Origin of the sequence: Acinetobacter wanghuae (assembly GCF_009557235.1) — a bacterium.
GTDB lineage: Bacteria > Pseudomonadota > Gammaproteobacteria > Pseudomonadales > Moraxellaceae > Acinetobacter > Acinetobacter wanghuae.
This window is the reverse complement of sequence record NZ_CP045650.1, coordinates 1-230,686: the sequence shown is the minus strand read 5'-3', so window position 1 is coordinate 230,686 and position 230,686 is coordinate 1. Positions and strand designations below refer to the sequence as shown.

The 230,686-nt window shown below is 40.6% G+C and carries 199 protein-coding genes, 4 tRNA genes, 3 rRNA genes, 3 pseudogenes and 1 riboswitch (1 of these 210 cut by a window edge); of the genes and pseudogenes, 106 read left to right on the top strand and 103 right to left on the bottom strand.

Annotated elements, in window-relative coordinates:
- The 3 genes from GFH30_RS01030 to GFH30_RS01020 form a co-directional block, all read right to left on the bottom strand.
- Positions 1-166, bottom strand: the 5' portion of a protein-coding gene (locus tag GFH30_RS01030) for a hypothetical protein (RefSeq protein ID WP_153370336.1). The gene continues 77 nt to the left of window position 1, outside the view; only the first 166 of its 243 coding nucleotides appear in the window; it begins with the start codon at positions 164-166; its stop codon lies beyond the left edge, outside the window.
- A gap of 78 nt (positions 167-244) precedes the next feature.
- Entirely contained in the window at positions 245-1,375 is a 1,131-nt protein-coding gene (locus GFH30_RS01025) for a DNA/RNA non-specific endonuclease (protein WP_153370334.1), read from the bottom strand.
- 263 nt (positions 1,376-1,638) lie between these two features.
- The gene (locus GFH30_RS01020) at positions 1,639-3,519 is read right to left on the bottom strand and encodes a potassium transporter Kup (RefSeq protein ID WP_153370332.1); all 1,881 of its coding nucleotides are present in this window, start codon (positions 3,517-3,519) and stop codon (positions 1,639-1,641) included.
- A 118-nt stretch (positions 3,520-3,637) separates the two neighbouring features.
- Between GFH30_RS01020 and GFH30_RS01015 the strand changes: the two genes are divergently transcribed.
- The 11 genes from GFH30_RS01015 to GFH30_RS00975 all read left to right on the top strand — a co-directional run bounded on the left by GFH30_RS01015 (position 3,638) and on the right by GFH30_RS00975 (position 11,035).
- Positions 3,638-3,728: transfer RNA gene (locus GFH30_RS01015), tRNA-Ser, on the top strand.
- Positions 3,729-3,907: 179 nt separating this feature from the next.
- Entirely contained in the window at positions 3,908-5,113 is a 1,206-nt protein-coding gene (locus GFH30_RS01010; RefSeq protein WP_153370330.1) for a tyrosine-type recombinase/integrase, read from the top strand.
- A gap of 144 nt (positions 5,114-5,257) precedes the next feature.
- Positions 5,258-6,508 carry a hypothetical protein gene (locus GFH30_RS01005; protein ID WP_153370329.1) on the top strand — a complete coding sequence of 417 codons (1,251 nt, stop codon included), beginning with the start codon at positions 5,258-5,260 and terminating at the stop codon, positions 6,506-6,508.
- 129 nt (positions 6,509-6,637) lie between these two features.
- A complete protein-coding gene (locus tag GFH30_RS01000; protein WP_153370327.1) occupies positions 6,638-6,931 on the top strand; it encodes a helix-turn-helix transcriptional regulator in 294 nt (97 codons plus the stop codon).
- Complete coding sequence (locus GFH30_RS00995) at positions 6,928-7,482, top strand: Rha family transcriptional regulator (protein WP_153370325.1); 555 nt, start codon at positions 6,928-6,930, stop codon at positions 7,480-7,482. Before GFH30_RS01000 ends, GFH30_RS00995 begins: the two co-directional genes overlap by 4 nt.
- On the top strand, positions 7,479-7,793 hold the full coding sequence (locus GFH30_RS13385; RefSeq protein ID WP_227551530.1) for a hypothetical protein: 315 nt from the start codon (positions 7,479-7,481) through the stop codon (positions 7,791-7,793). The genes GFH30_RS00995 and GFH30_RS13385 overlap by 4 nt, the downstream gene beginning before the upstream one ends.
- Entirely contained in the window at positions 7,790-8,332 is a 543-nt protein-coding gene (locus GFH30_RS00990; protein ID WP_153370323.1) for a hypothetical protein, read from the top strand. Before GFH30_RS13385 ends, GFH30_RS00990 begins: the two co-directional genes overlap by 4 nt.
- Positions 8,325-8,489 (top strand): hypothetical protein, encoded by a 165-nt coding sequence (locus GFH30_RS13265; RefSeq protein ID WP_171501013.1) that lies wholly within the window; start codon positions 8,325-8,327, stop codon positions 8,487-8,489. Before GFH30_RS00990 ends, GFH30_RS13265 begins: the two co-directional genes overlap by 8 nt.
- Positions 8,479-9,297: a helix-turn-helix domain-containing protein gene (locus GFH30_RS00985; protein ID WP_153370321.1), complete on the top strand. Its 819-nt coding sequence runs from the start codon at positions 8,479-8,481 to the stop codon at positions 9,295-9,297. The genes GFH30_RS13265 and GFH30_RS00985 overlap by 11 nt, the downstream gene beginning before the upstream one ends.
- On the top strand, positions 9,297-10,664 hold the full coding sequence (locus GFH30_RS00980; protein WP_153370319.1) for a replicative DNA helicase: 1,368 nt from the start codon (positions 9,297-9,299) through the stop codon (positions 10,662-10,664). The genes GFH30_RS00985 and GFH30_RS00980 overlap by 1 nt, the downstream gene beginning before the upstream one ends.
- Positions 10,661-11,035, top strand: coding sequence for a hypothetical protein (locus GFH30_RS00975; RefSeq protein ID WP_153370317.1), 375 nt, complete (start codon positions 10,661-10,663; stop codon positions 11,033-11,035). Before GFH30_RS00980 ends, GFH30_RS00975 begins: the two co-directional genes overlap by 4 nt.
- A gap of 1,444 nt (positions 11,036-12,479) precedes the next feature.
- Here the strand turns inward: GFH30_RS00975 and GFH30_RS00970 are convergent.
- The 8 genes from GFH30_RS00970 to GFH30_RS00935 all read right to left on the bottom strand — a co-directional run bounded on the left by GFH30_RS00970 (position 12,480) and on the right by GFH30_RS00935 (position 21,870).
- Positions 12,480-12,911, bottom strand: a complete 432-nt coding sequence (locus GFH30_RS00970) for a hypothetical protein (RefSeq protein WP_153370315.1) — start codon at positions 12,909-12,911, stop codon at positions 12,480-12,482.
- A 27-nt stretch (positions 12,912-12,938) separates the two neighbouring features.
- Positions 12,939-13,160, bottom strand: a complete 222-nt coding sequence (locus GFH30_RS00965) for a hypothetical protein (RefSeq protein WP_153370313.1) — start codon at positions 13,158-13,160, stop codon at positions 12,939-12,941.
- 75 nt (positions 13,161-13,235) lie between these two features.
- Positions 13,236-13,700: a hypothetical protein gene (locus GFH30_RS00960; protein WP_153370311.1), complete on the bottom strand. Its 465-nt coding sequence runs from the start codon at positions 13,698-13,700 to the stop codon at positions 13,236-13,238.
- A gap of 112 nt (positions 13,701-13,812) precedes the next feature.
- Positions 13,813-16,341: a hypothetical protein gene (locus tag GFH30_RS00955; protein WP_153370309.1), complete on the bottom strand. Its 2,529-nt coding sequence runs from the start codon at positions 16,339-16,341 to the stop codon at positions 13,813-13,815.
- Positions 16,338-18,968 carry a lysozyme family protein gene (locus GFH30_RS00950; RefSeq protein WP_153370307.1) on the bottom strand — a complete coding sequence of 877 codons (2,631 nt, stop codon included), beginning with the start codon at positions 18,966-18,968 and terminating at the stop codon, positions 16,338-16,340. Before GFH30_RS00950 ends, GFH30_RS00955 begins: the two co-directional genes overlap by 4 nt.
- A gap of 7 nt (positions 18,969-18,975) precedes the next feature.
- Positions 18,976-20,967: a hypothetical protein gene (locus GFH30_RS00945; RefSeq protein ID WP_153370305.1), complete on the bottom strand. Its 1,992-nt coding sequence runs from the start codon at positions 20,965-20,967 to the stop codon at positions 18,976-18,978.
- Between the two features lie 125 nt (positions 20,968-21,092).
- Complete coding sequence (locus GFH30_RS00940) at positions 21,093-21,563, bottom strand: hypothetical protein (protein ID WP_153370303.1); 471 nt, start codon at positions 21,561-21,563, stop codon at positions 21,093-21,095.
- A 4-nt stretch (positions 21,564-21,567) separates the two neighbouring features.
- Positions 21,568-21,870, bottom strand: a complete 303-nt coding sequence (locus GFH30_RS00935) for a hypothetical protein (protein ID WP_153370301.1) — start codon at positions 21,868-21,870, stop codon at positions 21,568-21,570.
- Between the two features lie 907 nt (positions 21,871-22,777).
- On the opposite strand from GFH30_RS00935, the gene GFH30_RS00930 reads away from it, so the two are divergent.
- The 15 genes from GFH30_RS00930 to GFH30_RS00860 all read left to right on the top strand — a co-directional run bounded on the left by GFH30_RS00930 (position 22,778) and on the right by GFH30_RS00860 (position 37,328).
- A complete protein-coding gene (locus tag GFH30_RS00930; protein WP_153370299.1) occupies positions 22,778-23,071 on the top strand; it encodes a hypothetical protein in 294 nt (97 codons plus the stop codon).
- Positions 23,072-23,350, top strand: a complete 279-nt coding sequence (locus tag GFH30_RS00925) for a pyocin activator PrtN family protein (protein ID WP_153370297.1) — start codon at positions 23,072-23,074, stop codon at positions 23,348-23,350.
- A gap of 95 nt (positions 23,351-23,445) precedes the next feature.
- Positions 23,446-23,931, top strand: a complete 486-nt coding sequence (locus tag GFH30_RS00920) for a hypothetical protein (RefSeq protein ID WP_153370295.1) — start codon at positions 23,446-23,448, stop codon at positions 23,929-23,931.
- A 75-nt stretch (positions 23,932-24,006) separates the two neighbouring features.
- Complete coding sequence (locus tag GFH30_RS00915; protein ID WP_153370293.1) at positions 24,007-25,242, top strand: nucleoid-associated protein; 1,236 nt, start codon at positions 24,007-24,009, stop codon at positions 25,240-25,242.
- Positions 25,217-26,488 (top strand): hypothetical protein, encoded by a 1,272-nt coding sequence (locus GFH30_RS00910; RefSeq protein WP_153370291.1) that lies wholly within the window; start codon positions 25,217-25,219, stop codon positions 26,486-26,488. The genes GFH30_RS00915 and GFH30_RS00910 overlap by 26 nt, the downstream gene beginning before the upstream one ends.
- Positions 26,489-27,751 (top strand): exodeoxyribonuclease VII large subunit, encoded by a 1,263-nt coding sequence (xseA, locus tag GFH30_RS00905; protein ID WP_153370289.1) that lies wholly within the window; start codon positions 26,489-26,491, stop codon positions 27,749-27,751.
- The gene (gene xseB / locus GFH30_RS00900) at positions 27,744-27,938 is read left to right on the top strand and encodes an exodeoxyribonuclease VII small subunit (RefSeq protein ID WP_153370288.1); all 195 of its coding nucleotides are present in this window, start codon (positions 27,744-27,746) and stop codon (positions 27,936-27,938) included. Before xseA ends, xseB begins: the two co-directional genes overlap by 8 nt.
- Before the next feature lie 339 nt (positions 27,939-28,277).
- Positions 28,278-29,549 carry a tyrosine-type recombinase/integrase gene (locus GFH30_RS00895; RefSeq protein ID WP_153370286.1) on the top strand — a complete coding sequence of 424 codons (1,272 nt, stop codon included), beginning with the start codon at positions 28,278-28,280 and terminating at the stop codon, positions 29,547-29,549.
- Positions 29,550-29,727: 178 nt separating this feature from the next.
- Positions 29,728-30,027 carry a helix-turn-helix transcriptional regulator gene (locus tag GFH30_RS00890; protein ID WP_227551527.1) on the top strand — a complete coding sequence of 100 codons (300 nt, stop codon included), beginning with the start codon at positions 29,728-29,730 and terminating at the stop codon, positions 30,025-30,027.
- A gap of 225 nt (positions 30,028-30,252) precedes the next feature.
- Positions 30,253-30,498: a hypothetical protein gene (locus tag GFH30_RS00885; protein WP_153370284.1), complete on the top strand. Its 246-nt coding sequence runs from the start codon at positions 30,253-30,255 to the stop codon at positions 30,496-30,498.
- A 261-nt stretch (positions 30,499-30,759) separates the two neighbouring features.
- Positions 30,760-31,974, top strand: a complete 1,215-nt coding sequence (locus GFH30_RS00880) for a hypothetical protein (protein ID WP_153370282.1) — start codon at positions 30,760-30,762, stop codon at positions 31,972-31,974.
- Positions 31,975-32,191: 217 nt separating this feature from the next.
- Entirely contained in the window at positions 32,192-32,899 is a 708-nt protein-coding gene (locus tag GFH30_RS00875) for a hypothetical protein (RefSeq protein ID WP_153370280.1), read from the top strand.
- 244 nt (positions 32,900-33,143) lie between these two features.
- Positions 33,144-35,771 (top strand): AAA family ATPase, encoded by a 2,628-nt coding sequence (locus GFH30_RS00870; protein WP_153370278.1) that lies wholly within the window; start codon positions 33,144-33,146, stop codon positions 35,769-35,771.
- Between the two features lie 535 nt (positions 35,772-36,306).
- On the top strand, positions 36,307-36,990 hold the full coding sequence (locus GFH30_RS00865; protein ID WP_153370276.1) for a hypothetical protein: 684 nt from the start codon (positions 36,307-36,309) through the stop codon (positions 36,988-36,990).
- Positions 36,991-37,252: 262 nt separating this feature from the next.
- Positions 37,253-37,328, top strand: a tRNA-Thr gene (locus GFH30_RS00860).
- Positions 37,329-37,406: 78 nt separating this feature from the next.
- On the opposite strand, the gene GFH30_RS00855 is transcribed toward GFH30_RS00860, so the two are convergent.
- From GFH30_RS00855 to GFH30_RS00845, 3 genes are all read right to left on the bottom strand, one after another.
- The gene (locus tag GFH30_RS00855) at positions 37,407-38,255 is read right to left on the bottom strand and encodes an SAM-dependent methyltransferase (protein WP_153370274.1); all 849 of its coding nucleotides are present in this window, start codon (positions 38,253-38,255) and stop codon (positions 37,407-37,409) included.
- Between the two features lie 3 nt (positions 38,256-38,258).
- Positions 38,259-39,566, bottom strand: a complete 1,308-nt coding sequence (locus GFH30_RS00850; protein ID WP_153370272.1) for an FAD-dependent oxidoreductase — start codon at positions 39,564-39,566, stop codon at positions 38,259-38,261.
- Between the two features lie 391 nt (positions 39,567-39,957).
- Positions 39,958-40,836, bottom strand: coding sequence for a pirin family protein (locus tag GFH30_RS00845; protein WP_153370270.1), 879 nt, complete (start codon positions 40,834-40,836; stop codon positions 39,958-39,960).
- Between the two features lie 305 nt (positions 40,837-41,141).
- On the opposite strand from GFH30_RS00845, the gene ycaC reads away from it, so the two are divergent.
- Positions 41,142-41,768: an isochorismate family cysteine hydrolase YcaC gene (ycaC, locus tag GFH30_RS00840; RefSeq protein WP_153370268.1), complete on the top strand. Its 627-nt coding sequence runs from the start codon at positions 41,142-41,144 to the stop codon at positions 41,766-41,768.
- Between the two features lie 151 nt (positions 41,769-41,919).
- The gene (locus GFH30_RS00835; protein WP_153370266.1) at positions 41,920-42,843 is read left to right on the top strand and encodes a LysR substrate-binding domain-containing protein; all 924 of its coding nucleotides are present in this window, start codon (positions 41,920-41,922) and stop codon (positions 42,841-42,843) included.
- Between the two features lie 67 nt (positions 42,844-42,910).
- On the opposite strand, the gene ahpC is transcribed toward GFH30_RS00835, so the two are convergent.
- The 5 genes and pseudogenes from ahpC to GFH30_RS00810 all read right to left on the bottom strand — a co-directional run bounded on the left by ahpC (position 42,911) and on the right by GFH30_RS00810 (position 47,808).
- A complete protein-coding gene (gene ahpC, locus GFH30_RS00830; RefSeq protein ID WP_153370264.1) occupies positions 42,911-43,474 on the bottom strand; it encodes an alkyl hydroperoxide reductase subunit C in 564 nt (187 codons plus the stop codon).
- Positions 43,475-43,717: 243 nt separating this feature from the next.
- A complete protein-coding gene (gene ssb / locus GFH30_RS00825; protein ID WP_153370262.1) occupies positions 43,718-44,296 on the bottom strand; it encodes a single-stranded DNA-binding protein in 579 nt (192 codons plus the stop codon).
- A gap of 51 nt (positions 44,297-44,347) precedes the next feature.
- A complete protein-coding gene (locus GFH30_RS00820; protein WP_153370260.1) occupies positions 44,348-45,712 on the bottom strand; it encodes an MFS transporter in 1,365 nt (454 codons plus the stop codon).
- 159 nt (positions 45,713-45,871) lie between these two features.
- Positions 45,872-46,952 (bottom strand): annotated as a pseudogene (locus tag GFH30_RS00815) (DUF475 domain-containing protein).
- Positions 46,953-47,109: 157 nt separating this feature from the next.
- Positions 47,110-47,808, bottom strand: a complete 699-nt coding sequence (locus tag GFH30_RS00810) for a hypothetical protein (RefSeq protein WP_153370258.1) — start codon at positions 47,806-47,808, stop codon at positions 47,110-47,112.
- Positions 47,809-48,174: 366 nt separating this feature from the next.
- On the opposite strand from GFH30_RS00810, the gene uvrA reads away from it, so the two are divergent.
- Both uvrA and GFH30_RS00800 read left to right on the top strand, forming a co-directional pair.
- Positions 48,175-51,006, top strand: coding sequence for an excinuclease ABC subunit UvrA (gene uvrA, locus GFH30_RS00805; protein ID WP_153370256.1), 2,832 nt, complete (start codon positions 48,175-48,177; stop codon positions 51,004-51,006).
- Positions 51,007-51,140: 134 nt separating this feature from the next.
- Complete coding sequence (locus GFH30_RS00800) at positions 51,141-52,403, top strand: hypothetical protein (RefSeq protein WP_153370254.1); 1,263 nt, start codon at positions 51,141-51,143, stop codon at positions 52,401-52,403.
- A 136-nt stretch (positions 52,404-52,539) separates the two neighbouring features.
- Here GFH30_RS00800 and GFH30_RS00795 read toward each other — a convergent pair whose 3' ends face one another.
- Positions 52,540-54,249 (bottom strand): GGDEF domain-containing protein, encoded by a 1,710-nt coding sequence (locus GFH30_RS00795; protein WP_153370252.1) that lies wholly within the window; start codon positions 54,247-54,249, stop codon positions 52,540-52,542.
- A gap of 1,122 nt (positions 54,250-55,371) precedes the next feature.
- Between GFH30_RS00795 and omp33-36 the strand changes: the two genes are divergently transcribed.
- Positions 55,372-56,268 (top strand): porin Omp33-36, encoded by an 897-nt coding sequence (omp33-36, locus tag GFH30_RS00790; protein WP_264766836.1) that lies wholly within the window; start codon positions 55,372-55,374, stop codon positions 56,266-56,268.
- A 67-nt stretch (positions 56,269-56,335) separates the two neighbouring features.
- Here omp33-36 and GFH30_RS00785 read toward each other — a convergent pair whose 3' ends face one another.
- The 4 genes from GFH30_RS00785 to GFH30_RS00770 all read right to left on the bottom strand — a co-directional run bounded on the left by GFH30_RS00785 (position 56,336) and on the right by GFH30_RS00770 (position 61,391).
- Entirely contained in the window at positions 56,336-58,306 is a 1,971-nt protein-coding gene (locus GFH30_RS00785) for a BCCT family transporter (protein ID WP_153370248.1), read from the bottom strand.
- Positions 58,307-58,481: 175 nt separating this feature from the next.
- The gene (locus tag GFH30_RS00780; protein ID WP_153370246.1) at positions 58,482-59,198 is read right to left on the bottom strand and encodes an ion channel; all 717 of its coding nucleotides are present in this window, start codon (positions 59,196-59,198) and stop codon (positions 58,482-58,484) included.
- Between the two features lie 143 nt (positions 59,199-59,341).
- The gene (locus GFH30_RS00775) at positions 59,342-61,057 is read right to left on the bottom strand and encodes a cation acetate symporter (RefSeq protein ID WP_153370243.1); all 1,716 of its coding nucleotides are present in this window, start codon (positions 61,055-61,057) and stop codon (positions 59,342-59,344) included.
- Between the two features lies 1 nt (position 61,058).
- Positions 61,059-61,391, bottom strand: coding sequence for a DUF485 domain-containing protein (locus tag GFH30_RS00770; RefSeq protein WP_153370242.1), 333 nt, complete (start codon positions 61,389-61,391; stop codon positions 61,059-61,061).
- A gap of 182 nt (positions 61,392-61,573) precedes the next feature.
- Between GFH30_RS00770 and GFH30_RS00765 the strand changes: the two genes are divergently transcribed.
- Positions 61,574-65,062, top strand: a complete 3,489-nt coding sequence (locus tag GFH30_RS00765; RefSeq protein WP_153370240.1) for a hybrid sensor histidine kinase/response regulator — start codon at positions 61,574-61,576, stop codon at positions 65,060-65,062.
- A 420-nt stretch (positions 65,063-65,482) separates the two neighbouring features.
- Positions 65,483-66,250 carry a hypothetical protein gene (locus tag GFH30_RS00760; RefSeq protein ID WP_153370238.1) on the top strand — a complete coding sequence of 256 codons (768 nt, stop codon included), beginning with the start codon at positions 65,483-65,485 and terminating at the stop codon, positions 66,248-66,250.
- Between the two features lie 99 nt (positions 66,251-66,349).
- On the opposite strand, the gene GFH30_RS00755 is transcribed toward GFH30_RS00760, so the two are convergent.
- The gene (locus tag GFH30_RS00755) at positions 66,350-67,000 is read right to left on the bottom strand and encodes a response regulator (RefSeq protein WP_153373318.1); all 651 of its coding nucleotides are present in this window, start codon (positions 66,998-67,000) and stop codon (positions 66,350-66,352) included.
- A 372-nt stretch (positions 67,001-67,372) separates the two neighbouring features.
- Here GFH30_RS00755 and msuE point away from each other — a divergent pair, with 372 nt between their 5' ends.
- From msuE to GFH30_RS00735, 4 genes are all read left to right on the top strand, one after another.
- The gene (gene msuE, locus GFH30_RS00750; RefSeq protein WP_153370236.1) at positions 67,373-68,107 is read left to right on the top strand and encodes an FMN reductase; all 735 of its coding nucleotides are present in this window, start codon (positions 67,373-67,375) and stop codon (positions 68,105-68,107) included.
- Between the two features lie 30 nt (positions 68,108-68,137).
- Positions 68,138-69,241, top strand: coding sequence for a dimethylsulfone monooxygenase SfnG (sfnG, locus tag GFH30_RS00745; RefSeq protein WP_153370234.1), 1,104 nt, complete (start codon positions 68,138-68,140; stop codon positions 69,239-69,241).
- Between the two features lie 137 nt (positions 69,242-69,378).
- Positions 69,379-69,993, top strand: a complete 615-nt coding sequence (locus GFH30_RS00740; protein ID WP_153370232.1) for a riboflavin synthase subunit alpha — start codon at positions 69,379-69,381, stop codon at positions 69,991-69,993.
- Positions 69,994-70,135: 142 nt separating this feature from the next.
- The gene (locus GFH30_RS00735; RefSeq protein WP_153370230.1) at positions 70,136-71,560 is read left to right on the top strand and encodes a cryptochrome/photolyase family protein; all 1,425 of its coding nucleotides are present in this window, start codon (positions 70,136-70,138) and stop codon (positions 71,558-71,560) included.
- Positions 71,561-71,604: 44 nt separating this feature from the next.
- Here the strand turns inward: GFH30_RS00735 and GFH30_RS00730 are convergent, their stop codons facing one another.
- On the bottom strand, positions 71,605-72,786 hold the full coding sequence (locus GFH30_RS00730) for an acyl-CoA dehydrogenase family protein (protein WP_153370228.1): 1,182 nt from the start codon (positions 72,784-72,786) through the stop codon (positions 71,605-71,607).
- A 139-nt stretch (positions 72,787-72,925) separates the two neighbouring features.
- Positions 72,926-74,872: an acetate--CoA ligase gene (gene acs / locus GFH30_RS00725; RefSeq protein ID WP_153370226.1), complete on the bottom strand. Its 1,947-nt coding sequence runs from the start codon at positions 74,870-74,872 to the stop codon at positions 72,926-72,928.
- Between the two features lie 261 nt (positions 74,873-75,133).
- Between acs and GFH30_RS00720 the strand changes: the two genes are divergently transcribed.
- On the top strand, positions 75,134-76,111 hold the full coding sequence (locus GFH30_RS00720; RefSeq protein ID WP_153370224.1) for a mechanosensitive ion channel family protein: 978 nt from the start codon (positions 75,134-75,136) through the stop codon (positions 76,109-76,111).
- Here GFH30_RS00720 and GFH30_RS00715 read toward each other — a convergent pair.
- The 5 genes from GFH30_RS00715 to prfB form a co-directional block, all read right to left on the bottom strand.
- On the bottom strand, positions 76,094-76,807 hold the full coding sequence (locus GFH30_RS00715) for a 16S rRNA (uracil(1498)-N(3))-methyltransferase (protein WP_153370222.1): 714 nt from the start codon (positions 76,805-76,807) through the stop codon (positions 76,094-76,096). The genes GFH30_RS00720 and GFH30_RS00715 overlap by 18 nt on opposite strands.
- Before the next feature lie 255 nt (positions 76,808-77,062).
- Positions 77,063-78,343: a 3-deoxy-D-manno-octulosonic acid transferase gene (locus GFH30_RS00710; protein ID WP_171501012.1), complete on the bottom strand. Its 1,281-nt coding sequence runs from the start codon at positions 78,341-78,343 to the stop codon at positions 77,063-77,065.
- Between the two features lie 103 nt (positions 78,344-78,446).
- The gene (locus GFH30_RS00705) at positions 78,447-79,514 is read right to left on the bottom strand and encodes an alkene reductase (RefSeq protein ID WP_153370218.1); all 1,068 of its coding nucleotides are present in this window, start codon (positions 79,512-79,514) and stop codon (positions 78,447-78,449) included.
- 24 nt (positions 79,515-79,538) lie between these two features.
- A complete protein-coding gene (locus tag GFH30_RS00700) occupies positions 79,539-79,838 on the bottom strand; it encodes an ArsR/SmtB family transcription factor (protein WP_153370216.1) in 300 nt (99 codons plus the stop codon).
- 147 nt (positions 79,839-79,985) lie between these two features.
- A protein-coding gene (prfB, locus tag GFH30_RS00695; protein ID WP_153370214.1) for a peptide chain release factor 2 occupies positions 79,986-81,081 on the bottom strand; the annotation gives its coding sequence in 2 pieces (ribosomal slippage) (positions 79,986-81,008 and positions 81,010-81,081; 1,095 coding nt in all).
- A 581-nt stretch (positions 81,082-81,662) separates the two neighbouring features.
- On the opposite strand from prfB, the gene GFH30_RS00690 reads away from it, so the two are divergent.
- Together GFH30_RS00690 and GFH30_RS00685 are read left to right on the top strand one after the other, a co-directional pair.
- A complete protein-coding gene (locus tag GFH30_RS00690; RefSeq protein ID WP_153370212.1) occupies positions 81,663-82,445 on the top strand; it encodes a putative porin in 783 nt (260 codons plus the stop codon).
- A 171-nt stretch (positions 82,446-82,616) separates the two neighbouring features.
- A complete protein-coding gene (locus tag GFH30_RS00685) occupies positions 82,617-83,450 on the top strand; it encodes a putative porin (protein WP_153373316.1) in 834 nt (277 codons plus the stop codon).
- A 60-nt stretch (positions 83,451-83,510) separates the two neighbouring features.
- Here GFH30_RS00685 and recJ read toward each other — a convergent pair whose 3' ends face one another.
- The 4 genes from recJ to guaB form a co-directional block, all read right to left on the bottom strand.
- The gene (recJ, locus tag GFH30_RS00680) at positions 83,511-85,211 is read right to left on the bottom strand and encodes a single-stranded-DNA-specific exonuclease RecJ (RefSeq protein ID WP_153370210.1); all 1,701 of its coding nucleotides are present in this window, start codon (positions 85,209-85,211) and stop codon (positions 83,511-83,513) included.
- Positions 85,212-85,868: a pyridoxamine 5'-phosphate oxidase gene (gene pdxH, locus GFH30_RS00675; RefSeq protein ID WP_153370208.1), complete on the bottom strand. Its 657-nt coding sequence runs from the start codon at positions 85,866-85,868 to the stop codon at positions 85,212-85,214. It lies immediately after the preceding gene.
- Positions 85,869-85,877: 9 nt separating this feature from the next.
- The gene (gene glmM / locus GFH30_RS00670; protein WP_153370206.1) at positions 85,878-87,209 is read right to left on the bottom strand and encodes a phosphoglucosamine mutase; all 1,332 of its coding nucleotides are present in this window, start codon (positions 87,207-87,209) and stop codon (positions 85,878-85,880) included.
- Positions 87,210-87,332: 123 nt separating this feature from the next.
- Positions 87,333-88,799 (bottom strand): IMP dehydrogenase, encoded by a 1,467-nt coding sequence (guaB, locus tag GFH30_RS00665; protein ID WP_153370204.1) that lies wholly within the window; start codon positions 88,797-88,799, stop codon positions 87,333-87,335.
- A 223-nt stretch (positions 88,800-89,022) separates the two neighbouring features.
- On the opposite strand from guaB, the gene GFH30_RS00660 reads away from it, so the two are divergent.
- Complete coding sequence (locus GFH30_RS00660; protein WP_153370202.1) at positions 89,023-89,478, top strand: hypothetical protein; 456 nt, start codon at positions 89,023-89,025, stop codon at positions 89,476-89,478.
- A 17-nt stretch (positions 89,479-89,495) separates the two neighbouring features.
- Here the strand turns inward: GFH30_RS00660 and GFH30_RS00655 are convergent, their stop codons facing one another.
- The 6 genes from GFH30_RS00655 to GFH30_RS00630 all read right to left on the bottom strand — a co-directional run bounded on the left by GFH30_RS00655 (position 89,496) and on the right by GFH30_RS00630 (position 97,582).
- Positions 89,496-89,861, bottom strand: a complete 366-nt coding sequence (locus GFH30_RS00655) for a YkgJ family cysteine cluster protein (protein WP_153370200.1) — start codon at positions 89,859-89,861, stop codon at positions 89,496-89,498.
- An 89-nt stretch (positions 89,862-89,950) separates the two neighbouring features.
- Entirely contained in the window at positions 89,951-90,748 is a 798-nt protein-coding gene (locus GFH30_RS00650) for an oxygen-binding di-iron domain-containing protein (RefSeq protein WP_153370198.1), read from the bottom strand.
- Positions 90,749-90,929: 181 nt separating this feature from the next.
- On the bottom strand, positions 90,930-91,508 hold the full coding sequence (locus tag GFH30_RS00645; protein ID WP_153370196.1) for a TMEM165/GDT1 family protein: 579 nt from the start codon (positions 91,506-91,508) through the stop codon (positions 90,930-90,932).
- Positions 91,509-91,525: 17 nt separating this feature from the next.
- A riboswitch (yybP-ykoY riboswitch) is annotated at positions 91,526-91,724 on the bottom strand.
- A 155-nt stretch (positions 91,725-91,879) separates the two neighbouring features.
- Entirely contained in the window at positions 91,880-93,865 is a 1,986-nt protein-coding gene (locus tag GFH30_RS00640; protein ID WP_153370194.1) for a 2-oxo acid dehydrogenase subunit E2, read from the bottom strand.
- Between the two features lie 2 nt (positions 93,866-93,867).
- Positions 93,868-96,570: a pyruvate dehydrogenase (acetyl-transferring), homodimeric type gene (aceE, locus tag GFH30_RS00635; protein ID WP_153370192.1), complete on the bottom strand. Its 2,703-nt coding sequence runs from the start codon at positions 96,568-96,570 to the stop codon at positions 93,868-93,870.
- A gap of 328 nt (positions 96,571-96,898) precedes the next feature.
- Positions 96,899-97,582 (bottom strand): M23 family metallopeptidase, encoded by a 684-nt coding sequence (locus GFH30_RS00630; RefSeq protein ID WP_153370190.1) that lies wholly within the window; start codon positions 97,580-97,582, stop codon positions 96,899-96,901.
- Between the two features lie 105 nt (positions 97,583-97,687).
- Between GFH30_RS00630 and GFH30_RS00625 the strand changes: the two genes are divergently transcribed.
- Positions 97,688-98,128, top strand: a complete 441-nt coding sequence (locus tag GFH30_RS00625; protein ID WP_153370189.1) for a DciA family protein — start codon at positions 97,688-97,690, stop codon at positions 98,126-98,128.
- Between the two features lie 98 nt (positions 98,129-98,226).
- Here GFH30_RS00625 and lpxC read toward each other — a convergent pair whose 3' ends face one another.
- From lpxC to gshB, 8 genes are all read right to left on the bottom strand, one after another.
- Positions 98,227-99,129, bottom strand: coding sequence for a UDP-3-O-acyl-N-acetylglucosamine deacetylase (gene lpxC, locus GFH30_RS00620; RefSeq protein ID WP_153370187.1), 903 nt, complete (start codon positions 99,127-99,129; stop codon positions 98,227-98,229).
- A gap of 125 nt (positions 99,130-99,254) precedes the next feature.
- Positions 99,255-100,448 (bottom strand): cell division protein FtsZ, encoded by a 1,194-nt coding sequence (gene ftsZ, locus GFH30_RS00615; RefSeq protein ID WP_153370185.1) that lies wholly within the window; start codon positions 100,446-100,448, stop codon positions 99,255-99,257.
- Between the two features lie 161 nt (positions 100,449-100,609).
- Positions 100,610-101,872 (bottom strand): cell division protein FtsA, encoded by a 1,263-nt coding sequence (gene ftsA, locus GFH30_RS00610; protein WP_153370183.1) that lies wholly within the window; start codon positions 101,870-101,872, stop codon positions 100,610-100,612.
- A gap of 66 nt (positions 101,873-101,938) precedes the next feature.
- Positions 101,939-102,793, bottom strand: a complete 855-nt coding sequence (locus GFH30_RS00605) for a cell division protein FtsQ/DivIB (protein WP_153370181.1) — start codon at positions 102,791-102,793, stop codon at positions 101,939-101,941.
- A gap of 3 nt (positions 102,794-102,796) precedes the next feature.
- Complete coding sequence (locus tag GFH30_RS00600; protein WP_153370179.1) at positions 102,797-103,726, bottom strand: D-alanine--D-alanine ligase; 930 nt, start codon at positions 103,724-103,726, stop codon at positions 102,797-102,799.
- Between the two features lie 56 nt (positions 103,727-103,782).
- A complete protein-coding gene (murC, locus tag GFH30_RS00595; protein WP_153370177.1) occupies positions 103,783-105,231 on the bottom strand; it encodes a UDP-N-acetylmuramate--L-alanine ligase in 1,449 nt (482 codons plus the stop codon).
- Positions 105,232-105,243: 12 nt separating this feature from the next.
- Entirely contained in the window at positions 105,244-106,341 is a 1,098-nt protein-coding gene (gene murG / locus GFH30_RS00590; protein WP_153370175.1) for an undecaprenyldiphospho-muramoylpentapeptide beta-N-acetylglucosaminyltransferase, read from the bottom strand.
- Positions 106,342-106,617: 276 nt separating this feature from the next.
- Positions 106,618-107,568 carry a glutathione synthase gene (gene gshB, locus GFH30_RS00585; protein ID WP_153370173.1) on the bottom strand — a complete coding sequence of 317 codons (951 nt, stop codon included), beginning with the start codon at positions 107,566-107,568 and terminating at the stop codon, positions 106,618-106,620.
- Positions 107,569-107,684: 116 nt separating this feature from the next.
- Between gshB and GFH30_RS00580 the strand changes: the two genes are divergently transcribed.
- On the top strand, positions 107,685-107,915 hold the full coding sequence (locus GFH30_RS00580) for a DUF3565 domain-containing protein (protein ID WP_153373314.1): 231 nt from the start codon (positions 107,685-107,687) through the stop codon (positions 107,913-107,915).
- 291 nt (positions 107,916-108,206) lie between these two features.
- Complete coding sequence (locus tag GFH30_RS00575) at positions 108,207-108,416, top strand: cold-shock protein (RefSeq protein WP_153370171.1); 210 nt, start codon at positions 108,207-108,209, stop codon at positions 108,414-108,416.
- Positions 108,417-108,491: 75 nt separating this feature from the next.
- Here GFH30_RS00575 and GFH30_RS00570 read toward each other — a convergent pair whose 3' ends face one another.
- Positions 108,492-108,857: a hypothetical protein gene (locus tag GFH30_RS00570; protein ID WP_153370169.1), complete on the bottom strand. Its 366-nt coding sequence runs from the start codon at positions 108,855-108,857 to the stop codon at positions 108,492-108,494.
- Between the two features lie 323 nt (positions 108,858-109,180).
- Here GFH30_RS00570 and GFH30_RS00565 point away from each other — a divergent pair, with 323 nt between their 5' ends.
- Together GFH30_RS00565 and GFH30_RS00560 are read left to right on the top strand one after the other, a co-directional pair.
- Positions 109,181-109,792, top strand: coding sequence for an NAD(P)-dependent oxidoreductase (locus GFH30_RS00565; RefSeq protein WP_153370167.1), 612 nt, complete (start codon positions 109,181-109,183; stop codon positions 109,790-109,792).
- Between the two features lie 193 nt (positions 109,793-109,985).
- The gene (locus tag GFH30_RS00560) at positions 109,986-110,972 is read left to right on the top strand and encodes a fatty acid desaturase family protein (protein ID WP_153370165.1); all 987 of its coding nucleotides are present in this window, start codon (positions 109,986-109,988) and stop codon (positions 110,970-110,972) included.
- Positions 110,973-111,056: 84 nt separating this feature from the next.
- On the opposite strand, the gene GFH30_RS00555 is transcribed toward GFH30_RS00560, so the two are convergent.
- Both GFH30_RS00555 and pyrE read right to left on the bottom strand, forming a co-directional pair.
- On the bottom strand, positions 111,057-111,896 hold the full coding sequence (locus tag GFH30_RS00555) for a hypothetical protein (protein WP_153370163.1): 840 nt from the start codon (positions 111,894-111,896) through the stop codon (positions 111,057-111,059).
- Positions 111,897-111,967: 71 nt separating this feature from the next.
- Positions 111,968-112,618, bottom strand: coding sequence for an orotate phosphoribosyltransferase (gene pyrE, locus GFH30_RS00550; protein ID WP_153370162.1), 651 nt, complete (start codon positions 112,616-112,618; stop codon positions 111,968-111,970).
- 40 nt (positions 112,619-112,658) lie between these two features.
- Between pyrE and GFH30_RS00545 the strand changes: the two genes are divergently transcribed.
- Both GFH30_RS00545 and GFH30_RS00540 read left to right on the top strand, forming a co-directional pair.
- Complete coding sequence (locus GFH30_RS00545) at positions 112,659-113,477, top strand: exodeoxyribonuclease III (RefSeq protein ID WP_153370159.1); 819 nt, start codon at positions 112,659-112,661, stop codon at positions 113,475-113,477.
- 471 nt (positions 113,478-113,948) lie between these two features.
- Positions 113,949-114,299 carry a Spx/MgsR family RNA polymerase-binding regulatory protein gene (locus GFH30_RS00540; protein ID WP_153370157.1) on the top strand — a complete coding sequence of 117 codons (351 nt, stop codon included), beginning with the start codon at positions 113,949-113,951 and terminating at the stop codon, positions 114,297-114,299.
- Positions 114,300-114,374: 75 nt separating this feature from the next.
- Here the strand turns inward: GFH30_RS00540 and GFH30_RS00535 are convergent, their stop codons facing one another.
- The gene (locus GFH30_RS00535) at positions 114,375-114,812 is read right to left on the bottom strand and encodes a DUF2147 domain-containing protein (protein ID WP_153370155.1); all 438 of its coding nucleotides are present in this window, start codon (positions 114,810-114,812) and stop codon (positions 114,375-114,377) included.
- A 158-nt stretch (positions 114,813-114,970) separates the two neighbouring features.
- Between GFH30_RS00535 and GFH30_RS00530 the strand changes: the two genes are divergently transcribed.
- Positions 114,971-115,882: an alpha/beta hydrolase gene (locus GFH30_RS00530; RefSeq protein WP_153370153.1), complete on the top strand. Its 912-nt coding sequence runs from the start codon at positions 114,971-114,973 to the stop codon at positions 115,880-115,882.
- 250 nt (positions 115,883-116,132) lie between these two features.
- Positions 116,133-117,344 carry a GGDEF domain-containing protein gene (locus GFH30_RS00525; protein ID WP_153370151.1) on the top strand — a complete coding sequence of 404 codons (1,212 nt, stop codon included), beginning with the start codon at positions 116,133-116,135 and terminating at the stop codon, positions 117,342-117,344.
- A 49-nt stretch (positions 117,345-117,393) separates the two neighbouring features.
- On the opposite strand, the gene dsbD is transcribed toward GFH30_RS00525, so the two are convergent.
- The 4 genes from dsbD to GFH30_RS00505 all read right to left on the bottom strand — a co-directional run bounded on the left by dsbD (position 117,394) and on the right by GFH30_RS00505 (position 121,022).
- A complete protein-coding gene (gene dsbD / locus GFH30_RS00520) occupies positions 117,394-119,196 on the bottom strand; it encodes a protein-disulfide reductase DsbD (protein ID WP_153370149.1) in 1,803 nt (600 codons plus the stop codon).
- A 25-nt stretch (positions 119,197-119,221) separates the two neighbouring features.
- Positions 119,222-119,977 carry a transporter gene (locus GFH30_RS00515; protein WP_153370147.1) on the bottom strand — a complete coding sequence of 252 codons (756 nt, stop codon included), beginning with the start codon at positions 119,975-119,977 and terminating at the stop codon, positions 119,222-119,224.
- Between the two features lie 14 nt (positions 119,978-119,991).
- Entirely contained in the window at positions 119,992-120,534 is a 543-nt protein-coding gene (locus GFH30_RS00510) for an ankyrin repeat domain-containing protein (protein WP_153370145.1), read from the bottom strand.
- A 128-nt stretch (positions 120,535-120,662) separates the two neighbouring features.
- Complete coding sequence (locus GFH30_RS00505) at positions 120,663-121,022, bottom strand: HPF/RaiA family ribosome-associated protein (protein WP_153370143.1); 360 nt, start codon at positions 121,020-121,022, stop codon at positions 120,663-120,665.
- 542 nt (positions 121,023-121,564) lie between these two features.
- Here GFH30_RS00505 and GFH30_RS00500 point away from each other — a divergent pair.
- From GFH30_RS00500 to GFH30_RS00490, 3 genes are all read left to right on the top strand, one after another.
- Positions 121,565-122,287 (top strand): outer membrane protein OmpK, encoded by a 723-nt coding sequence (locus GFH30_RS00500; protein ID WP_153370141.1) that lies wholly within the window; start codon positions 121,565-121,567, stop codon positions 122,285-122,287.
- Positions 122,288-122,530: 243 nt separating this feature from the next.
- A complete protein-coding gene (locus GFH30_RS00495) occupies positions 122,531-123,259 on the top strand; it encodes a hypothetical protein (RefSeq protein WP_406565738.1) in 729 nt (242 codons plus the stop codon).
- A gap of 68 nt (positions 123,260-123,327) precedes the next feature.
- The gene (locus GFH30_RS00490; protein WP_067727799.1) at positions 123,328-124,029 is read left to right on the top strand and encodes a phospholipase D family protein; all 702 of its coding nucleotides are present in this window, start codon (positions 123,328-123,330) and stop codon (positions 124,027-124,029) included.
- Positions 124,030-124,093: 64 nt separating this feature from the next.
- Here the strand turns inward: GFH30_RS00490 and GFH30_RS00485 are convergent, their stop codons facing one another.
- Complete coding sequence (locus tag GFH30_RS00485; protein WP_153370137.1) at positions 124,094-125,014, bottom strand: response regulator transcription factor; 921 nt, start codon at positions 125,012-125,014, stop codon at positions 124,094-124,096.
- A 10-nt stretch (positions 125,015-125,024) separates the two neighbouring features.
- Positions 125,025-128,480 carry a hybrid sensor histidine kinase/response regulator gene (locus GFH30_RS00480; RefSeq protein ID WP_153370135.1) on the bottom strand — a complete coding sequence of 1,152 codons (3,456 nt, stop codon included), beginning with the start codon at positions 128,478-128,480 and terminating at the stop codon, positions 125,025-125,027.
- 208 nt (positions 128,481-128,688) lie between these two features.
- On the opposite strand from GFH30_RS00480, the gene urtA reads away from it, so the two are divergent.
- The 9 genes from urtA to GFH30_RS00435 all read left to right on the top strand — a co-directional run bounded on the left by urtA (position 128,689) and on the right by GFH30_RS00435 (position 137,628).
- Entirely contained in the window at positions 128,689-129,927 is a 1,239-nt protein-coding gene (gene urtA, locus GFH30_RS00475) for an urea ABC transporter substrate-binding protein (protein ID WP_153370133.1), read from the top strand.
- 81 nt (positions 129,928-130,008) lie between these two features.
- Positions 130,009-130,929: an urea ABC transporter permease subunit UrtB gene (urtB, locus tag GFH30_RS00470; protein ID WP_153370131.1), complete on the top strand. Its 921-nt coding sequence runs from the start codon at positions 130,009-130,011 to the stop codon at positions 130,927-130,929.
- 17 nt (positions 130,930-130,946) lie between these two features.
- Positions 130,947-132,110, top strand: a complete 1,164-nt coding sequence (urtC, locus tag GFH30_RS00465; protein WP_153370129.1) for an urea ABC transporter permease subunit UrtC — start codon at positions 130,947-130,949, stop codon at positions 132,108-132,110.
- On the top strand, positions 132,107-132,865 hold the full coding sequence (gene urtD / locus GFH30_RS00460; protein WP_153370127.1) for an urea ABC transporter ATP-binding protein UrtD: 759 nt from the start codon (positions 132,107-132,109) through the stop codon (positions 132,863-132,865). The genes urtC and urtD overlap by 4 nt, the downstream gene beginning before the upstream one ends.
- A 9-nt stretch (positions 132,866-132,874) precedes the next feature.
- Positions 132,875-133,573, top strand: a complete 699-nt coding sequence (gene urtE / locus GFH30_RS00455) for an urea ABC transporter ATP-binding subunit UrtE (protein WP_153370125.1) — start codon at positions 132,875-132,877, stop codon at positions 133,571-133,573.
- A 243-nt stretch (positions 133,574-133,816) separates the two neighbouring features.
- A complete protein-coding gene (locus GFH30_RS00450; RefSeq protein ID WP_153370123.1) occupies positions 133,817-134,860 on the top strand; it encodes an aliphatic amidase in 1,044 nt (347 codons plus the stop codon).
- Between the two features lie 31 nt (positions 134,861-134,891).
- Positions 134,892-136,016, top strand: coding sequence for an AAA family ATPase (locus GFH30_RS00445; RefSeq protein ID WP_153370121.1), 1,125 nt, complete (start codon positions 134,892-134,894; stop codon positions 136,014-136,016).
- A gap of 31 nt (positions 136,017-136,047) precedes the next feature.
- Positions 136,048-137,226, top strand: coding sequence for a formamidase (gene fmdA / locus GFH30_RS00440; RefSeq protein WP_153370119.1), 1,179 nt, complete (start codon positions 136,048-136,050; stop codon positions 137,224-137,226).
- 105 nt (positions 137,227-137,331) lie between these two features.
- Complete coding sequence (locus tag GFH30_RS00435; protein WP_153370117.1) at positions 137,332-137,628, top strand: FmdB family zinc ribbon protein; 297 nt, start codon at positions 137,332-137,334, stop codon at positions 137,626-137,628.
- A 57-nt stretch (positions 137,629-137,685) separates the two neighbouring features.
- On the opposite strand, the gene parE is transcribed toward GFH30_RS00435, so the two are convergent.
- Together parE and GFH30_RS00425 are read right to left on the bottom strand one after the other, a co-directional pair.
- Positions 137,686-139,566, bottom strand: coding sequence for a DNA topoisomerase IV subunit B (gene parE, locus GFH30_RS00430; protein ID WP_153370115.1), 1,881 nt, complete (start codon positions 139,564-139,566; stop codon positions 137,686-137,688).
- A 1-nt stretch (position 139,567) separates the two neighbouring features.
- The gene (locus GFH30_RS00425; RefSeq protein WP_153370113.1) at positions 139,568-140,161 is read right to left on the bottom strand and encodes a YqiA/YcfP family alpha/beta fold hydrolase; all 594 of its coding nucleotides are present in this window, start codon (positions 140,159-140,161) and stop codon (positions 139,568-139,570) included.
- 239 nt (positions 140,162-140,400) lie between these two features.
- On the opposite strand from GFH30_RS00425, the gene GFH30_RS00420 reads away from it, so the two are divergent.
- Positions 140,401-141,732: a PGAP1-like alpha/beta domain-containing protein gene (locus GFH30_RS00420; protein WP_153370111.1), complete on the top strand. Its 1,332-nt coding sequence runs from the start codon at positions 140,401-140,403 to the stop codon at positions 141,730-141,732.
- Between the two features lie 33 nt (positions 141,733-141,765).
- Here the strand turns inward: GFH30_RS00420 and GFH30_RS00415 are convergent, their stop codons facing one another.
- Entirely contained in the window at positions 141,766-142,293 is a 528-nt protein-coding gene (locus GFH30_RS00415) for a disulfide bond formation protein B (RefSeq protein WP_153370109.1), read from the bottom strand.
- Between the two features lie 19 nt (positions 142,294-142,312).
- A complete protein-coding gene (gene gshA / locus GFH30_RS00410) occupies positions 142,313-143,890 on the bottom strand; it encodes a glutamate--cysteine ligase (protein ID WP_153370107.1) in 1,578 nt (525 codons plus the stop codon).
- 212 nt (positions 143,891-144,102) lie between these two features.
- Here gshA and GFH30_RS00405 point away from each other — a divergent pair, with 212 nt between their 5' ends.
- The 5 genes and pseudogenes from GFH30_RS00405 (at position 144,103) to GFH30_RS00385 (ending at position 149,369) form a co-directional block, all read left to right on the top strand.
- Positions 144,103-144,642, top strand: coding sequence for a DUF924 family protein (locus GFH30_RS00405; RefSeq protein WP_153370105.1), 540 nt, complete (start codon positions 144,103-144,105; stop codon positions 144,640-144,642).
- A 31-nt stretch (positions 144,643-144,673) separates the two neighbouring features.
- A complete protein-coding gene (locus GFH30_RS00400) occupies positions 144,674-145,228 on the top strand; it encodes a CC0125/CC1285 family lipoprotein (RefSeq protein ID WP_153370104.1) in 555 nt (184 codons plus the stop codon).
- 7 nt (positions 145,229-145,235) lie between these two features.
- Complete coding sequence (locus GFH30_RS00395; RefSeq protein ID WP_153370102.1) at positions 145,236-146,537, top strand: DUF445 domain-containing protein; 1,302 nt, start codon at positions 145,236-145,238, stop codon at positions 146,535-146,537.
- Positions 146,538-146,722: 185 nt separating this feature from the next.
- A pseudogene (gene argS / locus GFH30_RS00390) lies at positions 146,723-148,516 on the top strand (arginine--tRNA ligase).
- A 247-nt stretch (positions 148,517-148,763) separates the two neighbouring features.
- On the top strand, positions 148,764-149,369 hold the full coding sequence (locus GFH30_RS00385; protein WP_153370100.1) for an SPOR domain-containing protein: 606 nt from the start codon (positions 148,764-148,766) through the stop codon (positions 149,367-149,369).
- A 143-nt stretch (positions 149,370-149,512) separates the two neighbouring features.
- Here GFH30_RS00385 and asd read toward each other — a convergent pair whose 3' ends face one another.
- The 5 genes and pseudogenes from asd to GFH30_RS00360 form a co-directional block, all read right to left on the bottom strand.
- Positions 149,513-150,364, bottom strand: coding sequence for an archaetidylserine decarboxylase (gene asd / locus GFH30_RS00380; protein ID WP_153370098.1), 852 nt, complete (start codon positions 150,362-150,364; stop codon positions 149,513-149,515).
- Entirely contained in the window at positions 150,361-151,203 is an 843-nt protein-coding gene (locus tag GFH30_RS00375) for a sulfurtransferase (protein ID WP_153370096.1), read from the bottom strand. The genes asd and GFH30_RS00375 overlap by 4 nt, the downstream gene beginning before the upstream one ends.
- Positions 151,204-151,372: 169 nt before the next feature.
- Positions 151,373-152,578, bottom strand: a complete 1,206-nt coding sequence (pncB, locus tag GFH30_RS00370) for a nicotinate phosphoribosyltransferase (RefSeq protein WP_153370094.1) — start codon at positions 152,576-152,578, stop codon at positions 151,373-151,375.
- Between the two features lie 128 nt (positions 152,579-152,706).
- Positions 152,707-153,222: an ankyrin repeat domain-containing protein gene (locus tag GFH30_RS00365; protein ID WP_406565742.1), complete on the bottom strand. Its 516-nt coding sequence runs from the start codon at positions 153,220-153,222 to the stop codon at positions 152,707-152,709.
- Positions 153,223-153,417: 195 nt separating this feature from the next.
- A pseudogene (locus GFH30_RS00360) lies at positions 153,418-154,936 on the bottom strand (catalase).
- Between the two features lie 223 nt (positions 154,937-155,159).
- On the opposite strand from GFH30_RS00360, the gene dtd reads away from it, so the two are divergent.
- Together dtd and GFH30_RS00350 are read left to right on the top strand one after the other, a co-directional pair.
- The gene (dtd, locus tag GFH30_RS00355) at positions 155,160-155,600 is read left to right on the top strand and encodes a D-aminoacyl-tRNA deacylase (RefSeq protein WP_153370092.1); all 441 of its coding nucleotides are present in this window, start codon (positions 155,160-155,162) and stop codon (positions 155,598-155,600) included.
- Between the two features lie 170 nt (positions 155,601-155,770).
- Positions 155,771-156,718, top strand: a complete 948-nt coding sequence (locus tag GFH30_RS00350; RefSeq protein ID WP_153370090.1) for an IS30 family transposase — start codon at positions 155,771-155,773, stop codon at positions 156,716-156,718.
- A gap of 63 nt (positions 156,719-156,781) precedes the next feature.
- Here the strand turns inward: GFH30_RS00350 and GFH30_RS00345 are convergent, their stop codons facing one another.
- From GFH30_RS00345 to serB, 3 genes are all read right to left on the bottom strand, one after another.
- Complete coding sequence (locus tag GFH30_RS00345) at positions 156,782-157,261, bottom strand: SCP-2 sterol transfer family protein (protein WP_153370088.1); 480 nt, start codon at positions 157,259-157,261, stop codon at positions 156,782-156,784.
- 140 nt (positions 157,262-157,401) lie between these two features.
- Positions 157,402-157,737: an AciT family ciprofloxacin tolerance protein gene (gene aciT, locus GFH30_RS00340; protein ID WP_153370086.1), complete on the bottom strand. Its 336-nt coding sequence runs from the start codon at positions 157,735-157,737 to the stop codon at positions 157,402-157,404.
- A gap of 411 nt (positions 157,738-158,148) precedes the next feature.
- Positions 158,149-159,369: a phosphoserine phosphatase SerB gene (serB, locus tag GFH30_RS00335; protein WP_153370084.1), complete on the bottom strand. Its 1,221-nt coding sequence runs from the start codon at positions 159,367-159,369 to the stop codon at positions 158,149-158,151.
- 77 nt (positions 159,370-159,446) lie between these two features.
- Between serB and GFH30_RS00330 the strand changes: the two genes are divergently transcribed.
- Complete coding sequence (locus GFH30_RS00330) at positions 159,447-160,700, top strand: hypothetical protein (protein ID WP_153370082.1); 1,254 nt, start codon at positions 159,447-159,449, stop codon at positions 160,698-160,700.
- A gap of 58 nt (positions 160,701-160,758) precedes the next feature.
- On the opposite strand, the gene GFH30_RS00325 is transcribed toward GFH30_RS00330, so the two are convergent.
- The 3 genes from GFH30_RS00325 to mhpT all read right to left on the bottom strand — a co-directional run bounded on the left by GFH30_RS00325 (position 160,759) and on the right by mhpT (position 163,853).
- On the bottom strand, positions 160,759-161,718 hold the full coding sequence (locus GFH30_RS00325) for a bile acid:sodium symporter family protein (RefSeq protein ID WP_153370080.1): 960 nt from the start codon (positions 161,716-161,718) through the stop codon (positions 160,759-160,761).
- Positions 161,719-161,862: 144 nt separating this feature from the next.
- Complete coding sequence (gene pncA / locus GFH30_RS00320) at positions 161,863-162,486, bottom strand: bifunctional nicotinamidase/pyrazinamidase (protein WP_153370078.1); 624 nt, start codon at positions 162,484-162,486, stop codon at positions 161,863-161,865.
- 164 nt (positions 162,487-162,650) lie between these two features.
- A complete protein-coding gene (gene mhpT / locus GFH30_RS00315; protein ID WP_153370077.1) occupies positions 162,651-163,853 on the bottom strand; it encodes a 3-(3-hydroxy-phenyl)propionate transporter MhpT in 1,203 nt (400 codons plus the stop codon).
- Positions 163,854-164,566: 713 nt separating this feature from the next.
- On the opposite strand from mhpT, the gene dapA reads away from it, so the two are divergent.
- The 3 genes from dapA to purC are packed head-to-tail and all read left to right on the top strand — an operon-like array spanning position 164,567 to position 166,841.
- On the top strand, positions 164,567-165,466 hold the full coding sequence (gene dapA / locus GFH30_RS00310; protein WP_153370075.1) for a 4-hydroxy-tetrahydrodipicolinate synthase: 900 nt from the start codon (positions 164,567-164,569) through the stop codon (positions 165,464-165,466).
- A gap of 14 nt (positions 165,467-165,480) precedes the next feature.
- On the top strand, positions 165,481-166,086 hold the full coding sequence (locus GFH30_RS00305; RefSeq protein ID WP_153370073.1) for a lipoprotein-34 precursor (NlpB): 606 nt from the start codon (positions 165,481-165,483) through the stop codon (positions 166,084-166,086).
- Positions 166,087-166,121: 35 nt separating this feature from the next.
- Complete coding sequence (gene purC / locus GFH30_RS00300) at positions 166,122-166,841, top strand: phosphoribosylaminoimidazolesuccinocarboxamide synthase (RefSeq protein WP_153370071.1); 720 nt, start codon at positions 166,122-166,124, stop codon at positions 166,839-166,841.
- Between the two features lie 233 nt (positions 166,842-167,074).
- Here purC and GFH30_RS00295 read toward each other — a convergent pair whose 3' ends face one another.
- Complete coding sequence (locus GFH30_RS00295; RefSeq protein WP_153370069.1) at positions 167,075-168,349, bottom strand: replication-associated recombination protein A; 1,275 nt, start codon at positions 168,347-168,349, stop codon at positions 167,075-167,077.
- A gap of 317 nt (positions 168,350-168,666) precedes the next feature.
- Between GFH30_RS00295 and GFH30_RS00290 the strand changes: the two genes are divergently transcribed.
- Positions 168,667-170,754, top strand: coding sequence for a sensor domain-containing protein (locus tag GFH30_RS00290; RefSeq protein ID WP_227551524.1), 2,088 nt, complete (start codon positions 168,667-168,669; stop codon positions 170,752-170,754).
- A gap of 19 nt (positions 170,755-170,773) precedes the next feature.
- On the opposite strand, the gene GFH30_RS00285 is transcribed toward GFH30_RS00290, so the two are convergent.
- Positions 170,774-171,226 carry a YcgN family cysteine cluster protein gene (locus GFH30_RS00285; protein ID WP_153370065.1) on the bottom strand — a complete coding sequence of 151 codons (453 nt, stop codon included), beginning with the start codon at positions 171,224-171,226 and terminating at the stop codon, positions 170,774-170,776.
- A 190-nt stretch (positions 171,227-171,416) separates the two neighbouring features.
- On the opposite strand from GFH30_RS00285, the gene GFH30_RS00280 reads away from it, so the two are divergent.
- The gene (locus tag GFH30_RS00280) at positions 171,417-171,575 is read left to right on the top strand and encodes a DUF1328 domain-containing protein (protein WP_005006601.1); all 159 of its coding nucleotides are present in this window, start codon (positions 171,417-171,419) and stop codon (positions 171,573-171,575) included.
- A gap of 70 nt (positions 171,576-171,645) precedes the next feature.
- Here GFH30_RS00280 and murJ read toward each other — a convergent pair whose 3' ends face one another.
- Together murJ and ampD are read right to left on the bottom strand one after the other, a co-directional pair.
- A complete protein-coding gene (gene murJ / locus GFH30_RS00275) occupies positions 171,646-173,196 on the bottom strand; it encodes a murein biosynthesis integral membrane protein MurJ (protein WP_171501067.1) in 1,551 nt (516 codons plus the stop codon).
- A 77-nt stretch (positions 173,197-173,273) separates the two neighbouring features.
- Positions 173,274-173,846, bottom strand: coding sequence for a 1,6-anhydro-N-acetylmuramyl-L-alanine amidase AmpD (gene ampD, locus GFH30_RS00270; protein ID WP_153370061.1), 573 nt, complete (start codon positions 173,844-173,846; stop codon positions 173,274-173,276).
- A gap of 178 nt (positions 173,847-174,024) precedes the next feature.
- Here ampD and nadC point away from each other — a divergent pair, with 178 nt between their 5' ends.
- Positions 174,025-174,870, top strand: a complete 846-nt coding sequence (gene nadC / locus GFH30_RS00265; protein ID WP_153370059.1) for a carboxylating nicotinate-nucleotide diphosphorylase — start codon at positions 174,025-174,027, stop codon at positions 174,868-174,870.
- A gap of 112 nt (positions 174,871-174,982) precedes the next feature.
- Here nadC and GFH30_RS00260 read toward each other — a convergent pair whose 3' ends face one another.
- Entirely contained in the window at positions 174,983-175,189 is a 207-nt protein-coding gene (locus GFH30_RS00260; protein ID WP_153370057.1) for a hypothetical protein, read from the bottom strand.
- Positions 175,190-175,332: 143 nt separating this feature from the next.
- A complete protein-coding gene (rph, locus tag GFH30_RS00255; protein ID WP_153370055.1) occupies positions 175,333-176,049 on the bottom strand; it encodes a ribonuclease PH in 717 nt (238 codons plus the stop codon).
- A 164-nt stretch (positions 176,050-176,213) separates the two neighbouring features.
- Here rph and GFH30_RS00250 point away from each other — a divergent pair, with 164 nt between their 5' ends.
- Positions 176,214-176,855, top strand: coding sequence for a hypothetical protein (locus tag GFH30_RS00250; protein ID WP_153370053.1), 642 nt, complete (start codon positions 176,214-176,216; stop codon positions 176,853-176,855).
- A gap of 27 nt (positions 176,856-176,882) precedes the next feature.
- Here GFH30_RS00250 and GFH30_RS00245 read toward each other — a convergent pair whose 3' ends face one another.
- Positions 176,883-177,500: a thiol:disulfide interchange protein DsbA/DsbL gene (locus tag GFH30_RS00245; RefSeq protein WP_153370051.1), complete on the bottom strand. Its 618-nt coding sequence runs from the start codon at positions 177,498-177,500 to the stop codon at positions 176,883-176,885.
- 221 nt (positions 177,501-177,721) lie between these two features.
- Between GFH30_RS00245 and ubiG the strand changes: the two genes are divergently transcribed.
- The 14 genes from ubiG (at position 177,722) to GFH30_RS00180 (ending at position 189,828) form a co-directional block, all read left to right on the top strand.
- A complete protein-coding gene (gene ubiG, locus GFH30_RS00240) occupies positions 177,722-178,450 on the top strand; it encodes a bifunctional 2-polyprenyl-6-hydroxyphenol methylase/3-demethylubiquinol 3-O-methyltransferase UbiG (protein WP_153370049.1) in 729 nt (242 codons plus the stop codon).
- Complete coding sequence (locus tag GFH30_RS00235; RefSeq protein ID WP_153370047.1) at positions 178,447-179,130, top strand: HAD family hydrolase; 684 nt, start codon at positions 178,447-178,449, stop codon at positions 179,128-179,130. Before ubiG ends, GFH30_RS00235 begins: the two co-directional genes overlap by 4 nt.
- Positions 179,131-179,176: 46 nt before the next feature.
- The gene (locus tag GFH30_RS00230) at positions 179,177-179,923 is read left to right on the top strand and encodes a YciK family oxidoreductase (RefSeq protein ID WP_153370045.1); all 747 of its coding nucleotides are present in this window, start codon (positions 179,177-179,179) and stop codon (positions 179,921-179,923) included.
- Between the two features lie 170 nt (positions 179,924-180,093).
- Complete coding sequence (locus GFH30_RS00225; RefSeq protein WP_153370043.1) at positions 180,094-180,513, top strand: hypothetical protein; 420 nt, start codon at positions 180,094-180,096, stop codon at positions 180,511-180,513.
- Between the two features lie 175 nt (positions 180,514-180,688).
- The gene (locus GFH30_RS13260) at positions 180,689-180,844 is read left to right on the top strand and encodes a hypothetical protein (protein ID WP_171501066.1); all 156 of its coding nucleotides are present in this window, start codon (positions 180,689-180,691) and stop codon (positions 180,842-180,844) included.
- Between the two features lie 250 nt (positions 180,845-181,094).
- Positions 181,095-181,481 (top strand): RcnB family protein, encoded by a 387-nt coding sequence (locus GFH30_RS00220; RefSeq protein ID WP_153370041.1) that lies wholly within the window; start codon positions 181,095-181,097, stop codon positions 181,479-181,481.
- A gap of 192 nt (positions 181,482-181,673) precedes the next feature.
- The gene (locus GFH30_RS00215; RefSeq protein WP_153370039.1) at positions 181,674-182,051 is read left to right on the top strand and encodes an RcnB family protein; all 378 of its coding nucleotides are present in this window, start codon (positions 181,674-181,676) and stop codon (positions 182,049-182,051) included.
- 149 nt (positions 182,052-182,200) lie between these two features.
- Positions 182,201-183,547, top strand: a complete 1,347-nt coding sequence (gene argA / locus GFH30_RS00210) for an amino-acid N-acetyltransferase (RefSeq protein WP_153370037.1) — start codon at positions 182,201-182,203, stop codon at positions 183,545-183,547.
- 473 nt (positions 183,548-184,020) lie between these two features.
- Entirely contained in the window at positions 184,021-184,977 is a 957-nt protein-coding gene (locus tag GFH30_RS00205) for a sulfonate ABC transporter substrate-binding protein (protein WP_153370035.1), read from the top strand.
- 17 nt (positions 184,978-184,994) lie between these two features.
- On the top strand, positions 184,995-185,996 hold the full coding sequence (locus GFH30_RS00200; RefSeq protein ID WP_153370033.1) for an aliphatic sulfonate ABC transporter substrate-binding protein: 1,002 nt from the start codon (positions 184,995-184,997) through the stop codon (positions 185,994-185,996).
- 35 nt (positions 185,997-186,031) lie between these two features.
- On the top strand, positions 186,032-187,207 hold the full coding sequence (ssuD, locus tag GFH30_RS00195) for an FMNH2-dependent alkanesulfonate monooxygenase (protein ID WP_153370031.1): 1,176 nt from the start codon (positions 186,032-186,034) through the stop codon (positions 187,205-187,207).
- On the top strand, positions 187,207-188,022 hold the full coding sequence (gene ssuC, locus GFH30_RS00190) for an aliphatic sulfonate ABC transporter permease SsuC (protein WP_153370029.1): 816 nt from the start codon (positions 187,207-187,209) through the stop codon (positions 188,020-188,022). Before ssuD ends, ssuC begins: the two co-directional genes overlap by 1 nt.
- Positions 188,023-188,047: 25 nt before the next feature.
- On the top strand, positions 188,048-188,857 hold the full coding sequence (locus tag GFH30_RS00185; protein ID WP_153370027.1) for an ABC transporter ATP-binding protein: 810 nt from the start codon (positions 188,048-188,050) through the stop codon (positions 188,855-188,857).
- Positions 188,858-189,207: 350 nt separating this feature from the next.
- Positions 189,208-189,828 carry a TetR family transcriptional regulator C-terminal domain-containing protein gene (locus GFH30_RS00180; RefSeq protein WP_153370025.1) on the top strand — a complete coding sequence of 207 codons (621 nt, stop codon included), beginning with the start codon at positions 189,208-189,210 and terminating at the stop codon, positions 189,826-189,828.
- 63 nt (positions 189,829-189,891) lie between these two features.
- Here GFH30_RS00180 and GFH30_RS00175 read toward each other — a convergent pair whose 3' ends face one another.
- The gene (locus GFH30_RS00175; protein ID WP_153370023.1) at positions 189,892-190,458 is read right to left on the bottom strand and encodes a 5'-methylthioadenosine/S-adenosylhomocysteine nucleosidase family protein; all 567 of its coding nucleotides are present in this window, start codon (positions 190,456-190,458) and stop codon (positions 189,892-189,894) included.
- Positions 190,459-190,571: 113 nt separating this feature from the next.
- Complete coding sequence (locus GFH30_RS00170; RefSeq protein WP_153370022.1) at positions 190,572-191,705, bottom strand: TDT family transporter; 1,134 nt, start codon at positions 191,703-191,705, stop codon at positions 190,572-190,574.
- A gap of 207 nt (positions 191,706-191,912) precedes the next feature.
- On the opposite strand from GFH30_RS00170, the gene ribF reads away from it, so the two are divergent.
- The 5 genes from ribF to GFH30_RS00145 all read left to right on the top strand — a co-directional run bounded on the left by ribF (position 191,913) and on the right by GFH30_RS00145 (position 197,512).
- The gene (gene ribF / locus GFH30_RS00165) at positions 191,913-192,914 is read left to right on the top strand and encodes a bifunctional riboflavin kinase/FAD synthetase (RefSeq protein WP_153370020.1); all 1,002 of its coding nucleotides are present in this window, start codon (positions 191,913-191,915) and stop codon (positions 192,912-192,914) included.
- Between the two features lie 64 nt (positions 192,915-192,978).
- Complete coding sequence (gene ileS / locus GFH30_RS00160) at positions 192,979-195,825, top strand: isoleucine--tRNA ligase (protein ID WP_153370018.1); 2,847 nt, start codon at positions 192,979-192,981, stop codon at positions 195,823-195,825.
- Entirely contained in the window at positions 195,818-196,357 is a 540-nt protein-coding gene (gene lspA, locus GFH30_RS00155; RefSeq protein ID WP_153370016.1) for a signal peptidase II, read from the top strand. The genes ileS and lspA overlap by 8 nt, the downstream gene beginning before the upstream one ends.
- The gene (locus GFH30_RS00150) at positions 196,350-196,832 is read left to right on the top strand and encodes an FKBP-type peptidyl-prolyl cis-trans isomerase (protein ID WP_153370014.1); all 483 of its coding nucleotides are present in this window, start codon (positions 196,350-196,352) and stop codon (positions 196,830-196,832) included. The genes lspA and GFH30_RS00150 overlap by 8 nt, the downstream gene beginning before the upstream one ends.
- Positions 196,833-196,969: 137 nt before the next feature.
- Entirely contained in the window at positions 196,970-197,512 is a 543-nt protein-coding gene (locus GFH30_RS00145; RefSeq protein WP_153370012.1) for an NADPH-dependent FMN reductase, read from the top strand.
- Positions 197,513-198,135: 623 nt separating this feature from the next.
- Here GFH30_RS00145 and GFH30_RS00140 read toward each other — a convergent pair.
- The 9 genes from GFH30_RS00140 to GFH30_RS00100 form a co-directional block, all read right to left on the bottom strand.
- A complete protein-coding gene (locus tag GFH30_RS00140) occupies positions 198,136-199,332 on the bottom strand; it encodes a PQQ-dependent sugar dehydrogenase (RefSeq protein WP_153370010.1) in 1,197 nt (398 codons plus the stop codon).
- A gap of 129 nt (positions 199,333-199,461) precedes the next feature.
- Positions 199,462-200,181 (bottom strand): GGDEF domain-containing protein, encoded by a 720-nt coding sequence (locus tag GFH30_RS00135; RefSeq protein ID WP_171501459.1) that lies wholly within the window; start codon positions 200,179-200,181, stop codon positions 199,462-199,464.
- A 259-nt stretch (positions 200,182-200,440) separates the two neighbouring features.
- Positions 200,441-201,208, bottom strand: coding sequence for a hypothetical protein (locus GFH30_RS00130; protein ID WP_153370007.1), 768 nt, complete (start codon positions 201,206-201,208; stop codon positions 200,441-200,443).
- A 237-nt stretch (positions 201,209-201,445) separates the two neighbouring features.
- Positions 201,446-201,560 (bottom strand): 5S ribosomal RNA (rrf, locus tag GFH30_RS00125).
- 180 nt (positions 201,561-201,740) lie between these two features.
- A 23S ribosomal RNA gene (locus tag GFH30_RS00120) occupies positions 201,741-204,637 on the bottom strand.
- A 459-nt stretch (positions 204,638-205,096) separates the two neighbouring features.
- Positions 205,097-205,172 (bottom strand) — tRNA-Ala (locus GFH30_RS00115).
- Positions 205,173-205,215: 43 nt separating this feature from the next.
- A tRNA-Ile gene (locus GFH30_RS00110) sits at positions 205,216-205,292 on the bottom strand.
- A gap of 60 nt (positions 205,293-205,352) precedes the next feature.
- Positions 205,353-206,890 (bottom strand): 16S ribosomal RNA (locus GFH30_RS00105).
- The 16S, 23S and 5S rRNA genes sit together here with 2 tRNA genes alongside, the layout of an rRNA operon.
- A 429-nt stretch (positions 206,891-207,319) precedes the next feature.
- Positions 207,320-207,892, bottom strand: coding sequence for a peptidylprolyl isomerase (locus GFH30_RS00100; RefSeq protein WP_153370006.1), 573 nt, complete (start codon positions 207,890-207,892; stop codon positions 207,320-207,322).
- A gap of 103 nt (positions 207,893-207,995) precedes the next feature.
- On the opposite strand from GFH30_RS00100, the gene GFH30_RS00095 reads away from it, so the two are divergent.
- Positions 207,996-208,667, top strand: coding sequence for an acetoacetate decarboxylase family protein (locus tag GFH30_RS00095; RefSeq protein WP_153370004.1), 672 nt, complete (start codon positions 207,996-207,998; stop codon positions 208,665-208,667).
- Positions 208,668-208,720: 53 nt separating this feature from the next.
- Here GFH30_RS00095 and GFH30_RS00090 read toward each other — a convergent pair whose 3' ends face one another.
- Positions 208,721-209,791: an alpha/beta hydrolase gene (locus GFH30_RS00090; protein WP_153370002.1), complete on the bottom strand. Its 1,071-nt coding sequence runs from the start codon at positions 209,789-209,791 to the stop codon at positions 208,721-208,723.
- Positions 209,792-209,992: 201 nt separating this feature from the next.
- On the opposite strand from GFH30_RS00090, the gene GFH30_RS00085 reads away from it, so the two are divergent.
- The 6 genes from GFH30_RS00085 (at position 209,993) to GFH30_RS00060 (ending at position 215,626) form a co-directional block, all read left to right on the top strand.
- The gene (locus GFH30_RS00085; protein WP_153370001.1) at positions 209,993-210,538 is read left to right on the top strand and encodes a hypothetical protein; all 546 of its coding nucleotides are present in this window, start codon (positions 209,993-209,995) and stop codon (positions 210,536-210,538) included.
- A 64-nt stretch (positions 210,539-210,602) separates the two neighbouring features.
- The gene (locus GFH30_RS00080; protein WP_153369999.1) at positions 210,603-210,761 is read left to right on the top strand and encodes a hypothetical protein; all 159 of its coding nucleotides are present in this window, start codon (positions 210,603-210,605) and stop codon (positions 210,759-210,761) included.
- A 691-nt stretch (positions 210,762-211,452) separates the two neighbouring features.
- The gene (gene grpE, locus GFH30_RS00075; RefSeq protein WP_153373311.1) at positions 211,453-211,992 is read left to right on the top strand and encodes a nucleotide exchange factor GrpE; all 540 of its coding nucleotides are present in this window, start codon (positions 211,453-211,455) and stop codon (positions 211,990-211,992) included.
- A 155-nt stretch (positions 211,993-212,147) separates the two neighbouring features.
- A complete protein-coding gene (gene dnaK / locus GFH30_RS00070; protein ID WP_153369997.1) occupies positions 212,148-214,088 on the top strand; it encodes a molecular chaperone DnaK in 1,941 nt (646 codons plus the stop codon).
- 140 nt (positions 214,089-214,228) lie between these two features.
- Entirely contained in the window at positions 214,229-215,143 is a 915-nt protein-coding gene (locus GFH30_RS00065) for a matrixin family metalloprotease (RefSeq protein WP_153369995.1), read from the top strand.
- A 111-nt stretch (positions 215,144-215,254) separates the two neighbouring features.
- A complete protein-coding gene (locus GFH30_RS00060) occupies positions 215,255-215,626 on the top strand; it encodes a hypothetical protein (RefSeq protein WP_153389447.1) in 372 nt (123 codons plus the stop codon).
- 64 nt (positions 215,627-215,690) lie between these two features.
- Here GFH30_RS00060 and erpA read toward each other — a convergent pair whose 3' ends face one another.
- The 4 genes from erpA to GFH30_RS00040 form a co-directional block, all read right to left on the bottom strand.
- On the bottom strand, positions 215,691-216,026 hold the full coding sequence (gene erpA, locus GFH30_RS00055) for an iron-sulfur cluster insertion protein ErpA (protein WP_153369991.1): 336 nt from the start codon (positions 216,024-216,026) through the stop codon (positions 215,691-215,693).
- A 122-nt stretch (positions 216,027-216,148) separates the two neighbouring features.
- Positions 216,149-217,156: a putative solute-binding protein gene (locus GFH30_RS00050; protein WP_153369990.1), complete on the bottom strand. Its 1,008-nt coding sequence runs from the start codon at positions 217,154-217,156 to the stop codon at positions 216,149-216,151.
- A 189-nt stretch (positions 217,157-217,345) separates the two neighbouring features.
- Positions 217,346-218,356: a putative solute-binding protein gene (locus GFH30_RS00045; RefSeq protein WP_153369988.1), complete on the bottom strand. Its 1,011-nt coding sequence runs from the start codon at positions 218,354-218,356 to the stop codon at positions 217,346-217,348.
- A gap of 255 nt (positions 218,357-218,611) precedes the next feature.
- The gene (locus GFH30_RS00040) at positions 218,612-219,607 is read right to left on the bottom strand and encodes a putative solute-binding protein (protein ID WP_153369986.1); all 996 of its coding nucleotides are present in this window, start codon (positions 219,605-219,607) and stop codon (positions 218,612-218,614) included.
- A gap of 212 nt (positions 219,608-219,819) precedes the next feature.
- Here GFH30_RS00040 and GFH30_RS00035 point away from each other — a divergent pair, with 212 nt between their 5' ends.
- Positions 219,820-221,760: an ATP-binding cassette domain-containing protein gene (locus GFH30_RS00035; protein ID WP_153369984.1), complete on the top strand. Its 1,941-nt coding sequence runs from the start codon at positions 219,820-219,822 to the stop codon at positions 221,758-221,760.
- Between the two features lie 328 nt (positions 221,761-222,088).
- Positions 222,089-223,252, top strand: coding sequence for a zinc-dependent alcohol dehydrogenase (locus GFH30_RS00030; RefSeq protein WP_153369982.1), 1,164 nt, complete (start codon positions 222,089-222,091; stop codon positions 223,250-223,252).
- 516 nt (positions 223,253-223,768) lie between these two features.
- On the opposite strand, the gene GFH30_RS00025 is transcribed toward GFH30_RS00030, so the two are convergent.
- The 5 genes from GFH30_RS00025 to dnaA all read right to left on the bottom strand — a co-directional run bounded on the left by GFH30_RS00025 (position 223,769) and on the right by dnaA (position 230,556).
- Positions 223,769-224,116: a hypothetical protein gene (locus tag GFH30_RS00025; RefSeq protein WP_153369980.1), complete on the bottom strand. Its 348-nt coding sequence runs from the start codon at positions 224,114-224,116 to the stop codon at positions 223,769-223,771.
- Positions 224,117-224,290: 174 nt separating this feature from the next.
- Complete coding sequence (gene gyrB / locus GFH30_RS00020; protein WP_153369978.1) at positions 224,291-226,759, bottom strand: DNA topoisomerase (ATP-hydrolyzing) subunit B; 2,469 nt, start codon at positions 226,757-226,759, stop codon at positions 224,291-224,293.
- A 43-nt stretch (positions 226,760-226,802) separates the two neighbouring features.
- Entirely contained in the window at positions 226,803-227,885 is a 1,083-nt protein-coding gene (gene recF / locus GFH30_RS00015; RefSeq protein WP_153369976.1) for a DNA replication/repair protein RecF, read from the bottom strand.
- Positions 227,886-227,910: 25 nt separating this feature from the next.
- Complete coding sequence (gene dnaN, locus GFH30_RS00010) at positions 227,911-229,059, bottom strand: DNA polymerase III subunit beta (RefSeq protein WP_153369974.1); 1,149 nt, start codon at positions 229,057-229,059, stop codon at positions 227,911-227,913.
- Between the two features lie 108 nt (positions 229,060-229,167).
- Positions 229,168-230,556, bottom strand: coding sequence for a chromosomal replication initiator protein DnaA (dnaA, locus tag GFH30_RS00005; protein WP_153369972.1), 1,389 nt, complete (start codon positions 230,554-230,556; stop codon positions 229,168-229,170).
- Positions 230,557-230,686 lie beyond the last annotated feature (130 nt).

Below are 230,686 nucleotides of genomic sequence, written 5' to 3'. Positions count from 1 at the left end.
GCACAATATCATTCAAAGCCGCTTGTAAGGCTTTTGCGGCAGCTAAACCGATCTTGTCTTTGGTAATTTGTAAATTGCCATAAATATTGATGCGATCTACGTCGTTCTCAAGGGTTAAATCGTGAATTGAATGTGATTCTGTACCATTTTCAAAAGCTTTAAACATCGGTCTGATACTCATATTTATTGTTTTAGATAAGCGGATCACCTTCATCCTACATGAAGGTGATCCCATGCAACAAGTCTATTTAAACAGCTGCAAAATATACTGCAACAGCGCATCTAACAATTGTTTAATGATGGCATTTTGAGCTGAAGAATCTGCAGGTGCTGTATCGATTGATTCACTATTTTCAGTCTTGGTACTGACCTGAGGAGCGGCATCGGCAGCGACGCTACTAGCTGATGGCTTAAACTCACTTTGTAAGGCTTGTAAGGTTTCTTTAGAGACATCTTCTGCACACTGGCTTTCTGCATCCCAACTTGCATACGCAATCTTCTGATTGGCTTTTACTTCACTGGCTTTTAAAGGCAATTTATAGGTATTGCGTTTTTGTTCCTCTGTCAGTTGCGGGAAGACATTAATATTAATTAAATCTTCTAAAGCACAAATACTCATCAGCTGAACTTTAGGTGCGGTATCTTTTAAGCTATTGTCCGCGTAATACACCCCTGCCGCCCCAGTTTTAGGTAGATAAATGGCTTTATAGGTTGCGGTCGGAACAATCACACCTTTACCAATGGTTTTTAATTTCTTAGAAGCAAAGACAGGACCTGTCACCACATAAACGTCTTGTTTTTGTTTGGTCACAATCGCACGTGTTGCTTCTTCGAGTTCACGCCATACTTGCTGATTATTTTTCGGTGCTTGTGGCACCATGTTCGCTAAAGAAAAACTATCAAATTGGGCAGCTTTAGTCGGCATATCCGCATTGGGTGCCATGTGACCACGGTCATAACCTGATGCTTTATAGTCACTTAAAGTGGCACGATGTGCTGCACGAACTTGCTGCTCTTCATGAAAGTTATCTTCACGCGGAATTTTTTGACTTAAACGAGACGGCGTTAACAGTTCAGCCACCCAAAGTGGAGTTTTTGAAACACCTGAATAGCCCACATTAAACCCATTGAAACACAATGAATAACTGTCTTTCTTCAGACTGTCTTTCATGAGCACAGGCGGAACATCACGATAAAATTGTGATAAACAATTTGAATGAGTGGATGAACCAATTGAAACCAATTGGCTAATTTTTTCCTGCCCAAAAGCAATGGCAAAACTCCCTGATGCCACCACACCAAGAATGATTTTTACCGTATTTTCATTTAAAAATTTAAAAACTGAATTTTTAGAATTACGTTGCTTCTTTGCCATGTTTTACAGCTACTTTCATACATCTACAGCGATTGTCATGAGCTTAACAAGCCCTGTATATGAAGTATATCGTGCAGTCTTCATTCGCTGAATAAATAAACAATCCAACGTCATTCTATGTCGTTTAAAGCCAAATTTATTGTTTATCTGTTGTTCAAGTCATGTACTTCCATTAAATGTATTTCATTTCATAGCTAATAAAACATTATATTTCTCGCAATAAAAAACCAGAGACGAGCTCTGGTTTTCTAAATCCTTCTTTCTTAAATTTCGATCTGACTACCGAGTTCTACCACCCGATTGGTCGGAATATGATAGAAGTCACTGACGGGACTGGTATTACGCTGCATCGAAATAAATAATTTTTCACGCCAAGGTGCCATACCGTCACCTACGCTATGAATAATACGATCACGCGAAATAAAGAAACTGATTTGCATTAAATCGTATTCAAAATCCCATACTTCATAGGCCTTTTGCACCGCTTCAGGAATATTGGGCTGATCTTTAAAACCAAAATACATGGTAATACGATAAAAATGCCGATCTAATTTTTCAACTTGAACGCGTTCTTCGTCTGCAACAAAGGGAATGTCACGCGTTACGACTGTCACTAAAATATTACGTTCGTGTAAGACTTTATTGTGCTTAATATTATGCAGCATCGCATGCGGCACAATATTCGGTGTCCCTGTAAGGAAAATCGCATCACCTGGAACAAATTTAGTTTCACTGCCCATTGAGACACTTTTAATAAACAGATCAATCGGCAATGCATCTTGTTCCATGCGTTTAAGCACCAAAGCACGTCCATCTTTCCATGTCATTAAAATCGTAAATAATACTGCGCCTAGCATAATCGGCACCCAACCACCCGAGGCAATTTTGAGTGAGGTAGATGCCACAAAAATTAAATCTAAGATTAAAAATGGTGTGGCAAACAGCAGTACTTTCCAAATCGGCCAACGCCAAAAACCATAGGCCAAAATAGAAATTAAAATCGTGCCGCAGAGCATGGTCATGGTCACAGCAACCCCATAAGCACTGGCAAGGTTGGCACTATTTTTAAACAATAAAATCAGGATGACGACAGAGATAAATAACATCCAGTTAATGAACGGCAAATAAATTTGTCCACGCTCAACTTCAGAGGTATGTTTGACAGTGAGACGCGGTAAATAACGCAGTTGAATGGCTTGATTGACCATTGAGAATACGCCGGTAATGACCGCTTGTGAAGCAATGACCGCGGCCGCCGTGGCAAGTCCAATCATCGGGAACAATGCCCATTCGGGAATTAGCATATAAAATGGATTTGCGAGTGCTGCTGAGTCACGTAGTAACAGCGCTCCTTGCCCTGCATAATTGAGCAATAAACACGGCAGCACAATAATGAACCATGCCAAGCGAATCGGTAAGCGACCAAAATGCCCCATATCTGCGTAGATCGCCTCACCCCCTGTCATGGTGAGAATGACTGCACCCATGGTTAAAAACGCGACATAGGGCTGATCGACCACAAAATGGAAGGCCCAATAGGGATTGATCATGGCGAGTACATCAGGCGTTTGCAGAATGCTCCATAAGCCAAGACAGCCAATGGACAAGAACCACACCAAAGTCAAAGGTCCAAATAGCTTACCCATCGTACCTGTGCCATGGCGCTGAACTAAAAACAGACCTGCCAAAATCCCGATAGATATCGGTTCTAACCATTGATTAAAAATAGGTGTGGCAATGCTTAACCCTTCAATGGCAGAAAGCACTGAAATGGCAGGCGTAATGATCCCATCACCAAAAAATAATGATGCTCCCACAAAGCCGAGGGCAATTAAAAAGATTTTTTTGTCATCTGAAATACGGGTGGTACGCAAATTCAGTGCTAACAATGACATGATCCCGCCTTCACCATTGTTGTCTGCACGCATAATAATGGTGACGTATTTAAAGCTGACCGTCAGCATAATGCACCAAAAAATGAGTGACAGAATCCCCAACACTGAAGCTTCACTAATGGCTAAATGTGCGGTGAGAAAACATTGCCGCAGCGCATATAAAGGACTGGTGCCAATGTCTCCAAAAACGACACCAAGCGCAGCAAGTGTAATCACTGGGAGAGCTGCCTTTTGTGCGGTGTTTTGCATATATTGTCTTCGTTTTAAACGGATTTTTGCAGATCATAGCACCACACCAAAAGTTTTTCTTCAAATCAATTGTTTCAGCTTGGCAGGATTATGTTTTTTCTATATCATCCATCGCCATGGTGAAGTGTCCGAGTGGCTGAAGGAGCACGCCTGGAAAGTGTGTAAACGTTTATAGCGTTTCGAGGGTTCGAATCCCTCTTTCACCGCCAAATTCGAAAGAACTGCAATCCAACGCAGTGAAGAAAGGCTTAATTCTAAAGGGATTAAGCCTTTTTTATTGTCTATAGCAAAGAAGTGCAATCTTCTGCAATCGTTGGTATATTGTTGGTATAAGGGTTGGTATAGCAGTGATACCAACATGTTTATACCAACATTGAGGTATACCAGCATGCTCACAGATACCAAGATTAAGCGCTTAAAGCCGACACCTGATAAAAAGACGCCTGATAAATATAGTGATGGGAACGGTCTTCAGCTCCATGTATTCAGCACTGGTCGTATGACTTGGATCTATGCATATCGTTTCAATGGGAAACAGAAAAATTTAACTTTGGGCTCTTACGAGTTTATGAGTCTTGCCCAAGCTAGAGCAAAGCACCTAGAAGCTAGGGAATGCTTGAGTAGTGGATTGGATCCTGCTGAAAAGAAGAAAGAACGTAAAGCTGAAGTAGATCAAAGCACTTTATTCCAAAATTTGGCTCTAGAATGGCTGGATGATCGAAAAGCTATTCTCAAGGAAGGGACCTACCTTAGAGACCTTTCTGTATTTGAGAAAGATCTGTTTCCATACATTGGTAAATTACCTATCGATCAAATTAAAGGGAAAGATATTCTAGAGTGCGCCAAACGTATCGAAAGTCGTGGCGCTCAAGAGATGGCAAAGCGCTCTATTCCTTTGACAGGGCGTGTCTTTAGATATGCAATCCGTAAAGGGTTAATAGAGCATGATCCTACCCCACATCTTAGCGAAGCTCTAAAACCAAGAAAAATTAAAAATATGGCTCGATTAGATATATCCGAGTTTCCTGCATTCTTACATCGCATGGATCGGTATCATGGCAATATTTTGGTAAAAACAGCATTGCAACTGATGACTCTAACCTTTGTAAGAACGTCTGAACTCATCAACATGGAATGGGATGAGATTAACTTTGATAGTCAAGAATGGCGTATCCCGCCGCACAAAATGAAAATGGCTTTAATACATATAGTTCCACTATCAAAGCAAGCTATAGCACTAATAGAAAGCTTAAAACCTCTTACTGGAAATAAGCAATTTGTATTTTACAACCATAGTACGGCGAAACCCTTAAGCAATAATGCGCTATTAAGTGCCATTCGAACAATGGGCTATACAGGCAAGATGACAGGTCATGGCTTTAGAGGTTTAGCATCTACTACCCTTCATGAACAAGGATATATGCATGATGCTATTGAAGTTCAGTTAGCTCACAAAACTGGTAACGCCGTCTCTCAAGCCTACAATCATGCCCAGCATTTACAGTACAGAACTAATATGATGCAGGAGTGGTCAGACTTTATAGATAGCCTTAGAAATAATGTTGTTCCATTCCCTAAAGGCAAACGTGCCTAAGTTTAGGAAATGAGTTAAGTAATTCTACTAGCCATAACGTAGTTATTTGTTATATTCAGTTTGCTAAGTCTAGCCCGACGGGGTGAAAGTCGGATACCCAATCCGATTGACTTGGTTCTATTTTGGGAATGCCGTGGGAGGCATATGAAATCATTTTATTCATTAGAAGAAGTTATTCTATCTTCAGAAAATAATCTTTCAGTTAATGACATTAAATACTACTGCAGAATCGGAGAATTAAATCCTTGTATATATTTTCAAGGTAACCTTGTCTGCATAAGTGACGAAAAACTCCAAGATAGCGCTTGTAAGAGTGGACCTGTAGCTCATATTGAAGAAGTAAAATGGTCTACTATATTTGAAGGATATATCTACTTTTCACAATTAGTTGACTATTTAGATGCTAGTCACACCTTAGATTCAGGTGTTTTTTATAATGTAGATAAAATCATTCAGTCTATTTCTCACGCGATCTCAGATACATCTCTTTTTAATCTTGCAGATAATGAATATTTGAAAGCATTTCCAAGAATGATAGATGATGATATTAAAAATATAAGATGGCTATTAGAGGCGAAGGATTTTGAAGGCAACCCATTTTATGCAAAAAATATTCTTTTCCATCACTCTCAAGTAGATAAATTACTTTCACAACGTCAGTCTACAATTGAAACGAAATCTGCTATTCCTATTTTTTATAAAAATGAATTCTTCACCTTAATAGAAGCCGCGTGCCTTATTGCTAATGAAAATCCAGTAACTATAAATAATGCATGGGATGAAAAGAATTTCTCAAACCAATACCCACGTTTTGTTGAGGCTCATAATTTTATACTATCAATCTACCATACAAGTAATTTGAAGGAGATGGATTCACCCGTCTTCATGTCGTACGAGCTTAAACAGCTACTTGCTAATAAAGATATTTTTATTGCTGGATTTAACGAAAATATTAATCAAATAGCCTTAGAAGAAGAGCTTTATGAGCTAAGAAAAGAAAGAATCCAACTTCGTGAAGAAAAGAAAAATTTGGAACTTGAAATTCAAGAACTACAGAAAGTGCACTCATACCAACAAGAAGAGATTAAAGAAAATTGCTTACCATTCAGTGGTGACAATCCTGATTTCCCTATCGAACTATCGTTAGCTAATTTCATCTGGAAAGAAATATATATTAATAAAAGATTCCCTCAAAAGTACTCTCATGAACAAGCAATTAATGAGTTATTTAACTCTATGAATTTCGAACATATTCCATTGACAGAGAAGTTCAAGGATCGCCTAAAATCCATCACCACTCCACTCCGCCTCAAACCTAAAGATTGGAATGTTTTCAAAGAAAATCAAAAAAATCATGGCCATCCACTAAGTAAAAATTCAAAGGGTACCCCTTAAAGGGGTATCCTTTAATTTAAGGGTGACCGCTTCCCATCCCCCTAGAAGTGCATGCTTATATATAGCTATCAAGGCGTTGCAATGAAATGCAATTGCTATCTATTTCAGATAAATAGGATAGTTACAAACATGGCTTCAATGAATCAAGACCGTTTTTTACGTATCAAAGATCTTGCCAATTATCCAGCTAAACCTGCCACTCAGCATATTTATAAAAGCGGCATTAACAAGGGTCAAGTTAAAACTCTAAACTCACGCCCAGCTTCAAAAGGGCTGATCGGTGTTTCAGACAAAACTATCTGGACGTGGGTAAAGCGTGGGGAATTCCCTGCCCCAGTCAAGCTAAGCCCAAGTGTAACTGTATGGCGTCTTTCTGAAGTTCAAGCATGGATGGCTTCTAAAGGATTGGAGGTTTCTCAATGAATAAGCCTCTTAATTTCCCTCCCAAATTCCAAGAACAACTAATTGAAATCAGTAGTCGCTTTCACAATAGCGATCACCAAGCTGAAGCCACAACAACATCGTTAAAAGTAGCAAAGTACTTTCAACGAAATCATCGTGATGTTCTTCGTGCACTGAGAGAGCTGGAATGTTCTGCTGATTTTAGCGGGCGCAATTTTGCGCTCACGGAATACATCGATACTCAGGGGAAGCCCCGACCAATGTACGAGATGACCAAGAACGGTTTCGTTTTTCTTATTATGAGCTTCACTGGCAAACAAGCCGCGATGTTTAAAGAAAGCTATATCGCGGCTTTTGATGAAATGTCCGACTTCATCAAATCTCAAAATCTGACTCTTATTTCTGAATTTAACAAAGCTGTTCTGCAATATGAACGCGCATCTGATGCCGCTAGTGAAGCTGGGCGCAACTTAGTTTTGTTCGGTCGAAAAATCAAACCTCATGCAGCTGAAAAAATGGCAGAGCTTGAACGCCAGCTACAGCCCCTATTATTTGATGAGGAAGACAAATGAAATTTATTTTTTGGTTATGTCTTCTCAAATCAATATTATTCGGCTATATTGAATTTGTTCGGTGCAAAATCATCGAATCAGCTTTGGTCGGCTGCAAAAGTAACATAGGCGCACAGTCCGCTCTTCGGGCTTTTTTTGTGCGTAAAATCTCTATGCGTTCGCATGTTATGGCGGAGCTGGAGAGGGACACATCTATGATGTGTGCAGGTTCCCTATGTTACCTGCCGACCAACCCTTTTCAGCTTCGTCACCCAAATCATTTGGTCGTGATTGACGAAGCTCCAAAATACATAGGAGCGCATTCATCATGAACGCTAAAGTTAAATCTTCAGAACAATTGATTCCTTTTTATAGTACTAAAGACATAATTAGTGCTTATACCCTTGCATCAGAATCATCAGTACAGCTACGTACACTCTTTAATCAAATAATAAAATCAATATCATTTGTTAAAGCTCATGCTGAAGAATACCGTGCTGATAGCACCGTTTTTACTGAAATGGAAAACTTAACTATCCTTGCAGTTCAATTGGCTGACACCCAAATTGATCGTTATAACGGATTAAAGAATGATAAGGATGCATCTGATGAGTATGACGCGGGTGATTTGCTAGATGCTTATGCCCTTGCTCGTGAGGGAGCTACTTGGTTAGACACACTATGCTTTCAATTAAATAGTGAGATGAGGGAAGTCAAAGAAGCCACTCAAACCAAGATCCATTTTTCAGTCTTTTCAACACTTGAGCGTTTAATCCATATTGCTGAATATTTGGCAGAAAGCCATAGCAATACCTTCAATATTGAATGCGAGAAGTACGAAGCGGAATGGGAGGCTACTAAAAATGGATAAGCCTTCTGAGAGCGCAAAAGACACTTCGCCATTAGAGTCAAACCCTTCAAATATGACAACGCCAACTGAGTATGTTGAATCTGTACGCATTACTTCAGAGCGTCTAATAACGGCTGTACTGAAAAACTATCAGCAAGGAGGATCTGATGAGCATTGATGCAACGCGCTGGGCTTGGACTGCTCCAGTGAATACTTCTTCACAACGTCTTGTTCTACTTTCTTTGTCAGATCGTGCTGGTGAGGAACATACAGCATGGCCGAGCATGGAACGCTTAGCAGCTGATACTGTTTTAAATTTGAAGACAGTAAAAAAAGTAGTGAACGAGCTGATTTCTCTAGGTCTTGTAATCGATACGGGTAAGAGAATGGGTCCTACGGGAAGAGTTAGGGTCTTGGCGTTAGCTGGTGTCCATTCAAGAGAACAAACCCAAAATTGGTACGATTTAAATAAACCCAAAAATGGGTCTATTAAAGATGATAATAAACCCAAAAACGGTACTGTTAAAGAAACCCTAAAGCGGGATGATTCTATGCAGCAAATGAACCCAATTTTGGATAGTAATCAACCCAAAAACGGTACTTTGAATGAACCCAAAAACGGGTCGCAGAATCTATCAATGAATCTATCAATGAATCTCTCTCAAGAACACGACTGGATTCCTAGTTTAGATCAGTTAGTAACTAAGATAAAAATGACAGGTCATGAAAGTGATATAGAGATGATCTTAGGTTTGCCTAGTTTCGAATTTGAATTAAGTGCATTCAACTCTTATTTCGATAACAGCGGTTTATCTGAAAATAAAAAACTGCATAAGTTCACGGCTTGGATCATAGATAAGTTTGATCGTTATAAAAAGCAGAATCCTGAATATGGCATTCAAGCACCGATTGAACAGCAAACTATTTGTACTCAGCCATTTATCAATTTACCGACAAAACCAAAAAGCCTTTTGGGAAGTCCCTAATGAATACAACGATCCATAACTTACAAATTGAGCAAGCTGTTCTTGCAGCATTAATGACCGTTGCAAACTCATATGCTCAAGTTGAGAATCTGATTTCTGAAGAAGATTTTCATGCTACACGTCATAAATTAATTTTTCAGGCAATTGTTGATTTAGATGCAAAGAATTCACCATACGATGCTGTATTGGTCAACCAATGGCTAGAAATGCACAACTACTCCGACGCGGCTGGTGGTGAGCGCTACATCATGCAGATTTTGGGTGATGCACCTTCTAGCTTTTACAACTTGATCCCTTATACAGAAAAGTTAAAGGACCTCACAACCTGTCGAAAGGTTGAAGCAGAAGCACTGAAAGTAATTCAGAACGCACGTAGCTTGACCACAAGCCGTGGTGATTTGGTTTTGAATGCTCAGACAGCTTTTACAGATATAAGTACTGAGCAAGGCAGTACAAGTCTTTTTCATATTCATGATGCCGCCTCCAACACATTTCTTGAGATGCACCGTAAGATTGAAGCCGCACTTGCTGGCGAAACTATGATTAAAGGGATTCAAACTGGTATCTATGACTTGGATAAAAAGTTAGGTGATGTTGAACCTGGTTGTCTAATGGTAGTGGCTGCGCGACCAGCAATGGGTAAAACTACTATGCTCCAGCTCATTGCGAATAATGTAGCAGTTGTACAGAACAAACCCAGTCTAATCATGTCGGGAGAAATGCCGAAGGAGCAAATCGCTATGCGCCTCTGTTGCGCGATTGCACCTGCAGATATTGGAATCGTACGCAATTCCCCTCACCTCCTACCCAAAGAGGAATTTACAGCGTATACAAACGCCGTAGTAATGCTTCAAAAAGTACCAATGCAGATCAATGACACCTCACGCCCATCTATTTCAAATATCCGAGAATCTATTCGTAAAGTAAAACATCAGTATGGTTTTATCGGTGTCGTGTTGGTCGACTACCTGCAGATCATGAAGACAACAAAGCAGTTCGCCCGGGAAGACTTAAAGATTGCCTATTTCACTGGTGAACTTAAAGCCATGGCTAAGGAGTTTGATTGCGTCATAGTGCTTTTATCTCAGCTTAACCGAGAGCTAGAAAAACGTCCTAACAAACGTCCAATGATGTCAGATCTACGAGAATCAGGCGCGATTGAGCAAGATGCTGACCAAATTATTTTTTTATACCGTGATGAGGTCTATAACAAAGAGTCTCAATACAGAGGCATTGCTGAAGCCATCGTTGGAAAGAATCGCCACGGCGAAGCTGGTACAGCCTACATGCATGCTCAACTGAAGTACTGCCAATTCACCAACCTAGATCATGATGCACTTAATCAAATTCAGGGGATTACAATATGATGTTCACCGATGATGGCTCTGTAGATACAGAAATTTTTGGAAAATCACTAGCTGAAAGATTTAAAAACTTAAAGACCCAAAAAAAGGTAAAAGAGTTTTTCGCCAAACGCCGTAGCTATAAACGTCCTGACTTCAATCGTATGATCTTGGATTTAAGTAAGATCGGATGGACACATCAAAAGATCTCCTTTGTTTTACCTGTCAGTGGCGCTTCAACTGTCTCCGAATGGTCACGTGGTGGAATTCCAAATTATGAAAATGGCGAGGCATTAATTCAACTATGGCAATCTGAAACTGGCGTTGAACGCGTTCCTCGTGAAGGTGAATGGGGAACTTATCAATATAAGATTGGACAGTTGGATCTTCTTTGAAAATGGCGACCTATGTGATCGGATCATTGATTAGTTGGATCGAGAGTTAGACTGTGAAACTAGCAAAAGATCCAGTAATAAGGGGTGGTGCTCAAAACCTTAAAAATACAGCCCAAACTATTGAAAACAGTGATGTTAAGGGATGCCCTCAAATTTGAGGATAACCATTGTTTTAAACTCTAATCAGTGGTGAAAGTTAAGAGATGCCCCCCAAAGTTGGGGTTATCTTTGTGAGTACCTGATAGTCACGTGCAAAACTCAATTTTGAGGTCTGTCCATATTTGGACACACCCACTCAACGCAATTTTTCGCTCAGTGAATACCGTTGCTCACTTTTGAGCATCGCTTTTATGGAGTGGTCATTTTGACCATACCCATACTGGTGACTGTACGAAAGTTTCGTAGCTCATTAACCAACGCAATTTTTCGCTGGTCTATTACGGAAAACTCAGGTTTCGGAACAACTACGCGCGCGTGTAGGTGGACGCAATTTTGCGCCGTCCTACTACGAAAGTTTCGTAGTTCATTAACCAACGCAATTTTTCGCTGGTCTATTACGGAAAACTCAGGTTTCGGAACAACTACGCGCGCGTGTAGGTGGACGCAATTTTGCGCCGTCCTACTACGAAAGTTTCGTAGTTCATTAACCAACGCAATTTTTCGCTGGTCTATTACGGAAAACTCAGGTTTCGGAACAACTACGCGCGCGTGTAGGTGGACGCAATTTTGCGCCGTCCTACTACGAAAGTTTCGTAGTTCATTAACCAACGCAATTTTGCTCATATCCCCCAGTGGGGGAAGTGGTCCCGATCCGAAAACTCTTGGAACGCTAACCACACTTTAAGTGTAGTGAAAAGGAATACCACCTGGCCAACACCAACCCAGTAGCTGAATGGTCAAGATAACCATGCAGATTCAACTATCACGGAAATCATGACAATAGAATAAACAGCTTTAGATTGCTTTAGATCGGTGCAGTCTAATTAGGCAAAAACACCTCTTTCATAGGGTTTGTTTCGCAAAAAGGATAAATGGGGTGATTACACCCCCTATTCTGTCTAGGTACGTCTAGCAAAATCCGTATCAGTACGTACAGCAAAACGGCCTTAAATTATTCTCTACGGCGTTTAATTGAATTACCTTGATAAGCCACCAGTAGAGAGACCATCAAAACAGCTTCAAAGCTATATACAGTAAGATTTACCTCTATTTTAAGGAAATCCCATTTCATCAAGGTACATCAAGGTAAAACAAATCTAGCACTACTGCTTCATGCAAAATATTTTAGATTTTGCTCAGTAACGCTTTTAGAAAAAGTATGAAACGCACAGTAAAAATGTCAGAAACGGACGGTAAAAATGTCAGAAACGCACAGTTTCCGGCTGTGTAACGGTAGACATGAGTAAAATTTAATCTATGTATTCAAGAATTATTAATCAGTCTGTTATTTAGCTACTATTCTCATAGGCTGAAAATCATCAATATGAACTTTCTTGGCCTTCAGTAGATCTTCTCTTTTACCATCTACGACCAAGACGGCGCGCTTAACCTGAACTGTCCAGGTGCGATCCGCTCCGCACATCGTTTCCGATTCAAGAAAAATATTTCCAAATGCTTTACCTTGAAGGTTTTGTATATCGCCGTAGGTTATTACATTCTCAGAAGTCCCTTGCACTCTGCCGGATTTGTCCTTTGCCACCAGGTCTAAATACAGTTTGTCATAGGTCCCAAGAAAATCATGGATAGTCACATCCACCACGGCGGAACAGATCCCTGAGTTCACATAGCTGGTCTTAGAATGCTGAAGTGTAATTGGGGTAGCCAAAGCCACTGAGCTTATAAGACTCATTAGAGAGAAAGCTATTATCTTCTTCATGATGTGAAATTCCTTTTTCTACTAAGATTATGTATGCGATGTTATCAGAGGCTGTATTTCAAGTGAGTCAAGCAAGCCACTTTCTCTTTCCCAGGTATCGACAGCTTTGATCCCGTAACGACTACTGGAACGTCCATGCGCTTTAATCACTGGTTCAGGAAAGTTCTTTTTATTTCGCCAGCTGATCAAAGTACCTTTAGTAATTCCATAGCGCTTTAATAACTCAGGTGTTGAGATATATAAGGTCATCAATTATTCCTCAAAGTGTAGTCATACTAATCAAGCTATTCAGCAATAACTGCAACTTTGAATTGTATTTCACATTCATTCTTCACATGTTCTTAGTGGGAATGTATAGCTGTAAAGTTCCATAAAATCACTATTAATCACTTTAAAGGAAAAATGAGTGCCATTTACCCTATAAACTTGAGAAGTGCCAATAGCTGAGGAACAAGCGTAATTTCTAATTAATTGACTAAACTTTTCCAAATCTATTTTTTCCGATAAATCCTTTTTAGTTTCAATATCTCTTAGCGCATAAGTCTGAGAAATTAAAGGTCTGCTTAACACCATGGTTAATAGCTCTGTATCAGCATCAACTTTTCTAGGTAACGTCGAAACTACTTCATTGGTGATTTGACGAGTAAGATCGTTAAAGCTATCAATATCAATAATTTCATATTTCTCATTGATTATCTTGGCATTGATTAACGAGCGATCAAATCCATTTTCTGCTAAAGCTACTGTTGAATACCCTAAAAGTAATATGGGTAAAACTCTACCAATCATATTTCCCCCTTAATTGTCTCATCACATCATTTGATGTTGAATTTTGGCTATTTATAAATATCAATACAACATAGTAATCTAAAAATTAAAAAAGGAGCCGAAGCTCCTAATTTTATTCTTCTGATAAATCCCACCAGTAACTATTACCTAAGTTCTCCAGGCGCTGCTGTGTTCTCGGTAAATAATCAGGATCAATCATATTCTGCATTTTGGAATACAGCATTCGATCTACGACCAGCTTACTGTACCAAAGATTCTGCAATGGAATATTACTCTTCAGGGTATTGGCCACTTCCATCATCCGGGTAGATTCTTTCCCCTCGATGATGTTGTTACCCATACCAGTTAGCAGCATACCCAGCTTCATGCTTTGGCCTAATAATGGGCCACTGATAAAGTCTGATGCACTTCGACCAGTTGGATCTGAAAGTGCAGACATGATGTCCCCCAGGAAGGAAAGCCCGCCACCTTTAAGAAGTGACTTACCAAAGAAATCAATCGTAAATACCGGCTCTGGATTCTTACCATTGGCCAAGTTCTGAGTCTGAACGATCAATGCACCTGCTAAAGTTTGATAAGCCAGTAGCGAAGCTAGGAACGTCACCCGACTCTTAATATCTCCCTGGGCAAAGGCACGATGACCAATACGGAACATATAAGCCAATGGGAAGCCTTTGAACTGGAATAAGGTTCGGCCTAATTCCCCTTGGATGGTTCCAGCTTCGCCTAAGTTAATGATGCTACGTTCACGTACACCTGCTTCAATAATAGCGACTGACTCCTCGTTAAATAGATGAGTCTGGTATTTCATAGCAGCTTTATACCGGAAGTCAGCCAGTGCATTAGCATTGTCCTGCTTGTCCAGTGGCAAGAACTGCTTAATCACATCATCTGGTGCATTAAAGAAATCATTCTGAGTCAGTACCGCCGTCCCATCTTCACGTTTACTTGGCTCCAGCTGCTGCCATAACTGCCAGTCACGCTCGGTAATACCATTCCCCTGTAAGATCTTAAGATCATCTGCACCAAGATCCTTCCAATCCGTTTTACGGGTCATTTCAGCAAGCTTATTCATATGCACCAGATTAAGCGCTCGTTTCGCTCCTGCAGTGACGGCGTTCAGTCCTGATAGTTTCATAGTCGTTGCAGCAAAAGCCTGCATACGTGCATTAAAGCGGCCTGACTTGGTAGCACTGCTGACAATATCAGCATCACCAAAACGAGTCATTGAACCGGCCATTTCGTTAATGCCAAGGCCAAACCGCAATGCTTCATCACGTGTGGCACCCTGTTTCAATTGCTTCATGTATTCAGGGAGGATCGATTTGGTATAAGACAGGCCCAACATATTAGCCACTTTCTTCATGCTGGCATGGTCGCCAAAGGTCGTCAGCGTGGTACCACCCAATTTAGATGCAACCATTAAGGCACGTAGGCCACCCATAACGTTACCTAAGGTTGAATCAATCGCTCTGGTATTAGCATCTAGGGTGTTATACATCGACATGGCCCTGTGCGCCTGCTTATCAATCTCACCATGTTTCATACCATTCTGTGGATCTGCTTTCAGTTTGATCTTGGCTTCATCCAATAACGACTCAAAGGTATGACGAGGATTGGACCCAAGGTTCTGCATCATGGCCACTTCTGTACTCATGCGGTGAGTATGGTTTTTCAGAATCTCATGAAACCCTGCTTCATCATAAGTTCCATATTTCTTTTGATATGCCAGCCATGCATCACCATCCTTGAAATGCAAAGCACGTGATTCCTGGTGGCGATTTGCCATCTTTGAACGACCACCTACAGGTGATGTACCTGCTTTGGCCTGTTTATTCAGTATCAGTAAGTCTTTGTTGGCGCCGTTGGTTGAAATCGTTTTATAAATCTCCTCGAGCATGGATTTAAGCTCCAGCTCATCCATCAACTCACCAGTCTCTTTAACGTACTGGTTTCTATCTACTCCTTTTAAAGTATCATTTACCCATTCCGCTTGATCCGTTAAAGCTACCTTCTTTTGGTCATGCGATGTCATAAAGCCAAAGTTATCGAGCTTCTTGATATTCCCACCAGCCCGGTTGAAGGCTAAACGTATTTCCTCCAGGGCTGCACTTACTTCCTTGGCCATCGCAGTAATTTCTGGATTATCAGATTTGCCACCAAACATGACCCGGATAATGTCGTCAGTCATTGCCTTGTTCACTGACATACCAAAGCGCTCTTGTGTCTTGGTAAACACATCTGCAACCAATGACATCCAGCGGCTATGCAATGCTTGAGATTGTTTCTCTATGGACTGGATACCACTCTGATCCGAGAAGTATGCAATCTTCCGCATTAAAGCTTGGACCGGATTTAATTTAGGATGGTTATAGATTTCGTTCTGCAGTTGGGCTTTGAGAATCGCATCCCGGGCAATGTTCTGATTGTTCTTAGCGATCTGGACGGCGAGATCCGTAGCAGTTTTCTGCGCAATCGCTTCAGCACGTTCAGCAGGACTTTTAAACATCCAATCAGGATCTGTTCTGGCTAGAGTATTTTGTGCCCGGATATACAGTGATGAAATACGATTACTATCAGCTGCACTTAATTTTCTTTTACCTAATGCCTTTGCAACTTGTTCTCTACATTCAGCTCTCATGCTGCTTCACTCCCAAATCTTAATGCGCAGCTTGCCAATGCTTTCACTGCCTGAATTTCATCTTTTGCGATTTCTTCTTGCTCTTTGACATAGTCCAATAGATCTCGGGATGACATCGTCACAATTTCTTCATTCCCGTTTTCATCCAGGCGCGTAAAAGTCACTTCCATATCGGGATCTGCTTCCAGAATTGAAACCGCTTCCCTACCGTCTGCCGTGTCAGTGAATGCACCGTATTCACCTTTGCTAGACTTGGTTAAGTCCGGTGCACCATCAACCTTGGACTTGCTAGGTTTCCAGAACTCCCGTTCTAATGCCTGGGTAGCTTTATGCTGTACTGCAGTTAATTCAGGACTATCGGCTTTACCATTAGCAGGATGGGCAAATAGATCATTTCCATTACGTGTAGCCTTTACCGGGCTAATGGTGCCATCCTGATTAATCTGGCGCTGGAAGGTCGTATTAGAAGTACTATTGTGTAGTTCTTGAATAATCCCCCCATCATCCATTGACCGCTCTCGTTTAAGGTAGTTTTGCGATCTGGTCGGGGTCCAATTGTCTACACCATCAACAATTGAGTTTTGCGGAATATTTGAACCTGATGTTCTGGTATTGATATCTAAAGTGTTCGATTCTGGATCTGGAAGAATAACGCGTTGTTGTTCTGGCTCAAGCTGGTAAAGATCAGAGTCCAATGTATCCAAATTACGACTGGCACTATTACCAGGGCCAGATAAATCGACCTGAGGTTCAACATACGGCGTTCGATAAGCACCACCTTCAGAATACTGATAATGCGCCGTAGCCTTGAGGTATTCCAGATCCTCTTTAGTCAATGGAGAAGATAGGGCTTCAAACTCTTCCTGGAGTGACTTCACACTATGCTCATCTGCACTGAGTACAAAAGGCATTGCTTCAACTTCAGCATCAGATTGGGACTTGTAAGCAGGTGGTGCAGTTATATCAGACTCAAACTGTGGGAACTCTGATTCGCTCCCTCGGACTTCGGTAGGATGTGCTGCATTTTGTGAACCGACATCACCATAAAGTTTAGCTATATCGTTCCAGCGCTTTTCGTATTTGGCCTTTACCTGCCCAACAGTCATACCATTGAATTGGTGGCTTGAGGTAATGCCTTCTGCAATCTGTCTTGCAGTCTTCTTCTGGTTTCCTTTACTCCAGCGTGTGGCCACATCAACAAAAAGCTCATTATCTTTGGCTTTCAAAAAGACTGGTCCACCACCCTCACCAAAGAAATGCAGATAGTAAAGTTCTAGGCCATTCGGATCTCGATTAAAGTGGCTGCGGAAAACCTTGGCATTGTGCTCGTAGTAGTTCAAGCCCGCTTTAATTTGATCATTACCATCAAACTTGTTCTTACCTCCCATACGGGCAAAGGTGCTATCCAAAGTCTGAAATAAGCCGGTGGCCGATGAAAGTAACTCCCCATTTCTGTCTTTTGGCTGGATTGAAGTACTGAAGGTACCACCAGTTTCCAGATGGGAAATGATCAAGGCATCCACTGGATTAATACCTCGTTTAGAGGCTTCCTGAACAATCGTTTTTGTCCAAGGTTTTTTATCAAATACAGGGTTAGTCAAAAGCTCCGCTATTACTGGTGCTTTATGTTCATCAGTATTGATAGCGTCTGGTCTTACGATAGCTTTCGGTGTACCTGTTATTGGTACCACTGGTGTACTGGTTACGACTGCTTTAGGTGTTCCGCTCACTGGTGCTTTTAAGCTGACCAGCTCATCATTCAGTGCGCTCTCCATTGCACTATCCAATGCATCAAAGTGTGAATTGGCTTCTTTAGCATTAGTTGGGCTAAATGGATTTGTACCCTCTGCATGCTCGATGTTGGCCTGAATATGAGCCGCATCATTCATGGTATCTACATTACTATGGTCTTTGATCTGCTCTGGCCGTAAACGCCCTTTGTTCGCCCACAAGTTGAGTAGCAAGGCCATCCCGCCGTTTGCTGCCAATGTGGACGGACTCAATGCATTTTCCTTTAATGCTTCACCGTATTGAGCGACTTTCTTATTTTCATTGTTTTCAAGAAATGAACCTTCAAGATAATCACCAGCTACGCCAGCTCCAGTAGCCAGCGCAGTAGTAGCCACAGCATCAGCCACTACAGATTTAGCAACACCATGGGTAGGAATAGCAAAGCCCAGAGCATCTGTAACCCCTTTAATAGCCCCACCGGTGCGAGCCGTTTTTATATCCGCCCCTTTGTTAAGTAAGTCTGATTTCTCTGCTTCAAAGGTCTGGTACCCGAATAATCCAGAATTCAATGCCAAACCAGGTACACCGCCTGTACCTAGTGTAGTGACGGCGTTCCAGCCAATACGTGTAAAGTCTTTGGTCAGGCCATAGGTAAACTCACCTATGCCACCTAAATCATCAGGCTTAAAAATCTCGAGGTTTTGCGCTCTTAGAGCTGCTGCTTTCTTGTCACCACGTACTAAGGCATCTGGGGCGGTAGCTGCCTCAATGGTACCCATAGCAACACCGGAAACAGTACCTAATACGCCGTCAGCAAGTCCACCGCGCTCACTTTTAGGTTTAAAGCGAGGGTCGTCCTGATTTAACGTTAATTCATCATCTGCTAAAAAATCCATCTCTACCTCATCTCACTTTAAAAGTTAAGCGTGTTTGACGCTTCTTATCGGTGGCATCCATGATGTACTTGGTACCATTCTTGAAGTAATAGACATATGGATTTTTTGGATCTTGTTCCAAAGGTAAATCCAAGAAGAAGTCTTTATCAGATCCACCATAGTTACGTGCATTACGAGAGTTAAACGTCTCCAGCTGCTCACGAAATGATTTCTCACCAACAGTATGAGGCCGCAGTACTACCGACTTACTCCCAAAGAATCCACCTGAGGTAAATTTACCGCCTGTGACATTCTTAGCAGCTCTATTAAATAGCTCTTCATCAATGGTTTTATTTAAAATATTGCCCTTTGTATCAGTGACCTTTTCAGATTTTTGAACCAAATAAGCATAGTTGGCTTTGATTGAATCCAGATAGATTTGAAAGTCAGGTTTACCTGGTGAAGTAATGCCGGCTAAATACGTTTCTGTATGTTTTGTTAAGCCGCTCTCATCTACTTTGACTAATCCCTTCTCAATCAGATCCTGGCCGGTAACGATCTGACCGGCAATATCTTGCAGGCCACGGTTATTCAGTGATGCAGATAAACGATATGAACCGCTTTCGCCTGCAATGCTATTAATCATGTCTCTGGATGCATTGGCATTGCCTGCACTAGATTTATAAATACTGGTTAGTAAACCTAACTTGTCACCAGGTTTAGCTTTTTCCCAGAACTGCTTTAATTCAGATTGTTGTTGGGTAGAGAAAGGATTTAAGGACCCTACAGTCCCATCTAATATATTGTTGGCGTGAATAGATTTAATATTTTTGGATAGAGCTGCAATCGCTTCAGGGCTACCACTTAAAATTGCATTGGTGGGTACTACCGTCAGATCTTGGCCGGTCTTAATTGAGTAAGCCAAAGCTGAGTTATTTTTCTCATAACCAAGCATATTATCATGCGTTTTAGAGAGAAGATTTAACCTCCAACTCACATCTTTAGCATTGTCTTGCGCCGTATTTTGAGCCTCAGAGCGTCTTTTACTAAGATAGGCTTCACGTTCATCTGCCCCTAGCTTCATGAACTGCTGGACTTCAACCAAGGCACCACTGTACTGGACAAATTCAGATTCTTTTTCAGTCCCTTTAACACGCGCTAAACGGGATTTAAGCACCGCTTCACTTGGAATTAGTAATGTCTCAATGTCTGCCTTCATCTCATTAACAGCATCCTTGGCATCATCTTCTAACTGCTTTTGCTGCAAGGCAGCCGCACGTTTATTCTGATCCATTTGGGTGAGTGCACGACCACTCCAGTAGACAGCCTGTTCTTGGGTTAAATTGGGATGTTTTGCTATTACAGCTTCAGGAGTCGTTAGTTCAGTAAGCTTTTCATTGTCCGACTTATTTCCTAAATAGAATGCAGCCACATCATTGCTGGAGCGATTATTTTTATATTCGTTATAAGCATCTTTAACATGGGCCAAAGGTAGGCTCTTAGATTGTCCATATGTAGCTAAACCATTCCAAACTTCTTGTTCGGAAGCATTCGGGTTCTTTAAATAATTTTCTTTCATGTCCTTAAGTTGGACAATTGCCTGTTGTTGTTCTGATTTCTGCGCGATCGGCAAATACTTCGATGCACTTTGATAAGAATGCTGTTCGAAGTAATTATTAAAGTTTTGCTCAAACTGCTTTGGTACGGCAGTTTTATACTGGGTCTTGATTGACTCAAGGCTTTCCTGTCTTTGCTTTACTGCATTATCATAAGTTAATTCACCACTCTGCATTTTGAGAAGTAGATCATTATCGACCACACTAATGTCAGCACCAACTTTAGATGACTGCAATGCAAAATCGGCTTTCTCTTTTTTTTCTGTTTCCTCTTTAATTTTTTCATTGCGAGCATCTAGAACACCGCCAATAGCATTACCAATTGCGTTTAAGCCTGTCATTGGTGTGTGCTGCTGTAATGTTGGCTGTGAAACTACACGTTCTTGTGAGCGTGGGATTATCATTACTGTTATTCCATAGATCCAAATGAATAGATTTACTTTAGAGTGCTACCTATCCTCAAAAAATGGGTGTATTCATAAACAAAAAAGGAGTCATATAGACTCCTTTTTCACATTCGATGACATCGTTACATTTTGCTAATTAATTTAATTCCTGATTTTCGACCGACGTATAAAGATTGAAGAACCGATTTAATGAATTTTATTTTTTTTACAATCTGCCCCACTTCAAAATTAAATGTATTGCGATTAACCAATCGCTTGAACTCTCGTGTCGGATCTAGATAAAACGCCGTAATAATTAATGTATTTGGCATACAGTTCAAACTTTTAAGAATCGAATACAAATGACTGAAGTAAAACTCCTTATTGTTTTTATCTGCTAAATAAGTAAGTCGATGAATTAGTTCTTCCAAATGATCTGCTATCTTCAGTAGATGATGCTGATATTCACTATTCAATAACTGTCTAGATTCTTTCCCATTGGTCTGTCTTAGAAACTCATCAATTAAATATTCTATTCCGTTACACAGTTGGATAGATCTCTCCATGTCATCGCAATCTAATGGTCTGAAAGCTACTACTTTTGTATTTGCCATTTGCTTATACACTCCAACGATCAAGTCTTGGGATATCTTCGTCTGTTTTATTAGTCAGGGTTTTCCAAAGCTCCAACAGTGCTTCTCCTACCTCATAATGAGGTATGCCACCACGAGCCCACTCAGAAACTGAAGATGCACCAGATACAGGCAAGATAAATGCTATTTTCTCTGCCGTCATATCATGAGAGTCTCTAAGCTCTTGGATCATTGTCGAATAATCGGGTGCTTTGTATTTAATTGCAGTTTTAATAAAAATTAGTCTTTTGGATACTTCAAAATTATTCAGTTCAATATAAATTCCCATATCCACCTCCATAAGTTTCAACCTATTAGGGGATAATCGGCGACCTTAAAAAATGGGTATATTTCCAATAAAACGCGCGCGCGCGCGAGGGAGGGAGCTAAACACTATATTTTTAGCCTTTTACCCTACCTGGCAATCAGCCCCATCCTTTAAACATCTTTATTATTACGGCGTATTCAAATAGGTCTGAATAGCTCTTTTTAAGAGCATCTCTAAAACGCTCTTATTTGATGTATTAGCCCTGTTAATCCTTTCACATACCTTAGGTCATTTTTCTCCTTAAAGTTACTCAGTAAGGAAATGGCTGCAAAATTGGACTATATGTTTGTTCATTTTTGGATAGGCTTTTAAAAAACTATAGATCCATATAAAAATCCCAACTTCTAAACAGTGTAATGAGCACTTGAAAAGTTGAACTTTTCTTCTCAGAGAAATTGACAGATTCTTTGGTAGATTCATTGATAGGTTCTGCATCCCAAAAACGGGTACATTCAAAATCCCAAAAACGGGATCGTTCAAAACCCCAATATTGGGAATATTACCGTTTTCGGAATGATACCAATATTGGGTATATTCCCAATTTAAGCAGCGTTGACTAATGCCAACCTTCTGCTTTTTTAGGCTAAAAAATAATTGGACAAAATGTTAGACAAACAATATATATAAAATTTAATAAATATTTGATTTGTAAAATCATTCCATAGACAAAAACTAAGACATTTTTTATATCAAATTTTGATGTGGTAACAGAAAAACAGATATACAGGTTTTGATGTGGTAACAGCATTTTTTTGATGTAGTAACATAATCCATGTATGAAAAACAACCAAAAGTACGGACATAAGGTATCAAAGGACCTATCTATTACTTATCGGTCATATCTATTAAAAAATCAGAGTTTTAAATTATGTTTAAGCAAAAATATATCATCACTATCGAGTCAGAAAATCCACCCAAAATATGCCTAGGAGATTCAATCTACGGCGCTACAGTTATTGCATTGGAAATAGAACAATACCCCGATCTCGTTGATATCGCTTGGATTCTTAAAAGGTTCCCAATGTCTAGAACAACTATCATAGAAAAAATTGGTTCTTTTAATGTCGGTACAGCAGGCAAACACCTTTATGACCCGAATAAAGTAATACCACTTTTAAAAACAAACCTAACGAATAAACGTGGCAGAAAGAGAATAAATTAAATGAAGATACGAGATCCCAAGCTTAATACTTTCACAATGCTATGCATGAGATATGTCTCCCCTGTAGTACATTTAGATACTATAGTTGAGGACTTCTTCACTCATATGGATGTGAAAACAGCACGCAAGAAAGCTAATTTTCATGAATTGCCATTTCCAGCATTTAAACTTGAACAATCAGCCAAGGCGCCGTGGATGGTCAGGCTTGAGGATTTCGCTATTTATTTAGATCAACAATACGCCCTGCATCGCCATGATTACGATGCGATGAAGAATTAATTATAGAATAACTAAACATGCCTAAACATAGTTGTTGGAAAATTCACCAATAAGCGTTATAAAGCATTGCTAAGAAAGAAAATATTAGGAAATATATGTCTTATATAATTAAACTAATTTCAGAAAACTGCTACATCATTCCGGATGATGACGGTTGGCTTACTACTACAGAGTCACAACAAGAAGCGATTGAGACAGGACTCTTTGATGATGTTGAATCCGCAGATGAAACCGCTCAAAGTTTTAGTGGTGGGATGACCAGAGGCATAGATTACATAATCCAGCCAGTCTCTAAAGACCCATACCATGTTGTGGAAATTATTCTTCCTGAAGAAATTGCCCCAAAACTAAAGGACATCAATAGATTTATTAAAAATGGTAAGGCACATATATTCCTTACTAATGTAACTACTGCTGATGATGCCATTGAAGGTTTTACTCGATACGGCGTTTCAACTGGATGCAATGCAGTTCTTTATAAGGCTACTCAATACGAAACTTGTAAAGAGGCTATATCACAGTATCTAAATGAACAATTTGGAATTCAGTGGAAATTAAATTTGATTCCCGTTCAAACGTAATTTGAATATATAAGCTTTATAAAGTGCATCATTTAAAATTTTGTTTAACATATATTTCGGTAAGGGTAATTTAGTATGAGTGGTTCGAATGACATTATTGTTCATGCAATGATTATTAATAAAATCATTCGTGAACAGCATCAAAAAAGAGAAAATCGAACAGCTCCTTTAATACGCGCAAATTTGCACCCACATAATAAAAATGCAATAAAGCTGATTAATTTTTTAGAGACTCAACGGGAAAAATATGGATATGCTAGTTCATGTGCATCTGATTTTACAAAAACGCCTACGCTAAGTAATATCTCCAAGGAGTATCTTTTTGATGGAAACCTTTTAGACGATAGGCACGATGTAGAAAAAACAAACTTAGCAGTCGAAAACATTTATCAAACTCAATATCGCCGTTATCTGGCAGTTATTACACATGCCTTAGATCATCATGTTTATAGCATGCCAGCGACAACTGGTGACCATGTTCCAATCATATTATATGAGAAAAATGATATTTTTTATCTTTATATTGCCTTGTTAAATGTACAAGATGATATAACTATAGATGAGAATACAGGCGAAATATTAGATACAACAAGCTTAAATTCGAATACTTTTAAAATTGCTTTAAAAGTAGATATTAATGGCATGTATGACCATTATATAAAATTAAAAGAACAAGAAAATAATGCAACAGAAGACAATACCACTGATTTACCGAATTATGTTTGGTGGGTTCAAAAAGGTAAAGAACAGATTCCACAATATGTACAAAACTTTATTCCTGTTAAATACAAAATTGACGATGCTAAAACTACAAAACACCTAATGCTTACCTTGAGAGGATATCTAGGCACAAGCCCATTTGCTAACAATGATAGAGATGTTATAGATAAGTTAGTTTATAATTTGCTCGCCGACAAAGCTGAACAGAAACTTCCTGTTAACATCACAAGTGATATTGATCCAATCATTAATGAAATTGCAGCGCAGCGTGACATAGATTTATCTTCAAATTTATTTAAGAATTATAGAATAGCAAATGGATTTAAAGATGATGAAGTTGGTAATGTATTCTTTCCTGATAGGACAACTGTAAAAGGTTTAGGTCAGTTAAAATTCGATATTAAAGTCGAAGGTAGTGAGCCAATAAAAATTTCTGGTATGCGATCGCATGCAGGAAATACAATAGAGCTTAATGAGGAAGATCCCGATAGCCCATATGTCAAAATTAAGGTTGAGCTGCGTGATGTGGCAACATTAAGGCAGCAGCTGAACCAAGGTACAATAAATGAGCCAAAAGAAAGCGAAGATTGAGGAATTACTTGCTTTAAGTAACGATCTCGATTTCAAAAACAACAGTATCTCTGGGACAGTAACACCTGTCACAGCGGCTGATATCGCTCTTATTAATGTATTCATCGAGCAAACTTTTGGGGACGATTTTAAGTTTGATGGAATAACGCCGAAAGCAAATGAGACTAGCCTATTTAGACTGAACTTAATACAAGACTCAAGTAATTACGCGACTTATCAAAGTTACATTCAGCATAAATTGGATATCACTAAAAAAATTAATTGCAGTGATGCTGATGTAATATATGAGAATCTTAATGAGATGAAGAATGGTCAGGCTGATTATATTCCTGAGTTAAAGTTATTTACTAAATTTATACGATGTCTTTCTGAAAATTACTACCAGAAAGACAATGTTTTAATTTTTTTCTCCAAAAATTACTGTGAAGTTCCTGTACAACCACGTGCCTTTGAAAAATACCTTGATTCAGTCAAACTATACAAAGAAAATAAAAAATTAACCAAATCTCTCCAAGAGTTTTTAAATTGGATTACTGAACAAAAAACGGAGGGTGATGTTACTGAACCCCTAAATGCTCATAAAAGTGAACTATATGTTATTGTTGCTACTGAAATTATAGAGAATCTAATAACAATAGATAAAAATGATAGAATTTTCAATTTAATCAAAAATATAGAAAATGTCATCAATGATACAAAATCTAAATATAGTTTATATCTAGATGATTTTAAGTACTCAAAATTTATTGAAAAAATTAATAAACATTCCGAAGAATTTCTAAATAAAGTTAATAAGGTTATTACTGATCTACAAAGTCAAATTCTCGCTATTCCATTAACTATTTCAGCTATTACTTTTTTTAAAGATCCTGATAAAGTTAATACCTATATCTATGCTGGTTTTCTAGTGTATTTAATGATGGTATTTTATTCTGGATGTCAACAAGCCTACAATCTAACGCATATTAGAATTCAAATTAAGCAATTCAATGAATCCGCTAAACTTCCTAAGGAATTATCCACTGAATGGAAAAAGGAAATTAAGCCTGTAAATCAAAAAATTTTATGTCATCAAATTTTTTTATTGATAGTGTCTCTATTTATTGGTTTTTTAATTGGTGTCTGCATTATTAATATAGATTTTTTATTTAGTTTATTTTCTAAAATAAATTACTTTTACTTTTTTTCAATTGTTTTTTTCTGCTGTATAGCATATTTATTAATAATAAAAAATTTAAAAAACTAAATGACAGAATCTCAACTTTCTTTAAGCGCATACCTTGCAACGGTCCAAGAAGTTATCCGTATAGCTTTTGATGAACCGGTATGGGTAAAAGCTGAAATCCGAAACCTCAGTATTAAAGGTGGTCACTATTATTTAGAGCTGGCTGAGAAAGATGAAAATACAGATAAGGTCATTGCCAGCTGCAAAGCAACCATCTGGAAGTTCTCTGCCGCCAAGATGGTTTTAAAGTTCGAACGTGAAAGTGGTATTGAGCTATCAAAGGATTTAAACGTATTAATTAAAATTAAAGCTAAGTTTGATCCTCAATACGGCTTTTCAGTCAATGTTGAAGATATTGATTCAAGCTATACCCTAGGTGATATTGCACGCCGTTATCAACAGATATTAGAACGATTACGCACTGAGAGTTTGTTAGATAAAAATAAATCTATTCCTACTCCTTTCGACATCCAAAATGTATTGGTCATAGCTCCTGAAAAAGCCGCAGGATTAGGTGATTTTAAGAAAGATGCAGATACATTAGATAAAGCCGGTGTATGTCATTTCATTTATCACAATGCGACCTTCCAAGGAAATACTGCTGCTATAAGTATCATTGATTCACTAGGTAATGGTTTACGTCAATGGGCTTCAAACTTTGACACTGCTCCTGATCTGATCGTTATTATTCGTGGTGGCGGAGCGGTAAATGACTTGGCTTATCTGAATGACTACAAATTAGCTGCACTTCTAGCTAAACGATCAGTCCCTATTTGGGTCGGAATTGGTCACGAGAAGGATCGAACGATATTAGATGAAGTCGCTCATCGATCATTTGATACTCCAAGTAAAGTGATTGGTGGTATTCGCAATTTGATTATTGAACGTACTCAGGAAGTAATCGAATCACTACAGACCATCAAACTTTTATCTCAGCATCAAATTACGGCGTATCAGAGCCAAAATGATCAGTATATTAAAATGATCAAGACCCTTGCGCATGGACAGATCAATCAAGCGAATAAGACTTTAGATATAATTAAAGGCTCAACACATTACTTAGCCCAACAGAAAATTAAGTTAGCCTCCAATGAGGTTGAATCATTAATGCGTGAGACTCTCGTGCAAAATCCACATAATGTGATGGCAAAAGGTTACGGTATAGTCCGCAGCCAAGGCAAAGCTATTCGCTCTATCCAGCAAATTTCAGGTGACAGTATCCATGTAGAATTACAGGATGGGATCATTGAAGCCAACGTGATACAGGTATCAAGTAATGAATAAGAAAGAATTATCGTTTAAAGAGGGCTATGACATTCTTAAAAAGAATGCCGAACTGCTTGAGTCACAAGAAGAGCCCGACATTGATAATTTGATGCAAATCGTTGAAGAATCCATGTCTGCCTATAAAGCCTGCAAATCACGAGTAGATGCCGTGCAGCAAGCTTTGAATGATACATTTAAAGAATAAATAGAATATTTAGGATAAGTGGCATTTAAAATTTTGTTGGTATTTTTGTTGGTATATTCACATATTATAAAAATAAAAAATCTATAAATACAATTACTTAATATTTATTTACGACTCCCTCTTTCACCGCCAAATTCGACTTTTACGGGACTGTACCGTAGTGCGAAAGGCTTGAATCTAAAGGGTTCAAGCCTTTTTTTATGCCTGTACACTACGGCGCAGTCTAGTAGTATCCCGACATAGTTGTCGGTACATTTGACGGTATATCATTAAAAACTGCCTATTTATGAGGAGAGTTCCGTTTTTCCTGAAATTTATACCGTCAAATGAGGTTAAAAATTGGCTAAGCAATCCAACAAACTGACAGCTAAAACTGTGAAAAATCTAGCTTATGATCCTGATAGCACTAATAAGTATGCTGATGGTGGTGGGTTGTATCTTTTCATTCATAAGAATGGATCAAAATATTGGCGTTTAGATTACCGCCGCCCAATCAGTCAAAAACGAAATACCTTAGCTTTGGGTATCTATGATGAAGTCACACTAGAAAAAGCACGCCTAAAGCGTGATGAAGTTAAGCGTATGCTTGCTGATGGCATTGATCCCGCAGAGGAACGTAATCACCATCGAGATGAACTAAAAGCAAAACTTGAGAATACCTTTGAAAAATTTGCTACTGAATGGCTCAAAATTCGTGAGCTTGAAGGGAAAGTAGACCGAGAAACAATCCGCAAACTCAACCGTGATATCTTGCCATTTATTGGCAAATTACCTGTGACTGATTTAAGTGTCGAACAGCTTGAGCGTGATGTAACGAATAGCCTTGTTGAACGCGGTGCGCTCGAGTCAGCTCGCCGTGCCAAATCTATTATGGGTATGGTTTTAAAGCTTCCGCTTAAACGCCGTCTCATCACATATAACCCAGCTTATGACATTACCTTACCCAAGCCTATTAAAGGTAATCACAACGCGGTAGTAAGCGAATCAGAGCTTAAAACAATGCTCCAAAAGATTTGGCGATATCATGCGGAGAATCCTCGTGCACGTTTAAGAACAGAGCTTGCGTTGAAGCTTTCAGCATATATCTATCAACGTCCAAATGAGATCCGTGAATTGTTATGGGAGCATGTCGATTTTGATAATCAACGTCTGTGCTTTCGTGCGAGTAAAACTCATCAAGAGCATATCGTTCCCCTCTCTCGTCAAGCTTTTGACATTTTGAAACAGCTTGAAGATATGCGGACAACTTCAGAATTTGTATTTCCTAGTGTGAAGTCATCTCATGAAAGCATGAGTGAGGATACGATTCGTCAAGCACTCAATAGACTGGGCTATAAAGGCAAACACACGGCACATGGCTTTAGAGCAACCGCACGTACAATTTTAGGTGAAGAGCTTGAGTATCGTATTGATATTATTGAACACCAATTAGCGCATACGGTACGTGATCCTAATGGGACTGCTTATAACCGTACTAAGTTTTTACGCCGTAGACGTGAGCTAATGCAGTTATGGGCAGACTATTTGGACACTTTACGTCAAGGTGGAGACGTATCTGTTTTTAAACCACTTCAAGAAGAGAATATTATTCTTTTTAATAAATCAGCTTAAAAAATATTGGTAACAGCACCATAGTTTTTAACTAGCTATGGTGCTGTAAAAAGTCTTAATTAGAATAAATTTAAGCCCACAAAACGCGATAGAACAAATAACAATCACTTAAAAATATTTCAAACAAAAAGTAAGAAAATTCTCCCTATACTGAATTTGAAATAGGGGTGTTTTAAGCATGTTAAATTCATCTAAAACTTTGAATACAGATTATCAGACTAGAATGCCAAGCCAATGGCTTCGCATGAGTCAAATTGCTACTACTGCAGAGAGGAGAGCACGATCATATATTACTAAAGACGGAAAAATTCGGCATATTAAAGCACGTCCCGCTCGCATAGGATTACTTCCCTTAGGTGAGTCAACGATATGGGATAAAGTTCGTCAGGGAAGCTTTCCTCAGCCATATCGACTATCAGATCGGATCACCGCATGGAAATCCGAAGATATTCAAAATTGGCTTGATGCAATTCAATAAGCCAGTCGCCTATACAGATCATCTGTAAATTTAAAACCTAACATTTTCATTACTTAAATTGGTCAGAAATAGTGATCGGGCTAAGTCATGCCTAAATTCTTGAATCACTTAATTAATGAGCTACATAACCAACTGTTTTTTAATAAATAGTTGAATTAACGCCAGTGATGGTATCTACATACGCTTATCCATTGGGAATAAGCATTACTAAAAGGAAATTGTTCAATGAACAACTCAACAACTAACCTTAACCAAGCAAGCATCTTAGATAATCTAAAAACTGAGATTATCGAAGATACGATCCGTAATCTTTTAGAAGAGAATGACGGGACATTTGATCTTACAACTCCTGAAGGAATTCAAAATGCTGTTGATTACACGGTTGACTACTTAATGATTAACAAAATTAAAGTCGACTTAAAACTGTTATCAACCGAGTTAATTCGTCACTTACCTGTGAGCAAGGGTTAATCATGAACTTGACGATTGTTAGCACTGAACTTTTCGCAGATATTCTAGAGCATAGTGAAATTCTAAAAGTAGAAGATAAAAGCGCTTCGACAACGGAATACACAATCATTTATGAAGGCTTCAAAACCCTTCTGATTGATACTGCTTACGAAAAATATCTAGTCGAATAGCCTCTTCTTGTGTGCATGTCCTACATGCACACATTCCCCTCTGAATTGTAATAATCAAATTTTTTCAATCTCAACATCATCAAGGATGAATATGGATCAGGATCAACATTGCTCAGAACTCTCGGAATCATTCTATGATGCCGTGAAATCGTGTGATGAACAGCGAATGAATACTAATGGTAATTATTTATTTGAGTTTCTCGTTAAAGAAACCCTTCAAAACTCGTCAGGAAAACATTTAACATTTTCAGAAAGAACAGGAATTACCGAACTTCATACTTTCTTAGATGCCTACCAACGGCGTTTACAAATCAATGCTGATGTTGCGGAAATCATTGAAGCTGAAATTTACAGCAGCGTCTCTAGTTATAGCATTGAAAAACGCATGGACTTCGAAAATCCAGAGCTGTCGGAAAAAGGCTTTTCTATTAACTTTAAACCCATTCAAATTAAGGCAGTCATTGATTGGCTAGATTTATCATTTGAAGTGAACCCAAGCAAATGCACCTTTGCACATAAACCCAATGCAAGAAGTCTGATCAAAAGTTTTCTTACGCTTAAAACTGGCACGAGACATTATGTAAAAGCGGATGAGAGTCATATCGCCCAAGAGCATTTAACTTTTACTATTCGACTGCATGACATTAAGCACAAGAATGATGTGCTTAAAATTGCTGAATTACTTGCAAGACAATACGGTGCAGACATTAGCCAAATGAAGATTGCAAATATTGAGCTTTCATTAGATTTCTATCATGCCCCAAGTAAAGCTATGCTTTCAGCTCTCCATAAGTCACTTAGATACGAAGCCACGGCGGATAACTTTCGAATTTATAAGTTCGTCAAAGAGGATATTCGGAATAAGTTCAATCCTGTCCCGCATGCGCCGTCCATGCTTCTTAAACGGTTTAATAAGGATTGGTGTCTAGGTGTGAATCCTAAAGGCTCACCGCTATGTTATCGGCTTTATGTAAAAACGACTGATAGCAACAAACAGCCTTTACCGTTAGAGGAACACCGTTTAAGAGTAGAAGTAACTTTGAACAATGGTAGGTTTGAAGTGAAAGATCATTCAATTGAAAACTTAGCCAATATCATCAAAAAGGGATTTAAGTTTTTGAGCTTCACTCGTTTGAACTCTCACCCTCCTAGTAAGCTAAAAGAGTATTACGAGGAACGGATCAAACCCTTCGGCCAAGAAACTATTAAACATAAAAAAGGCTCGCTTGAAGATGGAATTCAACCTTATTCGGAGCTGAATAAGCTTGTGTCAAAAGCTGTTTTTAACCTCAGTCGTAATTTCTAAAAATTAATGATTTAACCTCAGCTTTCCAAAAGAAAAAGATCAGTAAGATATTGTTTTATATATACTCTTACTGATCCTCTAATTTTGATCTTCCTAATACCTATACATATATTATCTTTATAGACATACATTATTGATCCTTAGTCGGATTTATTTTACTTTTCACACAAAATATCATACCTGTCTTAACACTTTATAACTTATGACAGAGATTAGAATGGCGGTTATATTTACTTTAATGATCCTTTTAGGGGCATTATTTTTTGTTCTTGGGCTAAAGGTACCAAAATTTTCAAATTTGCATAAATACGGAATCATTTTATTTTCATGCGGACTCGCTTTCGCAATCATTAATTCCATGATTTCTTTAAACAAAGAAAGATCTGCAAGTACAACCCCATCTATTTCAAATGCAACTGTAATAGAAAATGACTCGGAATCAAGTGCAGCGGTAGAAGCACCAGAATCCGATGTGGTAGTTGAGGAAAATGAAACTCAAAGCTCTATTGAAAAGGAGTTTGATTGGGATGCTTTCGATGCAAGCCCAGAGCGAGCAAAACTTAGTGATGATGTCCGTGACATGCAAAACAATAATTTAAAAGGCGCTAATTTTTTACCATTTAACGGAGAAGATACTGGTTTAGGCAATTTCATGATATCTCAAGGACTAAAGTTTACAGATGTATCTTTGGATTGCTTCTCAAGTGACACACATTGCAAACTTCATGTACACATTAGTCGTAAAGAATATCCATCAAAAGTAGACGGATATATTTGCGGTGCAGTAGCATATTGGACAGCCCCTTATTCAAATCTAAAACAATGGACACCCAATGAAGGTATGGCTTTACCTCCCTTACTCTATGAAGGTAATGTAGATGCCGTATTACGTAAGATTGATTATGAGCGCGACAGACGTTGCTAATCTTATATAACTTAGCAAAAGGGGAATCAACTCCCCTTTTGTTTCATAAGTAGAATCGGCGAAGTCTTAGAATAAAAGCGTTCTACTCTATGGAGACTATTCGTAAATTTTGTGCAAATTTGAAAGGTCTTATACTTCTCAAATAAGTTTCCAAAAGTTGCCTATAACTTACTTTCTTTTAATCAATAAAATTAGTTATATTGATTAAAATTATTTTAATTTATAAAAACTTGGGGGAAATTTAATGAATATGATGGGGCAACCAACCGTACAACTAGATAATTTTGAACAATGGATTTGTGAAAGACCCAAATGGTTACAAAGCGTAGCTGAATTTTTAATTTCCAATAAAAGAATGCCTAATGATTCAGAATTAGCATCTTTTGTAACTCTATGCGAACAAGAAGCTAAAGATTTGGCGGGAGCATTTACTACTATTAGTGCGGGCTCATTAAATAATGCTGCTATTAGACCACAAATCCGAATCAATAAAATCAATAAAATCTCAGGTGTTAATGCTATAAGAATGGGATCTACATTAGATTTTGGTGGAGGTAATTTAACCGTAATTTTTGGTTCAAATGGTTCAGGAAAATCTAGTTATTCTCGATTATTGAAAAAAATTTGTGGATCAAAAGCACAAGAAGAAATTTTAGGTAATATTTTTGCAGATAAACAACACCCTATATCAGCAGATATTGAGGTATGTTTGAATAATCATCCCCCTTCTTATACTTATGTATGGCTTCCTAACGGTTCAGAAGATCAACATCTAAAACATGTTCATATTTTTGATAATAAAACTGCTCAAATTCATATGAACAAGAGTGAAGCAACTTATGAGCCTATGAGAATGAGGTTTATATCTTCACTTATAAAAGTATGCGATGAAGTATCTTCAACTTTGCAAAGTAAGAAAGATCTTTTAAGTTCACATCTACCTCAAATCCCTGTACATCTTTATTCTTCTAGTGCATCAGATTTAATAAATTCACTGAGTGCAAAGCCCACAATTGAATTTATTGACTCAAAATGTACTTACACTGATACAGATGACCAAGAACGGGTTCAGATTGAAGCAACTCTAGCTAAGCAAGATATTCCCTCTCTTTTAAAAGAGATAGAAACCACTAAAATTAGCTTAAAAGTAACTGGTCAATATATTGATAAGCTCAAGGAATTAACTTCTATAAAGTCTCTAGAATCTATAGTAGAAGCTAAGCACCAAGCTACATATAAGCGAAAATTAGCTGTAGTAGAAGCACAGCGTGTATTTTCTAATAGTGAGTTAGAAGGAGTAGGTCAGGAAGCTTGGATTTCTTTATGGAATAAAGCAAAAGAATACTCGGAACATATCGCCTACCCTAACCATAACTTCCCATTTACAGGTGAACATGCAAATTGTGTACTTTGTCATCAACCCTTAACAGATATAGCCAAAGCTCGCCTTCATAGTTTTGAAGATTTCATTCGAAGTAGTTTGGAAACTGAGGCTAAATCAGCCGAAAAAGCAAAAGATCAACTCTTAGCAACCCTAAGAAAATGTTTGACTCAAGGTGAATGGACATTGCATTTAGAAAAATTACACCTTGATAAAGAACTAATTAATGACTTATTTGAAGAGTTAAATGTATTAATTGAAACAGTAATCCACAAAGATTCTATTAATGAATTAAAAATGTTTAATTGGAGTATCATTTCTGAGGCTTATAAAAGAAAGTTGCAAGCAACCGAAAAAGAAGAGCTATCATTAATCTCTGTAAATGAAGATGACTCTAGAAAAGCTTTAGAACAGAAACTAAAAGATTTAAAAAGCTCTCAATGGTTGCATCAGAATAAAAGCGCTTTATTAACTGAAAGAACTCGTTTACTTACTATTGCTGAACTTGATAAAGCAATCAAACTTTGTAGTACTAATGCATTAACTCGTAAGAAAACTGAACTAGCAACGGATGAACTAGAATTAAAATATATTCAAAGATTTGAAGAAGAATTAAAAAAGCTAGGCGGTACTAGAATACCAATTAAGCCTGTCAGCTTAAATAAAGGAAAAGGTAAAATTTTATTTGATCTAGTCATTCAAGGTAAAGTACAAGAAGCTCAAGCTCACCAAGTTTTAAGTGAGGGAGAAGCCCGAGTTGTTGCCTTAGCGGCATTTTTAGCAGATATCACGGGCTCTGGACAGAATACACCTTTTATATTTGATGATCCTATTTGTTCCTTAGATCATGTTTTTGAGGAAAAAGTTGTAGAACGCCTTATTGAACTGTCTAAAGAAAGACAAGTTATCATTTTTACTCATAGATTGTCTTTATTGGCTTTAGTCCAAAGCGCGGAAAAGAAAGCAAAAGAGATAGCTAAGGTTAGTGGAGTTCCCTCTTCTGTAAATATCCATGTAGAGACTATTACACGACTTCAAAATGAAACTGGTATAGTTTCGAATCCTTTAATACGCAATGATAAACCTGATACAGCTCTTAATAAAATGTTATCTATCTTAATTCCAAAGTTAGAAAAATATATTGCAGATGGTGATGTAGAAAACTTTGAAAAAGATGCTTACCACTATTGTAGTGAATTTAGGATTCAAGTTGAAAAATGCGTAGAAACTATACTTTTAAATGAAGTTGTTACACGGTTTAGACGTGCCGTCCAAACTCAAGGAAGACTTTCAGCTCTTGCAAAAATTGAACTTGAAGATTGTGAGTTAATTGATGAACTCATGACTCGCTACTCTGTATTCGAACATTCACAACCTGATGAAATGCCACCTCCATCTCCAGATCTCCAAAGTATTACAGAAGATACTCAAAAGTTAGCTAAATGGATTAAAGCCTTTAAAGCCCGAACTTTAGCTACAATGGAAGCATAATTTATTTTGACGGTATAAATGACGGTACATTTACAAACATGAAATTTCATGTTTAACTAATTCAAGTATTTAGATGTTAAACCTGACGGACTCTTTCACCGCCAAATTCGAAAAACCTGCAATCCAAAGCAAACCTAAAGAGCTTGAATCTATATAGATTTAAGCTCTTTTTTATACCTTTTAAAAATCAAAAAATAAGATGTAATCATCATGATGTCGGTACATTTGACGGTATATTTTCCAAAATATACGCATGAAATCAATATTTGCTCTTTTCGATATATATATACCATCAACTTAAATCTAAGATATGTCATCATTCAATAAATATATAGGCTCTATGCCGTTCAAGTGCTAAAGCTTTTATTTGCAATCAATGTTTTTAATTTTAAAAATATAAAAGCATTAAAAAGCTCAAATTAGAAGATGACAAAGACAAACTTATTCATTAATTTTTTAAGTAATATTTCAATAAAATATTGTAAAACGGTTATTTTTTGTTAGCATGTTGCATATTATAGGGGGGTACACAATAATGAAAAAAACATTAATGATCGGTCTAACGATCCTTTCTTCAAGCGTGGCATGTGCTGATCAGGCACTCAATGTTCAATATGGTCAACCTGCGCCACTAGGTACAACACCAAATTATGTTTCAACAACGGTCGTATCTGAGCAAAGTCCAAATAGTTTCACACTACATGGCGGTTATTCTGGTTGGAAAGTCGATTCTAGCGAACTCGGTAAAGGCCGTTTCCGTGGTTTCCAAATTGGTTCAACCTATGATTTTGACCGACGTGGACTTTGGACGAAATACGAAAACCAAAGCAGCGACAATGTAGATGTTGATCTCATCTCATTTGGTGCTCAATATACGTTCTACAATAAAAATAATACCTATGTACTTGGTCAAGCCGGTATTGGTTATATGTGGGGTGATTGGAAAGAAAGTGCTACGTTTTCATTTGAAGGCAGCGATGTGACTGTAACCAATAAAATCAGCGCTGATAATTTCTTAATTCCAGTCAATGTCGAGCTAGGTCATTACTTCATGCCACAACTAGCAGCTTACGCAGGTCTAGGCTACAAATGGACAGACAATCATAAAGCGAAAGATTGTTTAAATATTGAAGGAAGTAGTTGGTGTGATAGTGGTCGAAGCGGCGCTCTTGATGTTAACGGACTCAGCTACAACTTCGGTTTAAAATACCGTTTCTAATTGCTTAATATCTTTTAAAAAGCCACCTTGTGTGGCTTTTTTTACATCTGCTCAATCTTCCATATAAAATTCGATCTTTGTACCGCCTTTTACTCTTTATACAAACTCATTCATTTTAAATTCATTCGAATGGATGACTCAAAATACAGATTGATCACAAATCATATTCGCCTCTTATCATTTAAAAAGCCCTATAAAAACATTAACCGCTCATTTTTTGGCTTGCGTGCTTAAAAAAAATCTGTAGAATGCATTCCACAACGCCGGCATAGCTCAGTTGGTAGAGCAACTGACTTGTAATCAGTAGGTCCACAGTTCGAATCCGTGTGCCGGCACCATTATCTTAGCCTCGCTTTTTAGTGAGGCTTTGATGTTTCTGGGTATTTGATTTTTAAAATAATAAGCGTACCAAAAGCTTAATACTTCGCTTGTGCCGTGACTTGTACATAGCGAATCAAACCATCTGCATATAATTTTCGACACAATTTTGCGGTCATTTGAATTTTTAAAATATCGAATGCCCCTGCCTGAACAGATTGATCCCGATCTTTTAAATTCAAATGTTGGATGACATAATCCGAAAATCCCGCCAATACATGTTCTGACAAATCTTCAATCTGAATATTTTTAAATTCAAAATGCTCAAGCAACGTTTTAAATTCAGAATAAGTTTTTAAATTTTTTAAATTCACATCTGCGGATTTGAGCAATAGTCCGTATTTCGATTTTTGAAATGAATTCAAAGTCTGCCAACGCTCAGATAACATTAAATGATGAAAACCAATTCGCGCATTTGAATTCAAAATACTTTGCATTTGCGCTAAAAAAATATCAAGTGGACTGTGATAGGCAGCATCAAGACACAGCACCACATCAAATTTTTGTGAAAATTGAATGTCTTTGAGTCGTAAAAATGATGCTGCATAAATGGCATTCAAGTCAGGTAAGTTACGTTGAATATGACTGACACAGTGACTTTGCAATTCTAACCCTGCCAAATATCTGACCTGATAGTGCTGCTGCCAATGCAATAAACTTGCCCCTTGCCCACAACCTAAATCCAGTAATTTATCTTCTGAATTTAAACCTACGACCTGGGCAAGATGATCTGCCAAGGCAATACAAGCGGTACGATAATCATGCTGACCTGTTTGCCAATAACCGAGATTGCTCCAAGGCAATGGCGTTTGATCACCAAGTAAAGCTGCATTAATTGCGTACTTATGCTGAAGCTTTTGTTTTGACCAAGCCTGAAACAATCTCATGGTTTAGTAACCCAATTGCGGTGCGACTTCCACAACAGGTTTGAGACCTTCAAATGGCAGCGGCGCACCAAATACTTCTGCGATTTTCATGGCAGACGTGACAGCCGATTCTAAAATAGGTAAGCCATCGCATGACCAAGAACCGCAGAAGAACACTTTACGATTTGAATCTAAGTGTCGTTGCTGTAATTCGGTATTCAGTGCCACAGTATCAGCATCTACTACTGCACGCGTTAATGTCACGGATGAAATCACTTTTTTCGGGTCAATCTCAGTCACTGGACGCCACGTTTGGAATACGGCAGATTTACCCACCAAGCTCGGTTCAATTGAATTCAGCCATACAGTAAATTGTTGACGGGTAAATTTACGATCCATCATATAACTGAGCACAGCCCAATCTTTACGCTTCGGTGGCATTACGGTCGTATCGGTATGAATGACCAATTGCCCTTGCTCAAATTTGAATTTTTTAAGCAATTCAATATCATCAGCGAATTGTTCAGTATCAAGGAATTGATCAATTTTAGTGGTCGGTGTTGCCACAATCACGCGATCAAAACACTTTGAATAGCCCGCCGCATTTTCAACTTTAACCTGTTCACCTTGTTGTTGAACTAAGGTAATGGCTGAACCATCTTCGATGTGAATGCCTTGAATAAGTTTATCGACCAATGCCGGTGTGCCACCTTGCAGGCGCAATAGTGCATCACCATCGGTTAATTGGCGTAAGAAAATTAATAGCGGTTTGGCTGGCCATTCACCAATAGTTTTAGGATCACAAGTGCAAATGGTATACAGCACAGGCATTACGACACCATGCAAAAAGACTTCTTCAATTTCACTACGATTAATAAATTCAGCCAAACTGATATCTTGATTTTTAGATTTGAAGAAGCGTGTCAGTGCGGCTTTGAGTTGCAATAATCCTTTGACCAAGCGCCAGCCATATTGCTGTAAACCTTTGCGGTTATTAATAATCGGGAAATTACCAATGCGGCTGCGTGAGGTGGTCAGCCATGTTTCGGTTTTATCTTCAAATAACCAACTGCACGCCATATATGTTCGTACAGGAAAGGTTTTAATCCCCAAATGGGTAGCAAGACTTAAAGTATTTTTCCACAGATGGGGATTCATGACACGTAAAGGTGCATCAATTAAACCACCTTCGAACTCAAGACTATGACTGTCCATACCACGACCTTGAAGTGCTTCAAAAATCGTAATTTGATGTCCTGCATCTTTAAGGATTCTGGCAGTTGCCAGTCCGGCCATGCCACTCCCAATTACTGCGATATCCAAACTGATCATCCATTATAGAAAAAACTTTTCGAAATTATGACCTATGCGCGCAGGAATGATGTTATTAAAATATTCCAGATTATGGCTTTTTCACTAAACTTAAACAGAGTGAAGAATGAAGCTATTTAACTTTCAATTGATACAGCTATTCAAAAAATTATCTTATAGAAGGCACTATTTATAATTTATTCATTAAAAAACAAAGATTATTTTTTACCTATTTAGCTTTAAAGGATTTACTTTCTAGTACTAATTTCGTATGATTCTTACCAAAATGATAACCACATCACACTTTTAAACCATCCATGAATCATAACTACATGTAAAAGAATAAAAAACGATAGCGCGTTCAACGTAAAAGCCCCTGTACATACAGGGGCTTTTACAATTTTTTATACGCTTATGACTCGATTTGAACTGGAATTTCACCAAATTTGCCATTGTTAAAGTCTTGGAAGGCTTGAACAATTTCATCTTTGCTATTCATCACAAATGGACCATAACCTTGAATGGGTTCATTTAAAGGCTCACCCGTCAAAATTAAAAACTGCGTATCCGTATGTGCTTGTAGCTGTATAGCCGTATCTTGGTCACGCGCAAACATCACGATTGAACTGTCGAGAACCTCCGTTCCATTAATTTCAACCTCGCCTTTCAGTACCACCACCAACACATTGTGCTGCATTGGTACATGCACAAAGCTTTCATGTTCAGCCTTAAGCTCACCATCCCATACATTTATGGCACTGAAGGTGTTCGCTGGACCTTGCTGATCAGCACATTCACCCGCAATCACACGGATATGTCCAGCATTATCTTCAAGTTGGACATGCGGAATCTCTGCCGCAGTAATGGCTTGATAACGTGGCGCGGTCATTTTATCTTTGGCAGGTAAATTGACCCAAAGTTGCACCATCTCAAACAAGCCACCTTGTTGCGCAAAGCTCGGAGAATGAAATTCTTCGTGCACTAAGCCTGAGCCTGCTGTCATCCACTGTACATCACCGGCTTGAATGGTACCGCCACCGCCACTCGAATCTTTATGCGTCACTTCACCTTGATAGGCCAACGTCACAGTTTCAAAGCCACGATGAGGATGCGAACCAACGCCATGTTGCGCTGAGGTTGGTTCAAAATGATAAGGTGCTGCATAATCCAAGAGCAGAAAGGGACTAATTGCTTGACCTAAACGATCATACGAAAATAAATTTTTAACAGGAAAGCCGTCCCCGACCCAATGCATATTATGGTTACGATAAACACCGATTACTTTTTTCATCTTTTATACTCCTATATAAGATAGGATGAACATGACTTTATCTTATGCTTAAATATGTGCTGATTAAATAAACAAAACAGTATGCAGAATTTCACCAATGAGATAATAATCACACTATTTATTAATTTTAGTTTATTATCAATCAATAAAATGTCTACACCATCTCATTTTTAAGATTTATTGTCTCATATCTACGACTTATTCTATCGGGTTTTTCTAAGTATTATTCTAAAAATAGCATGATGCTTGTCATTTTCTGACAATTCAATTGCTATATTTTTTGAAATTTATAAAGGAAGAATAAAATGGGTAAGCCATACGTACGTTTAGACAAAGACAATGCCGCCGTTTTGTTGGTTGATCATCAAACCGGTTTATTATCATTGGTTCGCGATATTGACCCTGATAAATTTAAAAATAATGTCCTTGCACTTGCAGCAGCAGCGAAATACTTCAATTTACCAACGATCCTAACCACAAGTTTTGAACAAGGTCCAAATGGTCCACTTGTTCCAGAACTTAAAGCCATGTTCCCAGATGCACCTTATATTGCACGTCCAGGTCAAATCAATGCATGGGATAATGAAGACTTTGTCAAAGCAGTCAAAGCAACAGGCAAAAAACAGTTGATTATTGCGGGTGTTGTGACAGAAGTCTGTGTTGCATTTCCGACACTTTCTGCACTCGAAGAAGATTTTGATGTCTTCGTGGTAACAGATGCCTCAGGTACATTTAACCATCTAACTCGTGATTCAGCTTGGCAACGTATGACACAAGCCGGTGCTCAGTTGATGACTTGGTTTGGTACATCGTGTGAGTTGCACCGCGATTGGCGTAACGATGTCGATGGTTTGGGCGCACTTTTTGGTGCACACATTCCTGATTACAGTAATCTGATTCAAAGTTATGCATATAACACGGAGAAAAAGTAAGATTTCTCTTAAAAAGCGATCTTTTGATCGCTTTTTTTTAACTCTTTAGTATCGTTCGGCTGTTATTTAAATTATTTTAGAAGCCACAGTGCCATATTCGCCTTAATATACATTTTCTCCTCTTCTCAATTCAGAACGTTCGGAGCAAGCCATGCATTCTTTTGACGATTACTACTACTTTTATTTGGTAGTGAAGTATGGCGGCTTTAGTGCAGCCAGCGATGCATCCAACATCACCAAATCTAAACTGAGTCGTCGTATTCTAGACTTAGAAGCAAAGTTTAATGTGACGCTTATTCAGCGTTCAACACGACATTTTAAAGTCACTCCACTTGGACAAGAATTTTTCATTGAATGTGAAAAAGTCATTCATCAAGTAGAATGCGCACATAATGTGTTGCTTAAACAAACCAGTGAACCTCAAGGTCTGATCAAACTGAGCTGTCCTTCGGTCATGATGCGCTATCAAATCCGCCCTTTATTGAATGAGTTTTTAAAGCAATATCCAAAAGTACAAATTGAAATGGAACTCAGTAGCCGTCGTGTTGATGTACTGCATGATGATATTGATCTCGCAATTCGCACCAATTTTTCAAGTAATGAAGATTCAAGTGTCATTGTGCGTGATGTCATTAAAACCACGCATTGTTTGGTGGCAAGTCCAAGTTTAATCAACGGTCGAAGCATTCAATATCCAATCGAAATTAGTGATTTCCCTACCATTGTGCTTGGCACGCAAAAACCGCGTTATCAATGGCATTTACATCGTCCAGACACCCATGAAAGTATCGATATTCCTTTAGCACCGCGTATTAAAAGTAACGATTTGGCAGGGGTCTATTATTCGGTAATCGATGGTTTAGGGATTGCAGACCTGCCCTATTTAACGGTTGAAAAAGATCTTGCTGCGGGTCGATTGGTGCATATCTTGCCAGAATGGTGTTCGAATATTGGTACTGTGCAATTGGTTTATGCATCGCGTAAAGGTCAACGCTTGGTTATGGAAAAGTTAATCGAGCATTTAATTGAAGGCTTAAGAGCAAGTGCCGAAGAAAACACAGGTTACACCCATTAATTAAGCTCAACACATAAAAAAACCAGCATCGAGATGCTGGTTTTTTTAGTGAGTTCAATCTAAATACTTAGATTTTACCAACCAAGTCAATTGAAGGTGCTAAAGTTGCTTCGCCTTCTTTCCATTTTGCAGGACATACTTCGCCTGGGTGCGCGTGTACATATTGCGCCGCTTTAACTTTGCGAAGCAGTTCTTGTGCATCGCGACCAATACCACCAGCATTGATTTCTACGATTTGGATTTTACCTTCAGGGTCAATCACGAAAGTACCACGGTCAGCCAAACCTTCAGATTCAATCAGTACTTCAAAGTTTTTCGCCAAAGTCCAAGTAGCATCACCTAGCATTGGATATTGGATTTTTTTGATTTCATCAGAAGAATCATGCCAAGCTTTATGCGTGAAGTGCGTATCTGTCGATACTGAATAAATTTCTACGCCCATTTTTTGGAATTCAGCATAGTGATCGGCTAGATCGCCTAATTCAGTTGGACATACAAAAGTAAAGTCAGCAGGATAGAAGAAAACAACCGACCATTTGCCTTTAAAATCTTGTTCAGATACTTCAATAAATTGACCATTTTGGTACGCTGTTGCTTTAAATGGTTTAACTTCTGTGTTGATTAAACTCATGATCTATTCCTCGATATGTAAATGAGATTGCCTATTCAGTGAAGCCATCATAGAACAAGGTTATTGATTGGTAAAACCGTACTTTTTTATAATTATAATCGTTTTTTTGAATTTTATTATTTTTTAAATTTTTATGTATGAATCAATAAACCAAAAAATTAAATTTGTTAATCACATAGATACGGTATTCATCCATAAAAAAATCCGCCTTCGAAGGCGGATTTTGGTGATGATGATCTTTACTTAAAACGGAAGATCATCATCTAAATCTGCTGCAGGTGCAGTTGTTGGCGCAGGTGCTTTTGGTGCAAAACCGCTTGGGTTATTGTTGCCATAACCATTTGCAGGCGCATTATTAAAGCCACCTTGTTGCGGTGCATTGTTATAACCACCTTGGTTAGCATTGTTGTTATAGCCACCTTGGTTATTTTGGTTATTGTTAAAGCGTGGTTGATTAAAACCAGTATCGCCTTGCTCACCTTGTTGACGGTTTGAGTCCAACATTTGCATTTGTTCACCACGAATTTCTGTGGTGTAACGTTCTTGACCATTTTGGTCTGTCCATTGACGAGTACGTAATGAACCTTCGATATATACTTTTGAGCCTTTGCGCAAATATTGCTGTGCAATTTCGCCTAAACGGTTATGCAAAACAATACGGTGCCATTCAGTTTGTTCTTTACGCTCACCGGTACTTTTATCTGTCCATGAGTCGCTGGTTGCAATCGAAAACTGAGTGAGTGATCCACCATTGGCAAACGTTTTGGTCTCTGGATCTTTACCCAAAGTACCGACTAAAATGACTTTATTTACACCACGCATCTGACATTCACTTCCTATCTATTTCTATATTTTACTTTATAAGAGTTATGCTTAAATGGCTACCTCTTTACCCAACAAGTGCGTTAATTGTTGTCGCGCTGTATCATCTATCAACTGTTTATCGACTTTTATATAGGCCACTTGCTGCTCGGACATCACCACGACTTCTTCAATACCATGAATTGCCAAAAGTTGAGAAGTCCATTCGTCCGTTTCTTTGCTCTCCGGCAAACGCAACACCAACGATGATAAATATCGCGGCTGCGCCAAACCAAAACTCAGCAATAACCAAATAATAGCAATAGCAGACAAAATACTCCAACCCATTGCTGTGTTATTCAGCAGCAATAATTGACCGCCAATCATACCGCCAAAAAATGCACCTAAGAACTGGCTACTCGCATTCACGCCCATGGCAGTGGCTTTGGATTGAATCGGTGCAGCTTTCGATAACCATGACGGCAATAAAGCTTCCATCACATTAAAAGCAATAAAGAATAAACCTAAGCCTGCAATCAGAATATATTTCGATTCATAACCGAAAATCAGCACCAATAAGCCCAAAATAATACCAGCGATAGCCGTCAAGAAAATGCCACGCATTTTGCGGTATTTTTCTGCAAGAATAATACTTGGGAAGGCAAAGAACAGGCTAATCACAAGCAATGGCAAATAGATCAAGCCATGCTTCGCCAACGGAATCTCAGCGAACTCAATCAACTGTGAGGGCACATAGATAAACATCGCAGTCAGCAATAAATGCAGTGAAAAGACCGAAACATGCAGACGATTTAAATCCGCCATTTTTAGGACTTGTTTCAGTTGTGCAATATAACCTTGCTGAAAATTACGATGATGACGCGTGACTTTAGGTACAAGCAATAACATTGAAATTGCTGCAATACCCATAATCGTGGTCACCCAGAATAATCCTGAAATGCCGACTAAACCTGTAAGCCATGGTCCTAAACTAAATGCCACAACAAAAGATAAGCCAATACTCATCCCCATAGTTGCCATGGCTTTAGTCCGATTTTCTTCACGGGTCACATCGGCAAGCAGCGCCATCACTACAGCCGAGACTGCACCACCACCCGCGATGGCACGACCAATAATCACGCCATAAATGGTGTCTGACATCGCGGCAATGGCACCCCCCAATGCAAACATCAACAAGCCCAAAACCACCAATGGTTTACGGCTATAACGATCTGCAATGAGGCTAAATGGAATTTGTAAAATCGCTTGGGTCAAGCCATAGATCCCGACTGCAAGTCCAATGAGCGCAGGCGTAGCATATTGATATGACTGCCCTGCCACGGAAAACACAGGAATAATCATAAACAACCCCAGCATGCGCAGTGCAAAAATACTGCTCAGGGCAAAGGTCGAGCGACGTTCTAAAGCATTCATCATAAAATATGGCAGTTCATTGAGTTGATCTTGAACAGCGATTATAGGACATTCAGCCGCGATGGATGCATGAATTTTATTTGAATTAAAACTGAAGTTGATCTAAGAAATAAAAAAGCGCAGCCAGAGCCACGCTTTTAAAATCAACTGTAATCAAATGCTTTAATGGGCTTGGCGTTTGTTGTACTGAATAGACGCAATAACTGCCCAAATAATAAATGCTACACCAATTAAACCTGTTACAACTTCAGGAATATGCAAACCTGTACCACTTGCAAGCATAATAAATGCAAGCGCACCAATGGCATAATGTGCACCATGCTCAAGGTAGACGTATGCATCTAATGTGCCTTTATCCACCAAGTAAATGGTCATTGAACGCACGAACATCGCACCAATTGCAAGACCCAGCATAATAATCACAACGTCAGAGGTAATGGCAAAAGCACCAATCACGCCGTCGAAACTAAACGATGCATCCAGTACTTCTAAATACAAGAAGCCACCAATACCAGCTTTTACAACGCCTGTCGGTGCACCATTTGAATCGTGCGCGATTGCATTGCCGTTTTCATCGACTTCAGGTTCACCACCGAGTAAATGACCCAATACTTGTACACCGATATAAATCACGATGCCCCAAATACCTGCCATTGTCACGACTAAACGTTTTGCTTCATCGACATAACTTGCCATCACCAACAACGCAATTAAAGTCACAAAGACTGACATTGCAGGCACACTTGCCAAATTGGCTAAACGGCGTTCCAAAAATTTAAACCAATGCGTGTCTTTACCTTCATCTAAGAAGAAATTCAAGAACACCAACATCAGGAATGCACCACCAAAGGCAGCAATTTCAGGGTGATGTGCCATTAATTTTGCTGAATAGAGTTTTGGATCATTGAGTGCCAGTTGCACCACTTCCACAAAGCCCATGTCTGCGGTCACAGCAACAATGGCAACAGGGAAAATTAAACGCATACCAAATACGGCAACCACAATACCGACCGTTAAGAACAGCATTTTCCAAAAATGATCCCAACCACGCAGCACAGATGCATTAACGACTGCATTATCAAACGATAAAAGACACTTCCATAATGGCTAAAATCGCAGTGATGGTCAGTGCTGAAAGCATGGTCTTTATGCCTGCCTCAGGACCATGGGTATAACCCCAATACGCCGACAAAGCTAAACAGACGATCGTAAAAATGATCGAGAAACCAAAATGTTTCCACATAAAAGTTAACCTTGAATAAAATGATGGATTAAAAATACAAAGATGGGCTAATTATGAGACTTTTGTGATTTAAACCAAAGTCATTCCCTGTTGCTTTTACATTATTTTTGATTTTTCCGACTGAATTATCTGAATGGAAAAATAACCACTAGATCGATCAACGTCGTCGACGCCACAACCAATACGCTAAAATTAAAATCGCCAATGCGGCAAGTATCATATTCTTCTTGCCCGATTCAGCGGCATGCTCAATTGTAGTTTCTTGTGTTCGATCCGTATCCGTTACCACATCTGATACAGCCTCATGTTGAATCGTTTCTGCTTGCGGCTTATGTAGGCTTGATGCTTCACTTTGAAGCGCTATTTTTAACAGTTCTTCAGGCTTTGCGCCTTGCCCCACAATCACATACACCGCAGCCGCATATAAACCATGTTGCACAGGAATGCTCAGCGTGAGATGAATATCATCTTGATGATTATAGCTCGGCAGCCAATCTATAAATTGTGCATACACCCGAACAGGATTGTCTGCTTGTAATAGCGGTGCTTCAATCTTGGTTTGCTCATGCTGTTGAATCGCAGCACTGATAGTGGGTAAATCCGTCAGTAAATAGCGATCTGAACGTGGAAGATCTGTGGCTTGAATCTGTGCAAGCCATGGATTGACCGTAGGATTCGCGATATTTAAAGCCCCTTTGGCTTGAATTTGAACATGAAGTTGGGCTTGAGCATCCGACATGCCTTGATGGGCAATGACATAGATAGCTGTCCAAAATTGCTGATCTTGCTCTACCTCTGTAATTTCAAGATCAATCTGCTGCGTAGTTGCTAAATCGATGGCTTGTTTGAATTGCATGATTTTGAAATCTTGCGCATAGACGTTTATATAAGCGCATATACAAAAGATAAATACCCCGATTGATTTCAACATCTGCATTCACCTTCATTTCTTTTTTATTTTCATATAAGTATAGAATATTTATTCACCATTAAGTATAAAATAATTAAAAATTCAAATAAAAAACAAACATTTAAAATCATTTAAAAATTCATTCAATTTTTATCTTTATTTTAAAATTGTGTCTGAATGCTGCATAAGCAGACAGTAAACCCACATTCACCGCCATAACTTGACGTTTAACATACTTTTCTTTGCACTTGAACATTTTTCATGCGGTATCATATATAGGTTTTATTTAAATGAATTATTTAGGATCATTGCATGAGCCAAAGTCATATCCGTATTCGAGGCGCACGAACCCATAACTTAAAAAATGTGAACCTTGATATTCCACGCGACAAGTTTGTGGTGATTACGGGGCTCTCCGGTTCAGGTAAATCATCCTTGGCTTTTGATACTTTATATGCCGAAGGTCAGCGTCGTTACGTTGAATCATTATCGGCTTATGCACGTCAGTTTTTATCGCAAATGGAAAAACCCGAAGTCGACTCGATTGAAGGTTTAAGCCCTGCAATTGCTATTGAGCAAAAATCGACAAGTCATAACCCACGTTCGACGGTCGGTACTATTACCGAAATTTATGACTATTTACGTTTGCTATATGCACGTGTTGGTACACCGTATTGCCCTGAACATGACCTACCGATGGTTGCGCAAACCGTGACGGAAATGGTCGATGCAGTCAAAGGGCTTGAAGAAGGTACTGCACTCCTGTTATTAGCGCCTGTCGTGCGTGAACGTAAAGGTGAATACACCGCGCTGTTTGAACAATTACAAAGCCAAGGTTTTGTTCGTGCCCGTGTTGATGGCGAAATCATGGAAATTGATCCACCGCCTGAACTCGATAAAAAGAAAAAACACAGCATTGAAGTTGTGGTTGACCGTTTTAAAGTCCGTGATGATCTTGGTAACCGTATTGCTGAAAGTTTTGAAACAGCGCTACGTTTAGGTAGTGATATTGCCATTTTGTCATGGATGAATGACGAACAGCCCGACCGTGTGTTCTCTGCAAAACACTCATGTCCTGAATGTGAACGTGCGGTGGGTGAACTTGAACCCCGTCTATTCTCATTTAACAATCCATTTGGCGCATGCCCTGTCTGTGATGGTTTAGGTACACGTAGTCACTTTAGTGCAGACAAACTGATTCCAAGTCCTGAGTTTTCTATTAGCCAAGGCGCTATTCGTGGTTGGGATCGTCAACGCCCGTACTATTACAGTATGATCCAAAAAGTTGCCGAACATTTTGGTTATTCACTGGATACCCCGTGGAACGAACTTGATGCCGATGTGAAAAAGAAATTTTTATACGGTACAGGTAAAGAAAAAATTGATTTAAGTTATATCGATGAACGCGGTCGTCGTCATAATCGTGTAATTGCTTTTGAAGGTGTGTTGCCACATTTAGAACGTCGTTACCGTGAAACTGAAAGTAATTATGTGCGTGATGATCTTGCACAGTATTTATCGAATGCGGCATGTGATGCCTGCGATGGCTCACGTCTGAATGAAATCTCACGTAATGTGAAAATTTTAGACAAAACCATCGCACAAATTACCAAAATGTCGATTGGCGATGCCGAAAGCTATTATCAAGGTCTCAACCTTGAAGGTGCACGCGGTGAAATCGCAGATAAAATCTTTAAAGAGATTCGTGAACGTCTGCATTTCCTTGTGTCGGTTGGTTTGAATTATTTAAGTTTATCGCGTTCTGCGGAAACCTTGTCGGGCGGTGAAGCACAGCGTATTCGTTTGGCTTCGCAAATTGGTGCGGGCTTAATGGGCGTGATGTACGTACTGGATGAACCATCGATTGGTTTACATCAACGTGATAACGATCGCTTGCTTGAAACGCTTGTACGCTTACGTGACTTAGGCAATACCGTGCTTGTCGTTGAGCATGATGAAGATGCAATTCGTGCGGCTGACCATATTATTGATATTGGTCCGGGTGCAGGTGTGCATGGGGGTTATGTCATTGCGGAAGGGACGTATGATGAAATCATTGCCAATGAAAAATCACTGACCGGTCAATACCTGACAGGTAAGCGTAAAATTGAAGTCCCGAAAACACGAGTAAAACCACCTAAACCTGAAGAACAAATTAAGCTGTTAGGTGCGTGTGGGCATAACTTACAAAATGTCGATTTAACCATTCCACTTGGCATTATGACGTGTGTTACTGGGGTTTCGGGTTCAGGTAAATCAACCTTGATTAACCGTACTTTATTGCCTTTGGCAGCAACCCAGTTGAATGGTGCAACCACACTTACCGCAGAGAAGTTCGATTCGATTGATGGTTTACAGTATCTCGATAAAGTTGTCGATATTGACCAAAGCCCAATTGGACGTACACCACGTTCAAACCCTGCGACATATACGGGTTTATTTACTCCAATTCGCGAGTTATTTTCACAAACACCTGAAGCCAAAGGTCGTGGTTATACCGCAGGTCGTTTCTCATTTAACGTGAAAGGCGGTCGTTGTGAAGCCTGCGAAGGCGATGGCATGATTAAAGTCGCGATGCATTTCTTACCCGATATGTATGTACCTTGCGATGCCTGTCATGGCAAACGTTACAACCGTGAAACCTTAGAAGTGAATTACAAAGGCAAGAACATTTCTGATGTTTTAGAAATGACTGTTGAAGATGCCACTCAGTTCTTCGATGCCATTCCTGTCATTCACCGTCGTTTAGATACCTTGATGCAAGTTGGTTTGGGTTATATCCGTCTCGGTCAATCTGCAACAACACTGTCAGGTGGTGAAGCACAACGTGTCAAATTAGCACGCGAACTTGCTAAACGCGATACGGGTAAAACTATTTATGTCTTGGATGAACCGACCACAGGTTTGCATTTCCATGACATTGCCAAGTTGCTTGATATTTTGCATGAGCTTCGTAACAAGGGTAATACCATTGTCGTGATTGAGCATAACTTGGATGTGATTAAGACTGCCGATTGGGTGATTGATTTAGGTCCTGAAGGTGGTGCTGGTGGCGGTATGATTATTGCGGAAGGCACACCTGAAGATGTGGCGAAATCGAAAGTTTCACATACAGCGAAGTTCTTGAAGCCTTTGTTGAAATAACAATCTCCCCTAACCCCTCTTTATAAAAGAGGGGAAATTTCCTCCTTTATCAAAGGAGGGTTAGGGAGGATTTAATTCACTTTATAAGTATGCTAAAACGGTGATTCATTCACCGTTTTTTATTTGGAGAGTAAATGCCAAAAATTACAGATAATGAGTCAATTAGACCACTTTTAACTTTTAGCCAATTATTACAAACAGGATATACTTTTCTTGAAAAGATCCCTTTCATATATACGATTAATCCAAAATTAAAAGAACATCGCAATCAAGTTATGCAGATGATAAAAGATAGTCATATTTTAACGTTACCTGATAAATTTAATGAGCTTTTCTCAAAAGATGGATGGATTTGTTACAGTGGATTAAGTCAGACTGTTTTAGAACAATCAGTGGCTTTAGGTTCAACGAATAAATATGAGGAAGCAAAAGAATTACTCATAGAATATGTTGATGAAAAAATGGTTGAATTCATTCTTACAAAATGTAGTTCTCGCCCTGAATTTAAGACTCGCTTAGACTTACTTAAGTTATTAAAAATAGATTATTTAGAACAACGTTATCATTCATGTATTCCTTTATTACTGGCGCTAATAGATGGCTTAGTCAACGACATTTCAAAACATGTTGGCTTCTTTACTGAAAAATCAGACCTAGAACTCTATGACAGCATTACATCGCATGAAACAGGATTACCTTTTCTGAAATTAATCATGAACACATCAAGGAAAAAAACAACAGAAGAAGAAATTTTAATTCCGTATCGCAATGGAATTTTACATGGTCGTGATTTAAATTTTTCTAATAAAGAAGTTGCTTCGAAATGTTGGTGGTTGCTGGACTGTGTAATTGATTGGTCTGATGAAAAAAGAATCGATAAACAACCTATAGAATCGATTTCTATAAAAGAATCCTTAGAAAAATATAATAAGACTCAAGAACTCTCTAAGCGCATAAGTTTATGGAAAAAACGCCCCATCAAATCTGAAAAGTATTGGCAAAGTCAAAATCTAATAACTATAGAGCAAGGCTTACCTGAACACACTTTACTTATCTTTTTAAATGCTTGGAAAGAACAACAGTGGGGTAAAATGTTTCCTATACTTTTACACAATATTGGCAAGCATAAAGGAAAAGCTATTCCTGAAATTAAAAGTGATTATCAGAAAATTAAGCTATTAAATTTCAGAATTGATTCATCCGAAGATCAAACACCTTCATGTACAAATATCTCTAGCTATCTCGAATATGTTAAAGACGATATTAAACAATCTTCAAATATTAGCATAAGCTTAAATTATGCAAATACAGAGAATGGTTATCCTGAGCTTAGAGATGAGCCAAATGGAAGTTGGTATATCCTACAATTATCCCTTAGACAAATTCTTTTCAGCTAAAAGTACTAATTTTTCCAAAATGATAAGAAAGATATTTTAAATACTGAAAACAATTATCCCTTAGACAAATTCTTTTCAGCTAAAAGTACTAATTTTTCCAAAATGATAAGAAAGATATTTTAAATACTGAAAACAATTATCCCTCGGCGACTGCATTCCGCCCTTTTGCCTTCGCCTTAAACAATCCTTCATCGGCAGCTTCAAACAAACGCACCCAAGACTCTGCACCAATGGCAACACCAATACTGACTGAAAACGGAATATGCTGTCCATCTGCATCTAAAATCGTTTCAGCCTTCACCTCTTTACGAATTTTATGCGCAATGGTTAGTGCATTGTTCATATCAATATTTTCAATGAGTATCAGGAACTCATCTCCACCATAACGCACAATCATGTCCGAGGTACGCACGTTGCTTTTCAAACAATCGGCTACAGATTGAATGACATGATCGCCAATGATATGCCCATGCTGATCATTCACTTGTTTAAAGTGATCAATATCAATCATCATTAAACAGGTTTTGGATAACTTCGAAGGATGCCCTTCCAAAAAGCGAATATATTCTTCTAATGCAAAACGGTTTGATAACCCCGTCAATGAATCCGAATGCGCGATATTTTTAAGACGAAATTCCAAAGCATCACGTTGTTGTAAGGAATGCTCTAATTTTTGAATCGCTGCAAATAAACTGTCTGGATTTTCTCTCACCCCTTGCGGATTTACGGATTTATTTCGATCAGTCGACTCAGACAAGTCAAATAACATTTCACGTGCTGTAATTAAGGGTAAGAACAAACTGCGTCGTGCAGAAAACATGGTCACAATCGCCATGGTTAAAGAAATAAGCGAAATAATGACAGTCCACAGTAAATCTTTTAAATTTTTCTGTACGTCTTGATAGGCAAGATCATGACTATATTCAAGTAAATACGTCTGTAAATCGATAACTGTGGCAAATTTATCCACCATTGCTTCGGTAAGCTGAGTGCCCGTTAAGCGATATGGACGATGCTGTAGACTATCCTCAATTAAGCCTGATACTAAAGGTAAACCTTGATCAATAAATTGCGTCTTAATTTCATCGTGCAGTTGAATAAATTCAGGGGTTTTATCTTGGATCGGTTGAATGGTTTCAATCAAATCCCATAAATACAGTACCTGATGTTGGGTTTGTAATGAGCGCGTTAAATTTGTTTCAGGCAGAACTGTGCCAAATGTCACATGCGCCATTACATTTGAGGCAACACGCCCTGCTTGGTCACGTAAATCCGATAACAATAAAATTTGCGAGACAAAATTAGAGAGTTTTGTGGACGGTATTTCAGACTCAATGACCACACCTTTTAATACCTGACGACTACTCTGCCACGCCTCAAACATAGACAAAATGGATTGATCTAATTTCTCAGCACTTCGCTCGGTACGTGGCAGTGCCGCATACACGTCAACGTCTTGACGCGCATGCGCTAAAGTTGGGATAAGCGTATGAGAAATTTGTGCACTCAGCGTATTAAAACCAGCATTTTTTAGAATTAGCTGTGTCTGCTCGAGTTGCTGATCGACACCACGTCGATAATCGGCTAATTCTTTACGATGTTTTTCAAAGTCCTCAATGGAACTAGACATGATTTTATTGGCAGGTGCGCGTTCGCGAGAGATTTTATTGGCTAAGTCTGCGACATGCTCAAGCACCTTAATTTCATTATACGTTTTAACAGAGTGCTGAAATTTTTGACTACTTGAGACAATTAAAGGAATACAGATTAAAAGCAAACATAAGATAATAATCGACATCGCCCAATACAGGCGCTTACTCATATGTTCAGAGCGTAATGAATGCATGTTTTATTTACGCCCTCGATTATTCAAACGAATATTCATATTGAAGTGGTCATTATACAAACAACACCCTTGAACTATAAAGTCCTGTTTCACCATTTAGAGATATTTTTTAAAAAATTTATTTAATTTAACAGTCACTTATATTTTTTGATTTTGACAAAGAACCGCGGATTCAATTTATAAGCATAATGCCTTATTAGAAAATAATAAAAGAATCCAAAAAATAAGCTAAAAAAAGAATAAAACAGTATTTTCAGACTATTTACACATGCAACAATTAAGTGCATAATGCACCGCATTAGGGCGAGCTACTTTATTCCTCAGCAGATATTTTAGTTTTCCCGCAAATTTTGGCGAAAAAATCCCAGTTTTCTATGAAGACTGGGATTTTTTTTATCCGAATGAAAAACAATGATGAAGCCCCTTAAAATTAATGCATCATTTTGGTGCGATTTATTTTTCAATTTAGGTTTAGTTCTTTAATTAAACTCATGTAAACATTTAGATGATTTAGGGTCTTTTTTTGAATAAAAAAAAGCCCAACCTTGGGGAAAGTTGGGCTGATAAAAACAAAATCGTGGAGATTTGTACAAGTTAGAAATCTATATGTGATGTCTAAGTTGATATTGAAATTATGGTAAAGATCACCTAAAAAGTAAAGCCGATTAAAACACTTGGTTTTATACCACATCACACTATTAAAATTAAATGTGACAAAAATCACAGTTAAAGACATCTTTTGGATGAATATAAATCAACTGATCATTAATTAAACAAACACTTGAATAATTATTAATCAAAATTAAATACCCAATTATCTAATTGTTTAATATGAAATTTATTTGCTATTGCATTCATTTTTTCGTAAATAACCGCTCAAGTAATATGCAAGAAAGATAACAAATTTCATCTTAAAATTTATTCTGAACAACAGCATAGAACATACAACATATTGTTAATTTTCAATTTTTTAAAAAAAAGAAAGAAAAATAAAAGGCATTGCTAGAATAATACACAAAAAATATATGACAAAAATGTTTAAGAAAAGAACATAATTGCATCCATTGACAACATAAATTGTTACAATACAATCGTGACTTGTTTCAACTCCCTTGTATCAAAATGGTAATTATCATGAAAAAACTTGGTTTAGCCACTGCTTTATTATTAGCGATGACCGGTGCTCAAGCGTATCAATTCGAAGTTCAAGGTCAAGCAGAACACATCGACAACACTGCTAACGACAAAGACTTCACAGGCGCTGTTCAAGGTACTTACTACTTCAACGATGTTGACTCTTCTAAAGGTCCTTTAGATGAAGCTGCTTTCCTTAACCATGCATCGAACGTTTCTGCTGCTTATAGCTACGGCGAAAATGGTCAAGAAGAAGATGGCCGTACACGTACTGCTAACCACACTTTCGGTGTGAAAGGTGAAGCTTACGTACCAACTAAAGTTGTACCTGTGTATGCAAGCGCGTCTTACAACCACACAATTACTGACAACAAAGCTGGCGAAACTGATGACAATGGCGACCGTTATGCTTTAGAACTTGGTGCTTTAGTTCTTCCTAACTTCTTAGTTGCTGTTGGTTACACAAGCGTTGCTGACCAAGTGTCTTATGATGCTTTCAACATTGCTTCTAACGGTGTTGCTAAAGCTGCGCTTGAATCTAAAACAATTGCAGACGATCAAGATGCAATCACTGCACGTACTAAATACGTTGGTGGTATCGATGGCACTAACATGTCAATCGGTTTTGAATCTGGTTTAGTTTATGGTGAAGCAACTGCTTTCAACCTAGGTACAACTCTTTACCTTAACCCTAAACTAAGCGTTGGTGTTTCTTACTTAGAATCTAGCTACGCTGGTTCACCAGACAAAGCTTTGGGTGCGAACGTAAACTACTTCATCACTCCAGCTGTTGCTGTTGGTGCAAGCTACGTAAATGCTAATGCTGAAAATGGTTCAGAGCTTGATACTCAAACTGTTGGCTTAAATGCTAAATTCCGTTTCTAATTTTTTAAATTAGATTCTGAATCAAAAAAGGACGCGTTATGCGTCCTTTTTTTAGGTTTGTTTTAGCTTACTCAGGTGTACGGACTAAACTTAAGAAATGAAGATGACGTTCATATTGATCCAAAATATCTTGTAATAGATCTTCTTGCGTCCACTCCATCACATCATAATTTTGTCCACCCTCTCTTAAAAAGACCTCTGCCTGATAAGAATGGCTTTCATCAGGAGCTGCATCTGCCATAAAACGCGGACTCAACGTTTGAGTGTTATTCACCTGATAGATAAAATTAATTTCATCCTGATGATCCACACGTAACTGAAGTCCATTTTCTAAAGTTTTAATATTGACCTGTAAATTGCGTCTTTTTAATTCACTTCGAAAACTCATAAAGGCATTGTTTACGGTAGTTTGAATATAATCCTGCACTTCTTGTTCGGTGTGTGAATAGTGCATGATTAACCCCAAACGCTGTTGCCAACTCCGTGGGTTTTGAATTGCACGTGGCGTAATGCGTGCGGCTTGCAGGGCATGCATTTTGGTAACATCCAAATGCAGCGCTTTGACTAAGCCCCAACAAATAAACAGCATAATAATGGTAAAAGGTAAGGCACTCATGATCGTGGCTGATTGCAGCGCTTGAAGCCCACCAACCAATAACAATATGATTGCCAAAAGTGCCATCAACACTGTCCAAAACAGGCGTTGCCAAGTCGGTGAATTGTCCGTTTTTGCGGTCAAATAATCTGTGACTAGCGCACCTGAATCGGCAGAGGTCACGAAAAAGAGCATCACCAATATGGTTGCAATAATGCTGGTCACCGAACTGAAAGGCAGATGACTTAGAAACTCGAACAGAGCCACCGAAGAATCACGTTGTACCGCATCTAATAAGGAGGTATTGGCTTCATGCATAATGCTAAACAATGCGGCATTGCCCATAAAGCCCATCCAAATGAGGGTAAAGCCTGTCGGAATCAACAGCACGCCCACAATAAACTCTCGGATACTCCGTCCTTCTGAGACGCGTGCAATAAACATCCCAACAAATGGCGACCAAGAAATCCACCACGCCCAATACATAATGGTCCAGCCACCAATCCAACCACTCGGCTGATAGGCATACAAATTGAAGGTCATGCTAAACAAATTCGACAGATACTGACCTGCATTTTGAATTGTCGTTTGTAGTAAATAGATACTTGGACCGGCAATAAACACAAAGAACAATAACAGCAGTGCGAGGACTAAATTCAATTCAGCCAAGCGTTTAATGCCTTTATCTAAACCAAAAAATACCGAGGTGGCTGCCATCGCACTGACCACGATAATTAAAATCACTTGGTTACTTGCACTTTGTTCAATTCCGAACAAATAATTCAGACCAGAGTTGATTTGTGTCACACCAAAGCCCAAGGTGGTTGCCACACCAAAGACAGTACCAATCGTGGCAAAAGTATCGACACCATCGCCAATCGGTCCATAAATTCTTTTACCAATCAAAGGATATAAGGATGAGCGAATTTTTAACGGCAATTGATGGCGATAGGCAAAATAAGCCAGAGACAAACCCACTAAAGTGTAAATTGCCCATGCATGTAAGCCCCAATGGAAGAAGGTGACACGCATCGCTTGTTGCGCAGCAAGGACGGTTTCGGGTTCACCAACGGGCGGTGTGACATAGTGCATGACTGGTTCAGCCACACCAAAGAACATCAAACCAATCCCCATACCGGCGGTAAACAGCATAGCAAACCAAGATGCACTGCTATATTTGGGTTGACTATGATCAGGTCCTAATTTAATTTTGCCCATGTCTGATAGCGCAATATAAATCAGTAAAATTAAAAAAATCGCGACGGATAAGACATAGAACCAGCTAAAGGATTGGGTAATCCATTGGTTCATGTGCTGCGTTAATAGCTCGAATGAATTCGGTGCAAACACCACCAAAGCTAAAAAGATGGCAATGATCACCACAGTACTGATAAATACATTTGGATTGATATTGGCAAACCAAGATGATTTATTGGAAGGCATAAATCCCCCATTTTTTTGTAAAAGTTAAATAAGCAAACTGAATCAAATCATGATGAATAAATAGAAAATGCTCAGAACGTTCAGTGTATAAAAACTGAATCTGTTGTTATTTTAGTCATAGCGAGAATATAAAGCAGTTAAGTTACTGTAACTTAATCAGTAGTCGTTAGTTCTTTTATTCTTTAGGTGGCTTGTGCTTATGCGTTAAACGCGCTTTGTCGGGTAAATGACGAATATATTGCAGCGCAATCAGCCGAGAGACAATCACTGCTAAATACATCACGCCAAAAAACATTTGAATCATTGCCAACATGCGCGCGAATGGACTGATGGGCATCAGATCTGATAATCCTGTTGCAGATTGCACGCTAAAGCTTAAAAACAATAAATCAAACCATGCTTGTAAAGGCTGCCCATTGGGACTCGAAAAACTTGCTGGATAAATCAACTGACAAATACTATATAAAAAGGCAAAGCCCCAAGCCAACAAAGTAAATACCGCACCAGCTGCAAACAATTCATCTTTCGTTAAATAGCGATCATGGAACATATAACGCAATAAACCATAGGCGGCAGAAAAATAAGCTGCAGCTTCAAACGCATGTGCCGTGATATGCACCCATGGACGATGAACACCCAATAAAATTAACAGTGAAAAGAAGATCGCACCTGCGACGCAGCTTAATCCCAATATGGTAAACACGGGTGTCTGCCGAATAACTTTCGCGACCACCAACAGCAATAACACGCCAATGACCCATATTCCGGCACGATAAGACACATTGTCATACGCCAATACAGACAACACCAATAATATAAATTGGATCAGTAATAACCATGCTGAAGGCAAATTTTTAAAATCTTGCCACATTTTTAAAATCGTCTGTTTCATACTGTCCTTAGAATGGATCATGAATATATTTTCATTATTCTGCGTATTCATCCTGCTTGAAATTTAATCTAAACGCCATCCTTAGATAAAAGAATCAGACAATAAAAAAGCCCCTTTCGGGACTTTTTTAATAAAAGTTGCTCTTAGTGATCTGAAGCACCTGAGATACCAATACCCGTTTGTGAACGAACAAACTGTGCATCAAATGCCTTACGCTCTGCTTGTGCCTTTGCAGAATTATCTGTCACAGAGAATAACCAACAGCAGAAGAACGATAACGGCATTGCAAAGATTGCAGGACCATTAAATGGATTGATTGCTTTGTCTGAGATACCCAAAGTGTCGACCCAAACGGCTTTAGACAATACAATTAGCGTCACCGCAGTTACTAAGCCAACGATGCCACCCACGACTGCACCACGTGTCGTTAAACCTTTCCAATACATGGATAAAACCAGTACTGGGAAGTTTGCACATGCCGCAACTGAGAATGCTAAACCCACCATGAAGGCTACGTTTTGTTTCTCGAACAAAATACCCAATACCATCGCAAAGATAGCCAAGCCAAGTGTTGCGATTTTTGACATACGCAATTCAGATTCAGGCGTTGTTTGACCTTTTTTGAATACGTTCGCGTATAAGTCATGCGAAATTGCAGACGCACCTGACAAGGTTAAACCTGCTACAACCGCAAGAATTGTTGCGAATGCCACCGCAGAAATAAAGCCCATGAACAGGTCGCCACCGACAGCATCTGCCAAGTGAACCGCAGCCATGTTATTACCGCCCACTAATTCTAGCTTACCGGTAATCGCCATTTTAGCCACATCAAGGAACTGTGGATTATTGGCAACGTATAGAATCGCACCGAAACCAATAATGAAGGTAAGTAGGTAGAAGTAACCAATAAAACCCGTTGCAACAACCACAGATTTACGCGCTTCTTTGGCATCTTTTACTGTAAAGAAACGCATCAAAATATGTGGCAAGCCTGCTGTACCAAACATCAACGCTAGACCCAGTGAAATCGCATCAATTGGATTCGATGCTAAGCTACCCGGTCCCATGATTTTGGTTGCTTCAATCAAGCTAATGTTATGTACACTTGAATACATGCCAATCGCTTGTTCAAACATATTAGTGAAGCTAAAGCCTACGCCTTTCATCACCATAAATGCCATGAAGGTTGCACCTGAGAGCAACATCACCGCTTTAATGATTTGTACCCAAGTGGTTGCCAACATACCGCCAAACATGACATACGCCATCATCAGCAAACCAACAATCACAACAGCAAGATTATAATTTAAACCGAACAGCAGTTTGATAAGCTGACCCGCACCAACCATCTGTGCGATTAAATAGAATGCCACCACAACCAATGAACTGATAGCGGCCAAAGTACGAACGGGTTTTTCTTCTAAGCGGAATGAAACGACATCCGATAAGTTAAATTTACCCAGGTTACGCAAACGTTCTGCAACCAAGAATAAAACAATCGGCCAACCGACCATAAAGCCGAGTGAGTACAGCAAGCCATCAAAGCCCGACAAGAACACCATTGCAGAAATACCAAGAAATGACGCTGCTGACATAAAGTCACCGGCAATGGCTAAACCATTTTGGAAGCCAGAAATACCGCCACCTGCGGTATAGAAATCATTGGTATTTGTGGTTTGCTTGGCTGCCCATTTAGTAATAAACAAGGTACCACCGACAAAGATGACAAACATGATAATGGCATGCCAATTGGTCGCTTGCTGCTCTGCTGCACCTAAGTCTGGACCTGCCAATGCCACTGATGACATCATCAGTGCGATTGCTGCTAAAGCTAAATTTTTCAAAGAATTCCCTTTCATCTTAGTGTGTTCCTTTTTCTTTAGCGATCGCTTCAACTTCGCGGATGGCTTCGGCATTCAATTGATCCAATGTATTATTGGCAATATACGAATACACCCAGCACAGCACGAACGATAAAACAATAATGCCAAGACCTAAGGGAATGCCCCATGTGGTCACGCCACCTGAGACTGAACTTAATAAAAATTCTTTGTTATAACCGACTAACAGCATAAATCCGACATAGACCACCAACATGATGATCGTTAACGTCCAACTTAAATTACGTTTTTTTTGGACCATTGCTTTGAATTTGGGATTTTGTAGAATGCGTTCTACCTTCGCCTCATCCATAATTACACTCCTATCGCCCGACCATGGGCTGACTATTTTTTAATTTGAATTATTACTGTGCTACGTTAACAAGGTTCTGTATTGCTTGTAATTTAGACTTTGGTCGTTAAAAAATAATCAATTCAGGCGATCACTTTCATCATGCGTTATCATAGTGTTCTGCTCAGTACACGTCAGGCTATATGAACAGTTGGCTCATCATCGGGGTTCTAGCCCTCTATATCGCATTACTCTTTATTTGTGCATTTTTCGGGGAGAAACACGCCAGTCGTCTTAGCACCCGAGGACGCATGCTATTGTTTAGTTTAACTTTAGGTGTCTATTGTTCTTCGTGGACATTTTATGGTGCAACAGGTGCGGCTGTTCGTGAAGGGATTATTTTCCTGCCGATCTATTTAGGTCCATTGCTATTTGTGGCGCTCGGTTACGATATTTGGCGACGGCTTGGACGTGTACGTCAGCATCATGCGATTTCATCCATTGCGGACTTTGTGGCTGCACGTTATGGCAAAAGTGGCACACTGGCATCTTTGGTGACCATTCTTGCCGTGATCGCCATTATTCCGTATTTGGCATTACAACTTCGTGCAATTGCATTGAGTGCTGCGGTCATTTTGGAACCGTCTGCAGGCATTACCAATACCACCAATGGCGTATTGGTTCTGACAGGGATCTTAGCCATTTTGGCAATGATTTTTGGTACACGCCAAATTGCCAATACTGAACAGCATGGCGGTTTGATGCTCGCGGTCGCATTCGAGTCCTTCGTCAAACTCTTCGCCCTGATTGCTGTGGCGGCTTTCTTTATTTTCCAAGCACCTGAAAATTTGCCACAAATTACCCGCGACATGAGTATGACCTTCCGCGATGTACAACTGTTAGGTGTACCAGAAAGTTTTTGGGTACAGACTTTACTCGCGGCACTTGCGATTATCTGTTTGCCACGCCAATTTCACGTTGCTGTGGTTGAATTACGTGATGAAAAACATATTCGTGGTGCGCGTCGTTGGTTTACTGCGTATTTGCTGTTGACCACGATTGCGATTATTCCAATTGCAAGTTGGGCTTTACATGCAGCTCCGCAGTATCTTGCTATTCCGGATGTAGCAGTGCTGTCTTTGCCGCTCAGTTATAACCAAGATTGGCTGACACTGTTAGCCTTCTTAGGCGGTTTCTCCGCGTCTACAGGCATGCTGCTGGTATCGTCAGTTGCACTGTCCATTATGCTGAGTAATGACCTCATCATGCCTGCCTTATGGCGGTTTAATTTCATTTCGCGCCATGATAAACGCTTGCCTTTGGTACTCAAATTTACCCGACGTATTTGTATTTTGGGTGTGATGCTGCTTGGCTTCTTATTCTATACTTTCTTTAATGATATCAACCAACTATCTGTATTTGGTTTATTGGCATTTAGTGCTGTTGCACAGTTCTCCCCTGCCCTGATTGGCGGTTTATATTGGCGCGGTGGCAGTAAACAGGGTGTCTATGCAGGACTGCTTACAGGCTTTGCACTTTGGGCATATACCTTATTGCTCCCAACCATGTTAAGAAGCCTGCCGGAGTCCTATCAAGCCTTTAGTCAGAACTTTATTGAGCATGGTCCTTTTGGAATCAATTGGTTACGTCCTGAAGGGTTACTCGGCTTCGAATCTCTAGATCCACTGACACATGGCGTGATCTGGGCGTTGGGTCTGAATATTTTGCTCTATATTTGGGTGTCGCGAATTTTCCGTCCGAGTATTGCAGAACAAATTCAAGCGGAAAGTTTCTTCTACTATGAAACCAAGCCTTTACCATCGCAAAGCCTGAATAGTGAAGTAAATTATTCACATCAAGATGTGGCACGTTTGAAAGTTGGTGACTTAATTACGCTGGCTAAACGGATTACAGGTGAAGAACCGACTACACGTGCTTTCCAACAGTTCTGTACTCAAAATAATGTCGAATTGCATGAAAACAGCAGTGCCAACGGTATGTGGTGGCGTTTTACCGAACAATATTTAGCAGGCACGATTGGCGCTGCTTCAGCGCGTACCCTCTTGACGACAGCAATGGTCAACAACGGTTTAGCCCTCGGTCAAGTGGCAAATATTCTTGACCAAGCATCACAATGGCAACGTTTCAATCAAAACCTGATCATGACCATGATTGACCATATGACCCAAGGGGTGAGCGTAATCGATGAAAATATGTGTTTGGTCGCATGGAATAATCAATATCTTAAATTATTTGATTATCCAAAAGAGATTGTCTATGTCGGTTGTCCAGTTTCAGACTTAATTCGTTATAACGCAGAACGTGGTGAATGTGGCCCCGGTTCAGTCGAAGAACATGTACGTAAGCGTATGCACTGGATGAGCGTCGGCAGTGCGCATGAGTTTGAGCGCATTCGTAAAGATGGGCGCGTGATTCAAATGCGTGGCAATCCGATCGAAGGCGGTGGTTTTGTAACGACTTTTGCCGACATTACTGCATTCCGTGAAAACGAAGCCTTACTTGAAGGACGCGTGCAAGATCGTACCCAACAGCTTGCCGATGCCCTATCTGAACAGCAATTGGCACGTGAACAAGCCGATAAAGCCAATATGTCAAAAAGTCGCTTTATTGCCGCTGCCAGTCATGATTTATTGCAACCGATGCATGCAGCACGCTTATTCAGTACAGCTTTAGAACAAAGCATACAATCTGATGAAGATCGTAAAACCTTACAGCAACTTGATCGTGCCTTGCATGGTGCAGAAAGTATGTTGTCGGCATTACTCGATATTGCACGACTTGAAGGCGGTACCATTCAGCCAAAGCGTCAAGCCTATCCACTGCATGATTTACTCAGCGATTTAGAACTGCAATTTAAATCGATTGCCGCACAGCGTGGCATTCAATTTAGCGTCCATGATGCGCAGTTCTGGATTGATACCGACCCGCAATGGATTCGTCGTATTATTCAGAACTTCGTCAGTAATGCGCTGCGTTATACCGCTCGCGGTAAAGTGGTTGTTGGTGTGCTGCGTTCGAGTAGCAAACCGAATCATATTCGCATTGGTGTTTGGGATACCGGTCCGGGGATTGCAGAAGAACAACGTATTAAACTTTTCCAAGAATTTGAACGTTGTGGACATACCTCACCTTGGGGTGAACAAGGCTTAGGACTTGGTCTTGCCATTGTGCAGCGTATGACCAGCATGCTGAATTATCCTGTGCACGTCTATTCAGCTTTAGGTCAAGGCTCATGCTTTATGATTGAAGTGCCTTTAACTACAGCTCCTAAAGTTGTGGCTGCGCCAACTCAAGCTGCACCGCTCAAATCAAAATCCTTTAAAGTGTTGTGCTTGGATAATGACGAAGCCATTTTGGAAGGCATGTCGACCTTACTGACTAAGTGGGGCTATCAAGTCTTTAAAGCTACTGAGCCTGAACAGGCAGCCCTCTTGGTGCAACAAGAAAACATTCAAGTGTGGTTGGTCGATCAACATTTAAACCAAAACAAACTAGGTTTAGATTTCATTTTGGAACATCGTGGGGACAATATTCCTGTTGCTCTCATTACCGCCGATTCAGATCCAGAATTGCCGCAACGCTTAAAAGAGCTCAACATTGTCTTACTCAGAAAACCGCTTAAACCTGCATCGCTCAGATCTTGGTTATCTGGACTTAAAATTTCAGATTAAGCTTTAAAAAATGAAGTAAAAAAGATGCCCGTTTTGTTATTCAAAATGGGCATCTTTTTATTTTAATGTGACAAAAAATTTCAGCATTGGCATCAATTTAAGCCTGATATGCAAAAGTGTTCATTTTCACCCAATAAATCATGCTTTTGATTTACCAAAATATTCATTTCTAAATTCGCTATGGCAAAAAATAGTCAATTCTAAAATCGACACTCACACACCTAGTTACATCTTCGTAAATATTTAATTTATAAATATTTTTATAATAAAAATCCATCATTAGAACTTTAGTCTGACTTTAATTCTTTTCCTATTCGCTCTAAATATAGAGCAATGAAATGATCGATTAAACTGAATTTCTTAAAATTATTTTTTGACATTCAGCTCGATGATTGACCAGATTCCACAGGACGATTTGTCATGAATATTGATAAAAATAACACGCTAGAACTGAATCAAAACCAACAATTCCACCGTCAATATGGTGCCAATGCACTGTTGCCTATCATTGATTGGAAGGCTTTATTTAAGCACAGTAAACTCAATGAAACTCAGACCCAAGCGCTCGATGTGCTTTATGAAAGTGCTGTACCCTTAGCTTTACAAGTATTTGAGGAATTACATTTTGATGTCTTTCAGCCCTATGCGTATAAACCGCAAGGTCTCGGTTTGTTTGAGCGAATTGCCGAACAAGAAGGAAAACTTATTCAAGCATTAGCACTTGAGTCTCAAGACTTATCTGAAGCTGTACGTCATCAAATTTGGAGTATGTTACTGCGCGGTGGTGCGGTCTTGGTGTTTAAAGCTTGGCTCGGGTTGGTTAAAACAGGTGAACTACAACTCGACACCACGAAATTTGATGAACTCTCAGAATTACTATTTATTAAAACCCCGCCCGATGCTTTGGCTACAAGTTTAAATGTCGATCCATTATCTAAAGAGGATCATATTTTCTTGATGTATGGAAATGACGTGTATTTAGACCGTTTTAATAGTTTGGAAACTGCCGCGTTATTTATTGATTTAGGCGTATATGATGCGACCTTCTTAAGCTTACGTGATGATCGAATTGCTGAGTTTTTGAAAAATAAAGGCTACGTTTCACAAGATCAAATTGATGAATTGCAATGCGCCTTAAATCCTTTGTTCTGTGCTGATTTAACCCCTAAACAAGATTATATTGCCTAATCGATTTTGGATTCATGTCGTAACAACACAATCAAATTCGCATAAAAAAAGGAGCTTTCATAAAAGCTCCTTTTTTGCATCTTAACGATGATTGATAAATTAAATTTTCTTTTCTTCGATATTCAAAGCGCCAATCGCAAGTACCGCTTGCGTGCGGTTTTGTACACCCAACTTACGGAAAATTGCAGTAACGTGCGCTTTAATCGTTGCTTCAGACACTTCTAATTCATAAGCAATTTGTTTATTCAATAAACCTTCTGCCACCATCATCAGTACCCGGAACTGCTGCGGTGTCAGTGACTGAATGCGTTCAGCCAAAGCCGTTTCATCTGCTGCGCGTGGATCAAAGTTCATGTTGGCTGGGAAGGTTGGTGGTAACCAAATTTCGCCTTCAAGCACTTCACGAATCGCTTCACCAATATGACTTGGATGGGCTGATTTTGGAATATAGCCCATCGCACCATGTGCAATTGAACGCTGAATAATACTGGTTTCTTCATGCGCTGAAACCACAATAATCGGTAATGATGGATATTGTGCGCGTACATGCACCAAGGCTGAAAAACCTGAAGCACCGGGTAAATTCAAATCAAGTAGAACAAGATCCGGCTCTGGGCCTTTTTCTAGACGTTCGTAAAATTCATTAACTGCAGCAGTTTCATGAATTTGCGCTTGTGGCAGGCTGTAACGAACGGCTTGGATGAGGGCATGACGAAACAAGGGATGATCATCAACGATTAAAATATTCATAGGCAACATGAGAGATCTTGTGCACGGTAGCCCCTATTCTACCTACACAAATCAGTTTTAGCACACGCAACAGTGAACAAATTTTAAATTAATGTTCAGTTTGTCTTCATAAAGAAACACCGTTTAGGTATTTCGATAATTATTTAATTCTAATCACTTTTTCATATATGGCTTATTGGTTTTTTGCAAAGCTTATCACATTTCAATATAAACCTATTTTTCAAAGTATTAGCAAATATGATCAGGCTCAAATCCGACTCATTTAGTCATATATCAAAAATAGATAACTTTTATGCTTTTCCTTATTTTACGGCATAAGCTGAATTTGGATTAATAACAGCAATTGATACATTTTCTTTTTAGGTTACTGTTATGCCGAGCTCAAGTCTTCAAAAACCCCTCAATATTGTTGCTGTTTCAGGCGGTTTAAACAATCCATCAAAAACAGAAGCATTGGTTCAAGCCATTGTTGATGAACTCGGTGAAGCAACACCGATCAATGTCCATTTCATTAAATTTAGCGAAATTGGTCAGTTATTAGGTGGTGCGATTTACCGTAATCAATTGCCACAACGTGTACAAGATGACTTAGCCGCTGTTGAAGCTGCAGACGCGTTGATTGTTGGTACACCTGTATACCGTGCATCATTTACAGGTTTATTTAAACACTTCTTCGATTTTGTCGAACAAACAGCTTTAGTTGATGTGCCTGTGTTACTTGCCGCTTCTGGCGGTTCTGAACGTCATGCTTTAGTGCTTGAACATCAACTTCGTCCATTGTTCAGCTTCTTCCAAGCCCAAACACTCCCAATTGGTGTGTATGCAACAGATAAAGACTTCACGCCTGAATATACGATTCATAGTGAATTGCTACGTGACCGTATTACTTTGGCTGTGGCACGTGCGTTACCGATTCTTGAGTGGGCCCCTGCCAAAGGTCAACGCGCTGAAGTGGTCAAAGAAAAAACCATCCAAGCCAGCCAAAATTTAGGCATTAATAAACAAATTGAACAAGATGAGGTTTTACCCTCTGCGGCTGTGCCAAGTTTAGATGCTGCTGAAGCACGCATTCATCAAAAGAAATTACCAAAAACGCATGTAGCTTAATTCGAACGATTTAGGGAGAGGGTCAATCTCATGTCAAAAGATAATAATATTGTATTTGCGTATTGGGTACCCAATGTCAGCGGTGGCTTGGTGGTAAGTCAAATTGAGCAACGTACCGATTGGAGCTATGACTACAATGTCCGTTTGGCACAAACCGCAGAAAAAGCAGGTTTTGACTATGCCCTCACTCAAATTCGCTTTACCGCAGGTTATAACGCAGAAAACCAACATGAATCGGTCAGTTTTAGTCATGGGATTTTGGCAAAAACTGAACGTTTAAAAGTTATTGCTGCAATTTTACCAGGTCCTTGGAAACCAGCACTTGCGGCAAAACAATTGGCAACCATTGACCATTTAAGCAATGGACGTATTGCCATTAATGTGGTCAGCGGTTGGTTCCGCGGTGAATTCGATGCAATTGGTGAAGAATGGCCGGAACATGATGAGCGTTATGCCCGTTCTGAAGAATTTATTCGCAGTTTAAAAGGGGTTTGGACACAAGATAACTTTAGTTTTGATGGTAAATATTACCAATTTAAGGATTACACCTTAAGTCCAAAGCCGGTGCAAAAACCGCATATTGAGATTTTCCAAGGCGGCAGTTCGCGTGCTGCACGTGATATGGCATCTCGCGTATCAGATTGGTACTTCACCAATGGCAATACCCCGGAAGAGCTGAAAAAACAAATTGATGATATTCGCGAGAAAGCCAAAGCCAACAATCATCAAGTGAAGATTGGGGTCAATGCCTTTGTGATTGCGCGTGATACCGAAGAAGAAGCTCAAGCCGTTCTACAAGAAATCATCGATAAAGCGCATGTGGAAGCAGTCAATGCCTTCGGTGATGCCACACGCGAAGCAGGTGCGGCGTCCGTTGAAGGTGAAGGTAACTGGGCAAAATCGACCTTTGAAGATTTAGTTCAATACAATGATGGCTTCCGTACCAATCTTATTGGCACACCACAGCAAATTGCAGAACGTATTGTGGAACTTAAAAAAGTTGGTGTGGATTTGATTCTTTCAGGTTTCTTACACTTTATTGAAGAAGTTGAATATTTTGGCGAAAAAGTTTTGCCGTTGGTACGTGAACTTGAGGCAGAGCAGCAACTTCAGCTACAGGCTAAATCAGCTTAAGCGCAAATAATAACAATAATAATGTGTCATCTATTTCAACCCTCGGGGCTCGGCCTGAGGGTTTTTTTATGCAAATACAGTGGTCAGCGTGTTGAATGCTGCCTACAATCGAACATAGCTAAATAAGGAAAATGTCGATGTATACAGGTATTGTTCAAGGCTTAGAAAAAGTCGTTGAGATCAAAAAAGCGGATGGCTTTATTACTATTATCGTATCCAACCACAATCACTTTTTTAATGATGTATTTATTGGTGCAAGTGTTGCGATTAATGGCGTTTGCTTAACTGTTACCACGATTGATACTGAGCGCAATCAAATCCATTTTGATATTTCCGATGTGACGCTTGCCCTTACCACCTTAAAAGCACTTAAGGTCGGTGATGATGTCAATGTTGAACGCTCTGCCAAAGTTGGGAGTGAAAATGGCGGGCATAACTTATATGGACATATTGAAGGTACAGCAACCATCAAGACGCTTGAACGTCGCGGTGAAACCTTTCATATTGATTTGATCATTCCAAATGGCAATATTAAATACTTTTTCTTAAAAGGCTTTATCGGTCTAAATGGCTGTAGCTTGACCGTAAACCGTGTCGATCGTAGCACACAAGAAATTTCGATTGACTTGATTCCTGAAACACTACGTCTTACAACATGGAAAGATACCAAAGTCGGTGATGAAGTGAATTATGAAATCGATCAAACCACTCGAACGCTAGTAGATACTTTAGAGAATATTCATCAGCGTTAAACGCTAGAGGGCTTGTTCTGCATAAGAATGAACATTGCCTAGGCTTGATGGTCTAGGCAAATGCTTGGTTTAAATTTCGATACGATGTACAAGGCTTGCATCACTTACAATTGCAAATACCGCCTTGTTTAGAATCTCGACTATGCATCTGATTTGGTTTCGTAATGATCTGCGTATTTATGACCATACTGCGCTATGGCATGCAGCCCAATCTCAACAGTGTCTCGCTGTCGTCATTCTATCGCCTGAACAATGGCGACTTCATCAAGATGCAGCAGTTAAAATTGATTTTTATCTTAGACGTTTAAACCTGCTTAAAGCCCAACTTGAACAGTTGAATATTCCGCTCGTCATTCTTGAACAGGCATTGTGGCAGGATATTCTACAACGCCTCTTGGCACTTTGTGAGCAATTCAACGTTCGTCATGTCCATGCCAATATTGAAATAGGGATTCATGAACAACAGCGTGATCAAGCGGTAAGTGAAACCTTAACTGCGCACGAAATTGCGTTTGAACGCTATGAAGACCGTACGCTTTTTCCATTGGGCAGTATTCGAAATGGCAGTCATCAACCTTATCAAGTCTTTAGCGCTTTTAAGAAAAAGTGTTATGAACGCTTAATTGTGGATGTGCCTTCGATGTATCCTGAGCTTGAAGCACAAGCTCCACTTGATTTGGATATCTCGACATTTGAATTTGACCTTGATGCCTTTGCGAAGCGCTATCAATCTCAAAACTTACAAAAAATATGGTCGGTTGAAGATGCAGATATTCAACAGCGACTGCAACATTTTATTGAAGATCAGCTCGAATATTACAAAGCTGAACGAGATATTCCGAGTCTAGATGGTACGAGCCAAATGTCGCCCTATTTAAACATAGGGGCGATATCGATTCGCCAATGTATTCAGGCTCTGTTTGAGCAGCACAATGGCTACTTCCAAATCGATGATATTGGACAACAAACGTGGCTCGATGAATTATTATGGCGTGAGTTTTATCAACATACCTTGCATGATTTCCCCAAAGTCTCCAAACATCAGCCTTTTAAGGACAACACCAAGCATATTCAGTGGCGCGATGCCCCTAAGGACTTAGCAGCTTGGCAACAAGGACAGACGGGCATTCCAATTGTCGATGCAGGCATGCGTCAACTGCTGGCTACAGGTTGGATGCACAACCGCGTGCGTATGATTACAGCGATGTTCCTGACCAAGAACTTACTCATCGATTGGCGACTCGGCGAAGCATGGTTTATGCAACATCTGATTGATGGTGATTTAGCAGCGAATAATGGCGGCTGGCAATGGTGTGCGTCGACTGGTATGGATTCCGCTCCCTATTTTCGGATTTTCAATCCGGTGAGTCAGTCACAGCGCTTTGACCCCAATGGCGAATACATCAAAAAATGGCTGCCTGAATTGGCACATATTGATGCCAAAAGCATTCATGAGCCTTATGCGAAAAATCCTGATTTAAAAATCAATTATCCAAAACCGATTGTGGGTTTAAAAAGCTCACGGGCTCGTGCTATTGAGACCTTTAAAACCGCCAATTCAAAATAATCTGCAATAAAAAAGCCCTCAGTTGAGGGCATTTTATGACTTCATTAAGAATAGAAACTTGGATCAGGGACTTTGCCTGTCAGCACCCATTCACCAATTTCTTGATATTTATAATCCACAGGATCATGCAGCGTTTGGGTACGAACATTACGCCAGAAACGATCTAAATTAAGTTTAGCCGTGGTTGCACGCGCGCCCATGACTTGGAAAATATTTTGCGTAATGTAGAGTGATGTATTCGTCGATGCAATTTTAGCTGTTGCAATGGCAATAGACACTTCACCGCGTTGCTCAGCTGTTAAATCTGCACCAACATGCCATGCTTTTTGTAAAGTGTGAATGGCTTTATCCGCCAATAAGCGCACACTTTCAAGCTGCACATAAAACTCCGCAAAATGCTTTTGAGTAAAGGGATCATTCACTGCCTCTTCAGCCAAGGATTTTGACCATGCTTTTTGGCTTTGTACCGTTTGTTTCGCAACATCAAATGCACCTTCTGCAACCCCTAAGAACATATGGACAAAAATCAGCTGTGCAATCAAAGGACGTAAACTTGAATACGGTGTGCTTAAAGGACCCGGATTCAGTAATAACTCATTTTTAAGTACTTTGACCTGTTCAAAATGACTGGTACCGCTATCAGTTTGGCGTTGTCCCATATTGTTCCAATCGCCTAAGAAACTGACGCCTTCACGTTGTGTTGGAATCACGCCAATCAATAATTTTCCATCTTGATTGAACCCTGAACACAACAAAATATCCGAATCCATCGAGCCTGAGCAAAAGCTTTTATCCCCATGGAAAATATATTCAGTTTCCGAAATTTGCGTCGCGGTTGTGCGTTTATCTAGCGGGTTTAAGGTATTGCCCCAAAATAAATTTTCTTTCGCGCTTTGCTCAAACCATTTGCCGTATTGCTCTGCTTCTGAAAACAGTTGCACGGTGGCAATCAGTAAATGATGAAAACCATAGACATGCGCAAGTGAGCTATCTACGCGCGCAATGGTTTGAATGGTTTTGAAAATGGTTTGCCAATCTGCGCCCTGACCACCATATTCAGTCGGAATCGATAAACCAAGTAACCCACTTTCACGAATGAGATCACGCTCCGCCTTAGGATTACCACCTTGTTTATCGCGCGCAGCCGCAGTCTCGGCAAACTGTGCCGCTAATTGTTCTGCAATCTCGATCGGAGTGTGTTTTAAATGTGGTGATCGTGCATTCATTGTTGTTTAACCCATTTTCAGCAGGTTTTTAGCTTAACAGATCACTTTGCATTACTTTATGCAAAAGCATGCTGAGCTTATTCCACATATAAAAATACCGACCCTAAAGTCGGTATAAGTATATGGATTAATCCGCATCTTAACTGTTGTTACGTTTGACTTCCTCAATCAAGGCATCTACCACTTGCGGTTCAGCGAGGGTTGAAGTATCACCTAAACTATCGAGTTCATTGGCTGCAATTTTTCTTAAAATACGGCGCATGATTTTACCTGAACGGGTTTTCGGTAATGCTGGTGCCCAATGTAAAGCATCGGGTGTCGCAATCGGTCCTAGAATTTTACGTACCCAATGAATCAGTTCACGACGTAGTAAGTCGGTGCTTTCTACGCCTGCTTGTAAGGTCACAAAGGCGCAAATGCCCTGTCCTTTAATATCATGCGGCATACCAATCACCGCAGCTTCAGCAACAGATTCATGGGCGACTAAGGCACTTTCAATTTCAGCCGTTCCTAAACGATGCCCCGACACATTCAAGACATCATCGACGCGTCCGGTAATCCAGTAATAGCCATCTTTGTCACGTCGCGCGCCATCACCCGTGAAATACATCCCCGGATAGGTCGAGAAATAGGCTTCAATAAAACGTTCAGGATCACCCCAAATCGTGCGCATTTGTCCCGGCCAAGAATCTTTAATAATTAAATTCCCTTCAACCGCACCTTCAAGTTCGTTACCTTCTGCATCCACAATTGCAGGTTGGACGCCAAAGAAAGGACGCGTTGCTGAACCCGGTTTAAGATCCGTTGCACCCGGTAATGGGCTAATTAAAATGCCACCTGTCTCGGTTTGCCACCATGTATCGACTACAGGACAACGACTTTCGCCCACCACAGAGTAATACCAGTTCCATGCTTCTGGATTAATCGGTTCACCGACTGAGCCGAGTAGACGTAAACTACTCCGATCACTTTCACGCACAAAGGCGTCGCCTTCTCGCATCATGGCGCGAATGGCAGTCGGTGCTGTATATAAAATCGTGACATTATGTTTATCGACAATATGTCCGGTCCGCGCCCAAGTTGGATACTGTGGTACGCCCTCAAACATCACCGTGGTTGTACCATTGGAAAGCGGTCCATATAGCACATAAGAATGCCCAGTAATCCAACCCACATCAGCAGTACACCAAAATACATCGTCTTGCTTAATATCGAATACTTCACGGAAGGTCGAATTCACATAGGTTAAATAGCCGCCTGTAGTATGCAACACCCCTTTGGGTTTTCCTGTTGAGCCTGAGGTATACAAAATAAATAATGGATCTTCAGCATTCATGGGTTCAGGCGGACAGTCATCCGTAACGGTCATAATTTCCGTGTGATACCACAAATCGCGGTCTGGCTTCATTTCAATAGAATTACCCGTGCGATGTACTGTAATTACATGTTCAACGGATTCTGTTCCTGAAATTTTTAACGCGGCATCGACATTTTCTTTGAGTGGAATCGGCTTACCACCCCGCATACCTGAGTCAGCAGTAATGATCATTTTGGCTTGGCTATCTTCAATACGACTTGCCAGTGAGTCTGGTGAGAAACCACCAAACACCACACAATGCACTGCACCAATCCGGGCACAAGCGAGCATCGCAATGGCTGCTTCAGAGATCATTGGCATATACAGCACCACACGATCGCCTTTGCTAATGCCATATTTTTTTAGCACATTGGCGAAACGGCAGGTTTCATCATGTAATTCTGCAAAAGAAATAATTTTATGCCGCGAAGGATGATCCCCTTCCCAAATAATCGCAGGCTTATAAGGATGTTCTTTTAAATGACGATCTAAGCAGTTGGCGCTTAAGTTGAGCTGACCATCGGCAAACCATTCAATTTTAAAATTGTCTTTATTGAAGTTGCTATTTTTAACTTGGGTAAAGGGTTTTATCCAATCTAAACGCTGAGCTTGTTCCGCCCAAAAAGCTTCGGGGTCATCGATGGATTTTTGATAACGTTCAAAATATTCAGCGTCATTGGTTCGTGCTGTTTTTTTAAATTCTGCGGGTACTGGATAGATCTCTTTCATATTCTGATTCCTTGATCTTATCGCCTTTCATCTCGAAAGGTCGTGCTACATTTTTGATTTTTTATATCTGTATCATCGCAGTATGTACTGCTTATTTCAAATGCAACAATCATGCTTTCGTCGTAGATTATTTAAGCAATTTTGTTTTTTTATCACTCGAGATGCTGATAAGTGTTGCTGAAATGCACAAGGATGTGAAGTACGCTTATTTTTTTATACAATTTCAGGCAAAATATCTAAAATTTTACATTCGGAACTTACGTGGCTGAACAATCGAATGCTTTAAGCGATGTGACTGAAGGCACATCTCAGCTTTTGCATGACGCGACTGAAAAAACGGCACAAACTGTGCTCGAACACACTGCAAAATATAACGATGCTTACTCGACTGTTGATAAATTTATTGATGGTTTTTGGGAACGCTTACCGTATATTTGTATTGCGTTGGTGTTCTTTACCATCTTCTATTTCTTATCAAAACTCTTCAAATTCTTTGTGCGTAAAGCATTTGCAGAACGTAGCTATACCAAGCAAAACTTAGTACTTGTCTTAAATCGTGTCGGTAGTTCGGCGATTATTTTCCTTGGCTTTTTAATTGCCATGGTCATTGCGATTCCGGGCTTTACACCAGGGCAATTGATGAGTGCCTTGGGGATTGGTTCGGTTGCAATCGGTTTTGCGTTTAAAGATATTTTCCAGAACTTACTCTCTGGTATTCTGATTTTGCTCGGTGAACCGTTCAAAATTGGCGATGACATTGTGGTATCGGGCATGGAAGGTACGGTTGAAGATATTCAAATTCGTGCGACCTTCTTACGCTCACCTGATGGTAAACGTATCGTGATTCCAAATGCGACGGTTTATACCAGCCCTGTAACGGTTATTACAGCTTATACACGTCGTCGCTGTGAATTCGTGGTGGGTATTGGTTATGAAGATGATATTCAAAAAGCCAAAAATATCGTGTTGGCAATTTTAGATAAAGACCAGTCGATTTTAAGTCAGCCTGCCTTTAGCGTAAATGTCATTACTTTGGCTGATTTCTCAATCAACCTTAAAGTAATGTGGTGGGTGGATACCACTGAAATCACGACTTCTGGCTCAATTAGCACGGTACAAGAAGGTGTGATTCAAGCCTTTGCGGAACATAACATTTCGATTCCGTACCCTGTACAGGAAGTGAAAGTGTATCGTGGTGAACATGGCGAGCAAGCACAAGAATCAGCTCGCGCTAAATAATCGTCCTAAAACATAAGAAATTGCAGTTTCAGTACGAAGAATACGGTTGCCTAGGCTTACCCCTTGGCAGCCGTTTTTAATGAGTAAATCAATCTCATATGGAATAAACCCACCCTCAGGACCAATAATCACACTACAACCATGCTCAATCGCGTATGGCATTTTGGCATCCACATAAGGATGCGCCACATAAGCCGGATAATTTTCTGAAATCAATGTTGGCAGGACATCTTCAACAAAAGGTTTAAAGCGTTTATACAGCTCAATTTTAGGTGCAATGGTATCCCCTGCCTGTTCCAAGCCGAGCGTTATATATTGATCAAGTTGTTGTAGAAATGGGCTTTGCCAATAGCTTTTCTCCACGCGATAACTATGCAGTAAAATAATTTTTTCAACGCCGATGGTCACGGCATCCATAATTAAACGACGTAAAACCTTGGGGCGGGGTAAAGCCACAATCAAAGTCACGGGAAGTTTTTTCGGCACAGATTCTTCTTGGATGGACTGAATACGAATGACTTGATCGGTGATTTCAACAATTTGAGTTAGATAACGCTTCCCTTCACGAATACCGACTTTTAAGGTATCCCCGACTTGTACATCAACATGCTGACGTAAATGTTCAAGCTGACGTTTTGAGCTAATTGACCAAAGCTCAGATTCGGTTTGGCGAGGGTCTAAAAGGACAATATTCATAGCAATTTACTCAATTTATCCCGAGATAGAATCCGTGATAAGGTCATCCACAACTGTCTGAGTCAGAACTCTATTCGCATACTCATGTTTTTGCGATCAAAACAAATAAAAGACGCTATTACACGAGTTTTGTGGATGACAAATGGTTTTGTTACTTTTGCCGAAACAAAAGTAAAATAGGAGCTTCAAAAAGCTGCTTAATAATGCAATGACTCCGCCAATATCTATATGGATATTGGGGTACAAACATATAGGCTAAAGATACTGATCAATCACCTGAATATGCTTTTGCAGTGAACCTTGATTCTTCTGCATGATCACCTGTGCAGCCGCATTCAACCCTTGTGCTTTCGACTGGTTATCTAACACATCCATCATGACCTGAACTGCTTGATCGGCATCAGTCACGACTTCAACCGCATTGGCTGCAACAAACTCATCGACGATGGTTTGGAAGTTAAAATAGTTTTTGCCCAATAAGGTCGGCACATTGAGCGCAATCGGTTCTAATATATTATGTCCACCACCTGGTTCATTTAAAGAACCACCGACATAACACACCTGACTCAAACCATACCAAAGCCACATTTCACCCATCGAATCGGCTAAATACACTTGCGTATCAGTTTGAATACTTTGCCCTAAACTACGACGTTGTGTATCTAAGTCTAAAGCTTGCGCTGCTGCGAAAACTTCATCAAAACGTTCAGGATGGCGTGGTACGACAATACATAACAGCTTTGGATTCTTTTGCAAATGCGGCTTCAATGCGGCTAAGAGATCCTTTTCCTCAGGTGCATGAGTACTTGCCAATAAAATGACTTGTCGGCCTTGTAAGTCCCATTCTTGCTTTAATGAAGCTACACGTTCCACGAAGCTTTGCGGTGCCGTAATATCAAATTTGATATTTCCTAACACTTGCGTTTTTTGCGCGTTAATACCAAGTGTAATAAAACGTTGTTGCGTGGCCGTATCTTGCGCTAAAAGTTGATTTAAACCTGTCAGCATCGCTTTGGTTAAGCCCTTAACTTTGCCATAGCCTTTTGCAGATTTTTCAGACAATCGTGCATTCAGCAAAATACAAGGCACAGCAAAATTTTTGGCTTGATCAATCAAATTCGGCCAGAGCTCAGTTTCCATCAGCAGTAATAGTTTGGGCTGATACTTTTGATAAAAATCTTGAATTAAAGCGGTTTGATCGGCAGGTAAATACACCGCTTGGAATAGATCTAAATACGGTGCTTTTAAAAATAAGGACTTAGCACGAGCTTGCCCAGTTTTGGTGGTATTGGTCACTAAAACAGGCTGACCCAATTTTAAATAATGTTCGATTAACGGTTGTGCTGCATTGGTTTCACCCACTGAAACCACATGAAACCACATGGCATTTTTATTGTTAGGTGTTTGAAATGGACCAAAGCGCTCGAGCAGTTCTTGTTGTAATTGCTCAGGACTCTCCGCACGTTTACGGATACGTGATTGATATAAAGGTTTAATAAGCGTTAAAGCAGCGTTATACCAAAATGGAGTAGCCAAATGACACACCGAAATAGATTGAGTCGGCAAAATATAACAGAGCCACAGCGACATGTTAATCATTGTGACTCTGTTATTTAAAGATTCAGCTCAAATGCAAAATTTAAACTGTTTCAGATAAGGTCGGATAATCAATATATCCTTCAGGCACATTTGTCCCAATCATGTTCTCAAATTTAAGTTCATTTAAAGGTGCATCTTGGATGAGGCGTTCGTATAAATCAGGATTGGCGATATATGCTTTACCAAATGCTACAGCATCTGCTTTGCCTGTTTCGAGCAATTGAATTGCATCTTCACGGCTTAAACGCATATTGGCAATATACGGCACACCACCTGAACGTTGTTTTAGATATTCAGAGATGCTGTCATCGGCTAAATATTCACGCGTGAAGAAAAAGGCAATTTGACGCTTGCCCAACTGCTCCATCGCATATCCAAATGTTTCACGTGGATCATCGTCACCCATATCATGTTCATCGCCACGCGGTGCAAGGTGAACACCCACACGATCTGCACCCCAAACCTCAATCAGTTGATCAACCACTTCAAGTAAGAAACGTACACGGTTTTCAACTGAACCACCGTAAATGTCTGTACGTTTATTGGTTTTCGTTTGTAGGAACTGGTCAATTAAATAGCCATTTGCACCGTGCAATTCCACGCCATCAAAACCGGCTTGTTTCGCACGAATGGCAGCTTGTTTAAATTGTTCTATAATCTTTTGAATTTCTTCAATTTCAAGTGGTCGTGGAGCAACAAAATCACGCTTTGGACGCAATAAACTCACTTGTCCTGCTTGTTTTACATTACTCGCAGAAACAGGTGTCTCGCCATTTAACAATTCAGGGTCGGAAACACGACCGACATGCCATAACTGCGCAACGATCAGACCACCTTTATCGTGCACGGCTTGAGTGACAGTTTTCCAACCTTCAACTTGTGCATCGGTAAATAAACCCGGTGTATTGCGATAGCCATTGGCTTCTTCTGAAATAACGGTGGCTTCAGAAATGATCAGACCTGAACTTGCCCGTTGTGCATAGTATTCTGCCATGATGGCTGTAGGTACACGCTCAGCTGTGGCACGACTACGTGTGAGGGGTGCCATAATGACACGATTTTTAAGTGCTAAAGCACCAAGTTTTAAAGGGGTATTTAGTTCAGCCATCGTAAACTCCACACCTCTTTGAGTTTAGAGGTGTTGTTGCAAATATTCGATATAGTGCTGAATTAAAGTTTCGTTGCGGGAAAAATATGACCATTGTCCATGTTTATTGGCAGTGATTAATCCTGCTTGTTGTAACACAGACAAATGATTCGACATGGTCGATTGTGAGACTTGACCCAATTTTTCAATTTGACCTGCACATACGCCACGATGAAAATCACCGCACTCTTCCACAGACAAAAACTGCTCTGGTGTTTTTAACCATGCAAGAATTTGCCGACGGGTCGGATTTGCCAAGGCTTTAAAAATGAGATCGAGATCCATAGCCACATCACATTACTAAGTGCAACAAAACTTACATCAGCTTTGAATTCATTGTATCGTATTTTTTCGATATTAATATCGATTATTTTAGATATATAGCAATTCAAACCGTATAAGTTTTGCAACAACATGAGTTGAAAGGTCTATTTATAGACCTTGTTTTAAACTTGCTTCGATGAATTTATCTAAATCACCGTCAAGTACCGCACCGGTATTTGAGCTTTCAACACTGGTACGTAAGTCTTTAATACGTGAGTCATCCAATACGTATGAACGAATTTGACTACCCCAACCAATATCAGACTTGGTATCTTCAAGTGCTTGCGCTGCATCATTACGTTTTTGCATCTCTAATTCATAGAGTTTTGCACGTAACTGTTTCCACGCATGGTCACGGTTGGCATGTTGAGAACGTTGGTTCTGACACGCTACCACAATACCTGTTGGCGCATGCGTTAAACGTACCGCAGAGTCAGTTTTGTTAATATGCTGACCACCTGCACCTGATGCACGATAAGTATCGGTACGAACATCCGCAGGATTAATATCAATTTCGATATTATCATCGACTTCAGGCGATACAAACACTGCTGAGAATGAGGTATGACGGCGGTTACCCGAGTCAAATGGTGATTTACGGACTAAACGGTGTACACCTGATTCAGTACGTAACCAGCCATAGGCATATTCACCTTCAACACGAATGGTTGCAGATTTAATGCCAGCAACATCACCATCAGATTCTTCCATCAATTCTGCTTTAAAGCCATGACGCTCAATCCAACGCATATACATACGAAGCAGCATGGATGCCCAATCTTGTGCTTCTGTACCGCCTGAACCCGCTTGGATTTCCACATAACATGGGTTCGGGTCCATTGGATTACTGAACATACGACGGAATTCGAGTTTTGCCAATTCTGATTCAGAGCTATCTAATTCAGCTTGAACATCTTCAAGTAAGCTTTCATCATCTGCTTCAACAGCTAAATCAAGCAACGCTTGCGCATCTTCAAGTTGAGTCGACAAACCTTCAAGGACGTTAATAACGTTCTCTAGTTCGCCCTTTTCTTTTGCCATAGCTTGCGCACGACTTTGATCATTCCAAATTGCAGGATCTTCTAACTCGCGGAGAACCTCTTCTAAACGCTCTTTCTTTAGATCGTAGTCAAAGATACCCCCGTAGTGTTTGACCACGTTCGTTTAAGTCTTTCAGCTGTAATAGATAAGGATTAATTTCCACGACATTCTCTCAATCAAAATTAGGCTTAAATCTTTAGCCGCATATTGTATCACAGTCCATTCTGGCAATTTGAGCTGTCAAATCGCTTATGCTGCATTTTAAAAACAAAGCATTTCATCAAACCTAGCCTATCTAGATTTTTGCTTAGGCTTCACTCTTTCTGTTCACTTAGCGAGATTATTTTTTAGATAAAGCTTTGCACCAAATTTAGCTATTTGGTATCAAAATATGTATTTGTATCTGACTCTGTTTTAAAAATTACCTTTCTACATTACACATGATTCATATAAATAAGGTTTTAAAAATCTAGGCATGCCATATTCGATATTTAGTAAAATTTAAACCCGATTTTGTGCAAAAAACCATCAAATTCATTCAATTACACAATATATCCACACTTTTAATAAAACAAAACATTCTATTTTTTACGCTAAAATTCAGTGACTTGTATCTCATAAATTACACAAGATTACGCGAATCACATTCCTGTAACGTAAGCTCCGTTGACCATTTTCTGAATTGCTCTAGACTGAAAGTTGTAACAAGAAATTAAAAATTAGCCAACCGTTCAGGGGATTATCATGAAAAAGTTAGCAATTGCTTCGGCACTACTATCAGCTTTGGCGATTACAGGTACAGCAAATGCTTACCAAGCAGAAGTTGGTGCATCAGCAGGTTTAATTGATCCAGATAATGGCAGTTCAAGCGGCTCTTTCGGTGTCGATGGTAAATATTATTTCAATCCAGTTCAAACACGTAATGCACCGCTTGCAGAAGCTGCATTCTTAGACCGCGCAAGTAATGTTGGCGCAAAATACCAATATGATGAAGTCGGTGATGATGAACGTCATCAGTATGGCGTAAGCGCTGAATACTTCGTTCCAAATTCTGATTTTTATGTAAGTGGTAATGTCGGTCGTGATGATCGCAAATACGCAAATGGCGCAGATTTTGATGAAACTGTATATGGTGCAGAAGTAGGTTATCTTCCTGCTCCTGGTCTATTGATCGCAGCCGGTGTGAAAGGTTATGATAATGATTATGCCGACGGTGTAGATCCAACATTACGTGCTAAATACGTGACAACGCTAAGCAATGGTAATGATATCAACCTTGAAGCGGGTGCAGCATTTGGTGATCTAGATGAATACAATCTAGCAGCTGATTACTTCATCGACAAAACTTTAAGTGTAGGTGTAGATTACTACAGTAAAGATACAGGTCCATTTGATACCAATGAGTTCGGTGTAAGTGCACGTAAATTCTTCACACCACAAGTGAGTCTTGAAGGTCGTGTCGGTTTCGGTGAAATCGCTAACAATGACTACAACAAATTTGGTGTTGCTGCGAAATATCGTTTCTAAGCTTCAACCTCGTTAAATTGTATAAAAAGCCCATCTTCGGATGGGCTTTTTTATTGACCTAAATAAACACATTTCGGTATTTTTTGCCCATTTCAGATGTATGTTTTGTCTGTACAATCGGCCTCACTGTCATTTGACAGTGATTTTTATAACAAACCGAGAACTTTATTAATGTTAAAACATATTGCTCTTGCAACTGCTTTGGTTGCTACTTTTGGGACAGCACATGCTTATCAAGCTGAAATTAATGCAGCTTATGAAAATACAGATATCGACAACTCTGATGGTGTCGATACTTTTGCAATAGGCGGAAAATATTACTTAAATGGTGTTCAGTATAAAAATGGTCCTTTAGCTGAAGCTGCTTTCTTAGGTAAAGCAAGTAACATTGGTTTAGCATATGCTAATGCAAGTACTGATGACGCTGGTTATGAGCTTGAAATTGACAGTATCGGGATCAATGGTGAATTCTTTATTCCAAATACACAATTTTATGTAGCAGGTAGTTTAAATCGCTCGGAAGTCACTGCTGAAACTACTTTTGCTAAAGCTTCTGAAGATAATACTGGATATGCTATTGAAGCAGGTTACTTACCTATCAATGGTTTATTGTTAGCTGCAGGGCTTTCAAAAGAAAATATTGCTGCTCATCAAGTCGCTAAAAATGGCTTTATTAATACATATAGCTCTGCCTCTGCAGTTGCAGATGATACTGCTGTGACTTTACGTGCTAAATACGTGACTCAAATTGGTAATCACTACACTAATTTTGAAGCATCAACCGCTTTTGGTGACGAAACCGCATATGGTGTAGCTGCTGATCTTTATATCGACCCAACATTAAGCGTTGGCTTAGCCATTAATGATGCAACATTAGATGACTTTGACACTGTATTTTCAATCCGTGCACAAAAATTCTTTACCCCTGCTATTGCTGCTGGCTTGAACTATACAACAACTGATGGCGCTGATTCATTTGGTATTAATGGTACATTCCGTTTCTAATCGCAACTAAAGTAAAAGCTAAAAAAACCGCTCAGTAGAGCGGTTTTTTTATCGTTAAATTTATTGTTCTAAATGCAAAATTCGCATCTGTAAACTGACATTACCATTAAAGACATTTTTATCCAGTTCATAGACCAGTCGCGTATCTTTCATCGGATCAAAATCATATTTATCCGCAGCATTAAAACAAATGGCATCCACGATTTGCCCATTATCAAGTCCAACACGCAGTTTTAAATGCACATCTTTCAGCCATCGATAATCCATGATTTTAAAGACGCCATCAAAAATTGGCGGTGGGAACTTTTGCCCCCATGGACTTAAGTTTTGAAGTACATCCACGGTTTCAATCTGAAAAGCTTCCGCAGGCAGTTCACCATCTGTCCATAAGGTTGCTGTAAATAAGTTCTCATCCATTTGCCCAATGAGAACTTCAAAAGCGCGTTTAAATTCTAAAAAATGTTCTTTCTTAATCGTGAGACCTGCAGCTGCTGCATGTCCACCAAAATGACTAATGAGATGCGGATGTTGCTCCGCCACCATTTCAATAGCATCACGAATATGAATGCCTTCGATGGAACGCGCAGAACCTTTAATATGAATACCATCTTCATCACATGCAAAGACAATACTCGGGCGATGAAATTGCTCTTTTAAACGCCCTGCCACAATACCAATCACGCCCTGATGCCAAGTGGGCTCAAACATAATCAAGGCTGCGGGTAAAGCGCTATCATCGAGTTGAATTTTCTCAAGCTCAAGCAAGGCTTCTTGCTTCATTTTGCTTTCAACTTGACGGCGCTCCACATTGAGCCGATTGAGCTGTTCAGCGAGCGGATAAGCCGTTGCCAAATCCTTCGCCAATAAACACTCAATGCCAATGTCCATGGTTTCCATACGCCCTGCCGCATTAATTCGTGGACCAATCACAAAGCCGAGATCTTGTGCTTTGAGGCTTGCTGCATCGCGTCCTGCGATTTCTAACAATGCACTGATACCTGGACGGCAAAAATGCTGCTGAATTTTTTTCAGACCACTATCAATTAAAATACGGTTGTTATAATCCAAACTTGCCACATCGGCATAAGTACCCAATGCGACCAAGTCCAAATATTGAGTGATTTGCGTGGTCGATTTACCCAATTTCTTACGATGCGTGGATAAATTCGCAAGCACATAAAATGCGACCCCGACGCCTGCCAAAGCCTTACTTGGAAATTCACAACCGAGCTGATTAGGATTAACCACCGCTTCAGCTTCAGGTGTCGGCTTGGTCGTCAAATGATGATCAGTGATAATCACTTGCATGCCATGATCGTGCGCTTGCTTTACGCCATCATGACTGGAAATCCCATTATCTACAGTAATCAGTAAATCCGGCGTGAAATTGGCAAAAGCGAGATCTGCAATGGCAGGGGTTAAGCCATAACCATATTTAAAACGATCAGGCACCAAATACTCAACCTGTGCGCCCATATCTCGAAGTGCTAAGACCATGAGTGTGGTACTAGTTGCACCATCCGCATCATAATCACCGACAATCACAATTTTATGCTGCTGATCAATCGCTTGATCAATCAGTTGAATCGCCTCAGACAAACCTTTCATGCTTGGAGCGAGCAAGTGCTTGAGTTTAAGTTCAAGCTCTTGGGCTGATTCCACGCCGCGGCGCGCTAGAATTTCAGCAATAAAAGCTGGCATACCCTGAAAAGATTCAGGGCGTGTCAGAAATGGTCTTTGCTTGATTTCGAGTTTTGGCATTTATGGCATCAATCTTTGTAATGTCCACACACCGCTAATTTTTTCATAGCTTAAACGGTCGTGTAGACGATTCGGGCGACCTTGCCAAAATTCATAATAATCTGGCTCAATACGATATCCACCCCAAAACTCAGGTTTGTCCAATTGCGCTTGCTGTTCGACGCGATCATGTAAAGCTTGGAAGCGCTGTTGCAGTTCTTCACGGCTTTCAATCACACCACTTTGTGGCATACTGATATGTGCTGCAATTTGGCTATCACGCGGACGTTTATGGTAATAGTCTGTCGATTCTTCTTCAGAGATTTTGACCACACGACCTGAAATTCGAATTTGGCGCTCTTGTTCTGCCCAATAAAATAGAATTTGTGCATAAGGATTAGACTCAAGATCTAATCCTTTTTGACTATCATAGTTGGTGTAGAACGCATAGCCATCTTCAGTTGCCCCGCGCAATAACACGGTACGCACATGTGGATGACCTTTTTTATCTGCTGTAGCAAGTGACATCGCATAAGGTTCATGCAAGTTCGCGGCTAAGGCATGGTTAAACCATAATAAAAACTGTTCATGTGGATTGGCATGAACTTGATCTTCATGTAGCTCACCCTTCTGATAACTCAGGCGTAACTCACTTAAATCTTTAATCACATCACTCATGACATCCCCTTAAGCTGCATGACGACGCACGGCATCAGCTAATGAATTGGCAAGTGTCGTCACTTCAGATAAATCTTCGCCTTCTACCATGACACGAATCACAGGTTCAGTGCCCGATTTACGAATGAGTAAACGCCCACGACCTTTGAGCTGTGCTTCAGCTTTTTCAAACTCAGTGACCAATGCAGGTACTGCATACGGGTCGAACATGGCTTCTAGGCGGACATTGACCAATACATTTGGCAAGAGTTTAAAGTCAGCAACCAATTCGTGTAGGGCTTTCTTCTGCTCAACCATTACCGTCAAGACTTGAAGTGCTGCAATAATCGCATCACCAGTCGTGCTCTTATCTAAGGTTAAGATATGACCAGATGGCTCACCACCAATCGACCAACCTTTTTCTTCTAGACCTTGCAACACATAACGGTCACCGACTTTGGCACGCAGTAGCTCAACACCTGCTTTTTGTAAAGCAAGTTCAAGTGCCATGTTACTCATCAAGGTGCCAACAATACCCGCAGGTTTATTCGAGCTTTGTGTCGCTAAGATATAAAGAATATGATCACCATCAATCAGATGACCATCTTTATCGACCAAAACGACACGGTCAGCATCACCGTCAAAAGCAATACCCAAATCTGCTTGATGCTTTACGACTGCCGCTTGTAAGCTTTCTGGATGCGTTGAACCGCAATGATCATTAATATTTAGACCTGTAGGTTCATCATGAATAGCGATGACTTTCGCCCCCAATTCACGGAACACTGAAGGTCCAACACTATATGCTGCACCATTGGCGCAATCGACCACAATGGTGAGATCATTCAGATCTAAATGGTATGGGAAGGTTGATTTACAAAATTCGATATAACGGCCGTTGGCATCTTTAACACGGAAGCTTTTCCCTAAATTTGCGGTATCTTCAATCATGAGTTCTTTTTCGAGTTCTTGATTGATTTCTTCTTGTAGGCTATCGGGTAGTTTTTTACCTTCGCTTGAGAAGAATTTAATGCCATTATCAAAATACGGGTTATGTGAAGCAGAAATGACAATACCTAGACTGGCATGAAGTGCACGGGTTAAATGCGCAATTGCAGGCGTTGGCAATGGACCAAGCAGATGTACATACACCCCTGCTGCATTTAAACCTGCTTGTAATGCTGACTCTAAGATATAACCCGATAAGCGTGTATCTTTCCCTAAGACCACCAATGGTTTCGCTTTTTTACTATGGCGTTTTAGTACTTTCCCCGCTGCAAAGCCTAACTTGAGAGCAAACTCAGGCGTAATCGGAAGCACGCCAAATTTTCCGCGAATACCATCGGTACCAAAATAACTCATCTTTATCTCACTTCTTAGCGCAAGGCTTTTGCCATGCATTTTTTCATTGTGCACCACTTTACACCAAAACAAAAAAGCCGTCATTTCCATGACGGCTTTTTCAATACAATCAATTCTAAAGAATTAACCAACGCGATAGTTTGGCGCTTCTTTCGTGATGGTTACATCATGCACATGAGACTCTGACATACCAGCTGAAGTAATTTTCACGAATTTCGCATTTTTGCGAAGATCATCAATGACAGCAGAACCGGTATAACCCATCGATGAGCGTAAGCCACCCATCATTTGATGTACGATGTTACCCATTGGACCTTTATACGGTACGCGACCTTCAATGCCTTCAGGTACGAGTTTCTCAGCACCCGCTTTAGAGTCTTGGAAGTAACGGTCGGCAGAACCTGTTGCACCCGCCATCGCACCCAATGAGCCCATACCACGATACGCTTTGTAGTAACGACCTTGGAAGAACTCAACTTCGCCGGGTGCTTCTTCAGTACCAGCCATGAGTGAACCCACCATGATGGTGCTTGCGCCTGCACCAATCGCTTTCGCCATATCGCCAGAGAAGCGAATACCACCATCAGCGATCAATGGAATTTGATCTTTCAATGCATTTGCAACTGAATCGATTGCCGAAATTTGTGGCATACCAATACCAGCAACAATACGCGTAGTACAAATTGAACCAGGGCCAATACCCACTTTCACTGCATCCGCACCTGCATCAAGCAGTGCTAACGCAGCGTCACCAGTTGCGATGTTACCACCAATCACTTGCACTTGTGGGTAGTTTGCTTTTACCCAACGTACGCGCTCGATTACACCAGCAGAGTGACCATGCGCAGTATCCACTACAATGGCATCAACACCTGATTCAACCAATGCTTCAACACGGCTTGGTGTTTCTGCACCAGTACCGACTGCAGCACCGACACGTAAACGACCAAGGTCATCTTTACAGCTATTTGGATACAATTCCGCTTTACGGAAATCCGTCACTGTAATTAAACCTTTAAGTTCGTTGTGTTCACCTACAACGATGACTTTTTCAATGCGGTTTTTTTGCAGTAAAGCTTGGATATTTTCTTTTGATTCGTTTTCGCGAACTGTTACGAGACGATCTTGACCAGTCATGATGTTGCTGACAGGTTGTTCAAGATTCGTTTCGAAGCGTGTATCACGGCCCGTTACGATACCTACAACTTTGCCATCCTTCACAACAGGTACACCGCTGATGTTGTTCGCATGGGTAATTGCAAGCAATTCACGAACAGTGGTTTCAGGAGTAACTGTGATTGGATCTTTGACCATACCGGCTTCGAATTTTTTCACGCGACGAACTTCTGCAGCTTGTGCAGCAATATCCATGTTTTTATGTAGGATACCGATACCGCCATTTTGCGCCATCGCAATTGCCATACGTGACTCAGTCACCGTATCCATTGCTGCAGACACAAGCGGGATATTCAATTCAATGCCACGAGTAAAACGTGTCTTTAGAGAGACATCTTTTGGGAGGACAGTAGAGTAGGCAGGGAGTAATAGGACATCATCGAAGGTTAACGCGTCTTGAACGATGGTCAACATAACAGTCTCACTGGTAATTTCCGTGCGCTATTATAAACAAATCTGGCTTAAAATTTCATTGCTATTACAAAATAATTTTTTTCAATTTCAGTTTGATCTCACCGATGAATATGACATTGACCGTTTATCTTTTTTAATATTTAAGTACGACTTTAACTCTTGTCTAAAGCACAACTCTTGAATATGCTAAAAACATAAAAATCAATAATAAGCGGAGTCTAGGATGCGACGCACAATCTCTATTTTAATTTCAATGCTGTCTCTGCCCGCTGTTATTTTTTACGGAAATTTTATTTATCTCGAAATTTATTATTTTCTCAATCCCACCCAATTGATTCAGCCCATCAGCTTGCAATTACAAGAATTAAAACTGACTCGAATTCTCATCCATTTAAGTGGCATCATCGCTTGGGGATGTCTCGCGGTGATGGCTTATTATTGGTGTAAGAATCAACCGGTACGGCAAGAGTTTGTGGTCTTTAGTACAATGATTGCCTTAATTGGCTTATATCCTTTTTTAAAATACGATGTTATCCGTATTTTTACGTTATTGGCTTTACCCGCCATTCTATGGGCGGTGTACCTAATTTATTGGCATTTACATATAAAAGCCAAACAATTTAATAAACCTACTCAATCATTTTCGTATCAATTAGATAAAAATAGATTGAGTAGATAAATTAATTTTTTGCTGACTTAACTCACTTGATCAAAGTCTTCATCATTTTGTGCGGGCTCAACCTCCACCTGCACAAATGGAATCAGCTGATGCGCAATCCTCGCCTTATTACATTGTTCATCCGCGATTTGCACTTCCTGACAGGATGAGCTGCGCGCTTCATACATACCGCAACTGACCTGCTCACCCACTGTGCCTTGTAACGCGACACAACGTGGACGCTTTTGGTTGGTGCCTTTCATACAGGAATAGATGGGTGTGAGTGGCTCGATATAGTCATCGGGCATATTTAAACCTTCTGCCCAATAAAATGACACCCGAAAATAGGCGCAACATGCACCACAAGTTAAACACGCATCCTGTGTGGGTAATTGAGACAACATTCTAATTAATTCTCGTCATCTAAAAGTTTTTTTGGATTTGAGAAATATAAAAAATGTTGCTTTTTCAATCAATATGTCAAATAAAAAAATTATTCAGGACAGGTAAATACAGTTTCATCCATTAAGTCTGTTCCGCATTCTAAGGTTTCAATCCAATCCAGAAATTGATTCACTTGCTCTTTGCCAACAAATGGCGTGCCATGTTGTGGAACAATCATCTCGACATCCATAGTACGGATCATCTGTACCCAAAGACGAATCACTTTGTTATTACACATATAACGCTGATGAAAACTTTTCATTTTCGGAATATGCGAGCTAAAGTTTTCGATCGGCTTATTCGCATTCTCGACCATCGAGGCCCCCATATCGCCTGAAAATAAAATTTTCGCGATGGGATCGTAAAATTGAAAATTACCGACTGAATGTAAAAAATGCGCAGGGATCGCAACGATGTTGGATTGACCTAAAGCAATCATTTGACCGTGATCGGGTAACTCAACCAAACGATCGAGCCAATTGCCTTTCATACGGTCACTCATAAAGGCAGAATTAAGATGTGGTAAGAAACGTGCCCAGAGTTTAGATGCCACTACTTTTGCATCGGTATACACCAACCAGCGTGGCATAGAGGTAATAATGTCAGGGTCTTGATGCGATGCCATGACATAGTCTAAATTGGCAAGTTTGGTGTATTTATTGAGTTCCATGGTCAGTGGTACATAGGTTAAATCCCCACCGGGATCGAGTACCGCTGCACGATCATGATCTAAAATTAAAAACTGATTGGCTTGAACCCCCTCACCTTTCACAAGACTGGTAAAGCTGATGCATTTATGTGTGCCATTATCAAATAGCACCTGTGATGTCGTGCGCTCTAGTACCATCGTTTTCCCCAATTTTTCTATTTAAATACAATTTTTATATCCATACAACATATAAGGTATTGTTGTAATTTTCAATGACCCTATCTTCAAATTTTATTTTAATAATCATTTATTTGGAATTAATTTAGGCATAAAAAATCCCGAGTTTTTAGCTCAGGATTTATGTGAAAATCTTTATATTTTAAAAAAAGTAATGTTGGACGAGTGCAGCAATACCAATGATTAAAAAGACTAACGCACCAATTTTATGAATGAGTGCAATTGGCAATTTTTCAGCAAGTTTATTTCCAATAAACACAGCAGGTGCATTGACAAGCATAATCCCGAGCGTTGTCCCAAGTGTTACCCAACCAATGCTGTCAAAACGTGCCGCTAAGGCAACAGTCGCAACTTGCGTTTTATCGCCAATTTCTGCCAAAAAGAACAACACGAAAGTTGCACCGAATACACCATATTTCTGCCATTTATTGATACTTTCAGATTCATCATCCAATTCATCGGGAATGAGCATCCACGCCGCCATCGCAATAAATCCTAGCGATACAATCCAAAGCAAAACGGTTTCGCTTAAAACTGTAGTAATCCACTGACCTAAAATCGCAGAGATCCCATGATTCACAACTGTTGCTAGAAAGATAGCAAATAAAATTGGCGCAGGTTTACGGAATTTTGCAGCAAGTAACAGTGCGAGGAGCTGAGTCTTATCGCCCATTTCAGATAAAGCGACAACAGCAAGAGAGATCAGGAATGCGGATAACATGAGGATTTTCTCTGGCTAGCAAAACAGATACCAATGACTCACCGCTCCTGCTAGCCAAAATGTGCAGAGTGGTAAATCAAAGGTCTTGCCAACAAAAGAAGCTTTGAAAAAGCTGATTTGGTTTTTTGCTATGATGACCATGTTCTGTGGAACAATTATGTTGACCATCACCCTTTCGCTTTGCGCAAAAGGCGGCTACTCCCCAATGAAGTGTCTGTAGTATAAATATAATCGCAACCCTTTTCAATCGGATACAAAAAACCCTGCCGAAGCAGGGTTTCTGTTTACACCCTCTTTGTATTTCTCCCTAAGCTTCAATTGAAATATTTGTCAATGAAGCGCAAGAGAAAAGAGAGTCAATCTAATTCAATTTAGATCAATAAAGTACGAATATCTTTTAACAGTTTGGTTAGCTTATTGGTAAAGCGCGCTGCATCTGCACCATTGATCACACGGTGATCATATGACAATGACAACGGCAACATTAAGCGTGGATCGAAGCCTTCACCATTCCAAACCGGTTGCATCGCCGCAGGCGAAATACCCAAAATTGCCACTTGTGGCCAATTTACGAGCGGTGTAAACCCTGTACCACCAATCGCACCTAAGCTTGAAATGGTAAAGTTCGCACCTTGCAGGTCTTTCGGTGATAATTTCTTATCTCGCGCTTTTTGACCGAGCACACCAAGTTCAACTGCAATTTCTTTAATCGATTTTTGATCTGGGTTACGCAGTACAGGAACCGTTAATCCATCAGGTGTTGCTACCGCAATGCCCATATGAATTTCGTTACGGAGCAATACTGATTTACCATCATCTGCCAAATGACCGGCAAACTCACGCTCTTCTTTCAGTAAGTGTGCAACAGCTTTAATGATGAATGCCATAATGGTCAGGCTAATGCCTTCTTTCTTAAAGTTAGCTTTAAGATCATTACGCCATGCTTCAAGTTCAGTAATATCTGCAGCATCAAACTGAGTGACTTGCGGAATAAAGTTATTGAGCGATAACTGTGGAATCGACACTTGTTGCAAACGCGTCAAGACTTTCTCTTCAACTCCACCAAACGCATCAAAACTTGGTAATTTTGGCAATCCTGATACAGCAGCAGCCGCTGCAACAGGTGCAGCCTGAGGTGCTGTTAAACGTGCCTTCACATAAGAGAATAAATCTTCTTTAATGAGTCGCGCATGGGGACCAGACGCTTTCACATCCGCCAAGACCACACCGAGTTCACGTGCAAGCTTACGCACTGCAGGACCTGCATATACTTTGGCATTTGCAGCGTTTTGTTCTTTGCTCAGCTTGTCAACGCTATTGCTTTGAATTGGCTGATTTGTTTGCTGTGCTGCTTTTGGTGCTTCCTGTGGCTTAGCTTGAGTAGGCGCTTTTGGCGCTTCTGCTGCCGTTGGCGCTGCGGCAACTTGTCCTTCAGCTTCAATGGTCAGTAAAGCCACACCTTCGGAAACGTTTTGTCCCAAAGTCACATGAATGGCTTTAATCACCCCTGCAGTTGAACTTGGTACTTCGACAGTGGCTTTGTCAGATTCGACCACAATGATACTTTGGTCTTTTTCAACCTGATCACCTACTGCAACCAAGATTTCTGCTACAGCCGCCTTATCAACACCCAAGTCAGGCACTTTCACTTCAACATCACCTTTTGATGCTGCTGTCGCTTGTACCACAGGCTCAGTCTTCGCTGCTTGAACAGGTGCTGATTCGGTTTTAACTGCTTGAACAGATGCCGGAGCAACTAAGCCTACGGTTTTCACCTTTAAAATCACCACACCTTCTTTCACGCTGTCGCCAACTTGAATTGAAATTGATTCCACGACACCAGCAGCCGTACTCGGTACTTCAACCGTAGCTTTATCTGATTCAACCACAACGATGCTGTCATCAATCGCAATCGTGTCGCCTACAGCAACCAAGATTTCACCGACAATGGCTTTTTCAACACCAATATCAGGAACTTGCACATCTACACTTTGTGCGCTGCTCGATGCTTGTGGTTGATGTGCAGATAATTCTTGCATGACCTCTGCGTCTGGCAATTCAGTTGGAGTGTTTTCTGATGTTTTTTGTGCAGCATCTGCTGTTTGTGGCTCAACAGTTTTACTTGTCGCATCTTCAGCTTCAAGCTCAATTAAGACTGCACCTTCAGCCACACTATCGCCTAGACTGACAGCGATACTTTTAACCACACCTGCTGAAGTGCTTGGCACTTCAACAGAGGCTTTATCAGATTCAAGCAATACAATGCTGTCATCAATGTTAATGCTGTCGCCTACTTTGACTAAGATTTCCGCCACAACAGCTTGATCTACACCAATATCAGGAGTCGTAATCTGCATTATTATTTCTCCTCTTTATAGTCAGCAACAGGAAGTACTGATGGCGTTGCTTGTGGCAACCATGCCACTGGACGATCAGTATCTAATTCAAAGCTTGAAATCGCATCTCTAACCAAACGTGCATCGACTTCGCCTTCATCAGCCAATTTCTTCAATGTTGCAACCACAATATGTGCTGCATCGACACCGAAGTAACTACGTAAGTTGCCGCGCGTATCAGAACGACCGTAACCGTCTGTACCTAAAGCGACAAATGGGCGATTGTTTGGAAGATACGCGCGAATTTGTTCGCTATAAGCGCGCATATGATCGGTTGCCGAAACCACAATACCATTTGTGCCGCGAAGCTGTTTCGATACCCATGCTTCTTTGGCATCTTCATTCATTGGATGTAGACGGTTATATTCTTCACATGCCATACCATCACGTGCAAGTTCGTTGAAGCTGGTCACACTCCATACATTTGAATGAATTTGATATTCATCACGTAGAATTTGTGATGCTTTAATCACTTCACGCAGAATGACACCTGAACCCATCAATTGAACAGTGGCTTTCTGATCTTCTGCCAGTAAGTACATACCACGCTTAATGCCTTCCTCAGCGCCTTTAGGCATTTCAGGATGCTCGTAGTTTTCATTCATGACGGTTAAGTAGTAGAACACGCGCTCTTGATTGACATACATACGTTGTAGGCCATCATGCACGATCACTGCCAACTCGTAACCAAAGCAAGGATCATAAGACACACAGTTTGGAATAGTATTGGCAAGAATATGTGAATGACCGTCTTGGTGCTGCAAACCTTCACCGTTCAGTGTCGTACGACCTGCAGTTGCACCCAACAAGAAACCTTGTGCTTGTGCATCGCCTGCTGCCCATGCAATGTCACCAATACGTTGGAAACCAAACATTGAGTAGTACATGTACATCGGAATCATTGGCAAATTATTGGTTGAATAACTGGTTGCCAACGCCGCCCAAGCACTCATCGCACCGGCTTCGTTAATGCCTTCTTGTAGCATATGACCGTCTTTTGCTTCACGGTAATGCATCAATTGTTCTTGGTCTTCAGGGGTATATTTTTGACCGTGTGCAGCATAAATACCCAATTGACGGAACATACCTTCCAAACCAAAGGTACGAGCTTCATCAGGTACGATTGGCACAACGCGATCTTTAATCGCTTTTTCTTTCAATAATGCTGAAATCAAACGCACCATAATCATAGTGGTTGACTGCTCTTTACCATTTGAACCTGCCAAGACTGAATCAAAGACAGATAATGCAGGAATAGCCAGCTGTTCGCTTTCACGACGACGTGCAGGTAAATAACCACCTAACGCTTCACGACGTGCCTTCATATATTTCAATTCAGGAGAATTTTCGCTTGGACGATAGAATGGTACTTCTTCCAATTGCTCATCGGTAAATGGAAGATTGAAACGATCACGCACATATTTCAAAGAATTGATTTGCATCTTTTTAATTTGATGCGTTTTGTTGACTGCTTCAATTTCTTCAGATAAACCATAGCCTTTGACCGTTTTCGCTAAGATAACGGTTGGCTGACCTTTGGCATTACATGCTTCAGCATAAGCTGCAAAGACTTTATACGGGTCATGACCACCACGATTAAGATTATCAATATCTTCATCGCTTAAGTCTTTAACGAGTTCTGCCGCTTCTGGATATTTACCAAAGAATTTCTCACGCGCATAAGCACCGCCCTTCACTTGGAAGCGCTGGAAGTCACCATCGACTGCTTCTTCCATAATAGCTTTCAATGCACCTGATTTATCTTTATCAAGCAGTGGATCCCAATGACGACCCCAAACCACTTTAATCACACGCCAGCCCGCACCACGGAATAATGATTCAAGCTCTTGAATAATTTTGCCGTTACCGCGTACAGGACCATCTAAACGTTGTAAATTACAGTTCACCACCCAAATGAGGTTGTCGAGCTTTTCACGACCCGCCAGTGAAATTGCACCCGTACTTTCTGGCTCATCCATCTCACCATCGCCAAGATAAGCCCAGACTTTACGATTTTCTTCTTTAATTAAGCCACGATTCATCAAATATTTTTGAATGTGCGCTTGGTAAATCGACATAATTGGTCCCAACCCCATGGATACGGTTGGGAACTGCCAGTAGTCCGGCATTAAATATGGATGCGGATAAGACGGCAAACCTTTACCCGCCACTTCACGACGGAAGTTACTCAAATGTTCTTCAGTTAAGCGACCTTCCAAGAATGAACGTGCATAAATACCCGGTGCACAGTGACCTTGATAATAAATCATGTCACCACCAAAGCTTTCGCTATTAGCACGGAAGAAGTGGTTAAAACCGACATCATAAAGCGTCGCAGAAGATGCGAAACTTGCTAAGTGACCACCTAAGTCATCACCGGTTTTATTGGCACGCAGTACCATAGCCAAAGCATTCCAACGAATCAGCGCACGAATACGACGCTCCATATCTTGGTCGCCCGGCATGGCAGGTTGTTCTTCAACAGAAATGGTATTGAGATAAGGAGTATTTAGACGCTGAATGGGAACATGCTTAGCAATGGCTTGTTGATAAAGCTTTTCGAGTAAAAATGCAGCACGATCTGTCCCCATATGTTGCAAAACCGAATCAAACGCTTCCTGCCATTCTTGGGTTTCTTGCGCGTCGGTATCACCATAAAACGCCATAATTCACCTGTATCTAATGCCTAATATTATGGGATATATATGTATCACATTTTAGGCAATTGCAGTTATGGCTACAAATGAATAGGAGATAGGACTAATATTCAGCAAATAAATGGCGATTGACCATTTTTCATACATTTTTACAAAATAATGCTAATTTTGATTATTTATTGTGCAAAGTTACAGTTATAGAGACTAATATTAAAACAAAGAAGCGACCGATGATTCAATTTTCTTGATTTAACAAGCTTTGAACCTTTCGATCGCTTATGTAATTTTTTGAGACTTTCTATTTAAAATCGTAACAGCTGCACCTCATATTTAATTTTTAAGGCAACATAGCTAAATAGGTAGATGGATTCTTACGTTGACCATCTTTTACTACTTCGTAATGCAAGTGAGGGCCTGTGCAACGACCTGTACAACCGACATTGGCAATATGCTCACCTGCTTTCACTCGATCACCTACTTTCGCAATGAGACGTGAAGCATGCGCATAACGTGTTAAATAGCCATTACCGTGGTTGATTTCAACATATTGACCATAACCTGTGCCCCAACCTGACTTGGTGACAATGCCCGGTCCTGTTGCATAAATGGGTGTTCCACTTGGTGCAGACATATCTAAACCAGAATGGTTTTCTGCGCGTCCGCCCATGGTACGACCACCAAAGTCAGAACTCACACGTTTTAAGTCGGGTAAAGGATGAGTCACTAACCATGAATATGGACTGCTAGATGCATTGGATAATTTTGACTTGCCATATTTTTGTGCAATGGTCTTATTATTGAGTTCAACTGGTTTTTCACGTAGCTGAACATTGAGTTTGGTTTCAGCTGGAATATCAATATCATCAGGATGGGTATATGCACCCTGTGCCAATGTACGCGTTAGTTGCTCAATACGATCTGTTGAAGCATTTTCCTGATCTAGTTCCACTAAATCTGCGAACGCCACGGATGCCGCTGACGCTGCAAAAGAGAATGCTAACAAAATACGTCGCATATGCATAAAAACCTCACTAAACTGTTTTAATCGAGTCCCTTGGTGATCTCTTCCTTGATATCTACTGAAAGGAGCGCATAAGATTAAGACATAATCATGGAGTAACAATGTATGTCCGAACCTGTCAACGTCTTCCAACAAACAAGAAAACACATAAAAACAGGAAACTTTTCGTTTCTCTCTACACAAGTGACTGCATGGCAGAAACTTACAAAACACATCCAACAACTATTGCCCCAGCCGGAACAATGGCAAGTGGTCTGCTATCAAAATGGTGTGTTAACGATTACTGGTGAAAATCAAGCGATGATTTCTCAACTGGCTTATCTTCAAAAGCAATACATCTCACAACTCTCTCAAATACATGAATTAAAGGATCTTACTAAACTACAGGTTTGTTTACGACCTTCACCGAAAACTGCCCCACCTTTAGGAAAACCCGAAAGAGAATTAAGCTCAGAAACCCAAGAATTGCTTCGTGGTGCTGCTGACTTTATAAGCGACCCTAAGCTTAGCCAAGCTATGCTACGTTTGGCAAGCAATAAAAAATAACATCCTTATACATTCGAGTAAATTGTTACAATCTAAATTGTGACACAGATCACGTAATAAAATATTACATGAGCATCATCTATCTCAAACACAAGGAGTTAGACGATTTCCACATAGGGAATTGGACAGTGTTTTATGTCATCAAATGTTACAATTTCATAAGCATCTGGGTCATTTTTCACATTGCGCAGTAGCTGATTATTCAAAGCATGACCTGATTTATAACCGTCAAATTTGCCAATAATTTGATGTCCGAGTAAATATAAATCCCCCACGGCATCTAAAATTTTATGACGTACAAATTCGTCCGAGAAGCGAAGACCTTCTTCATTGACCACCCCAGAATCATCCACCCCAATGGCATTTTCTAAGCTGGCACCAAGTGCCAAATTATTGGCTTTGAGATAATCTAAATCTTTCATAAAGCCAAAAGTACGTGCTTCACTGACTTCATAAACAAATGTTTCTGTTGAAAAATCAATGGTGGCCGATTGGAATTCTTTTTTAAAGGCAGGATGATCAAAATCAATGGTGAAGTTCAGCTGAAAACCTTCATGCGGCGTAAAAATGGCACGCTTATCATCAATGAGAGCTTCGACAGGTTTTTTAATTTTAATGAATTTTTTTGGTGCATCGAGCTCTTTTAAGCCACCTTGCATCAGTAAATAAATGAATGGACCCGCACTCCCGTCCATAATCGGTACTTCAGAAGCTGAGACTTCAATAATTAAATTATCAATGCCAAGTCCTGCAATTGCACTCATCACATGTTCAACTGTGCCAACTTTGGCATTATCTTGAACGAGATTTGAGCACATGAAGGCTTCTTGAATGAGCATGGCATTGGCAGGAATATCAACAGGTGGATCTAAATCGATACGTCGAAATACAATTCCCCCATCGGCATGGTGCGGCACAAAGTTCATTAAGACTTTTTGCCCACTGTGTAAACCGATTCCGCTCGCTTTCACGACGCGTTGCAGGGTACGTTGTTTCAACATTCGTTTGCCATCATTCACCAATAAAACCGCTATACGTTAGCATATTTAGCCATTGATAAAAAACAAAAAGGTGGCTTATACGCCACCTTTTCTGTTGCCACAATGTTAACACATTATGTTACATATTACTTACGCTGTTGATTTTTAAGATAATCTTGAATACTCATTGGCGTAGGACGCGGACTTGCAACTGAAGCAGGTGTGCTACTTGCAGCAGTTGAATTCTCAGCATGTTGGCGTTGAATTGCAGGTACATCGTCATCTTCAACCGCAGCTTGAGCGCCTGTACTTGGACGCGATGCTTGCACATTGCCACGTGGTTTTGCATCTAATGAATCTGCTGAATTACGCGTTAAACCTGTTGCAATCACAGTTACACTGATTTCATCGCGCGCGTCTGGATCAAAGACCGTACCGTAGAACACCTGACCTTCGTCAAGGTCGACAATTTGGTTCACAACATCGGTGATTTCTTCGATTTCACCGAAAGTTACGTCATCACCACCGGTCACATTAATCAAAATACCTTTGGCATTCATAATGGTGACATTATCAAGCAATGGACTGCGAATCGCTTGCTCCGCTGCTTGACGTGCACGGTTTTCACCACGACCTGAACCCACACCCATCATGGCATAACCGCGTGTGCTCATTGCAGTTTTCAAATCGGCGAAGTCAAGGTTGATGTGACCTGGACGAACCACAAGATCAAAGATACTACGTACAGCATTTAGCAATACATCATCTGCTTTCTTGTAAGCATCTTTCATTGAAATGTCACGGAACACTTTCAACAAACGTTGGTTCGGAATAATAATTAAAGAATCAACGTGTTGCTCAAGGGCTTCAATGCCTTTTTCAGCAGATTGCAGACGACGTTTACCTTCGAAGTTAAATGGTGTTGTTACTACACCTACTGTCAAGATACCCATCTCTTTAGCAATTTCAGCAACAACAGGTGCAGCACCGGTACCTGTACCACCGCCCATCCCTGCGGTCACGAAGACCATATCCGTACCTTCTAACTGCTGACGGATAAATTCGCGGCTTTCTTCAGCTGCTGCTTGACCCACTTGTGGATTTGCACCCGCGCCTAAGCCACGTGTACATTCTTCACCAAGCTGGATTTTAAATTCAGATTCCATGCGGTCAAGGGCTTGCTTGTCTGTATTTGCACAAACAAATTTCACGCCTTTAATGTCTGACTGCAACATATGTTGCACCGCATTACCACCCGCACCACCTACACCGAAAACAGTGAAACGGGCTTGACCATTGCTATCGCTCTGATCATCTTCAAAAAATTCAAATGAGGCCATGACCTTTAAAATTCCTAATTCATAATTGGCAGTCACTTAAGCCCGTATACTGCCTTGATCTTAAATAAAAATTGTTTTTAAGAATGCTGCTCAACAGATGTATTGTCAAGTCAAAGCATTCTTGAGTACAACTTCTCAACAATATTCACAAGAATTGTTGACTAAAAAATAGATTTTAATGTGTCATTAAAACCTGACCATGCGCGTTTCACGCGTTGTGCAAGCGATAAGCGCTCATCATCTTCAGGTTCAACCATGGTATCTTGCGTATCACTTTGGCTAAACATCAACAAACCCGCTGCTGTGGCATACTGTGAACGACGTAATGCAGCAAGATGCGGCTCTTCGGCAGTGACCTGTAAAGGTGGATTACCTAAATGTGCTGAGACGCCTAAACTACGGCGCACATAACTCACCATCCCTTCAATATGGCTTGCATCACCTGTCAATACCACACCATGATACAAACCGTTCATTGCACCATTGCTTTCTAATTCTTCACGCACCAAACCTAAAATTTCGCTATAGCGCGCAATAATAATTTCAGTCAATTCAATTCGACTAATGGTTTGTGGTCCATCAATACCTTGGAATTGAATCATATGATCTGGCTTCACGACTTTCAGATCGACACAACCATAATGCAATTTAATACGTTCTGCTTCTTCCGTTGTGGTTTGTAGCACCGCTGCGATATCACGCGTCACATGCTCACCACCACGTTGGAAGGTCTTGGTCAATGCCAAACGCCCTTCCACATAGACCGCGACATTGGTTGTGCCTGCGCCAATATCCACCAAGCATACGCCATATTCTTTTTCGTCTTTCAGCAAACTGGCTTCAGCAGTCGCAAGCGATGACACCACCATGCGCTCCACACCAATATTCGCCCCTTTTAGCGCGCGATCAATGTTTTGCATGGTGCTGATTGGCAGCATCATTAAATGATAATGCCCGGTCATGCTATGTGCTGACATCCGAATTGGATTGAGCACCCATTCTGGTGAATCATCCAATTCAAAGCCTAAAGGCACAGCACTTACCAAATAATGATCTGAGGTCAAATGACTGGCTTTTGCCAATTCTAAAGCACGAACCACTTCGCTGGTGGTAATGGTTTGCTCCGTATTCGCAATCGGGGTACGTCCTGAAGCATAGAAGCTTTTAAGTTCAGCAGTCGGAATCGAAATCCATGCAGAGTGTACGCGACATTCCGCCATATCTTCGGCTTCTTGAACAGCATTTTTAATTGCGGTAATAACTTTATCGAGACTTACAATTTTCCCTTTATTCATGCCTCGGTTACGAGCGGTTGCCATACCAATCACTTGGATATTGTCAGGTGCATGTACCTTACCAATCAAAACTGAAACTTTGTGCGTCCCAATGTCAATCGCAACAACCGAGGGAACAGCTTCATTCATTATCTACTACTACCATTACGTGTGTTTAGGTTGTGGCTTAATGCCTCTAATTTTTAAAGCCGATCATTATGGCTTTACTGCTACTTTATTCTCAACGCCAGTGTCATCAATCGTTACAATAAAATGACCATTTACAATTTTAGGTGGTATCGAATTCTTCCATTGAATTGCGAGTCCATTTCGATAACGCAGATCAATTGATGAAATTTTAGACCAAACAGGCTTTAAGTCGCTATAGGAAAGATGACTTAAGCGCTGCAATTTACTCATGGTTTGATCCTGATCAACAATCACGCGTAAACCTGAATCAAACTGCATAAACCATGTCATGCGTTCGGTTAAATACAGTTCTTTTAGACGAATACCTTGCGGCAAAAACAACTGATTAATTTCGTTATAGCGACGCATCATGGTCTTCGCATGCGTCGCAGGACCATGCAGCAAAGGCAATTCTTGATTATTTTTGGGTGTGACTTCAGAGAAAATTTGTCCGCTATCACTGAGTAAACGCCCTGTTCCCCAACGTGCAATGGCTTGATGCGGCATGACCCGGACACGAATTGCATTTGGCCAAGCGCGTGAAACCACCACTCGATCCACCCATGACAGTTCTAAGGCTTTATCACGAATGGCTTTTAAATCTGAGGTGAAGTAGTTTTTGGTCATGATAGGTGCAACGTGTTGCTGCAACACCTGTTGCTCTTTTTGGGAGCGAGAACCAACCACATCGAGCTGTGCAACATGGGTATCAGTCATGACTTTATAAAAACCAAAAATACCAAATGCCAGCACCACTAACGCAACACAAAAAAGCAGCCAACCCCCAAAATTGGTCAGCTTATCTTTACGTGTTGGCGGCTTGTCGTGAATTGAAGTAATCGCAGCACGTTTACGACGCATGGATGCAGGGAGTTGAGCCATAATTTAGTGAGTCGCACCCGTTAAGGTCTGTTCAAGAATTGCAACGCACAATTCATCAAAACTATAACCAATTGCTGCAGCAGCTTTAGGCACCAATGAATGACTGGTCATTCCCGGAACAGTATTGACTTCTAGTAACCAGAAGTTGCCTTGCTCATCTTGCATGGCATCAATACGCCCCCAACCACTTGCACCGACTGCTTGGAAAGCACGTAGGCAAAGCGCTTGCAGCTGTTTTTCTTCTTCAGCGGTTAAGCCCGCTGGAATACCATACTGAACATCATTACGGTTATATTTAGCTTCGTAATCGTAGAATGCAACATCTTCAGGCGGTTGTAGACGAATAACAGGAAGTGCCTCGCCATTTAAAATAACGACTGTAAACTCACGCCCCGTGATCCATTTTTCAGCCATGACGACCGCATCATGCACTGTTGCTTTCGCAATTGCTTCAGCAAAGTCTTCCATTTTTTCGACTTTGCTCATACCAATACTTGAGCCTTCGTGTACTGGCTTAATAATAAATGGCAGACCGATTGAATCAACTACATCTTGCAAATTCGAGTCTTTGGTAACAATACGATAAGGCGCTGTCGGTAATTCTGAACCTTGCCATACTTGTTTGGTTTTGACTTTATCCATACCAATGGCAGAGCCTTGAACACCTGTACCGGTATATGGCAACTCTAGCCATTCAAGTGCACCTTGGATTTGACCATCTTCACCGCCACGACCATGCAATACGATAAAGGCACGGTCATAGCCAACCAGCTCAGTAATACTGCGTTCTTGCGGATCGAATGCCTCCGCGTTGACGCCTGAACGTAGCAATGCCTCAAGTACGGCCGTACCACTGTCTAGAGAAACCCCTCGCTCTGCAGATTTACCACCAAGCAACACGGCAACTTTTCCGAATTTTGAAGCATTTGACACGTTTATATCCTTAAACTTTTTTAAATCTGGTCAATCAATTCAATCACACGAGGTGACTACTTTACATAAAGATGATGTTGCGCAAGTTCGATTGAAATTGCACCCACATTACCCGCGCCTTGTGTTAATAACAAGTCATTTGCTTGTAGCACATTTTGCATGACGTTACTCAAATTACCTTCGACTGGATCAATCAAAATCGGATCCACTTGACCACGCAAACGAATACTACGCGCCAATGAACGGCTATCCGCACCAACGATTGGTTTTTCACCCGCAGGATACACTTCTAGCAGTAATAATTGATCAACTTGAGACAAAACATCGACGAAGTCATCGAAGCAGTCACGGGTACGGCTAAAACGATGCGGCTGGAACATCATGACTAAACGGCGGTCTGGATGGCTTTGACGCGCAGCTTTAATGGTCGCTTCCACTTCTTTTGGATGGTGACCATAGTCGTCCACGAGTTTTACATCGCCGCCTTCTACGTCAAACTGACCTTGAACTTGGAAACGACGACCAACACCGCTAAAGCCTTCTAATGCACGGCAAATCGCAGCATCAGAGACACCTTCATCAGTGGCAATTCCAATCGCAGCCAATGAGTTCAGGATGTTATGTGCACCCGGCATATTAATGGTGACACGTAATGGCTCACGATCTTTGCGTAGTACCGTGAAGTGTGAACGCATACCATCTTGTTCAACATCGACTGCACGGATGTCGTTGTCTTCGTTGAAACCATAGGTAATCACTGGACGACCAATACGCGGCATAATCTCGCGAATATTGGCATCATCCCCACACATCACTGCCAAACCATAGAATGGAAGTTTTTGTAGGAACTGCACGAAAGTATCTTTGAGAACATCAAAGCTACCGCCATAGGTATCCATGTGGTCTGCATCAATATTGGTGACAATGGTTGCCATCGGTTGCAAATGCAAGAATGAAGCATCTGACTCATCAGCTTCAGCCACAATATAACGACTCGCACCAAGCGCAGCATTGACACCTGTACGATTCAATAAACCGCCAATCACATAGGTTGGATCAAGGTTTTCCTCTGCCAACATACAGGTGACTAAACTGGTGGTTGTGGTTTTACCATGTGTCCCTGCAACCGCAATACCATGACGGTAACGCATTAATTCACCGAGCATTTCTGCACGGCGCACCACAGGTGTACGTGTTTCAATCGCGGCTTTAATTTCTGGGTTTTCTTTGTCAATTGCAGTTGAAACAACAATGACATTTGCGCCTTGAATATTTTCAGGTGCATGTCCGATATACACTTGAATGCCATTTTCTTCAAGCTGAGCCGTGGTTTTTGACGCTTTGATGTCTGAACCTGAGACTTTGTAGCCTTGGTTTTTCAACACTTCTGCAATACCACACATGCCTGCACCACCAATCCCAATAAAATGGATGTGTTTGATACGGCGCATTTCTGGCACTTTAATGAGTTTCTTTGCTTGGTCAGCGGGTGTTGATGGAGACATAATTTACTCGGTTTACAATTCTTGAATTAAACGAACCACATGTTGGGTGGCATTGGGTTGCGCCTGTTGACGTGCCTTCACTGCCATTTCTTGTAATAGCTGACGGTTCAACATCGGTTCTAACAAGGCTTTTAAACTATCTGGTGTCATCGAAGCTTGCGGGCAGATTTTTGCAGCACCCACATTGGCTAAGAACTTAGCATTGGCTGTTTGATGATCATCAACTGCACTTGGTAACGGTACAAAAATCGCTGCAACACCTGCCGTTGCAATTTCAGTCACAGTTAACGCACCTGCACGGCAAATCACTAAATCTGCGTCGCTATACGCTTTTGCCATATCTTCAATAAACGGCTGCACTTCAACCTTTAAATGTTCGGGTGCATTGTCATAACGTGCACGTGTACTTTCTGCATGCTTCTGACCCGATTGATGATAGACATTGAGTGGCACATTCAATTGTTTCAATGCTTCCGGTACACATTCATTTAATGCTTGTGCACCAAGCGAACCACCCACAATAAACACACGTAATGGCTCAGCGGCTTTTTCCCGCTCTTGATAACGCCAAGACGGATTTAAAATATCGGTAATTTCTTTACGCACAGGATTCCCTGTGGTCACTATTTTATCGTTTGCAGGGAATGTATTTGGAAATGCCTGACACACGGTTTTTGCTACACGTGACAATTGTGTATTGGTAAAACCTGCCACCGCATTTTGCTCGTGAATAATCACGGGAATACCCAAAATGCGCGCTGCCAAGCCACCCGGTCCTGCCACATAGCCACCGAAACCTGCCACAGCGTCAACATTTAGCTGTTTCATATATTTCATAGCACTAAAAGTGGCTTTTAAAATTTTAAAAGGCGCGAGTAATTTACGCAGTAGACCATTGCCACGTACGCCTTGAATATCAATTTGGTAAATTGGAATATTATGATTTTTTAATAGACGGTTTTCCATACCGACAGGCGTCGCCAGCCAAGAGACGGTAATGCCTTGTTGCTGTAATTCTTTGGCTACGGCGAGGGCTGGAAATACGTGTCCACCGGTACCTGCGGCCATCATCATGACATGTTTAGGCTGTTTCTGTTGAGCGTCGGTCACGGTCTAATTCTTCAATTCAAAAATGGAAAAGGAAATTCTGATTTAAGCTTGCAATTGTAATCACAAACGCATAGTCATGAAAGTTTATTTACTTTTTTTCACTCAGCGTTTCATTGTTTTTTTCATACGAATTTCGAGTTTAAACTAGATTTATTATTAATCCATAATATTTCACTACAATTTATCATGATTGAGGTATGTTTCTCATTTTTGTGAAGACGATACATATACTTTTTGGTCAAAAAGCCTCTGAATGAGACTTTTTGACCAATGTCGTTAAATGGACTGTTTTAAGCCCGCTTCAAGCACATCAAATAAATCATCGGCAATGGATGTACCGAATTGATTGTCAATTTCTCGAATACAGGTTGGACTGGTCACATTAATTTCAGTGACATATTCGCCAATGACATCAAGCCCGACAAAAACTAAACCTTTTTCACGTAAAAATGGACCCACTTTTGCTGCAATCGCCTTATCATTTTCAGTGAGAGGACGTGCTTCACCGCGACCACCCGCAGCCAAATTGCCGCGTGTTTCACCATTTTGTGGAATTCGCGCCAAACAATACGGTACAGGTTCGCCGTTAATCATCAAGATTCGTTTATCGCCATCGACAATTTCAGGGATATAACGTTGCGCCATAATCGGTTGTTGACCCATTTCGGTGAGCATTTCTAACGTTGAACCGATATTGGCACCCTCTGCGGTTAAGCGGAAAATACCCATACCGCCCATACCATCAAGTGGTTTTACAATCACATCGCCATGTTCTTGAATGAATTCACGAATCAGTGAATCTTGAGATGTCACTAAAGTCGGCACTTGTAGTTCAGGGAATTGAGTCGCAAAGAGTTTTTCATTGCAGTCACGTAGGCTTTGCGGTTTGTTAATAATCCACGCCCCTTCGCGCTCAGCTTGTTCCAAAATATAGGTGGTGTAGACAAAGTTCATATCGAACGGTGGGTCTTTACGCATCAACACCACGTCATAGGCAGCAATCGATTCTTTTTGTTTTTCGCCAAGTTCATAGTAATGGTTATAATCTTCGAAAACGTTGAGTGACGAGATCAAACCAAAGGCTTTGCCTTGATCAATATACAAATCTTGCTGTAATGCATAACCCAACTCATGCCCACGACGTGCTGCTGCCCAAAGCATCGCCATCGATGAATCTTTTTTTAGGTTTACATTTTCGATGGGATCCATCACAACAAGTACGCGCATGTCTCTTCGCTCTTTTAAAATGAAATTTGGCAATGAGTATAGCCGAGATTATTCTTTTGGTTATTCAGATTTTGCATGAGTATGTATGTATTCTTGTGATGAGAGATAAAGCCCCTATGCAACAAGCCATTGTCGATTTCGCCCAAGACCATGAACAAGATTGGTATGCTATTTTGAGCTGTGGCCATACGCAACATGTGCGACATAATCCACCGTGGCAAAATCGTCCTTGGGTTTTAACCCAAACCAGCCGATCTGAAAAATTAGGTATGTCTTTGGCATGTAAAAAGTGTGATCAAGATTTAGATCTGCCTACGACCAAGCTCATAGATGACCGAAATGCTTAAATAAAACTTAACAATGATCGCTAAGCCATTAAAATCGCGAAAATAATTTTAATAATGTCTTTATTTGTAATAAATATGATTTAAATCGAGCAAAATACTCAAGATGGTGTACAATACAATTAACTAGAAAAAAGTGTTAAAGTGTTGTTCAGTTAAACTTCTTTAAAGTACCGCAGTTTTATTTATAATCCTCCGTTTTTTCAGATCTTTATTTCAATTCTTGTTGTTTTTTCAAGTTACCCATAGCCACTTCCATGGCTAAAATTATTAAAATTTTTATAGGTTTAAGATATGTCTAATACAGTTACTGGCACAGTGAAATGGTTCAACGAAACTAAAGGTTTTGGCTTCATTCAACAAGATGGCGGCCCTGACGTTTTCGCTCATTTCCGTGAAATTACTGGTTCTGGCTTCAAAACTTTGGTTGAAGGCCAACAAGTTTCTTTCAGCGTTGTTGAAGGTCAAAAAGGCCCGAACGCTGTAAACATCGTTGCTCTATAATTTAGAGTTGCGTTAGAAAAAAGCACCTTCGGGTGCTTTTTTTATGTCTAAGCGTTTATCCAAACCCTTTCACACTTAATTTTGAGATAACTCATCTTCTTTATAGCGAACATGGCTTTGCTCTGGGATAAATTTCGAAATTTGAAATGCAATACATAAAAATGCGCAGAACACCCCAAATAGGCTCAATGCCAAAGCACGTTTCACTACACCATGATCGGCATAACTGGCATCAAAAGAGACGCCAAAGAACATCACAAACATGAGTGGCGTTAAAAACAACATAATGATGGTAAAGCGTGCCCAAAATCTAGCTCGGGTCAAATCGCCACATAAATCGACCAATAAGTCTCTTAAAACAGTCGTGATCACATAAGCTGTAATCCCACTTACCCCAAGTGCAATCACCACTTCAATGATAAAACGCGTTAATACATCCATAGTTATCCTATTGTGTTTATTATTTATTCAAAAATATTATACATATAAAAAATAGCAATAGGCTGCTTTCTATATTTGGGTTCATTGTGTGTAAAGAACATCGCAGCTCGCTCAAAATAAACCAAGCTTAATTTACATAAACCCAAGATCCGTAAAATATTTCGTACACACCTATTCTGATTGGCTCTCAATAGGACTATAAAAAGCTAACAGTGCAAAGCCCCAATAAGCTCTAAAGTATTTAATGAAATTTTATAAATATACTCATCCGTCCAGTATTCGCAATTGAACCTGACGAGATGAATTAGTAAATGAGGGTTATGATGAAAATTGCTTTAATTGGTGCAACAGGAATGGCAGGTTCACGTATTTTAGAGGAACTGGTTTCCCGTGGTCATTACGTCAAAGCAATTGCGCGTAATACACATAAATTAGCAGACACTGAGCGTGTTCTCACCGTCGATCTAGACTTAAATGACCAAGAAGCTTTAGTTACAGAACTGAAAGGTCAAGATGCCGTGGTCAGTTCGGTACGTTTCCAAGGTTTAAATGCCAATGGTCTTATTCAGGCAATACGTGAGTCTAAAGTAAAGCGTTATATTGTCGTGGGCGGTGCTGGAAGTTTAAATTTACCGAATCAAAATGTTCGTGTCTTAGACAGTGAAGATTTTCCTGAAGAATATAAGCTTGAAGCCGAAGCAGGTGTGCAATTTTTAGAAAGCTTGAAACAGGCGGATGATGTGGACTGGACGTTTATCTCCCCTTCTGCTGAATTTGCACCAGGTAAACGCACAGGTGAATTCCGTACAGGTAAAGATGAACTCCTAGTTGGTTCAGATGGCAGTAAAATTTCTGCCGAAGACTTTGCCGTTGCACTTGCCGATGAGTTAGAACATAACAATCATATTCAACAGCGTTTTACTGTCGGTTATTAATGAATACCCAATAAAATAGGAAGCTTTGGCTTCCTTTTTTATATACTTTAACCTCATATTTTTAGATAATTTTATGTCGTTGAAATAGACCTACAGGTTTTAGCTTTTTTGTAAATCTTTAAATTCAAGCCAATCGGTTTGCCACAGTTCTCTGCTAATCTAAACTGATAAAAGTAAATAATGGATAATAACAATGAATAGCAAAGTCAGTGTCACTGAACTGTTTAGCCGTGAGGAAATTCGCGAGCTGACCACAGCATCCGATTTACATGGCGCATGGTCTGTCGCTTCGACGTGGGCAGTGATTGGCATGACCTTTGGTACGGTTGCCTATAGTTGGCAGTATTTACCGTGGTGGGGAAAATTACTCATGTGTGCAGTGGCTTTAGCAATTTTAGCAGGTCGGCAATTGGCTTTAGCCATTTTAATGCACGATGCAGCACACCATAGTTTGTTTAAAAGTAAATGGCTGAATACGCATTTAACCGATTGGCTCTGTGCCCGCCCCATTTGGAATGATGTTGGGCATTATCGACCTTATCATTTAAAACACCATGCTCGTACTTCACAAGCAGATGATCCTGATTTAGGACTAGTCAAAAACTTTCCAATTACACCCAGCTCTTTATATCGTAAATTTTTACGTGACTTAACAGGGCAATCGGGAATTAAGTTTTTATTTGGTCGCGTGCTAATGGATTTGGAACTATTAGAATGGAGTGTCTCTAATGATCCAAAACCGATTCCAAAAGATGAGCGCAGCCATTTGGATTTGGCAAAGAACTTGGTTAAAAACAGCGCAGGAATGCTGTTGACCAATGCAGTTTTATTTTCTGCATTAAAGGCAGCAGGTCATCCGAAATTATATTTATTATGGCCTTTGGCATATATCACACCTTTCCCGTTGTTTCTTCGTATTCGAGCAATGGCAGAGCATGCAGGTTTAGAAAAGAGTACTTCTGCTTTGACCAATACGCGTACCACGCGAGCAGGATGGATTGCACGTGCTTTTGTTGCCCCGATTCATGTCAATTACCATATTGAGCATCATTTGATGGCATCTGTACCACATCAGCATTTAGCTAAGATGCATAACATGTTACGTGAACGTAATTATGTCGATTCTCCACCAAGTTATAGAGATGTGATTCGGTCTTTGGCTACTAAAGCAGCTTCGTAAAACACACCCTTCTTCCATCGAAAAAGAAGGGTTGAGCTATTCTTAGAGATGATTTGGCGTATGCTACCTCCTCGATACACTATGCTATTTATTTTTCCTTCGTATTTTTTGAATAGACTCTCTAGGTAAAACTCTTCTGTCAACCAAATCATCGGGTTGTACTTGATTTAATGCTTTACGAATAACTCTTTGCTTATCAAAATAGCTCACCTTTTCTCTTAATTCTGTTTCAGTCCACCCTCTGTTCGCTTTTTCATATTCATTTTTAAATTTAATTTGCTCTGATTTTAAATCACTTAAATTTTTATTTATCTTTTTAAATTCATCTAAATGCCTGTCATATACACTCTTTGATGTTATACGTTCCACATCCTTAAATTCAGAAAAATCTAAAATATATACATCACAAAAATTTTTCTTATTTTTATTTTGATAAGTAACAGTTACCTCAAAATTTAAATTAAAAAACATGTCTGTATTTCGCTGATCCTGTTCTATTACTTTATCCATAGTAAAAAAGTTACTGAATTTTTGTTCTGAAGGAGATAAATGATTTACTCCTCTAATCATGAAATTAGGAGTGTTGATCCGTGATAAAATCTTATCAGCCAAAAGACTGTATTTTCTAGAATTTTTATTTTTTATTTCTATTTTAATTTTGAAAGCATGCCCTAAACTCTCATTAGCAATTTTTAATCGAAACCAATTTATAGATTCAACCATATGGTCAAGTTTGACTATTATGAAGGGGTCTGTATGCACTCTCGTAATTTTTTGATTTTCAGCTAATGCTCTTTTCGCAGTCCAAGCAGCCCACGAAGCAACCGCTAATGTAAAAGCATATATAATTACAGATAGCCAATCCGTTAGAGTCGTTTGCTCAGAGATATGAGATTTTAAGAAATCTATTATTGTTTTGTCCATAAAATCATTTATAAAAATAAAGCCCTATCATGGATAGAGCTTTATTAAAAATCAATATCTTGTATTAAATTTTAGATGCCGTAATTCACACGATACGCTTCCATTTTCGCTAAAGCATCTTTATCGCCTTTGGCATCTAAATAATCCATCAAATCTTTCATGGTAATTAAAGCATGCACAGGAATTTCTAATTCTTTTTGAACTTCTTGAATGGCAGACAATTCGCCTTGACCTTTTTCTTGGCGGTCTAACGCAACCAACACACCTGCAATTTGCGCGCCTGCATTTTTCAAAATGGTGACGACTTCACGAATTGCAGTACCGGCAGTAATCACATCATCAATGATCCACACTTTTTTACCTTCAACCGCAGCACCAACAAGAACACCGCCTTCACCATGATCTTTGGCTTCTTTACGGTTAAATCCCCAAGGTACACTCATGCCATGATTTTGAGACAACGCTACAGCAGTTGCCGCAACAAATGGAATACCTTTATACGCAGGGCCAAAAATTACTTCAACGTTATCGCATTCTGTTAATTTTGCCGCATAGCCAGATGCCAAGCCAGTCAAGGCTTCGCCGTCATTCAACAAACCAGCATTGAAAAAATAAGGACTCACACGACCCGATTTTAAAGTAAACTCACCAAATTTAAGCACACCACGTGATAATGCGAGTTCGATAAAAGCTTGTGGATTAAAAGCCGCTTGCGCTGTCATGAGGTGCTCCATTTTTTTAAGTTTGAGGTTAAACCTGAGCATGATACCAAAGAGTAGCTATCCAAGTGATCAAAAAATTTTACGTGTCGTATCAATCAACGTAAATGGTCTGCGTTCCGCTGAAAAAAAAGGGATTTTTGACTGGATGGCAACTTCAGATGCCGATGTCATCTGCATGCAAGAGTCTCGTATTAACCATGAACAATGGACCGATAAATTTAAGCCTGAAGGCTGGTACACCCACCTATTCCCTGCTGAAAAGCCGGGTTATGCAGGCACTGCTATTTATAGCCGTTTACCATTTGTGTCTGTAACGGATGGTTTAGGTTTTGAACTAGCAGATTCTCAAGGTCGTTTTATCTCCGCAGAATTTGATGTAGGTTTAGAAAAAACTGCGCATATTTGCTCTCTTTACTTACCATCGGGTTCATCAGGTGATGAAGCGCAAGCACGTAAAGATCACTTCCTCGATGAATATAAGAAAATCTTAAAACAATGGCGTGATGAAGATAAATCCGTGATTGTCTGCGGTGACTACAACATTGTGCATAAACGCATTGATATTAAAAATTGGTCAGGCAATCAAAAAGCGTCAGGCTGCTTGCCACATGAGCGTGCATGGCTCGATCATATCTACGATGATTTAGGCTATGTCGATACGTTCCGTGAAGTTCGTAAAGATGCTGAAGTCTATTCATGGTGGTCAAACCGTGGGCAAGCTCGTGCAAAAAACGTCGGTTGGCGTATTGATTACCAAGCCTGCTCGCCAGATTGGAAAGCGCGCACTGTCAATGCTTGGGTCTATAAAGAAACGTGGTTTAGCGACCATGCACCGGTCATCATTGATTATAAACTTTAAGTGAAATAGCACGTTCAATAGAATGTATATATTGAGTGAACGATTGTTCACTCAATTACAGTCAATGGCTTACATCACAAGACGCATTTGTAGATTTAAATCATGCTTATATCAGCGCATTATTGGCGCACGGCACAAGGACATGTCAGGATGACACAAAAGGATTGGACGCCGTAGGATGAATACAAAAACCGACTCACGATGAATTGGTTTTTCAAGGATGTAACATTGGACGTTAAGTTGAGACCCGCATGATCAGGATGATTAAATGCGGGTTTTCTACATTTAGAACAACGCTTTTATTGTACTTATCTTTTCAATCGAACTTATTTTATCGTTCTTTTATGACAATCAAATGACTGAAAAATGCTTTCATTTTCTTTTAATTCTATACGCTGCAAAAAGCATAGTCGCAAGCTTAAAATTTCGCTAAGCTTCATACATTCATAAGTATTTTTTTAGGTTGTTGATATGCTCAAAGTGTATGGCATTAAAAACTGTAACTCGATGAAAAAAGCCTTCGATCTATTGACGGAATTGGGTCTCAGCTATGAGTTTCATGACTATAAAAAACAAAGTATTGATAGCGCGACAGTGAAGACTTGGCTAGATGCTTTAGGACAGGATATGGTACTGAATAAAAAAGGTACAACATGGCGCAAACTCAGCCCTGAAGAACAAGCACAAGCGCTTTCAAGTGAAGATGCGCTGATTGCCGCATTAACAACACATACCAGCTTAATTAAACGTCCGATTATTCAAACCACGCAAGGATTTTTGGCGGGTTTTGATGAAAACGCAATTCGCGCCATTCAAGCTTAAATCATACACATCTGTATAAAGTACATATAAAAAAGCCTGACATCTGTCAGGCTTTTTTGATGAGCTTCATGCACATTAGTTTGCACGAATCCATGTTTGGTTACGACCTAACGCTGCCACACCGATGAAGCCGCGAAGTTCGAGTTTATTGCCACCTTCAGCAACATTACCTTTAAGTTTGTATGTTTTGCCAGAGCTTGGGTCAAGAATTTGACCGTCTGCATACTGTGTTCCACCTTTATTTTTCAAACCTTTAACAATGGTTAAGCCTTTTAAAGATTTGTTGTGGAATGGACCTTCACATTTTGAACATGCTTTTTCTTCACCTGGCGTTAAGACCTGTTGAATGCTAGCAGACAATGTGCCGTTCTTTTGTTCAGTAAATTTTACAATGGCTTTGGGTTGATTGGTCTTGTCATCAATTGTTTTCCATACTGTGCCATTTAAAGGATCAGCTGCATTGGCAAATGCGGTTAAACCTAATAATCCTAAAGCGAGCGCAATTTTTTTCATTTTTGTTTATTTCCCTAAGTCTGGTGAGTAGACCAATGTAGTATTAAAAAGTCACAACAATTATTCAATTTTTGCGTGTGACTATTTAGTGTAACCTTGTAAATATTCTTGGTAAATAATCCACAATTGCAATATAAGCATAAAAAGACGGAAATAACATGAATATCAGCCCACTGACTAAACAATTAATGACTGAGCGTTTTTTAAAGACCGCTATCCGCGCTCCAAGTCGCTTTAATTTACCCCCTGCCACTGTCCGTATGGCATTGGAACAGCTATGTAAACTCTTTCCAAAGGCTGACAATATTGAGATTCGCAGCTTAAGACTGGCGGGCTTAAAAGCAGAAGAAATCAAGCCGCAGCAAGAAGCGACCCAGTTAATTTTTCATATTCATGGCGGTGCATTCTTCCTCGGCTCAATGAATACGCATCGTGCTTTTATGACCCAAATTGCAGCGCGCACCCAAATGCAAGTGTTGCATGTTGACTATCCGCTTGCACCAGAGTCCATGTATCCAGAAGCGTTAGATGCTTTATTTGATGTCTATGAAACGCTGCTAAATCAAGGCATAAAAGCCAAAGATATTATTTTATCGGGCGATTCTTGCGGTGCAAATTTAGCGCTCGCTTTGGCATTAAAAATTCAAAAACAGCAGCGTCCTCAGCCGAGTGGTTTAATTCTGCTCTCGCCTTTTTTAGATCTGACCTTAAGCAGTCCCTCTTTACGATACAACAACACACATGATGCGTTGCTATCGATCGAAACCTTAGAAGCCGGCATAGATTATTATGTACCCAAATCAATGGATCGGAGCGATCCTGAAATATCACCCTTCTTTGCCGATTTAAGCGGCTTACCTCCGATTCATATTCAAGTCGGCTCAAAAGAGATCCTACTTGATGATGCTCAGCGCTTCAAAGAAAAAGCCGAAAAAGCCAAAGTCGATGTTGAGTTCAAAATTTATACCGGTATGTGGCATAACTTCCAAATGTTCAGTGCATGGTTTAATGAAGCCAAACAAGCCTTAGCGGATTTATCCGACTTTGCTCATCGTTTAGATAAAGACTAAGTTTTATTCATCATTCAACGGCAATGTCATGGTTCATGAACATTGCCTTTTTTATGCTATGAGCCTTTTTAAAGATGTATAAATAACACCCAAAAGCAAAAAAAACACTGCCTCAATATTATTTTTAATTAGACCAAATATTAATCATTATAAAATCATTTATTTCATGTTATCTTTGTGACTATAAACAGATTTAATTTTAATAAAGATTCAAAATTCTCATAACAAACTTCAAGGCTAAAAGCATTGTATGAAGCGAATCTCGCCTATGTTTCGAGCGCTAGTGAAACAAAAAGTCGCGAAATATCTTTTTGAAGACGATGTCGTCATGAATTGGAGCGTCCTGAAAAAATGCATCCTGATCCTTGTTCTCGGCTGTGCTGTACATCTGAGTTGGTTGGCATGGGATATTTTTGTCTTATTCAGTCCCGAATATTGGCAGTTCGTCAATGTGGACATTGTTCGCTCACAATTGTTTTTAAATAGCCTGTTCTTTTTCATTTTATTATTTTTGATTTATCCCTGTTATAAATATCAAAACAATCGCAAGGTCGAAAGCTTCTTGCCTTATCTTGCGGTGGGTATCTTTGTTTTTTCACTGTGTCGTGATGCTTATATTGTGGGTGTGGTTAGCCCCGTGGCCATGATTGCTTACGTGTGCTTGGTCACTGTCGGTTTGGTCTTGTTCCACCGCAAGTTGGTCTACAGCATGCTGATTCCCGCCTCGATTTTTCTAAGCATCTGTGGTTATCTGTGTTTCATCGGTCAATTGCCTTATTCACCACTGTTTAATATTCAAAACAAGTTTTTCTACAATGGCTTTTGGTTGTTGTCGATGTTTTATTTCATCGTACCGATTTTGGCCGTTTGCATGATGTTGTTTGAAATTCTTCTGAGCCAATGGCGACATCGAGAAAAACTCATTCAGCATTTAAGTCAGATTGACCCGCTGACCAGTTTATTTAACCGACGTAGCATTAATCAGTGTTTGGACAAGTTAAATGATGCTCAAAAAAATGATTATGCTGTGGTATTACTCGATTTAGATTATTTCAAACGCATTAATGATTTCTACGGCCATCATAAGGGTGATGAAACGCTCATTAAAGTCAGTGACGTACTGAATCAACAATTACGTGAAAGTGATATTGTCGGACGTTTTGGGGGAGAGGAATTTATTTTAATTCTGAAAAACTCGAGTCTAGAGAAAGCGCAACAAGTGGCTGAACGTTGCCGTAGCGCGATTCAACAGCTTAAAATTTTAAGCGATGAAGGCGAGATCATTCACGTGACTGCCAGTTTTGGGATTGCAATCTCTAAGCCTGAGCTTCGCCCGCAACAATTGCTGAGCCAAGCCGATAAAGCCCTGTATTATGCCAAGGCATCGGGGCGAAATTTAGTCAAATGCTATACGATTGCGCTTGAGTCTAATCTGCATGCCAAACAGGTAAAAGCGATTTAATACAAAACGCATCATCTATAGCAAGTTGATCTATTGCGGAATCTGCATTTTATGACACTTTAAAGCGGGCTAGTTGTGCGAGTAATTCGTTTTGACTAAAGGCACCCGTTAAACGTAAACCACGAATTTCTTTGTGTCTATCATCTAAAAACAAGTAAGTCGGTGGACCCAAAATATCCCATTGATTTAGCAAAGCTTGATGAGTTTGATCATATTGGCTCAAATCCAATTTAATCAAAAAGTAAGGCGCCAATGCGTGTTGTACGTTTGGATTTTTTAGAATGCCTTGTTCGATGGGCTGACATGCCACGCACCAATCCGCATAGACATCAATAATAATCCGCTGCCCCTTTGGCACACTTGCCAAGATACGCTCGAAATCAGCTGCGGTGGTCGCCACATGCCATTGGGCTTGAGTTGACTGCGCTGTGATAAAAAACCGCTGACTATGCTGATATTGACTATAGGCAATATAAGGAACAGCCGTGATTAAACAGAGAATATATAGCCAACGCAGACCGCTCTGCTTAAACAGTTGGCGCAATACATAAGCTACAAATACGATGCCGAGCACCAAGGATAGCCATTGCAAGGTTGCGGCTGAAATCAGTGGACGAACAAAATAAAGCGCTACCGCGAGCATAATAAATGCAAACAACACTTTAATTTGATTCATCCAATCGCCTGCTTTAGGCAAAATGCGTGAACCTAAAATACTGGCGAGTAACAGGGGTGTACCCATACCAAAGCCCAGTACAAATAACAGTAAAGCGCCCTGCCACTGACTTTGGGTTTGCGAGATAAACAGTAATGCCCCTGCAAGTGGCGCGGTCATACAAGGTCCAACCAAGAGCGCAGAGAGCATACCCATAATGCTTGCGCTGATCAAACTACCACCTTTTTGCATGGCTTGAGCGCGATCGAGACGATGCGTCAGTGCTTGCGGCAATTTGATTTCAAACAATCCAAATAAATTTAGGGCGAATAAGACAAACAGTGAACTAAAGGCAATTAAGGTACTCGGTTGTTGTAACCAGCGCTGAAAATTCAAGCCCGCTGATGACGCAATGAGACCTAAAATGGCATAGATCAATGCCATACTGCTCACAAATGTAAAGGCAATCAGTCCTGCATTCAGCCCTTTACGATCACGAACAATCAATGAGCTTAAAATCGGTAGCATCGGCAATGAACACGGTGTAAATGCCAGTAAAATACCTAAGCCAAAAAATAACAATATCCCATAGGCAAAAGACGAATCTGCCAAACGTGCTGACCATTTTTGGTCTTGTGCCGCATCATTTTCTACAGATGTATTCGCCACATCAGAAGCAGTCGCTGAATCTGCAAACGCAGTCGTCGTATTTACAGCATGATCATTTGAGGATGTCACTAAATCGCTAAAGCGTTTTTGGGATGTTGTCGGCTGCTCAAGCTGAACTAAGCCTGAAAGGTCGGTATTAAATTCAATGGTTTGAGGTGGATAGCAAATGCGATCTTTGGCACAGCCCTGCCACGTCACCTGATATTTTTGCCCAGCTTGTGTGGGAATATTCAGTTTTAGTTGCTGATAATAAACTTGGACTTGCCCATAGTTTTCATCATAGAGTTTTTCGGCAGGTGGTAAATCGAGCTTGAGCTGTTCAGCCCCTTGCTTAACCCCTATTTTATGCTGATATAAATAATACTGTTCAGGAATATCCCAACGCAGTTCAGCTTGCTGTTGACTGGTCGAGATGACTTGAATGGGAAGCGCTTGTTCAGCACTGAGTAACGCTGTTTCAGCATAACTCATGCTACTCAACATACCCAATGCTAGACTGACATAAGTCAGCTGTTTTCCCCAAGTCATCAAGACTAATCCTTCAAGTTATGCTTTAAAATAAGAATGAAACACCTAGACCCGCATTGTAGCTTCGTGCTGAACCTTCTAAGTCCACGCCCACACTCGCATCTAGTTGAGTACGCTCATTTAAGGCATACATCACACCTGTGCCTAAGCCATATTCATTGTCTTGACTTTCAGCTTTACGATACACCAACTCAGAAAAACCTGACCAATCACCCGCAATTTTATACTGCAACGTCGGTACAGCCGTGATTGCCCAATGGCTGTCTTGCCATTCGTAGAACATACTGATGGATGTATCCACATCATCATTGTATTGATACGCTACGGTTGAGCCGAGTGTATAAATATCGTTGCGATTAGAGAACTCGCTATTGCCTGTAGCAATGACAGCTTGTGCCAATACAGCAAGCGATAATTTGTCATCTTGTAAATCAATTGCTTTTTTCAGACCAATACTGACATCACCCAAACCATCTTGCTCAGATGATACGCCTGCAGTTTTGGTTTTAGACCATGCCGGACCATCCCAACCGAGTTGTAGCTCTAAGCTATCAGTTAAACCGGTACGCAATAACATGTCAGCATTTAAGGTTGTGGTGGTTTCATTACCAGATTTGACATAGCTTGCGGTCGGTAAAGACTGCTCCCATGCCAAACGTCCTACGGGCGTTGTTGATGTCCCAAAACCCGTACCCGGGCGATCAAATTCAAATTCGGCTGCAAAAATCTGGGCGCTGCTCGTTGCCAAAGCAATACATGCAAGTGTCTTAAGTGTTGTCATATTGTCTTACCTAATTAACTGATTTCTTTGGTCATTTTTGCGCCATGGTTACGCAAGAGTTCAAGTGTTTGTTTTTCTTCATCTAATGCTTCTGACCAATTAATTTCATCGAAATCACAGTCAAAGAATAAATCACTGATCGAAGATAAAATAGTTAAACCATCTTCATCTTTGCTATTGGGATCTACTTTTTCATCAAGCAAGCGTTGTACTGCAGGCGCACATGCTGCACTCGCTGCATCCCAAAGTGGACCATAAATTTCTTCTGCATCCCAAAGGTGTAAATTGACTTCTGCTGCAATTAACGCTTCCAAAATTTCAAGATGAACCGCTAAATTGGCTTGTTTTTGTTCAGCGCTAAGTGGTGTACCCGCTTCATAGGCTTCGCAAATCTCTTCCCACCATTTAAATAAGCCATCTGACCAAACTGAAATCACAGGACCTTTTTCAAAATCAATAAAATTTGGATTGAGTCCATCTGCTAAGAGTTGTTTGACTTGGGTTAAGTTTAATTCTTCGAGTGCTTGCACAAAAAGCTGTTGTTGCGCCGTTAACATGATGGAACTCACTTCAATTCGTTTTCGGCTATTATGCCGAATAAACAGGATTTTGTTTTCGCCTAAGCCAACTATATTTGTTTTTTATGTAAAAAAAGCCCCGCAGGGCTTTTATAAGAATCTATTCTTTATTGTTCAATGTCAGCTTCAGGCGCTAATTCGAGTGGCGTGGTGCGCACATTGTCTTTTTTCTCAATTGCATGCTCGATACTGCGTTTAAGGCGATCAATTGCACCGTGAATAGCAGTCGCAATATTATGACCGCGATGATTCACTACGACAGGTTTAATGCCTGCTGGACGTGCTTCAATCATGCAGCGAATATCTTCTGCGCCACCTTTGGGACCGTTTTCATCACTAAGATGAACTGAGAAATGGGTAATACGCTCACTGTGGCGTTGGAATTCTTGATTTAATTCGGCATTTACGTATGCAATTAGACGATCACTATTTTGAATATTTTTATCTGTACGAAGCTCAATGTTCATAAATTACCATCCTCAATCTTTGTAACTTTTTTGTGCAAAGTTTTTCACTTGGCACACTTATAGATTACTGTTTTATATCGCATTTCATTTATTCAAGTCGTTTTGGTCGTTACCCTCCACTTTGAATGATGAACACTTTTTTGAGTCTGCAGAACGGTGTCCTTATACTTCGAATATCGGCTGTATCTGAAAATTTTGCAAGCAGTATTTTTAGATTTTTAGCAAAAGCATAACGTGATGTGACAACTCCTTACTCAAGCCATAACTTGACCTTCAAACAATGCCCCACTTTGCCTTTTTATGTAAACCAATTCAGGTTTTTTAATCTAAAAAATAGGTCTGCATGGCAAGCACGCTTACTTTTAAGATATTTTGATGAATGAGATTTAGCTGTAACTTATGCTAAACACCAGTAAATCTGCTGATAAAACATACGACCATAAGCCATTTTTCGAATATTTTTCGTTCGATGGTCGAATCACACTTTATTTTTACTTATTAATCTGTATGCTTATTCTGCTTTCTTTGGGGGTAAGAATTTCATGAAAATTAAACAAATTGCGGCACTTTGTGCATTGGCTTCAACTGTTGCAGTGGCACAAGCTGCACCTGTATGGCAAGACTTTAGCTTAACTGCACTTTATGGCGAAAATTATGCATATCCAGGTGCTGGTGATGATGTTGAACAATCAACAATTACTGCTGAATATGCTGCTGGCTTAAAGTATGGCGATTTCTTCGCTTTCGCTGACCGTAGCAATACAGATGCAGGTAATGAGACTTACTTCGAAGTTTCACCACGTGTTAGCCTTGGTGCTGTTACAGGTCAAAAACTTGAACTTGGTCCAATCAAAGATGTATTGGTTGCAACCACTTGGGAAGGTGGCTCAAGCTTCAATAATTACTTATACGGTTTTGGTTTCTCTTTAGATATTCCATACACGAGCTATGCCAATATCAACTTCTACAAAGCTGAAAATGACCTGCAAAAAGATGATTATCAAATGACTATCACTTATGCGGTTCCATTTAAAATTGCTGGTGAAGAATTCTTAGCAGATGCTTTCCTAGATTGGTCAACTGCTGAAGGTCCTGATCATAAGAGCGAATTAAACTGGACGTCTCAATACAAATGGAATGTTGGTAAACACATTTCTCCTGAGACTAAGCTGTATGTCGGTATTGAGCATTCAGTTTGGAATAATAAATACGGCACAGACATTGATCAACATGATGTCAGCGCATTGGTTAAATATCATTTTTAATTGATATTTGCTCACAGGCAGAACTTCGGTTCTGCTTTTTTTATGTCAAAATTTTGATGAATATAGGTCATACCCTTCATTTCATCTTCATCTGAAATATTGAAAATACGAACAAACCTGTGATGCCGGCTAAGCTTTATGCTGCGCATAGAACGCCTGATCGGTCTAACAAAATAAGACAACGCATCGCTGTTCTTTGCTTTATTTATTTGCTATGAATAAAGCAATCGATAACGAATCATGATGATGAATAAAATAGTTTTAGCGAGTGCCTTATACCTTGCGCTTGCGACCGCGACACATGCCGAAATTAGCTTTGCACAAGAACTAAAACAAGGTTGTGCCAAAGTAAAAACTTATGCCTATCAGGGCAAAAAATTCTACGATCAAAAACAATATACAAAAGCAATTGAACAATTTAAACAGCAAGCTTCATGGAGTGGGTTTTGCCTGCTGAATGAAGATGAAAGTGGCATCCGGATGAAACAACGTGACGTTGAACTTGCCTTTAATAATGTCGGTTTAGGCTATGCCAAATTAGGCAAAGCACAATTGGCGCGGGCTTGGTACTTGGCATATCCTGAGTCGAGTATGAGTCAATTCAATTTAAAACAGTTGCCAACACCTCAAAATACCAAACAAATTACAGGTAAATATATACAACATGCAGGTTTTGGCGAATGGAATACCTTAACCATTCAACAAAGTAAAAATAACTACAGTATTCAATATGAAGGGCTATATATGGGTGCGCGTAGTCTCATTTATGGACCAAACATTGGCACTTTTGAGACATCAATGCCGCTTGGTCAAACGCGCAAAATCTATCGAGTGAATGATTGTAATATTGATATTTCTTTTGACTTTGATGCCAAGCTTGGGCGTCGTGCTTTACTAAAACAAAGTGGAGACATTTCAGGTTGTGGTTTTGGGCATAATGTTTCCGCCAATGGCATATTTTTTAAAGGTTGAGTGATGCCCCTTTTCCCTATATCTTATGCTTATAAAATAAACATAAGAGATAACATTCGAGGGGATCAATGGCTAAGTTCTTAAACACGAGCGCAACGAATTTCTTCTTAGAAGAACTCATCAAAAATGCCAAAGAGCGTTTAATTCTCATCAGTCCTTATTTACGTCTTAATGATCGTATTAAAGAACTTTTAGAAGACAAAGATCGTCTGAAGATTGACGTCCGTATTGTCTATGGTAAAAGTGACTTACATCCTGAAGAGATCAAATGGATTCAGAAACTGGACTATGTTCGTCTTAGTTTTTGTAAGAACTTACATGCCAAATGCTATCTCAATGAATCTGAATGTATTATTTCAAGCTTAAACCTTTATGAGTTTAGCCAAGTCAATAATAATGAAATGGGAATTTCTGTCCGCAAATATGAAGATGATGACGTCTTTAAAGATGCGTATGAAGAAGCGCAGCGAATTATTCGTATTAGTGAAGAAGTTCGAATCACGCTTGATGCTGTTAAACAGACAGCAACTACAGAAGAAACAGATAATGAAGATGAAAATAACTTCAGCAAATTAACCACATCAAAACTTGCTGCTAAACATAAACTCAAAACTGCTGATCTTCTCGAAAAACTGGTTGAGAAAGGTTTTCTAAAACTCAATGAAAATGGAAAGCACTTTTTAACAGACGAAGGAAAATTAAAAGGTGGTGAATATCGCCCAAGTCAATATGGGGGTTATTTTTTATGGAATGACACTACAGAGCTATAAATTTGTAAATATAATTTTTTCCAAACCATTAACCCTCTCCTTTGTAGAGAGGGTTAACAATTAATTAAGCAACCGCCTGATTCTGACAAGCCGACGTTACATGCAACACCGCAGCGGTACGCGTTTCCACAAACAGCTTCTCAAATACATGCTCTAAATGCTTATTCACTGTACGCGGACTGAGCTGCAAAATCTCAGCAATATCACGGTTGGTTTTACCCATCGTCACCCAATGCATGACCTCTGCTTCACGTGGGGTTAAGGTTGGACATGCTTGTGCAATCTCCTCTGCGCTTGGCATTTGGGTTTGTTCTTTCAGTTGAACCAGAACATGTTTAAAAACCCGATTGCCGTCCATGGGCGTCAGTAAATTGAGCTGTAACTGATGCTGTTGATGTCCATATTGACCATGGATGAAATGCGCTTGGTCTGGCTGTTTTAGTAAGTCTTGTAGCCATATATTTAAACTCTTTTGAAAATGTTCGAGATCAATTTCATGTCTTTTTAATAGCTCACTGACAACCGGCGTTTGCCAAATCATTTCTCCATTTAAGTTTAATGACACAATTGCACTCCCCGTTGCATCTAACATTTGTTTTTGTTGATGCATTAAACGCGCTTGTAAAAGATGCGTTTTGACGCGCGCTTGTACTTCATCAATGTTTAAAGGCTTGGTGACATAATCGACCCCGCCAACTTGAAAGCCTTTTAAGATGTGTTCAGTTTCCGTTAAGCCTGTCATGAAGATCACAGGAATATGCTCGGTCATCGGACTCGATTTAAGCTGCAAACAGGTTTCAAAGCCATCCATCTCAGGCATGCTGCCATCAAGCAAAATCATATCGGGTTGCGAGCGATGGGCAATTTCAATCGCACTAAAGCCATTGGTTGCGACTAAAACCTGATAGCCTGCCTGATCTAAACTTTCATGCAGTAAGCTTAAGTTTTCAGGAATATCATCAACAATCAAAATACTTTCTAACATGCTCATTCCCCTATTCCAATGCATTGTTTTGCTGCTGCAAACGCTGAATGGATGTCTTAAAATCAAACTGTTTTAAATCTTGTTCAATCTGAGCCCATAGTTCCTGATGCTGACTAAAATCTTGCATACATTGCGCCAATTGCTCTTTTGCACCGCGGATATAACCAATACTTAAATGCTGTTCCAATTGCTGCATCGCTTCTTTCAGTGTTAAGGGATTAGGCTTTTGTACGGGCTCAATCTGAATCGGATCGATAATGTCCTCAAAATTTGGCTGGATCGGCAAATAGATTTCAGGCACATGTTCATCTTCATGCTGATGAATCCAACTTAAGCCAAGTTTGTCGCCGACTTTATTGAGCAGCAGATTCAAATCAACAGGTTTTACCAAAAAATCTTCATTCAGCACATCGGTTTCAGGGTTTTGCATACGCTCGTTGGCATCGGCTGAAATGATAATAATGGGGACATTGGTGATTTTGTTTTTACGCAATAATTTTGCCGTTTCCCACCCCCCGAGCATCGGCATACTCAAATCCATTAATATTAAATCTGGCTGAAAAACAGGGACTTTGCGCAAACATTCCAAACCTGACTCCGCCTCTTCCAAAATAAAGCCTAAAGGTTGCAAGAAGTTGAGCACTAGACCACGATCCGTCAGTTCGTTATCAACGACTAAAATTTTACGGCGTTGACCGCTATAGCCAACCACGGTATTGGATGCGACATCTGCAATGGGGTGAATCAGAGATTTTGATGGTAAATACAGTTTGATTTTAAAGACTGAACCTTGTTTCAATTGGCTGTTCATCTTGAGTTCGCCACCCAAAATATCCACCAACAATTTCACAATCGGTAGTCCTAAACCTGTGCCTGCAAAGCTGCCTTGTATGACGTTATGACCACGTTCAAAAGGCTGAAAAATACGTTCGATATCATCTTCTGCAATGCCACACCCTGTATCCTGAATCTCAAAATAAGCCGTTTGAAAACGATACTCGACTTTAAAAGTGACCCGACCCGAAACGGTAAACTTCAGCGCATTGCCTAAAATATTAATCAGCACTTGTTCAAGGCGCTTTTTATCGGTACGTACATATTGTGGAATTTTATTGCTAATGAAGACCTGAAAATCGAGCTGCTTTTGCATGAATTGTGGTTCAAACATATGCACGATTTGATTCAGAAATTTTGGAAAATCAATATTGGAACTTTCTAAAGAAATTTTCCCCGTTTCAATTCGCGCTAGATCAAGCAATCCATCAATCAGCGAAGTCAGATGCTGACCACTTCGACTAATCACTCCTAGTGCAGCTTCTCCTTTGTCCGAGAGTTGTTCTTGTTTTTGTAAGAGTTGGCTATATCCCAAAATACTGTTCAACGGCGTTCGCAATTCATGACTAATGCCAATCACATAACGACTTTTAGCTTCATTGGCTTTTTCAGCTTGTATGCGCGCATCCTGTAATTGACGATCGGTAATTTTATGCGCTTCAATCTCATCCATCAGCAGCTGGGTTTGGGTATTACTTTCCTGCTGTGCCTGACGACGACTTTCATCATTGAGCACGAGCCACCATGCAGCGACGCAGAGTAATAAAAATAAAACCGCATAAATTTTAATGAATAGCGTGAGTAAGGCATCCTGCTGCTGAAAAGAATAGCCCGTACTTGAAAGCTCTTGCAAATAAATCAGACTCAAACTCACTGCCAAAACGATACCCAACACCAACAACAGCAAGATATACAGGCTTAAACGTGTATTGATATATTGCACCCAATATTTGGGTAAGAACCATGTCGCAAAAACTCGAAGTTGAGATGACCAACGCGCATGCGGCTTACATAAGTCATGACAACGCGCTTCTAAGGTGCAGCAGAGCGAACAAATATGACTGTTATAAGCAGGACAACTTGCCATATCCGCCACTTCATAATCATGCTCACAGACCACACAGGTTTGAGTTTCAACACAGGACAATGCAGGTTTTTCTTTGCGCGCAAGATAATATTTGCCTTTGGTCATGTAGGCGATAAACGGTACACAGAGCATGGAAGTGCCGAGTGCAATAAAGCCCGCCAATGATTGAGCAATCTCGCCAAAAATCCCCCAGTAGCAGAGCAAAGATAAACTTGATGCAATAAAGAGGCTTCCTACACCGACAGGATTAATATCATATAAATAAGCACGTCTAAATTCGATTCCTTTAGGACTTAAGCCCAAAGGCTTACAAATGATTAAGTCTGCAACAATCGCCCCCACCCAAGCCAAGGCAACATTACTATATAAACCTAAAACCCGTTCTACAGCATGAATGACGCCCAGCTCCATGAGCAGTAACGCGATAAAAACATTAAATACCAGCCATACCACGCGACCAGGATGGCTATGGGTTAACCGCGCAAAGAAGTTTGACCATGCGAGTGAACCTGCATAGGCATTGGTGACATTAATTTTAATTTGTGCAATACAGACAAAGAGTACCGTCAGAAATAAAGCAACTCCGGGATGAGCCACAACCTGTTGAAACGCGATCCAATATAAGTAGTTTGGATCAGTCAATTCGCTATTCGGCACAAAAAACTTGAGTGCCAATGCCATCAACAGCATACCCATAAAAATCTTAGCAAAGCCTGCCAAAATCCATGCAGGTCCACCTAAGAAGACGGCAAGGTTCCATTTATTTTTAATCTTTTTTTTATCAGGTAAAAAGCGTAAATAATCGGCCTGCTCACCAATTTGGGTAATCAAAGCAAATAGAACGGTACAAGATGCACCAAAAAATGCCAAATTAAAGGATGCAGTATTGGATTTTACGCCCTCTATAAGTGCAAGCTCATGTACCAAACTCGGATGCTTCACCAAAACAAAGCACCACGGTAATAATAATAAGAATAACCAAATGGGTTGCGTGAATGCTTGTACTTTATTGATGAAACCAATGCCCTTCACTACTAGTGGTAACACAATCAGTGAAGACACCAAGTAACCAATGCTTAACGGCAAGCCTAAACCCAGTTCCAATGCCAAAGCCATAATGGCGGCTTCAAAGGCAAAAAAGATAAAGGTAAAACTGGCATAGATGACCGATGTAATAGACGAACCAATGTAGCCAAAACCTGCACCACGGGTCAGTAAATCAATATCCACGTTATAGCGTGCGGCATAGTAAGCAATTGGCCAACTGGTCAGAAAAATAATCAGCGATACCACCAGTAATGCCCAAAATGCATTACTAAAACCATATTGCCAAAGCATGGTTGCGCCCAATGCTTCCATTGCAAGGAAACTGACCGCGGCAATGGCAGTATTGGTGACTGTCCACAGTGACCATTTGCGTACCGATTTTGGCGCATAGCGAAGTGCATAATCTTCAATACTTTCATCGACCACCCACGTATTGTATTTACGTCGGGTTGGAATCACGCGCTGCGGTGCTTGGCTCGAATGGGCATCTGGTTGCATGACAGTCAAACATTCATCAATATCTGCTCTTTAAAGCAAAAACCATGCCCAGCCTAACAGTATCTAAAAGCATGGCTATACAGAGGCATATACGTAAAGTGACGTATATGCGCATGATTTAACTCCCCTTAGGCTTAAGCCATACCAAACGCAGTTCAATTAAAAAGCGTATGCGCTCAATCAATTCAGATTCGACAGGGGAAAAAGCATGACTTTAAAAGCAAAAGTAAAAACCTCAGGGCTACTTGCAGGTGTACTTGCCGTTCCATTCTTACTTGCACCAATGCTGACAAACGCAAGTGTTCCTGCAACCGCTAAAGTGAATACCACCAAACTTAAAGTAGACGATAAATTCGTTTACGTCGGTCAGTTGCACTCAGCAACAGGCACCATGGCAATCTCTGAAACAGGTTCGATTCAAGCAGAACGTTTAGCCATTGAACAGATTAATAAACAAGGCGGTATCCTCGGTCGCCAGATCAAAATCATTCAAGAAGATGGTGCATCTGACTGGCCAACATTTGCAGAAAAGGCACGTAAGCTCTCTGAAAAAGACCGCGTGGCTGCCATCTTTGGTTGTTGGACATCTGCATCACGTAAAGCTGTATTGCCAATTATTGAGCGTAACAACTCATTGCTTTACTACCCAACCTTCTATGAGGGTTTAGAGCAATCTAAAAATGTCATCTATACAGGTCAGGAAGCGACTCAACAGGTACTTGAGGCACTGAACTGGTTATCTTCAGTGAAAAAAGCCAAGACTTTCTATTTGATTGGTTCTGACTATATTTGGCCACGTACCACAATGAAAATTGCACGTACGCACATCGAAAAAGTATTGAAAGGTAAAGTAGTCGGTGAAGAATACTATCCATTAGGTCATACGCAATTCGGTTCACTGATTAATAAAACCAAGTTAAAAAAACCTGATGCAATCTTCGCTGCTGTTGTGGGTGGTTCAAACGTATCCTTCTACAAACAAATGAAAGCAGCGGGTGTCACAGGTGACAAACAAACTCTGCTTACATTGTCTGTCACTGAAGATGAGTTGCTCGGTATTGGCGGCGAAAACATGAAGGGCTTCTACTCTTCAATGAAGTACTTCCAAAGCCTGAATAACCCGAATAACCAAGCGTTCGTAAAAGCGTTTAAAGCGAAATATGGTCCTAAAGCCGTGATCGGTGACGTAACGCAAGCGGCTTACTTAGGTCCATGGTTATGGAAAGCTGCGGTTGAAAAAGCAGGTAGCTTCGATGTCGCGAAAGTGACAGCGGCTTCTAAAGGTTTAGAGATGAAAACTGCGCCTGAAGGCTATGTGAAAATCGACCCGAACCATCACTTATGGAGCAAATCACGTATTGCCGAAGTACAAACCAACGGTCAGTTTAAAGTCGTTTACGAGTCTAAAGGTTTAATCAAACCAAACCCATTCCCTAAAGGTTACTAATTTAACAGCCACATGATCAGGGGAAAGCCATTCTCCTGATCTTTTTATTCCACACAATTTTAAAGCTTGGAGGATGATGCGATGGATATTTCATTTGCTGAATTCGGTGCAATTTTTGCCATGCAAGGCTTTAATGGTCTCTCTGTGTTCTGTGTGCTGTTATTGATGGCACTCGGCCTTGCAATTATCTTTGGGCAAATGGGTGTCATTAACATGGCACATGGTGAATTCCTGACCATTGGCGCCTATACCACTTTTTTCATTTCAACCTTAACTGAAAGTTTCTTCCCACAACTTTTACCCTATTACTTCCTGATTGCGATTATCGCCGCATTTCTTACCGCAGGCATTATTGGCTACATGGTCGAACGGCTGATGATTAGCCGGCTTTATCAACGACCACTTGATACCCTGCTTGCAACATGGGGCTTAAGTCTCATCATGCAACAGCTTTTCCGTTCTGTCTTTGGCCCTAAAGAAGTCAGCCCGACCCTGCCAGATTGGTTGATGGGTTCGTATCAACCCACAGAAACCATTGATATTCCAATTAATGGATTATTCTTGGTCGGTGTGACGTTAACTGTAACTGCTTTTGTTTATTTCCTGATTTACCGTTCACGTTGGGGTCTACAACTACGTGCAACCAACCAAAACCGCTTTATGAGTGGTGCTGTCGGCATCAACACCAAACGTGTAGATAGTCTGACTTTTGCACTAGGTTGTGGTCTTGCAGGGATCGCAGGCGCTGCATTTACCACGATTGGTTCTACAGGTCCAACCGCCGGTTCACTTTATATTGTCGATACCTTCCTTGTGGTGGTCTTTGGCGGTGCAGCGAGTTTACTGGGTACAATTGCCTCAGCATTTAGCATTGCGCAAGCACAATCGATTTTAGAATTCTTCTTGTCCGGTTCTGTGGCAAAAGTCATTACTTTGGCGACTGTGATCATCATCTTGATGCTGCGTCCTCAAGGTCTCTTCTCAATCAAAGTTCGTAAATAGGATTCAGGAGAGAAATTATGAAAAATTTAGCAAACGCATTTTTAGGCGGTAAAGAAGGGGCGATCGGACTTGCCATTCTTGCTGTACTGATTCTTCTTGTAATGCCCATGTTTTTAGATATTTTCCGTCTCAATTTGATGGGTAAATATCTCACTTTTGCTTTCGTGGCAATTGGTCTTGTGCTGTGCTGGGGGCATGGTGGGATCTTAAGTTTAGGTCAAGGCATCTTCTTTGGCATTGGCGGTTACTGCATGGCCATGTTCTTAAAGCTCGAAGCTTCAGACATGCAAAGTACTGCGGCACAAACCACACCGGGTATTCCCGATTTTATGGACTGGAACCAAATCACCAGTCTGCCCATGTTATGGGAGCCCTTCCATAGCTTTGGCTTTACCCTGTTTGCCATCATTATTATTCCGATTTTGCTTGCCTTCATTATTGGTTTTGCGATGTTTACCCGCCGTGTCGGTGATGTGTACTTCTCAATCATCATGCAAGCCATTGTCGCAATTCTCACCATCTTGATTATTGGTCAACAAGGTTTCACAGGCGGTATTAACGGGATTACAGACCTTAAAACATTACATGGCTGGGACATTCGTACGGACGAGGCAAAATACGTGCTTTACTACATCAATGCCCTGCTCTTAATTGCAGTGATCATGATCAGCCGTTTTGTTCTTAGCTCTAAACTGGGGCGTCTCCTTTCTGCAATGCGTGATAAAGAAGAACGCGTCCGTTTCTCAGGCTATGACGTGGCGATGTACAAAGTGTTCATCTTCTGCTTTGCAGCAGTTGTGTCTTCTATTGGTGGCGCGATGTTTACCCTTCAAGTCGGCTTTATGTCACCGACTATTATTGGCATTGTGCCTTCTATTGAGATGGTCATTCTTGCTGCTGTCGGTGGTCGTTTATCTCTAATTGGCGCCGTTTACGGTGCTGTACTCGTAAACCTTGGTAAAACTTACTTCTCTGAAGCCTTCCCTGAATTATGGTTATTCTTACTCGGTGGTTTGTTCATCTTCGTAGTGATGTTCCTTCCAGATGGTTTAGCAGGTGTATATCAAAAATATGTGCGTCCGCTCTTCCTCAAAAAGAAGGTAGCAGACAAGCCTACCCCACCACCAGCTAATGACCCTGAAGATATCCCAGAGCCCGTTGTAGAAGGAGGTGTCAAATGAGTAAAGTCGGCGTAGAAATGACAAAACCTGTCCTTGTCATTGAAGATCTCACAGTTTCATTTGACGGCTTCAAAGCCGTCAGCGACCTTAACTTCTACTTGGACAAAAACGAAGTACACGTGGTCATTGGACCAAACGGTGCAGGCAAAACCACCGTGCTGGATTTAATCTGCGGTAAAACCAAAGCTACTTCAGGCACTATTAAATTCAACGATATCGAACTCACCAAACTCAAAGAGTTCGACATTGTGCGTAAGGGTGTGGGGCGTAAATTCCAAAACCCCAATATCTACGAAAATCTATCAGTGTATGACAACTTAGAAATGTCATTCCCGCGTGGTCGTAATGTCTTTGGTGCGCTGTTCTTTAAACGAACTAAAGACGTTGAAGACCGTATTCAGGAAGTCGCAGGGATGATTTTTCTGACTGACTTACTCGATACGCCTGCAGGTTTGCTGTCTCATGGTCAAAAGCAATGGCTCGAAATTGGTATGTTACTCATGCAAGATCCTGAACTTTTGATGCTGGATGAACCTGTGGCAGGCATGAGTGTCTCAGAGCGTGAACAAACCGCGCAACTGTTGAAAAAAATTAGCCAAGGACGTTCAGTGCTCGTGATTGAGCACGATATGGAGTTCGTTAAAACCATCGCAGACAAAGTGACCGTTCTTCACCAAGGTAGAATCTTGGCAGCAGGAAAAATGGACGATGTTCAAAATGATCCAAAAGTGATTGAAGTCTATCTAGGACACTAAGGAGGCCATATGAGCGGATTATTCGAAATAAATTCTTTGTGTTCAGGTTATAAACAAAGTCAGGTCATTCATGATCTTGATATTAAAATTCAGCCCAAAGAAATCGTTGCGATCATGGGTCGTAACGGTATGGGTAAAACCACCCTGTTTAAAACCCTAATTGGTGATATTAAAAATACCAAAGGTGAAATTAAGCTTGATGGTAAGAATCTTGAGAAACTTGATCCTTACCAACGTGTTGAAAATGGCGTCGCTTACGTGCCGCAAGGTCGTATGATTTTCTCGACCATGTCTGTACTTGAAAATATCCAGACAGGATTACCTGCTTCTGCTCACGGTAAAGTGCCCGATGACCTGTATGAACTGTTTCCTGTGCTTTGGGATATGCGTAAGCGTAAAGGTGGTAACTTATCAGGTGGTCAACAGCAGCAGCTTGCGATTGCACGTGCTTTGGCAACCAATCCTAAAGTGCTTCTTTTAGATGAACCAACCGAAGGGATTCAACCTTCAATCATCAAGGACATTGCCAAAACATTAAAAGAGATTCGAGATAAACGTGATTTGACCATTGTGGTTTCTGAACAGGTCTTGAGTTTCACCATGGCCATGGCAGATCGCTTCTTAGTAATTGATAAAGGACGTTTTGCTTATGAAGATATCCGTGCCAATGTAGATGAAACCACGATTAGTAAATATCTATCTGTGTAAAATCTTGAGTTTTATTTGGCTGTAATGTTCTCCACCCTCCCTCGATTCGTCGGGGGATTTTTTCATGGCATGATCGCATCATTTTTCTACATCAATCATTTCCAAATTACAAGAATATTCACACATAAAAATCAGCTTTAAATACGCATTCATATACGCAATTCAACGTATTTTTTAAAACAGCATTTCACGCAACACTCTGACTATAGATTTGATTTAAATGTAAGAAGTTGGAGAATGTAAATGCGTCATGGTGATATCTCAAGTAGTCCAAATACAGTGGGTGTAGCAGTTGTAAACTACAAGATTCCGCGTTTACACACCAAAGCCGAAGTTCTTGAGAACGCAAAAAAAATTGCTGAAATGATGAAAGGGATTAAACAAGGTATTCCAGGTATGGACCTGATTGTTTTCCCTGAATATAGCACCATGGGCATTATGTACGACCATGATGAAATGATGACAACCGCTGCCACCATTCCGGGTGATGAAACTGCAATTTTCTCTCAAGCATGTATTGAAGCCAATGTATGGGGCGTGTTCTCAATTACAGGTGAACAACACGAAGAACACCCAAATAAAGTGCCTTATAACACCTTAATCTTGATTAATAACAAAGGTGAAATCGTTCAAAAATATCGCAAAATTATTCCGTGGTGCCCAATTGAAGGTTGGTGCCCAGGCGATACCACTTATGTGACTGAAGGTCCGAAAGGCATCAAGATGTCACTGATCATTTGTGACGATGGTAACTACCCTGAAATTTGGCGTGACTGCGCGATGAAAGGTGCGGAGCTTGTGGTGCGTTGCCAAGGCTATATGTACCCTGCCGCAGAACAGCAAGTGAATATGTCAAAAAGTATGGCATGGGCAAATAACGTCTATGTTGCTGTCGCGAACTGTACAGGCTTTGACGGCGTTTACACTTACTTCGGTCATTCATCTGTAATTGGCTTCGATGGTCGTACGCTAGGTGAATGTGGCACAGAAGAAAACGGCATCCAATACGCGCAATTGTCACTACACGAAATTCGTGACGCACGTAAATACGATCAATCACAAAACCATTTATTCAAACTCTTACACCGTGGCTACACAGGCGTTCATACCAACGGTGATGGTGATAAAGGCGTTGCAGACTGCCCATTTGATTTCTACAAAACTTGGGTCTTGGATGCGCAAAAAGCACAAGAAGATGTGGAGAAAATCACCCGTTCAACCATTGGTGTTGCGGAATGCCCGATCGGGAATTTACCCCATGAAGGTTTAGAAAAAGAAGCATCTTAATTCACTTGTGTAGTAGTAGGAGGTACTCAACATGACATTTGCCAGTGACCGCATCAGCGCCAACCAAGAGACTTTGGCCAAGCAACGTTACGAGATGCAAAGCAAAGAACGTATTGCACGTACCTCTCGCTTTAGTTTTGATCCAGATTTGGTCATGCAGCATGTGCGTGACCGAATCATTGGACAAAGCGAAGCGTTGGACGAAATTGAAAATATGTTGGTGACGGTTAAAGCTGACTTTAACTCACCCAATCGACCACTATCGGTCACTTTAATGCTTGGTCCAACAGGTGTCGGTAAAACCGAAACTGTACGCCTGATTGCAGAAGCCATTCACGGTAAACCTGATGCGTTTTGCCGAATTGATATGAACACTTTGGCACAAGAACATTATGCAGCAGCCCTTACAGGTGCACCTCCAGGTTATGTCGGTTCTAAAGAAGGCAATACACTTTTTGATGAAGCCGCCATTCAAGGCAGTTTTTCAAAACCCGGCATTGTACTGTTTGATGAAATTGAAAAAGCCAGTACCGAAGTGATTCGCGGTTTAATGAATGTTTTAGAAACAGGAACACTAAAACTCACCGCAGGAACCAAAGTTCTCGACTTTAAAAACTGCATGATCTTTATGACCAGTAATGTCGGCGCGAAAGATGCGCAGACACGTTTAAAGCAATTGGCAAAACTACCGAAGCCACTGCAAAAATTGGCACGTTTTAGCAAACTCGATGACAGCGAAATTACCAATAAAGCACTGCATAAGAAATTTGATCCTGAGTTTTTAAACCGTATCGAACGAATCTTGCATTACCAAGCGGTCGAAGCTGACTTTGCAGGCACCTTAGTCGATTTAGAAGTTGAGAAACTCAATCACCGTTTACGTAAACAAAGTCGAACCATTGAGCTGACCGCAACAGCCAATGCATTTTTATCGACTGGACATGATGTCCGTTTTGGCGCACGCGGACTAGGTCGCCGTTTCCGTGTTTTAGTTGAACCCAAATTAGCCAAATTTTTTATCCAACACCCTGAAGCAAGTCACATCATTATTGATTGTGATGCCCAAGGAATAAATGTCCGTGCCATTGAGCATGTCAAGGAAGTTGAAGACAGCACTTCACACAACAACGGTACAGACGATAACAGCAAAAACTAAATTTATTTGACCTCACATAGGGGATGGGAACATGCAACACATCAAAATTAAACCGGGGGTTCCGCTGGCTGAACAAGCGGAGATTGGTCATAACCGTTGGCATCCTGATTTGCCGTTTTTGACTTCTGTAAAGCCAGGGGAAGAGATTCTGATTGAAAGTTTGGACTTCCTTGATGCCCAAATTAAAGATACAGATGATGTTTCTGATGTTAAAAATGTCGATTTAACACGTGCGCATCCCCTGACAGGACCTTTCTATGTGGAAGGCGCTGAACCAGGTGACTTATTGGTAATCGACCTACTCGATATTCAACCCATTTCAGATGTTGGTTTCTCGGGTGTATTTGCCAAAGAAAACGGTGGCGGCTTCCTTGCAGATTATTTCCCTGAAGCTGATAAAGCGATCTGGGATTTAAAAGGTTTGTTCGCAACCTCACGTCACATTCCAGGCGTTCGTATTGCAGGCTTAAAGCACCCGGGTTTAATGGGTACGCTGCCATCTCATGACTTATTAAAAGAATGGAATCGTCGTGAAGCTTTACTTGTCCCTAAAGGTCAAGCCAACCCGCCTGATCCACGTACTGCGGTGCTTCGCGGTGTATCGGGTGCTGAATTTGATCGTATGGCGGCAGAAGCTGCACGTACTGTACCGCCACGTGAACATGGGGGTAATACCGATATTAAAGATTTAGCCGCAGGTAGCCGAATCTACTTCCCTGTTTACCAAAAGGGCGCCGGCTTCTCGATGGGTGACCTTCACTTCTCACAAGGGGATGGCGAAATCGGTTTCTGTGGTGCCATTGAAATGGACGGTGTAACCCGTGTTGGCTTTGACCTGATCAAAGGCGGGATGGCGAAATACAACATCGATTCTCCAATCTTTGTGCCAAGTAATGTGAAACCAAACTATGACCAATGGTTAACGTTTGAAGGTATTAGCGTTGAAAATGACGTGAACTACTATTTAGATGCAACTGTTGCCTACCGTCAAGCGTGTTTGAAAGCGATTAAATATCTTGAAAACTTTGGTTTTACAGGTTCTCAAGCTTACATGCTGCTGACTGCTGCACCTGTTGAAGGTCGTATCGGCGGTATCGTAGATATTCCAAACTGTGCATGTACGGTGTCTTTACCGACCTCGATCTTTGAGCAAGACATCTTGCCTAAAGGTGCACTCAATGATGATAAATTCTGGGGACGCAGACGTTAATCTCTAACCAGTTATAAACAAGCTTCGCACCGAGTAGCCACCGTTCCAAAGCCTTAGGCTACTCGGCTTTTTATTTTAAAATGCTCAAGGTACAGGAGTACAGAAATGCCGTTATACGATTTCCGCTGTGAACATTGCGAGGGGATTTTTGAACAGCGTGTACCGATTGCTCGCATTTCAACAGATACGATTGAATGTAGTTATTGTCAGCAGCAAACTTTGGCAAAACCGATGATCACTGGTCATCAACAAATTAATATGAAAACAAAATGGCGCCCCGGTTCAGGTGCTGAACAACTGGCAGGTCCTTTAGTTGAAGGTCCGGGAACCACTAAAAATAGCGCACGCAGCTCCGTTTTACATAATTGCCGCGGTGTAAATTGTTCTTTATGCGATGTCTAATCCCAAGACAAAAAAGCCCGCATTGTGCGGGCTTTTTTATACGAAAGATTCCGCTTTCTAAACCACTAAATCTGCCAAATTACCTTTTTGCTCTAACCATTCTTTACGGTCACTGGCACGTTTCTTGGCAAGCAATTTATCCAGTAAGCCTGAAGTAAATTGCATGTCATCCAAGTCCAATTGCACTAAACGACGGGTATTTGGATCTAAAGTCGTTTCACGCAATTGACTCGCATTCATCTCGCCCAGACCTTTAAATCGGGTAATCTGCGGATTCTTGGTTTTGCATTTTTTCAAAATGCCATTGAGTTCATCTTCATCCAAAGCATAATGCACGTCTTTGTTGTCATCAATTCGGAACAATGGCGGCATTGCGACAAACAAATGTCCTTCTTCGACCAAACTTGGGAAATGCTTCACAAACAAAGCACAGAGCAAGGTCGCAATATGCAGACCATCTGAATCGGCATCGGCTAAAATACAAATTTTACCGTAACGCAGTTCTGAAAGATCGTCTGAACCGGGATCGACACCAATCGCAATCGCAATATTATGTACTTCTTGCGATGCCAACACTTCATCAGATGCCACTTCCCAAGTATTTAAAATTTTACCGCGAATCGGCATGATGGCTTGGAAATTTTTATCACGTGCTTGCTTCGCTGAACCGCCTGCCGAGTCGCCTTCCACAATAAACAACTCTGATTGATCGAGGTCATGCCCCACACAATCAGATAATTTACCCGGTAAAGTTGGACCTGCAACAATCTTTTTACGTTCCACTTTTTTAGCGGCTTTTAAACGACGACCAGCTTTAGAAATTGCCATTTCTGCCAATTGCATGGCAATGTCAGAGTTTTGGTTCAGCCAGAGTGCAAAAGCATCTTTAGCAATATTCAGCATCACGCCTGAGGCTTCACGGCTTGAAAGACGTTCTTTGGTTTGTCCCGAGAACTGCGGCTCTTGAAACTTAAGTGACAAAATATAGTTCACACCATCCCAGACATCTTCTGCTGAGAGTTTAAGATTACGCGGTAATAAATTACGCAATTCACAAAATTCACGCATGGCATCGGTGACACCTGAGCGTAAACCATTGACGTGCGTACCGCCTTGCGCCGTTGGAATCAAATTGACATAAGATTCCTGAATACTTTCACCGCCTTCGACATTCCAACAAATGGCAAATTCAGCACTGGCACGGTCTGCATCACCCGTTGCCACAAATGCAGGTGCCGGAATAATTTCGCGGTCTTGCATTTCGTCCATCAAATAGTCGACTAAACCATTTTCAAACTGCCATGTGATCTTCTCATCGTTGATTTGATCGACATAGTTAATTTGCAGACCTGCCGCTAAAACGGCTTTGGCTTTCAGATTGTGTTTTAAGGCTTTTAAGGCGAATTTTGGTGAATCAAAATATTTCGCTTCAGGCCAAAAATGGACAGTTGTACCTGTAGCACGTTTCGCACATTTGCCTTCTAAAACTTCAAGCGGTGCTGTCGGCTCACCTTGCTCAAAGTTCATTTTATATAGATTACCCTGACGCTGTACCGCAACTTCCACACGGGTCGACAAGGCATTAACGACGGAGATACCCACACCATGCAAACCACCTGAGAATTGGTAGTTGTCGGTGCTAAATTTACCGCCGGCATGCAGTTTAGTCAGAATAATTTCGATACCGCTTTGACCATATTCCGGATGAATATCAACAGGCATACCACGACCATTGTCTTCAACCGACAATGACCCGTCTTTATAGACAATCACGGTAATTTTGTTGGCATGTCCCGCAAGTGCCTCATCGACTGCATTATCAATTACTTCCTGTGCCAAGTGGTTCGGACGAGTGGTATCGGTATACATGCCCGGGCGACGACGCACCGGATCTAAACCAGATAAAACTTCAAGAGATTGAGCCGTATATTGAGACACGTTATTCGGTTTCCTTTTTTATGCAGTCCAATAAAAACTGTAAAACAAGCGGAATTTTCTCCGCAAAATCGTCCATACCATGATTACCATGCGCTTCCGTCATCATCATCGCAGGTGGACGAGCATCACTATAATAGCGATGTGCTTCACGATAATCCAAAACTTCATCGCCTTGTTGCAATAGCACTAAAATTTTGTCTGCATCTTGTGCAGTTGGCAGGGCCAATTGTTCGAGTTGGTCAAGATCTGAATCATCCAAGCACCAATTTGGATGAACTTGATAAGGCAATACCTCATCAAAGAGTTCGCGGAACAATTGCCATGGTCGCATTGCTGGATTAATCAGTACAGCCGGCACATGATGCTTCGCGACCAAATGTGTCGCATAAAAGCCACCAAGGCTACTGCCGACCAATGCCACGTCATTCATCGACTCGATTAAACTGGATAACTGGTCAATCACATGCAGCGGTGATTGGTTTAAATCGGGCAAATGCACATTAATATTCGGATTATTCGAACAATATTTTTCAAGTAACTGCCCTTTTATAGACAGCGCACTACTTTTAAAGCCATGCAAATAAATGACATTCATCGACTGATAACAAAAAAGTATAGGAAATGATCAAAATCTATTTTATAAATGAGACATAGATCACATTCATTCAATTTATTTTAATCGCCACATTGTTAGACAAGATCCTGATAGCAATGCTGCAATTCTCGGTATTTTAAAAGTATTCTGAGAACTATCACAGATCATAAGAATTTATACCGCGATCACCTCAAAAAAGAAAGATGTCGGTGAAGCGGTCCATTGAAGGGATAGGAACAATGCCAAGCTTAACCCCGTTGCATGAGACCTATTGTAAGTGGGATCGTACCCCGCCCAGCCAAGCTGATTTACTTGAAGGTATGGCGCAATTGGTCACTTTACGTTTTAGTGATGTGGTGCAAGAACTGATCAAGACCATTCAGCGTGAAATTTTGATGAGTCTGTTTGGCTTTAGCGAGCAAAGCTCGAAAAAAATTCAAAATGTTCCTTATATGACCAAGCTCTACCAAATGTCTTATGACATTATTTTCCATTATGGCAATAGTTTAGTTGCGCCAAGTCTACGCAGTATTATTGCAAAATTTCCAAAATTACATGACAAACCCTTAACGCCTAGCCTGCATTTTTTAGTCGGGGCATTGAACGGGATTATTGGTGATTATTTGCTGCGTGATCATAATCCAATTGCACTGCCTATGTGCCTGTATGATCATCAAAACCAATTACAAAAAGGTCAACTTTCAGGTCGAGTGACCATATTTGTGCATGGTTTATGTATGAACCATCTTGATTGGTCAAACCAAAAATATGAAGGCATTGGCGCAAAGCTTTTAGCCCAAGACCCGCACAATACCTTGTTATATTTAAACTACAACACAGGGCGACGTATCTCTGCCAATGGGCGCAGCCTTGCCAATACCTTACAAGATTTGCTCAATCGTAATCCTAATATTACTCATTTCAATTTAATTGGACATAGTATGGGCGGCTTGGTGTCACGTAGTGCGCTGTTCTATGGCAAACAAAATGTCTATGAATGGGTGAATATTGTTGAGAATTTGGTTTGTTTAGGCTCACCACATCATGGTGCAGTACTGGAACGTTTCGGTTTTACCTTACAAGAAAAACTCGGGCATTTCCCCTTTATGAAAATTGTCGGGCATGTGGTCAACATCCGCAGTAATGGTATTTTGGATTTACGTCACGGCAGCGTGCGTGATGATGATTGGGAACACAATGAGGTTCGTATTGGCTTTATGGATGACAATCGTAAACCTGCACCGATTCCTTCACATATTAATGCGTATTTGGTGGCAGGGACGATTGAATTTGAAAACCGTAAAAACCGTACACGTAACGTGATTGGCGATTATTTGGTGAGTGTAAAAAGTGCGCTCGGTGAACATCCGAATCCACGTTTTCAGCTCAAAATTCCTGAATCACATAAAGCTATTTTTTATGGCTTAAACCATTTTGATATTCAGTATCATCCAAGTGTGGCTGAACAAATCACACGTTGGTTCTATCCACAGCAGGACGATGATCAGCTCGATCAAATCCACGAGTTTATGCTCGATTTAGAAAGCGTAGAAGGCATTGCCTTAACCTAAAAAAAAGCCCTCATCTGAGGGCTTTTTATTGACTTAATATTTATCAATTAACCGTTTAACCGGTGCAGTCTGATATTGGCGAAAGAGCTGCCATAGACTAATAAGCAATAACACACTGAAAAATAACAATGACCAGACAGGCAAGGATTGTCCGAACAGCGTCCAATCAATTTTCGCGCATTCACCTGAGCCTGTAAGTACCTGCTCAAATACCGATTTTAACGGCAAGGTTTCAACCCAATAGTCTAAACCCGGCCCACAGCTCGGTACTTTATCTGGTGGTAAATGTTGCAACCAGACATGACGCGCTGCCACACCTGCCGACCATAAAATACTTAAACTGCCTAAAAATGCATAAATGCGTTTTCCTGCATTTGATTTTGGATTATGTAGCAATGCAATCAGCGAAATGAGTCCCAAGCCAATCACGCCAATGCGCTGAAACACACATAGCGGGCAAGGTTCAAGCCCTTGGACGTGTTCTAGATATAGCGCGAATGCCATTCCTACAACAGACGCTAAAAACAACACACCACTGACAAAGCGATAACCTGCTCGCATGCTTAATCCTCTAATTATTTTATCGATATTGTGCTAAATATTCTGCAAAGCTCACCGTTGAGTCTTGCTCAAGTTGTTGTTGCTTTTGTATTGACACTTTTGCTGCTTGCTCAAAATATGCCAAGGTTTCGGCACTCATTTGATGTTGCTCGTATGCACTTACATGTTGCTGTGCCAAGGCTTGACCAAAATGCCACATTCCGCCTTGTTCACGTGTGTCACCGACCATTAACGCAGATAAAGTTGCATCGACTTCATCGACACGCACCATCATCGCTTTTAATGCATCTGTATACAATGTCGTGTTATCTGTTGAATCTAACAGCGCTGCCAAAGGTTGCATACGTTGAATGTGATAAGTACACCAATCTTCAATTGGATGCGCTTGACCATTTTCAATAATATCAACATTTGGAGCACGACCACGATTCACAACTTCTGCTTGATTGCGCTCAATCACATCTTCTTCATCTTTCAATAAAGCAGGACTGTCTTGCAATAAACAATATAAAGCCACTACTTCAAGGAAGCCGGCAGTATCTTCGGTAATCCCAATTGGACTATACGGATTCACATCGACTGCACGCAATTCGACATAGGCAATACCACGATTTTCAAGCGCTTGTGATGGGGTTTCATCTGCTTGTGGCACTTGTTTCGGGCGGACTAAACTGTAGTATTCATTTTCAATTTGGAGCACATGGTCATTAATCTGAATCGCTTCGCCTTGGGCATTTTCCAGACCTAAACGTTTAAACGATTTATAAGAGGTTTTAACCGCTTTTTGTAGACCTTTTAAATAGTCTTTTAAGTTGTTGTAGTGAATACCCAGTTGTTTTTGCGCAGAATTTTGATAACCGAAACGTCCCATACGCAGGGCTGTGGCATAGGGTGAATACAACGTCCCTTTGACTAAAGGCAATAAATGATGATCACGACCGGTCATGAAACATTGGCATACTGCAGGGCTAGCGCCGACTAAGAAAATCACCAATGGAGTCAAACGAATAAAGTTACGAATCAAGCCCATATAGCGTTCGCTACGATAATCTTGCAGGCTTAATTTTTTGATTTTTTTATCAGTTTCTTGGGCTTGTAACGCTTCAAAAAGTTCATCAGGGAAAGATAAGTTGTAATGAACTCCAGAAATGGTTTGCATACGGCGACCATAACGCACACCTAAACCATGACGATACAAAGTTTTGAAACGCCCCACATTCGATGTGCCATATTGCGCCAGTGGAATCTGCTCATCACTGCTATCGAGCATACATGGCATCGACATCGGCCAAAGCTTTTCATCATTTTCAAGCTGACGATTGGCAATCGCATGAATGTCCATCAAATAGTCGAGTGCTTGTCGAATCGTTGGCTTTGGCGGCGTAATAAATTCCATTAAAGCTTCAGAATAATCCGTCGTAATATGCGGATGAGTCAACGCTGAACCCAGCGCTTTCGGGTGCAAAGATTGTGATAGAAAACCGTTACTCTGCATGCGTAAGCTTTCACGCTCAATACCGCGCAACATTCCTGTGAATAGCGACGGATCTAACCAGCTTGGCAATACTTCTTGAGTGGTCGATTCCAGTTGACTCATTACAATCTCGCTTAATGGGATAAACTATTAAAATAAAATCATCAGTTTATATAAGTATACCGTGATTTCAGGTCTGCACATTACACCCTGTCTAGTTTGCAAGCAAACGCTCACGTTCTAATGTGGCAAATTTTTTAACACAAAGTTCCCCTATTAGACATGTGAAATTTGTGATTTTATGGACAAATAAATGCTAAAGAATTGTAACTGCTATGAATTATGACGATATCTTACAGTTTTGGTATGCACCCGAAACGCAGCCGTATTGGTTTTCAAAAAGTGATGAATTTGACCAAACCCTAAGTGCTAAATTTGGCACTATTTTGCAACAAGCTGCTCAGGCTGAACTTTGGTCATGGCGTAAAAGCCCTGAAGGTCGTTTGGCTGAGATCATTGTACTCGATCAATTTTCACGAAACATTTATCGCGATACAGCACAAGCCTTTGCCCAAGACAGTTTGGCATTGGCGCTCGCGCAAGAAGCCATTAGCTTAGATTTAGATAAGCAACTGAGTCCTGAGCAGCGTTCATTTTTATATATGCCCTTTATGCATAGCGAATCGAAGTTGATGCATGAATTCGCTGTAAAATTATTTCAACGTTTGGGCAATCCGACCAATTTAGAATTTGAAAAAAAGCATAAAATGATTATTGATCGCTTTGGACGCTACCCACATCGCAATCAAATTTTAGGACGTGAATCGACAGCAGAAGAAATTCAATTTCTGACTGAACCGAATAGCAGTTTCTAAAGATGTTTCATTTAAGAATAGGAGTCATCGCATGAAAACATGGATCTTAGGACTCGCAGCTGCCGCTGTGATCGGTCTTTCAGGATGTGCTTCAACTCCAACAAAACCTCGTACTTTTGATCAATTAGGTCAATTTAGCACCACGCCATTGAACCAACAGACTTATCGGGTCAGCTTTAAAGCCTTACCCAATATGAGCTTTGGCACCGCTGAAGAAATTGCGCTATTAAAGTCTGCACAAACCACAGTACAACAAGGTTTTCAGTTTTTTAAAGTGATTGATGATCCAAGTAATCGCACGCAGCAACCACCGCGCGAAGCTGTGGTCTATCCTGCACCGAGATATCATTCCTATGGGTATTATCGTCGTGGTGCTTTTGCTTGGCCTGACCCGTTCTATGATGCCCCATATAGTGTGACAGTTGACCCCGCTCAAGTTGCGTACACCATTCAATGTTATAAAGAGAAACAAGCACCAAGTGATGCATTCGATGCACGATTGATCTTACAATCCTTAGGTCAAAAATATGGTTTAGGTCCAACGGGTGAAGTTCTCCAACCGCAAACTACAACCCCTGCTCAATAGAAATGTTATGCCGACAGACACCATTGCACCCAGCCTACAACGCAGTAAACGCTTTGCCACCATTGCCTTAGTACTTGCAGTTTTGGCATGGTTGGCTTTGATGGTGGCAGCCAAGCTATTACCAGAATACGTTTGGCTGATTCATATTCTCATGCTGTCTGCTGAGGCGGGTGTGGTCGGTGGGCTCGCCGATTGGTATGCCATTACTGTGTTATTTCGCAATCCTTTTGGCAAATTACCTATTCCAAAGTTTTTACGCGATCACACCGAAATTATTCCACGTAATAAAGCCCGTATTGCTGAGTCCATGGGGCGATTTGTTCAAGAAAATTTCTTATCACCGCAAATTGTGTCACGTACCCTTGCCGATACAGATTTAAGTCTTGCCGCAGGACATTGGCTTGCCAACCCTCAAAATAATACGCAAGTGATGCAAGTGATTCAGCAATCAGTTCCGAAGATTTTTGAGTTTGTGGGTCAGGAGCAAATTTCAGGTTTTATTCAAAGTAATAGCGTGCAATGGGTAAAAAACACCCAAATCAATCATTTAGCCAGTGAAATGCTGCGTGCTGTTTTAGAAAATGACTTCCATCAAGATGTTTTACAACGCGGTCTAGATTTAGCCCATGAATGGATGATCAATCATCCAGAAAAAACCCAAGACATTACGCGCAATTTATTTAAAGAAATGGGTGTTTGGAAGCTTGCCAAAGGTGCCAGTTGGATTGGCATTGATGTGCAACAACGCAGTATCGATTCAGTGATTGGGCGGGTCGAAGCCATGCTTGCCGATCCTGATCATCCTTGGCGCTTAAAAATTGAAGAATCTGCCAATGTTATTATGCTTGAACTGGCAGATGAAAATAGTCAAACCAGTCAGCGCTTAAACCAAAGTAAAAATGCCCTACTCGATAGCCCACAAGTATTGAATTTTATTAGTGGTGCGGTTGCCATCTTATGTGATGCGATTAAAAACGATTTGGAACAAGCCAATTCAGGTATTGCAGAAAATATCCGGATTGCGATTCAACAAGTCGGACAAAACATTATCTCTAACCCGTCTGTACGTGAATTACTCAATACCCGTCTGAGCAGTATTGCCGTCGATTTAAGTGATCAATATAGCGAGAAAATCATTCTCTTCATTAGTGAACGTATTCACGAATGGGACTCGCGCGAAATGATTGATAAAATTGAAAATGAAGTCGGTGGTGACTTGCATATGATCCGCGTCAATGGGGTCGTGGTCGGTGCATTTATTGGAATGGTATTAGGTATTATTCGCGCCATCGTTGAATATTGGCTTTAATATTTTTATCCCAATAAAATACAGATTATTCACGTTATGAAGGCTTTAATTTTTAGATAATTTTTAACGATGCACCTAATTTAATACTGACGGGGTATTTGTTATTGCCTACAAATGGTTTCACCTAAACAGCCTGAAATTTGCTATATTTACTGTTTTTCCGCGACATTTATTTTCGACTGATTATGAACACGGCAATCCAAGCAGCTCTAGAACATGCAGTGCAATCCCTTCAAGCTGAAGGTGTCCTCCCATCTGACTGGAAAAACACCAGTAGTTTGACGCGTACCAAAGACCGAACACACGGTGATTTCGCTTCAAATATTGCGATGATTGCCTCTAAAGCTGCGGGTATGAAGCCACGTGACTTAGCAGAGAAAATCTTAACTGCACTTCCTGAAGTCGCAGATATCAGCAAAGCGGAAATCGCGGGTCCCGGTTTTATTAATTTCTTCTTAAATGCTGATCAGCGTTTTAGCGTTCTCGATCAAATTCAAGCACAACAAGATAGCTATGGTCGTACCCAAGCCAATGCAGACAAACGCATTCAAGTTGAATTCGTTTCTGCCAACCCAACCTCTAGCCTGCACGTGGGTCATGGTCGTGGTGCAGCATATGGCATGACCGTTGCGAATCTTCTTGAAGCGACAGGCGCTAAAGTTGATCGCGAATACTATGTCAATGATGCTGGTCGTCAAATGGACATCTTGGCAACATCAACTTACCTGCGTTATTTAGAATTAACAGGTCAAGAATTGGTGTTCCCGAAAAATGCTTACCAAGGCGACTACGTTAAAGAAATCGCGCAAAGTATTATCGATAAAGACGGCGATGCGTATGTTCGACCAGTAGCAGATGTCTATAAAGATGTTCCTGAAGATGTGCAATTTGCCGCTGAACTTGATGCAGACGGTAATAAAGTTGTACTGTCAGGCGACAAAGAAAAACACATTGATGGCTTGATCTTCAATTCACAAGCCTTGATTGGTCAAGGCTACCGCGTATTCTTACAAGCGGCGCTCAAAGCGATTCTTGATGATATTAAAGATGACCTTGGCGAATTCGGTGTGACCTTCAATCAATGGTTCAGTGAAGAAACCCTAACCGACAAGATTGAAGAAGCATTACAAACTTTAGATCAACGTGGCTTCCTTTACGAAAAAGACGGCAACATTTGGTTTAAATCGACTGATTTTGGCGATGAAAAAGACCGTGTGGTGAAACGTCGCAATGGTCAAACGACCTATTTCGCATCTGACATTGCATATCATCTGAATAAATTACAACGTGGCTATACCGATATCATTGATATTTGGGGTTCAGATCACCACGGTTATATCGCACGTGTAAAAGCAGCCATTGATGCGCTTGGTTATGACTCTAAAAAATTAACCGTATTGTTGGTTCAGTTCGTCAGCCTATGGCGTGGTGGTGAGATGGTGCAAATGTCATCTCGTTCAGGTCAGTTCGTGACGTTGCGTGATCTTCGTAAAGAAGTCGGCAACGATGCTGCACGTTTCTACTACGTTATGCGTAAATCTGAGCAACACATTGACTTTGACTTAGACCTTGCTGTGTCACAAAGCAAAGACAACGCGGTGTACTACATCCAATAATATGCGCACGCACGTATTTGCCGTATGTTAGAAAAAGCAACTAGCCTCAATGTTAACTTTGATGCAACTGTGGCACGTGGTTTAGCGGCTAAACTTGAGCTTGAAACTGAGTCAGAAATTTTAGCGAAACTTGCGGCATATCCTGAAATTTTAGTACGTGCAGCAAATAGCTATGAACCACATCAAATTGGTAACTACTTGAAAGAGTTAGCTGCATTATTCCATGGCTGGTACAACGAAAATAAAGTCCTTGGTGATGATGCTGAACTGACTCAAGCGCGTTTATTATTGTCGGTCAATGTACGTCAAGTGCTTCGTAACGGTCTAGAGTTACTCGGTGTTTCTGCTCCTGAAAGCATGTAAACCGAACTTTTAGCACCATATACGATTTTGCATACTCAATATGAGTATGCAAACTTGGTTTTTTAAACTCATTTTTCTTTTATGAAGCAAAAATGAAGGTAAAAAGCAGTATTCGCGACAAAAATCATATGAAGTTTATGTTCTAAATAATGACTTTTAGTTCATGATCACATACGATAATTAGAACAAGGCATAACTTTGGTTATGCCTTTTCTATCCCCAGAATAAAGATAAGAGGAAGTTCCCAGTGTTTGGAAAAACTCAGCGCGGTGTATCTGAAAGACCGAACAAGCCGAAAAAACCATTGATTCCTACGTGGCTCGGTACACTCGTCATCATTTTGATTGTTTTGAGTTTTTTAATGGCGCTTTTGCTATGGAAACCGTGGGAACCGGTTAAACCTAAAAATCATATTACCTCTGAACACTATCAAGAAGAAGATGACACCAATAAAGACTATCGTTTTTATGATCTACTTCCGCAACAACAAGTGACCCCAATTCCAGAACAAGCCATTCCTGAAACGAAAAGTCAGGATGCAGTTGTGATTGTTGAAGCCCCACAAGCAGAAGTTGAAGAACCTACTGAACCCGGTTTAGAAACTGCTGAGACTGCAAAACCGGCTCAATCTTATATTCTACAAGTACGTAGTTTTGACGATCCCGATCAAGCGGACGCACGTCGTGCCGAGATTATCTTAAATGGTCTATCTGCAGATGTGGTACGTAGTGTCGAAGGGGGGAAAGTGTGGTATCGCGTTGTTTCAGGTCCGTATGATTCAGCCGATGCAGCGATCATTGCACAGCAAACCTTACAACACAGTGGGATTGATTCCATCGTTGTAAAACGCTAAGTATTCAATTTAAAAAAGCGCCTGAAGGCGCTTTTTTTACAGCCTCCCCCTTTGTTAAAGGGGGAATAGGGGGATTTAAATTTTAGAGAAGTAACTCTCATAATCCCTCCAACCTCCCTTTTTTAAAGGGAGGCTAAAGCAGCTTAAATGGTATGCCCCATTGCTTCACCCATCACCACTTCTGAATTGGCTCTAAACGCCGCATCCCACTGCATTTTATTTTCTTCAAATAAGACCACAGCCGTTGAACCGAGATAGAAACGACCAAGCTCTGCGCCCTTCTCCAAGAATAAATCATGTTGATTTAACTCAATACGACCTGATGGCTTCACTTTACCCGTCGCGACAGTTTCAATACCCGCCACAATCATTGCACCAACTAGTACAACCGCCATACGACCAAGTTCAGTATCAAATAAACACACCATACGTTCGTTACGCGCAAACAAACCCGGAATATTTTCCGCTGTAGTTTGATTCACTGAGAACAACTCACCTGGCACATACAGGGTTTCTGTCAGTGTGCCTGCAAATGGCATATGCACACGGTGATAATCTTTTGGTGATAAATACACAGTCGCGAACTGACCATTTTTAAATGGTTCAGCCAATTGCGGATCGGCAATTAAATTTTCAACGGTAAATTTTTGTCCTTTGGCTTGGAATACATCTCCATTTTCAATCTTACCTAACTGTGAAATAGCACCATCCGCAGGAGACACAATGCTCGTCGGATCTGCATCGACTGCACGCACACCGTCTTTTAAGGCGCGCGTAAAGAATTCATTAAATGATTTAAATTTCAATGCATTTTGTTGTTCTGCAATCGACATATCAATGCCGTATTGCGCTTTAAAAGCAGTGATCACTGCATTTTTAACAATAAGATTTTCACTTGCAGCCAATTTACCGACCACGCGTGATAAACGATGCTGTGGCACCACACGTTGAGCTTGAATGAAGATTTGTTTTTTTAAACGTGATGCGATGCTCAAGATGGGAACTCCCCCGTAGCGATTGGACTATCGAGGCGGTTGCCCCACTCACTCCACGCACCATCATAGGCTTGAATTTGCCAACCCAATAAACGTCCTAACATATAAGCCAAACCTGAACGATGATGCGACTGACAATACACCACAACAGGCTGTTTTAAGTCAAAACCGAGTTGTTCCAAGCGCTGCTCTGTGCGCTGTAATGGATGTAATTTTAAATGATTTTGACGATTAAGGGCAGTACTCCACTCGAAATGACGTGCCCCCGGAATGTGACCGCCGCGTCGCGCTGCTAAACGTAACCCAGTATATTCATCTTCAGTGCGGCAATCCCAAATTTGAATCTGACCTTGTTCCACCTGTGAACGCAGCGTGTCATAGTCAATGTGGTATTTATTTTTTTGTGATAAATCAATTTGAACGAGCTTGTCGACGGGCGCGATTTTTTCTTGATCTGACGATGTTGCTAAGCCTGCACCAAGCCATGCGTGAATTCCGCCATTGAGTAAACTGGTATTTTCAAAGCCAATACAATGTAAGTTCCACAGTAATCGCCCCGCCCAAGCACCACCTTCATCATCGTATGCAACGACATGGTGCTCAGGGGAAATATTTAAATAACGGATCAATTCTTCAAGCTGTTCTTGTTCTGGAAATAGCCCCATGGCTTGTTCGTCTTGACGAACTAATAATTTTGGCTTGAGATGAATCGCATGTGGAATATGCAACTGCTCATACACGGAAGCACGACTTAAATCGACAATTCTGAGTTTGTCATGGTCTAAATGCGGTAGCAAATCTTCTGCTTCAATGAGCAAAGGAAAATTAAAAGCGGTCATGGTCGTCAAAGCTATTATCGTTCAAATCTATTTGATCTTAGCACAGCTCATTTTTGCAAATATGCTGTTTTTATTGTGATGATTAGCAGTTTTTGAGATAAAAATTGATTTAAAAATGACAATACATAAAAAAACCGCCTTAAAACGAAGACGGCTTTTTTCAATCGATTTAAGCAGGCTCAGTAATATCAAAGACCTGACGTAAATAAGCCAAGAAGGTATCATTATCCGTCATGGTTTTACCCGGACTATCGGAAATTTTAGCGACCGATTGACCATTGCATTCCACTAATTTCAACACGATATTCAGGGCGGTTTGTCCCATATCATTGGTTAAATTGGTGCCAATACCAAAACTGACTTGGAATCGATCTTTAAAGTATTGATGCAACGCCCATGCTTTTTCGATATTTAAACCATCACTAAAGGTCAGCATTTTGGTTTTACTATCGACTTTCAACTTTTTGTAATGGGCATAGGCTTTATCGCCCCATTCATAGGGATCGCCACTGTCATGACGTAAGCCATCAAATAATTTAGCAAAGTACAAATCAAAATCACGTAAGAAGGCATCCATACCGACGACATCAGTCAGTGCAATACCTAAATCACCGCGGTATTCTTGTACCCATGTTTCCAGCGCAGATTTTTGGAAATTACGTAACCGCACATCTAAGGCTTGGAATGCTTGAAGGAATTCATGCGCCATCGTACCAATTGGGGTGATGCCTAATTCTTTCGCGAGTAAAACATTGCTGGTTCCGCGGAATACATTCGGTGCTGCTTTATGTAGCTCTTCAACCACGTGCTTTTGCCACGCAAAGCTATAACGACGACGCGTACCAAAATCAGATACCAAGAATGGTGGCTCTTCTGCACCCTGTAATTCAGCATAATGTTTCAGCAATTCAACTTTTGCATCTAAACGACGCTGTCCTTCTGCCAAAACAGCATCAGAACGAATACGTCGGAAATACAGTTCATTCACGATGGCTAAAACGAAGATTTCAAACATCATCGCTTGTACCATCGGTCCTTCAACCCAAATGTCTAAGCGACCTTCACTGTCGATACTGGCTTTAATAAAACGACGTTTAAGTTGGAATAATTCAAGATAATCGACAAAGTCACTTTTGATAAAACGTAAGCTACGCAGATACTGCAACTCATCTTCTTTAAAATTTAAGGTACAGAGTAAATCGAGCTGTTCATTCAATTCATCAAGGATTTCAACCAAAGGATAGACTGTATCCTCAAGGTTACGACAACGGAAATGATAGACACTGTGTGTTTGCGGAAATTTATGCAAGACCACTTGTAACATCGTGAATTTGTACAAGTCCGTATCTAACAAAGAATGAATGATTGGCGCCATAACTAAAGGTAATATCGCTGTACTTCATTTCATTAAAGCATAAATACAAGCAAAATATTGCAGGTTTTACATACAGCCAAATGAAAAAATGGAGCATTATTTAGACTAAAGTCTTCTAAAGAAATCACTTATTTTGATTTCGATTTTTCCGCTTCTTGAATAATTTTTTGTAACTGCTTTTCTTGCCCAATCACTTTGGCAAATTCTGCTGTGGTTTTTTGACCGGTTTTTTTAGCATTAGCATCACAATCGACGCTACGCAATTGTTTAGCGACAGCAAATTCCATTTTAAATAAAGCACCCATTAAAGCAGTATTGCCTTTTTTATCACGCGCACAGCGGTCAGCACCATGTTTCAGCAGCAAAGTGCTGACAATGCTTTGCTGACCATAATAGGCCGCCATCATCAATGGGGTATAGCCATCGACATTACGTACATCGACTGGAAAACCATGCTTGAGAAATTCATTAATCACTTCATCATTGCCGGTTTTCGCTGCGGCAAAGAACAGCGCTATCAATTCCTGTTGTGAGGTCATCTGAGCGCTAGCCGCGCTTTTAGCGGGGGAGATATCCTTTGCGATCGCTACGTGTGCGAATGCGGAGCTAAACGTAAGAATACTGGCTAAAATGATACGTTGCATACCACCCATGATGAACTCCAACAGAAATCGAATGTAGAAAGAAATGTCAGGCATTTCATTTCCGATTAGATAAAACAGATACAACCGAGTGCCTGTAAAACTCCCCCTAGGGTGCAGGAAAGGTTTGGAATTTTACAGGACTTTCTTGAGGTGAAGTCTTAAACCCTAGTCACCAATACTTCAGACTGATCGAAATTAGTCTTTAAGTTTTGCTGCTTTCGCTTTTACAGTTGCAAGGTTACCGTTTACAGCTTTAGTCATACGTGTACCGTAATCAGCATCTGCTTTGTAGAAGTAAGACAACATGATGTGTTTGGTTTCTGAATCTTTAACGTTGCCAAGGTCAGCCGCTAAGTTCATGATTAAGTCGTCTTTTTCTTTCGCAGTGTATGAACGGTAAAGTTCACCCGCTTGCTTGAAGTTTTGCTCTTTCACACCACGTTGTTGAACTGTGCCAGAAAGCGGAGTTTCTACCGCACGTGCTTTCGCAGTTGCGGGTTTTGGCTCAATACGGCTTGGTTCATAGTTCACGTTAGATGAAGTACCGCCAAGGTTCATGTAACCATCTTGGTTGTTGTTGTTCACATTTACCAATGGACGGTTTACTGGAATTTGCTGGTGGTTAGCACCTAAACGGTACATTTGCGTATCTGAGTAAGAGAAGATACGACCTTGTAATAGACGGTCTTCTGATGGCTCGATCCCTGGAACTAAGTTACCCGGTGCCAATGCCACTTGTTCCCGTTTCTTGGAAGAAGTTTTTCGGCATACGGTTCAGCGTCAATGTACCGACTTTAGTTTCTGGAACTAAGTTCGTTGGCCAGATTTTGGTTGGATCTAGCGGATCGAAATCAAAGCTGTTGAGATCTTTAGGATCTAACACTTGGATATACAAATCCCATTTCGGGAAGTTACCCGCGTTGATGTTCTTGTAAAGATCATTCGTTAGGTGGTTGAAGTCTTTACCTTGTAACTCGCTAGCTTCTTTCACGTTCAGACCTTTCACGCCTTGTTTAGAGCGGAAGTTGAACTTCACGTATTTGTATTCGCCTTTATCGTTGTACAGTTTAAATGCGTGTACACCGAAACCATCTTGCTCGCGGTAGCTCGTTGGAACACCTTGGTTACCATACACATAAGTCAACATGTTTGTTGCCCATGGCTGGCTAGACAAGAAGTCGAATACACGGTTCGCATCTTGAACGTTGTCAATTGGGCTTGGCTTCATTGCGTGAATGAAGTCAGGGAACTTGATCGCATCACGGATGAAGAATACAGGCGTTTGGTTACCCACCAAGTCCCAGTTACCTTCTTGCGTGTAGAACTTGATCGCGAAACCATGCGGATCACGTAAAGTTTCTGGCGAGTGCTTACCGTGAATTACTGTAGAGAAGCGTAAGAATACAGGCGTTTTAGTCCCTGCGTTGAATAATGAAGCAATAGTAAGATCAGATAGATCTTTAGTCGCTACGAATTCACCATAAGCACCTGTACCACGTGCGTGTACAACACGTTCAGGAATACGCTCACGACCGAAACGTTGTAATTTTTGAACCAATTGAACGTCTTGAAGCAGAACTGAACCGTGTTCACCTGCAGTAATCGAGTTTTGGTTATCGCCTACTGGTGCACCATTGTCTTTGGTTAATGGCGCTGCTTGAGTCGCCGCTGTCGCTGTTGCTAACATCGCAACCAATAAAGAACGCTTAAACATCGTCTTAATCTCTCTGTTAAATACCTTTCCTGCACCGAGAAAGATACGTGAGAACAAAAAATAGATAAAACGGATAAAATTTATCATTTCAATCGAATTATTAAATGATCTTATTTTTTTGTATTTGGATTTAGCCATTAAGCTGTTTTTTACCTGACGCTGCGCAGCCGATTGGGCTTTTGCTACAATAGCCCCGATTTCACAGCAGCCAATTGGGAAACATATGCGCGCGCTTTTACAACGAGTTCTTGAAGCCAAAGTGGTGGTCGACGGCGAAACCACAGGTCAAATTGAACACGGCATTTTGGTTTTTTTAGGCATTGGTAAAGAAGATACGTTAGAAAAAGGCAAAAAGCTGATTGATAAGATATTGAAATATCGTTTCTTTGATGATGAAGATGGCAAAATGGGTTGGAATATTACTCAAGCGGGCGGCGGTTTACTTTTGGTTTCACAGTTCACCTTAATGGCACAAACTACAAAAGGCTTACGTCCAGATTTTGGGCCTGCCATGCCGCCTGCTGCAGCAAAAGAGCTGTATGAGCAATTGGTTGAATATGCAAAGTCCCAGTTTGAAAATGTACAAACAGGTATCTTTGCAGCGGATATGAAAGTGCATTTGGTCAATGATGGACCTGTGACGTTTAATTTAGAAGTAGAATAATTCCCGCTCAAGATTCAGCGCAAAATTCCAAGAAAAAGCCCTCAAGTTTGAGGGCTTTTTTTGATCTTAGATTCTCAAATGAAGTGCAACAGAGATTAAATTATTGGAAAGAAGCAAGATGAGCTAGCCTTTTGCTTCCGACCGACCAAAGTCAAAGTCAAAGTTGCATCATGAACTATACTCATCTTACTCAAGAAGAAAGATATCAGATTTCTACATTGTTACGTGAAGGATTTTCTAAACGTTATATTGCTTGGAGACTGAATCGTTCACCTTCCACTATTTCTAGAGAAATCAATCGTAATCGAGCTAGAAATGGTTATTTCGCTAAGCATGCCAGTAAACTCGCTCGAAGACGCCATTGCTCCAATCCTAAAAGAATCCCTGATGAAATATGGGCACATGTCATCTTTTATCTTGAACTTCAATGGAGTCCTGAACAGATTGCTTCTCGTGTTTCAGTCAGCCTGCATTCAATTTATCGTTTAATACGACAGGATAAAAATAAGGGCGGTACTCTCTTTCATCACCTACGGTTCAGAAATCAAAGAAAGAGGAAATACGGCTCTCCTGAAACTCGTGGTCAACTGGCTAATCGTAAAAGCATTCATGATAGACCGATTGAGATTGAACAGCGTCATCGTTTTGGTGATCTAGAGATAGATACGATTGTGGGTAAGAATCATCAGCAATCATTGGTCTCAATTGTAGATCGCAAGACAGGTTATTTGTGGTTGAAGAAGTGTAGCTCACGCAAAGCAGAAGAAGTTTGCCAAACAACGATCAGTTTACTTGAGCCAATTAAGCATCAACTCAAAACAATTACCGCAGATAATGGTAAGGAGTTTAGTCTGCATGAATATGCTGCTCAAGCATTAGAAATAGATTGGTATTTCGCAGATCCTTATAGCGCTTGGCAACGAGGTACGAATGAAAATACTAATGGCTTAGTCAGACAATACATTAGAAAAGGAAGTAACTTAAATCAGTATACGGACGAATATATTTCAGAAATAACAGCCCGTATCAATCATCGTCCAAGAAAAAGACTCGGCTTTAAAAGTCCGAGTCAGGTATTATGGCAACAACATGGTGTTGCACTTCAAATGCTAATCTAAGGGATTAATAAATCCTCCCCTAGCCCCTCCTTTTTCAAAGGAGGGGGAAATCAGGAAGATTATTTATTTACCAGTTTTTTCTTTAATAAATGCACGTGCAAATTTAATTTTTTCTTTCACTGGTTTTGGCAATTTTGGCGGAATCATTTTCGCTACTTGATTAAACCACACCAATAAACCAAAGTCACCTTCCATTTTAATAGTACCGTTTTGCATGCCCGTCATAAATGCAGTTGGGTCACCTTTGACTAAGGTTTTCACACCCTGTTCGCTGTCTGCAAATTGCAATACAAAATCTGCAGGCGTGTCGCTGCCTGATACGCTTTCAATCTCGCCATTGTTGACAATAATTTGACGCGCTAAACCAAGATCTGTACCAATTTGAATACGGAACTGACGTTCATGTACGAGTTCAATAAATTTAGGACTCGTACGAGCCAATTGCTTCATACGTAAAGCCAGAGCTGCAACTAACAAATCTAGAGGATCTGTGCTGACATCGACCAACGGAAGTTTAAGGACAGGAATTGACGACAGTTTCATGAAGTGTGCCTATTATAATTGTACAAAATTCGACAGATATCCTAGCATAAATCGAAGTCACGCTGAGCAGTGTGTTTGTATCATATTGCTGTCATGAAAAATGCACCCGTAGGTGCATTTTTTCTTATTCTTATCTCTTTTTAACGGCTTGGTAACTGCTGCTGATCATCTTCATACACAGGCGTATGTTCAATGCAGTGGCGTTTAACCGAAGCACGTTCTGCACGGCGGTCTTCACGTAATAATAATAAAGTCACCACCACCATCACTGTGGTTAATGCTGCTAAATAGCTGTAAGTCATTGGTAGCTCAAATAAGGTTTGCGTACCAAAACGAATGACCTCAATCAAACCCCAGACCAACATTCCGGCAACCATAAAACTTAACCAGCGGCGATAAGGCGAGAACAAAACAGCAAGTACAGCCGCAGCCACTAAGCCTAAACCAAGCAAGGTTGCTAAATTCGCTGTCAACATATAATCCCCTCCGTCCAAAGACATACCATGCTATGTATTTGAAAGCACCGCTGTCTATTGAATTTCGTTAATACCATTAATGGAATGTGTTCATTTGTATCTCTATGCAAGCATTATGATGAGTTTTTAGCTGAAGAAAAGTCCTGCTTTTTGCCAAAACGACATATCCTGTCGCGATATTATTTTGTCATTACACATTTTATTTTTATATATTTTCTAGAACATTTGCTGCGCCACACTTGGCGTGTCATTACAAAAAAATACCTTATTTTTTAAGCTCAAAATATTTATTTTCCATTTAACTTGATCGTTTTTTCCAACATGTACCTGCTCTGAATTTTCATATTGGCACGCATCACACAAATAAAAATGCGCCTTAAAAGGCGCGTTTTTAGGATTATCTTCTCAGTTTTAAACGCGATTTAAGTCTTTGTCGTGTACACCTAATAGGTACAAGACACCATCTAAACCGACACTCGAAATTGCCTGATTGGCATTTTGACGTACTAAAGGTTTCGCGCGGAATGCGACTCCTAAACCTGCGATTGAGAGCATAGGTAAATCATTCGCACCATCACCCACTGCAATCGCTTGCTCTAGTGAAATGCCCATATCTTCAGCAATTTGCGTTAATAGCAAGGCTTTACGCGCGCCATCGACAATATGACCTTTGACTTCACCTGTCACCATGCCATCTTGTACATCCAAAATATTGGCATGGACTTCATCAATTCCCAATTTGGCTTGAAGATACTCTGCAAAGTACTGGAAACCACCTGATAGAATCGCGGTACGGTAGCCTAATGATTTAAGCGTTGAGATTAGACGCTCTGCACCCTCCGTAATGGTGAGGCGTTCTGCAATTTTTGGCAGTACCGATGCATCCATACCTTTGAGTAAGGCAACGCGCGCACGGAAGCTCGCTTGGAAGTCCAGTTCACCTTGCATCGCACGCTCTGTGATTTCAGCCACTTGAGCGCCTACACCCGCTTCAATCGCAAGCTCATCAATCACTTCTTGCTCAATCAGCGTTGAGTCCATATCGAAGCATACCAAACGGCGGTTACGACGATATGCATTGTCCTCTTGCACCGCGACATCGACATTCAGTTCAGTCGATAAACGTAAACATGCCCCACGCATCGCTGCAGCATCGAGCATTTGACCTTTTAGGCCAAATTCAACACAAGCACGCTTTGGACCGATGCTTGAACCATCAAGTTCTGGACGACCTGACAGTCGAGTCACCGTTTCAATATTAAAGCCCTGACTTGAAACAATATTTGTCACAGCTTGTAGATGAGATGCTTTTAATTCAGGGGCTAAAGCCGTCACGATATAACGTGTACGACCGCCTTCTTTTACCCATTGATCATAAACAGTTGCAGAGATCGGTTTAAAGCGCACTGTTAACCCGATATCATGTGCTAGAATCAGGATTTCCTTCATGGCTAATGCTGTTGCAGTTTGGTCATCAGACGATACAACAATACCTAAAGTCAGTTGGTTATGGATAACCGCTTGTCCCACATCTAAAATCTGTAAGGAATAAGCGGACAGTACCTGCATTAATCGTGTAAATTGATTAGGCTGGTCAGGTCCTAAGAATGATATAAGAATGATTTCTCGCATGAATTGACTCGGGTCTGAGCTACAACTATTGTAAGAATCATAATCGAATTTGAATAGAATTGCCTTGGAAGTTTACGTTGAATGCGCCTAGACAAGGGCTATTTGCTAGCCTACTGATTGTAAGTTTTGCTTTTCATACCTTTTTATTGGTATTAGCAACGACTCACCAACTAAATGAAAACCGTGCGAGTCAGGGTCAACTCATTACGAGTCAACTGGTCACAGATAGTCTGACTGAACTGGAACCAGCCAATCGAGTGTCTTTGGCGCTACTGGCAAATCGTTATGCCACCAATCCGAGCGTGGCTTCCATTCGTATTTTGGATGCCAATGCGCAGGTGCTTGCCACCGGTGGTCTGACCAAAACTCGCGAAGGTGAAGTTTTTGTTCGTGATGCTCTGCAAAATGAAAAGAAAGTCGGCATTATTGAAATTACGTTGATTGAGCCAAGTATTGGTGAAATTTTACGTACGCAATGGATCGCGATTTTATGCTCACTCATTTTCCATGCTTTGCTTTGGTTAGCTTATCGTGCGATTGCCCGTCCAAGCCGTACTGAGTATTTGGCACGGATTAATAATGAATCGCGCTTGAAGTTTGAAATTCAAACCTTGACCCAAGCCTTAGAGCAAGAAAAACATAATGCTGCTTTGACGATCGCGCAAGCCCAACAAGCGGCACAAAACAAAGCCAAGGCTCAGGAAGAAAAAGCACCTGTTTCTGAAAAACCGACTTTATCGTTAAATATTCAATACTACGATCCGAAGCAGTTATTAGACTCTGTCAATAAAACCGTCTCTGTACCGTATTTCAATTTGTGCCAAATCTTCTTAAACAAAGCGACTGAGCTTTGTCTGCAGCACTATAAATTGAATAGTTCGGATATTTGGACCTTGCATAAGTTTGATGAGAAAGGCGCAAGTATCAGCATTTGCTCTGAAAAGCCAAATGCATTGGCATGCTTGACGATGATCAGTTCAGTTTTCCAATTACTCTCTGAAGTGCTTTATAAACGTTATCGTGAAGAAAAACGTTTTGTACTACAAACACGTAGTGCCATTGCCTGCCCAATCGAAGAAATGCAATTGAGTTCAAGTCAAGCTGCAGAACGCTTGGTACAGCAATTGGTCGCGAAAGAAAGTGCATTGCATGTACCGAACACGTTGCTGAAAGAGATTGCCGATCACTTTGAATTAATCAGTATGCCGAATCCAACCAATGTATTAACCCGTCATGCCTTTGTCTTTAATGGCATGGATGCAGCAACAGCGGAATTGGCACAAACCTTCCGTACCGAAATTTTAAAATCGAAACAATCTAAAGCATCTTAATGATTTGAGATGTAAAAAAGCCTGCAATTGCAGGCTTTTTCGATTTTGGCTTATTAATCTATTTGGAGTTCTCTTGCGCAGCAATTTTATCCGCTTTAGCTGCCCAATACGTTGCCAAAGCAGGACCCGAAATATTGTGCCATAAGCTAAAGATCGCACTGGGCACTGCGGTCAGCGGAGATGCTGCAAAATGCGTAGCTGCTAAAGCCACACCCAAACCTGAATTTTGCATCCCCACTTCTACCGCGACTGCTTTACAGTCTGCATAAGGCAGTTTAAAGAATCGACTCGCCCAAAAGCCAACTAAATAGCCCAGACCATTATGGAGGGCGACCACACCTAAAATCAGTAAACCTGATTCTAAAATTTGCGCTTTACTGCCTGCAATAATCCCCGCAACGATCGCGACAATGGCTACGACAGACACCAATGGCATCACTTGGATATATGATTCAACTTTCGATTTTAAAACTGCACGAATGATTAAACCTAAAATAATCGGAAATAACACTACTTGTAAAATTGAGACAAACATAGAGCCTGCATTAATCTCAATCCATTGACTGGCTAAAACATAGAAAATGGCTGGTGTAAGCAAGGGTGCCAGTAATGTCGAAACGGATGTACACGCAACCGAGAGTGCTGTATTGCCCTTTGCCATATAAGTAATGACATTAGATGCGGTACCACCCGGGCAACAACCCACCAAAATCACGCCAATGGCAATTTCAGTCGGCAAGTTCATCAATTTGCACAACATAAAAGCAAGCGCTGGCATGACGACAAACTGCGCTGCAACCCCAATCAAAACAGCTTTAGGACTGTGTAAAACACCTTTAAAGTCATCAAAGGTCATGGTCATACCCATGCCAAGCATAACAATGCCCAGTAACCACGGAATATAGGCTTTAATCCAAATAAAGATATCGGGTGCAAGCAATGCGAGAGCCGCGAAAAGAATCACCCACAAAGCAAAGGTTTTTTGAATCCATTGAGTAAAGCGCAAGAACCCTGACATAAATATGTCCATTTAAAATCGATATATACCCTACCCTGCCATAGATTACGCAACAATCACAATTCACCATAAGCATAAAGATCACGCTGATGGTTCAAAATAGAATGTGTTTTATCAAATAGTGTGTAGGAACGATAAGCCGTTTTAACCAATTAAGTCTTTTGCATAAATTCGTTTTACACCCTGCGCCAACATGTCTTGCCACGCGTGTTGTAATGAACCATGTAAATCAATGCCTTTCGTGGCATCTGCAATCACATAAGTGTCGAAACCCAGCTTACGCGCATCTATAGCCGTCCATGCCACACAAAAATCAGTGGCAATGCCGACGATATACACGCTCTGAATGCCACGCTCACGTAAATAACCCGCGAGACCCGTCGTGGTCTTATGATCTGCTTCCATAAAGGCTGAGTAACTATCAATATCGCGATGGAAACCTTTGCGAATGATCATCTGTGCCTGCGGTAAATTTAAGTCAGGGTGAAATTCAGCATCTTCTGTACCTTGTACGCAATGACTCGGCCACAACACTTGAGTGCCGTATTCGAGCTCAATCGTGTCGTAGACGTGTTTACCACTATGATTATCTGCAAAAGAAATATGGTCAGCTGGATGCCAATCTTGGGTCAAAATGATTGTCTCAAAGGCAGCTGAGACACGATGAATATTGGGAATAATTTGATCTGCATTCGCGACAGCTAAATGCCCACCAGGGCAAAAACCACGTTGTACATCGACCACAATTAAAGCTGCATTTTGTTGCATACTTTCAATCCATTGAAATATTGTTCTTCACTTAAGCATAGCCTAAAAATCATCTCATTTTTAAAGCGAAGGATGAAAAAATTGATTTGAAATTTAAATCACCTTTTTTATCGATGTAAAAACAAAAAAGCCTGCTTCCGCAGGCTTCTTGGCATTTTTAAATTTTATTGTTCAATACGGCGAACCAATAGCAACATAAATACTGCCGAAATAATAATGCATGGAATTGCAGCGGAAATCACGCCTGCCGCGCCAAAACCAGAAACTAATAATTGTCCAGCCACAACAGGACCAAGCATCGCACCGACACGCCCTACAGCCGAGCCCACTCCGACACCCGTACCACGCACCTCAGTCGGATACACCATGCTGCCAAATGCATATAGTACGCCTTGGCAACCAATCACAAATGCACCCACCAAAGCCGCTGCCATATACATTTGAGCCAAAGAACTCGATGCATTTAACGCAATGAGACCTGCTAAAATACCACCGTACATCAATATAATGACATAAGCTTTTTTCCAGCGATCGGTCAGCATGCCTAAGATAATCGTACCAATCGTAGCACTCACCATGAAGTAGAACTGTGCTGTTGCACCTTCTTTACGCGTAAAACCAAGCTCAGTAAACAACGATGGCAACCAACTCAACATGATGTAAACCACCATCAGAGTAAAGAAGTAGCTCACCCAAATACACATCGTCCGAAACAGATTTTTTGAGTTAAATAGATCTTTAAATGAACCCTGCGATGCTGCCTTTGCATCAGCCGATTGATTCTGGGTTTTAAGATACTCTTTAGACTCAGGTAATAAATAGATCATTAAAGGAATAACAATAAGCGGCAGCAATCCGCCCAAATAGAATACATTTTTCCAATGCGAACCAAATTCAGTTGTCGCAATTAAGGATAAAATCGCAGCACCGACCGGCATACCACAATACATTAAGCCTACCGCACGACCGCGGTTTTGTGGTGTCACGGCTTCAGCAGCCAGTGTAATTAGAATAGGCATGGCAGCGCCTAATCCTGCCCCTGCTAAGAAGCGCACCACCAATAAACTGCTAAAACTATTCACCCATACCGTGCATAAAGTAAAAATTGCAAAAACAGCGGTTGAGAAAATCAGTACCTTTTTACGACCAATACGGTCTGCAACTCGGCCGCCAAGCAGTGCTCCTGGCAATAAACCTAGAATCCCTGCACTAAAAAATACACCCAATTGTGAGCTATCTAAACCAAAATGCTCACGAATCCCTGCTGCTGCAATACCAGCGGCCTGAATATCTAAGCCTTCAATCACTGCAATCAGAAAACAGATTGCAACGGTCACGATGGCATGTCGATTATCTGATTTTTGCATTGAAATATCCCTGTTCAATCAGCGTTCAAAAAAGGAATCATCATCTATGATTGAATCAGGTCAATTAACTATCAATAAGTTGAATGTTTTACTTGGATATCAAAAAAATAATGGATATTTAACGTTTTAGCTGCGAATCCCATCAAGTCAAAAAAACGCTTAATTGGGCATAAAAAACACAGCACGATTTAGCCCGAATGAAACAGCACAAGCATTTATGTGATTAAAATTTTAAAAAGCCAACATTTACTTATATTTATAAAAGATTAATAAGCTGTTTTTTGGCATTTTTTTGGATATTTAAAAACAATTTAGACAGATTTTTGAGCGATGACTTGATTGTTAATAGCTCTAAGTTGGTGTGATCCTTTATATGCGGCATTCTAAATTCAGCTTCATAGTGCTATTTAAGGCTGTTTTTGAGCTGAACTGATTAATCTCAGAATAAGCCGCTTTATCTGATGCTAAATCTTGCCTAATTTATTTTACAAATCACTTATTTCAAGCTTGCTTGTTGAGCATAAGCTTTGTATAAAGAATTTATTGGCTTTGACTAAAGCATATTGTTCTTATGCGTTTGATCAGTCATAATTTGCATACGCATTATTCAATTTCAAGCAAATGTGATTGAATTTGCTATAAATCAAATATAAACCCATCCAAATTTACGTTTCTCATTCTCGTCGGATGGACAAATAGGATAGTTTTTCAAAATGACTCAGCAAGCACAGACCATTCAGGGTTCCATTGTCGCAATCGTCACCCCTATGTTTGAAGATGGCAGCGTAGATTGGAAGGGTCTCGAGAAGCTCGTTGAGTGGCATATTGCTGAAGGTACGAATAGTATCGTCGCTGTAGGGACAACTGGCGAAGCATCTACATTAAGTCTAGATGAACACACCCAAGTGATCAAAGAAATCATTCGTGTTGCCAACAAACGTATTCCTATTATTGCCGGTACAGGTGCAAATTCAACGCATGAAGCGATTGAGTTAACTCGTGAAGCCAAAGAACTTGGTGCAGATGCGGCCTTATTGGTGACGCCTTATTATAATAAACCGACGCAAGAAGGTCTGTATCAGCACTATAAAGCCATTGCTGAAGCCGTTGATCTACCGCAAATTCTATATAACGTTCCTGGTCGTACTGGCGTAGACATGTCAAACGAAACTGTCATTCGTTTGGCTGATATTCCACAAATTGTCGGCATTAAAGATGCAACCGGTGATGTGGCACGTGGCTGTGAGCTGATTAAAGGTCTTGAAGGCAAAGCCATGACTGTTTATTCAGGCGATGATCCAACGGCTTATCAGTTGATTGCACTTGGCGCGAAAGGCAATATTTCAGTTACAGCCAATGTTGCACCGAAAGTCATGAGCGAAGTATGTGCTGCTGCGATTGCAGGTGATGCAGCTCAGGCTGAACAGCTCAATAGCTCAGTTGCAAATCTACACAATATTCTATTTTGTGAATCCAACCCAATTCCTGTGAAATGGGCACTCCATGATATGGGCTTAATTGGTACAGGTATTCGCCTTCCACTTACTCCACTTGCAGAACAATATCGTACGCCGCTACATGAAGCACTTGTTGCAGCGGGCGTTACCCAATAAAAGAGCAAATTATTATGCAATTACGTTTAGGACTTAGCCTAGCACTTTCAGTATTCAGTTTAGCGGGTTGTAGTTCAATGGGCATCGACAATGGCTCATTAGACTATAGACAAACGACAACGCTAGAGCCGCTGCAATACCCCGAAGGTACAATGGCACGTGCTGCAACGCCATTGTATCCTGCTCCAACTGTTGATGTGCTTGCCTTGGAAAATGCCCCAAAATTGGTGAACCAACGTGGCAACCGATATGAGATGCCACGCCCGCCTATAGAGGCAGAACGGTCAACGCAAGACAATGATAGTTCTTCAAATATTATTGGAAAGCCACAATTATTGAAGGATGGAAATCTTAATCCTTTGATTAAAATTGATGGAAATTCTGCTACAATATGGCAGTACACACTTGCTACCCTCAGCAGCCTGAACCATTCTATTGTTGGTCAAAATAAAAATCGTTATGAAGTAACGATTAAGGTCGATCAGCAGACCTATGTATTAAGACTATCCCCTGTCGGTGCGAGTAATAACCTCGCTGTGTTCAATGCCGATAACAGTTTCGCCGATCGCGAACGCGCCGAAGAACTGTTAAACCAGATTTACCAAAATTGGCCAGCCTAGACATTTCTAGGCATTTTTTTGTAAAAGGTTCCCTCATGTTAAAACAAACCTTGCTCTATACTGGTAAAGCGAAATCTGTCTACACAACAGATAGTTCAGACCACCTGATTTTAGTCTTTCGTGATGATGCGTCTGCATTCAATGGCGAAAAAATCGAACAACTAGATCGTAAAGGTAAGGTGAACAACCGTTTTAACGCCTTCATCATGGAAAAACTAGCTGAGGCTGGCATCGAAACTCATTTTGAGAAGTTATTGACGCCAACTGAAGTGCTTGTGAAAAAACTAAGCATGATTCCAGTTGAATGTGTTGTTCGTAACTATGCAGCAGGTTCATTGTGCCGCCGCTTAGGTGTAGAAGAAGGTAAAGAATTAACACCACCAACATTTGAACTATTCTTCAAAGATGATGGCTTAGGCGATCCAATGGTGAACGAATCTCAAGCCATTGCTTTGGGTTGGGCGACTGCTGAACAACTTGAAAAAATGAAAGAACTGACTTACCAAGTCAACAATGTACTCAAAGCATTGTTTGAAGCGGGTAACATGCTTCTTGTCGATTTCAAACTTGAATTTGGCGTGTTCCATGACCGTATTGTGTTGGGTGATGAATTCTCTCCAGATGGTTGCCGTTTGTGGGACAAAGAAACCAAGAAAAAATTAGATAAAGACCGTTTCCGTCAAGGCCTAGGCGGTGTGGTTGAAGCATATGAAGAAGTTGCTACACGTATCGGCATCGATCTTTCAGACATCTAATTGATTCTGAAGCTTCAAAAAAAACCGAGCATCATTGCTCGGTTTTTTTATTGCTAAACTGCTTAAATCTTCATCGGAAAAAGAGATTCTATTGATCAAAATGAACGTTTTTACAGCAATTGGCTTTTTCCTTAAAATAACCCCATACCCTCTAGGATGGATCTCCCTAAAGACATCCTATTTTCAGCCCGACTGCACAGCACTCGGGCTTTTTTTATGCCTCGCAAAAGCGATTATTGCTGTTGCTGTTCTTGCTGCCAACGACGTTGCTGTAAACGTTCACCTTCAACTTCACGTTTATTACGCGCTGACTCGTATAACTTGGTGCCCTTTAACTCTGGTGGTAAATAGTCTTGCGCAACAAAATGCTCGGGATAATCGTGCGGATATAAATACTCGACACCATAGCCTTGCGCTTTCATCAGCTTGGTTGGTGCATTTCGCAAATGTAAAGGCACAGGTAAATTTGAAGTTTTATCCGCCAATTCCATTGCTTTATTGATGGCTAAATAAGTACTGTTACTTTTGGCACTGGTGGCCAAATACACCGCACATTGACCCAAAATAATACGTGATTCAGGCATGCCTATTGCTTGAACTGAACGGAAGCATTCACCCGCCAGTAATAAGGCATTGGGATTAGAATTACCAATATCTTCGGAAGCGGCAATGAGCATACGACGGGCAATAAAAATAGGATCCTCACCACCTTTGAGCATGCGCGCCATCCAATACAATGCCGCATCTGGATCACTTCCGCGAATCGATTTAATAAATGCCGAGACTAAATCGTAATGCTGTTCACCTGATTTGTCATAACGCGCAATATTTTGCTGCGCAACTTTAACCACAACCGCATTATTAATAATATTTTCTAGATCAGGCTCAAAAGTACTTGCAACTAAATCCAATAAATTTAAAGCTTTACGAGCATCTCCTGCTGAGAATTGGATTAAAGCTTCAAACTCTTCAATCTGAATATAACGCTCTTGCAAGAACTTATCCTGTGCAATGGCGTGCATCAGTAAGGTTTGAATCGCTTCATTGCTTAACGCATTTAAGGTATAGACCTGACAACGGGATAACAACGCACTGTTTACTTCAAAAGACGGGTTTTCAGTGGTTGCACCAATTAAAGTGATTTTGCCTTTCTCGACCGCGTTAAGTAAGGCATCTTGTTGTGACTTATTAAAGCGGTGAATCTCGTCAATAAAGACCACAGGGGTCAGTAAGTCGCCACCTTGTGCAATAATTTCCCGTAACTCTTTGACCCCAGTATTGAGCGCAGATAAACTAATAAAAGGACGATCAATGGCTTCTGCCAATAATAAAGCAATCGTGGTTTTACCAACGCCCGGCGGCCCCCAGAAAATAATTGAAGGCAAATGCCCCTGATCAATCATTTGACGTAAAGGTGCATGCTCGCCTAGTAAATGGTCTTGTCCAATAATTTCTCTGAGATCACGTGGTCTCAAACGTTCAGGTAAAGGAATATGGCTATCTGACATGTTATTTTTGGGCTCAATTCAGGTCTTTCATCATTCTACCATTCACTTTTTTAATTCCACTCGGCAAAATCATGAATTTAAGAAGATAATTTGTGACGAAACACACTATTTTTTTTGATTGTGAATGAATTAATCTTAAGAAAAGAAAAGAAAATAGAACAGATCATTTTATTTAAGATCAATAAGACAATAGAGCATCTTTTTATTTATTTTAATAAGAACCTGTAAATTGATGTAAAGATTTATGCCAGGATGGCAGTATGGGTGAATACATGACGTATGATCAACATAGACACATGACAGCAGAGCACTTAGACATGCCTGTATCATCACAACGCAATGTTTCACACGCTATACCTATTTCAGAGTACCAATTGATTCAGAATCTTATTGATAGTTTGCCGCATGCGATGTGGGTAAACACACAAAACAATGTTGAATATTTCAACCGTGCGATGACTGATTATCTCGGGGTCAACCTGAATGAAAATGACAGTCGTAGTTGGCAAAGCTTTATTCATCCTGATGATTTGCAACTGTTTTTAATGCAATGGCACGATGCGCTTGAACTCTATCAAAATGTCGAAATTCAGTGTCGCATTAAGCAACCCAACGATGATTATCGGATGTGTTTACTGTCTATGAAGTTTCACAATGAAGCGGATGCGATTTTGCAATGGGCGGTCTCTTTAACCGACGTGCATGACTATTTTGAAATTCAACAACAGCTTTCCCATGTCGTGTCTACACAAAAAAATATGCTCGATGCCAGTGTCGATTGCATCAAAATTGTGACACCTACAGGGGAACTGAGCCATATGAATCGCTCAGGTTGTGAAGCCTTAGGCGTCGATTCAGAAACTGGTTTTGGCATGCCTTGGTTGAAGTTACTTCCGCCTGAAGTTCGAAAATCAGGACAACGTGCCTTAAAACGCGCAGCTCAAGGGTTAAATGCACGGTTTGGCGGTAAAAGTAAACTCGATAATCAGCCGATCCAATATTGGGATAACTTGCTGACCCCAATCCTAGATGAGAATAACGTCACTCAAAATATTCTTTGTGTATCACGTAATGTCAGCCAACAAAAACTCGCAGAAACCCGTTTAAAAATTGTTACTGAACAGGATGAACTCACGGGTCTGTATAATCGTCGTACCTTTTATAAACTGTTCAAACGCGCGTTATTCAAAGCCAAACAACAACAGACTGAAGTCGGATTACTGCTGATTGATTTAGATTATTTTAAGCATATTAATGACACCATGGGGCATATTGCTGGTGATCATTTATTGCATGTTTTAGGTGAACGTTTTCAACAGGTGTTTGGCAAAAATACCATTGTTGCCCGTCTAGGTGGCGATGAATTCGTGATTCTAGTGAAGAATCTAGAAAATGAAGCACAGTTGTTTGAAGTCGCACGACGTGCCTGTGAACAAATGGATACCCCGATTAACTACACGGGTAAAACCATCAATGGCGGTATGAGTATTGGCTGTGCTATCTATCCGCGCGACGGACTGAGTAGCTCAAATTTACTAAAATGTGCCGATATTGCCCTAAATGATTTGAAAAATAGCGGTCGTGGTGGCATTCGCATGTTCAATCAGGACATGTTTAAAACCCTTGATGATATGACCAAGCAACTGACCTTAGCGCGTAAAATCATTAAAGCGGGGCAAATTTTGCCGTACTATCAACCGAAAGTGCGCCTATCTGACGGTGCAGTGATTGGTTTTGAAGCCTTACTACGTTGGCAAGATCATCATTATCAAATTCAACTGCCTTCACATATTTTCTGTGCCTTTCAAGACTACGAACTTGCTTCACGTATTAGTGAAACCATGCAGCTTAAAGTCTTTGAAGATATGACCCGTTGGCAGGCTCAAGGCTTAGACATTATGCCGATTTCCATTAATGCGGCACCAGTTGAATTTTTACGTGATGATTATGCGGAAAAGCTGTTAGAACGCTTGGCTCGTTTTGATATTCCTGCCAATAAAGTCGAACTTGAGATTACTGAACAAAGCTTGTCTGAACGCGGTGCTAATTATGTCGTACGCGCACTGAATTTACTCAAAGATGCAGGGATTCATATTTCACTCGATGACTTTGGCACAGGTCATTCGTCATTAACGCGTCTGCAAGAATATCCTGTCGATTGTATTAAAATTGATCGTAATTTCGTAGAGCGTCTGAATACAGACCCATCTGCCTTAGCCATTGTGAAAGCGATCACGCAGATTGGTTCTAGTATTTCACTCGATGTTTTAGTCGAAGGTATTGAAAATACGGACCAACTCAAAACATTAATCAATTGTGATTGTAAGATCGGTCAAGGCTTCTATTTCTATCGCCCGATGGCCAGTCATTCAGCACAACAATTGTTAAATACCTTGCCGTGCTAAACGTGAAGCATCTTCAAAATTAACGTATCCAACGGACGATATAATCTTCAATATTGTCCTGATTAATTTCGGTTTCACTGATACAACGCCCTGCCGCAGATTTTTTGGCTTTTTGTACTGTATCGCGTGTGCCTGTATTTAAATAATGCCATCTAGGTAGACTTTTCCCTTCATTGAGCCTTTTATAGGCACAACTTGGCGGTAGCCAATGCAATTCATCTAATTTACTCTGACTCAACTGAATACAGTCAGGCACAAAGTTTAATCGGTTTGGATAATCCGAACATCGTGCAGTCGAACAATCTAATAACTTGCATGCCACCTTGGTATAGGCAACTTCTCGGGTCTCTTCATCTTCTAATTTAATTAAACAGCATAGACCACAACCATCACATAAGGCTTCCCATTCATTTTGGGTTAACTCATCCAATGCATAATGTTTCCAAAATTCGTGGCGCAAGGTGTCAGTCATATCAACAGTAAATTAGCGAGAATATGCCATTATAGCAGCCTTCAATTGCCTGCTTCATTGTGCTTTTTTATATAACTTTGCGATAAGTTATTGTTAACTAATAGACAGAAGATCAACAAAAGAATAACAGCTTAATATTCAAGTCATTTATATACTGAGCACTGAAAATAAAAACACATGGAGATTAAAAATGTTTCGTTGGGCTATTATCTTTGCAGTTATCGCACTCATTGCCAGTTTGTTAGGTTTTGGTGGCGTTGCAGGCTTATCAAAAGACTTCGCCGTTATTTTACTGGTGATTGCAGTTATTCTTGCGATTGTTGGTTTCTTATCACGCGGTAAAGTTTAGTCATTCTCCATGATGAGAATCTAAATTTAAAAAATAAGCGCCTTAAAGGCGCTTATTTTTTATGTGGATGTTAAGGTTTTAAATGACGCGGTCTTAAGCCCGCAATAACCAAAGCAACTAAATATGCAGCGACGCCGACAACACAGAGTCCTGCCACTTCAGCAATACGAATCCACTGCGATACCTCACCGTTATACCATTGTAAACCTGCATATAGCGCGGCAATCATGACCGCATTGGCAAAGGCAAATTGAAGTGCAAGCTTCTTCCAGTGCGCACCAAAACGGAAAATATTACGTTTATGCAAATAGAAATACAGCATCCCCGCATTGACCAAAGCCGAACCTGAAGAGGCTAAAGCCAGTGCCATATGTTCAGCTTCCCAATCAATCAGCTTAAAGAAACCAATAAAGATGACGTTTAAAATCGCATTCGCTGCGACCGCCATTAAACCAACACGAACCGGTGTTTTGGTGTCTTGCTGCGCATAAAAGCCTGGTGCAAACACTTTAATTAACATAAAGGAAATAACACCCGCACTCATACATTGCAGTGCCAAAGCCGTCATTTGCGTATCTTCTAAATCAAATTGACCGCGTTGGAACAAGGCTTGAATAATAGGAGTCGAAAGCATAAACAATGCAATACTTGCCGGTATACCCACCATCATAATAATTTTAGCAGCCCAGTCGATCATACCGCGGAACTTAGACTGATCTTGTTCGGCATGCCGCGCAGACAATGATGGTAAAATGACGGTACCAATTGCGACACCAATTAAGCCTAATGGTAATTCCGTCATGCGTTCAGCACTATATAACCATGACACTGAACCATCTTGCATGAACGACGCCCAAATGGTGTTGAGCAATAAATTAATTTGTGTCACCGATACACCAAACAGTGCAGGCAACATCAATTTCATAATTCGATCCACACCTTCATGTTTAAAATCGACTTTTGGTGGAATCAGTAGTTTCTTGCGCCACAATTCAGGAATCTGAATCACCAGTTGTAATAGACCGGCTATGACCACTGCCCAGCCGAGCGCCATAATTGGCTCAGCCATATACGGTGTCAGCCACCAAGCACCTGCAATCATGGCAATATTTAAAAGAACAGGTGCAAAAGCAGGCGTACTAAATGAACCGTAACTGTTCAAAATACTACTCGCAAATGCCGTAAGCGACATAAACAATAAGTATGGAATGGTCAGACGAAATAGATCGGTCGCTAAAGCAAATTTCTCAGGATCATTATGAAAACCCGGTGCATAGATATACAAAATTGCAGGGGCTGCTACCATCGCAATCACGGTCAGCGTGGTCATAAACGTCGCTAAGCAACCAAAGACTCGACTAATCAGAATCTGAACTTCGGCATGGGTTCGCGTAGTTTTATATTCGGTTAAAACTGGAATAAAAGCCTGAGAAAATGCCCCTTCGGCAAATAAGCGCCGAAAGAAATTGGGAATACGAAAAGCAACGACGAACGTATCGAAATCTTTCCCTGCACCAAACACATTCAGTAATACCACATCGCGGACCAATCCCAGTACCCGTGACAACATGGTCATCGCACTGACTATGACGGTCGAACGCCAAAGCGCCATCCTATTCACCTAATGATTAATTTGAGCCTATTGTAATGAAACTGCGAGCTAAAGTTGATTGCTTTATTACATCTCAGATTCGATGTTTATGTATTTTTATAATGCTGTAGTGCTGTACGGAATTCAGTCCAATTAAAAAATGGACCCGGATCGGTTTTACGTCCCGGTGCAATATCGGAATGCCCTGCAATATGTTGCTGAATTTTATCGTAATGATGCTGTAGACAAGCCGTGACTTGAACCAAAGCTTCGTATTGGGTAGCTTCAAAAGCTAAATCATCGCTGCCTTCAAGCTCAATCCCGATTGAATAATCATTACATTCTTTTTTACCCAAATAACTTGAGCGCCCCGCATGCCATGCTCTGTCATTAAAATTGACAAATTGCAGCACTTTACCTGAACGTAAAATCAGTAAATGTGCAGAAACTTGCATTCCTTCAATGGTTTGAAAATAAGGATGTGCTGACCAATCCAGCTGATTTTGGAAAAACTGTTCGATATAACCACCCCCAAATTGAGACGGTGGCAAACTAATATTGTGGATGACAATCAGCTGGATCTCAGTATGTTCAGGTCGCTGATTAAAGTTCGGAGATGGAATTTGCTTTGCCCCAATCAGTACCCCATCCTTAACCTGAAAAGCTTTTCGCTGTTGCATACATTCATCCTAGTTTTAAAAAATAACCGCAGATTTCAACTGCAGCAGCCCCATGCTAAAACTTTCAAGCCTGAATCTCAATTCAACTGAGCAAGCTGTATGAAAAATCGCTCATTTTTCTGTAACAATGCTAATATAGCGCGCAATTTATACGGCTAAAAAAGATACGGAAATACTCATGAGCATATCTCAAGCTTTGCTAGAACAGTCGATTCAAATCAATATTCAACACGCCCTCGCTGAAGATATTGGCGATGGTGATATCACTGCACTTTTGACGCCTGAAACCGAACAAGCCACTGCCACTATTATTAGCCGTGATGATATGGTGCTTGCCGGTCAACCTTGGGTCAACGCGCTTATTCAGGCTTATGATGCTTCTGTTGAAATCACGTGGCTGAAAAAGGAAGGCGATCGTGTTGCTGCCAATGAGGCTTTTTTAAAACTAGCAGGATCGGCACGTAGTCTACTTACTGTTGAACGCCCAGCACTGAATTTTATTCAAACATTATCGGCTGTTGCGACCAAGACGGCGCTTTACGTCAAAGAACTCGAGGGACTCAATACCAAATTATTGGATACGCGTAAGACGATTCCTGGACTGCGTATTGCACAAAAATATGCGGTGGCTGTTGGCGGTGGTCAAAACCATCGTTTAGGTCTATTTGACGCTTTTTTGATTAAAGAAAATCATATTATGGCAGCAGGTGGGATTCAACAAGCCATTGAAAAAGCGCATTCAATTGCGCCCGGAAAATTGGTCGAAGTTGAAGTTGAAACATGGGATGAACTGAATCAAGCTTTAGCTGCAAAAGCCGATATTGTCATGCTCGATAATTTTAGTCAGCAACAAATGATTGATGCAGTGGAACATGTCGCAGGACGTTGCAAACTTGAAGCATCAGGTAATATCACCATTGAAAATTTGCGTGAAGTGGCAAGTTCTGGCGTTGATTATATTTCGATGGGTGTACTGACTAAAGACGTGAAAGCTGTCGATTTGTCGATGCGATTTAATGCTTAAACTGCCGTGAATCACATGACCTTAGAGGGTGCGAAGCACCCTTTTTTATTTTTTTCGATTTTTTTAGCGCATTTTTTTGCACTATTTTTCGTTAAAAACCTAAAATTCAGCCTTAATCGTCGTCATCGCGGTCGTTTTTGTCTTGACGGTCGTCACGGTCATCATCATTTCGATCATTCTTTTGCTCATCGCGTTCATCATCATCTCGATCTTGCGACAACACCGAACGATCACGTGCTTCATCATCCTGATTCGAGCGATCACATGCGCTTAAACCTAGAACTGCAATCATTGCCAAGCCAATGCCATAATATTTCATGCTCAACTCCTTTTCGTTTTTTATGCTCCTTACTATTTGTGAAAAAAGCGCTACGCAGTAGTCGCATATTGTGTGGGTTTTGTGAGCAGATGTTGGGCATAAAAAAACGCATCCGAAGATGCGTTTTTGAAGACGATGAGTGATTACCAACCTAAAGCTTCTTGTTGCTTCTTAATCAACTCTTGAATACCTTTTTCAGCCATTTCAAGCATTGCATTAGATTGAGCACGGGTAAATGGTTTTTCTTCCGCAGTACCTTGAATTTCAATGAACTCACCTGCTTGTGTCATCACCACATTTAAGTCAGTTTGGCAGTTTGAATCTTCTTCATAACAAAGGTCTAACAACACTTCATCTTTAAAAATACCGACAGACACGGCTGCAACGAGACCTTTTAGTGGATCTTGTTTAATTTTTTTCTTCTCAAGCAAAACATTCATCGCATCAATCAATGCCACTGCTGCACCCGTAATAGATGCAGTACGTGTACCGCCATCCGCTTGAATCACATCACAATCGATTGTAATCGTGTTTTCACCCAATTTTTTCAAATCGACCATGGCACGTAAGCTACGGCCAATTAAACGTTGGATTTCTTGAGTACGACCACTTTGTTTACCACGTGCAGCTTCACGATCGCTACGCGTATGTGTTGAACGTGGCAACATGCCGTATTCCGCAGTGATCCAACCTTGACCCTGACCTTTTAAGAAACGTGGTACTGAATGATCAATACTTGCAGTACACAAAACTTTGGTATGACCAAATTCAACCAATACAGAACCTTCTGCATAACGTGTGTAGTTACGGGTGATTTTAACGTCACGCAATTGATCTAAAGTTCGTTGGTCGATACGCATAATGTGTCCTAAATAATGGCTAAATTTAACTGAGCATAGTATATCAGATGCCATGTTTAAACAGGCGTGGAGTCGTTGTGCTTTTGCAAAAGGATACATTCATGAAAATACAGTTTTAGCTTGGCATTTTTGTTAGACTATATGGCATAAAAAATGGGGGAAATATGTCTGTCCGTGATGAGAAAAAACAACAGACACATCAGGCATTTATTAATGCTGCATTGAAGCTTTGCTATGAAAAAGGCAGCTTTTCGTGCGTGAGCTTACGAGAACTAAGTCAAACTGTTGACCGAGTACCTACTGCGTTTTATCGACATTTTGACGATATGCAGCAACTGGGTTTAGAACTGGTTGATCAAGCATCCCACGATGTCCGTCACGTCATACATCATCTTGGTAAAATGATGATTCAACAGCCCGCAGCCAACATCCAACAGCGCGCAGATTTTTTCTTTACATCTGTGATTGCTTCTAAAGAGACATGGCATTTTTTTATTTCAGGTCGCTCAAATGGACCGTTTGAAATCAGACATGCATTACAGCGTGAATATGATTTTTTATTACAAGATATCGTATCTCGTTTAGCCGATCTACCCGATTTTTACGCATTAAAAGACCCTAAAAAAATTGAACTGGCTGCTGAGTTATTTCTACAATTGTTGCTGAGTTTTGCAACTGAATGCTTAAATATTCAACTGCTCTATTCAGAAGAAATACAACAGCAAAAACAAAAAGCACTAGAGGACTTCTCTTTAGCTAAAATTCAATTTTTATATGAAAGTATGAATATAAAAAAACCCGCTTAACACGGGCTTTTTTAAAGTGACATGACTTTATTTGGCTTTACGTTCTTTTTCGATCAAATAATTCATCACTTGAATCACTTTTTGATCTTCACCTTGAACAATATATTTACCATTTACCACAACTGCTGGCACACCACTTAACTGATAGGTTTGTGCTAAACGTTTTGCTTGCGCCACTTTTGAGGTCACAGGGAATGATTTAAAAGTTGAGTTGAATTTCGCTTCAGATACACCGTAGCGCGTATAGAACTTCGCAAATGCTGCTTGTTCTAAAATATTCTTTTGACGCTTATGAATTTCTTCAAACAATTGAATATGCGCTTTTTGACGCACACCTAATAGCTCAGATGCATAATAAGCACGCGCACCTTGTTCCCAAAGCGGATTCATCGCTGCAGGTGTACGTACAAAACGGACATCTTTAGGAATTTTCTTCAACCAAGTTTGCATATGCGGTTCTAATGTAAAGCAATGCGGACAGCCATACCAAAAAAATTCACGAACTTCGATTTTACCTGGTTTTTCAACTTTGACTGGGTGTGGAACGACTTGATAGTCTTGACCTGCCACAAAGTTGGCAGCCATTGAACTGCCAGAAAAAGCAAAAAGAGCAGCTGCAACGCCACTGAAAAGGAATTTTTTCATTGAACTTATAGTCCTCAACATCATTATGATTAGCTTATGCCGATACTATAAATCAAATATGCCGATTTCGTTTTCATTCTGTGAAGTTTTTTACTGCTTTTATCGCTTTTTCTGACAGAATCGCTACACTAAACAATGCTGCTGATTCACTTGATTTAATCGGTGATCAGCCAAAGCTCGACCCTATTTTAAATGATAAAAACCTGATTGAGGTGACACCGATGTCGCAACTGAATGTTGATCCACAAGAAATTGCTAAATTTGAAGCATTTGCTGCTATCTGGTGGGATCAGCATTCTGAGTTCCGCCCACTACATATGATTAATCCACTGCGCCTGAATTGGATTGATGAACATGCAGGCGGCATACAAGGCAAAAAAGTCCTTGATGTTGGCTGCGGTGGCGGCATTTTGGCAGAAAGTATGGCGCGTCGTGGCGCGAATGTGCTTGGCATTGACATGGGCTTAGCGCCTTTAAATGTTGCGCGTATTCATGCGGAGCAAGAAGGCGTTCACAATATTGAATATCGTCAAATTACAGTCGAACAGCTCGCAGAAGAACAAACCGGTCAATATGACGTCGTAACCTGTATGGAAATGTTAGAGCATGTTCCAGATCCGGCTTCTATTATTCAAGCTTGTTATAAATTGGTAAAACCAAATGGCCATGTGTTCTTCTCGACCATTAACCGTAATCCAAAAGCCTATTTATTTGCGATTGTCGGTGCAGAATATGTGCTACGCATGTTAGCCAAAGGCACCCATGATTACAGCAAATTTATTAAGCCGTCTGAACTTGCACATGATATTCGTGAGACAGGTCTTAAACTGAAAGATATGACAGGGTTACACTACAATCCACTCACCAAACGTTATTGGTTAGCACCGAATGTAGATGTGAACTATATGGTCTATACACAAAAAGAAAGCCAAAACGAGACTGCTGAATGAAAGCAGTTCTCTTTGACCTTGATGGCACCTTAATTGATACCGCAGCAGACTTTATTCGTATCATTCAACACATGTGCCGTGAAGAAGGTCGTGAAGTCGTTGCAGCTGATCTTATTCGTACCCAAGTATCGGAAGGTGCACGTGCGATGGTGAAATTGGTTTATCCCGAACTTGACGTAGATGATCCGATTTTCCTTGCGCATCGTCAGCGTTTCTTAGACAGTTATGGGGCAGATATTGCCGTCGATACTGATTTATTTTCTGGCATGTACTCACTACTTGAAGCTTTAGAAGCACAGGAAATTCCATGGGGTATTGTCACCAATAAACCACGTTGGTTGAGTGAAGCATTATTGCAAGCACTGAATTTAACTGCACGTTGTGCCGTTTTAGTCTGCCCTGAAGATGTCACAAAAACCAAGCCCGATCCTGAGCCGATGTATTTGGCAGCCAAACAGATCCATCTTGCGGCTGAGGATTGTATTTATGTGGGTGACCATCCACGTGATATTGATGCAGGTCGTGCCGCAGGTATGTATACCATTTTGGCTGCTTACGGATACTTACCACTCCAGTACAAAGATGACTTAACAGCGTGGCAAGCAGATTGTATAGTCAACACAGTACCCGAATTACAACAACAGCTTGAAGCTTTGCTTTTTGCGAAAGCATCGGTTTAAAGCTGATTTAAATTTTTATTAACAATAATAATTGAGGAGGTAGATTGTGAAATATTCAGAATATCAACCTCGCCCCGATCTACTCAAAGATCGCATCATCCTAATTACAGGTGCGGGCGATGGTATTGGTCGTGCAGCTGCCATCAGCTATGCCCTGCATGGTGCAACAGTGGTGCTGCATGGGCGTACCTTGAACAAACTTGAAGTCATTTATGATGAAATTGAGAGTTTAGGTGCACCGCAACCTGCCATTTTACCTTTACAGCTTTCAAGCGCCTCTGAGCGCGATTATGAATTATTGGTCGATACCCTCGATCGTCAATTCGGACGTTTAGATGGCATTTTGCATAATGCGGGTATTTTGGGTGATCGTACACAACTCGCGCATTATTCGCCTGAAGTTTGGGACGATGTGATGGCGGTTAATTTACGTGCGCCTTTTGTGCTGACGCAAGAATTACTGCCTTTGCTACAAAAATCTGAAAATGCCTCAGTAGTATTTGCCAGTTCTGGTGTAGGACGTGAAGCACGGGAAAATTGGGGCGCGTATTCGGTTTCAAAAATTGCGATCGAAGCAGTGAGCACCCTATTTGCTAAAGAAAACATGCATCCAAATATTCGCTTTAACTGTATTAATCCCGGTGCAACACGTACTGGTATGCGCGCTAAAGCCTATCCAAATGAAGATCCATTAACATTACCGACACCTGAATCGATTATGCCGGCATATTTGTATTTGATGGGTGAAGATAGCAATCATTTAAATGGTCAAAGCATTGATGCCCAAGATTAAAATCTTTTGCTAAATGAATAAAAGCCAGTTCAAGTGAACTGGCTTTTATTTGCAACCTTGCATTACAGCTTAAGTTTCTGCGCAAATATTCAGCAAACATCAAAACCCAAGATTGAGTTTAATCAAAATATATCCATACTAAGCCCTATATTTTTTGATTCGAGTAAATCATGGCTGATTTAAATAACATCACTGTCACCATCCTAGACGATGGCATGGTATCGCTACTGATTGACCAACAACCGATTTCTGAAAAATTCGGGATGAAATTTGAAACGAGTATCGTGGATGACATCAAGGCACTCGAAAATGGTCAAAAACTGAAACTCTTCGATCAATTTATTTTTTCTCATACCGATCTTAATTTTGAGCATTCTTATTACTACGTGACTGGCGTAGAAAAATTAGATGACGGCTATCGCTTAGCTAAAAATTTTGCTTATCGAATTAAAATTGATGGTCAGCCAGAAATTGAACATATTGTTTCAAATCAGGGCAAAGCCATGACCACAGATGACATTCGCAGTTTTATTCAAGCCCATATTCAAAAATCACTGACTGATTATACAGATTTTAATTACGCCTATTGAGCTACTCATTTTCATAAAAAAGCATATCTTTCATGGGTGTGCTTTTTTTGCGCTCATTTTTAAAACCCTGATCATCGGTTTTTCATATTTAAATCATAAATATATTCGGTTTTATAAATTATATTATTTTCTCTATAGTCAGGGCATTCAAGAAATACGCGCTAAGGAACACGCCATGACTGATCAAATTCGTAAAACAGAGACCATTCGTCGCATTCAACGTTTACAACTCTCTGATAGCCTCATTAAAGGTTTAGATGATGCTATTCAAGCTGAATCTATTGTCACAGCGATCCAATCTTTACAATGTTTATCTGAACATTGGAATTAAGCCACGTAGAATCGAATTCAGTGGCTAAGTCGTTGTATTCGGCTTTTAACACGTTATTTACAGCATATTGAGTTTTAGCCGCTGATCAGATTTTAAAGTCGCTCTAGCGTTTAAAAATGCTCTAAAATCATGTCATAATCTTCATGATTGCTGATTTATTAAAAAAACTCTTGATTGATCTTCACAGTTTCTCTGCATTTATTACGTACATTAGTATTCTAGAAAATGAACAATTGAATGAGGGTTCAGAATGAAAAAAGCTTTAATGATGTTAGTCATGTCGCTAAGTGCATTGACACTGACCAATGTTGCGACAGCTGCCCCTCATTTTGAGCATGATTCACGTGCTGATCATCATGATAATGGCAAAAAGTCGCGCGAATTTCGCGATTACAACAGTGATCAGAACGCGGATAAACGTCGTATGCGTGAAGAGCGCGGTGTTAAACGCTTACAACAAATTAAATGGCAGCCTGGCTATGTGATGCCGCAGCATTATCGCAGCAGTGGATACAAAGTGGGTTTTAAAGAACACAATTTGCCACGACCTGATCGCAAGCAGCAATGGTACAAAGTGAACAACGATTTTATTTTAGTCGACTCTGATAGCAACAGTATTGTTCGTATTGCCAATTAACCCTGTGTGACCTGATCAAAAGACCCCAATGTGGGTCTTTTTTTGTAGATAATACTGCGCCCTCTTAACTCATCTTCTCTGTAATTTCTCCATACATTTAACACATCTACTTCAGACTGCTCACGCTTTCTCACCACTCATTGGCTAATGTATTCCTATCGAATAGATCATTTATATGCTGAGGTGAAGGCTATGAAAACTACACTTAAAACGTTGTTCGCTACTGTGGCTTTATCGATGAGTGCATTCATTGCAAGTTCTGCAATGGCAGCACCTCAACATGATCCACGTTTCAATAACCAACATCCGCCAAAAGCGCATTGGGATCATAAAAACAATCAAAAATGGAATGATGCACAGCGCTATAAACAACGTAGTGTAAATCCAAGTCGTGATTGGCGAGTAGGTCAAACTTTACCGCGTCAATATGATTCACGAAGCTTCAAAGTCAGCGACCGTGATGCACGTCGTTTGCCAAATGCTGGCCGTTATCAGCAATGGTATAAAGTAAATGGTGACTATGTCCTTGTGAATGAACGTAATAACAAGATCATTCGCATTATGAATTAATGATGTCAGTCACATCATCGCTATTTAAAAGTTCTCCACTTACACCTGAACCAAAGTTTCAGGTGTTTTTTTATGTCTGCACTTCCACTTGTCATTTTTTGCATTAGAATCAAACTTAAGAAAAATTTTCTCTTTAAATAGGTCAACGCATGAATTCAGCTGATATGACACAAAGCACACCATTACAATATGTGCATTGGTTTCGGCATTCTGCACCCTATATCAATGCGCATCGTAATAAAACCTTTGTCATTATGTTCGATGGCGAAGCTGTGCAACATGAAAATTTTCAGCACATTATTCATGATATCGCCCTGTTACATTCACTTGGCATTCGTTTGATTTTAGTCCATGGCGCACGTCCACAAATTAACGCACAACTATCACAAAGCAAAATTGAAACACCGTTCCATGAAGACATTCGGGTCACAACACGCGAATCATTAAATAGCGTCATGAGTGCAGTCGGTGCAATTCGTTTGCAAATCGAAGCACAACTGTCGATGGGACTTGCCAACTCACCGATGTATGGTGCACGTATTGATGTGGTCTCAGGTAATTTTATTACCGCAAAACCCTACGGTATTCGTGATGGTGTGGATTTTCAGCTCACAGGTGAAGTTCGTAGTGTCGATACTGACGCCATTCAACGCCATTTAGATAATCATAATATTGTGCTCCTCGGTCCAAGCGGCTATTCGACCACAGGTGAAGTCTTTAATTTGCTGACGGAGGAAGTCGCAACAAAAACCGCCATTTCCATTCAAGCAGATAAATTAATTTTCTTGGGAGAACAACCCGGATTATTTAATCAGCATCAAGACATGCTACGTGAAATTAGCTCACAACAACTCGATCAATATATTGAGCAGTATCAGCAACAACAGCCGCAATGGGTGATGCTACTACGTGCAGCACAAATAGCGTCGATGAAAGGCATTAATCGGGTGCATTTATTGTCTTATGCACATGATGGTGCATTGGTTGAGGAACTATTTACCCGTGATGGTTGCGGTACGATGATTACCGATGCGCATTATGAAGAAGTGCGTATGGCCAATATTCAAGACGTCCGCGGTTTAATCAGTTTACTGCGCCCGCTAGAACAACAAGGCATTTTGGTCTATCGCTCACGTGAACGTCTCGAAAGTGAAATTGAACAATTCGCTGTAATTGAACGTGACGGTATGATTTTGGCATGTGCGGCACTCTACCCGATTCCAGCCACAGGTGATGAGTTAAGATCTGCAGAAATCGCCTGTGTTGCAGTGCATCCAAGCTATCGAAAATCGAATCGTGGTAGCCAAATTTTGCATTATCTGGAAGAAAAAGCACGTAGCTTGGGCATTCAACAATTGTTTATTTTAACCACGCGCACTGCGCATTGGTTCTTAGAACATGGTTTTGAGCAGGCAAGCGTAGATGATCTACCAAGTGCGCGTCAGGAACTCTATAACTATCAGCGTAATTCCTTAGTCTGTAAGAAAAGGATTTAGTCTAAAACAATCAAAATACATCAGCCTATATTGAATAATATGGGCTTTTTTTTGCGGCTTTTTTCATCTTAAAACAAGCGTACTCATTAGCTAAAAGAACATTACTTTGTAATTTAATGTTGAATTAGATGCTGATCATCACCTGATTTTTTTAATTTGCATTATCTTCATTTTGAATATATTTATCTGAGAAAAAGATTGTTCTAAGCACTTTTCTATTTCTTTTCCAAAGCTAAACTTATCACTTATCTATATTTAGTTAAATTATTAATAATTTCATTAATTTGCAATCAATTCGCATGCATAAAAATTCATTCGCTTAATCACTTTTTCGCATATCTTTTGCGCTTTTTTATTTATCTTTTTTTCTCATTAGAAATTCCTGAATTGTTATTTTTTTTGGAAAGCATAATCCATTAGCGTGTGTCTAACTTATTTATAGATCCCATTGGGTTGTTTAGGAGCTTTGTTTCATGCGCCAATCTCATATTAAATTATTAGCAAAAACAGCTGTACTTAGCGCTGCGATTGCTGGCGTCATGATGCTTTCAGCTTGCTCAAAACAAGAACAAGACCTTACTTTAAATATTGGCTTCCAAAAATACGGCGTACTGCCGATTTTAAAAGAACGTGGCAACTTAGAAACAGCGTTAAAAGCACAAAATGTGAATGTGAAATGGGTGGAGTTTCCTGCAGGACCACAACTACTTGAAGGCTTAAATGTCGGTAGCGTTTCCTTCGGTGAAGCAGGTGAAGCACCGCCTATTTTTGCACAAGCGGCCAATGCCAATTTAGTTTATGTCGCAAACCAGCCACAAGCACCAAAAGCTGAAGCTTTAATTGTGCAGAAAGACTCAAATATCCAATCGGTAAAAGACTTAAAAGGCAAACGCGTGGTGTTGAACAAAGGTTCAAACGTACATTACTTGCTTCTTAAAGTACTCGAAGCCAATAACTTAAAACTTAGCGATATTGAAGTAGTTTACTTACCCCCATCGGATGCACGTGCGGCATTTGAACGTGGCGCAGTCGATGCGTGGGTCATTTGGGATCCGTTCTTTGCCGCAGCAGAACACCAAATTGGCGCACGTGTCATTGCGACAGGTGAAAACTTAGTCAATAACCACCAATTCTATTTAGCCGATCGTAAATTTGCAGAAGCACATCCAGAGGTGATTTCAGCAGTCGTAAATGAATTGAACTTAACAACTGAGTGGGTCTCACAGAATCAAGCTGAAGCGGCAAAATTATTAGAAAAACCAACAGGACTTGCCCTAGATGTACTGGAAACATCCATTTCGCGTATGGGCTTTGGTGTCAAACCACTTTCAAGTGATGTGGTGCAAAAACAACAACAAGTGGCTGACGCATTCTACGGTCAACAACTAATTCCACAAAAACTCAATATTGAAGCCGCCATTATTAAATAAAAAATGAGGATTTTCCCATGGCAACATTAAAAATACTTTCAGTGCTCAGTCTGACCGCCCTTGGTTTAGGATTGAGCGCATGTCAGCAAAAGCAAGAGAATAAGCTTGATGCCGCTGCTGCTGAAAGCAGCGTAGCGAAAGACGTAAAAAAAGTTGCCATTGGATTTCAAAAATCCTCACTCAATTTATTGGTCGCACGTGATGAAAAATTAATTGAACAACAATTTCCACATGCAAAAATCGAGTGGATTGAATTTCCTGCGGGTCCCCAAATGTTAGAAGCTTTGGCAGTGGGCGCAGTGGACTATGGTTCTGTAGGCAATACACCGCCTATTTTTGCACAAGCTGCCAAGAAAGATTTGAACTATGTCGCATATGAAGTAACACCTGCTCACAGTCTTGCTTTGGTGGTTCATGACAACAGCGCCATTACCCAATTGACACAGCTCAAAGGCAAGCGGATTGCACTGCAAAAAGGCTCCAATGCACATGAGTTGTTATCAAAAGTATTGCAACGTGCAGGCTTAACATGGACCGATATTCAACCGATTTGGCTACCGCCTGCTGATGCGCGTGCAGCTTTCGATAAGAAATCAGTCGATGCGTGGGTAATTTGGGATCCGTTCCTTGCGGCAGTAGAAATACAAGATCAAGCACGTGTACTCACGAAAACAGGTGACTTTGATCAAACCTACTCGTTCTATGTCGCCAGTCCAAAATTTATCAATACACATCCACAAGCCACAGCTCAGTTTTTAAATGCCTTAAATAATGCCGACCAATGGATTTTAAAAAACCAAAAAGTCGCTTTAGAAATTTATCAAAAAAATACGGGCTTGGATAAAGCTGTTGCAGAACGTGCATTTGAGCGTCGTAACAAACCTTCGCCTATTCACGCCTTAGGCACTGAACAGATTCAAGCACAACAAAATATTGCAGACAGTTTCCAAACATTGGGACTGATTCCTAACAAATTGAACATCCAGCCAATTGTCTGGTCTATTCCATCATCAAATTGATACCGAGCACTATCTTTTAAATAAAGGAACATCACATGAAAATTTTCTGGTTTATTCCAACACATGGTGACAGTCGCTACCTTGGCACAAGTAAAGGTGCACGTGTAGTCGATCATGCGTATATGAAGCAGATTGCTGTTGCGGTAGATAACCTAGGCTATGAGGGTGTACTGATTCCAACAGGACGTTCATGTGAAGATCCATGGTTAACTGCAGCAAGCTTGATTGATGCAACGAAAAAATTAAAATTCCTTGTGGCACTTCGTCCAGGTGTAACCACGCCTGCACTGACTGCGCGTATGGCAGCAACTTTTGACCGTTTGTCTGGTGGCCGTGTGTTACTGAACCTTGTGACAGGTGGCGATGAAGAAGAATTAAAAGGCGATGGCGTTTATGAAGACCATTCAACACGTTATAAAACAGCCAATGAATACACCAAAATTTGGCGTGAGATTTTAACTCGTTCACATACAGGTGAAAGCTTTACTTTCCATGGTGAACGTCTCAGCGTCGACAATGCGAAATTATTGTATCCACCTATTCAAAAACCTTATCCACCACTTTGGTTCGGTGGTTCATCGGATGATGCTATTGAGTTGGCTACAGAACAAGTCGATACCTATTTAACTTGGGGTGAGCCACCTGCAGCAGTGAAAGAGAAAATTGACGTGGTTCGTCAAAAAGCAGCAGCAAAAGGTCGTGAACTCAATTACGGTATCCGTTTACATGTGATTGTGCGTGAGACTAACGAACAAGCATGGGCTGCAGCTGAAGAACTGATTCAATATGTGGATGATGCAACTATTGCAGCAGCACAGAAGAAATTCAAACAAATGGATTCTGTTGGTCAGCGTCGTATGGCAGAGCTGCACAATGGTGATCGTACTAAACTTGAAGTGTCGCCTAACCTTTGGGCAGGTGTCGGCTTAGTTCGTGGTGGTGCAGGTACTGCGCTGGTGGGCGACCCTGAAACTGTTGCAGCACGTATTCAAGAGTATGCCGACCTTGGTATTAGTACATTTATTTTCTCGGGTTACCCACACCTTGAAGAATCAATTCGTTTTGCAGAATTGGTCTTCCCTCTTCTTCCGCTTGAAACACAACAAAAATTAGCACAGCCAAACCTCACAGGTCCTTTTGGTGAAATCGTAGCAAATAACTACACACCTGAAGAAAATAAGAAGGCTGAAAATATTCAGGAGCTGGCTTAATGTCAAAGGTCGTTTCAATTGAAACCATCAAAGAAAAACAGGTTTCACGTGGAACACAACTCGGGCAGCGTTTGCTGCCTTGGTTAGTTCCGGTTGTGCTCATTTTACTTTGGCAAATTGCGTCGAGTACCGGTTTATTAGAAAGCCGTATTTTGCCCGCCCCGAGTGCTGTTGCAATTGCGTTTTGGGATTTATTGGTGTCAGGCGTACTGTGGACACATGTCAAAGTCAGTGCAGGACGTGCTATCAGTGGCTTATTGGTCGGTGGTGGTTTAGGTCTACTTTTGGGCTTACTCAATGGTTCATCAAAACTGGCATCTACCCTGCTTGATACCACCCTACAAATGATTCGTAATATTCCGGCTTTAGCCTTAATTCCATTGGTAATTTTATGGTTCGGGATTGATGAATCAGCCAAATTATTCTTGGTTGCTATTGGGGTATTTTTCCCGATTTATATCAATACCTATCATGGGATTCGCTCGGTTGACCCACAACTCATTGAAATGGGTAAAAGCTATGGTTTGACCCGTTGGCAGCTGTATAGAGAAATTATTTTACCAGGTGCAATGCCCTCTATTTTGGTTGGCTTACGCTTTTCGCTTGGTCTCGTTTGGGTGCTTCTCATTGTGGCAGAAACCATTTCGGCACAATCAGGTATTGGTTATATGACCATGAATGCACGTGAGTTCTTGCAAACCGATGTGGTCTTGGTTGGTATTTTACTGTACGCATTACTGGGTAAATTAGCAGATGTATTTGCCGTAATGCTTGAACGTTTCCTTCTACGCTGGCATGCCGGTTACCAAAAATAATTGAAAATACATTAAGGAGCATGTGATGACAGATTTAAGTTTAAGCCGTCACGCCAATGAAGAAAAAACGGTAGGTAAAAGCCCTTCAACCGCAGATATCAATCCACATGCAGTGATTGGTGCAGAAATTATTATTGAGCAATTGCATAAATTTTATGGCTCAGTCAAAATCCTTGAAGATTTAGACCTGCATATTCAGCCGGGTGAATTTCTTGCCATTGTGGGTCGTAGTGGTTGTGGTAAAAGCACCTTACTCCGATTAATTGCTGATCTTGAACAGCAAAGTTACGGTGAAATTCGCTTTAAGTCTGCGCGTCATATTCGCGAAGGCATTAGCGCAGATGATATTCGAGTCATGTTCCAAGATCCACGTTTACTCCCTTGGCGTAGCATTGAGCAAAACGTGCAATTGGGTCTGCAAAAAGAACAACACGGCAACGCATCTGAGCTGCTTAAAAAAGTCGGCTTAGCAGAAAAAGCTGCGCTTTGGCCATCGCAGTTATCAGGCGGTCAACGTCAACGCACTGCACTTGCCCGTGCTTTGTCACATAAGCCACGTATTCTATTATTGGATGAGCCTTTAGGCGCACTCGATGCTTTGACCCGCTTAGATATGCAGGCATTAATTGAAAAATTATGGACTGAACAAGGCTTTACTGCCATTTTGGTGACGCATGATGTCAGTGAAGCGGTACAACTTGCCGATCGTATTATTTTGCTTGATAAAGGGCATATTGCAAAAGAATTTAGCGTGAATTTGCCACGTCCTCGTCAGAAAAATGTCCAATTCGCTGAACTTGAACAACAAGTGCTAAATGCTGTATTAGCGACCTAAACTTCAGCTATTCAAAAAATTCTATAAGCTTAAGCAGTGTATTTTTATCAATCAAAATCACTGCTTTTCTTTTCATTTAAGTCATTCGTGCATATTACGTATAACCCCTAAAATGTGATGAATTTCTCATTTTTTAGTTTAATGTATTGAATATCAAAATTTTTTAAATAATCTTAGATTTTTCATCAACTTGATTTTTTATAGAATAATTGTCGAATTTATCGTAATTTAATAGCCAATCTACAGAATAAATCACGATTATTCAGAAAATTGCACTTAGACTTTATGCACAAATCTGATGATTTGCCGTACAATTGATGATTCCCTTTTTCCTTGCTTTTAAATTGCCGATGGAACAAAAAAAGAGTACCCAAAAACGCAACCAGCTGCTGAGTGCTGCGCTCGATGTCTTTTCTCTCTATGGTTTTAGTGGGGCAAGTCTCGATGAAATTGCACAAATTGCAGAAATGCATAAGTCGAATATTTTCTATTACTATGAAAATAAAGAAGCACTTTATGTCGAAGTTTTAACAACGGTTCTACAAAAATGGCTTGCGCCTTTGCAAACCCTTGAAGCTGAACTTGAGCCTGAAGAAGCCATTACCAATTACTTACTGCAAAAAATTGAGGTATCACGCACTCAACCAAAAGCATCACGTTTATTTGCTTTGGAAGTAATTCAAGGTGCACCGCATATTCTTGAGATCTTAAAAGGTCCACTCAAGAAATTGGTGAAGCGCAAAGCTAAAGTGATTAGTAATTGGCAAGAACAAGGTAAAATTTCGCAAGATATTGACCCTGAATTGCTCATTTTAAACATTTGGGCACTTACCCAAAACTATGCCGATTTTTCGACACAGATGGAAATGGTGACAGGTAAAACTTTACGTAATCGCAGCATGCAACAACGTATTATTCAACATACGGTACATATGATGCTTTACGGTGTGATTCCACGTCCTGAAAAGTAATTTTGAGCGAATACTTGGCATACGACCATAGCATTTATGGTCGCCGAATCACTGTTGTTTATTCTAGATTTTGACCGTTTGATATAACGATAATAACTTCCTTGCACCCAATAATAAGTTTTCTTCCCAATCTAAATGTGCCGTGTCGTTCGCACCATCGGTAATATATTTGACCGAGACAAATCGAACACCGAGTTTTTTACACACTTTAGCGATTGCGTAGCCTTCCATATCGACTAAGTTACACGGTACTTTAGGCAGACCCGTTTCAAAACTGTCTCCAGTACCGCATATACCTTTCGGTAAATATTCAAAGAAACTTTCAAGCTGAATTCCAGCAGGATACTCATCATCCATGGGTGTCACACCCACCTCAAATCCAAGCGGTGATACATCCATATCACGTTGTACGAACTCACTTACTTCAACCAATGAATGCGCATCAAAATACGAACTGCCCGCCGAGCCTAAATTGATTAAAGTTTTACAGCCGGTTTTTTGAATAATTTCAAAAGCTTTAAATGCTGCATTGACTTTACCAATGCCACTGTAATGGACTTCAATCCCTTCAGCTTCAAATAAGCCTTTCGATTCATTGGGCAATGCCATAATTAAAGCAAAATCAGACATTCATATTCTCGTTAGCTCGATATTAACGACATATTAAAAATTAAGCTGAATCAAACTGCAAATAGAAAAAAGCTGAGAATCATCTCAGCTTGACGCATTTCTTTATTGAGCCTTTATGCTTTTTGTTCTAAGTAACGCTTTAAGCAAGGTGAAAAGAACAATGTACCGCAATAAAAACCGTGCACTGTTTTTGCCATGACCATGAACCAAAGCCCAATGAGTAAAATTGCTAAGGCATAGCCTATCTGGGTAATTCCATTGACACCTGTTTGCGCAGCAACATTGAGTACGGCAAGCGTAAATACACCCAGCGGAAAAGTCAGTCCCCACCAACCCAAATTAAACGGCAAGCCTGTTTTTAGATGCTGAATAGTGGTCAAAATCGCAATACCTAACCACCACACACCAAAGCCCAATAAAATTAAACTGCCAAACATACCTGCATATTGAAAGAACTCACCCACCTGTTTCAGCTCAACCACAGCAAGGACTTGAGGCGCTTGCTGACCTAAAAGCAGCAATGCCAAAGCACCTGTTCCAATTGGACCGAGGGCAAGCCAACTGCTGATGGCCATATCCTTTGCAGGCAATTGATGCATCGCTAAACGCAGCATCAGAATGGTTAAAATGGCAAAGGCAGGTAAAACTGAAATGCCCCACAACACATAGCTACCCAGTAAAATCATAACCGCATGTTGGCTCACTTCTAAATGTTGTAGCAATAAGCCACCACTACTTGCTGCAACCTCACACGCCACAATGGGGAGTAACCATACTGCAGTCATGCTGTGTAATTGATGTTGTTGGCGGCTATACATTAAAAATGGCACAGCCCACGCAATGAGCACTGCCAAAATCACATCGATATACCATAAGCTTTCAGCAATCTGAACCGCGACATCACCATAAAGAGTTACACCAAATTTAAGAAAACCATTTAAAATGGTTGCAAGCCCCATCGGAATTGCACCCAAAAATAAACTCATGGTTGGGTGACTCAACACCTGTGCGGCTTCGGTTGGATATTTAATCCAACGTAATGCGTATAACACAGTAAAAAAGATAAAAAGCAGTATGTTAAAATGCCAAAGTCCATTACCCAGCTGCCAAAAAAACGCTGATGCGATGGGTAATTCTGCAATAATCAGTGCCACAACCCCAGTTCCCATAGTGACGGTAAACCAATTTGGGGTAAATTGACGGATTATGTCACCACGCTGTTTCAGTTGCTGAAAAGGCTTTTTCATCGCAGTTGCTCATCAAAGACTATAAGCACATCATACAAAGCTATTTATATAAATAAAATTGATTAATATTTATCATTTATATCATTTTAATTGATATAAATATCCTGAGTTCATTAATTTTATTGTCTAAAAACACAACAACAAGACGAAACGCTAAGATTATGGCAATATATAGCCTCTCGATCTTTCTAAGCACTTGATTCGCCCATGAAGCTGCTCCGCCTGAATGCTTTAAACACCCATTCGCTGTCAGAAAAAACTGCCGTGACGATTGGCAATTTTGACGGTGTACATTTGGGTCATCAGGCCATGATTAAACAGCTGAAAGCTGTGGCAGATGAACAAAAATTAAAAACTGTGGTCATGATTTTCGAGCCGCAACCACTTGAATACTTTAAAGCTTATGATGCCCCGCCTCGTATTTCATCGTTACGTGAAAAAGTCGAATACTTAACGGAACTCGGTGTGGACTATATTGCAGTCGCAAAGTTCGATCATACGTTCCGTAGCCTCACTGCAGAAGCATTTGCCGACATTTTAAAAGACAAACTCAATGCAGAACATCTGGTCTTAGGCGATGATTTTCACTTTGGTAAAAACCGTCAGGGCAATAGTGAATTTTTACGTGAATTTGGTTTTGACGTGACGAATTTATCGACGATTCGTTTAGATGGTGAGCGTGTCAGTTCAACCCGTATTCGTCAAACCTTGCAAGCAGGCGATTTAGCACTTGCAGCACAATTATTGGGTCGTCCTTATAGTATTACTGGTCGAGTACAATACGGCGATCAAATTGGTCGAACCATTAATTTCCCGACCATTAATGTGCGTTTAAACCGACATAAACCCTGCTTGCATGGCATTTATGCAGTGGACGTTGTCTGCGAGACTGAATCGTTAAGCGCGAAAGTTCAAGCCAATGATTCGACTCAACATGGCATTATGGGTTACGCCCCGACTGCGCTATTTGGTGCAGGTCATGTCGGAACGCGTCCTGCCATCAAACAAGAGCATCCAGAATGGCGATTAGAAGTACATTTCCCCGATGTTTCTGCTAATCTGTATGGCCTGTTAATGCGGGTGACGTTCTTAAACTATTTACATGGCGAAAAGAATTATCCTTCGCTTGAAGCTTTGAAAGCTGGAATTGATGATGACGTCGACAAGCTCCTTGAGTTTCGTCGGAATACCCCAACATTTCCCTTTTAATATCTCATATTTTTATTGTAAAACGTGTCAGCGAAAAGACTGATTAAATTGGAAGACAACTTGCATGAGCGATAAGCAAACTCCTGAAAATGCAGTGGATTACAAAGCCACGCTAAACCTCCCCGGTACTGAATTTGCGATGAAAGCAAATCTTGCAGTACGTGAAGCGAAATGGTTAGAAGAGTGGTATGCCGATGACATTTATCAGCAGATTCGTGCATCGCGTATTGGCAAGAAAAAATATGTGCTTCATGACGGCCCTCCGTATGCGAATGGTCAAATCCATTTAGGTCACGCAGTCAATAAAGTTCTTAAAGACATCATTATTAAAAGCCGTGTCATGGATGGCTTTGATGCACCCTACGTACCGGGTTGGGACTGTCACGGTTTGCCAATCGAACTTAAAGTTGAAGAAAAAGTCGGTAAAGTTGGCGTAAAAGTGGATGCATCAACTTTCCGTAAAGCTTGCCGCGAATATGCGTACACCCAAGTTGAACTTCAAAAGAAAGACTTCGTGCGTATGGGCGTGTTCGGTGATTGGGACAATCCTTACCTCACCATGAACTTCCAACAAGAAGCGAATATTGTTCGTTCACTCGGTGAAATTGCCAAAGCAGGTCACATTGAGCCGGGTCTTAAACCAGTCAACTGGTGTTTAGATTGTGGTTCATCGTTGGCTGAAGCTGAAGTTGAATACGAAGATAAAAAATCAGATGCAGTCGACGTTGGTTTCACGGTTGTTGATCTTACAGATTTATCTGCACGTGTTGGTGTTGACGTCAAAGATTCAACAGATATCGTGATTTGGACAACTACTCCTTGGACCATGCCTGCGAACCAAGCGGTTGCGCTACATGCGGATATCGAATATCAACTTGTGAAAGCAACAGGCGAAGACAAAGCAGCGCAAAACTTCATTCTTGCAAGAGATTTAGTTGAGTCTGCAACTCAACGTTATGGCTTTACCGCATTTGAAGTTATTGCTGATTTTGTGGGTGCAAAACTTGAAAACTTAGTTCTGCAACATCCTTTAATTTCTGAGCGTCAAGTGCCGGTGATTTTAGGCGAACACGTGATTGCAACCAGCGGTACAGGTGCAGTACATACAGCACCAGGTCATGGTGTGGACGATTACAAAGTTGGCTTACAGTACAACTTAAAAGTTGAAAACCCAGTCGGTGGTAACGGTGTCTATTTACCAACGTCTCCACTGTTTGCTGGCGAGCATATTTATAAAGCCAACCCGAAAATTATTGCAGCATTGACCGAAGCAGGCAAACTTTGGGCACATGTGGTGATTAAACATAGCTACCCACATTGCTGGCGTCATAAAACCCCAATTATCTTCCGTGCGACACCACAATGGTTCATCAGCATGGATGCAAAAGGCTTACGTCAAAAAGCACTCAATGCCATTGAAAATGACATCAGCTTCGTGCCAGATTGGGGTAAAAACCGTATTGAGGCGATGATCGAAGGTCGTCCAGATTGGTGTATCTCACGTCAACGTACGTGGGGCGTGCCAATTCCGTTCTTCGTACATAAAGATACCAATGAGCTACATCCGCGTACGCCTGAACTGACTGAAATCGTAGCAAAACTGATTGAAAAAGAAGGTATCGATGGTTGGTATAACCGTGATGCACGTGAATTTATCGGTGATGATGCGGATCAATACAATGCAGTACGCGATACCTTAGACGTATGGTTCGACTCTGGTACAACGCATTATGCAGTGCTTCGCGAACGTGAAGATCTGCAAGACCCTGCGGATTTATACCTTGAAGGTTCAGATCAACACCGTGGTTGGTTCCAGTCGTCATTGTTAACGTCTATTGCGATTAACGAACGCGCACCGTACAAAGGCTTATTGACTCACGGCTTCGTGGTCGATGAAAAAGGTCGTAAGATGTCGAAATCCATCGGTAACGTGATTACACCGCAAGACATCATTAAAGATATGGGTGCAGACGGTTTACGTTTCTGGATTGCATCTGCGGACTACCGTTACGAAATGACTGCGGGTAAAGAAATCTTTAGCCGTGCATCAGACGGTTACCGTCGTATCCGTAACACGCTTCGCTTCTTGCTTGCGAACTTAAATGGCTTTAAACCTTCTACAGACGCCTTGCCTGTGGATCAATTGATTGCACTTGATCAATACATCTTGCAACGTGCTGCGGAAGTGCAAAAAACCATTCAACAAGCATACGAAGATATGAACTTCCATATCGTGACGAATGCATTGACCAACTTCTGTATCAACGACTTGGGTGGTTTCTACTTAGACATCATCAAAGACCGTCAATACACTACGAAAGCGGATTCAGCTGCGCGTCATTCGGCACAAACTGCCTTGTATCACTTGGTACAAGCATTCGTACGTTGGATGGCACCTATCTTGACCTTCACAGCTCAAGAAGCATGGCCACTGATTCCTGAACAATCAGAGAAATATGTGTTTACTGCAGAATGGTATGACATTCCTGTGGCATCCACTGCGAATGTGATTTCTGAAGCTGAATGGCAAACGCTGATCTCTGTAAAATCTGCAGTGAACAAGTTTATTGAAGCTGCACGTACCGCGAAAACAGTCGGCTCGAACTTATCCGCTAAAGTTGAACTTTGGGCAAATGCTGAACTGAAAGCAGTCCTTGATAAGCTCAGCGATGAACTTCGTTTTGTACTGATTACCTCTCAAGTGATTGTGAATGACTTCGATGCAGCGCAAGGTGAAGCGTCTGATCTTGAAGGCTTGAATGTGAAAGTATCAGCGGCTGATGGTGAAAAATGTGTCCGTTGCTGGCATGTATTGCCTGATGTGAATACCCATGCGTCACACCCAGGTTTATGTGGTCGTTGTATTATTAACTTACCTTCTGGCCAAGGCGAAGAGAGAAAATATGCCTAATCCACAACCTAAAAAGGGTTTATTCCAATTCTACCTACACAATTTAGTGTGGGTGGGCTTATCCATTGTCGCGATCATTTTGGATCAATGGACTAAATGGATTGCAAGTACCAGTCTGAATTATGCAGATCCAGTACCTGTACTGCCCTTTTTAAATTGGACATTGCTACATAACTATGGCGCTGCTTTTAGTTTCTTGTCCGATGCCGGTGGATGGCAACGTTACTTCTTTACCTCGCTTGCAGGTTTAGTGTCTGTTATTTTTGTCTTTTGGCTCATGCGTATGCCAAAAAACGTGAAAGTATTGCCTCTTGCAGTTGCTCTTATTTTGGGTGGTGCAATCGGTAATTTAATTGATCGCGTCAGCCTTGGTTACGTGGTCGATTTCATTCACGTGTTTTACAACAACAGCCACTTCCCTGCTTTTAATATTGCAGATAGTGCCATCACTTTAGGGACTATCTTGCTCTTGATTGATACCTTTTTCCTTGAGAAAAGGCGTATTCAAGCTGCGGAAAAACAACATGACTGATTTTATCAATCCCAACGAAGACACACGCATCGAAGCGGGCTCAAAAGTAGATTTACACTTTTCTGTGGCCATTGAAGATGGTGTTGAAATTGACAACACGCGTAACCGTGAAACCCCAGTCAGCCTTGTAATGGGCGATGGCAGCTTATTACCGGGCTTTGAAAAAGCCTTGTTTGGTTTACGTGCAGGCGACCGTCGTACCGTCAGCCTTCCACCTGAAGATGCTTTCGGTCCGTGGAACCCTGAAAACGTACAAAAATTTGATACGGTAAAATTTGCTGAACGCCCAATCGAAGGACACATGATTGAGTTTGAAGACAAAGCCAAACAAAGCCTCTATGGCGTGGTGAAAACGGTGGGTGAAGATATCACTGAAGTCGATTTTAACCATCCATTAGCGGGTAAAAATATCAGCTTTGAAGTCGAAATCTTCAAAGTGACACCTGCGGGTCAGCAAGGCATCAAAATTATGTAAATCATGATGTGATTTCATGACAAATCAAAGCACCTTCGGGTGCTTTTTTCGTGCTGATTTTTCGATACAAATTGCATCTACATTCATTTTATAAAAACAATTACTGTAAAAACATCATAATACCTTTAGGAAAAGACATGAAAATTTATATTGTGGTCGGCAGTATCCGTGAGGGTCGTACTGCTATTAAAGTTGCAGATTGGGTACTCAATCAAATCCAAAGTTATGGCTTTGCCACTATTGAAACTGAAATAATCGATCTAAAAGAGTGGGATCTACCGATTTTTAGCGGTGCTAATCCACCACTGACTGGCATTTATGATCAACCCAAACAACAAGCATGGGCGGACAAAATTGCATTAGCAGATGCATTTATTTTCATTAGTCCTGAATATAACCATGGCTATAGCCCTGCGCTTAAAAATGCACTCGATTACTTAGGCAAAGAATGGCAGGGTAAACCCGCGGCTTATGTTGGTTATGGCGCAACCAATGGATCGCGTTCTATTGACCAAATTCGTCAGGTCGGCACTCAACTCGGCTTAGTAGATACCAATGCCGTGATTGAGATTCGAGATATTTTCTCACGTAATAAAGATCAGACTTTCCAAGCTAATGATTTTGATAATAAAGCCTTAAAGTTATCGGTCGATAAACTCATTCAATATGTGAGTGCCTAAAAAAGCTGACACTCTCGTACGCTTTAACCTACATTGGCTACCGTATATATCGGCTATGGCATACAGGGTTAAATGATTATATTAGCTTCATAGCCAAACAGGATGTTAGCTAAGCGATCAAATCATAATAAAAAGCGTCATTGAACAGGATGTTCACAGATTCGACAGGAGTCAAATCTGCAAAGCAAATCCAGAAAAGCCTCAACAGGATGTTGGGGCTTTTCTTTTGCATCATGAATAGTATCTAAGCTTTTTAAAATTTTGCTATGTTGCACAGTAATCAAACAATAGTGTAAGCATTTACCTACATCACACGCCGACATTTGAGGCTATACGTATCTCATATAAAATATTATATTAGTTTCATAGCAAGACAGGATGTCTTGAAATAAAAACAATAAATAAGGCAGCAGGATGCTGATGGATATGACAGGAGTTATATCTCTAAACAAAAGATCTGAAAAACCTCGACAGGATGTCGGGGTTTTTTCTTATCTAGCTCTTATCTAAAGAAACTGAATATTCAAAACAGGATGCCACGTGATGCAGCATCATTAAGACAAATGATTTAAAAAGCCCCACTTTTCGATAAAAATAAGGGCTGATTAATCAAATTAGAAAATTTATTGCGGCGTCATTTTAAGTAATTGAGCATTTTTACCATCTTCTAATACCCAAATTGAACCATCTTCTGCTTCAAGCAAACTACGAATACGTTGTTGCATATTTAAACGCTGAACTTCCTGTACGGGCTTCATTTCTGTATCCACAACAATAATGGCTTCCGAAGACAAACCGCCAATCAGTGCCTTATTTTTCCATGCAGGAAATTGATTGCCTTTATAAAAGATCAGGCTTGAGGGTGAGATAACGGGGGTCCAAGTCATTTCAGGCGCTTTCAGCTTCGGTTGTGTATGATGATCTGGGATTCCCTTGCCATCATAATGATCACCATCAGAAACCAGCGGATAACCATAATTTTCGCCTTTTACGATTACATTTAGCTCATCACCACCTTTAGGTCCCATTTCAACCACCCAAAGTTGGTCTTTATGATCGAGTGCAATCCCTAAAGGATTACGATGACCCAAACTCCAAACTTGTTTTGCGATCTCACCTTGCTGTACAAATGGATTGCCCGCTGCAGGTGTACCATCATCATTTAAACTTAAAACCTTGCCTAAATTCGATTGTAAATCTTGTGCAGGCTCAAATTTTTGACGCTCGCCAGAACTGATCCAAAGTTTGCCATCTTTACCAAATAACATTCGATGCGAATAATGTCCCTGACCATCTACCTTAGGCACTTGTTCCCAAATGGTTTTTACATTTTTGAGTTGTGGCGATGTGGAATTCGATAAATCTAATTCACCACGTGCGACGACAGCGCCATAGCCTGCCTGCCCTGCTGCTGCATAGCTGATATACACTTGATGATTCTGTGCAAATTGAGGATGTAATACAATATCGCCCAAACCACCTTGTCCACCATAAGCAACTTTAGGCACACCTTTTACTTCGACTTTTTGACGCGTCTGTGGATTAAATAATTGTAATGTGCCTTTTCGCTCAGTAATCAGTAATCGCCCATCCTTTAAAGCAGCCATTGCCCATGGTTCATTAAATTGCGCGATATTACTGACTTTATAAGTTTGCTGTGTTTGAGTGACAGATGAAGCAGCATTAGATTGCTGGATTGGTTTTGCCTGCTCTTGGTTCACAATTTTTTCTTTAGCGGTTTTGTCCTGTGCCTGACAGCCTGTCAGTTGATAAGAAGTCAAACCCAGACATAACATTGCACCTACATAGAAATGATTCATTATTATTCTTCACGTTTATAAAATTAGATCATTAATAATTTAGCATTCCATATCCTTACTCAGGGTATAAATACGTTATAAATCGTAAATAAAGGACACATTCTGAATGTTTGAAATATTTTATTTTTATTAATCCCTATATGAATGGATAGAGACTGAATCTCGATGATTTTTTGCTTGATACAATTGCTGATCAGCTATTTTCATCAAATCATATAAATTGCTATACACATACTGTTCATCCATCACGGCTGCGCCAATACTGATGGTCACTATCGATTTATGATCAGGTCGATTCGCATGTTCCCACATTTTTCGGCGTACTTGCATGAGACACTGATTCGCAACAGCATGTACATTTTCTAATGGAATCCCGCTTAAAATAATGGCAAATTCTTCACCCCCATAACGGGCAAAAAAGGCATTTTTAGGTAAGATTTTATTTAATGCCTGAACCAAATTTTTTAGGATGTCATCGCCCTTCAAATGCCCATAATAGTCATTATAATTTTTAAAATAATCCACATCGATCATAAAAAATGCCAAGCTATGATGCTGCGCAAGTGCTTGTTCATATCGCTTTTGAATCTCATGGTTTAAAGCATGACGATTAAAACTTCCAGTTAATGCATCCGTACGTACCTGTAACTCAAGCTTTCGATTTAATTCGTTCACCGTTTGTGTACGTTCTAAAACCTTATTATCTAAGCTTTTATTGAGTTGAAGTAATTTATGGTTTAAACGTTCCGACTCAAAGCTTTTATTTGCATAATCACGACTTAATTGGAATGTCACACAAATAAAGTAAATACATGATGAATAAAAAGAAATTTCGACAGAATCGATCAACTTTAAACCCAGCAAATAATCATGTAAAAATGTCAGGCAAAGCAAAGTAATTGCAAAAGCATTTAACTTTGAAAATGGAGTACGTGTCTTAAAAATTCGATAAATTGAGTAAAGAAGATTGAGAAATATAACCCCACTAAAAGCAAAACCTTTAAAGAAAAAATCCTGAAAAATTAGAGGTTGCTGAGTAAATGTAATTAAAATATTACATAGAATGAGACCAATAGAAATATTAAAAATATAACGATGGATTAAATTTTTAGGCAATAAATAAAGATATAAGATAAAGAATAAACAAGCGAATTCGGTTTAATAAATATTCTGCACGTGTCCCCCAAAGCCACGAGATATTCGTAAATAAACTATATAAAAAAGGTACAGCAAAAAATGATCTTAAACTCAAACATAAAATAAATAAGCTTAAGAACAATATAGGATTTTTTAAATAGCCACTTGGACGACGATACAATGCAAAGAGCAGCATAAAGCTACCCGTCATGAGCAAGATACCACTCATTAAACTCAGCGGAATAACTTGGCGATAAAACTTATGCAAAATAGGATGACTAAACCCAATATAAACCGGGTTTTCTAAACCACCACGAATATGTTTAAAACTCGATGCCTGCAAAGTAATTTCAATTTCTTTATTTTGTGAGAAGAAAGACGTTACTTTTGGCGCTAGCATGGTTCTATGCTGTAAGCGATCTCCAACCTCGCCTACTTGAGCGATCATACGTCCATCAACATACAGCTCATAAGCACCATATTGATAAGGCACATAAATATAAATATGCTTCTTAATTGCATTTTCAGGTAATATAAATTTTTGTTGGAATGAAGCGACACCATCTTTATGACCAGAAATCGTATAAAAAGAATTGGGGAGTTGGACTTCAGAGTGGGATGGAGGCAATGATTTATTATTATGTTTAAGGTCAAATATTAAATGATCAGGATAATAATTCCACAATCCTTCCAAATTTGCATTATTATTCTCGTCAAAATTCAAAGGAATCGCAGACATTGCGATGCTATTGCATAAAACGCACAAAATAAATAAGAAAACCGTATAAGTGCGAGACATGTAGAACATCAGATGAGATTATGTGAATATTATACTATTTCATCAGATAAAATGATCAACCATTAATCTGTTTTTAGCTTCGTTTTCTTTATCTAAAAAATTCGTTAGCTCGTTATAACTGTTCAGTTATAAAAAAACCCCCTCAATCATTTGATTGAGGGGGTTTTTGAATTAATGAGCTGGCGATGACTTACTCTCACATGGGTAATCCCACACTACCATCAGCGCTAAGAGGTTTCACTTCTGAGTTCGGGAAGGGATCAGGTGGTTCACTCTTGCTATTGTCGCCAGCACAACTGTTTATGATTACTCGCTATGGTCTTAGTTGCTTTCGCATGCCTAGCTTTGGTCAAAAGAGTTATTAACAGAGATATTTGAGTATCGATGTGTTGCTTAATTTTACTTAGCTTTCAAACTAAATCAAGTTGTTTTGTAGTGATTTCGACTACAACACCAACTGTTTGGGTGTTGTATAGTCAAGCCTCACGAGCAATTAGTATTGGTCAGCTTCATACATCACTGCACTTCCACATCCAACCTATCAACGTCGTAGTCTTCAACGGCTCTTTAGAGGACATAAAGTCCTTGGGAAATCTTATCTTGAGGTAGGCTTCCCGCTTAGATGCTTTCAGCGGTTATCCCTTCCGAACATAGCTACCCGGCGATGCGACTGGCGTCACAACCGGTACACCAGAGGTTCGTCCACTCTGGTCCTCTCGTACTAGGAGCAGATCCTCTCAAATTTCCAACGCCCACGGTAGATAGGGACCGAACTGTCTCACGACGTTCTAAACCCAGCTCGCGTACCTCTTTAAATGGCGAACAGCCATACCCTTGGGACCTGCTTCAGCCCCAGGATGAGATGAGCCGACATCGAGGTGCCAAACACCGCCGTCGATATGAACTCTTGGGCGGTATCAGCCTGTTATCCCCAGAGTACCTTTTATCCGTTGAGCGATGGCCCTTCCATACAGAACCACCGGATCACTAAGACCTACTTTCGTACCTGCTCGACTTGTGGGTCTCGCAGTTAAGCGCGCTTTTGCCTTTATACTCTACGCGTGATTTCCGACCACGCTGAGCGCACCTTCGTACTCCTCCGTTACTCTTTAGGAGGAGACCGCCCCAGTCAAACTACCCACCAGACATGGTCCTCGCTCCAGATTATGGAGCAGAGTTAGAACCTCAATATTACCAGGGTGGTATTTCAAGATTGGCTCCATCGCAACTAGCGTCACGACTTCAAAGCCTCCCACCTATCCTACACAAGTAAGATCAAAGTTCAATGTCAAGCTGCAGTAAAGGTTCACGGGGTCTTTCCGTCTAGCCGCGGGTACACCGCATCTTCACGGCGAATTCGATTTCACTGAGTCTCTGCTGGAGACAGCGCCCCCATCATTATGCCATTCGTGCAGGTCGGAACTTACCCGACAAGGAATTTCGCTACCTTAGGACCGTTATAGTTACGGCCGCCGTTTACTGGGGCTTCGATCAATAGCTTCGCTTGCGCTAACCACATCAATTAACCTTCCAGCACCGGGCAGGCATCACACCCTATACGTCCACTTTCGTGTTTGCAGAGTGCTATGTTTTTAATAAACAGTTGCAGGGGCCTGGTTTCTGTGGCTGTCAACCGCTCAGGAAGTAAATTCCGTCACCGTCGACAGCGTACCTTCTCCCGAAGTTACGGTACCATTTTGCCTAGTTCCTTCAGCAGAGTTCTCTCAAGCGCTTTGGTCTACTCGACCTGACCACCTGTGTCGGTTTCGGGTACGATTCCTGTGTAACTGAAGCTTAGAGACTTTTCCTGGAAGTATGGTATCAGCCACTTCGCTGTACAAGTACAGCTTGCTATCAACTCTCAGCATAGAGCACCCCGGATTTGCCTAAGATGCATGCCTACTGTCTTTCACCTGGACAACCAACGCCAGGCTGACTTAACCTTCTCCGTCCTCTCATCGCATTACACAGAAGTATTGGAATATTAACCAATTTCCCATCGACTACGCCTCTCGGCCTCGCCTTAGGGGTCGACTCACCCAGCCCCGATTAACGTTGGACTGGAACCCTTGGTCTTTCAGCGAACGAGTTTTTCACTCGTTTTGTCGTTACTCACGTCAGCATTCGCACTTCTGATACCTCCAGCAGACTTCTCAATCCACCTTCATCGGCTTACAGAACGCTCCCCTACCACTTGCAATAAATTGCAAATCCGCAGCTTCGGCATATAGTTTTAGCCCCGTTACATCTTCCGCGCAGGCCGACTCGACTAGTGAGCTATTACGCTTTCTTTAAAGGGTGGCTGCTTCTAAGCCAACCTCCTAGCTGTCTATGCCTTCCCACATCGTTTCCCACTTAACTATAATTTTGGGGCCTTAGCTGGCGGTCTGGATTGTTTTCCTCTTGACTACGGACGTTAGCACCCGCAGTCTGTCTCCCGGATAGTACTCATTGGTATTCGGAGTTTGCATCGGTTTGGTAAGTCGGGATGACCCCCTAGCCGAAACAGTGCTCTACCCCCAATGGTATTCGTCCGAGGCGCTACCTAAATAGCTTTCGGGGAGAACCAGCTATCACCGAGTTTGATTAGCCTTTCACCCCTATCCACAAGTCATCCCCTGGCTTTTCAACGACAGTGGGTTCGGTCCTCCAGTTAGTGTTACCCAACCTTCAACCTGCTCATGGATAGATCACCCGGTTTCGGGTCTACACCCAGCAACTAAACGCCCTATTAAGACTCGATTTCTCTACGGCTCCCCTATTCGGTTAACCTTGCTACTGAATGTAAGTCGCTGACCCATTATACAAAAGGTACGCAGTCACCGGACACAATGCCGGCTCCCACTGCTTGTATGCATGCGGTTTCAGGATCTATTTCACTCCCCTCACAGGGGTTCTTTTCGCCTTTCCCTCACGGTACTGGTTCACTATCGGTCAGTCAGGAGTATTTAGCCTTGGAGGATGGTCCCCCCATATTCAGACAAGGTTTCACGTGCCTCGCCCTACTCGTCATCATTACATAAGCCCTTTCGTGTACGGGAATATCACCCTCTACGTTCGCACTTCCCAGAGCGTTCCACTAAAGCTTATGTAACTTAATGGGCTGATCCCCGTTCGCTCGCCGCTACTAAGGGAATCTCAATTGATTTCTTTTCCTAAGGGTACTGAGATGTTTCACTTCCCCTCGTTCGCCTTGCATGACTATGTATTCATCATGCAATACCTACCTTATGGTAAGTGGGTTTCCCCATTCAGACATCTCCGGATCACAGGATATTTGCCGCCTCCCCGGAGCTTTTCGCAGGCTATTACGTCTTTCATCGCCTCTGACTGCCAAGGCATCCACCACATGCACTTAATTACTTGACTATACAACCCCAAACAGTCGACGGTACCTACAAGGAGCACCTTCAACATACAGTTCGAAGTACTGTGAATCTAATCACTGTACAGCTTCAATCAAAATCATATACCAAAACGCTTGATTCAGTTAATCGCTAGTTTCTCATCACTTCTTATTCAACCACTCACTTAGCTTACGCTTTGTAAGTTGTTGTTTAATTAGCTCTGAGCCTTAAACAATTTATTTCAACTCAAATATATTCTGTTAATGATTGTCTACGTCCTCATCGGATCGTAGCAACTGTGATAAATCACAGAGATTACCAAGTGCGCGTATCATAACGCTTATACTTGTTAATCTCTAGAATCTAAACACTTGACAGCTCAAGGACTAATCAACCTCAGCACCGTATGATCACATACTGCGCGAAGCGTAGCTTCTTGCCTAAATTTCAAGGAAAAGCATGCTTTTCTTGTCTTGAAATTTGGTGGAGACTAACGGAGTCGAACCGTTGACCTCCTGCGTGCAAAGCAGGCGCTCTACCAACTAAGCTAAGTCCCCAGCTTATCATTTAGATCAATGTATCTGATTTCTGTTTTGCAGATGGTGGGTCTGACAAGACTTGAACTTGTGACCCCACGCTTATCAAGCGTGTGCTCTAACCAACTGAGCTACAGACCCTCAGGTACATCGTATGAAGAACAACTTGTTGTGGATTCTTACCAATCGTCAATCTTTCGTTAAGGAGGTGATCCAGCCGCAGGTTCCCCTACGGCTACCTTGTTACGACTTCACCCCAGTCGTCGGCCACACCGTGGTAACCGCCCTCAATTAAGTTAGGCTAGCTACTTCTGGTGCAACAAACTCCCATGGTGTGACGGGCGGTGTGTACAAGGCCCGGGAACGTATTCACCGCGGCATTCTGATCCGCGATTACTAGCGATTCCGACTTCATGGAGTCGAGTTGCAGACTCCAATCCGGACTACGATCGGCTTTTTGAGATTAGCATCCTATCGCTAGGTAGCAACCCTTTGTACCGACCATTGTAGCACGTGTGTAGCCCTGGTCGTAAGGGCCATGATGACTTGACGTCGTCCCCGCCTTCCTCCAGTTTGTCACTGGCAGTATCCTTAAAGTTCCCGGCTTAACCCGCTGGCAAATAAGGAAAAGGGTTGCGCTCGTTGCGGGACTTAACCCAACATCTCACGACACGAGCTGACGACAGCCATGCAGCACCTGTATGTAAGCTCCCGAAGGCACCAATCCATCTCTGGAAAGTTCTTACTATGTCAAGACCAGGTAAGGTTCTTCGCGTTGCATCGAATTAAACCACATGCTCCACCGCTTGTGCGGGCCCCCGTCAATTCATTTGAGTTTTAGTCTTGCGACCGTACTCCCCAGGCGGTCTACTTATCGCGTTAGCTGCGCCACTAAAGTCTCAAAGACCCCAACGGCTAGTAGACATCGTTTACGGCATGGACTACCAGGGTATCTAATCCTGTTTGCTCCCCATGCTTTCGTGCCTCAGTGTCAGTATTAGGCCAGATGGCTGCCTTCGCCATCGGTATTCCTCCAGATCTCTACGCATTTCACCGCTACACCTGGAATTCTACCATCCTCTCCCATACTCTAGCCAACCAGTATCGAATGCAATTCCTAAGTTAAGCTCAGGGATTTCACATTTGACTTAATTGGCCACCTACGCACGCTTTACGCCCAGTAAATCCGATTAACGCTCGCACCCTCTGTATTACCGCGGCTGCTGGCACAGAGTTAGCCGGTGCTTATTCTGCGAGTAACGTCCACGCACCTAGAGTATTAGTCTAGGGCGCCTCCTCCTCGCTTAAAGTGCTTTACAACCAAAAGGCCTTCTTCACACACGCGGCATGGCTGGATCAGGGTTCCCCCCATTGTCCAATATTCCCCACTGCTGCCTCCCGTAGGAGTCTGGGCCGTGTCTCAGTCCCAGTGTGGCGGATCATCCTCTCAGACCCGCTACAGATCGTCGCCTTGGTAGGCCTTTACCCCACCAACTAGCTAATCTGACTTAGGCTCATCCATTAACGCAAGGTCCGAAGATCCCCTGCTTTCCCCCGTAGGGCGTATGCGGTATTAGCAGTCGTTTCCAACTGTTGTCCCCCATTAATGGGCAGATTCCTAAGTATTACTCACCCGTCCGCCGCTGAATCCAGTAGCAAGCTACTTTCATCCGCTCGACTTGCATGTGTTAAGCCTGCCGCCAGCGTTCAATCTGAGCCATGATCAAACTCTTCAGTTTAAAATCAGTAGTAGCTTAAAGGCTACCAATCTTGGCTCATCAATTTTCTGACAAATATTTCTCAAATAAACTTCGAGTAATTTCTACCATCAATCAATGAAAATAATTTCGATCAATCAATCAGTAAAAATCCACACAAGTTGTTCTTCATAATCTCTTAATGATCTTCTTAATACTTCGTCAGTATTAAGAGCTGGACTTCGATAAACTTAACAACTCAGCACTTCGTGCTTCGTTCGTTTCCGTCTATCTCGTCGGTATGGGCTCATTATAGGGCAATTTCCTACACGTGCAAGTGCTTTTAACTGACATAAAACACGAGTGTTTTATTTTTACACACCAACCTAATTATAATTTAAACAAAACACAACTCAAGCTACTGTTTTATATATAAAATTAATCATTTTAATTAATTTTCATATTTTTGAGCTATTTTACTTGCACTGCTTCTTTAATATGCACACTGTTAATCTTAATCGGGATTTTTGGTACATTTTGATGCATTGCATAGTTCACGGTAGGTGTTTTCGCAATTTTATCGACAATGTCCATCCCTTTAATGACTTGCCCAAACACAGCATAACCAGCATTCATCGCTGAACGATCTAAAAATTTATTATCAACTAAGTTAATAAAGAACTGTGAACGTGCTGAATTTGGTTGATTCATACGTGCCATGGCTAAAGTGCCACGTTTATTAGCAATGCCATTTGACGATTCATTTTGAATAGTCGGACGTGCATTGGGTTTTTCCACCATGTTTTCGTCAAAGCCGCCACCCTGCACCATGAAGTCTGGAATGACACGATGGAAGATTGTGCCGTTATAGAAGTTGGCTTTCACATACTCTTCAAAATTCTTTGATGAAATGGGTGCTTTGTCATTATAAAGTTCAATTTCAATCGTACCCGCTGTCGTTTTCATCTCGACCACAGTGTTCGCGGCAAAAATTTGCATACTCATTATGCTGAGTGCACATGCAGCTAAAATTGTTTTTAACATTATTTAACTCTTCTCATTACACGACATATATAGATATCGCGTTATATTAATCGTAGATCAAAAATAATGCAGCATATCTGCCGACTAAAATATTGAGAATAAGATGCGCTATCCTGAATTAGTGGAAAAAAATATCCATCAATTTCCGCCTTGGCATTTACAGGGGGACGGTTTTATTTTGAATTATTGGATATCACCGCAGTTTATTAAACAACATGCACAGTTTCATCTTGCCCCTTCGCCATTAGGTCGCATGGTTCAAGTGTTATTGGTACGTTATCAAAACGCTCCCATTGGACCTTATGATGAGCTGTTAATTCTAGATCATCCTTTAATGAGTAAACGTCGCTTAAGCTCCATTCCTAAAATTTATGTATCCACCCTTGAGTCTGTTATTCATGGGCAACATTTATGGGGCATTCCTAAAGAGCATGCTCAATTTGAATGGACTGAAGATGAAAAGCATCTGCAATGTAAGATTACCCATCAAGGTCAGCAGATGACGATTCATCTTTACCAACCCAAGTCAGCAAGACAGTTTTATATTAATAGTCACCATATTCCAAATTCGATGCTGACAATTCGCCAAGCATGGAAAGGACAACGCTTTCAATTTGCACCGACCTTTAGAGGACATCTCTCTAAGCTGAGCAAGGTCGAATGGCGAGACACTCACACTATTTTTCCAGACTTTTCACAAGCACGTTATTTACAAAGCTTTTATGTACCGAATTTTAGTTTGGTCTTCCCTAAAGCACGTATAAATGACAAATAAAAGAACGCGTTCCACGTGAAACGCCTTTTGACTATATATAGTTGTAGAACTGTTTAGCTATTTTTATCCCAGAATTTACGGAAATGCTTACTCATCTCGATCACATGTTTCTTCGCTCGAGCTGAAATCGGAGTCATATTAATAAAGCCATGCGCTTGATCCACATATTCTTGGTAATAAACTTTCACGCCATTCTTTTGCAACTTATGCGCATAGATTGAACCTTCATCATGCAGGACATCATGACGTGCCGTAATCACATAAGCGGGTGCCAAATTCTTGGTTTGACCATAGGTTGGGGAAATAATAGGATCATCTAAAGCAACGTTATGTGTTTGGGCATAATGCTGTGTTACGCGCTCAATATCGTTTTCAGTTAAAACCAAACCATCTTTATAAGCATAATAAGAAGGATGACGACTTTTAAAGTCCATTGCAGGATAAATTAAAAGCTGTGCATTGGGCGCATAAGCTTTGTCTACGCTGCGCTGTGCAACCACCGCTGCCAAATTCCCCCCTGCACTATCGCCTGCAAGCGCAATTCGATTTTTTAAAATTTTAAATTGCTTGCTATGTTGATGTACCCACGCCAAAGCATCCTCACAAATTTTAACGATTTGCAATGGACTAGCTTCAGGTGCTAATGGATAACCAATACTGAGAACTTGTGCATTGGCGTGATTCGCCAACAAACGACAATATTCATCATGAGTATCTAAACTACCTACCAAAAAACCACCACCGTGATAAAAGACAATCATCGGTAATTTTTTATTAGGCGCTGGATGGTAATGCCGTGCAAAAATAGTCCCGTTTTGTAAAGGCAGTCTTAGGTCGTCGACCAACTTCACTTCAGTGGGCTTCGCTGCAATGGCTTGCATGTTCTGTTCAAACATTTCGCGTGAGCGCTTGATATCTTCGCCAATTAAACCCGCTTTGCCTTGTTTAATTTGCACTGCCATTAAGCATTTCACAAAAGAATCTAAATCTGGATACACATAGGGATATCCTAAAGCCTTCGCCAAAGCCTCTTGCGCGACAGAAGGAAGTTTGTCTAAAAATCGTGCTGCCTGACCTTGGCTTTTTTCCAACATCGATTGAAGGCGTTGTTGCATTACTGTCATTATTTTTGTCCTGTATTCACTCTTCTTCATATTTCTTACATGATTGCTCGAATATGAACATATTTTTATACATGTTCCAACAACTCAGTACATAGTGTTTCGCTTTAATACGCTAATCTTAATTAGACGAATTGTCATTGACAATTTAATAACGCATCTAAAGATTTATAACAAACTTTAGATTCATGAGGAGCAGCTATTATGGCTAAAAAATTAATATTGCTATCGATTGCGACGACGTTTTTAGCCGTAGGCTGTGTCGCACTTCCAGATGATGGCTACAATAACAATCGCTACGACAACCGTTATGACTATGGTTATAACCAAAACCGCCAATATGATAATCGTATTGAACGCCAACGTTGGGAAAACGAACAACAACGTCAACGCTTGGAACTTGAACGTCGTAAACAAGAGTTAGAACGTCGTAATTTAAATCAAAAGCGTCAAAGTCAGCTTGAGTTAGATCGACGTAAAGCAGAATTAAACCGCAATCGTCAACAAGCGGAATTAAACAAACGTAAGGCTGAACTTGACCGTAAACGTATTGAACAGCAGCGTAACAATGCTCAGCGTCAAAAACTCGACAATGCACGTAAAAATCAGCTTGAACAAAATAAACGTAGAGCCGATGACAATCGTAAACGTGCCGAGCAACAACGTAAAAATGCCAACGCACAAAATCAAAAGAAAGCAGATGAGCAACGTCGTAAACGTCAACAAGAGTTAGATCAACGCAGAAACTAGATCACAAAAGCCATAAAATCATTTAATCACTCAAGCTACATAGAATTGTTTTAAATGAGAGTCAGTGAAAACCGACTTATATAAAGAAGCCCATTCGTGGGTTTTTTTATTTTTAATACGAGATTCTGCTGGATATAACCGTAAAAAGATTCAGATACTTTTGAACGGGCAAAAAAAAGCTTACCAAGGGATTGGTAAGCCAGAAAACACATATCAAAAATAAGAAGAATCTACAGCGATAGAATCTGAAAACAATAATAGTGTTTGCGTCTATTATTGTGAAATACTTTATTGCTTAATGATTAATCGTTTTTATGTCTAAAAAAACATCAATAAAAAAATTTAGCAAAAAAAAGCTGAGCCTTGGGGAGTACTCAGCTGAAAAGGGTAAATCATAAAACAGTAACCTCATTCGGCTCTCTCCTCTAAACAAGGTCACTGCTCTTAACAATGATCATGCAATGATTTAGATCTAAATGAAAACAGTTAAAACTTATCGCTTTGATCCAAAATAGCGATTAATTCAGCTTGTAGTCTATTGTCAATTGAATTGAGCCAACATGAAACGACCAAGCAATCCAACCACGTTATTTTGATGGTTTTTGAAGCTTATCTCGATATGTGTGCCAATCAATCTATATAAACAAGACTTGATCTCACGTTGACGTTTTATCTCAATCTTGAGTCTTGTTTTAGGCTTCGTGCCGAGCAAATCTCATTTATCTGCATTTTTTTATCTATTTTTCGATAAATCTTAAATTTAATCGGGACTTTCGCTTGAATTTTTATTGCTTGCCCCGACTTCTTTAAGTAATCAAGAACTTCATAAGTCATGGCAGTTCGGTATTAACACAGTTAAACCTGATGGCTAAGGACTGTACATGTTTAAGAACCCATTTAAACGGAGTAAATCAATGGCAACTGAGCAAAATCAAGACGCTCAAGATCTTGGGCAAGAGCAAGCAGAAACGCAAACTCAGGCTGAAACTGAACAAGCTGAAGTTACCGTTGAATCGCTACAAGAACAGATTGCTCAACTTGAAGGTGACTTAAAGTTAGAAAAAGCACGTACAGCCAATGCGGTCTATGAAGCGCAAAAAAGCGTTGAACGTATTCAACGTGAGTCAGAAAAGCATAAAGATATCGTGCTAGAAAAATTTGCAAAACAACTGCTTGATTCAGTCGACAACCTTGAGCGTGCAATTGCCGCTGTGGGCGAAGAAAAATCGGCATTCTCTGAAGGCGTTGAATTGACCCTTAAATCATTGCTCACCACTTTAGAAAAATTTGGTGTAGTCGCTGTCGATACAGCCAATGGTTTTAATGCTGAGTTACATCAAGCAGTCGGTATTGCACCTGATGCAAAAGCCAATGAAATTGGCACCGTATTACAAAAAGGCTATAGCTTAAACGGTCGTCTACTTCGTCCTGCTATGGTTTTAGTCGGTCAATAAGACTAAGAATTTCGAGAGTTTTTCAATTTTTTTAAAAATATTTACTTGAAAAATTTTGATTGGCTCTCATATCGAACCACAAGTGAAACCCTTTTAATTTCTCTTCTATAGAGGGAAAGATTTGGGAATAAAAGAATTTTAGAGGAAACACCCAAATGGCTAAAATCATTGGTATTGACTTAGGTACAACGAACTCTTGTGTTGCTGTACTTGAAGGCGACAAAGTTAAAGTAATCGACAACGCAGAAGGCGCGCGTACAACTCCATCGATTATTGCGTATAAAGATGGTGAAATTCTTGTAGGTCAATCTGCGAAACGTCAAGCAGTGACTAACCCTAAAAATACATTATTCGCGATCAAACGTTTGATCGGTCGTAAGTACCAAGACCAAGCCGTTCAAAAAGACATCGGTCTTGTTCCTTACAAAATCATCAAAGCTGACAATGGCGATGCTTGGGTTGATGTAAACGATAAAAAATTAGCGCCACAACAAATCTCTGCTGAAATCTTGAAAAAGATGAAAAAAACAGCTGAAGATTACCTAGGCGAAACAGTAACTGAAGCGGTGATTACCGTTCCTGCTTACTTCAACGATGCTCAGCGTCAAGCGACTAAAGATGCAGGTAAAATTGCAGGTCTAGAAGTTAAACGTATCATCAACGAACCTACAGCAGCTGCGTTAGCGTTCGGTATGGACAAAAAAGAAGGCGACCGTAAAGTTGCTGTATACGACTTGGGTGGTGGTACTTTCGACGTATCAATCATCGAAATCGCTGACCTTGATGGCGACCAACAAATCGAAGTATTGTCTACGAACGGTGATACATTCCTTGGTGGTGAAGACTTCGATAACGCGTTAATTGAATACTTAGTGGAAGAATTCAAGAAAGAACAAAGCGTAAACTTGAAACAAGATCCGCTTGCACTTCAACGTTTAAAAGAAGCTGCTGAAAAAGCAAAAATCGAGCTTTCTTCTTCGAATGCAACTGAAATTAACCTTCCATACATCACAGCAGATGCAACTGGTCCTAAACACTTAGTGATCAATGTAACTCGCTCTAAACTTGAAGGTTTGGTTGCTGATTTAGTTGCTCGTACCATTGAGCCATGTAAGATTGCCCTTAAAGATGCTGGTTTAAATACTTCTGACATCTCTGACGTAATCTTGGTGGGTGGTCAGTCTCGTATGCCACTTGTACAACAAAAAGTACAAGAGTTCTTCGGTCGTGAGCCACGTAAAGACGTGAACCCAGACGAAGCTGTAGCAATGGGTGCTGCAATTCAAGGTGCTGTACTTTCAGGTGACAAAACTGACGTACTTCTTCTTGACGTAACACCGCTTACACTTGGTATTGAAACCATGGGTGGCGTGTTAACAGCAATCATCGAGAAAAACACCACGATTCCTGCGAAGAAATCTCAAGTGTTCTCAACTGCTGCCGACAACCAACCTGCTGTAGACATTTCTGTGTTCCAAGGTGAACGTAAAATGGCTCAGCAAAATAAATTGTTGGGTAACTTCCAATTGGGCGATATTCCACCTGCTCCACGTGGTGTGCCACAAATTGAAGTATCGTTCGACATCAACGCTGATGGTATCTTGAAAGTATCTGCGAAAGATAAGAGCACTGGTAAAGAACAATCTATCCAGATTAAAGCAAACTCAGGTTTGTCTGATGCTGAAATCGAAGCGATGATCCGTGATGCTGAAGCGAATGCTGAAGAAGATCGTAAATTCGAAGAATTAGCGAAAGCACGTAACGAAGCGGATGCGCTTGTATCTTCTGCTCAAAAAGCAGTGAAAGATCTTGGCGAACAAGTGACTGCAGACGAAAAAACTGCAATCGATGCTGCAGTAACTGAGCTTGAAGCTGCTACGAAAGAAAATGACGTAGAAGAAATTAAAGCGAAAACTGAAGCACTTCAAAACATCATCATGCCGATTACTCAACGTGCTTATGAAGCTGCGCAAGGTCAAGGCGGTGCTGAAGGTTTTGATCCAAACGCGTTCCAAGGCGGTGAAGGTCAATCTCAAAAAGCAGATGACGGCGTTGTAGATGCTGAATTCACTGAAGTTAAAGATGACAAAAAATAAGTTGTCGCTTTAATTTAACTCGAAAGAGTGAACAAAAAGACCGCGCGAAAGCGCGGTTTTTTTTATTTCAGCGATTTAACATCTAGGATTAAAGCTGCTTTTCAGCTACATTAATTTAAAAATAATCATTTAAAACTGTTATGCGCGCTCTTTTTTTTGCCCTTGGGGCGTTATTGTTCATCTGGCTCTTCTTTCCATCTCATCATCCCAATAAAGCCGAACATCGCACCACAGCTGATAAAATCATGCACCCTTTCGATACTCGCCTACGCTTTCGTTTGGGTGAGGTCGACCCTCGTTTCAATATCAGTCAATCTGAACTGATGCAGCTATGTGAAGATGCCATTCAAATTTGGCAAAAAGGCACCGACAAGCCATTATTGGTGTATGACCCTAAGGCAAAATTAACCATCAATCTGATTTATGACCAACGTCAGATGGAATATGAAGCTCAAAAGAACAGTCGAAAGCAATTAGATGAAGCGCAAAACATGAATCAACAACGTTCAGCTGAGTTAGACGATCGCTATAGTGCGTTAGAACAACGCAACCAACAACTGCAAATACAGCGCGATCAATTACATCAAGATTTTGAACAGTTAAATCAGCAACGTATGAGTTGGGCTCGTATTGAACATGAAAATGGTCCACATCGACAGCAGATCGAGCAACAATATCAACAACTCAAAGCTCAAGCTGAACAGCTTGATCAAGCCATTCGCAATTTAAAAGCTGAAAATGAACAATATAATCAACAGGTGCAGCAACATAATCAAAATATTCATGCCTACAATGTAAATGTCGATCATATGAATCAACGCTTTCCCCCACGCGAGTTTCATAAAGGCATTTATAACGGCAGACATATCGAAATTTATCAATTTGATAACAAAGATGACTTACGCCTGACTATTGCCCATGAACTTGGTCATGCATTGGGTCTCGATCACAACAGCGATCCTGAAGCGTTGATGTACCCTATTTTAGGCGGACAGAATATGCAAAATTTCAGCTTAAAAGAAGCAGATCGGATTATGCTGAGAGCCCTGCAATAAAATGTAAAAAATCCCTTAATCTTTTTATGCCTTTTTCGATATCGAACGTACAATCGCGCTGCTTTTCATGCTATTGTGAATATTAAATAAGCACCTAGCAACATATCGGAGATGCACGTGAGCTACTACCATATTTTAATTGAAGTGAATGATCACATTAGTACGGTGGATGAAACACGCGATATTCAAATTTTTGATATTGTTGAAATTCAGCCTTATCTTCATTCAATTTTACTGCCTTATTTTAATGAACAATTGATTGAACTTGATGATGAAAATATTGCTTTTAAAGATATTTTGCATCTTGAAGTTAAACAAACATTATTGCCAATTAAAGATTTAATTGAAGAAGAACAGCGCTTATTGCCAAGCGATACAGATATCACGATTACCGCTTATGAAGTGTTTAATCATCGTGCATTAAGTCAGGACGTGACTACGGCTATTTTTGATATTTTAGATGCCGTCAAACTCGAAAAATAAAATCATTTTAAATATAGCTGCCATAAAAAAATCCTCTTTAAGAGGATTTTTTTATGCATACCGATTAAATTGAGAAAGATGAACCACAACCACAGGTGGTCGTTGCATTTGGATTTTGCACAATAAAGCGTGAACCATCCAACCCTTCTACATAATCGACAACCGAACCCACTAAGTATTGATAGCTCAGTGAATCGACTAACATTTTTACATCACCGTTTACAAATTCTGCATCATCTTCATTTTGGCTTTCTGCAAAATTAAAACCATACGAGAAGCCAGAGCAACCGCCACCTGTTACATAAACGCGGAGCATTAAGTCTTGGTTACCTTCACTGTCGCGCAATTGGCGTACTTTATTTGCAGCATTGTCAGTGAGCTCAAGTGCTTGGGCATTCATGGTGGATTCCTCTTTTCAATGGGGTGTCTTTTAATGAAAAAGACCATATTTCAAGTATAACATACTCAATATATGGTCAGTTCTTTGAGATTAAAAGTCAATCCCGAGTATTTCCATCAAGATTACTTGTAATTCTCATCTTGTAAGGCACATTCGAAGTTTTTCGGATCATTCTTACAACGGAATTGCCATAATAATTTCATCATACGTTTGTCATAAATGCCACGTTTGGTTAAGTCGACACGCGCGTCACGCATCATTTTTTGATAACCCGGTTTATCTGCTGCAGGCACATCCATCCAATATTTACTTGGAATATCCGCTTTCATTTTGCCTAAGATATTAAAAGCACGCGGTAATTCACCTTTAATCCATTCTCGCGATTTTTGACCAAATCCTGCTGGGAATTTTTCTGGTCGAATCACAATATTACCCGTTACTTGTAAAATTGGATAATTCACAATTGCACCTTGGGTGCCTAGACCTTTATGTAACTCGAGCGGCTTGAATGCGGCTGCAGGCGCGCCAATAATGTCGACCTGACCATTGTTAAACATACTGGCAAAGTTAGTGATCTCAGCGCTGACGGCTTGTGCTCCAACCTGTTGCACCATAATTTTTTGTGCTTCGTCATAACTTAACACTGCAATCTTTTTACCTGCCGCTTTGGCAACGGTATTAATTTTGCGGTCGTTCACCAAAAGGTAAGCATCACCAATCGGAATCACACCGGCAATTTCATATTTACCTTGTACCATTTGTGGCGCAAATTTCGGGCTTGCTAAACCTTGCATGACTTTGACAGCCAAATTTAAATCGGTAATCGCACCAATGGCATCTAAAGAACCAGTAAATTTATTAAATTGACGACCACGCATACCTGTGACACTAATCCCGTCACATTTGCCTGCTTTAAAGTCTTCGGCAACAACTGCTTCATTAGTATTTACACGTAATTCGATATCCGCGCCCCATTTTTTAGCGGCAAGTTGGTAATCCTTCATGACGCTATACACGTCACCATTTTTACCCACTAAATCAAAAACACAAACGACTTGCTTGGCTTGGGTTATACCTGAAAATGCAGCAATACCCATTCCCATGACGAGGGTTTTTAAAGCTAATTTCATACGAATTCTATCCTTATTCAATGATTTTTATTTTGGAAGTACACGTACATATCTCTATTCTTATTCGATGATATGACGCTAAAATTTTATTTAGCTTAGCCTGTTTAAACACAATGACAATGGCTCAGATGACAGTCGTGATATAAAAAAAGCCTAGATTAATCTAAGCTTTTTTCTTTTAAAATCAAATTATTCGCCGCTAGTTGAACATTCAAAGTTTGCTTTATCGACAGAGCAACGTGCTTTTTTAAGTACACTCATCATTGCTGGGTCATAAATGCCTTTTTTGGTCATATCCATACGACCATCACGCAACATTTTTTGATATTTTAATTTTTCATCAGCTGCTAAGTTCATTTTGTATTTCGCTGGAATTTCACCTTCTAAGCGATTGATCATCGCAATACTTTTCGGTAAGTTTTTCACAAACCAATCACGTGATTTTTGACCAAAGCCTGCAGGGAATTTTTCTGGTCGAATCACAAAATCAACAGTGACATGCAATACTGGGAAGTTGAACATTGCGCCATTGGTACCTAAACCTTTATAAATTTCTAAAGGTTTATAGGCATAAGCCGGTGCACCGACCATGTCAACCTGACCATTATTGAACTTCGCGACAAAGTTAGAGACATCAGAAAGAACGGCTTGAGCGCCAACACGTTGCACCATGATTTTTTGTGCATCGTCATAGCCTAATACCGCAAATTTCTTACCGGATGCCTTTTCAATGGAATCGATCTTTTTGTCACGGACAAAAATAAACGCTGAACCTAAAGGTGCAATACCTGCGATTTCATATTTTTTACCGCCTAAATTCGTCACCATTTTTGCAGCATTACGTTTGTCTAAAGCGAACGTAATCGCACGTTGTGCAATCGCATTACTTGGTGCACCGCCTAGTGAATCAATCGAACCTACAAATTTATTGTATTGACGTGCACGCATTGCAGTCATAAAGACAGCATCACATTTACCTGCCTTAAAGTCACTATCAGCAACAGCTTCGTCTTGGCGTGCAATGAGGTTCACATCTGCCCCCCAACCTTTTGCTGCCAAAGCCCATTCTTGTGCCATTTGGAATGATTCACCTGATTTACCAAGCAAGTCAAAAATACAGATATCGAGTTTTGCCGCCTGAGCGGTATTGGTTAAACCAATTGCAGTCAATGCAGCCAAAGATAGGAGCGTTTTTTTCATTCTGGTGTTCCTTTAAAATCTTGTTGTTTGGGAGTGTGGTCCATACACGCCTCAAATATTAAGCAAGTTTCTCCAAAAAAAATAGAGCTTTTACTCCAAAAAATAAAGTTAAAATGCCACCCAGTTATTTGTGCAACTTATTTTGGAGTCGATATATTTTTTAAATGCTTCAATATCAATATATTATAAATATTTAGCTAAATAAAATAATTACATTTTGACTTTAAGTGTTACAAAGATAAACACTTTTTGAGGCTATTCACCTGAAATTGAGCATTCAAAATTGGTTCGTTCAACCGTACAACGGGCTTTTTTAAGTACAGTCATCATCATGGGGTCATAAATACCTTGTTTGGTTAACTCAATTCGACCCTCTCGAATAATTTTTTGATAACTCAGTTTTTCTTCACGGCTCAGATTCATCATGTATTTTTTAGGAATATCCGCTTCCATCCGTTTTACCATTGCAAAACTTTTCGGTAATTGTTTCACAAACCAAGCTCTTGATGCAGTCGCAAAGCCTTCCGCAAATTTATCCTGACGAATAATTAAGTCTGCAGTGACATTGACCACTGCAAAATTGATCATGCCACCTTTCGTGCCTAATCCTTTAGAAATTTCGAGTGGTTTAAATGCATAGGCTGGTGCCGCAATCACATCGACTTCGCCTTGATTGAATTTTTTAATAAAATTAGAAATATCTGACATCACAGGCACCGCACCAATACGATCAGTCATAGCTTTTTGTGCATAGTCATAATGCAGTACTGCGAATTTTTTGCCTTCGATATGTTCGATTTTATTCATGGCACGATCACGAACAAAAATATACGCTGTTCCAATTTGTCCAATACCAGCAACTTCAAATGTATCTTTTCCAACTTGATTGATTAGGCGTTTGCTATTGCGTTTATCTAATGCATAACTAATGGCTTTCATTGCAATATCATTGCTTGTCACGCCACCAATGGCATCAATTGAACCGGCAAACTTGTTATAAGCACGCGCCCGCATAGAAGTCATATAAAAGCCATCACATTTGCCTGCTTTAAAGTCTTGATCAACTTTGGCTTCATCTTGATACGCAATGAGACGCACCTCCATGCCCCATTGCTTACTTGCAAGCGCCCATTCTTCAATGAGTTTATAAGATTCACCCGATTTCCCAAGTAAATCAAAAACACAAATATCTGCTTTGGCAAAACTCGTCTGTGCAATCAATGCAGATAATATCAATAATATTTTTTTCATTGTGGTCCGTCTGTTTTTATTTTTAAGTATGTCATTACTATAAAATCAAATGAACATAAAGAATAGAGTAATTATTCTATTTTATTTATAGAGGCAAATTGCTTAAAAAACAATCATTAAATTCAGTCTATGAATTAAACAGCATTGATTTTTTATTTTCGTATCTGATTCCTTTAGAATAGCGCCACTATTCATCTCATTTAGATATTTCAATGATTCAGTTAGATCAGCTTTCTATACGTCGCGGTGGACGTGTTTTATTTCAAAAAGCGTCGATGCAGTTACACCCTGGATGGAAAATTGGCCTTACTGGCGTCAATGGTGCAGGTAAATCAACGCTATTTTCAGCGTTACTTGGTGGTATGGAGTCAGATGGTGGTTCATTAACACGTCCTCCAGTATGGACGGTCGCACATATGGCGCAGGAAATTAAAGCGCTAGATATGAAAGCGATTGATTTCGTACTTTCAGGTGATGAAGAATATTGGGAAATCCAACATAAATTGGATCATCCAGATCAACTCAACGATGATGAATTGGCACATTTATACGGTCGATTTGATGAAATTTCCGGTTATTCAGCACCATCTAAAGCATCACAATTGATGGCAGGTTTGGGTTTCTTTGAGCATCAGTCTCAGCTTGATGTTTCAAGTTTCTCGGGTGGTTGGCGTATGCGTCTGAACCTTGCGCGTACCCTCATGAGCCGTTCAGATTTATTGTTACTTGATGAACCGACCAACCATTTAGACTTAGATGCAATTTTATGGTTAGAAGATTGGCTCAAAGCGTATGAGGGTACATTAGTCCTCATTTCGCACGACCGTGATTTCTTAGATGCCATTACCGATCATATTTTACATATTGAAAACCAAGAACTCATTCTTTACACCGGTAACTACTCGACTTTCGAGCGTACGCGTAGTGAACGTTTGGCTCAACAACAACAAGCCTATGAAAAACAATTAGAAACACGTGCGCATTTGCAAAAATATATTGATCGCTTTAAAGCGCAAGCGACCAAAGCTAAACAAGCACAAAGCCGTATTAAACAACTTGAACGTATGCAGGAACTTTCGGCTGCACATGTCGATACGCCATTTACCTTTAGTTTCCGTGAACCCACTAAAATGAGTTCGCCGTTGCTCGAGCTTGAACATGCCGATATCGGTTATGGCGACAAACTCATTGTGACCAATGTAAATTTACAAATCACCCCAACCAGTCGTATTGGTTTACTCGGTATGAACGGGGCGGGTAAATCGACCTTAATCAAATCTTTGGTCGGTGATTTAGAACTCATGCAAGGCACACGCAAAGATTCTGAACTACTGAATATTGGTTATTTTGCTCAGCATCAAATGGATGCGTTGGATGGTAAAGCAAGTCCAATGTTGCAACTTGCGCGTATTGCAGACAAAAAAATCAGTGAAGCAACATTGCGTGCGTTCTTAGGTAGTTTTGGTTTCAGTGGCGAACGTATGGATACGCCAAGTGAAAGCTTCTCAGGCGGTGAACGTGCGCGTTTAGCCTTAGCATTGATTGTTTGGAAACGTCCAAACGTGCTGATTTTGGATGAACCGACCAACCATTTAGACTTAGATATGCGCCATGCATTGACGATGGCATTACAAGATTTTGAAGGTGCTGTGGTTCTGGTATCGCACGAACGTCAATTGGTAGCGAGCGTTTGTGACGAACTGATTTTAGTACATGGCGGTCAAAGTCGTGAATTTGATGGTGACTTGGTTGCTTATGCAGACTGGTTACGTCAAGCCCGCATTGAGATGATCAAAAATGGTCAAAAACCGGCGGCACCCGTGAAATCTCAAGTTGAAGTCAAAACCACGATTTCAAAACTTGATAAAGAAGCACAGCGTAAAGAGGCTGCGCGCCAACGTGAGTTAAGCCGCCCGATTCGTAAAAATATTGAAAAGACTGAAGCGCAAATTGCTAAAATTCAACCGCGTTTATTAGCTATTGAAACTGCTTTAGGCGATAGCGAATTGTACGAAGCCTCGCGCAAAGATGATTTACTTAAACTCATGAATGAACAAACTGAGTTAAAAAATCAACTCGCTGCAGCTGAAGAAAGCATGTTAGAGATGATGATGGAACTCGAAAATCTTGAGCAATCTTTTCAAAATATTTAACTTTTAAATCATCTAAAATTTAAAGATGTGTGATGAATATCACACATCTTTTTTTATGTCTGAAGAACAATGAAAAGAATTAAGGTGAATCTGCTCTATTTTTCTCATGATTTAAACAACAAAAATAAATCTAAATGATTGATAGCTAAAAGCTAGAATTGAAAAATTACCAAAGCATCATATAAAGCATTTTTTTAAACAGTTGTCGTGCTCATTTTATACACTCATTTACAGCACTCGCATGCATCATAAAGCTCTGATCAAGATTCATAAGGAACAGCCTTATTTGAGGCTGCCTATTTCATATTGAACGAGAAAGGAAATCCATATGCGTGCACTGACTTATCATGGTACTCGAGATGTACGAGTTGAATCCGTTCCAGATCCAATTATTCAAGAAGCTGATGATGTTATTTTAAGAGTAACCGCGACTGCCATTTGCGGTTCAGATTTACACCTTTATCACGGGAAAATTCCTGCGACGGAACAAGGTGATATTTTTGGTCATGAATTTATGGGGGTCGTTGAAGAAGTCGGTTCTGAAGTGACCGCTGTTAAAAAAGGTGATCGGGTCATTATTCCCTTTGTGATTGCTTGTGGTCATTGTTTCTTCTGTGAACATGACTTAACTGCAGCCTGTGAAAATACCAATTCAGGACGTGGTGCTATCATTAATAAAAAGCAAATTCCACCGGGAGCAGCATTATTTGGTTACAGCCATTTATATGGCGGTATACCGGGCGGACAAGCAGAATATGTCCGAATTCCCAAAGGCAATATTGGTCCCTTTAAAGTACCGGGCTCATTGCCTGATGAAAAAGTATTATTCCTGACCGATATTTTACCGACAGCATGGCAAGCGGTTACCAATGCGCAAGTACAACGTGGTTCGAGTGTTGCGATTTATGGTGCAGGTCCTGTCGGACTATTGGCAGCAGCCTGTGCAAAAATGCTTGGAGCTGAACAGATTTTCATGGTCGATCATCATGCTTATCGTTTGCAATTTGCCCATCAAACCTATGGTGCAATTCCCGTAAACTTTGATGAAGTCGATGCAGCCGCCTTTATTATTGAACGTACGGCAGGCTATCGTGGCGTAGATGCTGTAATTGATGCCGTAGGTTTTGAAGCAAAAGGCAGTATGGTCGAAACCGTCTTGACCAACTTAAAAATAGAAGGTTCTAGTGGTTTCGCACTACGTCAATGCATTGCAGCTGTGCGTCGTGGTGGCGTTGTGAGTGTCCCAGGGGTTTATGCGGGTCCAATTCATGGTTTCTTATTTGGAGATGCTTTTGATAAAGGTCTGACTTTCAAGATGGGACAAACACATGTACATCATTATTTACCACAACTGTTGGAATTTGTTGAAAATGGCGACCTTTCACCAGAAGTCATTATTACCCACCGCATGAAACTCGCTGATGCAGCAGAAGGCTATCGAATTTTTGATAAGCGTGAGGAAGATTGCCGAAAAGTGATTTTAACGCCTTAAGCAATCCATCAAAAAGCGTCCATTGGACGCTTTTTTTAATTTTAGGATTCTCATCAATTGAACATTTAAAATTATTTTTTGAGATTGAGCACTGCTACATACATTTAAAACGAAAGAAAAATATTAAATAATTTTATGTAGATACACCTGTGTGTAGAACCACTAAACAAAGAGAAATTATAATAATTTAATGTTCCACGACTATTATTTAGTTTAAATTAAACAACACATAGACGACTGATAAATATATGAAAAAATTGATAAGCGTGAATGAGAGACCGTATCAAAAGCTTTTAAATTTATAACATTCATTTTAAATTCAAAACAAAAACTTATAGCGCCTATTTTATTTTTAAATTTAAAAAGATGCCATCATTATTTAAATTATGCATGTGGATGATATTTTATTTTTCATATAATTAATATGGATAACTTTGGAGTTATCCACAGTATTGATTAGTATTTGAGCTATTTATTTAAATTACTTTTCTTGTATTTATCATTCTATTTTTCTTTTTAATCCTTAAGAAATCTTAACTCACTAATTTTCCATTCATTTTCATATAGCCATATTTCTTGAATTTTTTGCTTTGAGGACTCAAGCCCAATTTGAATATGGCATTCGGTTTGATCGCGATTAAACTCATAGTTCTCAAATTCGACATCTAGGATCTGTGGTTTCCACACCCCATTTTGCACCGCATGCGCGATCAAATCATAGCGTGTGTAATTGCTCTCAACACGACCTTGTTGCTCATAAACCACCTTAAAATCTTCACGTTCATAACGACGTAGTACGTCATAATGACCTGCAAAAAATGCATCCATCCAAATGTCACGGATTTGCTCTAACTCATTATCCATTTCAATGACCTCACACAGTGATATCGATTTAAAACGAGAATATTTCAATCTCTTGATTACATAATTAAAAGAGAATATGCCTCATATTTTGAGTATAGTTTGAACGACTTAAATGACAATATCATAAAAAAAGCACCTCGAAAGGTGCTTTTTTCAGATCATTCTGTAAGCAAATTAAGCATCAATATCTGCATTTAATGCATTTTCTTCAATGAAGGCACGACGTGGTTCAACATCATCACCCATCAAGCAAGAGAACATGCGATCCGCTTCAATAGCATCTGTTACCGTGACTTGTAGCATATTACGGTTTTCAGGATCCATCGTCGTTTCCCAAAGCTGTTCAGCGTTCATCTCGCCCAAACCTTTGTAACGCTGAATCATCATGCCACGACGTGAATCTGTGATAATTTGTTGCCAAACTTGATGGAAGGTATTTACAGGAATCTTACGATCGCCTTTTTGTAAATAAGCACCCTCTTCTAACAAAGTGAACCAGCTACGCGAGTTTTTAAGCAAACGTGCATACTCACTTGAACCCAATAGACCAGATTCTAATAAATACGCATGCGGCAAGTTATGCACATAGATGGTAATACGTGGCCAATACGTCGTGGTTTTATTACCGTCAGCATCTTCTTTTTCGAAGCTTTCAAGCATTAATTCCGGACGTAAACTTGGTTGTGTCAATTCAATATTGGCACGAAGCTGCTCGCCCCATTGCTGCACATAAGCTTCGTCAAATGCTTGATCAAGCTTAAAGCCATCTTGCGCCAATAAACCATCAAGTAAGCTTGCAGGATAACGAAGGGTTAAACGATGCAAACTCTTTTGTGAGGTTTGATAATCGGCAATGACTTTTGCCAAAGATTCACCACGAATTGCCGGTGCTTGAGCACTAATATGCAACTCAAGTTCATCAATCGCATTTGAAATCAGGTAAGTTTCAAGCGCATCGTTATCTTTTAGATACTGCTCTTGTTTGCCTTTTTTCAGTTTATACAGTGGTGGTTGGGCAATATAAATATGACCACGTTCCACAAGCTCAGGCATTTGACGGAAGAAGAAGGTCAACAGTAGCGTACGAATGTGCGAACCATCGACGTCGGCATCGGTCATGATGATGATTTTGTGATAACGCAATTTATCAGGATTGTATTCTTCACGGCCAATACCACAACCGAGTGCAGTAATCAGTGTGCCCACTTCTTGCGATGAAATCATCTTGTCGAAACGCGCACGTTCCACGTTCAAGATTTTACCTTTCAACGGCAAAATTGCTTGCATCTTACGGTTACGACCTTGCTTTGCAGAACCGCCCGCAGAGTCACCTTCGACCAAGTACAATTCAGACAAAGCTGGATCTTTCTCTTGGCAATCCGCCAATTTACCTGGCAGACCTGCAATATCAAGCGCACTCTTACGACGCGTCATTTCACGTGCTTTACGTGCTGCATCACGCGCACGCGCTGCATCAATGATTTTGCCTGCAATTGATTTAGCAGCTTGTGGATTTTCCAATAAGTATTCAGAGAATGACTTATTCATGGCTTGTTCAACCGCAGTTTTCACTTCGCTTGAAACTAGTTTTTCTTTGGTCTGAGAAGAGAATTTTGGATCAGGCACTTTTACTGACACAATCGCGGTTAAGCCTTCACGTGCATCGTCACCAGAAACAACGACTTTTTCTTTTTTCAGAATATTTTCGCTGTCCATATAGCTGTTCAGACCACGTGTTAACGCAGCACGGAAACCAGCTAAATGGGTACCACCATCTTTTTGTGGAATGTTGTTGGTAAAGCAACGAACATTTTCTTGATAAGAATCATTCCATTGCAATGCAACTTCAACCCCAATACCATTCTCAGCTTGAGTGGTAAAGTGGAAGATTTCATTCAAATGAGTTTTACCTTGGTTAATATATTTAACGAACTCAGATAAGCCACCTTCGTAGTCGTAAACATGTTCAAAGTTAACCCGCTCATCACGAATTACAATACGCACACCAGCATTCAAGAATGACAGTTCACGTAAACGACGCGATAAAATATCAACATTGAAAATAGTCTGACTAAAGGTTTCAGCACTTGGGTAAAAACGAATGGTTGTACCTGAGGTATCGGTTGTACCTGTTTCACGTAGTTTATAAACTGGATCACCATGGCGGTATTCCTGTTCATACGATTTGCCACCACGACGGATACTCAAGAGCAGTTTTTCAGACAAGGCATTAACCACTGAAACACCAACGCCGTGTAAACCGCCAGAAACCTTATAGCTATTATCGTCAAACTTACCGCCGGCATGCAGAATGGTTAAAATCACCTCTGCTGCAGACACACCTTCTTCAGGGTGAATATCGGTTGGAATACCACGACCGTTATCTGAAACGCTCACAGATTCATCTTCATGAATAGTGACTAAAATTTCATCACAGTGTCCCGCGAGGGCTTCATCGATCGAGTTGTCGACTACTTCAAACACCATGTGATGTAAGCCAGTACCATCATCAGTATCACCAATGTACATGCCTGGACGCTTACGTACTGCGTCTAACCCACGTAATACCTTGATGCTCGAGGAGTCATAAGCCTTTTCAATGGTTTGTTCTGTTTGAGAAGCAGCTTGATCTTCTGAACTCATGGTTTCTCCCTAGTGAAAAATAGGTCTATCCAAACTTGGAAAATTAGTGCACAACAACTTGAACTGTACCGTTTTCAACGTTGAATAACTGATATGAGATAGACAAATCATGTAGGTGCTTTTGTACTGATTCATGGTCTAATGTGGTAATAAAAACTTGACTACCAAGCTGGCTCAATCGCTCAATTAAACGTTGTTGTGCGGTTAAATCTAATTCTGCTGTTACATCATCTAATAATACCACAGTTTCCTTATTACAAGCATGTAGCATTGCGATTTGCGACAGTTTTAACGCAGTCATAAGCAGCTTTTTCTGACCACGCGATAGGATCACGTCCGCATCACCCAAATCGGTCTTTAAACGCAAATCAGCGCGATGTGGACCATATTCTGTATGCCGTCTATCCACATCACGTTGATGATAATTAGTGAGATCGTTGAGCAACCCCGTCTCTGTATGAAAACCTGGACTATATTCCAAACTCACCTGAACATCAGGCAACAACTTTTTAAGATCTTGCTCAAAAAGAGGTTTCCATTGTTCCACGATGCCCACGCGCTGCGAATGTAAAATCTCACCATATTCACTGAGCATCTGATTCCAAGGTTCTAGATCAGAAAGTCTTAAGGAACGTCTAGATTTCAGCAAACTATTTCGTTGTTTTAAGGCACGTGCATAATATTGCCAAGCGTGGAAAAACTCAGGTTCCACGTGGAACATCAACCAATCTAAAAGTTGTCGTCGTGGCTTGGCACCATGATCAATAGTGTCGGTACTTTGTGGATCGATCAGTTGCAAAGGAAGTAATTTAGCAAGTTGCCCTTGAGTAGCCACCAAATCACCGTTCACTTTAATTAGCTGCTCACCACTTGCCATTTTTTGCATACCAATCTTTTCTGTTAAAGACTGCGCAAATACAATCGCATCCTGTGTACTGTGCTGGATATAGTTTTTAGGAATGTGGGTACGAAAGGATCGGCCAGTCGCGAGTAAATGAATAGCCTCTAAAATAGAAGTTTTACCCGAACCATTTGCGCCGTAAAAAACATTAAACGGCTGCAATCCTTGGAGAGCAACCGTTTTTAAGTTTCGTACACGCTCAATATGTAAACGCGTAATATGCATAAATTAATTCAGCATCGAAAATGATTTAGACACGCATCGGCATCACAACATAGGTCTGATCGGTGTGTGCAGGATCTTGTACCAATACTGATTGATTTGCCTCTGTCATGGTCATAGAGACATCATCACCGTCAAGCACACCAAGCACTTCAATCAAGTACTGTGCATTGAATGACATTTCCAAAGGTGAATCTGCATATTGAATTGCTAAGTCTTCAATTGCTTCATCTTGCTCTGGGTTATTAGCACGAAGCTGTAAAGAATCGGCATCAAAATTCAGGAATACACCACGTAATTTTTCATTACTTAAAATCGCAACGCGTTGCAACGATTGCTTAAATACATCATGTGCAATCATGACAACTTTATCACCACCACGTGGAATCACACGACGATAGTCAGGGAATTTACCATCAATCAACTTCGTGGTGAAACGAACGGTAATATCACCCTGCTCTTTATCACGACTTGGTGCTTGAATGGTCACGTTTAATAATTCACGACCAATCAGTAAAGACAACTGTTCATCTTCAACACTAAGCAAGCGCTGTAATTCAGCCACAGCTTTACGTGGAACAATCGCCTGGATGGGTTGTGTTGCCGTAGATTGCGCTGTGGTTTCACAAAGTGCTAAACGGTGACCATCTGTAGTCACTGCGCGCAATTGATTCGCATCAATTTCAAGTAATGTACCTGTTAAATAAAAACGCACATCTTGAACAGCCATTGCAAAAGCAGTCTTTTCAAACAGACGCTTTAACTCGCGTTGAGTCACTATGACTTGCGTACCTTGCGCATTTTCATTGGCAAGCAATGGGTAATCATCGGCAGGTAAAGTACCCAATACAAAACGGCTATTGCCTGATTTTAAAATGCAGCGTTGATCATCTGTAATTTGCAGATCAATCAATGCCGATGATGGCAATGATTTACAGATATCAATGAGTTTACGTGCGGGCACAGTCGTAACACCGGCTTGCAGACACGCACCTTCAGCTAAGGTGGTACTTGCCACCAATTCAACTTCTAAATCCGAACCTGTCACCGTTAATGCATCTTGCGATACTTGGATTTTAAGGTTGGATAGAATATTTAAAGTATGGCGACGTTCAACCGCTCCTACGACATGTGAGAGAACATTCAGTAAGCTTTCTTTCGCGATTTTTAAACGCACGGTACATTCCTCTAAAACTGAAGATAAATATAGAAAAAATTAATTTTTAGCAGTGTACTATGCGGCAAAAAAAGCCGCATAGCAAGAATAGAATTTGATCAGATTTGCTTAACTTTGCAACAAGCGTTGTAAGTTTTTATAGTCTTCATTGAAGATCGGATCTTCTTCACGCAGACTCTGAACTTTCTCACACGCGTGCATAACTGTACTGTGATCACGACCACCAAAAGCCATGCCAATTTCAGGGAAACTATCACCTGTCAGTTCACGTGCCAAGCCCATTGCCAGTTGACGAGGACGAGCATAAATACGCGTCCGTTTTGGTCCTACAATTTCCTTCAGTGGAATACGGAAATATTCACTTACGACACGCTGAATATTTTCAGTGCTGATGGTGCGTGCACGAATCGCAAGAACATCTTTGAGTGATTCACGCACGACATCTAAATCAATCGATGTACCTTTGAAACGTGAAATCGCGACAACCTTGTTCAATGCACCTTCTAATTCACGAACGTTGGCAACCACTTGCTGTGCAATAAACAAAGCACAATTACGTGGTAAATCCACATCACTATTTTCTGCTTTTTTCAGCAAAATTTCGATACGTGTTTCAATATCAGGCGGCTCAACACCAACCGATAATCCCCAAGAAAAACGAGAAACCAAACGTGGATCGAGTTCAGTTAATTCTTTTGGATAGCGATCTGATGTTAAAATAATTTGTTTTGATTCATCTAATAATGCGTTGAAGGTATAGAAAAATTCCACCAAACTTGCTTCTTTACCTGCAAGTAAATGAATATCATCAACCAACAACAAATCCAAAGATCGGCAATTTTTCTTAAACTCTTCAACTTTACCTTGTTGTAAAGAGCTGACAAAATCTTGTACAAAACTTTCAGCGGTCATGTACATGACACGCGCATTTGGTTTCGCTTGTAATAATGCATTCCCTACTGCTTGCATTAAATGCGTTTTACCCAAACCTGTTGGCCCATATAAAAATAATGGATTGTGTTGCGAGGCACCCAATTGCGTAAGGACTTTCCGACAAGTCTCTGCTGCCATTTGATTTGAACGACCTTCGACAAATAATGAGAAGGTAAATAGCGGATTAAGCTGGCGCTTTCGGCTGTTTTTAATCGTTTCTTCTTTTTCTTTACGTGGACGTGGGGTTGGTGCAGTCACAGGCATTGGCGTTGAATCCAGAGCAGCTGTTGTGGTCGCAGGTTGTTCACTTGACGATAAAATAGCACCTGGTCGAGAATCAACTAAAATCTCGACTTTACGCACACGCCCTTCTGACAATTGTTCTGCCAAAATAGAAATGAGTTCTAAATGATGTTCTTGTATATAACGCGTCCAATACGGATTAGGCGCATACAGTCGGAGGGTGTCTGTCAATTCTTCAGCAACTAATGGCCGAATCCACATTGTAAAGACATTTCCAGATAGCTCTTGTCGCAAGCGATTTAAGCACTCTGTCCAAAGCATGTGAATCCCCTATTTCATTCCATTGAGTTGTAAAACATATACCGCTATCAGAAGCGGGTCGCCATTCTAACTAAGTTATCCACATCTGTCATGGCAAATTCAACATAATTTCTTCAAATAAGAAGATTGG

Excerpts from the sequence above, each read along its gene's own strand:
- lspA (WP_153370016.1), top strand. The coding sequence starts at position 195,818 with ATGCCTAATCCACAACCTAAAAAGGGTTTATTCCAATTCTACCTACAC.
- GFH30_RS00575 (WP_153370171.1), top strand. The coding sequence starts at position 108,207 with ATGTCTAATACAGTTACTGGCACAGTGAAATGGTTCAACGAAACTAAA.
- rph (WP_153370055.1), bottom strand. The coding sequence starts at position 176,049 with ATGCGTATCGACCAACGAACTTTAGATCAATTGCGTGACGTTAAAATC.
- GFH30_RS00045 (WP_153369988.1), bottom strand. The coding sequence starts at position 218,356 with ATGAAAAAAACGCTCCTATCTTTGGCTGCATTGACTGCAATTGGTTTA.
- GFH30_RS00930 (WP_153370299.1), top strand. The coding sequence starts at position 22,778 with ATGTTTAAGCAAAAATATATCATCACTATCGAGTCAGAAAATCCACCC.
- mhpT (WP_153370077.1), bottom strand. The coding sequence starts at position 163,853 with ATGCAAAAATCAGATAATCGACATGCCATCGTGACCGTTGCAATCTGT.
- ftsA (WP_153370183.1), bottom strand. The coding sequence starts at position 101,872 with ATGAATGAAGCTGTTCCCTCGGTTGTTGCGATTGACATTGGGACGCAC.
- pncB (WP_153370094.1), bottom strand. The coding sequence starts at position 152,578 with ATGGCGCCAATCATTCATTCTTTGTTAGATACGGACTTGTACAAATTC.
- GFH30_RS00525 (WP_153370151.1), top strand. The coding sequence starts at position 116,133 with ATGAAGCGAATCTCGCCTATGTTTCGAGCGCTAGTGAAACAAAAAGTC.
- GFH30_RS00690 (WP_153370212.1), top strand. The coding sequence starts at position 81,663 with ATGAAAAAGTTAGCAATTGCTTCGGCACTACTATCAGCTTTGGCGATT.
- GFH30_RS00030 (WP_153369982.1), top strand. The coding sequence starts at position 222,089 with ATGCGTGCACTGACTTATCATGGTACTCGAGATGTACGAGTTGAATCC.
- GFH30_RS00685 (WP_153373316.1), top strand. The coding sequence starts at position 82,617 with ATGTTAAAACATATTGCTCTTGCAACTGCTTTGGTTGCTACTTTTGGG.
- acs (WP_153370226.1), bottom strand. The coding sequence starts at position 74,872 with ATGAAAGAGATCTATCCAGTACCCGCAGAATTTAAAAAAACAGCACGA.
- urtC (WP_153370129.1), top strand. The coding sequence starts at position 130,947 with ATGAAAAATTTAGCAAACGCATTTTTAGGCGGTAAAGAAGGGGCGATC.
- GFH30_RS00535 (WP_153370155.1), bottom strand. The coding sequence starts at position 114,812 with ATGAAAAAAATTGCGCTCGCTTTAGGATTATTAGGTTTAACCGCATTT.
- GFH30_RS00755 (WP_153373318.1), bottom strand. The coding sequence starts at position 67,000 with ATGAATATTTTAATCGTTGATGATCATCCCTTGTTTCGTCATGCCCTC.
- aceE (WP_153370192.1), bottom strand. The coding sequence starts at position 96,570 with ATGGCGTTTTATGGTGATACCGACGCGCAAGAAACCCAAGAATGGCAG.
- GFH30_RS00515 (WP_153370147.1), bottom strand. The coding sequence starts at position 119,977 with ATGACAACACTTAAGACACTTGCATGTATTGCTTTGGCAACGAGCAGC.
- gshA (WP_153370107.1), bottom strand. The coding sequence starts at position 143,890 with ATGAGTCAACTGGAATCGACCACTCAAGAAGTATTGCCAAGCTGGTTA.
- GFH30_RS00700 (WP_153370216.1), bottom strand. The coding sequence starts at position 79,838 with ATGGATCTCGATCTCATTTTTAAAGCCTTGGCAAATCCGACCCGTCGG.
- GFH30_RS00770 (WP_153370242.1), bottom strand. The coding sequence starts at position 61,391 with ATGGATGAGGCGAAGGTAGAACGCATTCTACAAAATCCCAAATTCAAA.
- GFH30_RS00660 (WP_153370202.1), top strand. The coding sequence starts at position 89,023 with ATGCGACGCACAATCTCTATTTTAATTTCAATGCTGTCTCTGCCCGCT.
- nadC (WP_153370059.1), top strand. The coding sequence starts at position 174,025 with ATGAGCATATCTCAAGCTTTGCTAGAACAGTCGATTCAAATCAATATT.
- GFH30_RS00760 (WP_153370238.1), top strand. The coding sequence starts at position 65,483 with ATGAATATTGATAAAAATAACACGCTAGAACTGAATCAAAACCAACAA.
- GFH30_RS00775 (WP_153370243.1), bottom strand. The coding sequence starts at position 61,057 with ATGAAAGGGAATTCTTTGAAAAATTTAGCTTTAGCAGCAATCGCACTG.
- GFH30_RS00445 (WP_153370121.1), top strand. The coding sequence starts at position 134,892 with ATGACATTTGCCAGTGACCGCATCAGCGCCAACCAAGAGACTTTGGCC.
- GFH30_RS00395 (WP_153370102.1), top strand. The coding sequence starts at position 145,236 with ATGCCGACAGACACCATTGCACCCAGCCTACAACGCAGTAAACGCTTT.
- urtB (WP_153370131.1), top strand. The coding sequence starts at position 130,009 with ATGGATATTTCATTTGCTGAATTCGGTGCAATTTTTGCCATGCAAGGC.
- GFH30_RS00530 (WP_153370153.1), top strand. The coding sequence starts at position 114,971 with ATGAATATCAGCCCACTGACTAAACAATTAATGACTGAGCGTTTTTTA.
- GFH30_RS00495 (WP_406565738.1), top strand. The coding sequence starts at position 122,531 with ATGATGAATAAAATAGTTTTAGCGAGTGCCTTATACCTTGCGCTTGCG.
- guaB (WP_153370204.1), bottom strand. The coding sequence starts at position 88,799 with ATGTTGACCATCGTTCAAGACGCGTTAACCTTCGATGATGTCCTATTA.
- dsbD (WP_153370149.1), bottom strand. The coding sequence starts at position 119,196 with ATGACTTGGGGAAAACAGCTGACTTATGTCAGTCTAGCATTGGGTATG.
- GFH30_RS00220 (WP_153370041.1), top strand. The coding sequence starts at position 181,095 with ATGAAAAAAGCTTTAATGATGTTAGTCATGTCGCTAAGTGCATTGACA.
- GFH30_RS00560 (WP_153370165.1), top strand. The coding sequence starts at position 109,986 with ATGAATAGCAAAGTCAGTGTCACTGAACTGTTTAGCCGTGAGGAAATT.
- GFH30_RS00485 (WP_153370137.1), bottom strand. The coding sequence starts at position 125,014 with ATGTTAGAAAGTATTTTGATTGTTGATGATATTCCTGAAAACTTAAGC.
- GFH30_RS00400 (WP_153370104.1), top strand. The coding sequence starts at position 144,674 with ATGAAAACATGGATCTTAGGACTCGCAGCTGCCGCTGTGATCGGTCTT.
- GFH30_RS00875 (WP_153370280.1), top strand. The coding sequence starts at position 32,192 with ATGGCGGTTATATTTACTTTAATGATCCTTTTAGGGGCATTATTTTTT.
- murC (WP_153370177.1), bottom strand. The coding sequence starts at position 105,231 with ATGTCTCCATCAACACCCGCTGACCAAGCAAAGAAACTCATTAAAGTG.
- GFH30_RS00740 (WP_153370232.1), top strand. The coding sequence starts at position 69,379 with ATGTATACAGGTATTGTTCAAGGCTTAGAAAAAGTCGTTGAGATCAAA.
- erpA (WP_153369991.1), bottom strand. The coding sequence starts at position 216,026 with ATGAATGCCCAAGCACTTGAGCTCACTGACAATGCTGCAAATAAAGTA.
- GFH30_RS00625 (WP_153370189.1), top strand. The coding sequence starts at position 97,688 with ATGTCCGAACCTGTCAACGTCTTCCAACAAACAAGAAAACACATAAAA.
- dapA (WP_153370075.1), top strand. The coding sequence starts at position 164,567 with ATGACTCAGCAAGCACAGACCATTCAGGGTTCCATTGTCGCAATCGTC.
- GFH30_RS00885 (WP_153370284.1), top strand. The coding sequence starts at position 30,253 with ATGAACAACTCAACAACTAACCTTAACCAAGCAAGCATCTTAGATAAT.
- GFH30_RS00630 (WP_153370190.1), bottom strand. The coding sequence starts at position 97,582 with ATGCATATGCGACGTATTTTGTTAGCATTCTCTTTTGCAGCGTCAGCG.
- GFH30_RS00545 (WP_153370159.1), top strand. The coding sequence starts at position 112,659 with ATGATACCAAAGAGTAGCTATCCAAGTGATCAAAAAATTTTACGTGTC.
- GFH30_RS00415 (WP_153370109.1), bottom strand. The coding sequence starts at position 142,293 with ATGCGAGCAGGTTATCGCTTTGTCAGTGGTGTGTTGTTTTTAGCGTCT.
- GFH30_RS00940 (WP_153370303.1), bottom strand. The coding sequence starts at position 21,563 with ATGGCAAATACAAAAGTAGTAGCTTTCAGACCATTAGATTGCGATGAC.
- GFH30_RS00780 (WP_153370246.1), bottom strand. The coding sequence starts at position 59,198 with ATGAAACAGACGATTTTAAAAATGTGGCAAGATTTTAAAAATTTGCCT.
- GFH30_RS00035 (WP_153369984.1), top strand. The coding sequence starts at position 219,820 with ATGATTCAGTTAGATCAGCTTTCTATACGTCGCGGTGGACGTGTTTTA.
- ssb (WP_153370262.1), bottom strand. The coding sequence starts at position 44,296 with ATGCGTGGTGTAAATAAAGTCATTTTAGTCGGTACTTTGGGTAAAGAT.
- GFH30_RS00565 (WP_153370167.1), top strand. The coding sequence starts at position 109,181 with ATGAAAATTGCTTTAATTGGTGCAACAGGAATGGCAGGTTCACGTATT.
- GFH30_RS00855 (WP_153370274.1), bottom strand. The coding sequence starts at position 38,255 with ATGAGATTGTTTCAGGCTTGGTCAAAACAAAAGCTTCAGCATAAGTAC.
- GFH30_RS00540 (WP_153370157.1), top strand. The coding sequence starts at position 113,949 with ATGCTCAAAGTGTATGGCATTAAAAACTGTAACTCGATGAAAAAAGCC.
- GFH30_RS00990 (WP_153370323.1), top strand. The coding sequence starts at position 7,790 with ATGAACGCTAAAGTTAAATCTTCAGAACAATTGATTCCTTTTTATAGT.
- ssuC (WP_153370029.1), top strand. The coding sequence starts at position 187,207 with ATGTCAAAGGTCGTTTCAATTGAAACCATCAAAGAAAAACAGGTTTCA.
- GFH30_RS00730 (WP_153370228.1), bottom strand. The coding sequence starts at position 72,786 with ATGAATGCACGATCACCACATTTAAAACACACTCCGATCGAGATTGCA.
- GFH30_RS00280 (WP_005006601.1), top strand. The coding sequence starts at position 171,417 with ATGTTTCGTTGGGCTATTATCTTTGCAGTTATCGCACTCATTGCCAGT.
- GFH30_RS00290 (WP_227551524.1), top strand. The coding sequence starts at position 168,667 with ATGCCTGTATCATCACAACGCAATGTTTCACACGCTATACCTATTTCA.
- GFH30_RS01010 (WP_153370330.1), top strand. The coding sequence starts at position 3,908 with ATGCTCACAGATACCAAGATTAAGCGCTTAAAGCCGACACCTGATAAA.
- lpxC (WP_153370187.1), bottom strand. The coding sequence starts at position 99,129 with ATGTTGAAACAACGTACCCTGCAACGCGTCGTGAAAGCGAGCGGAATC.
- GFH30_RS00285 (WP_153370065.1), bottom strand. The coding sequence starts at position 171,226 with ATGACTGACACCTTGCGCCACGAATTTTGGAAACATTATGCATTGGAT.
- GFH30_RS00200 (WP_153370033.1), top strand. The coding sequence starts at position 184,995 with ATGGCAACATTAAAAATACTTTCAGTGCTCAGTCTGACCGCCCTTGGT.
- dnaA (WP_153369972.1), bottom strand. The coding sequence starts at position 230,556 with ATGCTTTGGACAGAGTGCTTAAATCGCTTGCGACAAGAGCTATCTGGA.
- GFH30_RS00025 (WP_153369980.1), bottom strand. The coding sequence starts at position 224,116 with ATGGATAATGAGTTAGAGCAAATCCGTGACATTTGGATGGATGCATTT.
- GFH30_RS00980 (WP_153370319.1), top strand. The coding sequence starts at position 9,297 with ATGAATACAACGATCCATAACTTACAAATTGAGCAAGCTGTTCTTGCA.
- GFH30_RS00880 (WP_153370282.1), top strand. The coding sequence starts at position 30,760 with ATGGATCAGGATCAACATTGCTCAGAACTCTCGGAATCATTCTATGAT.
- GFH30_RS00915 (WP_153370293.1), top strand. The coding sequence starts at position 24,007 with ATGAGTGGTTCGAATGACATTATTGTTCATGCAATGATTATTAATAAA.
- GFH30_RS00140 (WP_153370010.1), bottom strand. The coding sequence starts at position 199,332 with ATGAATCATTTCTATGTAGGTGCAATGTTATGTCTGGGTTTGACTTCT.
- xseA (WP_153370289.1), top strand. The coding sequence starts at position 26,489 with ATGACAGAATCTCAACTTTCTTTAAGCGCATACCTTGCAACGGTCCAA.
- GFH30_RS00965 (WP_153370313.1), bottom strand. The coding sequence starts at position 13,160 with ATGACCTTATATATCTCAACACCTGAGTTATTAAAGCGCTATGGAATT.
- GFH30_RS00350 (WP_153370090.1), top strand. The coding sequence starts at position 155,771 with ATGAACTATACTCATCTTACTCAAGAAGAAAGATATCAGATTTCTACA.
- GFH30_RS00650 (WP_153370198.1), bottom strand. The coding sequence starts at position 90,748 with ATGGTACTAGAGCGCACGACATCACAGGTGCTATTTGATAATGGCACA.
- GFH30_RS00040 (WP_153369986.1), bottom strand. The coding sequence starts at position 219,607 with ATGAAAAAAATATTATTGATATTATCTGCATTGATTGCACAGACGAGT.
- pdxH (WP_153370208.1), bottom strand. The coding sequence starts at position 85,868 with ATGAGTGATGTGATTAAAGATTTAAGTGAGTTACGCCTGAGTTATCAG.
- GFH30_RS01005 (WP_153370329.1), top strand. The coding sequence starts at position 5,258 with ATGAAATCATTTTATTCATTAGAAGAAGTTATTCTATCTTCAGAAAAT.
- GFH30_RS00130 (WP_153370007.1), bottom strand. The coding sequence starts at position 201,208 with ATGTCTGCGATTCCTTTGAATTTTGACGAGAATAATAATGCAAATTTG.
- GFH30_RS00405 (WP_153370105.1), top strand. The coding sequence starts at position 144,103 with ATGAATTATGACGATATCTTACAGTTTTGGTATGCACCCGAAACGCAG.
- GFH30_RS00810 (WP_153370258.1), bottom strand. The coding sequence starts at position 47,808 with ATGCAATTCAAACAAGCCATCGATTTAGCAACTACGCAGCAGATTGAT.
- GFH30_RS00995 (WP_153370325.1), top strand. The coding sequence starts at position 6,928 with ATGAATAAGCCTCTTAATTTCCCTCCCAAATTCCAAGAACAACTAATT.
- GFH30_RS00785 (WP_153370248.1), bottom strand. The coding sequence starts at position 58,306 with ATGCCTTCCAATAAATCATCTTGGTTTGCCAATATCAATCCAAATGTA.
- ileS (WP_153370018.1), top strand. The coding sequence starts at position 192,979 with ATGAGCGATAAGCAAACTCCTGAAAATGCAGTGGATTACAAAGCCACG.
- GFH30_RS00795 (WP_153370252.1), bottom strand. The coding sequence starts at position 54,249 with ATGCATTCATTACGCTCTGAACATATGAGTAAGCGCCTGTATTGGGCG.
- ahpC (WP_153370264.1), bottom strand. The coding sequence starts at position 43,474 with ATGAGTTTAATCAACACAGAAGTTAAACCATTTAAAGCAACAGCGTAC.
- GFH30_RS00555 (WP_153370163.1), bottom strand. The coding sequence starts at position 111,896 with ATGGACAAAACAATAATAGATTTCTTAAAATCTCATATCTCTGAGCAA.
- GFH30_RS00100 (WP_153370006.1), bottom strand. The coding sequence starts at position 207,892 with ATGTTAAAAACAATTTTAGCTGCATGTGCACTCAGCATAATGAGTATG.
- omp33-36 (WP_264766836.1), top strand. The coding sequence starts at position 55,372 with ATGGTAATTATCATGAAAAAACTTGGTTTAGCCACTGCTTTATTATTA.
- dtd (WP_153370092.1), top strand. The coding sequence starts at position 155,160 with ATGCGCGCGCTTTTACAACGAGTTCTTGAAGCCAAAGTGGTGGTCGAC.
- msuE (WP_153370236.1), top strand. The coding sequence starts at position 67,373 with ATGCCGAGCTCAAGTCTTCAAAAACCCCTCAATATTGTTGCTGTTTCA.
- pncA (WP_153370078.1), bottom strand. The coding sequence starts at position 162,486 with ATGCAACAAAATGCAGCTTTAATTGTGGTCGATGTACAACGTGGTTTT.
- GFH30_RS00425 (WP_153370113.1), bottom strand. The coding sequence starts at position 140,161 with ATGAATGTCATTTATTTGCATGGCTTTAAAAGTAGTGCGCTGTCTATA.
- GFH30_RS00295 (WP_153370069.1), bottom strand. The coding sequence starts at position 168,349 with ATGTCAGATAGCCATATTCCTTTACCTGAACGTTTGAGACCACGTGAT.
- ampD (WP_153370061.1), bottom strand. The coding sequence starts at position 173,846 with ATGCAACAGCGAAAAGCTTTTCAGGTTAAGGATGGGGTACTGATTGGG.
- GFH30_RS00735 (WP_153370230.1), top strand. The coding sequence starts at position 70,136 with ATGCATCTGATTTGGTTTCGTAATGATCTGCGTATTTATGACCATACT.
- GFH30_RS00570 (WP_153370169.1), bottom strand. The coding sequence starts at position 108,857 with ATGGATGTATTAACGCGTTTTATCATTGAAGTGGTGATTGCACTTGGG.
- GFH30_RS00890 (WP_227551527.1), top strand. The coding sequence starts at position 29,728 with ATGTTAAATTCATCTAAAACTTTGAATACAGATTATCAGACTAGAATG.
- GFH30_RS00375 (WP_153370096.1), bottom strand. The coding sequence starts at position 151,203 with ATGACCGCTTTTAATTTTCCTTTGCTCATTGAAGCAGAAGATTTGCTA.
- GFH30_RS00090 (WP_153370002.1), bottom strand. The coding sequence starts at position 209,791 with ATGACAGTAATGCAACAACGCCTTCAATCGATGTTGGAAAAAAGCCAA.
- GFH30_RS00215 (WP_153370039.1), top strand. The coding sequence starts at position 181,674 with ATGAAAACTACACTTAAAACGTTGTTCGCTACTGTGGCTTTATCGATG.
- GFH30_RS00085 (WP_153370001.1), top strand. The coding sequence starts at position 209,993 with ATGGCTAAAAAATTAATATTGCTATCGATTGCGACGACGTTTTTAGCC.
- GFH30_RS00420 (WP_153370111.1), top strand. The coding sequence starts at position 140,401 with ATGCCAAGCTTAACCCCGTTGCATGAGACCTATTGTAAGTGGGATCGT.
- GFH30_RS00235 (WP_153370047.1), top strand. The coding sequence starts at position 178,447 with ATGAAAGCAGTTCTCTTTGACCTTGATGGCACCTTAATTGATACCGCA.
- sfnG (WP_153370234.1), top strand. The coding sequence starts at position 68,138 with ATGTCAAAAGATAATAATATTGTATTTGCGTATTGGGTACCCAATGTC.
- purC (WP_153370071.1), top strand. The coding sequence starts at position 166,122 with ATGTTAAAACAAACCTTGCTCTATACTGGTAAAGCGAAATCTGTCTAC.
- GFH30_RS00500 (WP_153370141.1), top strand. The coding sequence starts at position 121,565 with ATGAAAATTAAACAAATTGCGGCACTTTGTGCATTGGCTTCAACTGTT.
- GFH30_RS00925 (WP_153370297.1), top strand. The coding sequence starts at position 23,072 with ATGAAGATACGAGATCCCAAGCTTAATACTTTCACAATGCTATGCATG.
- GFH30_RS00435 (WP_153370117.1), top strand. The coding sequence starts at position 137,332 with ATGCCGTTATACGATTTCCGCTGTGAACATTGCGAGGGGATTTTTGAA.
- GFH30_RS00935 (WP_153370301.1), bottom strand. The coding sequence starts at position 21,870 with ATGGGAATTTATATTGAACTGAATAATTTTGAAGTATCCAAAAGACTA.
- GFH30_RS00985 (WP_153370321.1), top strand. The coding sequence starts at position 8,479 with ATGAGCATTGATGCAACGCGCTGGGCTTGGACTGCTCCAGTGAATACT.
- GFH30_RS00950 (WP_153370307.1), bottom strand. The coding sequence starts at position 18,968 with ATGGATTTTTTAGCAGATGATGAATTAACGTTAAATCAGGACGACCCT.
- argA (WP_153370037.1), top strand. The coding sequence starts at position 182,201 with ATGAATTCAGCTGATATGACACAAAGCACACCATTACAATATGTGCAT.
- GFH30_RS00960 (WP_153370311.1), bottom strand. The coding sequence starts at position 13,700 with ATGATTGGTAGAGTTTTACCCATATTACTTTTAGGGTATTCAACAGTA.
- GFH30_RS01025 (WP_153370334.1), bottom strand. The coding sequence starts at position 1,375 with ATGGCAAAGAAGCAACGTAATTCTAAAAATTCAGTTTTTAAATTTTTA.
- GFH30_RS13260 (WP_171501066.1), top strand. The coding sequence starts at position 180,689 with ATGACTGATCAAATTCGTAAAACAGAGACCATTCGTCGCATTCAACGT.
- dnaK (WP_153369997.1), top strand. The coding sequence starts at position 212,148 with ATGGCTAAAATCATTGGTATTGACTTAGGTACAACGAACTCTTGTGTT.
- GFH30_RS01000 (WP_153370327.1), top strand. The coding sequence starts at position 6,638 with ATGGCTTCAATGAATCAAGACCGTTTTTTACGTATCAAAGATCTTGCC.
- GFH30_RS00325 (WP_153370080.1), bottom strand. The coding sequence starts at position 161,718 with ATGTCAGGGTTCTTGCGCTTTACTCAATGGATTCAAAAAACCTTTGCT.
- GFH30_RS00605 (WP_153370181.1), bottom strand. The coding sequence starts at position 102,793 with ATGGCTCAACTCCCTGCATCCATGCGTCGTAAACGTGCTGCGATTACT.
- gshB (WP_153370173.1), bottom strand. The coding sequence starts at position 107,568 with ATGCGCGTACTTGTTGTGATGGATCCCATCGAAAATGTAAACCTAAAA.
- GFH30_RS00910 (WP_153370291.1), top strand. The coding sequence starts at position 25,217 with ATGAGCCAAAAGAAAGCGAAGATTGAGGAATTACTTGCTTTAAGTAAC.
- GFH30_RS00505 (WP_153370143.1), bottom strand. The coding sequence starts at position 121,022 with ATGAACATTGAGCTTCGTACAGATAAAAATATTCAAAATAGTGATCGT.
- GFH30_RS00150 (WP_153370014.1), top strand. The coding sequence starts at position 196,350 with ATGACTGATTTTATCAATCCCAACGAAGACACACGCATCGAAGCGGGC.
- GFH30_RS00180 (WP_153370025.1), top strand. The coding sequence starts at position 189,208 with ATGGAACAAAAAAAGAGTACCCAAAAACGCAACCAGCTGCTGAGTGCT.
- GFH30_RS00185 (WP_153370027.1), top strand. The coding sequence starts at position 188,048 with ATGACAGATTTAAGTTTAAGCCGTCACGCCAATGAAGAAAAAACGGTA.
- ycaC (WP_153370268.1), top strand. The coding sequence starts at position 41,142 with ATGGGTAAGCCATACGTACGTTTAGACAAAGACAATGCCGCCGTTTTG.
- GFH30_RS00955 (WP_153370309.1), bottom strand. The coding sequence starts at position 16,341 with ATGAGAGCTGAATGTAGAGAACAAGTTGCAAAGGCATTAGGTAAAAGA.
- GFH30_RS00145 (WP_153370012.1), top strand. The coding sequence starts at position 196,970 with ATGAAAATTTATATTGTGGTCGGCAGTATCCGTGAGGGTCGTACTGCT.
- GFH30_RS00920 (WP_153370295.1), top strand. The coding sequence starts at position 23,446 with ATGTCTTATATAATTAAACTAATTTCAGAAAACTGCTACATCATTCCG.
- GFH30_RS00305 (WP_153370073.1), top strand. The coding sequence starts at position 165,481 with ATGCAATTACGTTTAGGACTTAGCCTAGCACTTTCAGTATTCAGTTTA.
- GFH30_RS00970 (WP_153370315.1), bottom strand. The coding sequence starts at position 12,911 with ATGAAGAAGATAATAGCTTTCTCTCTAATGAGTCTTATAAGCTCAGTG.
- GFH30_RS13265 (WP_171501013.1), top strand. The coding sequence starts at position 8,325 with ATGGATAAGCCTTCTGAGAGCGCAAAAGACACTTCGCCATTAGAGTCA.
- urtE (WP_153370125.1), top strand. The coding sequence starts at position 132,875 with ATGAGCGGATTATTCGAAATAAATTCTTTGTGTTCAGGTTATAAACAA.
- GFH30_RS00245 (WP_153370051.1), bottom strand. The coding sequence starts at position 177,500 with ATGAAAAAATTCCTTTTCAGTGGCGTTGCAGCTGCTCTTTTTGCTTTT.
- GFH30_RS00715 (WP_153370222.1), bottom strand. The coding sequence starts at position 76,807 with ATGAATATTGTCCTTTTAGACCCTCGCCAAACCGAATCTGAGCTTTGG.
- GFH30_RS00050 (WP_153369990.1), bottom strand. The coding sequence starts at position 217,156 with ATGAAATTAGCTTTAAAAACCCTCGTCATGGGAATGGGTATTGCTGCA.
- GFH30_RS00800 (WP_153370254.1), top strand. The coding sequence starts at position 51,141 with ATGCCAAAAATTACAGATAATGAGTCAATTAGACCACTTTTAACTTTT.
- GFH30_RS00205 (WP_153370035.1), top strand. The coding sequence starts at position 184,021 with ATGCGCCAATCTCATATTAAATTATTAGCAAAAACAGCTGTACTTAGC.
- GFH30_RS00945 (WP_153370305.1), bottom strand. The coding sequence starts at position 20,967 with ATGATAATCCCACGCTCACAAGAACGTGTAGTTTCACAGCCAACATTA.
- xseB (WP_153370288.1), top strand. The coding sequence starts at position 27,744 with ATGAATAAGAAAGAATTATCGTTTAAAGAGGGCTATGACATTCTTAAA.
- GFH30_RS00845 (WP_153370270.1), bottom strand. The coding sequence starts at position 40,836 with ATGAAAAAAGTAATCGGTGTTTATCGTAACCATAATATGCATTGGGTC.
- GFH30_RS00580 (WP_153373314.1), top strand. The coding sequence starts at position 107,685 with ATGCAACAAGCCATTGTCGATTTCGCCCAAGACCATGAACAAGATTGG.
- GFH30_RS00365 (WP_406565742.1), bottom strand. The coding sequence starts at position 153,222 with ATGCAACGTATCATTTTAGCCAGTATTCTTACGTTTAGCTCCGCATTC.
- GFH30_RS00850 (WP_153370272.1), bottom strand. The coding sequence starts at position 39,566 with ATGATCAGTTTGGATATCGCAGTAATTGGGAGTGGCATGGCCGGACTG.
- GFH30_RS00170 (WP_153370022.1), bottom strand. The coding sequence starts at position 191,705 with ATGAAAAAGCCTTTTCAGCAACTGAAACAGCGTGGTGACATAATCCGT.
- gyrB (WP_153369978.1), bottom strand. The coding sequence starts at position 226,759 with ATGAGTTCAGAAGATCAAGCTGCTTCTCAAACAGAACAAACCATTGAA.
- grpE (WP_153373311.1), top strand. The coding sequence starts at position 211,453 with ATGGCAACTGAGCAAAATCAAGACGCTCAAGATCTTGGGCAAGAGCAA.
- GFH30_RS00175 (WP_153370023.1), bottom strand. The coding sequence starts at position 190,458 with ATGTCTGATTTTGCTTTAATTATGGCATTGCCCAATGAATCGAAAGGC.
- glmM (WP_153370206.1), bottom strand. The coding sequence starts at position 87,209 with ATGAGTTATTTTGGTACCGATGGTATTCGCGGAAAATTTGGCGTGCTT.
- GFH30_RS00820 (WP_153370260.1), bottom strand. The coding sequence starts at position 45,712 with ATGATGAATGCTTTAGAACGTCGCTCGACCTTTGCCCTGAGCAGTATT.
- GFH30_RS00640 (WP_153370194.1), bottom strand. The coding sequence starts at position 93,865 with ATGCAGATTACGACTCCTGATATTGGTGTAGATCAAGCTGTTGTGGCG.
- GFH30_RS00260 (WP_153370057.1), bottom strand. The coding sequence starts at position 175,189 with ATGAAATATTATGGCATTGGCTTGGCAATGATTGCAGTTCTAGGTTTA.
- GFH30_RS00870 (WP_153370278.1), top strand. The coding sequence starts at position 33,144 with ATGAATATGATGGGGCAACCAACCGTACAACTAGATAATTTTGAACAA.
- aciT (WP_153370086.1), bottom strand. The coding sequence starts at position 157,737 with ATGTTGACAGCGAATTTAGCAACCTTGCTTGGTTTAGGCTTAGTGGCT.
- urtD (WP_153370127.1), top strand. The coding sequence starts at position 132,107 with ATGAGTAAAGTCGGCGTAGAAATGACAAAACCTGTCCTTGTCATTGAA.
- ssuD (WP_153370031.1), top strand. The coding sequence starts at position 186,032 with ATGAAAATTTTCTGGTTTATTCCAACACATGGTGACAGTCGCTACCTT.
- GFH30_RS00250 (WP_153370053.1), top strand. The coding sequence starts at position 176,214 with ATGTCTGTCCGTGATGAGAAAAAACAACAGACACATCAGGCATTTATT.
- ribF (WP_153370020.1), top strand. The coding sequence starts at position 191,913 with ATGAAGCTGCTCCGCCTGAATGCTTTAAACACCCATTCGCTGTCAGAA.
- recF (WP_153369976.1), bottom strand. The coding sequence starts at position 227,885 with ATGCATATTACGCGTTTACATATTGAGCGTGTACGAAACTTAAAAACG.
- GFH30_RS00065 (WP_153369995.1), top strand. The coding sequence starts at position 214,229 with ATGCGCGCTCTTTTTTTTGCCCTTGGGGCGTTATTGTTCATCTGGCTC.
- GFH30_RS00655 (WP_153370200.1), bottom strand. The coding sequence starts at position 89,861 with ATGTTGTCTCAATTACCCACACAGGATGCGTGTTTAACTTGTGGTGCA.
- GFH30_RS00835 (WP_153370266.1), top strand. The coding sequence starts at position 41,920 with ATGCATTCTTTTGACGATTACTACTACTTTTATTTGGTAGTGAAGTAT.
- recJ (WP_153370210.1), bottom strand. The coding sequence starts at position 85,211 with ATGCCAAAACTCGAAATCAAGCAAAGACCATTTCTGACACGCCCTGAA.
- GFH30_RS00480 (WP_153370135.1), bottom strand. The coding sequence starts at position 128,480 with ATGCAACCAGATGCCCATTCGAGCCAAGCACCGCAGCGCGTGATTCCA.
- GFH30_RS13385 (WP_227551530.1), top strand. The coding sequence starts at position 7,479 with ATGAAATTTATTTTTTGGTTATGTCTTCTCAAATCAATATTATTCGGC.
- ftsZ (WP_153370185.1), bottom strand. The coding sequence starts at position 100,448 with ATGGCCTCATTTGAATTTTTTGAAGATGATCAGAGCGATAGCAATGGT.
- GFH30_RS00345 (WP_153370088.1), bottom strand. The coding sequence starts at position 157,261 with ATGAAACTGTCGTCAATTCCTGTCCTTAAACTTCCGTTGGTCGATGTC.
- GFH30_RS00705 (WP_153370218.1), bottom strand. The coding sequence starts at position 79,514 with ATGGCTGAACTAAATACCCCTTTAAAACTTGGTGCTTTAGCACTTAAA.
- ubiG (WP_153370049.1), top strand. The coding sequence starts at position 177,722 with ATGTCGCAACTGAATGTTGATCCACAAGAAATTGCTAAATTTGAAGCA.
- uvrA (WP_153370256.1), top strand. The coding sequence starts at position 48,175 with ATGAGCCAAAGTCATATCCGTATTCGAGGCGCACGAACCCATAACTTA.
- GFH30_RS01020 (WP_153370332.1), bottom strand. The coding sequence starts at position 3,519 with ATGCAAAACACCGCACAAAAGGCAGCTCTCCCAGTGATTACACTTGCT.
- urtA (WP_153370133.1), top strand. The coding sequence starts at position 128,689 with ATGACTTTAAAAGCAAAAGTAAAAACCTCAGGGCTACTTGCAGGTGTA.
- GFH30_RS00645 (WP_153370196.1), bottom strand. The coding sequence starts at position 91,508 with ATGTTATCCGCATTCCTGATCTCTCTTGCTGTTGTCGCTTTATCTGAA.
- serB (WP_153370084.1), bottom strand. The coding sequence starts at position 159,369 with ATGCGAGAAATCATTCTTATATCATTCTTAGGACCTGACCAGCCTAAT.
- pyrE (WP_153370162.1), bottom strand. The coding sequence starts at position 112,618 with ATGACAGCGCAAGCGGCTTTTAATCCACAAGCTTTTATCGAACTCGCA.
- GFH30_RS00975 (WP_153370317.1), top strand. The coding sequence starts at position 10,661 with ATGATGTTCACCGATGATGGCTCTGTAGATACAGAAATTTTTGGAAAA.
- GFH30_RS00865 (WP_153370276.1), top strand. The coding sequence starts at position 36,307 with ATGAAAAAAACATTAATGATCGGTCTAACGATCCTTTCTTCAAGCGTG.
- GFH30_RS00225 (WP_153370043.1), top strand. The coding sequence starts at position 180,094 with ATGGCTGATTTAAATAACATCACTGTCACCATCCTAGACGATGGCATG.
- fmdA (WP_153370119.1), top strand. The coding sequence starts at position 136,048 with ATGCAACACATCAAAATTAAACCGGGGGTTCCGCTGGCTGAACAAGCG.
- GFH30_RS00510 (WP_153370145.1), bottom strand. The coding sequence starts at position 120,534 with ATGTTAACGGCGCAACAACAGCTTTTTGTGCAAGCACTCGAAGAATTA.
- GFH30_RS00450 (WP_153370123.1), top strand. The coding sequence starts at position 133,817 with ATGCGTCATGGTGATATCTCAAGTAGTCCAAATACAGTGGGTGTAGCA.
- GFH30_RS00490 (WP_067727799.1), top strand. The coding sequence starts at position 123,328 with ATGGCTAAGTTCTTAAACACGAGCGCAACGAATTTCTTCTTAGAAGAA.
- GFH30_RS00095 (WP_153370004.1), top strand. The coding sequence starts at position 207,996 with ATGCGCTATCCTGAATTAGTGGAAAAAAATATCCATCAATTTCCGCCT.
- GFH30_RS00060 (WP_153389447.1), top strand. The coding sequence starts at position 215,255 with ATGCACGTGAGCTACTACCATATTTTAATTGAAGTGAATGATCACATT.
- GFH30_RS00765 (WP_153370240.1), top strand. The coding sequence starts at position 61,574 with ATGAACAGTTGGCTCATCATCGGGGTTCTAGCCCTCTATATCGCATTA.